General features: G+C 35.6%; 220 protein-coding genes, 1 tRNA gene and 2 pseudogenes (2 of these 223 cut by a window edge). 135 read left to right on the top strand and 88 right to left on the bottom strand.

The window, feature by feature from the left end; all coding sequences use genetic code 11:
• From LKL37_RS08850 to LKL37_RS08820, 7 genes are all read left to right on the top strand, one after another.
• Window positions 1-313 carry the 3' portion of a GNAT family N-acetyltransferase gene (locus LKL37_RS08850; RefSeq protein WP_431610187.1) on the top strand. 194 nt of this gene lie to the left of the window's left edge, so the window shows 313 of its 507 coding nt (coding positions 195-507); the start codon falls outside the window, past its left edge; it ends in the stop codon at window positions 311-313.
• Window positions 310-693, top strand: coding sequence for a VOC family protein (locus LKL37_RS08845; protein WP_431610186.1), 384 nt, complete (start codon window positions 310-312; stop codon window positions 691-693). The genes LKL37_RS08850 and LKL37_RS08845 overlap by 4 nt, the downstream gene beginning before the upstream one ends.
• 35 nt (window positions 694-728) lie before the next feature.
• Window positions 729-1,751, top strand: a complete 1,023-nt coding sequence (locus LKL37_RS08840) for a glutaminyl-peptide cyclotransferase (protein WP_431610185.1) — start codon at window positions 729-731, stop codon at window positions 1,749-1,751.
• Between the two features lie 103 nt (window positions 1,752-1,854).
• Window positions 1,855-2,877 carry a glutaminyl-peptide cyclotransferase gene (locus LKL37_RS08835; protein WP_431610446.1) on the top strand — a complete coding sequence of 341 codons (1,023 nt, stop codon included), beginning with the start codon at window positions 1,855-1,857 and terminating at the stop codon, window positions 2,875-2,877.
• Between the two features lie 161 nt (window positions 2,878-3,038).
• Entirely contained in the window at window positions 3,039-4,001 is a 963-nt protein-coding gene (locus LKL37_RS08830; RefSeq protein WP_431610184.1) for a hypothetical protein, read from the top strand.
• A gap of 28 nt (window positions 4,002-4,029) precedes the next feature.
• Window positions 4,030-4,644, top strand: a complete 615-nt coding sequence (locus LKL37_RS08825) for a deoxynucleoside kinase (RefSeq protein WP_002977952.1) — start codon at window positions 4,030-4,032, stop codon at window positions 4,642-4,644.
• An 87-nt stretch (window positions 4,645-4,731) separates the two neighbouring features.
• Window positions 4,732-5,082 (top strand): ArsC/Spx/MgsR family protein, encoded by a 351-nt coding sequence (locus LKL37_RS08820; protein WP_105700843.1) that lies wholly within the window; start codon window positions 4,732-4,734, stop codon window positions 5,080-5,082.
• A 44-nt stretch (window positions 5,083-5,126) separates the two neighbouring features.
• Here the strand turns inward: LKL37_RS08820 and LKL37_RS08815 are convergent, their stop codons facing one another.
• The 3 genes from LKL37_RS08815 to LKL37_RS08805 form a co-directional block, all read right to left on the bottom strand.
• Window positions 5,127-5,603, bottom strand: coding sequence for a hypothetical protein (locus tag LKL37_RS08815; protein WP_431610183.1), 477 nt, complete (start codon window positions 5,601-5,603; stop codon window positions 5,127-5,129).
• A gap of 67 nt (window positions 5,604-5,670) precedes the next feature.
• Entirely contained in the window at window positions 5,671-5,976 is a 306-nt protein-coding gene (locus tag LKL37_RS08810) for a DUF493 family protein (protein WP_431610182.1), read from the bottom strand.
• 40 nt (window positions 5,977-6,016) lie between these two features.
• Window positions 6,017-6,688, bottom strand: coding sequence for a DUF4197 family protein (locus LKL37_RS08805; RefSeq protein WP_431610181.1), 672 nt, complete (start codon window positions 6,686-6,688; stop codon window positions 6,017-6,019).
• A 362-nt stretch (window positions 6,689-7,050) separates the two neighbouring features.
• Here LKL37_RS08805 and LKL37_RS08800 point away from each other — a divergent pair, with 362 nt between their 5' ends.
• The 8 genes from LKL37_RS08800 (at window position 7,051) to LKL37_RS08765 (ending at window position 17,340) form a co-directional block, all read left to right on the top strand.
• Complete coding sequence (locus LKL37_RS08800) at window positions 7,051-9,879, top strand: SusC/RagA family TonB-linked outer membrane protein (RefSeq protein WP_431610180.1); 2,829 nt, start codon at window positions 7,051-7,053, stop codon at window positions 9,877-9,879.
• A gap of 11 nt (window positions 9,880-9,890) precedes the next feature.
• The gene (locus LKL37_RS08795) at window positions 9,891-11,315 is read left to right on the top strand and encodes a RagB/SusD family nutrient uptake outer membrane protein (protein ID WP_431610179.1); all 1,425 of its coding nucleotides are present in this window, start codon (window positions 9,891-9,893) and stop codon (window positions 11,313-11,315) included.
• A 70-nt stretch (window positions 11,316-11,385) separates the two neighbouring features.
• The gene (locus tag LKL37_RS08790) at window positions 11,386-12,777 is read left to right on the top strand and encodes a glucoamylase family protein (RefSeq protein WP_431610178.1); all 1,392 of its coding nucleotides are present in this window, start codon (window positions 11,386-11,388) and stop codon (window positions 12,775-12,777) included.
• A gap of 78 nt (window positions 12,778-12,855) precedes the next feature.
• A complete protein-coding gene (locus LKL37_RS08785) occupies window positions 12,856-13,557 on the top strand; it encodes a prolyl oligopeptidase family serine peptidase (protein ID WP_431610177.1) in 702 nt (233 codons plus the stop codon).
• The gene (locus LKL37_RS08780) at window positions 13,557-13,943 is read left to right on the top strand and encodes a hypothetical protein (RefSeq protein WP_431610176.1); all 387 of its coding nucleotides are present in this window, start codon (window positions 13,557-13,559) and stop codon (window positions 13,941-13,943) included. Before LKL37_RS08785 ends, LKL37_RS08780 begins: the two co-directional genes overlap by 1 nt.
• Before the next feature lie 46 nt (window positions 13,944-13,989).
• The gene (bglX, locus tag LKL37_RS08775) at window positions 13,990-16,317 is read left to right on the top strand and encodes a beta-glucosidase BglX (RefSeq protein WP_431610175.1); all 2,328 of its coding nucleotides are present in this window, start codon (window positions 13,990-13,992) and stop codon (window positions 16,315-16,317) included.
• Window positions 16,318-16,413: 96 nt separating this feature from the next.
• Window positions 16,414-16,812: a hypothetical protein gene (locus tag LKL37_RS08770; RefSeq protein ID WP_431610174.1), complete on the top strand. Its 399-nt coding sequence runs from the start codon at window positions 16,414-16,416 to the stop codon at window positions 16,810-16,812.
• Between the two features lie 120 nt (window positions 16,813-16,932).
• Window positions 16,933-17,340: a hypothetical protein gene (locus LKL37_RS08765; RefSeq protein WP_431610173.1), complete on the top strand. Its 408-nt coding sequence runs from the start codon at window positions 16,933-16,935 to the stop codon at window positions 17,338-17,340.
• 58 nt (window positions 17,341-17,398) lie between these two features.
• Here LKL37_RS08765 and LKL37_RS08760 read toward each other — a convergent pair.
• Window positions 17,399-17,518: pseudogene (locus tag LKL37_RS08760) on the bottom strand (XRE family transcriptional regulator); the annotation flags it as partial.
• A 141-nt stretch (window positions 17,519-17,659) separates the two neighbouring features.
• Between LKL37_RS08760 and LKL37_RS08755 the strand changes: the two are divergent.
• From LKL37_RS08755 to LKL37_RS08710, 10 genes are all read left to right on the top strand, one after another.
• Complete coding sequence (locus tag LKL37_RS08755; protein ID WP_431610172.1) at window positions 17,660-19,405, top strand: CocE/NonD family hydrolase; 1,746 nt, start codon at window positions 17,660-17,662, stop codon at window positions 19,403-19,405.
• Window positions 19,406-19,539: 134 nt separating this feature from the next.
• Window positions 19,540-19,680, top strand: coding sequence for a bacteriocin-like protein (locus LKL37_RS08750; protein ID WP_431610171.1), 141 nt, complete (start codon window positions 19,540-19,542; stop codon window positions 19,678-19,680).
• A 376-nt stretch (window positions 19,681-20,056) separates the two neighbouring features.
• Window positions 20,057-21,484: an adenylosuccinate lyase gene (gene purB / locus LKL37_RS08745; RefSeq protein WP_431610170.1), complete on the top strand. Its 1,428-nt coding sequence runs from the start codon at window positions 20,057-20,059 to the stop codon at window positions 21,482-21,484.
• Window positions 21,485-21,534: 50 nt separating this feature from the next.
• Window positions 21,535-22,506 carry a WG repeat-containing protein gene (locus LKL37_RS08740; protein ID WP_431610169.1) on the top strand — a complete coding sequence of 324 codons (972 nt, stop codon included), beginning with the start codon at window positions 21,535-21,537 and terminating at the stop codon, window positions 22,504-22,506.
• Between the two features lie 197 nt (window positions 22,507-22,703).
• Entirely contained in the window at window positions 22,704-23,729 is a 1,026-nt protein-coding gene (locus tag LKL37_RS08735; RefSeq protein WP_431610168.1) for a PDDEXK nuclease domain-containing protein, read from the top strand.
• Window positions 23,730-23,760: 31 nt separating this feature from the next.
• Window positions 23,761-27,456, top strand: a complete 3,696-nt coding sequence (locus LKL37_RS08730) for a phosphoribosylformylglycinamidine synthase (RefSeq protein ID WP_431610166.1) — start codon at window positions 23,761-23,763, stop codon at window positions 27,454-27,456.
• Window positions 27,437-27,850, top strand: coding sequence for a ribonuclease inhibitor (locus LKL37_RS08725; protein ID WP_431610165.1), 414 nt, complete (start codon window positions 27,437-27,439; stop codon window positions 27,848-27,850). Before LKL37_RS08730 ends, LKL37_RS08725 begins: the two co-directional genes overlap by 20 nt.
• Before the next feature lie 202 nt (window positions 27,851-28,052).
• The gene (locus LKL37_RS08720) at window positions 28,053-28,682 is read left to right on the top strand and encodes an SGNH/GDSL hydrolase family protein (protein ID WP_431610164.1); all 630 of its coding nucleotides are present in this window, start codon (window positions 28,053-28,055) and stop codon (window positions 28,680-28,682) included.
• Window positions 28,682-29,014: a gamma-glutamylcyclotransferase family protein gene (locus LKL37_RS08715; RefSeq protein WP_431610163.1), complete on the top strand. Its 333-nt coding sequence runs from the start codon at window positions 28,682-28,684 to the stop codon at window positions 29,012-29,014. The genes LKL37_RS08720 and LKL37_RS08715 overlap by 1 nt, the downstream gene beginning before the upstream one ends.
• Window positions 29,015-29,232: 218 nt before the next feature.
• Window positions 29,233-29,691: a GyrI-like domain-containing protein gene (locus tag LKL37_RS08710; protein ID WP_431610162.1), complete on the top strand. Its 459-nt coding sequence runs from the start codon at window positions 29,233-29,235 to the stop codon at window positions 29,689-29,691.
• 111 nt (window positions 29,692-29,802) lie between these two features.
• On the opposite strand, the gene LKL37_RS08705 is transcribed toward LKL37_RS08710, so the two are convergent.
• Entirely contained in the window at window positions 29,803-30,189 is a 387-nt protein-coding gene (locus tag LKL37_RS08705; protein ID WP_431610161.1) for a diacylglycerol kinase family protein, read from the bottom strand.
• A gap of 184 nt (window positions 30,190-30,373) precedes the next feature.
• Here LKL37_RS08705 and dnaN point away from each other — a divergent pair, with 184 nt between their 5' ends.
• The 6 genes from dnaN to LKL37_RS08675 all read left to right on the top strand — a co-directional run bounded on the left by dnaN (window position 30,374) and on the right by LKL37_RS08675 (window position 37,595).
• Window positions 30,374-31,504, top strand: coding sequence for a DNA polymerase III subunit beta (gene dnaN, locus LKL37_RS08700; RefSeq protein WP_034699704.1), 1,131 nt, complete (start codon window positions 30,374-30,376; stop codon window positions 31,502-31,504).
• A 309-nt stretch (window positions 31,505-31,813) separates the two neighbouring features.
• The gene (locus LKL37_RS08695; protein WP_431610160.1) at window positions 31,814-32,644 is read left to right on the top strand and encodes a M23 family metallopeptidase; all 831 of its coding nucleotides are present in this window, start codon (window positions 31,814-31,816) and stop codon (window positions 32,642-32,644) included.
• Window positions 32,645-32,700: 56 nt separating this feature from the next.
• Window positions 32,701-33,531 carry a helix-turn-helix domain-containing protein gene (locus LKL37_RS08690; RefSeq protein WP_431610159.1) on the top strand — a complete coding sequence of 277 codons (831 nt, stop codon included), beginning with the start codon at window positions 32,701-32,703 and terminating at the stop codon, window positions 33,529-33,531.
• A 62-nt stretch (window positions 33,532-33,593) separates the two neighbouring features.
• A complete protein-coding gene (locus LKL37_RS08685; RefSeq protein ID WP_431610158.1) occupies window positions 33,594-34,211 on the top strand; it encodes a DUF417 family protein in 618 nt (205 codons plus the stop codon).
• A 204-nt stretch (window positions 34,212-34,415) separates the two neighbouring features.
• A complete protein-coding gene (gene pheT / locus LKL37_RS08680; RefSeq protein ID WP_431610157.1) occupies window positions 34,416-36,818 on the top strand; it encodes a phenylalanine--tRNA ligase subunit beta in 2,403 nt (800 codons plus the stop codon).
• Between the two features lie 366 nt (window positions 36,819-37,184).
• Window positions 37,185-37,595, top strand: a complete 411-nt coding sequence (locus LKL37_RS08675) for an META domain-containing protein (RefSeq protein ID WP_431610156.1) — start codon at window positions 37,185-37,187, stop codon at window positions 37,593-37,595.
• A 49-nt stretch (window positions 37,596-37,644) separates the two neighbouring features.
• On the opposite strand, the gene LKL37_RS08670 is transcribed toward LKL37_RS08675, so the two are convergent.
• From LKL37_RS08670 to LKL37_RS08645, 6 genes are all read right to left on the bottom strand, one after another.
• Complete coding sequence (locus LKL37_RS08670; protein WP_002977986.1) at window positions 37,645-37,884, bottom strand: hypothetical protein; 240 nt, start codon at window positions 37,882-37,884, stop codon at window positions 37,645-37,647.
• Window positions 37,885-37,935: 51 nt separating this feature from the next.
• On the bottom strand, window positions 37,936-38,826 hold the full coding sequence (locus LKL37_RS08665) for a 3-hydroxybutyryl-CoA dehydrogenase (protein WP_431610445.1): 891 nt from the start codon (window positions 38,824-38,826) through the stop codon (window positions 37,936-37,938).
• Between the two features lie 10 nt (window positions 38,827-38,836).
• Complete coding sequence (locus tag LKL37_RS08660) at window positions 38,837-39,247, bottom strand: hypothetical protein (protein ID WP_431610155.1); 411 nt, start codon at window positions 39,245-39,247, stop codon at window positions 38,837-38,839.
• Between the two features lie 32 nt (window positions 39,248-39,279).
• On the bottom strand, window positions 39,280-40,158 hold the full coding sequence (gene bla-A, locus LKL37_RS08655; protein WP_431610154.1) for a CGA/CIA family class A beta-lactamase: 879 nt from the start codon (window positions 40,156-40,158) through the stop codon (window positions 39,280-39,282).
• A 66-nt stretch (window positions 40,159-40,224) separates the two neighbouring features.
• A complete protein-coding gene (locus LKL37_RS08650) occupies window positions 40,225-41,955 on the bottom strand; it encodes a cellulase family glycosylhydrolase (protein ID WP_431610153.1) in 1,731 nt (576 codons plus the stop codon).
• A 422-nt stretch (window positions 41,956-42,377) separates the two neighbouring features.
• The gene (locus tag LKL37_RS08645; RefSeq protein ID WP_047433586.1) at window positions 42,378-43,340 is read right to left on the bottom strand and encodes a Gfo/Idh/MocA family protein; all 963 of its coding nucleotides are present in this window, start codon (window positions 43,338-43,340) and stop codon (window positions 42,378-42,380) included.
• A 116-nt stretch (window positions 43,341-43,456) separates the two neighbouring features.
• On the opposite strand from LKL37_RS08645, the gene LKL37_RS08640 reads away from it, so the two are divergent.
• The 3 genes from LKL37_RS08640 to LKL37_RS08630 all read left to right on the top strand — a co-directional run bounded on the left by LKL37_RS08640 (window position 43,457) and on the right by LKL37_RS08630 (window position 45,757).
• Window positions 43,457-44,107 (top strand): protein-L-isoaspartate(D-aspartate) O-methyltransferase, encoded by a 651-nt coding sequence (locus tag LKL37_RS08640; protein ID WP_431610152.1) that lies wholly within the window; start codon window positions 43,457-43,459, stop codon window positions 44,105-44,107.
• Window positions 44,108-44,427: 320 nt separating this feature from the next.
• Window positions 44,428-45,414, top strand: coding sequence for a 2-hydroxyacid dehydrogenase (locus LKL37_RS08635; protein WP_431610151.1), 987 nt, complete (start codon window positions 44,428-44,430; stop codon window positions 45,412-45,414).
• Window positions 45,415-45,463: 49 nt separating this feature from the next.
• A complete protein-coding gene (locus LKL37_RS08630; RefSeq protein ID WP_431610150.1) occupies window positions 45,464-45,757 on the top strand; it encodes a hypothetical protein in 294 nt (97 codons plus the stop codon).
• A gap of 113 nt (window positions 45,758-45,870) precedes the next feature.
• Here the strand turns inward: LKL37_RS08630 and LKL37_RS08625 are convergent, their stop codons facing one another.
• Window positions 45,871-46,308: an endonuclease domain-containing protein gene (locus LKL37_RS08625; RefSeq protein ID WP_431610149.1), complete on the bottom strand. Its 438-nt coding sequence runs from the start codon at window positions 46,306-46,308 to the stop codon at window positions 45,871-45,873.
• 251 nt (window positions 46,309-46,559) lie between these two features.
• On the opposite strand from LKL37_RS08625, the gene LKL37_RS08620 reads away from it, so the two are divergent.
• The gene (locus tag LKL37_RS08620) at window positions 46,560-48,545 is read left to right on the top strand and encodes a urocanate hydratase (protein WP_431610148.1); all 1,986 of its coding nucleotides are present in this window, start codon (window positions 46,560-46,562) and stop codon (window positions 48,543-48,545) included.
• A gap of 327 nt (window positions 48,546-48,872) precedes the next feature.
• On the opposite strand, the gene LKL37_RS08615 is transcribed toward LKL37_RS08620, so the two are convergent.
• Window positions 48,873-49,850 (bottom strand): ParA family protein, encoded by a 978-nt coding sequence (locus LKL37_RS08615; RefSeq protein ID WP_431610147.1) that lies wholly within the window; start codon window positions 49,848-49,850, stop codon window positions 48,873-48,875.
• 417 nt (window positions 49,851-50,267) lie between these two features.
• Between LKL37_RS08615 and LKL37_RS08610 the strand changes: the two genes are divergently transcribed.
• On the top strand, window positions 50,268-50,975 hold the full coding sequence (locus LKL37_RS08610; protein ID WP_431610146.1) for a DUF6261 family protein: 708 nt from the start codon (window positions 50,268-50,270) through the stop codon (window positions 50,973-50,975).
• Window positions 50,976-51,308: 333 nt separating this feature from the next.
• On the opposite strand, the gene LKL37_RS08605 is transcribed toward LKL37_RS08610, so the two are convergent.
• Both LKL37_RS08605 and tpx (LKL37_RS08600) read right to left on the bottom strand, forming a co-directional pair.
• Window positions 51,309-51,686: a helix-turn-helix domain-containing protein gene (locus LKL37_RS08605; protein ID WP_431610145.1), complete on the bottom strand. Its 378-nt coding sequence runs from the start codon at window positions 51,684-51,686 to the stop codon at window positions 51,309-51,311.
• Window positions 51,687-52,310: 624 nt separating this feature from the next.
• On the bottom strand, window positions 52,311-52,880 hold the full coding sequence (gene tpx, locus LKL37_RS08600) for a thiol peroxidase (protein ID WP_185126138.1): 570 nt from the start codon (window positions 52,878-52,880) through the stop codon (window positions 52,311-52,313).
• A 220-nt stretch (window positions 52,881-53,100) separates the two neighbouring features.
• Between tpx (LKL37_RS08600) and LKL37_RS08595 the strand changes: the two genes are divergently transcribed.
• From LKL37_RS08595 to LKL37_RS08570, 6 genes are all read left to right on the top strand, one after another.
• A complete protein-coding gene (locus tag LKL37_RS08595; RefSeq protein ID WP_431610144.1) occupies window positions 53,101-54,729 on the top strand; it encodes an NADP-dependent glyceraldehyde-3-phosphate dehydrogenase in 1,629 nt (542 codons plus the stop codon).
• A gap of 152 nt (window positions 54,730-54,881) precedes the next feature.
• Window positions 54,882-55,391, top strand: a complete 510-nt coding sequence (locus LKL37_RS08590; protein WP_431610143.1) for an RNA polymerase sigma factor — start codon at window positions 54,882-54,884, stop codon at window positions 55,389-55,391.
• An 11-nt stretch (window positions 55,392-55,402) separates the two neighbouring features.
• Window positions 55,403-56,218 carry a hypothetical protein gene (locus LKL37_RS08585; protein WP_431610142.1) on the top strand — a complete coding sequence of 272 codons (816 nt, stop codon included), beginning with the start codon at window positions 55,403-55,405 and terminating at the stop codon, window positions 56,216-56,218.
• 187 nt (window positions 56,219-56,405) lie between these two features.
• Window positions 56,406-56,627, top strand: coding sequence for a DUF7716 domain-containing protein (locus LKL37_RS08580; RefSeq protein WP_431610141.1), 222 nt, complete (start codon window positions 56,406-56,408; stop codon window positions 56,625-56,627).
• A 314-nt stretch (window positions 56,628-56,941) separates the two neighbouring features.
• The gene (locus LKL37_RS08575) at window positions 56,942-57,451 is read left to right on the top strand and encodes an RNA polymerase sigma factor (protein ID WP_431610140.1); all 510 of its coding nucleotides are present in this window, start codon (window positions 56,942-56,944) and stop codon (window positions 57,449-57,451) included.
• Window positions 57,452-57,464: 13 nt separating this feature from the next.
• A complete protein-coding gene (locus LKL37_RS08570; RefSeq protein ID WP_431610139.1) occupies window positions 57,465-58,055 on the top strand; it encodes a hypothetical protein in 591 nt (196 codons plus the stop codon).
• Between the two features lie 41 nt (window positions 58,056-58,096).
• Here LKL37_RS08570 and LKL37_RS08565 read toward each other — a convergent pair whose 3' ends face one another.
• Window positions 58,097-59,491: a S41 family peptidase gene (locus LKL37_RS08565; protein WP_431610137.1), complete on the bottom strand. Its 1,395-nt coding sequence runs from the start codon at window positions 59,489-59,491 to the stop codon at window positions 58,097-58,099.
• Between the two features lie 317 nt (window positions 59,492-59,808).
• Here LKL37_RS08565 and LKL37_RS08560 point away from each other — a divergent pair, with 317 nt between their 5' ends.
• Window positions 59,809-60,906 carry an MBL fold metallo-hydrolase gene (locus LKL37_RS08560; RefSeq protein WP_431610136.1) on the top strand — a complete coding sequence of 366 codons (1,098 nt, stop codon included), beginning with the start codon at window positions 59,809-59,811 and terminating at the stop codon, window positions 60,904-60,906.
• On the opposite strand, the gene LKL37_RS08555 is transcribed toward LKL37_RS08560, so the two are convergent.
• Window positions 60,907-61,194: a GNAT family N-acetyltransferase gene (locus LKL37_RS08555; RefSeq protein WP_047433564.1), complete on the bottom strand. Its 288-nt coding sequence runs from the start codon at window positions 61,192-61,194 to the stop codon at window positions 60,907-60,909.
• A gap of 521 nt (window positions 61,195-61,715) precedes the next feature.
• Between LKL37_RS08555 and LKL37_RS08550 the strand changes: the two genes are divergently transcribed.
• The 4 genes from LKL37_RS08550 (at window position 61,716) to LKL37_RS08535 (ending at window position 65,345) form a co-directional block, all read left to right on the top strand.
• Complete coding sequence (locus tag LKL37_RS08550) at window positions 61,716-62,168, top strand: hypothetical protein (protein ID WP_431610135.1); 453 nt, start codon at window positions 61,716-61,718, stop codon at window positions 62,166-62,168.
• Window positions 62,169-62,273: 105 nt separating this feature from the next.
• Complete coding sequence (locus tag LKL37_RS08545; protein ID WP_431610134.1) at window positions 62,274-63,179, top strand: helix-turn-helix domain-containing protein; 906 nt, start codon at window positions 62,274-62,276, stop codon at window positions 63,177-63,179.
• 86 nt (window positions 63,180-63,265) lie between these two features.
• On the top strand, window positions 63,266-64,267 hold the full coding sequence (locus LKL37_RS08540) for an aldo/keto reductase (RefSeq protein WP_105700899.1): 1,002 nt from the start codon (window positions 63,266-63,268) through the stop codon (window positions 64,265-64,267).
• Between the two features lie 85 nt (window positions 64,268-64,352).
• Window positions 64,353-65,345: an MBL fold metallo-hydrolase gene (locus tag LKL37_RS08535; protein WP_431610133.1), complete on the top strand. Its 993-nt coding sequence runs from the start codon at window positions 64,353-64,355 to the stop codon at window positions 65,343-65,345.
• A 316-nt stretch (window positions 65,346-65,661) separates the two neighbouring features.
• Here the strand turns inward: LKL37_RS08535 and LKL37_RS08530 are convergent, their stop codons facing one another.
• The 7 genes from LKL37_RS08530 to LKL37_RS08500 all read right to left on the bottom strand — a co-directional run bounded on the left by LKL37_RS08530 (window position 65,662) and on the right by LKL37_RS08500 (window position 71,364).
• Window positions 65,662-66,054 carry a DoxX family protein gene (locus LKL37_RS08530; protein ID WP_431610132.1) on the bottom strand — a complete coding sequence of 131 codons (393 nt, stop codon included), beginning with the start codon at window positions 66,052-66,054 and terminating at the stop codon, window positions 65,662-65,664.
• A gap of 37 nt (window positions 66,055-66,091) precedes the next feature.
• Complete coding sequence (locus LKL37_RS08525; protein ID WP_431610131.1) at window positions 66,092-66,868, bottom strand: DUF1223 domain-containing protein; 777 nt, start codon at window positions 66,866-66,868, stop codon at window positions 66,092-66,094.
• Between the two features lie 325 nt (window positions 66,869-67,193).
• On the bottom strand, window positions 67,194-67,952 hold the full coding sequence (locus tag LKL37_RS08520; protein ID WP_431610130.1) for a LytR/AlgR family response regulator transcription factor: 759 nt from the start codon (window positions 67,950-67,952) through the stop codon (window positions 67,194-67,196).
• Window positions 67,933-68,946 carry a sensor histidine kinase gene (locus LKL37_RS08515; protein ID WP_431610129.1) on the bottom strand — a complete coding sequence of 338 codons (1,014 nt, stop codon included), beginning with the start codon at window positions 68,944-68,946 and terminating at the stop codon, window positions 67,933-67,935. Before LKL37_RS08515 ends, LKL37_RS08520 begins: the two co-directional genes overlap by 20 nt.
• An 80-nt stretch (window positions 68,947-69,026) precedes the next feature.
• Window positions 69,027-69,470 (bottom strand): hypothetical protein, encoded by a 444-nt coding sequence (locus tag LKL37_RS08510; protein WP_431610128.1) that lies wholly within the window; start codon window positions 69,468-69,470, stop codon window positions 69,027-69,029.
• Window positions 69,467-70,450 carry a heme-binding domain-containing protein gene (locus tag LKL37_RS08505; protein WP_431610127.1) on the bottom strand — a complete coding sequence of 328 codons (984 nt, stop codon included), beginning with the start codon at window positions 70,448-70,450 and terminating at the stop codon, window positions 69,467-69,469. Before LKL37_RS08505 ends, LKL37_RS08510 begins: the two co-directional genes overlap by 4 nt.
• Window positions 70,451-70,617: 167 nt before the next feature.
• Window positions 70,618-71,364 carry an SDR family oxidoreductase gene (locus LKL37_RS08500; RefSeq protein WP_431610126.1) on the bottom strand — a complete coding sequence of 249 codons (747 nt, stop codon included), beginning with the start codon at window positions 71,362-71,364 and terminating at the stop codon, window positions 70,618-70,620.
• A gap of 78 nt (window positions 71,365-71,442) precedes the next feature.
• Here LKL37_RS08500 and LKL37_RS08495 point away from each other — a divergent pair, with 78 nt between their 5' ends.
• Complete coding sequence (locus tag LKL37_RS08495) at window positions 71,443-71,802, top strand: winged helix-turn-helix transcriptional regulator (protein WP_431610125.1); 360 nt, start codon at window positions 71,443-71,445, stop codon at window positions 71,800-71,802.
• A gap of 216 nt (window positions 71,803-72,018) precedes the next feature.
• Here LKL37_RS08495 and LKL37_RS08490 read toward each other — a convergent pair whose 3' ends face one another.
• The gene (locus LKL37_RS08490; RefSeq protein WP_431610124.1) at window positions 72,019-74,238 is read right to left on the bottom strand and encodes an NADP-dependent isocitrate dehydrogenase; all 2,220 of its coding nucleotides are present in this window, start codon (window positions 74,236-74,238) and stop codon (window positions 72,019-72,021) included.
• 358 nt (window positions 74,239-74,596) lie between these two features.
• On the opposite strand from LKL37_RS08490, the gene tpx (LKL37_RS08485) reads away from it, so the two are divergent.
• From tpx (LKL37_RS08485) to LKL37_RS08370, 24 genes are all read left to right on the top strand, one after another.
• The gene (gene tpx, locus LKL37_RS08485; RefSeq protein ID WP_105700910.1) at window positions 74,597-75,097 is read left to right on the top strand and encodes a thiol peroxidase; all 501 of its coding nucleotides are present in this window, start codon (window positions 74,597-74,599) and stop codon (window positions 75,095-75,097) included.
• Window positions 75,098-75,178: 81 nt separating this feature from the next.
• Window positions 75,179-75,754 (top strand): Crp/Fnr family transcriptional regulator, encoded by a 576-nt coding sequence (locus LKL37_RS08480; RefSeq protein WP_431610123.1) that lies wholly within the window; start codon window positions 75,179-75,181, stop codon window positions 75,752-75,754.
• 67 nt (window positions 75,755-75,821) lie between these two features.
• Window positions 75,822-76,511 (top strand): alpha/beta hydrolase, encoded by a 690-nt coding sequence (locus tag LKL37_RS08475; RefSeq protein WP_431610122.1) that lies wholly within the window; start codon window positions 75,822-75,824, stop codon window positions 76,509-76,511.
• Between the two features lie 86 nt (window positions 76,512-76,597).
• A complete protein-coding gene (locus LKL37_RS08470; RefSeq protein ID WP_431610121.1) occupies window positions 76,598-76,945 on the top strand; it encodes a VOC family protein in 348 nt (115 codons plus the stop codon).
• Between the two features lie 11 nt (window positions 76,946-76,956).
• Window positions 76,957-77,361, top strand: a complete 405-nt coding sequence (locus tag LKL37_RS08465; protein ID WP_431610120.1) for a glyoxalase superfamily protein — start codon at window positions 76,957-76,959, stop codon at window positions 77,359-77,361.
• Between the two features lie 8 nt (window positions 77,362-77,369).
• Window positions 77,370-78,203: a helix-turn-helix domain-containing protein gene (locus LKL37_RS08460; protein WP_431610119.1), complete on the top strand. Its 834-nt coding sequence runs from the start codon at window positions 77,370-77,372 to the stop codon at window positions 78,201-78,203.
• Window positions 78,204-78,252: 49 nt separating this feature from the next.
• Window positions 78,253-79,383: an FAD-dependent oxidoreductase gene (locus tag LKL37_RS08455; RefSeq protein WP_431610118.1), complete on the top strand. Its 1,131-nt coding sequence runs from the start codon at window positions 78,253-78,255 to the stop codon at window positions 79,381-79,383.
• Window positions 79,384-79,465: 82 nt separating this feature from the next.
• Complete coding sequence (locus LKL37_RS08450; protein ID WP_431610117.1) at window positions 79,466-80,677, top strand: DUF763 domain-containing protein; 1,212 nt, start codon at window positions 79,466-79,468, stop codon at window positions 80,675-80,677.
• Window positions 80,678-80,929: 252 nt separating this feature from the next.
• Complete coding sequence (locus LKL37_RS08445) at window positions 80,930-81,520, top strand: Crp/Fnr family transcriptional regulator (RefSeq protein ID WP_431610116.1); 591 nt, start codon at window positions 80,930-80,932, stop codon at window positions 81,518-81,520.
• 77 nt (window positions 81,521-81,597) lie between these two features.
• The gene (locus LKL37_RS08440; RefSeq protein ID WP_431610115.1) at window positions 81,598-82,005 is read left to right on the top strand and encodes a VOC family protein; all 408 of its coding nucleotides are present in this window, start codon (window positions 81,598-81,600) and stop codon (window positions 82,003-82,005) included.
• A gap of 23 nt (window positions 82,006-82,028) precedes the next feature.
• Entirely contained in the window at window positions 82,029-82,439 is a 411-nt protein-coding gene (locus tag LKL37_RS08435; protein ID WP_431610114.1) for a VOC family protein, read from the top strand.
• A gap of 25 nt (window positions 82,440-82,464) precedes the next feature.
• Complete coding sequence (locus LKL37_RS08430) at window positions 82,465-82,926, top strand: hypothetical protein (protein ID WP_431610112.1); 462 nt, start codon at window positions 82,465-82,467, stop codon at window positions 82,924-82,926.
• 215 nt (window positions 82,927-83,141) lie between these two features.
• The gene (locus tag LKL37_RS08425; RefSeq protein WP_431610111.1) at window positions 83,142-83,642 is read left to right on the top strand and encodes a DinB family protein; all 501 of its coding nucleotides are present in this window, start codon (window positions 83,142-83,144) and stop codon (window positions 83,640-83,642) included.
• Between the two features lie 2 nt (window positions 83,643-83,644).
• Window positions 83,645-84,421: an alpha/beta fold hydrolase gene (locus LKL37_RS08420; protein ID WP_431610110.1), complete on the top strand. Its 777-nt coding sequence runs from the start codon at window positions 83,645-83,647 to the stop codon at window positions 84,419-84,421.
• 88 nt (window positions 84,422-84,509) lie between these two features.
• Entirely contained in the window at window positions 84,510-84,941 is a 432-nt protein-coding gene (locus LKL37_RS08415) for a VOC family protein (protein ID WP_431610109.1), read from the top strand.
• Between the two features lie 79 nt (window positions 84,942-85,020).
• Entirely contained in the window at window positions 85,021-85,434 is a 414-nt protein-coding gene (locus tag LKL37_RS08410; RefSeq protein ID WP_431610108.1) for an SRPBCC family protein, read from the top strand.
• 35 nt (window positions 85,435-85,469) lie between these two features.
• Window positions 85,470-85,709, top strand: coding sequence for a hypothetical protein (locus LKL37_RS08405; RefSeq protein ID WP_431610107.1), 240 nt, complete (start codon window positions 85,470-85,472; stop codon window positions 85,707-85,709).
• Window positions 85,710-85,846: 137 nt separating this feature from the next.
• Complete coding sequence (locus LKL37_RS08400) at window positions 85,847-86,713, top strand: VOC family protein (protein ID WP_431610106.1); 867 nt, start codon at window positions 85,847-85,849, stop codon at window positions 86,711-86,713.
• A gap of 47 nt (window positions 86,714-86,760) precedes the next feature.
• Window positions 86,761-87,594 carry an SDR family oxidoreductase gene (locus tag LKL37_RS08395; RefSeq protein ID WP_431610105.1) on the top strand — a complete coding sequence of 278 codons (834 nt, stop codon included), beginning with the start codon at window positions 86,761-86,763 and terminating at the stop codon, window positions 87,592-87,594.
• Window positions 87,595-87,710: 116 nt separating this feature from the next.
• Complete coding sequence (locus LKL37_RS08390) at window positions 87,711-88,139, top strand: SRPBCC domain-containing protein (RefSeq protein ID WP_431610104.1); 429 nt, start codon at window positions 87,711-87,713, stop codon at window positions 88,137-88,139.
• A gap of 53 nt (window positions 88,140-88,192) precedes the next feature.
• Window positions 88,193-88,651: an SRPBCC family protein gene (locus tag LKL37_RS08385; protein WP_431610103.1), complete on the top strand. Its 459-nt coding sequence runs from the start codon at window positions 88,193-88,195 to the stop codon at window positions 88,649-88,651.
• Between the two features lie 54 nt (window positions 88,652-88,705).
• On the top strand, window positions 88,706-89,164 hold the full coding sequence (locus LKL37_RS08380) for a DoxX family protein (protein ID WP_431610102.1): 459 nt from the start codon (window positions 88,706-88,708) through the stop codon (window positions 89,162-89,164).
• A gap of 156 nt (window positions 89,165-89,320) precedes the next feature.
• Window positions 89,321-91,324 (top strand): prolyl oligopeptidase family serine peptidase, encoded by a 2,004-nt coding sequence (locus LKL37_RS08375; RefSeq protein ID WP_431610101.1) that lies wholly within the window; start codon window positions 89,321-89,323, stop codon window positions 91,322-91,324.
• A 152-nt stretch (window positions 91,325-91,476) separates the two neighbouring features.
• Window positions 91,477-92,442, top strand: a complete 966-nt coding sequence (locus tag LKL37_RS08370) for a retroviral-like aspartic protease family protein (protein ID WP_431610100.1) — start codon at window positions 91,477-91,479, stop codon at window positions 92,440-92,442.
• A 55-nt stretch (window positions 92,443-92,497) separates the two neighbouring features.
• Here the strand turns inward: LKL37_RS08370 and LKL37_RS08365 are convergent, their stop codons facing one another.
• Both LKL37_RS08365 and LKL37_RS08360 read right to left on the bottom strand, forming a co-directional pair.
• On the bottom strand, window positions 92,498-93,181 hold the full coding sequence (locus tag LKL37_RS08365; RefSeq protein WP_431610099.1) for a response regulator transcription factor: 684 nt from the start codon (window positions 93,179-93,181) through the stop codon (window positions 92,498-92,500).
• Window positions 93,174-94,499 carry a sensor histidine kinase gene (locus LKL37_RS08360; protein WP_431610098.1) on the bottom strand — a complete coding sequence of 442 codons (1,326 nt, stop codon included), beginning with the start codon at window positions 94,497-94,499 and terminating at the stop codon, window positions 93,174-93,176. The genes LKL37_RS08365 and LKL37_RS08360 overlap by 8 nt, the downstream gene beginning before the upstream one ends.
• A gap of 169 nt (window positions 94,500-94,668) precedes the next feature.
• Between LKL37_RS08360 and LKL37_RS08355 the strand changes: the two genes are divergently transcribed.
• The 6 genes from LKL37_RS08355 (at window position 94,669) to LKL37_RS08330 (ending at window position 100,037) form a co-directional block, all read left to right on the top strand.
• On the top strand, window positions 94,669-96,669 hold the full coding sequence (locus LKL37_RS08355) for a S9 family peptidase (RefSeq protein WP_431610097.1): 2,001 nt from the start codon (window positions 94,669-94,671) through the stop codon (window positions 96,667-96,669).
• 368 nt (window positions 96,670-97,037) lie between these two features.
• Window positions 97,038-97,592: an RNA polymerase sigma factor gene (locus LKL37_RS08350; RefSeq protein ID WP_174774444.1), complete on the top strand. Its 555-nt coding sequence runs from the start codon at window positions 97,038-97,040 to the stop codon at window positions 97,590-97,592.
• Between the two features lie 11 nt (window positions 97,593-97,603).
• Entirely contained in the window at window positions 97,604-97,936 is a 333-nt protein-coding gene (locus LKL37_RS08345) for a hypothetical protein (protein ID WP_431610096.1), read from the top strand.
• 91 nt (window positions 97,937-98,027) lie between these two features.
• Window positions 98,028-98,285, top strand: a complete 258-nt coding sequence (locus tag LKL37_RS08340; RefSeq protein ID WP_431610095.1) for a hypothetical protein — start codon at window positions 98,028-98,030, stop codon at window positions 98,283-98,285.
• Window positions 98,286-98,423: 138 nt separating this feature from the next.
• Window positions 98,424-99,065, top strand: a complete 642-nt coding sequence (locus tag LKL37_RS08335; protein ID WP_431610094.1) for an alpha/beta hydrolase — start codon at window positions 98,424-98,426, stop codon at window positions 99,063-99,065.
• A gap of 324 nt (window positions 99,066-99,389) precedes the next feature.
• The gene (locus tag LKL37_RS08330) at window positions 99,390-100,037 is read left to right on the top strand and encodes a J domain-containing protein (RefSeq protein WP_431610093.1); all 648 of its coding nucleotides are present in this window, start codon (window positions 99,390-99,392) and stop codon (window positions 100,035-100,037) included.
• A 238-nt stretch (window positions 100,038-100,275) separates the two neighbouring features.
• On the opposite strand, the gene LKL37_RS08325 is transcribed toward LKL37_RS08330, so the two are convergent.
• Window positions 100,276-101,454, bottom strand: coding sequence for a DcaP family trimeric outer membrane transporter (locus LKL37_RS08325; RefSeq protein WP_431610092.1), 1,179 nt, complete (start codon window positions 101,452-101,454; stop codon window positions 100,276-100,278).
• 418 nt (window positions 101,455-101,872) lie between these two features.
• Between LKL37_RS08325 and gcvP the strand changes: the two genes are divergently transcribed.
• A complete protein-coding gene (gene gcvP, locus LKL37_RS08320; RefSeq protein ID WP_431610091.1) occupies window positions 101,873-104,731 on the top strand; it encodes an aminomethyl-transferring glycine dehydrogenase in 2,859 nt (952 codons plus the stop codon).
• A gap of 105 nt (window positions 104,732-104,836) precedes the next feature.
• On the opposite strand, the gene LKL37_RS08315 is transcribed toward gcvP, so the two are convergent.
• The 3 genes and pseudogenes from LKL37_RS08315 to LKL37_RS08305 form a co-directional block, all read right to left on the bottom strand.
• A complete protein-coding gene (locus LKL37_RS08315; RefSeq protein ID WP_431610090.1) occupies window positions 104,837-105,235 on the bottom strand; it encodes a helix-turn-helix domain-containing protein in 399 nt (132 codons plus the stop codon).
• A 564-nt stretch (window positions 105,236-105,799) separates the two neighbouring features.
• A complete protein-coding gene (locus tag LKL37_RS08310) occupies window positions 105,800-106,534 on the bottom strand; it encodes a YggS family pyridoxal phosphate-dependent enzyme (protein WP_431610089.1) in 735 nt (244 codons plus the stop codon).
• Window positions 106,531-107,249 (bottom strand): annotated as a pseudogene (locus LKL37_RS08305) (AAA family ATPase). Before LKL37_RS08305 ends, LKL37_RS08310 begins: the two are co-directional and overlap by 4 nt.
• A 1,182-nt stretch (window positions 107,250-108,431) precedes the next feature.
• Between LKL37_RS08305 and LKL37_RS08300 the strand changes: the two are divergent.
• Window positions 108,432-108,767, top strand: coding sequence for a DMT family transporter (locus LKL37_RS08300; RefSeq protein WP_431610088.1), 336 nt, complete (start codon window positions 108,432-108,434; stop codon window positions 108,765-108,767).
• Here the strand turns inward: LKL37_RS08300 and LKL37_RS08295 are convergent.
• From LKL37_RS08295 to LKL37_RS08285, 3 genes are all read right to left on the bottom strand, one after another.
• Window positions 108,764-109,420 (bottom strand): glycosyltransferase family 32 protein, encoded by a 657-nt coding sequence (locus LKL37_RS08295; protein WP_431610087.1) that lies wholly within the window; start codon window positions 109,418-109,420, stop codon window positions 108,764-108,766. The two genes, LKL37_RS08300 and LKL37_RS08295, sit on opposite strands and share 4 nt — an antisense overlap.
• A gap of 240 nt (window positions 109,421-109,660) precedes the next feature.
• The gene (locus LKL37_RS08290; protein ID WP_431610085.1) at window positions 109,661-110,632 is read right to left on the bottom strand and encodes a hypothetical protein; all 972 of its coding nucleotides are present in this window, start codon (window positions 110,630-110,632) and stop codon (window positions 109,661-109,663) included.
• A 7-nt stretch (window positions 110,633-110,639) separates the two neighbouring features.
• Entirely contained in the window at window positions 110,640-111,011 is a 372-nt protein-coding gene (locus LKL37_RS08285) for a hypothetical protein (RefSeq protein ID WP_431610084.1), read from the bottom strand.
• A 248-nt stretch (window positions 111,012-111,259) separates the two neighbouring features.
• On the opposite strand from LKL37_RS08285, the gene LKL37_RS08280 reads away from it, so the two are divergent.
• Together LKL37_RS08280 and LKL37_RS08275 are read left to right on the top strand one after the other, a co-directional pair.
• The gene (locus LKL37_RS08280) at window positions 111,260-112,336 is read left to right on the top strand and encodes a sensor histidine kinase (protein ID WP_431610083.1); all 1,077 of its coding nucleotides are present in this window, start codon (window positions 111,260-111,262) and stop codon (window positions 112,334-112,336) included.
• Window positions 112,336-113,058: a LytR/AlgR family response regulator transcription factor gene (locus LKL37_RS08275; RefSeq protein WP_431610081.1), complete on the top strand. Its 723-nt coding sequence runs from the start codon at window positions 112,336-112,338 to the stop codon at window positions 113,056-113,058. The genes LKL37_RS08280 and LKL37_RS08275 overlap by 1 nt, the downstream gene beginning before the upstream one ends.
• 198 nt (window positions 113,059-113,256) lie before the next feature.
• Here the strand turns inward: LKL37_RS08275 and LKL37_RS08270 are convergent, their stop codons facing one another.
• Together LKL37_RS08270 and LKL37_RS08265 are read right to left on the bottom strand one after the other, a co-directional pair.
• A complete protein-coding gene (locus LKL37_RS08270; protein ID WP_431610080.1) occupies window positions 113,257-113,991 on the bottom strand; it encodes a DNA-formamidopyrimidine glycosylase family protein in 735 nt (244 codons plus the stop codon).
• 90 nt (window positions 113,992-114,081) lie between these two features.
• Complete coding sequence (locus tag LKL37_RS08265) at window positions 114,082-114,711, bottom strand: class I SAM-dependent methyltransferase (protein ID WP_431610079.1); 630 nt, start codon at window positions 114,709-114,711, stop codon at window positions 114,082-114,084.
• A 200-nt stretch (window positions 114,712-114,911) separates the two neighbouring features.
• On the opposite strand from LKL37_RS08265, the gene LKL37_RS08260 reads away from it, so the two are divergent.
• Window positions 114,912-116,267 carry a deoxyguanosinetriphosphate triphosphohydrolase gene (locus LKL37_RS08260; RefSeq protein WP_431610444.1) on the top strand — a complete coding sequence of 452 codons (1,356 nt, stop codon included), beginning with the start codon at window positions 114,912-114,914 and terminating at the stop codon, window positions 116,265-116,267.
• A 7-nt stretch (window positions 116,268-116,274) separates the two neighbouring features.
• Here the strand turns inward: LKL37_RS08260 and LKL37_RS08255 are convergent, their stop codons facing one another.
• From LKL37_RS08255 to LKL37_RS08230, 6 genes are all read right to left on the bottom strand, one after another.
• On the bottom strand, window positions 116,275-117,348 hold the full coding sequence (locus tag LKL37_RS08255) for an NAD(P)H-dependent flavin oxidoreductase (RefSeq protein ID WP_431610078.1): 1,074 nt from the start codon (window positions 117,346-117,348) through the stop codon (window positions 116,275-116,277).
• Window positions 117,349-117,378: 30 nt separating this feature from the next.
• Entirely contained in the window at window positions 117,379-117,831 is a 453-nt protein-coding gene (locus LKL37_RS08250; RefSeq protein ID WP_431610077.1) for a nuclear transport factor 2 family protein, read from the bottom strand.
• Entirely contained in the window at window positions 117,828-118,562 is a 735-nt protein-coding gene (locus tag LKL37_RS08245) for an SDR family NAD(P)-dependent oxidoreductase (RefSeq protein WP_431610076.1), read from the bottom strand. The genes LKL37_RS08250 and LKL37_RS08245 overlap by 4 nt, the downstream gene beginning before the upstream one ends.
• Window positions 118,563-118,569: 7 nt before the next feature.
• Window positions 118,570-118,788 (bottom strand): tautomerase family protein, encoded by a 219-nt coding sequence (locus LKL37_RS08240; RefSeq protein WP_431610075.1) that lies wholly within the window; start codon window positions 118,786-118,788, stop codon window positions 118,570-118,572.
• Window positions 118,789-118,821: 33 nt separating this feature from the next.
• Window positions 118,822-119,355 carry a YceI family protein gene (locus tag LKL37_RS08235; RefSeq protein WP_431610074.1) on the bottom strand — a complete coding sequence of 178 codons (534 nt, stop codon included), beginning with the start codon at window positions 119,353-119,355 and terminating at the stop codon, window positions 118,822-118,824.
• 97 nt (window positions 119,356-119,452) lie between these two features.
• Window positions 119,453-120,025, bottom strand: a complete 573-nt coding sequence (locus tag LKL37_RS08230; RefSeq protein WP_431610073.1) for a Crp/Fnr family transcriptional regulator — start codon at window positions 120,023-120,025, stop codon at window positions 119,453-119,455.
• A 198-nt stretch (window positions 120,026-120,223) separates the two neighbouring features.
• On the opposite strand from LKL37_RS08230, the gene LKL37_RS08225 reads away from it, so the two are divergent.
• Window positions 120,224-121,162 (top strand): SPFH domain-containing protein, encoded by a 939-nt coding sequence (locus LKL37_RS08225; protein WP_431610072.1) that lies wholly within the window; start codon window positions 120,224-120,226, stop codon window positions 121,160-121,162.
• Between the two features lie 60 nt (window positions 121,163-121,222).
• On the opposite strand, the gene LKL37_RS08220 is transcribed toward LKL37_RS08225, so the two are convergent.
• Window positions 121,223-121,837, bottom strand: a complete 615-nt coding sequence (locus LKL37_RS08220) for a DUF4377 domain-containing protein (protein ID WP_431610071.1) — start codon at window positions 121,835-121,837, stop codon at window positions 121,223-121,225.
• A gap of 149 nt (window positions 121,838-121,986) precedes the next feature.
• On the opposite strand from LKL37_RS08220, the gene LKL37_RS08215 reads away from it, so the two are divergent.
• On the top strand, window positions 121,987-124,008 hold the full coding sequence (locus LKL37_RS08215; RefSeq protein WP_431610070.1) for a hypothetical protein: 2,022 nt from the start codon (window positions 121,987-121,989) through the stop codon (window positions 124,006-124,008).
• A gap of 145 nt (window positions 124,009-124,153) precedes the next feature.
• On the top strand, window positions 124,154-124,618 hold the full coding sequence (locus LKL37_RS08210; protein ID WP_431610069.1) for a hypothetical protein: 465 nt from the start codon (window positions 124,154-124,156) through the stop codon (window positions 124,616-124,618).
• A 307-nt stretch (window positions 124,619-124,925) separates the two neighbouring features.
• Here LKL37_RS08210 and LKL37_RS08205 read toward each other — a convergent pair whose 3' ends face one another.
• The 4 genes from LKL37_RS08205 to LKL37_RS08190 all read right to left on the bottom strand — a co-directional run bounded on the left by LKL37_RS08205 (window position 124,926) and on the right by LKL37_RS08190 (window position 131,887).
• Window positions 124,926-125,264, bottom strand: a complete 339-nt coding sequence (locus LKL37_RS08205) for a DUF962 domain-containing protein (RefSeq protein WP_105703576.1) — start codon at window positions 125,262-125,264, stop codon at window positions 124,926-124,928.
• Between the two features lie 158 nt (window positions 125,265-125,422).
• On the bottom strand, window positions 125,423-127,105 hold the full coding sequence (locus LKL37_RS08200) for an APC family permease (protein WP_431610068.1): 1,683 nt from the start codon (window positions 127,103-127,105) through the stop codon (window positions 125,423-125,425).
• Between the two features lie 104 nt (window positions 127,106-127,209).
• Window positions 127,210-129,462 (bottom strand): CocE/NonD family hydrolase, encoded by a 2,253-nt coding sequence (locus tag LKL37_RS08195; RefSeq protein WP_431610067.1) that lies wholly within the window; start codon window positions 129,460-129,462, stop codon window positions 127,210-127,212.
• Window positions 129,463-129,646: 184 nt separating this feature from the next.
• The gene (locus tag LKL37_RS08190; RefSeq protein WP_431610066.1) at window positions 129,647-131,887 is read right to left on the bottom strand and encodes a CocE/NonD family hydrolase; all 2,241 of its coding nucleotides are present in this window, start codon (window positions 131,885-131,887) and stop codon (window positions 129,647-129,649) included.
• Window positions 131,888-132,144: 257 nt separating this feature from the next.
• Between LKL37_RS08190 and LKL37_RS08185 the strand changes: the two genes are divergently transcribed.
• From LKL37_RS08185 to LKL37_RS08170, 4 genes are all read left to right on the top strand, one after another.
• Window positions 132,145-135,108: a tetratricopeptide repeat protein gene (locus LKL37_RS08185; RefSeq protein WP_431610065.1), complete on the top strand. Its 2,964-nt coding sequence runs from the start codon at window positions 132,145-132,147 to the stop codon at window positions 135,106-135,108.
• A gap of 3 nt (window positions 135,109-135,111) precedes the next feature.
• Window positions 135,112-135,603 carry a hypothetical protein gene (locus LKL37_RS08180; protein WP_431610064.1) on the top strand — a complete coding sequence of 164 codons (492 nt, stop codon included), beginning with the start codon at window positions 135,112-135,114 and terminating at the stop codon, window positions 135,601-135,603.
• Between the two features lie 35 nt (window positions 135,604-135,638).
• A complete protein-coding gene (locus LKL37_RS08175; protein ID WP_431610063.1) occupies window positions 135,639-137,402 on the top strand; it encodes a TonB-dependent receptor in 1,764 nt (587 codons plus the stop codon).
• Between the two features lie 83 nt (window positions 137,403-137,485).
• Window positions 137,486-137,557 (top strand) — tRNA-Arg (locus LKL37_RS08170).
• A 157-nt stretch (window positions 137,558-137,714) separates the two neighbouring features.
• On the opposite strand, the gene LKL37_RS08165 is transcribed toward LKL37_RS08170, so the two are convergent.
• The 3 genes from LKL37_RS08165 to LKL37_RS08155 form a co-directional block, all read right to left on the bottom strand.
• The gene (locus LKL37_RS08165) at window positions 137,715-138,113 is read right to left on the bottom strand and encodes a hypothetical protein (RefSeq protein ID WP_431610062.1); all 399 of its coding nucleotides are present in this window, start codon (window positions 138,111-138,113) and stop codon (window positions 137,715-137,717) included.
• Window positions 138,114-138,223: 110 nt separating this feature from the next.
• A complete protein-coding gene (locus LKL37_RS08160) occupies window positions 138,224-138,970 on the bottom strand; it encodes a GLPGLI family protein (RefSeq protein WP_431610061.1) in 747 nt (248 codons plus the stop codon).
• Window positions 138,971-138,998: 28 nt separating this feature from the next.
• Window positions 138,999-139,295 (bottom strand): hypothetical protein, encoded by a 297-nt coding sequence (locus LKL37_RS08155; RefSeq protein WP_431610060.1) that lies wholly within the window; start codon window positions 139,293-139,295, stop codon window positions 138,999-139,001.
• Window positions 139,296-139,931: 636 nt separating this feature from the next.
• Between LKL37_RS08155 and LKL37_RS08150 the strand changes: the two genes are divergently transcribed.
• Window positions 139,932-140,981, top strand: a complete 1,050-nt coding sequence (locus LKL37_RS08150; protein ID WP_431610059.1) for a hypothetical protein — start codon at window positions 139,932-139,934, stop codon at window positions 140,979-140,981.
• A gap of 608 nt (window positions 140,982-141,589) precedes the next feature.
• Here LKL37_RS08150 and LKL37_RS08145 read toward each other — a convergent pair.
• Window positions 141,590-142,237, bottom strand: a complete 648-nt coding sequence (locus LKL37_RS08145) for a hypothetical protein (protein ID WP_431610058.1) — start codon at window positions 142,235-142,237, stop codon at window positions 141,590-141,592.
• 266 nt (window positions 142,238-142,503) lie between these two features.
• Here LKL37_RS08145 and LKL37_RS08140 point away from each other — a divergent pair, with 266 nt between their 5' ends.
• From LKL37_RS08140 to LKL37_RS08130, 3 genes are all read left to right on the top strand, one after another.
• Complete coding sequence (locus tag LKL37_RS08140; protein WP_431610057.1) at window positions 142,504-142,911, top strand: 5-fold beta-flower protein; 408 nt, start codon at window positions 142,504-142,506, stop codon at window positions 142,909-142,911.
• A 49-nt stretch (window positions 142,912-142,960) separates the two neighbouring features.
• Window positions 142,961-143,290 carry a hypothetical protein gene (locus LKL37_RS08135; RefSeq protein ID WP_431610056.1) on the top strand — a complete coding sequence of 110 codons (330 nt, stop codon included), beginning with the start codon at window positions 142,961-142,963 and terminating at the stop codon, window positions 143,288-143,290.
• A 154-nt stretch (window positions 143,291-143,444) separates the two neighbouring features.
• Complete coding sequence (locus LKL37_RS08130; RefSeq protein WP_431610055.1) at window positions 143,445-145,244, top strand: POTRA domain-containing protein; 1,800 nt, start codon at window positions 143,445-143,447, stop codon at window positions 145,242-145,244.
• A 13-nt stretch (window positions 145,245-145,257) separates the two neighbouring features.
• Here the strand turns inward: LKL37_RS08130 and LKL37_RS08125 are convergent, their stop codons facing one another.
• Both LKL37_RS08125 and LKL37_RS08120 read right to left on the bottom strand, forming a co-directional pair.
• The gene (locus LKL37_RS08125) at window positions 145,258-146,079 is read right to left on the bottom strand and encodes an anti-sigma factor (RefSeq protein WP_431610054.1); all 822 of its coding nucleotides are present in this window, start codon (window positions 146,077-146,079) and stop codon (window positions 145,258-145,260) included.
• A 6-nt stretch (window positions 146,080-146,085) separates the two neighbouring features.
• Window positions 146,086-146,655: an RNA polymerase sigma factor gene (locus LKL37_RS08120; RefSeq protein WP_431610053.1), complete on the bottom strand. Its 570-nt coding sequence runs from the start codon at window positions 146,653-146,655 to the stop codon at window positions 146,086-146,088.
• A 90-nt stretch (window positions 146,656-146,745) separates the two neighbouring features.
• On the opposite strand from LKL37_RS08120, the gene msrB reads away from it, so the two are divergent.
• The 4 genes from msrB (at window position 146,746) to LKL37_RS08100 (ending at window position 149,577) form a co-directional block, all read left to right on the top strand.
• Window positions 146,746-147,261, top strand: coding sequence for a peptide-methionine (R)-S-oxide reductase MsrB (gene msrB, locus LKL37_RS08115; RefSeq protein ID WP_431610052.1), 516 nt, complete (start codon window positions 146,746-146,748; stop codon window positions 147,259-147,261).
• A 117-nt stretch (window positions 147,262-147,378) separates the two neighbouring features.
• Window positions 147,379-147,948, top strand: a complete 570-nt coding sequence (locus LKL37_RS08110) for a fasciclin domain-containing protein (RefSeq protein WP_431610051.1) — start codon at window positions 147,379-147,381, stop codon at window positions 147,946-147,948.
• Between the two features lie 78 nt (window positions 147,949-148,026).
• Window positions 148,027-148,737 carry a ferritin-like domain-containing protein gene (locus tag LKL37_RS08105; RefSeq protein WP_431610050.1) on the top strand — a complete coding sequence of 237 codons (711 nt, stop codon included), beginning with the start codon at window positions 148,027-148,029 and terminating at the stop codon, window positions 148,735-148,737.
• Between the two features lie 24 nt (window positions 148,738-148,761).
• Window positions 148,762-149,577 (top strand): ferritin-like domain-containing protein, encoded by an 816-nt coding sequence (locus tag LKL37_RS08100; RefSeq protein ID WP_431610049.1) that lies wholly within the window; start codon window positions 148,762-148,764, stop codon window positions 149,575-149,577.
• A gap of 472 nt (window positions 149,578-150,049) precedes the next feature.
• On the opposite strand, the gene LKL37_RS08095 is transcribed toward LKL37_RS08100, so the two are convergent.
• The 8 genes from LKL37_RS08095 to LKL37_RS08060 form a co-directional block, all read right to left on the bottom strand.
• The gene (locus LKL37_RS08095) at window positions 150,050-150,508 is read right to left on the bottom strand and encodes an organic hydroperoxide resistance protein (RefSeq protein ID WP_431610048.1); all 459 of its coding nucleotides are present in this window, start codon (window positions 150,506-150,508) and stop codon (window positions 150,050-150,052) included.
• A 48-nt stretch (window positions 150,509-150,556) separates the two neighbouring features.
• On the bottom strand, window positions 150,557-151,855 hold the full coding sequence (locus LKL37_RS08090) for an epoxide hydrolase family protein (RefSeq protein ID WP_431610047.1): 1,299 nt from the start codon (window positions 151,853-151,855) through the stop codon (window positions 150,557-150,559).
• Window positions 151,856-152,133: 278 nt separating this feature from the next.
• The gene (locus tag LKL37_RS08085; protein ID WP_431610046.1) at window positions 152,134-152,940 is read right to left on the bottom strand and encodes an SDR family NAD(P)-dependent oxidoreductase; all 807 of its coding nucleotides are present in this window, start codon (window positions 152,938-152,940) and stop codon (window positions 152,134-152,136) included.
• A 91-nt stretch (window positions 152,941-153,031) separates the two neighbouring features.
• Entirely contained in the window at window positions 153,032-153,619 is a 588-nt protein-coding gene (locus LKL37_RS08080) for a TetR/AcrR family transcriptional regulator (protein WP_431610045.1), read from the bottom strand.
• Between the two features lie 479 nt (window positions 153,620-154,098).
• The gene (locus LKL37_RS08075) at window positions 154,099-154,428 is read right to left on the bottom strand and encodes a transposase (RefSeq protein WP_431610044.1); all 330 of its coding nucleotides are present in this window, start codon (window positions 154,426-154,428) and stop codon (window positions 154,099-154,101) included.
• A gap of 163 nt (window positions 154,429-154,591) precedes the next feature.
• Entirely contained in the window at window positions 154,592-155,308 is a 717-nt protein-coding gene (locus LKL37_RS08070) for a hypothetical protein (protein ID WP_431610043.1), read from the bottom strand.
• 607 nt (window positions 155,309-155,915) lie between these two features.
• Window positions 155,916-156,254 carry a transposase gene (locus LKL37_RS08065; RefSeq protein WP_431610041.1) on the bottom strand — a complete coding sequence of 113 codons (339 nt, stop codon included), beginning with the start codon at window positions 156,252-156,254 and terminating at the stop codon, window positions 155,916-155,918.
• 30 nt (window positions 156,255-156,284) lie between these two features.
• Window positions 156,285-156,692, bottom strand: coding sequence for a transposase (locus LKL37_RS08060; RefSeq protein WP_431610040.1), 408 nt, complete (start codon window positions 156,690-156,692; stop codon window positions 156,285-156,287).
• Between the two features lie 242 nt (window positions 156,693-156,934).
• Here LKL37_RS08060 and LKL37_RS08055 point away from each other — a divergent pair, with 242 nt between their 5' ends.
• Window positions 156,935-157,345: a hypothetical protein gene (locus LKL37_RS08055; protein WP_431610039.1), complete on the top strand. Its 411-nt coding sequence runs from the start codon at window positions 156,935-156,937 to the stop codon at window positions 157,343-157,345.
• 495 nt (window positions 157,346-157,840) lie between these two features.
• Here LKL37_RS08055 and LKL37_RS08050 read toward each other — a convergent pair whose 3' ends face one another.
• Window positions 157,841-158,266, bottom strand: coding sequence for a transposase (locus tag LKL37_RS08050; protein WP_431610038.1), 426 nt, complete (start codon window positions 158,264-158,266; stop codon window positions 157,841-157,843).
• Window positions 158,267-159,112: 846 nt separating this feature from the next.
• Between LKL37_RS08050 and LKL37_RS08045 the strand changes: the two genes are divergently transcribed.
• Window positions 159,113-160,537, top strand: coding sequence for a helix-turn-helix transcriptional regulator (locus LKL37_RS08045; protein ID WP_431610037.1), 1,425 nt, complete (start codon window positions 159,113-159,115; stop codon window positions 160,535-160,537).
• Between the two features lie 687 nt (window positions 160,538-161,224).
• Entirely contained in the window at window positions 161,225-161,542 is a 318-nt protein-coding gene (locus LKL37_RS08040; RefSeq protein WP_431610036.1) for a helix-turn-helix domain-containing protein, read from the top strand.
• Between the two features lie 53 nt (window positions 161,543-161,595).
• Here LKL37_RS08040 and LKL37_RS08035 read toward each other — a convergent pair whose 3' ends face one another.
• The 4 genes from LKL37_RS08035 to LKL37_RS08020 form a co-directional block, all read right to left on the bottom strand.
• Window positions 161,596-162,831, bottom strand: a complete 1,236-nt coding sequence (locus tag LKL37_RS08035; protein WP_431610035.1) for a PKD domain-containing protein — start codon at window positions 162,829-162,831, stop codon at window positions 161,596-161,598.
• A 522-nt stretch (window positions 162,832-163,353) separates the two neighbouring features.
• On the bottom strand, window positions 163,354-163,791 hold the full coding sequence (locus LKL37_RS08030) for a hypothetical protein (RefSeq protein WP_431610034.1): 438 nt from the start codon (window positions 163,789-163,791) through the stop codon (window positions 163,354-163,356).
• A 28-nt stretch (window positions 163,792-163,819) separates the two neighbouring features.
• Window positions 163,820-166,645, bottom strand: a complete 2,826-nt coding sequence (locus LKL37_RS08025; RefSeq protein ID WP_431610033.1) for a T9SS type B sorting domain-containing protein — start codon at window positions 166,643-166,645, stop codon at window positions 163,820-163,822.
• Window positions 166,646-166,695: 50 nt separating this feature from the next.
• Window positions 166,696-171,204, bottom strand: coding sequence for a GEVED domain-containing protein (locus tag LKL37_RS08020; protein ID WP_431610032.1), 4,509 nt, complete (start codon window positions 171,202-171,204; stop codon window positions 166,696-166,698).
• A 787-nt stretch (window positions 171,205-171,991) separates the two neighbouring features.
• On the opposite strand from LKL37_RS08020, the gene LKL37_RS08015 reads away from it, so the two are divergent.
• Window positions 171,992-172,750 carry a response regulator transcription factor gene (locus tag LKL37_RS08015; protein WP_431610030.1) on the top strand — a complete coding sequence of 253 codons (759 nt, stop codon included), beginning with the start codon at window positions 171,992-171,994 and terminating at the stop codon, window positions 172,748-172,750.
• A 132-nt stretch (window positions 172,751-172,882) separates the two neighbouring features.
• Here LKL37_RS08015 and LKL37_RS08010 read toward each other — a convergent pair whose 3' ends face one another.
• Window positions 172,883-173,242: a prevent-host-death protein gene (locus tag LKL37_RS08010; protein WP_431610029.1), complete on the bottom strand. Its 360-nt coding sequence runs from the start codon at window positions 173,240-173,242 to the stop codon at window positions 172,883-172,885.
• A 251-nt stretch (window positions 173,243-173,493) separates the two neighbouring features.
• On the opposite strand from LKL37_RS08010, the gene gndA reads away from it, so the two are divergent.
• The 5 genes from gndA (at window position 173,494) to LKL37_RS07985 (ending at window position 179,808) form a co-directional block, all read left to right on the top strand.
• Window positions 173,494-174,912: an NADP-dependent phosphogluconate dehydrogenase gene (gene gndA / locus LKL37_RS08005; protein ID WP_431610028.1), complete on the top strand. Its 1,419-nt coding sequence runs from the start codon at window positions 173,494-173,496 to the stop codon at window positions 174,910-174,912.
• A 13-nt stretch (window positions 174,913-174,925) separates the two neighbouring features.
• The gene (gene zwf / locus LKL37_RS08000) at window positions 174,926-176,407 is read left to right on the top strand and encodes a glucose-6-phosphate dehydrogenase (protein WP_431610027.1); all 1,482 of its coding nucleotides are present in this window, start codon (window positions 174,926-174,928) and stop codon (window positions 176,405-176,407) included.
• A gap of 25 nt (window positions 176,408-176,432) precedes the next feature.
• The gene (pgl, locus tag LKL37_RS07995; RefSeq protein ID WP_431610026.1) at window positions 176,433-177,143 is read left to right on the top strand and encodes a 6-phosphogluconolactonase; all 711 of its coding nucleotides are present in this window, start codon (window positions 176,433-176,435) and stop codon (window positions 177,141-177,143) included.
• A gap of 673 nt (window positions 177,144-177,816) precedes the next feature.
• Entirely contained in the window at window positions 177,817-178,455 is a 639-nt protein-coding gene (locus LKL37_RS07990; protein ID WP_431610025.1) for a TetR/AcrR family transcriptional regulator, read from the top strand.
• A 714-nt stretch (window positions 178,456-179,169) separates the two neighbouring features.
• The gene (locus tag LKL37_RS07985; RefSeq protein WP_431610024.1) at window positions 179,170-179,808 is read left to right on the top strand and encodes a TetR/AcrR family transcriptional regulator; all 639 of its coding nucleotides are present in this window, start codon (window positions 179,170-179,172) and stop codon (window positions 179,806-179,808) included.
• 72 nt (window positions 179,809-179,880) lie between these two features.
• On the opposite strand, the gene LKL37_RS07980 is transcribed toward LKL37_RS07985, so the two are convergent.
• From LKL37_RS07980 to LKL37_RS07965, 4 genes are read right to left on the bottom strand one after another with little or no spacing between them, the layout of a single operon-like run.
• Window positions 179,881-181,407 carry a peroxidase, FMP-type gene (locus LKL37_RS07980; protein WP_431610023.1) on the bottom strand — a complete coding sequence of 509 codons (1,527 nt, stop codon included), beginning with the start codon at window positions 181,405-181,407 and terminating at the stop codon, window positions 179,881-179,883.
• A gap of 18 nt (window positions 181,408-181,425) precedes the next feature.
• A complete protein-coding gene (locus tag LKL37_RS07975; protein WP_431610022.1) occupies window positions 181,426-182,880 on the bottom strand; it encodes a ferritin-like domain-containing protein in 1,455 nt (484 codons plus the stop codon).
• Between the two features lie 4 nt (window positions 182,881-182,884).
• Window positions 182,885-184,960 (bottom strand): GMC oxidoreductase, encoded by a 2,076-nt coding sequence (locus tag LKL37_RS07970; protein WP_431610021.1) that lies wholly within the window; start codon window positions 184,958-184,960, stop codon window positions 182,885-182,887.
• Window positions 184,957-185,403 carry a hypothetical protein gene (locus LKL37_RS07965; protein ID WP_431610019.1) on the bottom strand — a complete coding sequence of 149 codons (447 nt, stop codon included), beginning with the start codon at window positions 185,401-185,403 and terminating at the stop codon, window positions 184,957-184,959. Before LKL37_RS07965 ends, LKL37_RS07970 begins: the two co-directional genes overlap by 4 nt.
• A 460-nt stretch (window positions 185,404-185,863) precedes the next feature.
• Here LKL37_RS07965 and LKL37_RS07960 point away from each other — a divergent pair, with 460 nt between their 5' ends.
• Window positions 185,864-187,177 (top strand): M20 metallopeptidase family protein, encoded by a 1,314-nt coding sequence (locus tag LKL37_RS07960; protein WP_431610018.1) that lies wholly within the window; start codon window positions 185,864-185,866, stop codon window positions 187,175-187,177.
• On the opposite strand, the gene LKL37_RS07955 is transcribed toward LKL37_RS07960, so the two are convergent.
• Both LKL37_RS07955 and LKL37_RS07950 read right to left on the bottom strand, forming a co-directional pair.
• Entirely contained in the window at window positions 187,174-187,590 is a 417-nt protein-coding gene (locus LKL37_RS07955; RefSeq protein ID WP_431610017.1) for a RidA family protein, read from the bottom strand. The two genes, LKL37_RS07960 and LKL37_RS07955, sit on opposite strands and share 4 nt — an antisense overlap.
• 158 nt (window positions 187,591-187,748) lie before the next feature.
• A complete protein-coding gene (locus LKL37_RS07950; RefSeq protein ID WP_431610016.1) occupies window positions 187,749-188,351 on the bottom strand; it encodes an FMN-dependent NADH-azoreductase in 603 nt (200 codons plus the stop codon).
• 117 nt (window positions 188,352-188,468) lie between these two features.
• Here LKL37_RS07950 and LKL37_RS07945 point away from each other — a divergent pair, with 117 nt between their 5' ends.
• Together LKL37_RS07945 and LKL37_RS07940 are read left to right on the top strand one after the other, a co-directional pair.
• Complete coding sequence (locus tag LKL37_RS07945; protein WP_431610015.1) at window positions 188,469-188,825, top strand: winged helix-turn-helix transcriptional regulator; 357 nt, start codon at window positions 188,469-188,471, stop codon at window positions 188,823-188,825.
• A gap of 116 nt (window positions 188,826-188,941) precedes the next feature.
• On the top strand, window positions 188,942-189,538 hold the full coding sequence (locus tag LKL37_RS07940; protein WP_431610014.1) for a Crp/Fnr family transcriptional regulator: 597 nt from the start codon (window positions 188,942-188,944) through the stop codon (window positions 189,536-189,538).
• 28 nt (window positions 189,539-189,566) lie between these two features.
• Here the strand turns inward: LKL37_RS07940 and LKL37_RS07935 are convergent, their stop codons facing one another.
• From LKL37_RS07935 to LKL37_RS07915, 5 genes are all read right to left on the bottom strand, one after another.
• Window positions 189,567-190,409: a universal stress protein gene (locus tag LKL37_RS07935; RefSeq protein ID WP_431610013.1), complete on the bottom strand. Its 843-nt coding sequence runs from the start codon at window positions 190,407-190,409 to the stop codon at window positions 189,567-189,569.
• A 23-nt stretch (window positions 190,410-190,432) separates the two neighbouring features.
• Window positions 190,433-190,882 (bottom strand): MarR family winged helix-turn-helix transcriptional regulator, encoded by a 450-nt coding sequence (locus LKL37_RS07930; protein WP_431610012.1) that lies wholly within the window; start codon window positions 190,880-190,882, stop codon window positions 190,433-190,435.
• Between the two features lie 207 nt (window positions 190,883-191,089).
• Window positions 191,090-192,295 (bottom strand): MFS transporter, encoded by a 1,206-nt coding sequence (locus tag LKL37_RS07925; protein WP_431610011.1) that lies wholly within the window; start codon window positions 192,293-192,295, stop codon window positions 191,090-191,092.
• A gap of 88 nt (window positions 192,296-192,383) precedes the next feature.
• Entirely contained in the window at window positions 192,384-193,298 is a 915-nt protein-coding gene (locus LKL37_RS07920; protein WP_431610010.1) for a helix-turn-helix domain-containing protein, read from the bottom strand.
• A gap of 177 nt (window positions 193,299-193,475) precedes the next feature.
• Window positions 193,476-193,991 (bottom strand): hypothetical protein, encoded by a 516-nt coding sequence (locus LKL37_RS07915; RefSeq protein WP_431610009.1) that lies wholly within the window; start codon window positions 193,989-193,991, stop codon window positions 193,476-193,478.
• A 117-nt stretch (window positions 193,992-194,108) separates the two neighbouring features.
• On the opposite strand from LKL37_RS07915, the gene LKL37_RS07910 reads away from it, so the two are divergent.
• The 7 genes from LKL37_RS07910 (at window position 194,109) to LKL37_RS07880 (ending at window position 202,766) form a co-directional block, all read left to right on the top strand.
• The gene (locus LKL37_RS07910; protein ID WP_431610008.1) at window positions 194,109-195,542 is read left to right on the top strand and encodes a PLP-dependent aminotransferase family protein; all 1,434 of its coding nucleotides are present in this window, start codon (window positions 194,109-194,111) and stop codon (window positions 195,540-195,542) included.
• Window positions 195,543-195,771: 229 nt separating this feature from the next.
• Window positions 195,772-195,948, top strand: coding sequence for a histone H1 (locus tag LKL37_RS07905; protein ID WP_047377485.1), 177 nt, complete (start codon window positions 195,772-195,774; stop codon window positions 195,946-195,948).
• 305 nt (window positions 195,949-196,253) lie between these two features.
• Window positions 196,254-197,825: a M28 family peptidase gene (locus LKL37_RS07900; RefSeq protein WP_431610007.1), complete on the top strand. Its 1,572-nt coding sequence runs from the start codon at window positions 196,254-196,256 to the stop codon at window positions 197,823-197,825.
• Window positions 197,826-197,933: 108 nt separating this feature from the next.
• Window positions 197,934-199,403 carry a hypothetical protein gene (locus LKL37_RS07895; RefSeq protein WP_431610006.1) on the top strand — a complete coding sequence of 490 codons (1,470 nt, stop codon included), beginning with the start codon at window positions 197,934-197,936 and terminating at the stop codon, window positions 199,401-199,403.
• 344 nt (window positions 199,404-199,747) lie between these two features.
• Entirely contained in the window at window positions 199,748-200,023 is a 276-nt protein-coding gene (locus LKL37_RS07890; protein ID WP_431610005.1) for a hypothetical protein, read from the top strand.
• 924 nt (window positions 200,024-200,947) lie between these two features.
• Window positions 200,948-201,568 carry a hypothetical protein gene (locus tag LKL37_RS07885; RefSeq protein ID WP_431610004.1) on the top strand — a complete coding sequence of 207 codons (621 nt, stop codon included), beginning with the start codon at window positions 200,948-200,950 and terminating at the stop codon, window positions 201,566-201,568.
• A gap of 445 nt (window positions 201,569-202,013) precedes the next feature.
• Window positions 202,014-202,766 carry a hypothetical protein gene (locus LKL37_RS07880; RefSeq protein WP_431610003.1) on the top strand — a complete coding sequence of 251 codons (753 nt, stop codon included), beginning with the start codon at window positions 202,014-202,016 and terminating at the stop codon, window positions 202,764-202,766.
• A 207-nt stretch (window positions 202,767-202,973) separates the two neighbouring features.
• On the opposite strand, the gene LKL37_RS07875 is transcribed toward LKL37_RS07880, so the two are convergent.
• From LKL37_RS07875 to LKL37_RS07865, 3 genes are all read right to left on the bottom strand, one after another.
• Complete coding sequence (locus tag LKL37_RS07875; RefSeq protein ID WP_431610002.1) at window positions 202,974-203,525, bottom strand: HAD family hydrolase; 552 nt, start codon at window positions 203,523-203,525, stop codon at window positions 202,974-202,976.
• Between the two features lie 135 nt (window positions 203,526-203,660).
• Window positions 203,661-205,784, bottom strand: a complete 2,124-nt coding sequence (locus LKL37_RS07870) for a Tex family protein (protein WP_431610001.1) — start codon at window positions 205,782-205,784, stop codon at window positions 203,661-203,663.
• A 118-nt stretch (window positions 205,785-205,902) separates the two neighbouring features.
• Window positions 205,903-208,293 (bottom strand): hypothetical protein, encoded by a 2,391-nt coding sequence (locus tag LKL37_RS07865; protein ID WP_431610000.1) that lies wholly within the window; start codon window positions 208,291-208,293, stop codon window positions 205,903-205,905.
• A gap of 318 nt (window positions 208,294-208,611) precedes the next feature.
• Here LKL37_RS07865 and LKL37_RS07860 point away from each other — a divergent pair, with 318 nt between their 5' ends.
• Window positions 208,612-209,289, top strand: a complete 678-nt coding sequence (locus tag LKL37_RS07860) for a YceI family protein (RefSeq protein WP_431609999.1) — start codon at window positions 208,612-208,614, stop codon at window positions 209,287-209,289.
• A gap of 93 nt (window positions 209,290-209,382) precedes the next feature.
• Here LKL37_RS07860 and LKL37_RS07855 read toward each other — a convergent pair whose 3' ends face one another.
• Entirely contained in the window at window positions 209,383-209,739 is a 357-nt protein-coding gene (locus LKL37_RS07855) for a hypothetical protein (RefSeq protein WP_431609998.1), read from the bottom strand.
• Between the two features lie 83 nt (window positions 209,740-209,822).
• Between LKL37_RS07855 and LKL37_RS07850 the strand changes: the two genes are divergently transcribed.
• The 4 genes from LKL37_RS07850 (at window position 209,823) to LKL37_RS07835 (ending at window position 214,061) form a co-directional block, all read left to right on the top strand.
• Window positions 209,823-210,077: a DUF1294 domain-containing protein gene (locus LKL37_RS07850; protein ID WP_431609997.1), complete on the top strand. Its 255-nt coding sequence runs from the start codon at window positions 209,823-209,825 to the stop codon at window positions 210,075-210,077.
• A gap of 89 nt (window positions 210,078-210,166) precedes the next feature.
• Complete coding sequence (locus LKL37_RS07845; protein ID WP_431609996.1) at window positions 210,167-210,373, top strand: bacteriocin-like protein; 207 nt, start codon at window positions 210,167-210,169, stop codon at window positions 210,371-210,373.
• Window positions 210,374-210,509: 136 nt separating this feature from the next.
• Window positions 210,510-212,315, top strand: a complete 1,806-nt coding sequence (gene typA / locus LKL37_RS07840) for a translational GTPase TypA (protein ID WP_431609995.1) — start codon at window positions 210,510-210,512, stop codon at window positions 212,313-212,315.
• A gap of 129 nt (window positions 212,316-212,444) precedes the next feature.
• Entirely contained in the window at window positions 212,445-214,061 is a 1,617-nt protein-coding gene (locus LKL37_RS07835) for a glycoside hydrolase family 10 protein (RefSeq protein ID WP_431609994.1), read from the top strand.
• A 13-nt stretch (window positions 214,062-214,074) separates the two neighbouring features.
• Here the strand turns inward: LKL37_RS07835 and LKL37_RS07830 are convergent, their stop codons facing one another.
• Window positions 214,075-214,233 (bottom strand): hypothetical protein, encoded by a 159-nt coding sequence (locus tag LKL37_RS07830; RefSeq protein WP_431609993.1) that lies wholly within the window; start codon window positions 214,231-214,233, stop codon window positions 214,075-214,077.
• A 135-nt stretch (window positions 214,234-214,368) separates the two neighbouring features.
• Between LKL37_RS07830 and LKL37_RS07825 the strand changes: the two genes are divergently transcribed.
• The 4 genes from LKL37_RS07825 (at window position 214,369) to ychF (ending at window position 217,108) form a co-directional block, all read left to right on the top strand.
• Window positions 214,369-214,746, top strand: coding sequence for a hypothetical protein (locus tag LKL37_RS07825; RefSeq protein ID WP_431609992.1), 378 nt, complete (start codon window positions 214,369-214,371; stop codon window positions 214,744-214,746).
• 5 nt (window positions 214,747-214,751) lie between these two features.
• Window positions 214,752-215,120: a hypothetical protein gene (locus tag LKL37_RS07820; protein ID WP_431609991.1), complete on the top strand. Its 369-nt coding sequence runs from the start codon at window positions 214,752-214,754 to the stop codon at window positions 215,118-215,120.
• 165 nt (window positions 215,121-215,285) lie between these two features.
• Entirely contained in the window at window positions 215,286-215,837 is a 552-nt protein-coding gene (locus LKL37_RS07815) for a ferritin (protein WP_105703651.1), read from the top strand.
• 179 nt (window positions 215,838-216,016) lie between these two features.
• Entirely contained in the window at window positions 216,017-217,108 is a 1,092-nt protein-coding gene (gene ychF / locus LKL37_RS07810; protein WP_431609990.1) for a redox-regulated ATPase YchF, read from the top strand.
• A gap of 108 nt (window positions 217,109-217,216) precedes the next feature.
• Here ychF and LKL37_RS07805 read toward each other — a convergent pair whose 3' ends face one another.
• The 4 genes from LKL37_RS07805 to LKL37_RS07790 are packed head-to-tail and all read right to left on the bottom strand — an operon-like array spanning window position 217,217 to window position 218,124.
• Window positions 217,217-217,474, bottom strand: a complete 258-nt coding sequence (locus tag LKL37_RS07805; protein ID WP_431609989.1) for a bacteriocin — start codon at window positions 217,472-217,474, stop codon at window positions 217,217-217,219.
• Window positions 217,475-217,496: 22 nt separating this feature from the next.
• A complete protein-coding gene (locus LKL37_RS07800; RefSeq protein ID WP_431609988.1) occupies window positions 217,497-217,655 on the bottom strand; it encodes a hypothetical protein in 159 nt (52 codons plus the stop codon).
• Between the two features lie 31 nt (window positions 217,656-217,686).
• Window positions 217,687-217,902 (bottom strand): hypothetical protein, encoded by a 216-nt coding sequence (locus LKL37_RS07795; RefSeq protein ID WP_431609987.1) that lies wholly within the window; start codon window positions 217,900-217,902, stop codon window positions 217,687-217,689.
• A gap of 30 nt (window positions 217,903-217,932) precedes the next feature.
• A complete protein-coding gene (locus LKL37_RS07790) occupies window positions 217,933-218,124 on the bottom strand; it encodes a hypothetical protein (RefSeq protein ID WP_431609986.1) in 192 nt (63 codons plus the stop codon).
• A 290-nt stretch (window positions 218,125-218,414) separates the two neighbouring features.
• On the opposite strand from LKL37_RS07790, the gene LKL37_RS07785 reads away from it, so the two are divergent.
• The 3 genes from LKL37_RS07785 to LKL37_RS07775 all read left to right on the top strand — a co-directional run bounded on the left by LKL37_RS07785 (window position 218,415) and on the right by LKL37_RS07775 (window position 222,322).
• Window positions 218,415-219,353 carry a helix-turn-helix domain-containing protein gene (locus LKL37_RS07785; RefSeq protein WP_431609985.1) on the top strand — a complete coding sequence of 313 codons (939 nt, stop codon included), beginning with the start codon at window positions 218,415-218,417 and terminating at the stop codon, window positions 219,351-219,353.
• 89 nt (window positions 219,354-219,442) lie between these two features.
• Window positions 219,443-220,207, top strand: coding sequence for an SDR family NAD(P)-dependent oxidoreductase (locus LKL37_RS07780; protein WP_431609984.1), 765 nt, complete (start codon window positions 219,443-219,445; stop codon window positions 220,205-220,207).
• 597 nt (window positions 220,208-220,804) lie between these two features.
• On the top strand, window positions 220,805-222,322 hold the full coding sequence (locus LKL37_RS07775) for a tail fiber domain-containing protein (RefSeq protein WP_431609983.1): 1,518 nt from the start codon (window positions 220,805-220,807) through the stop codon (window positions 222,320-222,322).
• A 102-nt stretch (window positions 222,323-222,424) separates the two neighbouring features.
• On the opposite strand, the gene LKL37_RS07770 is transcribed toward LKL37_RS07775, so the two are convergent.
• A complete protein-coding gene (locus LKL37_RS07770; RefSeq protein ID WP_431609982.1) occupies window positions 222,425-223,573 on the bottom strand; it encodes a methionine aminotransferase in 1,149 nt (382 codons plus the stop codon).
• A 207-nt stretch (window positions 223,574-223,780) separates the two neighbouring features.
• On the opposite strand from LKL37_RS07770, the gene LKL37_RS07765 reads away from it, so the two are divergent.
• The 6 genes from LKL37_RS07765 to LKL37_RS07740 form a co-directional block, all read left to right on the top strand.
• Window positions 223,781-224,317 carry a DUF2867 domain-containing protein gene (locus tag LKL37_RS07765; RefSeq protein WP_431609981.1) on the top strand — a complete coding sequence of 179 codons (537 nt, stop codon included), beginning with the start codon at window positions 223,781-223,783 and terminating at the stop codon, window positions 224,315-224,317.
• A gap of 228 nt (window positions 224,318-224,545) precedes the next feature.
• Window positions 224,546-226,432: a DNA topoisomerase IV subunit B gene (locus LKL37_RS07760; RefSeq protein WP_431609980.1), complete on the top strand. Its 1,887-nt coding sequence runs from the start codon at window positions 224,546-224,548 to the stop codon at window positions 226,430-226,432.
• 179 nt (window positions 226,433-226,611) lie between these two features.
• Window positions 226,612-227,019 (top strand): hypothetical protein, encoded by a 408-nt coding sequence (locus LKL37_RS07755; protein ID WP_431609979.1) that lies wholly within the window; start codon window positions 226,612-226,614, stop codon window positions 227,017-227,019.
• An 8-nt stretch (window positions 227,020-227,027) separates the two neighbouring features.
• Window positions 227,028-229,613 (top strand): DNA gyrase/topoisomerase IV subunit A, encoded by a 2,586-nt coding sequence (locus LKL37_RS07750; RefSeq protein ID WP_431609978.1) that lies wholly within the window; start codon window positions 227,028-227,030, stop codon window positions 229,611-229,613.
• A 6-nt stretch (window positions 229,614-229,619) separates the two neighbouring features.
• Window positions 229,620-230,273 carry a rhomboid family intramembrane serine protease gene (locus tag LKL37_RS07745; RefSeq protein WP_431609977.1) on the top strand — a complete coding sequence of 218 codons (654 nt, stop codon included), beginning with the start codon at window positions 229,620-229,622 and terminating at the stop codon, window positions 230,271-230,273.
• A gap of 32 nt (window positions 230,274-230,305) precedes the next feature.
• A protein-coding gene (locus LKL37_RS07740; protein WP_431609976.1) for a helix-turn-helix domain-containing protein crosses the window boundary here: on the top strand, window positions 230,306-230,686 show its start. 708 nt of this gene lie beyond the right edge of the window; only the first 381 of its 1,089 coding nucleotides appear in the window; its start codon is at window positions 230,306-230,308; its stop codon lies off the right edge, out of view.

Genomic DNA, 230,686 nt, shown 5'->3' with positions numbered 1-230,686 from the left:
TCATGCTCAGATTTTCTTAAAAGAAAAAACATTTCTGTTGGGAAGAATCCTGATTTGGGATGAGAACAACAGAGGAAAAGGATATGGTAAGAAAGTAATGCAGGAACTTCTGAAATATGGTTTTACTCATTTTAATAAAGAAACTGCAGAGCTAAATGTCTACGACTGGAATACCGGAGCTATCGAATGCTACAGAAAAGTAGGTTTCACTTTTGATCCTGGCATTAAAAGTGAAGCAAAGATTGATCAGGAAACTTGGGTTTCCCTCAATATGAAAATCAATAAAAACAATTTTGAATTACAGGAATCATGACACCGTTTACTGCACTTCGTCCTATTTTCTGGACAGAAAAACTCGATGAAACCATTGCATTTTACATGAATGTTCTTGGATTTACCCTGATGGGTAGAAATGATGACTGGCAGTGGGCTTCCCTTAGAAAAGATGACGTATACATTATGCTCTCTCAGCCTAACAAACATGAGAACAATACTTCCATTGGGTTTTCCGGTTCATTTTATTTCAATGTAAATAAAGTGGATGATCTTTGGGAAGATCTTAAAACAAAAGCCAAAGTATGCTATGAAATTGAAACTTTTGAATGGGGAATGAGAGAATTTGCCATCTATGATAACAACGGTTATATATTACAATTTGGTGAAGCAGCAGATAATGTTGGCAATACGGAATAAAATTTGCTATTTTTGGAGAAATATTTAGAAATTCAATGAAAAAAAGTATAATAGCGGGTTTCGCAGCGATTTTATTATTAGCGTCTTGTAATAAGGATAAAGAGATTCTTAATACATTAAACACTTATAATACTTCAATGGAGGCAAAGGGATACCATTTCGGAGATAAACTTGAGCTTCCGAAAGAAGTAACGGAAAATGCAGAAAGCGTGACTATCAGCTTTGGAGATAAAGAAACAACGAACTTAACAATTGATCCCAAATTTTTTACTTTGGGTGACAACGCTGTTACATTCAACATCAAAACTAAAGGCGGTGAAGTCCTGAATCAGGATGCTACCATCAATGTATTTGCAAAAAATCCTGAAAAAAATATCGCTTACCAGATTGTAGCAGAATATCCTCATGATCCTAAAAACTTTGTACAGGGATTCCAGATCGAAGGAAATACCATCTATGAAAGTGACGGACAGAACGGATCTTCTCAGATTTTAAAATACACCCTTGGAACAACAACCCCTCTTGCATCTACAAAACAGGCTCAGGAAGATTTTTCTGAAGGAAGCACAATCGTTGGAGATAAAGTGTATCAGCTGACATGGCAGAGCAAAAAAGGATATATTTATGATAAAAGCTCTTTAAAACTGTTATCAGAATTTCCTTACCCTAACGTATTGGGAGAAGGTTGGGGATTGACATATGACGGGAAAAGCTTAATCGCTTCAGATGGAAGTAAACTTTTATACTTCTTAGATGTAAACAACCCTTCAAAACTGATCAAATATATTGCAGTGGCAGGAAGTTCTCAGGCATATGACCAATTGAACGAGCTTGAATTCCACAACGGGTTTATTTATGCTAACGTATGGCAAAAACCTATTATTCTAAAAATCAACCCTGCTAACGGAGAGGTAGTAGGAACTTTTGATTTTACCGAAATTGCAAAACAGAATACCAAAGGAAGTGATGACGTTCTGAACGGAATTGCTTTTAAAGGCGACAATATGCTTGTAACAGGTAAGAACTGGTCAAAAATTTATGAAGTTCAGATCAAGTAATCTGTCTTTACCAATAAAAAAATAGAAGTAGCGTTCCTTTGAGAGCGCTATTTTCGTTTTAAGGACTAAAATTTAGTATTTTTGACTCATGATTAATAACTTTATTAAGCGAAATATTAACGTTGGCTTTGCAGCAGTTCTTTTGCTGGCCTCTTGCAGTAACAATGAAAAAATGCTTGATTCTTTGGCAGATTATAATAATGCAAAAGAAGAAAAAGGCTATCATTTCGGAGATAAAATTGAATTACCAAAAGAAATTACAGAAAATACAGAAAGCATCGCAGTGAGCTTCAGAGATAAGGAAACAACGGATTTATCGATTGATCCGAAGTTTTTCACTTTGGGAGATAACAATGTAATTTTTATCATCAAAACAAAAGGAGGTGAGGTCCTGAACCAGGATGCTACCATCAATGTGTTCTCAAAAATCAAAGAACAGGACATTCCGTATAAAATAGTAGCTGATTACCCTCACGACCCTAAAAATTTTATTGAAGGTTTTGTCGTGGAAGGAAATACCGTATATGAAAGTGACGGGATGAACAAAGCTTCACAGCTTATAAAATATACCTTAGGATCATCTGTTCCTAAGATTGTTGCAAAGCAGCCTGCTGAGATTTTCTCTGAAGGTTGTACCATTGTCGGAGATAAAATATATCAGCTGACTTACCGGAATAAACTCGGTTTTATTTACGATAAAAATACGTTAAAGAAAATATCCGAATTTCCTTTGCCCAACATCATCGGAGAGGGCTGGGGGCTTACGTATGACGGAAAAAATCTGATTGCTACAGACGGCTCAAAGAATCTTTATTTTCTGGATGTTGATAATCCGTCAAAAGTAGTAAAAACTGTTTGTGTTGCCGGAAATAAGATGATTTATGATCAGCTCAATGAGCTTGAATACCATAATGGATTTATCTATGCTAATGTCTGGCATAAACCAGTTATAATAAAAATTAATCCTAAAACCGGAGACGTAGTCGGAAAATTTGATTTTACCCAACTCACAAAGGAGAATAGTAGCGGAAACAGCGAACATGTTTTAAACGGAATCGCTTTTAAAGGTGAAAATATGCTCGTAACAGGGAAAAACTGGCCAAAAATTTATGAAGTTGCCTTTTAATAAACACAATAAATTGACAAAGTTTATATTCTGTAGAACATTTCTTTTTTCCGCACCAAGATGGTCTCGATTTTGATTGATATGAAAGAAGATTGTACTGAATTTTATGGTCTTTTGGATGAAATTATTTTTCAGTATCTTGACCACATTAAAAAAGCAGAGTGAAGTTTTTAAACATACTATTTTTTCTCCTTTTCTGTACGGCTTCGGCGCAGAATATGATTCCTTTAGATACCTTGAAACTCAAGGAAGCTAAAGATATGCTTGCCGATGACTATGGAAGTCTGTATATCTATAAAAACAAGGATTTTAGTTTTACCAAATATGATTCTTTAGGAAAGCAGATCGGGAAAATGATGCTTACCGTTCCTTATAAAGTACAATCTGTACAAAACCCCCTGAATGTGCCTTTGTTTTCTGAAAATGCTCAGGAAATGAAATTTGTAGATCAGAATATGAATGAAATTCAAAAGCTGGATTTTAAACAAAAATTTGGGTTCATCAGAATGGCATATGCTGAAGATCTGCAGCAGCTATGGCTTTTGGATGACAGTACAAAACGCTTGATACAGTACAATTTCAGAAATGATACAACGATCAATTCATATCCTTTTGACATCAGTTTCGAAGATCTGATGGATATGCTGGTGTATGAAAATAAAGTCTATATTTTAACGAGAAAACACATCAGAATTTACAGCCTGAAATTTGAAAAGCTGTTTGAAGCCCCTTTGGATAACGGGAAACGCTTTAGAAGAGAGAATGATGCCATTCTTGTGGTTGCTAATAATTTCATTTCACAATATATTCCTGAAAAAGGGATGGTGACTATTTTTGAAGATCAGGATGCACAAATTGTGGATAAAAATATCCTCTCTTATTTTGAAATCAAGGGTAACAAACTCTATCTTTACAGCCTTGAAAAAGTAAAGAAAGCCAAACAGCAAAAACAGCTCGAAGCTCAGCCGGAATCTCTACAGCAGCCTACAGAAAAACCAGTAGAAAAACCTGAAGAAACCCCCAAAGAGACTACAGCAGAGAAGCCTTCAGACAATACATTACAAAAATTGATCGAAGATGCTTCCGAAGTTCAGACAGACGGCCTTGAAAAACTTATCAATTAATCAATAAATACAAGGAAAAAGAATATTTATGCATATTGCAGTTACAGGAAACATCGGAGCAGGAAAAACAACTTTGACGACGATGCTTTCCAAGCATTACGGATGGGATGCACAATTTGAAGACGTAGATCATAACCCTTATCTGGAAGATTTTTATTCAGATATGAGCAAATGGAGTTTTGCACTGCAGGTATATTTCCTGGGAAGCAGATTCCGTCAGGTAAAAGAAATCAGAGAAAGTGGTAAAAACATTATTCAGGATCGTACCATTTATGAAGATGCCCATATTTTTGCGGAGAACTTAAATGATATGAATCTTCTTTCGGACAGGGACTTCAATAACTATTCGTCAGTTTTTGATTTGATGAAATCTTTTGTTTCCGCTCCGGATCTGTTGATTTACTTAAAATCAGACGTTCCCAATCTGGTTAAAAAAATCTACAAAAGAGGTCGTGAATATGAAGCATCAATCAGTATTGAATACCTTTCCAAACTCAATCAGAAGTACGAAAAATGGATTTCCAATTATACGGAAGGAAAGCTTCTGATCGTAGAAGTGGATGATCTTGATTTCGTAGAAAAACCGGAAGATTTCGGATTTATTCTGGAAAAAATTGAAGCTGAACTTCACGGATTGTTTTAACATATTTTTATCAGTACATTAAGACATACTCAGGGTAATTCTTTTTAAATTTGTTGAAAGCAAGTTTAATTTTTTGAATAATAGATCATGGTAGTTAAAGTTTTACATAACGGAAATTGTTCAAAGTCAAATGCTGTATTAGAGTATCTTGACGAAAACGGAGTGACTTTTGAGATCATTAATATTGTTGAAGATCCGCTAAGTATTCTTGAGATCAAAACTGTGCTGAAAAAACTCAATCAGAGTGTTTTTCACATCATCCGTAAAACAGATAAGCTATATCTTGAAAATTACGCAGATAAAAACTACTCAGAAGAAGAATGGCTGAAAATTCTGTCAGAAAACCCATCTCTGATACAAAGGCCTATTTTAGTAAAAGGTTCAGTAGCAATGCTGGGAAGACCTATTGAAAATGTGAAATTCTTTATTGAAAAGTAAAGACATACATTATAAAAACCGCTCTGTTCAAAGCGGTTTTTTATTTATCTGGTTTTGTCTTTCGTCTTATCAGATCCGATTATTGCATTGTATAATGCTTCCAGTTCCTTCGGAGGATTACCGGAGTCAAAACTTGAAGAGGTATACTCAGTTCCATTGGAAGTGATTATAAGATTGCTTGCCAATGCACGGTCAGAGTGTCGGCCTGTAGTAGGAGATGGGAGAACTGCTATTTTGGATAGATCAATAGTTCCGGCCAGCTTAGAAACTGTACTCCATTCTGAAGGAGATATCTTAGCATTAACAACTTCTTCATTGGTGTTTGTTGTCTTTGAAGATGGGGTGTAGATAATGCTTTTTCTGAACCCTCTTGTCATTTCTGTTAATTGAATTTGTTCAATCTTTTGCTTTTGAACTGCGTTGGTGATATTGGTTGTATTATCACTATTATTTTTATGCATACAGCTCGTTGCAGTGGTGGCCGTTAAAATAACATTAAATAAGATCAGTTGGATGTTCATTGTGCTTTGGTTTATATTTTTGGGATAATAAAAAAACCGTTTCATTACTTGATGAAACGGTTTTGTTTTACAATAGAATAACGCCTTCTATCTTTGCTACTTCTTTATAAATATTCACAACCTGATTGGCATCCAAAACAAATGCATTGATGTTGCAGGCAGTGTATTTTCCATTTTTACTTTCTCTGTTTCCCAGTGTAAATTTTATACCATCAAAAACTCTGTAGATTTCAGTAAGTTTTGTCTGGTCTGTAGGAATAATAAATTTAAATAAATAATCCTCCGGAAAATCATGATGATCCTCCAGTTTGTCCTTCAGGGACTTGTAAAAATCCTCAGGGCTTGCGTGTTGATTTCCTTGTAATATATCCATCTGCAATTATTAATATAATATAAATATAACGAAATTTTTCCTATTTTCCAAACGGTCCAAGGAGAGATTTAGAGTTCTTGTTCTCATAATCTTCAATGATATTGAACAGTCCGTTCACCAGTTGTTCTGAAGCAAGCTGGCTCAATCCACCAGAATTAACTGTGTTTTTATTACCACCTAAAAGACTTCCCAGAAAATTACTTCCTGATAAAGCTGTATTGATGGTTTTTACAATTCCGTATTCATTCAGTTTTTCATCTACTTTAGGCGAGATGGCTGCAATAAGCTGCTGAGATGTCTTTTCTTTCAGAACCTGTGTAGCCGTAGTTCCCTGCATAATTCTCGTTACATCCTGAGCATTCAGGCTGTTTACAGCACCTTCCAAAATCGGTTTTGAGGTATTTACCGTATAAGCTGCAGCCTGTGCAATATAATCTCTTTCTTTGGCAACCAATGAAGGAGCTACTTTTTCCAGCATAGAGTTGATATCTCTCAACTCCTTCGGAAGAGCTTTATCTACCATATTATTCTGAAGGAAGGCTTCTTTGTTTCCATAAATGCCCATTCCCTTATCAATACCATTGAGCAGGATTCTTTTAATAATAGAAAGCCCCATGTCCGATGTGGCCAGTGTTGTACATGATTGTACACTCGTGGTAATGACAGCACCGGTCCCGATCATAAGAGCGGCTGCAATGATATATTTTTTCATTGATCTTTTTATTGATTCTTTGTAAATGCTTTTCTCAAAAACTGCACCAAAGGTAATTACTATTCTCTATTTAACAAAATATTAAATTGACAGTCGGATTTGGTGAATTTTTGAACTTCAAATGTTAATTTAACATTAATGAAATAGCGGATAATTGATCATTATATTGAGCATAAAATTATAATATTTGAATATTTGTCATTTTTAATGTAATGAAACAAGGGAATATTTAAATGTTTAAGATAATTTAACATTGTTCGATATTTTTTATATTTTTGGCTAATGTCTTTTTTTGAGATTTTAAATAACTCCACTATTTAGAGACAGGAAAATTGAATTTATTTGAATAAAATTGAAACTATATGAAACAAAGTAATTTAAAGTACTCATGTCTCATTGCTGTTCTGTACTTCGGTATGAACGTCAATGCACAGACTGCTAGAAAAGATACTACTGCCAAAGAGCAGAAGATCGAAGAAGTAGTTTTGATCGGATATGGGGCTCAGAAAAAAGAAAACGTTACCGGAAGTATCGGAATGGTTTCTGCAAAAGACCTTGCTGACAAGCCTAATGCTAACCCAATAAGCTCCATACAGGGTAGGCTTGCAGGGGTAAACATCACCAATACAGGTACTCCTGGCGGGTCTCCAAGAGTAGACATCAGAGGAGTTGGTTCCTTAACAGGAAATACTGTTTTTATTGTAGATGGTATGATAACTACTGATATCTCTTTCCTTAACCCTCAGGATATTGAATCTATGAGTGTATTGAAAGATCCATCGAGTTTGGCCATTTTTGGAGCTCAGGCTGCCAATGGTGCTGTAATTATCAAGACCAAAACCGGAAAAGGAAAACCTGTTTTTAGTGTAAATTCTTATTTAGGAATTAAAAAGGTGACCAACATTCCTAAAATGGTTAATTCTGATCAGTATATTCAGCTTTATAATGAGAAGTTGCTTAATGACAACAATGGAGACCCTACAGGATCAATTTCAAGAGCTAATTTCCCTGCAGATACCAACTGGTACAATGAGATTTTCCGTACAAGCATCATTAATGCAAACGATTTCTCGGCAACCGGAAGCATAGGAAAGCTTAATTATTATGGTAGCGTAGGATATCTTCAAGATGAAGGTAACCTTGCAGCAGGTCATGGAATTAACTCCGGAAGTGGTTTTAACAGATTTAATACAAAATTGAACCTTAGCTATAAAATTACAGATAACATCACTATTGGAGATAACTTCAGTTTTTCCAAGATGCGTACTGATGTAGCACAGAATCCTTTGTTAAATGCATATAATGCTCCTCCTATATTTTCTGTAATGAATCCTGCTACAGGAGATTATCAGTTTTTCAACGGATATTCTATACCAAACCCAAGAGCAAGACTAGATCTATATCGTTCACAAGTAAGGCAGGAGAGATTGCTTAATAACATCTGGGGAGAATTAAAATTCCTGAAGGATTTTACATTTAGAATCAGTTATTCCAGTGATAATTACAGCCCTAGCCAATATGAGTATACCCCTACACTTAATTATGTTCCTGTTTCCAGCCAGGTAGCATCTTCGTTAGTTACAAGAAATTTTAGAAATAGAAACTACGTTTGGGATAATACAATTAACTGGAAGAAAAGTTTTGGTAATCATCATTTTGATATCCTTGCAGGTTTTTCCAGAACAAGAACTTCTTTGTCACAAGACTACTGGTCTGCTAAGAATGTTAATTACGACGGAACAAACGGATCTTTAAATATTGCCAGCGGTACAGACCTTGTTCATGTGGAAGGTGTAGATAGGGATGATGCTGTTGTTTCGGGAGTTTTCCAGGATCAGCAAAGAATTGAATCTTTCTTTGGAAGAATTAACTATGATTATAAAGGTAAATATTTAGTAAACGCATCGATACGCAGAGATGCCAGCTCACAAATTAATGTTGATAGATCTAAAACTTTTCCGGCAATTAGTGCAGGTTGGGTAATCTCTAAAGAAGACTTTATGAGTGAGCAGAATGTCTTCAATTTGTTAAAATTGAGAGCAAGTTATGGTGAATTAGGAAACCCTAATGTAGGAAGAGGATATACGGCCAATACAACTATTATAGGTGGTGGAGCATATTTTGGCAATTCAGGTTATCCTGCGCAGACTATTGATAAATTTATTGATCCAAACATTGGTTGGGAAACAACAACTGGTAAAGATGTAGGGCTGGAAATGGCTTTACTTAATAATAAGCTTAAAATTGATGCGGCTTATTATGACAAAGATTCCAAAAATGTAGTGTACGGTGTAAACCAGGGAACGGTATCTGGTGCAAGTAACTGGAACAATTTTGTAACAAACGCTTACTCTTTTAAAAATAAAGGTTTTGAAGTTTCTGTTAATTACAATACTAAATTAAGTGAAAATGTTACTTTTGGAATATATGGTAATTTTACGTCACTTAAAAATGAAATCACATCTGTATATGGTGGATCTTATTTAGAAACAGGAGCTAGTTTATTCGGAAATTCTATTGTTAGATTACAAAGTGGTCAGGCGGTAGGTTCTTACTACGGATATCAGGTGGCTGGTGTTTTCCAGACCGATGCAGAAGCAGCGGCTTCAGGACAGCCGGGAGCAAAAGCAGGATGGTTCAAATTTGCAGATCAGGATGGTAACGGGACTATTGACTCAAGAGATAAAACATTCTTAGGAAGCCCAATTCCTAAAGGAACTTATGGTTTTGGAGTTAATTTTAATGTATATGATTTTGATATCGCTGTTGATTTCCAAGGGGTATTTGGTAACAAAATATACAACTATAACCGTGAGCAGCGTTTTGGAAACGAAACCTGGGATTTAGATATGTATAATAACAGATGGCATGGAGCGGGTACTTCTAATACCAATGCAATGATTACTTCCAATCAATCCATCATTTTGCCAAACAGTTTCTATGTAGAAGATGGCAGCTACATCAGATTAAGAAATGTTCAGGTTGGTTATAACTTACCAAAATCTCTTGCGCAATCCTTATCACTAACCAAGCTGAGGTTATATGTAAGCGCCCAAAACCCTTGGACAAGTTTCAAATATAATGGGTTCTCACCAGAGATTACAAATACAGACAGAGTACAGATGGGAATTGATAATAATATCTATCCAATCTCTGCTATTTATACATTCGGTATGAACTTAACATTTTAATTAAAAAAATTATGAAAAAAATATTTTTAACACTCTCCATACTTTCTTTAAGCATAAGTTGTAATAATGACTTTGTAGATATTAAAGATGAAGGGCAAACGAATGTAGCAAATTTCTTTACAACACAGGATGATGCAATGCAGGCTACAAGTGCTATTTATAGCTTTTTAAGAAGCTGGGAAAACACAGGTTTTCCTGCCCAATATGTATTTGGGGTAACAGGTGATGATGTAGAAAAAGGGTCTAATCCTGGAGATGCATCGTTTATCAATGCTTATGATAATTTTACTTTTACAGTAAGTGATGATGGAGTAAGAGGATATTGGATCGGACAATGGCAGGCTGTAAACAGAGCCAATCAGGTGATTACAAATGTCCCTAAGATAGACATGGATGCTACACTTAAAAATAGGTTGGTAGCTGAAGCCAGAATGCTAAGAGCTTATTTCTACTTCAATCTGGTAAGAATCTATGGAGGAGTTCCAATATATGATGGATTACCAGCAGATGGAAACTATCTGAAAGCTAGAAATTCTACTGCGGAAGTTTACAATTTTATCGCTTCTGATCTTATTGCAGCTTCTCAAGTGTTACCTCAGACTTATTCCGCCGCAGATCGTGGAAGAGTAACAAAAGGGGCAGCTTTAGGATTACTTTCAAAAGTATATCTTTATATGAAAGACTATCAAAAAGCTTATGATACTTCCAATCAAGTTATTGGTATGGGGTATTCTTTAGATCCGGACTTCAACCATTTGTTCAGACCGGCTGGAGAATTTGGGTCAGAATCTGTTTTTGAAGTGAATTGTGATTGTGCTGCAGGATTTGGAGGCAGCCAGTATGCAGAAGTTCAGGGAGTAAGAAACCAGTTTGGATGGGGCTTCTTTACACCTACTCAGGAATTAGAAAATGCATTTGAGCCAGGAGATATCAGAAAAGAATTAAGTATTTTAAGAGAAGGAGAAACCACTCTTGAAGGAGATTTAATTAAGAAAGGAGATCCTCAGGCAGGTAATATGTGGAACCAAAAAGTGTATGTGCCAACATCTTTAAATAATAATGCGTGCGGCTATGGTTCTATCCAGAATATAAGAATTTTAAGATTTGCGGATATTCTTTTAATCAATGCAGAAGCTGCTAATGAATTAGGAAATACAGCTGCTGCGACTACAAGTATCAATAAAGTAAGAAACAGAGCTCAGCTTGGTAATACTACCGCTTCCAGTCAGGGTGCTCTTAGAACTGCAATCTGGCAGGAGAGAAGAGTAGAGCTGGCTATGGAAATGGATAGATTCCCGGATTTAGTAAGAACAGGTCAGGCTGCTACTTATTTAGGACCTAAAGGATTTAAAACAGGGAAGAATGAAGTTTTCCCAATTCCTTTGGACGCTATGAACCAGAGTAACGGACTTTTCGTTCAAAACCCTGGATATTAAAATAAATCATAAACATTAGAGGAGAATGAAAGTTCTCCTCTTCTTTTAGAACCTTATAACAAGAGATCTCATGAAAAGGAACATATTATCAATAGCTGTCACCTCTTTATTCTTTGTTTATTCCTGTAAAAATGCTCCAGTAGCAAAACAGGAAGCAGGAAAAATTGAAGCCGTAAAAAGTAACATCACAGATGAACAGCTGATGGACAGAGTACAGAAAGATGCCCTTAAGTACTTTTGGGACTATGCTGAACCCAACTCAATGCTGGGAAGAGAGCGTTATCATGAAGATAATATCTATCCGGATAATGACAAGCATGTAATCACTACAGGAGGTTCAGGATTCGGATTGGCAACTATTCTCGTAGGGGTAGAAAGAGGATTTGTTCCAAGAAAAGAAGCTGTAAAAAGGCTTACTCATATCATGGATTTTCTTGCAAAGGCAGACCGCCACAAAGGAGCATGGTCACATTGGATCAATGGAGAAACCGGAAAAACAGTTCCTTTTGGTAAAAAAGATAATGGCGGGGATCTTGTGGAAACGGCATTTCTTACTTCAGGAATTCTGATGGTTCGTGAATACTTCAAAAACGGAACTCCGGAAGAAAAAGCCCTTGCAGCAAAATGTAACGAGCTTTGGAAAGGAATTCAGTGGAACTGGTACACCAAAGGTGGTCAAAAAGTCCTTTACTGGCACTGGTCACCGGAATACCAATGGGAAATGAACTTTCCCCTGGAAGGATACAACGAATGCCTTATCACCTATATTCTGGCAGCATCTTCACCTACCTATTCCATTGATGCAGAAACCTATTACAAAGGATGGACGAGAAATGGAACCTACCTTACAGACAAAACAAAATATGGGTTACCTCTGTATGTAAAACACAATTATGCCGAAGAATATGGCGGACCGCTTTTCTGGGCGCAATATTCATATATCGGGCTTGATCCTACGGGATTATCAGATAAACTTGTGAAAAATTTCTTTGATATCAATAAAAACCAAACCCTTATCGATTACAAATACTGTGTTGAAAATCCAAAGCAATGGAAGGGGTATGGGACAAACTATTGGGGACTGACAGCCGGTTATACCAGAAATGAGGATGGAAGTGCAGGATATACCGCTCATATGCCGAGCAATGATAACGGAGTCATAACGCCTACAGCAGCATTGAGCAGCTTTCCTTATACTCCAAAAGAATCAATGGCTTTCCTGAGATTCATTTATACTCAAAAACCAGAATTTATAGGATCAGCTGGTCCTTATGATGCCACTTCAATCAATTACAACAATTGGTTTACCCCAAGATATCTGGCTATCGATCAGGGAACTATCGCTCCAATGATTGAAAACTACAGATCCGGATTTCTTTGGAAATTATTTATGAATGCTCCGGAAATTCAGCAGGGATTGAAAAAATTAAGCTTTCAGTCAGACAAATACGGAATAAAATAATCCAATTAGAAATGGGCTAAATCAATTTAAACAAAAAAAGATTAAATCCATTGTCTTAACCAAAACCTAAATAACAGCATGAAATTAAAACATATTCCACTTTTACTCCTGCCATTTTCTTTGAGTCTCAATGCTCAGGAAATAAAAGCAGAACTGAATAAAGAAATTAAAAGACAGGAAAAAATATCCTATATTCTGGACTATCCCCAGAATACAAAAGGAAATGTTCCTTTGATTGTTTTTCTTCATGGTTCGGGAGAGCGCGGAACCAATCTTGATCTGGTAAAGGCACACAGTCCCTTTACCTATAAAAATTTGATCAAAGAACCCGTGGCTATTCTCGCTCCACAATGTCCGGAAGGAGCATGGTGGGATACCGTTACTATATATAATCTGATCCAGGAAATTCAGAAAAAATATAAAATTGATGCTTCCCGTATTTATCTTACAGGCCTTTCTATGGGAGGATGGGGAACATTAAAGCTGGCAATGGAACACCCGGAAATGTTTGCCGCTGTAGCTTCAGTTTGTGCACCTACAGATCAGGTCATGACAGCGAATATTGAGCAATTTAAAGATTTGAACATGAAAATATTTCATGGCGGAATGGATGATATTGTACTGCCTGCCAATGCTTTTAATTTTTATCAGAAGCTGCATCCCGTAAACCCAACTGCAGAATTGGTTGTTTTCCCGAATGATAATCACAATTCTTGGGATTCAACTTATTCAAATCCAAAATTCTATGAATGGATGTTATCTAAGAAGAAAGGGAAATAATGGAATTAATTTTTATTGGATTAGATGAATCTGATGATAATAGTCTATTGGATGAAAATAGGTTTTTTGAAAAATGTACGACGGAAAACCTATTATTTGAAAACAAAATAATAAATGATCAGAATTTTTTTAATTTATTAAATTTTATTTTTCAAACAGAAGTTAAAATAGAACACATTAAAGAATTCGGAAGTAGAAAATTAATTAATTTATCCCAATATAAAGGGCAGCATCTTCATCCGGATGATCTTGAAAAAAAATATTTTGAATGGCTGGATATTTCCCAAAATGATAATACCATGAATGAATATGGAAGTTTAATTTGCGTTTTGGGATATTTAGAATCAAATAAAAAAAAGAACGAGTTATACTTGATTGTAGAATAGATTAAAACTAAAAAATATAAAAACAATAATTTAAGAAGATAGATTTATGAAAAAGTTAATTGTAATCGCCACTTTAGCATTGGCTCCTGTGTTTTCTGCACAGGAAATGGTAGATAAGCCCGTTCAGTCTTATCAGACGGCTCAGTATCAGGCTAAAAAGAAAGCTTTTGTAGACAATCTTTTATCTAAAATGACATTGGATGAAAAGATCGGTCAGCTTAACTTACCTAGTTCTGGTGATTTTACTACAGGTCTGGCTAAAAGTTCAGACATCGGTAAAAAAGTTGAACAAGGTTTAGTAGGTGGACTATTCAATATAAAAGGAGCTGATAAAATCAGAGCTGTTCAAAAAGTAGCAGTGGAAAACAGCCGCCTGAAAATCCCTTTGATTTTCGGTATGGATGTTATTCATGGCTATGAAACAACATTTCCTATTCCATTAGGTTTAGCCGCTTCATGGGATATGAATCTGGTTCAGCAGTCCGCAAGAGTGGCTGCCAAAGAAGCATCTTCTGACGGGATCAACTGGACGTTCTCTCCAATGGTGGATATTTCCCGCGAACCAAGATGGGGGAGAGTTTCCGAAGGTTCCGGTGAAGATCCGTATTTAGGAAGTGAAATTGCAAAAAATATGGTCTATGGGTATCAAGGGAAAGATTTATCCGTTGGAAATACCATTTTGGCTTGTGTGAAGCACTTTGCACTATACGGAGCCGGTGAAGCCGGAAGAGATTACAATACGGTTGATATGAGCCACGTGAGAATGTTCAACGAATATTTCCCACCTTACAAAGCGGCTGTGGATGCAGGAGTAGCTTCTGTGATGGCTTCTTTCAATGAAGTGGACGGAGTTCCTGCAACCGGAAACAGATGGCTTCAAACCGAAGTTTTAAGAAACAAATGGAGCTTTAAAGGTTTTGTGGTAACGGATTATACCGGAATAAATGAAATGGTTGATCATGGTATGGGTGATCTTCAGCAGGTGTCTGCATTGGCTCTTAAAGCCGGTGTTGATATGGATATGGTAGGAGAAGGTTTTTTAACAACATTAAAAAAATCTTTATCTGAAGGAAAAGTAACACAGACTGAAATTGATCTGGCAGCAAGAAGAATTCTTGAGTCAAAATATGACTTAGGGTTATTTACAGATCCATACAAATATGGTGATGCAAAACTGGCTGCAAAAGAAGTTTTCAGCATGGAAAACAGAAATATTGCAAGAAGTGCTGCCGCTCAGTCTATGGTTTTAATGAAAAATGAAAATCAGGTTCTTCCTTTGAAAAAATCAGGAACTGTTGCGGTAATCGGACCATTGGTGAACAATTCACTCAACATGGCCGGTACATGGAGCGTTGCCGCAAAACATGATAAAGCGGTAAACCTGATGCAGGGTCTTCAGGCTAATTATGGCAAAGAAGTAAAGTTCCTTTCTGCTAAAGGTGCTAATATTGATTATGATGCTAAATTAGAAGATATTTATGCTGCTCACGGTAAGAAAACCGATAGAGACAATCGTTCAAAAGAAGAATTATTAAAAGAAGCTGTAGATGTTGCCAACAAAGCAGATGTTATTGTTCTGGCAATCGGAGAATCTGCGGAAATGAGTGGTGAATCATCTTCAAGAACAGAAATTACCATTCCTCAGTCTCAGGTTGATCTTTTAAACGAATTAAAGAAAACCGGAAAACCAATTGCTGTAGTTCTTTTTACAGGCCGTCCATTGGCTTTAACGAATGTAAAAGATACTCCGGATGCTATTCTTAATGCGTGGTTTGCAGGTTCAGAAGCTGGAAATGCCATTGCAGATGTTCTTTTCGGAAAAGTGAACCCATCAGGAAAACTTCCGATGACTTTCCCAAGAAGTCTTGGACAGATTCCAATTTACTATAATGCTAAAAATACTGGCCGTCCATTAAGTCAGGAATTAACAGATAAATGTGAGTATCAAAGATTCCGTTCCAATTATATGGATGAGTGTAATACGCCATTGTATCCGTTTGGGTTTGGTTTAAGCTATACAAAATTTGGGTACTCTGATGTTGCAGTATCCAATACCAATCCGAAAGGAAATCAAACCATTCAGGCATCTGTTACGGTGACGAATAACGGTAATTATGACGGTGCAGAAGTGGTTCAGCTATATATAAGAGATATGGTTGGCAGTATTACAAGACCGGTAAAAGAACTGAAAGGTTTCCAGAAAGTATTTTTGAAAAAAGGAGAATCTAAAAAAGTTACTTTTGATATTACCCCTGAAACGCTTAAATTCTACAACGGGGATTTGAAATATGACTGGGAATCAGGTGAGTTTGATGTTATGATTGGTACAAGCTCTGCTGATGTAAAGCATTCAAAGATCAATTGGACTAAGTAATAAAAAAGAAATTTATTCACAGAAATGTGTGTTATGGTTTATTTGGCATGATTTTTAATAATAACTCGGTAACTATTATTATATAAAAAAATCAATATGAAAAAAACAATTTTCCTTAGCGCAATGTTCCTGGGTTCTTTAGCATTTGCACAACAAACACCTATTAAAGGTGGAGACAGAGATGCACATGGATGCATCGGTTCAGCAGGATATACCTATTCTCAAATAAAAAAGGATTGTGTAAGAACTTTTGAACAAAAAATTAAATTAACAGAAGTAGCTCCGAAAGAAAACTATACTTCAATAGCTGCAGTAATCTTCAGCAAAGACATGAAAAAAGCTGAGGTTTTCTTTAAAGATGCCGAGTCAGGAAGCATTATCCTAACCAGAGCCGGAGGTAAAGCCAAAGCCTGGAAAAAAGATGGCTATGTATTGGTTCCTTTCAAGAAAAACGGATACCAGCTTAAAAAAGATAATATAGTAATCTATCAATAGGATCAAATTTTAAAGATGAAAAGCCACTCGAAAGAGTGGTTTTTTGTAAATTAGAGAGAAATTAATTGATGTCACATTTTTGTGATATCTTTAACCCATCAGAAAACAAAAATTTAACCTATGAAAAAAACTATTTTATTCAGTGCAATGCTCCTTGGTACATGTATTTTTGCTCAAAAATCTCCTGTTTTAGGAGGTGATAGAGATGTACATGGTTGTATTGGCTCAGCAGGGTATACCTATTCTCAGATTAAAAATAACTGTATAAGAACTTTTGATCAGAAAATAAAACTTAAAGAAGTCAGTACAGATAAAAGTTATACTTCAGGCACCGCAGTGATTTTCAATAAAAGCATGACAAAAGCTGAAATATTTATTCCGGATGGAGCGGCAAAAAGTATCATTCTGGACAAACAGGGAAAAGAAAAGGTCTGGAAAAGCGGAACTCATGTTAAAGATACTTATGTTTTAACTCCGTACAAAAAAAGTTATCAGATCAAAAAAAATGATGAAGTCATTTATCAATAAGATCAGATTCTCAAAAATAGGAAGCCACTCGGAAGAGTGGCTTTTATTCTTTTATCTGTTACTTATAAAACAATTTTTCCAGCCTGCTCATCATTTCATCCTTTTCTTTCAGCATACGTTCATACAATGCAATTTTTTCTTCGTGAAGTTGGATAATTTTGTCCATTGGGTTGATGTTACATTTATATTGCTCAGTATAAAGGTTAATAATAGTTTTCAACTTAAAAATTTTATTTAATATTATTAATATTTTAAACGAATGATGTTGATTTTATCACTTAGGCTTTTAGTATCTTGGCTGAATAAAACAAAAGAAAAAATGATAAAATATCTGTTCATTCTTTTTCTGTGCATAATGGTTTCTGTTCAGGGGCAGCAGACTGCTCCGGCAATTACCAAGACTCAGGATAGTTCTTATGATATTCAGGATAGCGTGATGGTGAAAACAAGAGATGGAGCTATGATTTCTGCGATGGTAGTAAGAAAAAAGGGAGAGAAAGCAGCTCTTCCGGTGGTTTTCCAGTTTACCATTTATGTTCGTGATACAGGACGGGATCTTCAAACTTTGAAAGATGCAGCTGATAAAGGGTATGTGGGTGTTATTGCCTATGCACGTGGTAAAAGATTGAGCCCGGATGATATAAATCCCTATGAATTTGAAGCCAATGATACGTATGATGTAATAGATTGGATCAGTCGGCAGAAATGGTGTAATGGAAAGATAGGAATGTACGGAGGCAGTTACAACGGTTTTAGCCAATGGGCAGCCTGCAAAACACTGCATCCGGCATTAAAAACCATAGTGCCTTATGTGGCAAACCGTCCGGGAATGGGACTTCCTATGGAAAACAATATCTTCATTAATCCCAATTATGAATGGGCATTTTATGTAGGAAACAACAAATATCTGGACAATGAAACAGGAAATGATAGAAAGCGTTTCAGAGCAATGATGTTTAACTGGTGGGATAAAGGAGAAGCATATAATAAAATGGATAGTATTGACGGAACTCCCAACAAATGGTTTCAAAAATGGATCACTCACCCGGATTTTGATGAATACTGGCAGAAAATGGCTCCTTATAAAGAGGATTTTAAACAAATTAATATCCCGGTTTTAGCTTTTGATGGCTATTATAATGATTCCCAGAATTCCAGTATTTATTATCTTAAAGAATTGCAGAAATATAGCCCAAATACTCCATTTTATCTGATCATTGGTCCATATGGGCATTTTGGAACTCAGCAGGGAGGCGAAAAAGAAGTAAATGAATATAAAGTAGATGAAGTTGCTCTCTTTGATATCAGGAAAATTACGTACGAATGGTTGGATTATATCCTGAAAAATGGGCCCAAACCATCAGTTCTTAAAGACAAAATCAATTATGAAGTAATGGGAGCGAATGAATGGCGCAGCGCCCCTTCCTTTGAAAAAATGAACAATAATGTTCTTAAGCTTTACCTTTCCAATCAAAAAAAGAATGGAACGTATTACCTTGACCCAAAAACTTCCAATAAAAACACATTTCTTTCTCAAACGGTAGACTTTAAAGATCGAAAATTAAGCGGCAACAGTGATTATTACCCCTCTCCAATAGAGAAAAATGAACTGGATCAAAGTACAGGTTTCGTTTTTACCAGCAATCCGGTAGAAAAATCAATGATTGTAAACGGTTCTTTTGTAGGAGGGCTTCATATTTCTATTAATAAAAAAGATGTGGATTTGGGAGTAACTTTATATGAATTGACTCCCGAAGGAAAATATTTCCATTTGTCCTATTATATTGGAAGAGCTAGCTATGCAAAAGACATTACCAAAAGAAATCTTCTGAAACCAGGGGATAAAACATGGATAGAATTTACCAATAGTCATTTCGTATGCAAAAAACTTCAGAAAGGAAGTAGGATTGTAGTGAAAATTGATGTTAATAAAAATCCCTTTTCCCAGTTGAATTACGGAACAGGAAAAGACGTAAGCACAGAAACCATAAAAGATGCTTCAATTCCTCTGGAAATCAAATGGTACAACGATAGTTATGTGAAAATTCCGGTTTTTATAGAGTAAATAACTTTTTTAGTGTAAATTGTATAAAATGAATAGGTTATGTTTTTGTATCTGAAAAATATGTATATTGGAAGTACCAAATTAAAGCGTAATCCGAAAAGCATATAGAGTAGGAAAAAACAAAAAATAGTACTATGAAAAATCTAAAAAAACTTTCAAAAAGAGAATTGAAAACCGTTCAGGGAGGAATCCCAATGTGTCTGCCGGGATACTTCTGGTGTTCATTTGTGAAAAAATGTATTCCTGTAGGTTCATCATGCGGACTTATTGATTAATTTGATTCATGAAAATAATGTAAAGCGGGCTGTCTCAGAAATGGGATAGCCTATTTTATGTCTTATTCACTAATCGACTTAGGAATCAGGAGCGTTAAGAAAATTTAAATGTAATCCGTTGAAAAAATTCCACTGTCTGAGCATGTGACTGACTCAAACCCGAAGAAGAACCATATGATCCATGCGGGTTTGGAAATTTTAGGAGTACATTTAAATTTTTAGTGGATGATTCCCGTCTTGAACTTTTGTATACTTTTGCTTCAAGGTAAAAGTATAAATAAAAATCATCAAAATATAGTTGAAAAATCATGGAAACAGGATTTTCCTCTCTCACTGAAAAATCGTATTTTTGTACATCTAAAAAGTAAAAGAACGAATGAATTCCTACAAAAATCCATTGGAAGAACGCTACTCCAGTGAAGAAATGTTATTTAACTTCTCACACAATAATAAATTCCAGAATTGGAGAAAGCTTTGGATAGCTCTTGCTGAAATTGAAAAAGACCTTGGTCTTGATATCACAGACGAGCAGATTGCAGAATTGAAAGCAAATGCTGAAAACATCGATTACGTAAAAGCAGCAGAGTATGAGAAAAAATTCCGTCATGACGTAATGGCTCACGTTCACGCATATGGTGATGTGGCGCCTTCTGCGAAAGGAATTATCCACTTGGGAGCAACTTCAGCTTTTGTAGGAGACAATACAGACTTAATTCAGATTCGTGACGGACTTTTAATCTTAAAGAAAAAGTTGGTTAACGTAATGAAGAACTTAGCAGACTTTGCGATTCAGTATAAAGACCTTCCCACTTTAGGATTCACCCACTTCCAGCCAGCTCAGTTGACAACGGTTGGGAAAAGAGCTACACTTTGGTTACAGAGCTTGGTTCTTGACATCGAAGAATTGGATTTCTTCCTTGAAACACTTCGTTTCAGAGGAGTAAAAGGAACTACAGGAACTGCTGCAAGTTTCCTTGAGCTTTTCAACGGTGATTATTCTAAAGTAAAACACTTAGATAAAGAACTTTCAAAAAGATTCGGTTTCGAAAAAGTGTTCGGAGTTTCCGGACAGACTTACGATAGAAAAATTGATGCTAAAGTTGTTGCTTTATTAGGAAATATTGCACAATCTGCACACAAATTCACAAACGATTTACGCTTACTTCAAAATCTTAAAGAAATTGAAGAACCATTCGAGAAAAACCAGATCGGTTCATCGGCAATGGCATACAAACGTAATCCAATGAGAAGCGAAAGAATCGGAGCATTGGCAAAATATGTGATGTCTCTGACGACAAGTTCTGCAATGGTAGCTTCTACACAATGGTTTGAAAGAACATTAGATGACTCTGCAAACAAGAGATTAACTATTCCTCAGGCATTTTTAGCGGTTGATGCTATTCTATTAATCTGGAATAACATCATGAACGGAATCGTAGTATATCCGAACAGAATCAACAAGCATATTATGGAAGAGCTTCCTTTCATGGCGACAGAATATATCATCATGGAAGAAGTAAAAGCAGGTGGTGACCGTCAGGAAATCCACGAAGTGATCAGAGTTCACTCTATGGAAGCTTCCAAGAAAGTGAAAGAAGAAGGAAAAGAAAACGACCTTATTGAAAGAATCTTAAATGATGATTCTTTAAAACTAGACAAATCAAAACTGAAAGAAGTTTTAGATCCTAAAAACTTTATTGGTTTCGCGCCGATTCAGACGGAAGAATTCATCAAAAATGAAGTGCAGCCGATTATAGACCAAAACAAAGACTTAATAGGATTGGAAGCTGATCTTAAAGTATAAAACAATATGCAGTCTTTTGGGCTGCATATTTTATTTCCCACTTCATTGCTATGAAAAAACTACTGGTAACCATTTTATTGATTCCAATTATTTCTTTTTCTCAGAGTAAAGAGGATTTACATTATTTTAAATCCAAAGATTCTTTAGTTGGAGTAAAAGATAAAGCCGGAAAAATAATTGTTCCTGCACAGTTCAAAATCTTTTCATTCCTAAAAGATGGAGATCCTGTAGAAGGAGAAACCATTCTTTTTGATGGTAGTAAAGAAGGTGAGAAATCAGAGAAAAATGCATGGGGATATGTGTATGACAAAAATGGAAAATTTCTGTACCAGCCTTTCCTTTATGATAATGGAGCAGATTACTTCTCCGAAGGCTTGAGAAGATTGGTTAAGAAGGGGAAAGTAGGATTTGCAGACCGTAACGGAAAAATTGACATTGAAGCTGAGCATGATTTTGCATCACCTTTTAATTACGGTTACGCTGCATTTTGCGATGGCTGCGATTGGGAAAAAACAAATGACGAGCACAGATCTATTGTAGGTGGAAAATGGGGTGTGATGAATATTAAAGGTCAAACTGTTCAGCCATTGGCGAAATCAACAGAGCAGGATGTTGAAATAGATGGGAAATATTATCCTAATCCGTTTCAATACAATGAAAAAGAGAAAAACATCCTTCAGTTCTTTGAAAAGCAGAAGAAAAAGCTTTCGGATCTTTATTATGTAAATTTTTACAATAAATTATCTGAGAAAGAAAAGAATCTGTTTTTTGAAATTGTAGAAAAGCCAAAAGAAAACTTTCCTTATTATCAGGTGAATACTTATAATGACAGGAAGAAAGAATTGGATATGCTTTATCGTTTCAAATTCCTGGTTTCAGAAGATGGAAAAACATTTTATGCCATTGAGGATTTTAATGAAAAGAAAGTTCCTTTTGAAAACTGGCTGAAAGAAGAAATAAAAAATGCAGAAGACTTTCAGAAAGAACATAAGGATAATCCTAATAAGTTTATAAACAAGTAAAATAAATTTGGAAATTACATAGGTCAAATTTGAAGAAAATACGACTTATTCCTTTAAATTTGTACGGAATAATGGATAAAGAGAAATCTTCCCCAAAATTTCCAATACAGATGGATTTAAAGATGGAAACTTTAAATTCAGAAAAAGTAAAAAGTAAAATAAATCTAATATTAAAAATCTGACATCTAATTTTAATAATGTTACAGAATCAAAATCATCAACAATTAATGACCGATCTAAAGGAGCTGGTAGACAAGACGAAAAGTCAGGTTGCAGCTCAGGTAAACTCGGCAATGGTGGTTTTGTACTGGAAAATAGGAAAAAGAATAAATGAAGATGTTTTAGATAATAAAAGAGCAGAGTATGGTAAGGAAGTCATTCTACAGATCTCTCAACAACTTACGTTAGAATTTGGAAATTCATTTTCTGAGAAAAATATCCGAAAAATGATGCAGTTTGCGTCTGTTTTTAGTGATTTTAATATTGTCGCATCAGCGATGCGACAATTATCCTGGACTCATTTCTTACTCCTTATTCCTATTTCTGAAGATACTAAAAGAAACTTTTATCTTGAAATTTGTAAAATTGAAAATTGGAGTGTTAGAGTTTTAAGAGAAAAAATCAATTCTCTGCTTTTTGAACGAACAGCAATAAGTAAAAGGCCTGAGAAAATAATAGATAAAGAGCTGAAAAACTGGTCTGAAAATAATATTTTAAATCCTGATTTGGTTTTTAAAGACCCTTATTTTCTTGATTTTTTAGAATTGAAAGATACCTTTTCTGAAAAAGATTTAGAAGAAGCCATTATTGTAGAGCTGCAAAAATTCATTTCTGAGTTAGGAAGTGATTTCGCGTTTCTTTCAAGACAAAAAAGAATCACAATAGATAATAGAGACTACTATTTAGATTTGCTTTTCTATCATAGGAAACTAAAATCTTTAGTTGTTATCGAGCTAAAATTAGGTGAATTTGAAGCCAGTCATAAAGGTCAGATGGAGCTATATCTCTCATATCTGAATAAATATGAAAAAGTAGAAGGGGAGAACCCTCCCATTGGTTTAATCCTTTGTTCCGGGAAAAATTCGGAACATATAGAACTCATGAATCTGGAAGGAGATAATATAAAAGTAGCAGAATATTTACTTATCTTACCTTCAGAAAAAGTTTTGCTTGAAAAATTGCACCGTTCAATAGAGATAGCAAGAAATAAATTTGAAAATTAAAATAAATCTAATATTAAAAATCTGACATCTAATGTCTAATAACAAAAGAATTTTCGTAGAAAAAAGAGGAATTTTCGATGTTGAAAGTCCAAAAATTTTTGATGAAGTAAAAGCGGTTGTTCCGGCAGTTCAAAGCGTGAAAGTATACAATGTATATGATATTTTCAACTTGAATGACGGAGAATTTGAAAAAGTAGTAAACAACACCTTCGTAGACCCTGTTACTGATATTTTACACACAGAAAACCCTGCAAAAGCTATTCATTTCGGAATGGAGTTTTTGCCTGGTCAGTATGATCAGAGAGCAGATTCTGCGCAACAGTGTATCGCTTTACTGACAGAAAATGAAAAATCAAAAGTAAGAAGTGGAAAATTAATCGAATTTGAAGGAGTTTCTGAAGCGGATTTGGTTAAAATCAAAGACCTTCTGATCAACAAAGTAGAATCTCAGGAAAAAGATTTATCAATTCTGGATATTCCTGCAGATGAAACGCCATCAAAAGTAATCATCCACGAAAACTTCATCAATTTCAATGATGCGGAACTGGAGAATTTCTATAACAACCACGGTTTTGCATTAGGATTAGACGACTTGAAATTCATTCAGGAATACTTCAAAACTGAAGAAAGAAATCCTACAGAAACAGAATTAAAAGTATTAGACACGTATTGGAGCGACCACTGTCGTCACACGACTTTCGAAACACAGTTGTCAGACCTTCAGTTTGAAGGTCAGTTCAAACACACATTGGAAACTATTTTCAATGATTATATCGAAAAAAGAAAATTCTTAGGCCGTGAGCTGAAGCCAATTTCCTTGATGGATCTTGCAACAGTATGCGGTAAATATTTCCATAAAACAGGAAACCTGGATAATCTTGTCATTTCAGACGAGATCAATGCATGTACCATACAGATTGAAGCAGAATACGACGGTAAAAAAGAGCCTTGGTATTTATTATTCAAAAACGAAACGCACAACCACCCAACAGAAATTGAACCTTTTGGAGGAGCATCCACTTGTTTGGGAGGGGCTATCAGAGACCCATTATCCGGAAGATCTTTCGTTTTCCAGGCGATGAGATTAACGGGTGCAGCAGACGTTTTAGAACCTGTTGACAAAACATTACCAGGGAAATTACCTCAGAAAACTATTACAAAACAGGCTGCCAACGGATATTCATCTTATGGTAACCAGATCGGTCTTGCCACTACAATGGTTTCCGAAATCTATGACGAAGGCTACAAAGCGAAGAGAATGGAAGTAGGTTTCGTTACCGGAGCTGTTCCTGTAGACTGGGTAAGACGTGAGAAACCTGAAAACGGTGATTCAATCATCATTTTAGGAGGAGCAACAGGTCGTGACGGAGTAGGAGGAGCAAGCGGAAGCTCAAAAGAGCAGGACGAAACTTCTATCCACACCATGAGTTCTGAAGTTCAGAAAGGAAATGCTGTAGAAGAACGTAAAATTCAGAGATTATTCAGAAATCCTGAAGTAACGAAGCTGATTAAAAAATCAAACGACTTCGGAGCAGGAGGAGTTTCTGTAGCAATTGGTGAAATTGCAGACTCTTTAGAAGTAAACCTTGACGTACTCCCATTAAAATATGAAGGATTAAATGGAACCGAGCTGGCTATTTCTGAATCTCAGGAAAGAATGGCAGTGGTAGTAGATCCTCAGGATAAAGAAAAATTTATCAAATTCTGTGAAGCTGAAAATATTGTTGCCGTAGAAGTAGCAAAAGTAACAGATTCAGGAAGAATGCAGATGTTCTGGAAAGGAGACAAAATTGTAGACCTTTCAAGAGCTTTCTTAGATACCAACGGATGTTCAAAATCTCAGGAAGTGAAAATCACTCACCTTGAAGAAGTAAAAGAAGAAACAATAGCGTTCACCGCTGAAAACTTCCTGAACATCTTAAAAGATAAAAACGTGGCTTCCCAAAAAGGACTATTGGAAATGTTTGACTCTTCAATTGGAGCTACTACAGTGGCTATGCCTTTAGGAGGAAAATACCAGCAGACCCTGATGGAAGGAAGTGTGCAGACCCTACCAATTTTAGGAGCAAAAGATATTAAAACCGTTTCTTTGGCAAGCTGGGGATTCGATGCTGAAATCTCAAAACAAAACTCACTGTTAGGATCATCTTATGCTGTAGTAGAAAGTGTGGCAAAGATTGTAGCGATGGGGGGTGATTATAAAAACATCAGATTAAGCTTTCAGGAATACTTTGAGAAACTAGGACAAAATCCAGAAAAATGGGGTAAACCTTTGGCTTCACTTTTAGGAGCTTACGATGCACAGATCAATTTAGGTCTTGCTGCCATCGGAGGGAAAGATTCCATGAGTGGAACGTACCAGGATCTTAATGTCCCGCCAACCTTGATTTCTTTTGCATGTGCCAACGGAGATAAAGAAAATATTATCTCTCCAGAATTGAAAAATGCAGGAAACAAACTGTATTTCTTCAATCATATCGCTCAGGAAAGCGGACTTCCGAACTATAATACTTTAAAAGAAGTTTTTGAATTCATTTTTGAAAACATCAAAGCAGGAAAAATTGTTTCTGTGAAAACAGTGAAAGAAGGAGGTCTTGCAGTAGCTTTAGCAAAAATGAGCTTCGGAAACAGATTAGGAGCTGAGATCAATGCTGATGAAACAGTTCTACTAGCTAAAAATATCGGTAGCTTAATCATTGAAGCAAAAGAAGAATTAAGCTCGGCTGCTCTTCAGTTGATCGGAGAAGTGAAAGATTCAGGTGTGGTAAAAATTAATGGTCTTGAATCAAATATTACAGACCTTGTATCAGCTAATACCAATACATTCGAAAACCTTTTCCCGACAGTAGAAAAAGAAAAGATTACGGTTGAAATTGATGAAAAATCAAACTCAATCCACCCAAGAAATATCATCATTAAAAAACACGGAATTGCACAGCCTAAAGTTTTCGCTCCGGTATTCCCGGGAACTAACTGTGAGTATGACACGCTGAATGCATTCCAGAAAGAAGGAGCTGTAGTAAGCAGCTTACCTTTGATCAATATCAATCACCAGTTATTGGATGAAAGCATTGATGCATGGGTAGAAGAAATCAGAACATCTCAGATTCTGGCATTCTCAGGTGGTTTCTCTGCAGGTGATGAGCCGGATGGCTCTGCAAAATTCATTGTGAACGTTCTGAAAAACGAGAAGATGAAAAATGCAGTTCACGAATTGTTAGACAGAGATGGGATGATTATCGGGATCTGTAACGGATTCCAGGCGCTAGTGAAGTCAGGATTGTTGCCTTACGGAAGAATTAAAGATCTGGATGAAAATTCTCCAACATTAGCTCATAATGCCATCAGAAGACATATCTCTCAGATGGTAACGGTACAGGTAGTGAATGACGAAAGCCCTTGGTTAAAAGGAATGAAAGGTCAAACTTTCACTATTCCGATTTCCCACGGAGAAGGACGTTTCATGGCTTCGGAAGAAGAAATCAAGAAATTGTATGAAAACGGACAGATCGCCACCCAATACATTGATCTTGATGGAAACATTGCCCACGGGATGCCTTTCAACCCGAATAATTCATTATTCGGAATCGAAGGAATTACCAGCCCATGTGGAAAGATCTATGGAAGAATGGGACACCCGGAACGATTTGCTGAAGGTCTCATGAAGAATATACCAACCGCGAATTATCACAACATATTCAAAAACGGTGTTGAATACTTCAAATAACAATACAAGAAAAATGATCGTCATCAATGGCGGTCATTTTTCATCTTTAGGAGGTTTCTACGAAGAAGCTTCCAGTGTTCTGATGAAAGATACAGACTGGAAAGTAGGAACATTGGATGGCTTTGATGATATTCTCTACGGAGGTTTCGGAGTCTTCGAAAATAAAGAAGAAATTGAAATCATTTGGAAAGAATCAGAAAAATCAAAAAAAGACTTAGGCTATGAAGCCACCCAAGAATTCTATGAAAATAAAATCAGACAGGGGAAACCTTTCAACATACAATTAATTCAACAGAAACTGGATGATTTGACAGAAGGAAAAGGACAGATGCTTTTTGATATCCTGGTAGAAATAATAGAATCACATGCCAATATTATATTTAAGTTGCAATGATGAGTAATGAGTAATGAATGAAAATTTGTAAATGTTTACATTTTCCAGCTAGCTTCATCAAATCAACTTGTCATTCTTTGCTCCCTTTCATTTAGAATATATACTTTGCGTTAAAAACCGGATAAATTCAGGATAATTATTTCTCTTAAACAGTTTTTTCTTAATACTTTTACTTCAACAAAACAGGAAATAATAAAGTTGAATGAAGAAAATTATTTACGGGCTGTTCTTTGGTGACAGCATTACCTACGGGGAATATGACGGAGTTTTTGGCGGTTGGGTAGATATTATAAAAAGATATGCCCTGCAGAAATTTCACGAAGGAAATGGAGATGAACTGATCCTGTTCAATCTCGGAATAGGAGGAGAAACTACAGAAGGATTACTGAAAAGGATTCCTCACGAATTAGATGCAAGAAATTCCGCTGATGGAAATATCGTTTTTTTAAGTTATGGAGCCAATGATCTTGCTGTAAAAGATGGAGTACAGATCGTAAATCCTGAAAAATTTAGAAATAATATTAGAGAAGCTGTTGAGCATGCCAGACAGTTCTCCAATGAGATTTATCTTGTAAGCATCCTCCCTTTCTCTCAAAAAATAGATGGAATAGTGGTAAGCTCCGGGAAAAAGAGGATCAACGAAGATGTGGTTGCCTATAATCAGATTCTGAAAAATATTGCAGCTGAAGAATCACTGGTATATATTGATTTTTATTCTGCTTTTCTAGATGATAAAGAGATCCTGCTTTCTGCAGATGGGGTACATCCCAATGAAAAAGGTTACGGAATGATGGCTGAAATCGCCATCCCAGTCATTGAAAAATATTTATAATGCCCAATTTATTTTCTTACGGAACCCTGCAAAAAGAGCAGGTACAACTTGAAACCTTTGGAAGACTTCTACAGGGTGAAAAAGATATTTTATCAGGCTACAAATTAAGTATGCTTGAAATTACAGATCCTGAAGTACTGCGAAAAAGCGGCCAGAAATACCATCCCGTATTGGAATTTTCAGACAATGATGATGATCAGATAGAAGGATTACTTTTTGATGTTACAGAAGCAGAAATTCTCCAGGCAGATAAATACGAGGTAGATGATTATAAAAGAATTGAAACTGTTTTTAAATCCGGAAAGAAAGGGTTTATTTACGTAAGGAAATAGTCATTGCGAGCAAAGCGAAGCAATCTCAACAACCCAACTATGCAAATTTACAAGTCAAGTTCATTCAATAGGAGTGGGCTCTAATCCAGAGCTTAGTCGAAGGAAGCCCACTTATCATATAAAAACAAGTCCACCGGCTTTAGCCAAAATTTAAAAAACTCCTGACACACTATTGTCACAATCTGCCTGTATCTTTGTCATACTACAAAAAATTAATAATGAATAACGTAAAAATAGAACCTTTTAAGGTAATCGGTATTTCGGTAAGAACAACCAATGAAAATGGACAGGCAGCAAAGGACATCCCGTTATTATGGGAGAAAATGGTCAATGAAGATATTCTCAATTCAATACCAAATAGAATAGATAATACCCTTTATTCTATTTATACGGATTATGAAAAAGACCATACAAAGCCTTATACGACGGTTCTTGGATGTCAAGTAGAAAATCTTGACAAGATTCCGGATGGGATGGTTGGGTATTCTTTTGACGGTGGGGAATATTTAAAATTTACCATAAAAGGAGATGTTTCAAAAGACTTAGTGATCAATAAATGGATGAAAATATGGGAAATGGATCTTGATAGGGTATTTACTGCCGATTTTGAAGTCTATGGAGAAAAAGCACAGAATCCATTAGATGCCGAAGTAGATATCTTAATCGCTGTCAAATAAGAAAAATAAAATATTTCTAACTTTCAAAAAAAATCGAACTGATGACGTGAAATTCCCCTCCCTTGGAGGGGTGGCAAAAATTCAAAAAATTTTTGACGGGGTGGTTAGAACCTATAAAAACAAGAGTTTTATGGTCTTCATAAATCTTACAACATATTTTCCATACACCAGAATCCCAACAATCACCGAAGCAATGGCTGTCAGCACTACAGCACCTGCAGCAATATCTTTAATAAAGCCAATTCTTTTGTCAAAATCAGGCTGAATGATATCACAGATCTTTTCAATAGCAGTATTGAAAATTTCGGCACTTAAAACAGCAAATGAAGCGATAAGAACCAATGCTGCATCCGTATAATTTAATTTGAAATAAAAAACAAGAAAGAGATTGACAAAGAACGCCAAAAGCTCGATCTGGAAGTTTCTTTCTGTTTTTATCATCATGAAAACACCCCGGAAAGCATTGAGAAAACTTTTATGAATGGGAGGTTTTTGCATGATTTTCAAACTTTTTTCACAAATATAGGTTTTGTATTTGATAAAAAAATGAATATCCGCAGAAATCTAAGTATAATATCAAGGCTCAAAACAGGTTAAGGATATTTGTGAAAAACTCCTCCATATTATTCTTTTCTTTGTTGTATCTATTTATTATATTTGTAGAAACTTATTTTATAAATCTATGAAATTTATTATTTCAAGTGGTGAACTGCAGAAGGCTTTGCAAACTGTAAGTGGCGTAATATCAAGCTCTCAATCGAGACCGATTTTAGAAAACTATCTTTTTGAATTAGACGGAAATAATGTTACCATTACAGCATCTGACGGCGAGACAACTCTTGTTACTTCTCTGGAAGTAAAGTCTGATGATACAGGTAAATTTGCTGTTCCTGCTAAAATTTTTCAGGATTTTATCAAGACATATGGTGAACAGCCTCTGACATTTGTTGTAAAAGACAATGCCGAAGGTACTGGAAGCCAGCTTGAGATTTTAGATGAAAAAGATAATTTCGCAGTAGCATTAGACAATGCTGATGACTATCCTGAATTGCCGGAATTCGACGCTTCACAAAGTGTAACGATGCCTGCAGGAGTTTTGTCTGAAGCGTTGACAAACACACTATTCGCTACAAGTAACGACTCTCTTCGTCCGGTAATGACAGGAGTTCTTTTCCAGTTTGGAGAAAATGAAACCAATTTCGTTTCTACAGACTCCCACAGATTGGTGGTGTACAAAAGAGCAGATCTTATGAATGCTGAGCCGATGGAGTTTATCATGCCTAAAAAGCCTCTGAACATTTTCAAAAATATCCTGGCAAGTTCCAATGAAGACGTTACCATCGACTTCAATGAGAATATGGCTAAATTTACTTTTGGTAAACATATCTGGATCTGTAGACTGATTGACGGAAAATATCCGAACTATACTGCAGTAATTCCAAAGGAAAACCCAAATGTGTTGACTATCAACAGAAACTTGTTGTTAGGAGCGATCAAAAGAGCATCTATCATGTCTAACAAATCTACCAATCAGGTAAGATTCAAGCTTTCCGGTAATATTCTTCACCTTCATGCAGAAGATACTGAATATGCAAACAAAGCAGACATGCAGATTCCTTGTGACTACAACGGAGAAGATATCAATATCGGATTCAGTTCAAAATTCTTAACTGAAATGCTGACAATCCTAGGATCTGACGATATCACTATGAAAATGTCTCAACCTAACAGACCAGGGATCATCGAACCTCTTGACGGTCTTGAAGAAAATGAAAATATCTTAATGTTGTCAATGCCCGTAATCGGATTGTAACATTAACATAACATATACAAAAAAGCCGGAATTTTCCGGCTTTTTTGTAATTCTACCATCCGACTCATAGTTGTAAATATCTGAAATCGACTTAGGAATCAGGAGCGTTAAGAAAATTTTAATACGTTTAAAAAATTCCCATTGTCTGAGCATGGACGAAACTTTGAACTGAAGAAGAACCAAATGATCCATGCGAGTTTGGAAATTTTAGGAGTACATTCAAATTTTTAGCGGATGATTCCTGTCTTGAACTTTTGTATACTTTTGCTTCAAGGTAAAAGTATAATGAGAAAAAAACATTTAATAAACATGAAAACAACAACTCTTATTCTATTATTATCATCTATTACTTTATTTTCACAAAATAATATCAAAGTATACCATGAGAAGAAAGGAGATACTTTGAGCCTTTATGCAGATAATAAGGGAATTTACCCAATGTCTTTAGTATTTTCAGGATCTCCGGAAGTAGAGAATATGAGAATACCACAACCATTTAGAACAACACAGGTGATTCCTGCTAATTCAGTGAAAAATAAAGTAGGTTACTTTATTGTCGATGATAAAATGAAAGGCTGGAAAGTAAAAAAGGTTCCGGGCTATATGATGTATATTGGAGATGTTACTTTAAAGAACTATGATAAAGATTATCATTATGATTTGCCTTTTAAAAAAGGAAAATCGTTTAATATCTATCAGGGATATAATGGAACATTCTCTCATCAAAATGAAAATTCTTTAGATTTTACAATGCCTGAAGGAACGGAAGTTATTGCTGCTAGGGAAGGGTTGGTAACTGATCTTGTAAGCACTAGTAATATGGGTTGTCCAACAAGAAATTGTGTAGATAAAGCCAATTATATTACCATTTTACATCCGGACGGAACGTTTGCTCAATACTATCATTTAAAGCAAAACGGTGTTAAAGTAAATATTGGAGATCAGGTAAAGAAAGGAGATGTAATAGGTTTGAGTGGAAATACAGGATGGAGTAAAGGACCTCATTTACACTTTGTGTGTTATCTTCCCAGGGTGGAAAATGATAAATACAGAGAAACTATCAAAACCCTTTTCAGAACAGGTAATGGAACGAAGAATGAATATTTAATGGAGAAAAAAACATATTCAAAAGAGTATTAAACAGATAGTGCTATTTGTGAATCATTAGAGTCATTCGTGTTTAAAAATATCTAATCATGAAAATAAAAATCCAGTCTTATCCTACCTCAGGTTTTCCATCAGAATTCACTACTGAAAATTACAGCGTAATTCTTTGGAAAGGATCTGGAGTTTTTTCTGTGGATGATATTAACTATTCTTACAGCGGATATAATATTCTGTTTCTTTCTCCTTACCAGAAGGTAAAACTGGCTTCGAACTCTGATGAAAATATCTATGTACTTTTTTTTCACGGGGATTATTACTGTATCGAATATCATAAAGAGGAAGTAGCATGCAACGGACTTCTATTCAATAATATCTACCTGAACCCGGGTGTTGAACTGTCTGAAGAGAACTACAACTATATTTTGGAGCTCTTTCATCATATTAAAAAAGAGGAATCTGAGAAACATCCGTTTTCTGAATCCATTATCAAGACGTATATACAACTGATCCTTGCTATTGGAAGCAAACAGAAAAGCAGTTTCGAAAACAGTGTGATTTCTAGTGAAAAAATTCCTAATAAAAAAGCTTTTGAATTTCAGAAACTACTGGAATCCCATTTTAAGAATGAAAAAGAACTGTCATTTTACAGTGACAAACTGAGCATCACCAATAATACTTTAAGCAAAGCGGTAAAGAAAGAATTTTCCAAAACACCTACTCAGCTTATCAATGAAAGAATTATCCTTGAAGCTAAAAAGCTGCTGCACTTGACCTATAGATCAGTAAAAGAGATTGCTTCAGAATTGGGATTTGCAGATGAATTCTACTTTAGCAGGTATTTCAAAAAATCGGTAGGATGCTCACCCAAAAATTACAGAGAAAAAGTAGGAATATCGGTAGTGGCGAAAATGTCCATGTAATGTCCTTAAATATCTATGTTGGCGCTGTAGACATGTGAATACCTTTGGTAAAAATAAATCACATGAAAAACAACAGAATTTACTACCAACTCTTACAATTGGATGCTTACTTTTTCAATTTTCTCAGAATTTCAATTTTCATCGTTATGGCCTGGATTGGAGGCTTGAAGGCTTTCCATTACGAAGCTGATGGAATCGTTCCTTTCGTAGCCAATAGTCCTTTGATGAGTTTTTTCTACAAAAATGCAGACAATAAGGTCTTTAACGAAGATAAAAAATTAGTCGCAGAATATACATTGTATAAAAATCCGGAAGGAAAAGCTATTCAGAAAAACATCGACTGGCAAAAAGAAAACGGAACCTATATATTTTCCTATGGACTAGGAATAATAATTGTAATTATCGGATTTTTGGTGTTATTGGGAATCTGGTTTCCTAAAATCGGATCCGTTGGAGGTGCTTTAACATTTTTAATGTCACTCGTCACGCTGTCATTTCTGATCACCACTCCTGAAGTTTATGTGCCTAATCTGGGTGGAGATTACCCTGCACCACAGTTTGGGTTTCCCTATCTGTCAGGTGCAGGACGTTTGGTCCTGAAAGATATTATCATGATGGCTGGAGGGCTCGTGTTATTTTCTGATAGCCTGAAGAAAGTACTGAGGCCATATGATCAGTAGATTCTTCAATTAGAAGCATAACGATTAACGAAATTTATTATCTTAAAGTGGCTTCTAAATTTCTCTATTTCTCAAAAAAACACGACATTTGTAGCTCGAAAAACATACCGGAATAAGGTGTGGAATTTCAAATAAAAGTTTCAAAATAGAGCAGATGAAACCTTTGTGGCATCTGACAAATTAAATAAGTAGATAGATTAACAAATGAAAATATCAAACAACTGGCTGAAAGACTTTGTAAAAACGGAATCAAAAACTGAAAGAATCGGTGAATTCCTTACAGATATAGGTCTTGAGGTTGAAGGGATAGATAAATTTGAAAGTGTAAGAGGCAGCCTGGAAGGAATTGTTGTAGGTAAAGTTTTAACTTGCGAAAAACATCCTAATGCTGACAAACTGAAGAAGACAACTGTAGATGTAGGAAACGGAAAAGTGTTGAACATTGTTTGTGGAGCTCCTAATGTAGAAGCTGGACAAACTGTTCCTGTAGCTGTTGTCGGAACAAAAATCTATGACAAAACCGGAAACTTTTTTGAAATTAAAGAAGCAAAAATCAGAGGTGAGGTTTCTCAGGGAATGATCTGTGCTGAGGATGAACTTGGTCTTAGTGATGATCATGGAGGTATCATGGTGCTGGATGAAACCAAATATGAAGTAGGGAAAAACTTTGCTGACTATTTTGAACTTACCAACGACGAAGTGTTTGAAATCGGATTAACACCGAACAGAACAGATGCTATGTCTCACTATGGTGTTGCCAGAGATTTACACGCTTATCTTTCTACAAACCAATTGAAATCTCAATTTAATAAAGTAGCTTCTGAAGTTTTGAATAGTGAGGGAACTCATGATTTCAAATTGGAAATTGAAGATGCAGAATTGTGTCCAAGATATATCGGAGCTGTGATTGAAGATGTAAAAGTTGCAGAATCACCATCTTGGTTAAAAGACAGACTGAAAGCGATCGGATTAAGCCCGATTAATAACGTTGTAGATATTACAAACTATATTCTTCACGGATACGGACAGCCGCTTCACGCATTTGATGCAGACAAAATTGCAGATAAGAAAGTGAAAGTAGGTGTGGTAAAACCGGGAACTAAATTTACGACTTTAGATGGTGTTGAAAGAACATTGAATGGTTCTGAAATCATGATCAAAGACGGTAAAGATAAGCCAATGTGTATTGCCGGAGTATTCGGCGGTGAGAATTCAGGAGTATCTGAAACAACTAAAACAATATTCCTTGAAAGTGCTTATTTCAATCCTATCGCTGTAAGAAAAGGAGCTAAAGCACACAGTTTGAATACAGATGCTTCTTTCAGATTTGAAAGAGGGGTAGATCCAAACCTTACAAGAACAGCAATTACTCATGCTATTAAAATGATTCAGGAAATTGCTGAAGGAAAATTAGTAGGAGAGTTATTGGAAGAATACCCTAAGAAAATAGAAGACAACTATGTGATTATCAGATTCTCTAAAATTGAACAGATTTTAGGAACAAAAATTCACAGAGAAAAAGTAAAGGAAATCTTAAAAGCTTTGGAAATTCAGGTTTTAAATGAAATTCCTAACGGTTTTGAAATCTCTGTTCCTGCTTACAGAGCAGATGTAACGAGAGAAATTGACGTCATTGAAGAGATCTTAAGAATCTACGGATACAATAAAATTGACGCTCCACAGAAGATTTCGTTTACGCCTGTTAAACTAAGTGCAAACGATCAGGACGAACTGGAAAACAGCTGGGCAAGAACTTTACAGAGCATTGGTTTCAATGAAGTAATGAACAATTCATTGACTTCTGTAAAAGATGAAACTGACGCTGTAAAACTATTAAACCCTTTAAGCGGAGATCTGGCATTCATGAGAAAGTCTTTATTAGAAGGACTTCTTCAGAATACAGTATACAATATCAACAGAAAGAATCAGGATATCAAGTTCTTCGAATTAGGAAAAATTTATCACAAAAAAGATAAATACGAAGAAAGAAAACAATTGGCATTATTGGTTTCAGGAAGAGATGTTGCCGAAAACTGGCTTCAGCCAAAATCTGCTGTAAGTTTCTATAACCTTAAAGCGTATGTAAAAGTTTTATTGGAAAGACTTGCTGTAAACTATAAAGAAGTTGCTCTGTCTGACGAAAGATTCTCCGATGCATTGGTATATGAAGCAGATGGTAAAGCTTTGGTTAGAATTGGAAAAGTAGCTCCAACTTTATTGAAAGATTTTGATATCGATCAGGAATGTTTCTATGCAGAAATTGAACTGGAATATGCTCAGGAATTACGCTCTAAAAATGAATTGAAATTCAAAGATATTCCGAAATTCAACAAAATCAGAAGAGACTTGGCTTTATTAATTGATAAAACGGTAAACTATCAGGATTTATATCAGACTGCTAAGAAGAACAAATCTCCATTCATTAAGAACATCAATCTGTTCGATGTGTATGAAGGTAAAAATCTTCCTGAAGGTAAGAAGTCTTACGCAATGAGCTTTGAACTGTTGAACGAAGAAAAAACACTGGAAGAAAAGGAGATTACAGAAGTAATGGATTCTCTGATCAAAGCTTTCCAGAAAGAATTCAACGCAGAGTTGAGATCTTAATATTTGAAAATATACTTCACGATAAAAGAAACGGACTTTTTAAAGTCCGTTTTTTTTGTTTTAGGTAATGTCGGTTTTATTGTTATGTTTCAGCTAAAGCCAAATGAATTTTTGTTGATAAAAAAACGGTTTTCCTTCGACTAGGCTCAGGATTATAACCCATTCCTATTGAATATTATTCGTGGTATTAGTAAAATCATTTGTGCTATTTGTGTTTTCCAATTTATGGCTACAGAGAATATCTTTCACCTTAAAAATAGCCCGGAAAAATATTCAAAAATCAAGTGTTAAAGAATAATAAAATTCGCTGTAACCCGTTTAGATAATATAATTTCCGTAAATTTGGGTTAATTCAAAAAGTAAAAAATGAAAAATCTTTTTTTAAGTATATGTACAGCTGCAGTTTTGGCTTCATGTGGATCCATGACAAGCCCGTCTGCGTCTAAAGTAGGAAAGGCTCAGCCTGCTCTTGCCAATACAAAATGGACATTGGCTGACAATGTAAAAGGTAAAATCCCGACATTGAATATTGAAGGAGAGAAGATCACAGGAAATGCCGGATGTAATAACTATTTCGGAACAGCTTCAATTGATCCGTCTACAGGTGGTTTTACAGCGGGACAAATGGGATCTACTAAAATGATGTGCAACAACATTGGAGTGGAGCAGAACTTTATGGATATGATGGGAAAAGCAAATAAATATGTGATTTCCGGAAATACTTTAGAATTGTATAAAGACAATCTTTTACTATTGAAATTCACAAAATCAGAATAAAAAAACAAAAGGAACTCAATTGAGTTCCTTTTTTATGTTTAGAGTGTTATTAATCTTCCTCTTCTTCGTCGTACTTAGCCAACTCTTCGTCGCACCATTTGAACGCTGCTTCTACTACTTTAGTAGCCTCGTCTGCCATAGTTTCTTCATCATCACCTTCAAGATCATCTAACCACTCAACTTCTTCTTCCTCAACGTTTAAGATAAATCTTGGATATTCTGTATGAACCACGAATAGATCCTCTGGAAATTCCGAATTATCTGCTAATAAAAACTTTGGTAATTTCATTTTTTTAATGTTTTAACTTTCTCAAAGATAAATAAAATTATTGATTTAAAATTACTTCAAAAACATTTTTGAAACTTTTTCAGCTTTTTTGCTTTCAGAATAATCGTAGAACCCTTCGCCTGATTTTACACCAAGTTTTCCGGCTGTCACCATATTTACAAGCAATGGGTTCGGAGCGTACTTAGGATTTTTGAAACCGTCATACATTACATTAAGGATGGCAAGACATACATCAAGACCAATAAAGTCTGCCAGCTGAAGTGGTCCCATCGGATGAGCCATTCCCAATTTCATTACTGTATCAATTTCTTCTACACCAGCCACTCCGTTGTAAAGCGTTTCGATAGATTCATTGATCATTGGCATTAAAATTCTGTTAGCCACGAAACCTGGATAGTCATTCACCTCTACAGGCACTTTCCCCAATGTTTTGCTCATTTCATAAATAGCGTCAAAAGTCTCCTTAGAAGTAGAATATCCTTTGATGATTTCAACCAGTTTCATGATAGGAACCGGGTTCATGAAGTGCATACCGATTACTTTATCAGCTCTTTTGGTAGCTGCAGCAATTTTGGTGATTGATATAGATGAAGTATTGGTTGCAAGGATACAGCCTGCAGGAGCTAGTTCGTCCATTTGGCTAAAGATCTTCAGTTTAAGATCCATATTTTCTGTAGCAGCTTCTACGATAAGGTCTGCAGTACCTGCAGCATCATTCAGTGCTGTAAAAGTAGTGATGTTACCTAAAGTTTCAGCTTTTTGCTCCTCAGTAAGATTTCCTTTTGCAATGATTCTGTCAAGATTGGTAGTAATGGTTTTTAAACCTCTGTCCAAAGCTTCCTGGGATACATCTACAAGATTTACTTTAAAACCGCTTTGTGCGAAAGTATGTGCAATACCATTTCCCATGGTTCCAGCTCCGATAACTACAATGTTTTTGATCATTTTTCCTTTATTTTTTATAGATAGTTAAATTTTTTACGTCTGTAAGTTCAGATTGTGTCACAACAGCTGTCGAATCAAAGAAAACATTTCCCACATTTTGGTTTTTCTTACTGTTGTTCTGATTAGAAATAGCGGCTGTTAATCCTCTGATTAATCGTTTTTTTTGATTCTTTGTAAGAAAATCAGTTCCAACATATAATGAATATTCACCCTCTCTGCCTCTTCCTTTTTGTATCAGGATTTCCATGCTTTTTATCTGGCTTTTATTCTTGAATTCCTTCAGAAAGCTGATGACAGGTTTATCAGATGCCGGACCACAGCACACGCTTCCATAGCTGATCTGTAAATAGTTCTGATTCTTTTGAGAATAAAAGAATGTGAAAGCAAATAGCGCTGTTGTTACTATTAATTTTTTCATGTTAAAATCGCTTTAAAAATAAGCTTAAAATTTTATTTATTAAAATATTCCCAGACTTCTCTGGAAATATCCGAAATCATCTTGCAGTTCACTGTATCCGTTTCCATTGAGTTACTGACAAATACAGCTAATGCATAATGTTTGCCATTAGGTAAAGTAATGATTCCGATTTCATTTTCTGCGCCTGTTAAACCCGCATTATTCTTTCCGGAAGCTCCCGTTTTTCTTGCCACCGGAGTGTTTTTGGGAAGCTGATCTACCATTTTATTCAATCCTGTTGAAGTAGACCACATTACTTTCATCAGATAATCTGTAGATTTTTTGGATAATAATTTTCCGTCATAGAATTTTTTAAGGACATCAACCGCTGATTTTGTTGTGCTGTAATTTTCATACTGAACATTCCAGTCTTTATGCATAGTTTCTTCATTGTATTTGATCTGAAAACCTTTTACCCCCTTGGAATCCATGAATTTTTGTACAGTCTGAGTTCCTCCCAATAGTTTCAAAAGAATGTCACAGCCATTATTATCGCTTTTGGCAACTGTATATTCAATCACTTCACTTAACGGAACTTCAACATCTTTTCCGGCATATTGATCACGAAGCGGAGACCATGTGTTCTCAAGCAAGTTGGATGTATCCAATTTTATTTTCTGATCCAAAGAGAGTTTTCTCTGATCTACATAATTCAGAACTGCTGCAGCAATGTGAAATTTAAATACACTTTGCATCGGAAGCTTTTTATCTGCATTTTTATCATATTTAAAACCATTTTCAAAACCTAAGACAGAAACTCCTACTGTGGCTTTTTTGTTCTTAAGAATTGAGTTTATTTTGGGTTCTAATAGAGAAGTCTGCGCCAATGTAAATGCTGAAATCAGAAGAAAAAAGAATGCTGTTTTTTTCATAATAGTATCATTAAAAAAGCCCTCTTCTGAAGACCGGAAGAGAGCTGCAATTTAAGATAATTATTACTATTTTAATTCAAAATAATTCAGATTGGCACCATCATTTTCAAAGACGATTCTGATTTTATTTTCTCCTTTCTGAAGACTGATATTTTTGGCTGTAACCGTTTTCCAGTTTTCATTTCCTCCGGTAGATGCTAATGATGCCGTAGCTAAGACTTTTCCGCTAGCTGTTTCAATTCTTATTTTAGAAGGATTGGCCGCCGAATATCTGATGTCAATTGCATAATTTCTATCTCCTTTTGACTGAATCGTATACTGAAGCCATTCTCCGGTTTCTGTTTTCCCTACATAATATTGATTGCTAACCTTGTCGTTACATTTATAGATATCTACACCGTCATTTCTCATCTGCTGTCCGGAGTTCCATTCTGATCTTTTGGCCGGATCGCTTACCCAAAGATTAATGAAATCCTTATCCAGATAGGCAGATCCCATTCTTCCCAAATCATATTCCGAAGCGAATATTCTTCCCGGAGCCTGATGGTTTCTGAACGGTTTTGTAGAAGAATCTGTAATCTGTCTGAACATGGCATCAATCACGTCTCTCTTAATCTCTGTGTTGTTCAGTTTGTAATGGTCTGCAATCTGTAGTAAAGCTTTTTTTGCGTACTCTTTCGAAGGTTTTTCACCGCCATTTTTCCAGTAATCCAATAGCTTTTCATACTCAGGAGTGATTTTCACATTGTTAATTCCTGCAATATTATCAATCTTCTTCATCGGCCAGAATGCATACCCGATATTATGCTTACCCAAAAGCTGGATCAATTCAGTAAACCAAACGTTTGAATTCTCACCCGTTTCACCAAGCCAGATTGGCATATTATGCTTCTCTCTTAGATCCAGTGCGAATTTCAGGGTTTGATCATCATTGTAATTCCAGTATTTATGAAAACTGAAAGCCATATTATTATCCCAGATAGTTGGTAATCCATTATAATTGTTTCCCCAGCCGTTTCCTTCAATGAAAATAATATGCTTTTTGTCAACCTCTCTGATGGCTGCTGTGATATCCTTCTGAAGCTTCCAAAGTGGAGCATTAGACATTTCATCAGTACCATTCGGATTTTTCCCTGTGAAGTTGATATTGGGCTCGTTAATCAAGTCATAACCTCCAATCCATGGATTGTCTTTATATCTTTCAGCCAGTTTTTTCCACAGCGCTACAGTTTTTCTTTGATTCTCTTCATTCTCCCAAAGCGAAGGTTTAGATTTATCATTATCAGAAATATTGGCATCATTTCCTTGTCCTCCCGGAGCAGCATGAAGATCCAGAATCAAATATATTTTGTTATCTGTACACCATTGAAGAAGATCATCAGTCATTTTAAAACCTTCATCCAGCCACGTATCTTTTCCCTTTACAGGCTCTTTTTCAATAGGCAGCGTATAAAGATTGTAATGCATTGGGAGTCTTATAGAATTAAATCCGGCTTTGGCCAAAAAATCGATATCCTGTTTTGTAATTCCGTTTTTGAGATAAGCTTTGTAAAACTCATTCATTCCGTCTTCACCAATCAATTCTGCAATTTTCTCCTTAATCTTATACTGAGGTCCCGCAAAATCGGCAGTTTTCAGCATATATCCTTCCTGAAGCATCCAACCGCCCAGCCCAAGGCCTTTCAATTGAATATTTTCACCTTTATCATTAACGATTTTCTGACCTGAAGTTTTCAATAATTGCGATGTCCCAAATTGAGACAATAAAACTGCGGATAATAGAATGGCTCTTTTCATAGTAGTTTCAATGGTTTAAAATAATAGGGAAATATTAGAAATTATAATGAACGATGACATCATGAAATGAAACTGTATTCAGATCATTGATGATGCCGGATATTTCTATATGTAAAACAAAATCTTTCAATATTGTATTGAATTATTCTCCAAATATATTGTTTTTTTAGTTTTAAAATGATTTTTTATTGATAAATAAGCAATTATTAATGAAAAGTTTTTATTTCATTATGTAAATTACAAATTAATCAAATAAATCTACAGCTTCATCAAATCGATTCAACCTTTGCTTACTCAACATAATGCGTGGCTGAAAATGAAAACTTTACGTTTATAATAATAAAAATGCTATCTCATAATCCATTTATTCTGATTATAAGATAGCATGATATCTATTACTGCTTAAGAAAAACAGTGTATTTTTAACTGATCAGTTTCATAATTTCCAAAGCTACCTTCAAAGCTTCAGTACCATCTTCCAAAGACACTTCTACATTTTTATCACCAGTGATGGCATCTGCAAAAGAATTCAATTCATCCAGAATAGCATTATTAGGCTGGATATTCGGATATTCAAAAAGGATCTGGTTCTTTTCTCCCTCAGCATTTTCAATGATCATATCAAATGGAGTAGGGTTTTCAGGAGCATCCTTCATTCTGATCACTTCAGCCTTTTTCTCAAGGAAGTCAACGGAAATGTAAGCATCTTTCTGGAAAAATCTGCTTTTTCTCATTGCTTTCATGGAAATTCTGGAAGTGGTAAGATTGGCTACACATCCGTTTTCGAACTCTATTCTTGCATTGGCAATATCCGGGGTTTTGCTTACCACACAAACACCGCTTGCATGAATGTTTTTCACTTTAGATTTAGCAATACTTAATAAAATATCGAGATCGTGAATCATAAGATCCAATACTACAGAAACATCTGTACCACGTGGATTAAATTCTGCCAGTCTGTGGATTTCAATAAACATCGGAGTACTGATGTATTCTTTAGTAGCAATAAATGCAGGATTATATCTCTCAACGTGTCCTACCTGTGCTTTGATTCCTTTTTCCTGACACAAACGAAGAATTTCTTCTGCCTGTTCAAGCGTCTGGGTTACCGGTTTTTCAATAAAGAAATGAAGACCCTTCTCGATGGCTTTTAGTGCATAATCATAATGATAAACTGTGGGAGTTACAATGTCTAGCATGTCAATCTGCTCAAGCAATTCATCAAAATTTTCAAAATATTTATATCCGAATTCGGCTTCTAATTTCTTTCCGTTTTCAACATCTTTATCGTGGAAACCTACAAATTCATATCTATCAGACTGATTAAGAAGTTTTAAATGTATTTTTCCCAAGTGTCCGGCACCTACCAAACCTGCTTTTAACATAGCTGTATTAAATTTTTGTAAAGATAAGAAAGAAGTTACATTGTAGAAGCAGTTTTTGTGGATAATTCTTTGCTCCAATTTAGGAAATCTAATTTCTAATTTCTTACTTTTGTCAAATGCAGGATTCGTTTGTACATAAAGGAAAAAGAAAGATTTTAGTTGAATATCTTCGACAGAGAATTGGAATTTCGGACGAATATGTACTTTCGGCAATGAGTGAAGTTCCAAGACACCTTTTTATCGAAAGTATTTTTGAAGATTTTGCCTATGAAGACAGGGCATTCCCGATTCTCGCACATCAAACCATTTCCCACCCTTCAACAGTAGCAGAACAGTCTGAGCTGCTGCAGGTAAGTGCTGGTGAAAAAGTGCTGGAAATTGGAACAGGATGTGGATATCAGACCGCTGTCTTATTGGCCATGAAAGCCCATGTGTATACCGTGGAAAGACAGAAAGATCTGTTTGATTTTTCTAAGAAGAAACTCAGAGAACTTCATCTGTATCCCAAATTCCAGAGCTTTGGAGATGGCTTTGCAGGACTTCCTACTTTTGCTCCTTTTGACAAAATCATTGTAACCTGTGGTGCTTCCACTTTGCCTACAGAGCTTTTAAAACAGCTGAAAGTAGGAGGGAAAATGGTAATTCCATTGGGTCCAACAGATGAGCAGGTTTTATTCAGATTTACAAAAGTAGGTCCTACAGAATTTGAAAAAGAAGAATTCGGAGCTTATAAATTTGTTCCGATGCTCGGAAATACGAATCAATAGAACGGAATTGGTAGACTAACTGGTCTCAAACACCAGTTCTTTTGAAAATTATTCTTATCAATAAGAACAGACTTTAGTTCGCTTTTCATGAATAAAAATTCATCCGGATTTATCTAAAATTTAAAATTTTTAACTTTATTTCGGAATGAAAATTGATGGAATTAAAACCCCTCAATCTTAAAATTCCTTATCAGGGAAAAATAAAATAGATACTGAACATTCAGATGAAAAGAAATAAATTTTTAATATTAAAGTTCAATAACCTTACTTTTTGCAAGTGAGGTTTTTTTATTTAAAATCATCAAAAAAAGTATTGTATAATGAAAGTTTTTATCAATAAAAGAATTCCCGAAACAGGAATTAAAATGCTGGAAGAAGCAGGCTTAGAATTTATTTTTCCAGAAAAGGAAGACCTTTCTTACGAAGAATGGATTTATTACTGTAAAAATACAGATACCATCCTAAATGTAGGTGGAGATTTCAAATATGATAAGAATTTTTTTGATGCCTGTCCGAATGTGAAAGCCATTGCTCTATATTCTGTAGGATTTGATCATGTAGATATTCAGGAAGCTACAAAAAGAAACATTCCGATTGGAAATACCCCGGATGTGCTGAGCAGAGCAACTTCCGATGTAGCCTTTTTACTGATGCAGTCTGTTGCAAGAAGAGCTAGTTATAATTTTCAGAAAGTAAAAGAGGATAACTGGGGAGGATTTGATCCTTTACATGCTTTAGGGCAGGAATTATACGGAAAAACACTTGGGGTTTTTGGGTTGGGACGTATCGGTTATGAAATGGCTGAAAAATCAAAAAAGGCTTTTGGAATGAATATCATTTATCACAACCGCCATCATAATGAAGAAGCAGAAAAAGAGTTGGGAGCAACCTATGTTTCTTTTGATGAATTGATCAAAAACTCAGATGTATTGAGTGTACATGCCAATTTCACTCCCGAACATAAAGAATTATTCAATGAGTCCATATTTGAACAGATGAAGCCGAATGCGATTTTCATCAATACAGCAAGGGGTGGTTTTCACAACCAAAAAGATCTGTATCAGGCACTCGTTGATAAGAAAATCTGGGGAGCCGGTCTGGATGTTACCAATCCGGAACCAATGTCTGCTGATGATCCTATTCTTGGACTATCCAGTGTTTGTATTCTGCCACATATAGGATCTGCTACTGTTGAGGCCAGAAACGGAATGGCAAGACTGGCTGCAGGAAATATCATCGCTTTTTCGAAAAATGAAATAATGCCGCATTGTGCAAATCCTGAAGTTTATTCTCAACATTCATCATAACTTGGAATTATTTTTGTTCTTATAATATAAACCTAAAATCTTAAATACTATGGAACCAGAGAAAAATATTAATGAACAAAACAAAAGGTTAGAACAGATGGATTATAATCCAAATGAAGATATATTTAAGAGAGAAAAACACATTTCGCTCGATGGAGACGGAAATCCTATTCTGGATGAAGATCTTGATGATGATAAAATTGATAAAGGCTTAGATATTCCCGGAGCTGATGACGATGACGAAATGGAAGAAATAGGAGAGGAAGATGAAGAAAACAACTACTGGAGTCTCAGCGATAATGAAGATGATCATGAAGAAGAAAACGATGATGTTTTAACCTAAACTTTGACGATACAAAAATCAGCCTTATTGAATTTCAGTAAGGTTTTTTATGTTGAATAACGACTGTTTTTTGTAAGGACAATTCCCCTCCCTCGGAGGGGTGGATTCAAAAATTAAAGAATTTTTGAAGACGGGGTGGTTCCATAATGCATTACAATAAAATTCTCCAATTCCTTCATCACCAGATTCAGATTATTCTTCACGTCAAAATCATTAATCCTGAAAACTAAAAGCCCCAAAGATTCAAGATACTCTTCTCTTATCCCATCATAAACCTGCTTTTCATCATGGCTTGAACCATCTATTTCTATAATGAGTCCCAGCGTTTTTACATAAAAATCAACAATATAATTTCTAATAATTCTTTGTCGGTCAAAATCAATCCTATGAAATTTTTTTGCACGGACTTTCTTCCAGAATATCACTTCACCCAAAATTCGGGCTTTGCGTTTTTCTTTTAATAATATCTTTAAATGGGGATTGTAGGGCAGGTTCTCAACGAAATTCCTACGGATCGGAATTCCGTTGATGAGGGTAAGGATTTCTTTCATGACTGTGTTTCATTTTAACCACCCCGTCTTCCAAAGTTGAGAACTTTGGAATCCACCCCTCCGAAGGAGGGGAATTCAGGTGTGTCTTTTCAAATATAGAATTTAATATCAAACGGTGGCTGATTTACAGATTTGATAATTTTACCTAAACCCTCAGTCATTCTTTCCTTTCCCCACTTGCCTATATTTCCTATTTTGAATATCTTTAAGACTTCAAACATTGTTTAAAACATAGACCTTTAAATAGCAATATGACATTCCAAGAACAGATACAGCAGGGGATTCCTAATCAGCTGCCACAACCGAAACCATACGAGACCAATATCAACCACGCTCCGAAGCGTAAAGAAATTTTAGGAGAAGAAGAGAAAAAACTCGCATTGAAGAATGCTTTACGTTATTTTGATCCTCAGTTTCATGCAGAGCTGATTCCTGAATTTAAGCAGGAATTGGAAGACTACGGAAGAATTTATATGTACCGTTTCCGTCCGGATTATGAAATGAAGGCGAGACCTATTACAGACTATCCCGGGAAATCTGAGCAGGCGAAAGCCATTATGCTGATGATTCAGAATAACCTGGATTATGCCGTGGCACAGCACCCTCACGAATTGATTACTTATGGTGGAAATGGAGCTGTATTCTCAAACTGGGCACAGTATCTGCTGACGATGAAATATCTGTCGGAAATGAATAATGATCAGACATTGGTCATGTATTCAGGACATCCGATGGGACTATTTCCGTCTCATAAAGATGCACCAAGAGTGGTTGTAACCAATGGAATGATGATTCCGAACTATTCAAAACCGGATGACTGGGAGAAATTTAATGCATTAGGTGTTACGCAATACGGACAGATGACAGCGGGAAGTTATATGTATATCGGCCCTCAGGGGATTGTTCACGGAACAACGATTACGGTATTAAATGCTTTCAGAAAAATCAAAAAAGAACCGAAAGGTGGACTTTTTGTAACCTCAGGATTAGGTGGAATGAGTGGAGCTCAGCCCAAAGCAGGAAATATTGCTGGTTGTGTTACGGTATGTGCAGAAGTGAATCCAAAGATCACAAAGATCCGTCATGATCAGAAATGGGTGAATGAAATTCATGAAGATCTTGATTCATTAGTAAAAAGAGTAAGAGAAGCGCAGGCTAACAAAGAAACCGTGTCTTTGGCTTACCTTGGAAATATTGTAGAGGTTTGGGAGAAATTTAATCAGGAAGATGTAAGAATTGACATCGGATCAGATCAGACTTCACTTCACAATCCTTGGGCAGGTGGATATTATCCTGCAGGACAAAGCTTTGAAGAATCTAATACCATGATGGCTGAAAACCCAGAACTGTTCAAAGAAAAAGTTCAGGAAACATTGAGAAGACATGCAGCAGCGATCAATAAACATACAGCGAAAGGAACGTATTTCTTTGATTACGGAAATGCCTTTTTACTGGAAGCTTCCAGAGCCGGAGCAGATGTAATGGCAGAAAATCCAACATTAGGAAGAGAATTCAAATATCCGAGTTATGTACAGGATATCATGGGACCTATGTGTTTCGATTATGGTTTCGGGCCGTTCCGTTGGGTATGTTCCAGCGGAAATCCGGAAGACCTTCAGAAAACGGATGATATTGCCTGTGCAGTGTTGGAAGAAATGGTTAAAAACTCTCCTGAAGAGATCCAGCAGCAGATGAAAGACAACATCCAGTGGATCAAAGGAGCACAGGAAAATAAACTGGTGGTAGGTTCTCAGGCGAGAATCCTTTATGCAGATGCAGAAGGAAGAATGAAAATTGCTGAAGCCTTCAACAAAGCCATTAGAAATGGAGAAATAGGACCTGTAGTATTGGGAAGAGACCACCACGATGTTTCAGGAACAGATTCTCCTTACAGAGAGACTTCCAATATTTATGACGGATCAAGATTTACTGCGGATATGGCCATTCACAATGTGATTGGTGACAGTTTCCGTGGAGCTACCTGGGTTTCCATTCACAATGGTGGTGGAGTAGGCTGGGGAGAAGTAATCAACGGAGGTTTCGGAATGCTTCTTGACGGAAGCGATGATGCCGACAGAAGATTAAAATCCATGCTTTTCTGGGATGTGAACAACGGAATCTCAAGAAGAAGCTGGGCAAGAAACGAAGGGGCTGTTTTCGCCATTAAAAGAGCGATGGAAGCAGAACCGAACCTTAAGGTAACGCTTCCGAATTTTGTGGATGAAAACTTATTGTAATATAAAATTCAATAATTCAATATAAACGGGCTGTAATCCTGAGTTAGTCGAAGGGAGCCCGTTTTTTGTACATAATAATACATCAATAAAAGTATAGAATAAATCAATAGCAACGGGCTATAATCCTGAGCTTGTCGAAGGAAGCCCGTTTTCTTTTGTGAGTAATATAATTGGCTTTAGCCGAAATTTAAAATTAAGTTTTGGCTAAAGCCTTTGGTATTTTTTCTTTTTTATATCGGGCTAAAGCCCGATGCTATTGATGATCTTTTTGTACTTGCGATAAAAGCTAAGATCTACTTGACATGATAGATTTTAACTAGCAAAATTTTATATAACATCATCAATTGTATCTACTATTTCAGTAAAATGGTTGACACTTTCTCTTGCTGTTGTAATATGTGCTCCATTTAAACCTTCTCTATGTGTACAATCAAAAACTGGTTTTAATGCATTTAATGAATAAGGAATAAGACTATGAAAATTAGGAATTTGTCCCAAATTATAATCGTCTCTTTCAATGACTTGGTTGATAGGCTGTAATCTATTAACAATATTTTGATTAACAATGTTACTAATTTGATTGCCAAAAATTTGCCAGCCACGAGTCATTCCTTCTGCATTGTTTCTAACATTATGCTGTTGAACGACATAGCCTAGAAACACAGGTGTTCCATTTGGAATTAATACACCATTTCCTTCATTTGATTCTCGAATTTGCTGCCATTCATCTGCCCAAATTACAAGTTTATTTCCAAGATTATCAGTTCCTCTCAGTGAAAATAAGTCAGCAGCAATAGGTATTATAAAAAAATCACTGCCTCCTAATACAGCTCTATTCAATGCTCCAAGATTAGGACCCAAATCAATTAAAACTAAATCTAAATCTAGATTATTTATACACCAATTTATATATCTGTGAATTACTGTTTGAATCCTCAAATCTGGTCTGCTTCCTCCTTTAGCACTATTCCAAGTATCACCTAATCTATCTTCAAATAAGGATAAATTTAAATCACCTGGAGTAAGGAATAGATTGTTTTCAATTTCTATGGGTAAATGTTGATTGAAGTCACCAATACCTTCATAAACTGGTTCAATTATCCTAAAAATACTATTTCCATCAGGTTGCCAAGCAGTTTCAATATCTTCGATGCTAATAGAATAAGATGTTAAATTACATTGACTATCACAATCAACCATTAAAACTTTTCTTCCTCTTCTAGCTAATAAATGAGCAATATGATACATATAGGTAGTTTTCCCTACACCTCCTTTATTGTTAAATATACTTAATGTTTTTGCCATAATAAATTTTAGTTAGTATATAAATTAATGTAATGTATTTGTCTAAATTATAATTTTAAAAAATAGAAAATTAGTATTATATATTTTCATATTTTGAAAAAATTTATCAAATATAGACTACATTATTTTTAAAACCTTACGGTTTCCCATAACCCAAAACTTCCCACCTCAAAAAACACTCTCATTTACAACCTCCCCAACCCCTCCCCAACTCCAAAACACTAGTAAAACACCCCTCCCAAGCCCTCCGCTTATTAAAAACAAGCACGTTTGAAACTTCCCAAGAGCTTGGGAAGTCTCCTGCAAGTTGGGGGAAAGCTCCCAAGACCTTGGGAGGTTTGTTGCAAGTATGTTTGTAACAAAACAACTTTTTTATATATTTGATTGTTAATTTATTAATCCCAAAAACACAAAAAAATGAAAATTGCCCTCACACAGCTGAGCACTAAAGATCTTGCGACTTTAGCTCAGAGAATTCTTTCTAATGCCCAATCCGGAAAATACCCTGTTATCGACAATCATCCTCTGGTAGGAGCTTTGGCGTCCTCCTATACGGAATACGATAAGGTCTATACAAAGCAGGTCTACAGCGGAAAAGGAAAAGACGTAGCCACTGCAGATCACGAAAGAGATACCGCCTATGCCAATCTGAAATCTTTCCTGAACGGCTATCGTAAACTACCATCTGCAGCCAACTATCAGGTGGCAGAGGATCTCCATGGAGTATTCAAAACTTTTGGGCTGAACCTGGACAGGCTGAGTTACTCTTCACAAACCGCTCAGATGAAAAAGCTTATAGAAGAATTAGAAACGACAGAAAACAAACAGAAGATCACTGTTCTTTCTCTGGATGCAGCATTTGCAGAGATGAAAGCTAAGCAGGATGCTTTTGAGATCGTGTTTGCAGAGCAGGCAGGAGCCAATGCAGATCTTCGTCAGATGACGAGCGCTAGTGCCATCCGTAAAGATCTGGAGAAAACATTGAAAACTTATATGAATCTTCTTACAGCAATGAAGTCGGTTCCGGGCTGGGAATTGCTGTACAATGATACCAATGAGCTGGTGAAAGCTGCTAAAAACTCTTCGCTGGCAAGAGAAGGCGGTGATAATATAGCGAAAGGGTAAGAAATCTAACCTTTATATAGAGTAAGCCACAAGCTTGTCACTCCGTAGGAGTCTCTATTATACTTATAAACGTAATACAAAAACTCAGCATACGGCTGAGTTTTGTTATTTTGAACCATTAAGAGTATTGAAGTTGTTAAGGAAGATTAAGGAAACATCAAGATGCTTTTCATTGAGATTGCTTCACCTTCGGTTCGCAATGACAGTGGGAGTGTGAAATTTTATTGGAGATAAAATCTTTGCGTTTTAAAACAGAAAATTTTTACTATCATTTTTGCGCCTTAGCGTTTTTCCCAACGACACAAAAAAACTCAGCAAATCGCTGAGTTTTTATTATTTTTTCTTAAAAGCATTTAGCTCCTCTTGTAATCTCTGGTTTTCTTTTTTTAGCATTTCTATAAGCTCTCTTTGGCTTTCAAGAAGGAACTCTGGAACATTACAATAAAGATTGCCATTTATGTTATTTCCAAAGCCACTACTTCCAGTAATATTATCAAAATTATTGATCTGCTTTGCTTCCTCTTCTTCATAAATTTCTTCTACGGGAACTTCCAGAAAACGGGCAATCTTATCCCACTCATCATGGAAAATCTTTACATCTCCACTTTCTTTTCTGCTGTAGTTGGAGACATCTGTAGCAATATATTCAGCCACTTGCTGTTGTGTGAAGCCTTTTCTTTTTCTTACGTTGCGTAGTTTTTCTTTTTGCATGACCCGTATTTTCTACAAATATGCAAAATTTTTGTTGGAATTGCGAGGGCATAAAGTTTTTTTATACTTGAAATGTTATTTTAACGCGCAGGCACATTTTGGCTTCGCTTAATATGAGATTTTCGGTGAGTATTGTGTTATTATTCTCCCACAGATCTCACAAATTTTTTGATATTTATCTGTTTAATCTGCGCAATCAGTGATAGAACATTGAGATTGCTTTACCTTCGGTTCGCAATGACAGTGGTGGTGTTGAAATTTTATCGGAGATAAAATCTTTACACCTTTGCAGTTCCCAACTGAATTTAATTGTAAACGCAAAGCTTTAATTATATATTTCTATAGAATAAGGAAGCAAAGTTCTGTGGCTTAGCCACTGATAAAGTATTCTTTAAACGTTCGCTTCATAAAATCAATCTTGATTGATTCTTTCTTTGCTTCCTTAGTAATAGTATTTTTAGTTAAATCTTCGCGTTTTCAACAATAACAACATAAAAAAACTCAGCATATAGCTGAGTTTTTTTATGTTGAACCATTAAGGATATTGAAGTTTTGAAGGTAAGTGAAGGAAACATCAAGATGTTTTTAAGCTATGCATTTTTCTTAATGGTTTAATGTATTTTATTATTTCACAGCCGCAATAGCTGCTTCATAATTCGGTTCTTGCGAAATATCCGGCACCTGCTCTTCATAGATGATCTTCCCTGTAGGATCTATTACCACAACCGCTCTGCTCAGAAGACCTTTCATCGCAGAATCTACCAGTTCCACTCCATAGTTCCATCCAAAATCTGTACGGAAATCCGAAAGCATTACTACATTTTTGATCCCTTCTGCACCACAGAATCTTTTCTGTGCAAACGGTAAATCTTTAGAAATACAAAGTACTACCGTATTGGGAAGATTTCCAGCCTCTTCATTGAAATGATGTACAGAAGCAGAGCAAACACCAGTATCTACACTAGGAAAGATATTCAGAATAACATATTTTCCTTTGTACGAATCCAACGTTTGATCATTCATATTCACATCGGTAAGAGTGAATTTAGGAGCTGGTTTATTAAGAGCCGGTAATTTGGCATAAGTATGAACTTCCTTTCCTCCCATTAAAACAGTATTGGTTGCTTTAGATTTTTGAGCAAAGCCCGCTGCAGAGAAGAATAGCAGTGTGCCGCAAACTAATTTTGAAAACATGAAATTTATTTTTAAGCTAAATTATTCTTTTTTTAGGAGCTGAGATTAATTTTAATTCAAATAGATCAAATCTATTGTCAGATTGTTTTTTTCAAAACATTTTACCTCTACCTTTATCTTATAAAACATGGTTGTTTCAAAGGTGTTATTCTGACGAAAGTCAAATAATTTAAATTTTGAAATAATCTCAAACTTATCACATAAAAAAATAGAAAGATTTATGAGTTCAGAAAATACAGCATCATTCCATCACATTTTTAAAGGAGAAAACGAAATTCCGGAAGAATATAAAGTTCCGGTCATTCATCAGAGAACTTATCTTCTGAATGGTGAATTGGTAGAGTGGAAGGGAGATGTCACGGAAATTTATTCTCCAGTGTGCATTCCTACAGAAAACGGATTGGAAAGAAAGCTTCTGGGAAGCATCCCGAATATTGGTCCGAACGAGGCTATGGAAGTTCTTGAAGCCTGCGTAAAAGCTTATGATAACGGATTGGGCGAATGGCCTACCATGTCTGTAGAAGGACGTATCAAATGCATGCAGAAATTCGTATATCTGATGATTCAGCAAAGAGATCTGATCATCAAACTGCTGATGTGGGAAATTGGAAAAACCCTGGCAGATTCAACGAAAGAATTTGACCGTACTGTAGATTATATCAATCAGACCATTGATGCTCTGAAAGATTTGGATCGAGAATCTTCACGCTTTCAACAGGCAGAGGGAACCATTGCGCAGATCAGAAGAGCTCCGCTTGGGGTAGTCTTAAGTATGGGACCTTTCAATTATCCTCTGAATGAAATCTTTACAACACTGATTCCTGCTTTGATCATGGGAAATACCATCCTGTTTAAGCTTCCAAAACATGGTGTACTGGCTCATTATCCTTTATTAAATGCCTTTAAAGAAGCCTTCCCGAAAGGAACGGTGAATACATTATATGGAAAAGGATCAGAGATTATCACCCCGATTATGGAAAGCGGAAAAGTGAATGTACTGGCCTTCATCGGATCAAGTAAAGTAGCGAATGGATTAAAAAAACTCCATCCAAAAGTAAACCGTTTAAGAGCTATTCTGAGCCTTGATGCGAAAAACGCTGCCATTGTTACTAAAAATGCGAATCTGGATGTAGCGGTGAACGAATGTATTTTAGGTGCGCTTTCCTTCAACGGACAGCGATGTACAGCATTGAAGCTGATATTCGTTCAGAAAGAAATTGCTTTAGCATTTACAGAGAAACTGAGCGAAGCGGTTTCTGCTTTGAAGGCTGGGCTGCCATGGGAAAAAGATGTAAAAGTAACTCCGCTTCCGGAAGTAAATAAGCCTGCTTATCTGAAAGAATGTATTGAAGATGCTTTACAGAAAGGTGCTGCAGTTTTGAATAAAGATGGAGGTTATACGGATGAATCTTTTGTTTTCCCAGCGGTGGTGTATCCTGTAAACAGTGATATGAAGCTGTATCATGAAGAGCAGTTTGGTCCTGTAATTCCTGTGGTTCCGTTTGAAGACATAGAAGAGCCGATAGATTATCAGGTGAATGCTTCACATGGGATGCAGGTAAGTATTTTCAGTGAAGATCCACAGGAAGTAGCAAGGCTGATTGATCCGTTTGTGAACCTTGTAAGCCGTGTGAATATCAATTGCCAGGCACAGCGTGGTCCCGATGTTTTTCCTTTTACAGGAAGAAAAGACAGTGCAGAAGGAACGCTTTCTGTGTTTGATGCGCTCCGTTCATTCTCTATCCGGTCTCTGGTAGCTGCAAAACTGACAGAATCCAACAAAGAATTACTCAATACCATTGTAAGAGAACATGATTCCAATTTTTTAAGCACTGATTATATTTTTTGATTCTCATCGGTATCGAATTTAACATAAATAAAAATCCTCAATAAACTACTTTGTTTTTTGAGGATTTTTTTAACTTAATAGCGGAAATAGAGTTTGTGTTATAATCAAGATGATGTTTTTATGAATATCATCCAAGGATCAGTGTGTAAATCATGTCTTCACCGGGAAAAGAATTTTTAGAGAAAATTGAAAAGCACAAAGGTGTTGTTTTCAAGATCTCTAAAATGTATATGGATAATAAGGACGATCAGAATGACCTCTATCAGGAGATCATTTACCAGGCCTGGAAATCATACGGTGATTTCCAAAAGAGGAGTGATTTCTCCACATGGCTGTACAGAACTGCACTTAACACGGCAATAGTATTTCTGAGAAGTGAAAAAAGACGTAGTTTTATACAGAATCAGAATGTGGATGGGCTAAGCGCCAGACAGGAACCTTATAATGATACGGATGATATGAATATGAAGCGGATGTATGAAGCCATCCATCAGTTGAGCCCCATAGATAAAGCCCTTATATTTTTCTTTTTGGAAGGGTTTTCGGGTAAAGAAATAGCGGTACAGCTCGGAATTACAGAAATAAATACCCGGGTAAAGCTAAAAAGGGCAAAAGAAAAACTGAAAGAAATCATTAGCAGACAGGAGACCGGTTCGAATTAATTGATAAAACTATGGAGTTAGAAAATTTTAAAGAACTTTGGAATAAAGATACAGGACAGGAATCCCCTGAAATTTCTCTGGAAAAACAGAAGGAAATACATTCTCCGCTGCAGATGCTGAAAGTGAATATGCAGACGGAATTTTGGCTGATGATTGTTACATTACCGCTGCTTTTGACCAGCTTCCCATTTGCATCTAAAGATTCTAATATTAAAACCATATCACTGTTTGTTACCATCCTGACCGTTGCTATCATTGTCTACTTTTATTCCCGTTTTCTGAAATTGTATAAGCTGCTTCAGAAGAACAGTATCAATACCAATTATGATTTGTTCAATCTTAAAACCCAGCTTCTCATTTCGAAAGAAATTTATATTTCATATTATATTTCCTATATCCCGCTTGGGTTTCTTCTGTCTCTGATCCAGATTAATTTCCATTTTGATATGGAATATAACCTGGCGATCTTCGGGATAAGCGTTCTTATTACCCTGCTGCTGATTGCTTTTATTATCAGATACTGGATGTATTATATGTATGGAAGGTATATAGATGATGTGGTACGGCTGGTGGATGAACTCAACGGAATTGAAGTAAGCCCAAGATCCGAAAAGAAAAAAACATGGTTTGAACGCTCACAGAAGTTTTTCATGAATAAAATGGGAATTAAAGGGAATATTCTGAATACAGTCATCTGGTTTGTATCCATGTATTTTTTTATCATTTTATTTCTGACACTTGTTCTTCTGATCATTATAATAGTAGGAGCTAAGCTTAATTTTCTGGATGTCGGATCGCTGCAGAGGGCTTTAAATAAACTGAATTAGAAATTATTTTATCTTCTATAAAATTTCTATCTTTAAAAAATTGAGTTGTAAAAAAATATCAGATGGATGATTTTAAAAACCAGGTGTATTCTATAGAAGAATTCCTGGAGCTTGTAAAGAATAAACAGGATAGGAAAATATCCTTTGATCCCGAATATAATTATGCGGTCTATTGTTTAAACCTGAAATGAAAATTTTTATTGGTGATCCTTTGGATATCGGGGAAAATGATAATGAAATCTTACCTGATTTTGTTTTTCACAACAAACTTAATTATTTGTGTTCTGATGAGAATATTCAGGATGTAGTGGATCTTGCTTTCAAGCAGCGTGCTGATATTACTTCTTCTCAGCTTATCACAGCTCTGAATCATTATCTTGAAAAAGATGATTTCTTAGATTTTAAATAATAAAAGAATTAAATACCTTAAATATAGAACCTGATATGAAAAAATATCAGGTTTTTATTTTTTTTATGTAACATTTTTACTTTTTTCCTACTAACTGTTGAGATCAAAAATGAAGAAATGCCTTTGGAAGGCTATATTAAAGATAAAATCCAACACAAATTATTTCGAGTAAATACTATCCTGAGAAAATAGTAACCATTAAAAAACACATAATGAGGCCTGGCAGTAAATTTCTGTCGGGTTTTTTTATTTCTTTTGTAAAAATACTGTAACAATTTTTTTAAACGAAAACTAACTCTATAGAGTAAAAGCCCATGACCTCATTAGAACAAGAGTTTATAAGTCAAATTGAACAGCATAAAGGAATCCTATTTAAGATTTCTAAAATGTACATGACTGAAAAAGACGACCGTGATGATCTTTTTCAGGAGATCACCTATCAGCTCTGGAAAGCATTTCCCGGTTTCAGAGGTGAAAGCGAATTTTCAACATGGCTATACAGAATCGCTCTGAATACAGCTATTATTTTCCTGAAATCTGAAAAGAGAAGAAGCTTTATTGCCAATGAAGATTTTTCTAACCAAATGATTGTTCAGGAAGATTATGATTACCGTAAAGAAGAGCGCCTGACGGAAATGTATAAAGCGATTCACCTGCTCAATCCCATTGATAAAGCCTTTATTTTCTATTATCTTGAAGATTTTTCAGGAAAAGAAATTGCAGAACAGATGGGAATTTCAGAAGTAAATGCCAGAGTAAAAATGAACCGGGCAAAAAATAAACTTAAAGATATCTTAAGCCAAATAAAAATCAACCAACATTAAAATCAATGATCCAATGAATATAGATGAATTCAAAAATACCTGGAATGAAGATATTGTGGAGGAAACTCCTGAAATAAGCCTTGAACAGAGAAATAAACTGAACCTCCCCCTTGAAAAAATACGTAAAAATATGCGTGTGGAGTTCTGGTGGGTGATAGGAATCTTTGTTTTTGCCTTTCTGGTATGCTCTGTATGCAGACCATTCAAACTTCAGCTGTACATAACGGTTTTGATTGCTTCCATGCTTATTGTTACCGTTTTCTTTTTCAGTAAGTTCTTTAAATTGTATAATGACATCAGTAATCCTGCACCCAAAACCTACGATTCTCTGAAAGATCTGGTTATGCAGCTGAATCTCAATAAACAGTATTATCTCTCGTACTATATCAGCTTTGCACCGTTTCTGGTATGTGAGATCCTTATTGTCCTGGAATTTATCCCATGGCCAAAGCCTTTGAGCGAATTGAAGATTGCAGTAATCTTAATAGGTTCAGTGATTGGAGGACTTTTTTTGCTTTATCTGGCTGGAAAATTCTGGTTTTACCGCTATTACGGAAGATATATCAAATATATTGAAGACCTTTTGGAAGAATTAAAAAGATAAAAAGAGTTCGGCGGGCTGAAAGCCCGCCGAACCTATATTCATTACTGTCCTTTATTTTCCTTTTCTTTTGCAATTTCGTTTTTTATCCAGTCCAGCTGCGGATCTTTTTTATCAATAATATCCTGCATACTTTCAGTAACAGTCACATCAGGAACAACACCTTTTCGTGAATCTGAAAAATTGATATTAGGCTGTACCAAAAGTAATCCGATAGGAAACCTGATTTCAGAATTAGGAAGTTTCTGGTACGAATAGAAACCTGCAACTGTTCCGTCATTGGCACCGCCAGTTTCTTCCCCTACAAGAATTGCTCTTTTATCATTCTTAAGTTTAGCGGTAATGATAGAAGATGCTGAGAAACTTCCACCATTGATCAGTACAAAGACCTTTCCGTGGAAAGCAGCTTTATTAGGTTTCGTCGGTTTGTCAGCTTTCATTTTATAGAAAACTTTTCCGTCTTTTTTATACGTACTGAAAGTCTGTGCAAAAAAGTAACTCGGGTAGGCAATACTTTTAAGCGCATATTCCAAAGGGTTGCTTTTTCTGAAATAATTCGTGCGCAGAGGTACCGTTCTTGACGTTAGCTGTGAAGGTTTAATTAATGTAAACGGAGCTTCTGCCAAATAGGAATAAAGGTTGTTAATTTCATAAAGAGAACCTCCATAGTTATTTCGGACATCTATGATGAGGTAAGGAGACTTTGCATCGTTGATTTTGGCAAAAGTCTTTTTGTAGAACTCATCCGAATACTCTCTTGAGAAACTTTTTACTTTGATATAAGCAATAGTACTGTCTTTATCCAGAAATTTAAAACTTCTGTTGTAAGAATTACTTGCTGCTACATAATCATTCAGTTTTTTTTCCTGAGTCTTTTTTTTCATTTCCTTATCCTTTTCCAGATCAGCATCAGATTTTATCTCTCTGGTTAAAGTGAAAGTTTTTTTCTCTCCCTGATAAAGGGTTTCAAGAGTGGCTTTACTGCTAAAGCCATTTTCTGCAGTATAAAAATTAAAAAACAGATCTTTCAGAAAATAAGGATAGAAGGTTGTATTGTCGCCATCACTGCTGATCAGGCTTCTGTATTTCTTTATATAATCTGAAACAGGAACATTGTTGATGGATAAAATTTCAGTTCCGGGCTGGATATGTTCAATAGAATCTCTGTTTTGAACAATATACATCTGATCTCCTTTAATATAATATTCAAAACGGCTGAACATTCCTTTTTGATGTTCCAGTCTTTTATATTCCCTTTTGGTAAATTTTTTTCTGGGAATTCTCAATGAAAGATGACCTTCACGGATTCCTGCAATAACAGGCTGAAGTTTGAAGTAAAACTGAAGAGGAGTGAGAGGTTCAGTGATGGTCTTCTTAAGACTGTCAAATTTAAGTTCCAATGCCTTCTTGGGAATGTACCAGTATAATTGAGGGTGCATTTGCTGTAATTTTGAATACGCAAAGTCCACATCTTCTTTAAGTTGCTCCGGTGGGATACATGATGCCCGCTGTTCGTTGTGTTTTTTTATAGAGGCACAAGACGAAAAAATAGCGAGAAGAAATATTACCGAATAATTTTTCAATGTATCTGAGTTTTTTTAAAGGTGCTAAAATAGAAAGTTTAAAATTAATCCTGACTTAAATGAATAATAAATTTTTAAAAATACATGATAAATTTAGTTAAAAAATAGAGTAGAATGGAATATTTTTCAATTTCAATACAAAAGTCAATACCTTTGATAATTATTTTTTGAAGATGATTTATTGGATTATTACGAGTGTAGTTGTTTTGACGGTTACTTTTTTTATAGTAATGAACATGAAGGCGTTTGGTGCTATGCCAAAAGGAAAGAGGTTGAAACGTATCAAACAGTCGAAACTTTATAAGAAAAAACAATTTCAGAATATCAGTCATACGCCGTCTATTACGGAAGGCTACAAAATGTCGAAAGTAACATATGATTTCTTTTTGGGTAAGAAAGATCCGCTTTTGAAGCCTTTGAATGAAATTCCTTCCATTCATACCGATTTAAAAAATATAGATAAAAATCAGGACGTATTTATCTGGTTGGGGCATTCATCTTATTATCTGCAAACAGACGGTGTTTCCTTCCTGATTGACCCTGTATTGAGTTTATATGGTTCCCCCTTTAAATATTTTAATAAAGCTTTTAAAGGCTCAGATATTTTTAAACCTGAAGACATTCCGAATATTGATTATCTGGTGATAACCCACGATCATTTTGATCATCTGGATTATCCAACGGTACAATCTATCAGAGATAGGACAGGAATGGTTATTATACCTTTGGGAGTAGGCGCGCATCTGGAAAGATGGGGATATGCTGAGAATACACTTATTGAAGAAGAATGGGGAGCAGAAATTAATCTGAAAAATGATATAAAAATTATTTTTACCCCTGCCAGACACTTTTCCGGCAGGAGAATCAGGCAGAATGATACGCTTTGGAGCTCCTACGTTCTGATAACCCCTACAAAGAATATTTTCTTAGGAGGTGATAGTGGTTATGATTCTCATTTTAAAACAATCGGTGAGCAATATGGCCCTTTCGATTATGCTATTCTTGAGAATGGGCAATATGGAGAAGCATGGAGATACATCCACACATTGCCTGAAGATGTTATTCAGGCTGCTGTTGATCTTAAGGCGGAACGTATCATTCCGGTACATGCTGCGAAATTTGCCTTAGCACTTCACCCATGGAATGAACCTTTACAACAGATAACGGCTCTCGGAAAAGACAAAAAAATGAATATCCTCACTCCGATGATCGGTGAGGTTGTAGAGCTGAATCAGTCAGACCAGCAATTTACAGCCTGGTGGGAAAGCTGATCAGGCATGCCAGATTTCTTTATATCTTGCGGGGTGATTTTCAAACTGCTGTCTCACAAAATCACATTCCGGATCTACAAGCAAATCTTTTTCCTCTGCATAACGCACAAGCTCATCCAGCAATAGTTTAGCATAGCCTTTTCCTTCACGCTCCTCATCAAGTTTCGTATAAAATACAATAAGCAGTCTTCCGTCAACCTCTATGGACATATAACCTGCCTTTTTCCCATCTATAAGCAGCTGCAATTCATCTTGATATTGAGATACCTGAAACTTTATATTTTCCATAACAATGTAAGATTTGGTTGATTAAAATGATTGGAGAAAATTTCCTGAAAAACATTCTCTCCATTAAAATTACAAAATTAAATAATATGAAATAATAGTTTTTAGGAATCTTAACGAATTTTATAACATAAATAGAATAGTGGAAGATAAAAGGTAAAAGGTAAAAGATATTCCTTAAATATCCAGATTCAATAATTCAATAGGGGTAGGCTTTAGCCAACCTACTAAAATAACCTAACAACCATAGGCTTTAGCCAAAACTTAAAAATATAAATTTTAAAACTTTTAAATTTATAATTCATTGATTATAAATGTTTTTCATGGTCATTTTTTAATAAAAGTAATTAGACTCTGATTACAATTTTATAATTATCAACATTCAATAATTCCATAAAAACAAAGAAAATATTTCAAACATAATCAACTGTTTATGATTTTTATTAACAAATATTGGCTTTTGTGATTGGGAATTGGCACTTTAATTGACTATGTCTTGATATCTAATTTTAAAGAGGAATGAAATGAAAAAGTTAATACTAACAGCATTTTTGATTGGCACATTCAGTTTGAGCTATGCCCAGTCAGACTATTATAATGATTATAGAAGGAGTATTTCGGATGTTAACTGGCAAAGAGTAGTTGCTGATCTGTTGCTTTCTACAACGCAGGCCAACCAGATTTATGTTTTGAACGATAGATATCATGATTATGATACCTGGAACAGAGTATATGTGGTGGATCCGGGAAGATGGAGAGGCGACCGTTATTCTGAGCTGGAAAGGATTATGGGGAGAGAGAAGTATATTATCTTTAAAAAGAAATATTACAGAGGACAAAATCCAGTAATCGTTTATGGAAGAAACAAAAACGATTATAAAAAATACCGTAAGCAGCAGGAAAAATACTATAAAAACCAGGAGAAATATTATAAAAAACAAAATAAACATCATGGTCATGATGATGATTGGGATTAACCCATAATCAACTATATCGCTTTTAAATGGCTGACATCTTTGTCAGCCATTTTATTTTTCAATGATATATTTATTTAATCTGTTTGAATTTTATAACTTTGATCTATGGAATCACACGAATCACTTCAGGGTTTTTATGAAAGAAATGCTCCCAATCTGGCTTCACAATGTATTGGTGTGAATAAAATGGGGCACTTCAATGTATTTTCACGGGAATACTGTTCTCCGCTCACACCTTACAGCAGGAGAGATTATTATAAGATTTCACTGATCATAGGAAAAGGAAAACTTCATTATGCAGATAAATGGATCAAGGTAGATCGTCCCGCATTATTGTTTTCCAATCCCATTATTCCTTATTCCTGGGAAGCTGATGATGAAGACCAGAAAGGCTGGTTCTGCCTGTTTACAGATCAGTTTCTACACAATGGAAGCCGTATGGGAAACCTTCAGGATTCTCCATTGTTCAAAATCGGTGGAACGCCGGTTTTCTTTGTAGATGAAGAACAGCAGAATATACTTTCTGAGATTTATACCAAAATGATGACGGAAATTCAGTCGGAATATATTCACAAATATGATATGCTGAGAGCTTACCTCCATCTGATGATTCATGAAACAATGAGAATGCAGCCGGCAGAAAGTTTTGAGCCTTATCAGAATGCCTCACAAAGAGTTGCTTCCTTATTTATGGAACTGCTGGAAAGACAGTTTCCTATTGACAGTCCTGAAGCTTATTTGAAATTAAAAACACCCAATGACTATGCTCAGAGCCTTTCCATTCATGTGAATTCTTTAAACCGTTCTGTAAAAGAGATAACTGGGAAAACAACCAGCCAGCAGATCACAGGAAGAATTATACAGGAAGCCAATGCCTTACTGAAACATACAGATTGGAATGTTGCCGAAATCGCCTACGGATTAGGCTTTGAAGAACCTGCATATTTTACCAATTATTTTAAAAAACAAACCGGAATTACTCCTAATGCCCTAAGAATGGATACTGTTTGATTTTTATAATTCTTAGTTTGAATTCTATATAGTGGCTGGTGTCCGGATGTTCTAATTTTGTCATATAAAATTAAATCATACCTATCATGAAATTTAAAAAATTAGGAAACACAGAAGAACAGTTATCAGCAATCGGTTTAGGATGTATGGGAATGAGCTTTGCTTATGGTCCTACAGATGAGCAGGAAAGTATCAATACCCTGCACAGAGCATTAGATTTAGGAGTGAACTTTTGGGATACAGCAGATATGTATGCCAACGGAGAAAATGAAAAATTAATCTCAAAAGTTTTAGTACCAAACAGAGATAAGATTTTTATTGCGACTAAATTCGGATTCAGGTTTAAAGATGGTAAAGCAAGCCACAGCGGAGCTCCCGGAACTTATTTTGACGGTTCTCCGGAATGGATCAGGAAAGCAGTAGATTTAAGTCTTCAAAGATTAAAAATAGATACTATTGACTTATACTATGCACACAGAGTAGATCCGAATGTGCCTGTAGAAGAAACAGTAGGAGCTATGGCAGAACTGGTAAAAGCCGGAAAAGTGAAATATATCGGATTGTCTGAAGCTTCTGCAGAATCTATCAGAAAAGCCAACAAAATTCATCCTATAACAGCGTTACAGTCAGAATATTCTATCCTTACGAAAGATGTTGAAAAAGAAATTTTACCAACCATCAGAGAACTGGGAATTTCTTTAGTCCCTTACTCACCATTGGCAAGAGGGCTTTTCACCAATATTTACGATGTGCAGAATCTGGGTGATGACGATTTCAGAAAATCACTGCCGCGTTATCAACAGGAGTACCTTGAAAATAACACCAAACTGGCTAACGAAATTAATGAATTGGCTGCTTCCAAAGGAGTAAAAGGGACTCAGCTGGCATTAGCATGGGTACTGAACCAGGGAGATGATATCATCCCGATTCCTGGTACCAAACGAATCAAATATCTGGAAGAAAATATTGCAGCCGTCAATATTGAACTTTCCCAATCCGATTTGGATACCATTGATGCCATTCTGAAAAAATACCCGAATGTAGGGGAAAGATACACAGAAGGATCAATGAAACTGGTCAACAACTAAAGACTATTCATATAAAAACTGAGTTCCTGATAATGAAAGGAACTCAGTTTTTTGTTTTTATATTTAAAATAAAAAAAGCTAAGCTATGAACAGAAGAGAATTATTAAAAAATGGATTATTGGCAGGAACATTAAGCATGATTCCTTTCTCTGGTGTATTGGCAGGAGTTCCCAAATTTCCTGAAAAAACAGGAGAGGATCTTTCCGGTTTTAAAAAATTAAAATTGGGAGAACTGGAACTTTTTATACTGACAGACGGATATATTCATGAAGAAAATCTGAACTCATTTGCTCCCAGAGGCACCGTTTCAGAACTGAAAGCAATCCTTAAAAATAATTTCAGACCAGACCATTATATTGACATGGCAATGAACATTCTATTGGTTAAAACAAAGAATAAACTCATCTTATTCGATACCGGAATGGGAATTTTTGCCGATCAAAGAACCGGATTTTTATTAAAAAGCCTTCAAAAAGCAGGATTTTCTGCCAAAGATGTTACCGATGTTTTTATCTCTCACGCCCATCCGGATCATATCGGAGGAGTTGTAGATAAACAAAACCAGCTTATTTTCCCGAATGCAGATATTTTTATCTCTAAGATAGAACACGATTTCTGGATGAAGGCCACCATCAAAGATTTCAGTAACAGTGCTTTGAAAACACAACCTGATTTTCTTAATCAGATTATCCCCGCAGTTCAGAATATTCTGAAAACTATTCAGCCTAAACTGAAGTTTTATGACCTTAATAATCCATTGTATGATTATTTTAGTTTCCAGTTAGCTCCCGGCCATACACCTGGTCTAACGGTTACAACCATTTCTTCAGGAAATGAAAAGCTGATCTATATTGCAGATTTGATTCATTCTGATGTCATTCTTTTTCCACATCCTGAGTGGGGCTATTTTGGTGATACTGATCTGGATATTGCAACAGCTTCAAGAAAAGAACTTCTGAAACAATTAGCAGATTCAAAAATCAGAGCATTTGCCTATCATTTACCGTGGCCAGGTCTAGGTTTTACAAAAACAAAAGCCGGAGCGTTTGAATGGTTTCCGGAAAGCTTTATGAATTAGGTAGTAGGTTGCAGGTGAGAGGTAATAGGTAGCAGGGATTAGGGATTAGGATTGTGCCTGACCTTGATGAGTAAATATGCGCTCCATATTCCCCTCCCTTGGAGGGGGGCAAAAATTCTTTGAATTTTTGACGGGGTGGTTAATTAAACGAAATAATTACCACACGCATAACCCAATCAATAGAAGCGGACTTTAGTCCGCTTTCATAAACAAGGCTCATTCATCGGGCTTCAGCCCAAACTTATAAAACAACCGATCCTCCCATGCAACAGTAAGATCGGTTTCAACATAAGAAAAAAATAGAGTTTTATAGTCATCAGGCTTCTCCAAAAACCAGCTCGGGAGAATACAGTTTTCTGAACATTAAATAAGTTATTGTAAGCACAGAAAAAGCAATTATAGCGTCTGTTGTAGCCGAAAAGCCAAGCACCGCAATTTTTGAGAAGAAGGCAAAAAGAATATCAAAAAACATTCCTGCAAATACCCATTCTTTCAGTCTCAATAACCTATTGGGAAGCAGAAGAACCAGAACTCCCGAAATTTTAAAAACGCCCAATATATAAATGAAATGAGACGGATAACCTAGTTGCTGGGTAATATCCCACACAACCGGATTTTTTGTCAGTTCAAAGAAGCCGCTCGCTCCAAACCATAATGACATAAAAATGGCTCCGGCCCAATAGATGATTTTTGTTGTTTTTGTTTTCATTGTCGTAATTTTTAGTGATGATTGAGTTGTGTAAAATTTATTTAAAAGCAGTTTTTGCTGATCCAGATATCTGTCCCGTTTTTATATTCTGAATAAACGCTATAACCTCCCAGTTCTCTGGGGAGAAACCTTCCGGGAGCTTGAACTTTGTTGTTCCTTCCTGTTGTTTATTCAAAGAAATTGGGTTTTGCTGATGAACAATCTGCCAGTGATGCAAATGGCGTCCTTCATTTTCACCTTTTCCCACCTGGGTAGAAGAATGCTTTTCAACCAGATTGATGAGAAGTATATTCTTAGGATCAGCGGAAGATGTTTTATACGATATATTAATATCCTTCTGAGAAATGGTTGCCGATAGCTCTATATTTGTTTTTTTATCTATAAGCAAAGCCTCCTGAATTGCATTTTTAATATTACTTTCATCAGAACCTACAAATTCCGTTTTTCCATTCACGACCAGCTGTGGAGTATAGACCTGTGAGTTCAAAATACGGCTGTACTCTTGTTGTCGTCGTGAGTTTTCAGTAGTACTGAACCGGTCTTTCCACCCAAGACGATTCCAGTAATCCACGTGATAGGAGAGAAGATAAACAGGCTGGTCTTTATATTCCTTTTCAATTCTTCCCATCAGCTCATCCGCCGGAGGACAGCTGGAGCAGCCTTCTGAAGTGAAAAGCTCCAACACGGCAAAACCATGGTTTTCATCAGTTGAATGCTGTGCTGTCTTTTGATCTTTATTTTGATAAATAAATGCTGAAGTAGCAAATAATAACGCGGTAAAAGCGCTTACTGAGATTAAGTTTTTTAGTATCATGTCTTTTAATTTGATTCAAAAGTAGATACTCTGGTGAGGCAAAAAAATGTAAAAAAGGGTTAAGCGGACAAATTGAAAGGTGAACCCGGAAATTGCTGGCGGAAAAGTTTTAAGGTTTGAAGATGGAAGCTAGAGGCTGAAGGTTTCTGGTGAGCAAAAAGGAATTGATGTTTATACTTTTTGATTGTGAAAATATGAGAAATAAAGCTTAAAAAATTAAAAGCAAAAGAAAACCCTGATCATATCAATCAGGGTTATAATGTATTTAAAAAAAGACATTCATAAATTGCATTGGCTGCAAAGTTCTTTCATCTTCCCACCTTCTTTACCTATCCTCCAGCCACGTAAAGAAACTATGCGTTTTTTCTTTATTAATCAAAAGCTTCTCAGGAGTTTCAATGGTGAGTTTTACCAGTATTTTGCGCTGGAAATAATGTTCCATCTCCTTAATCGCTTTAAAATTAACAAGATATTGACGGTTGACTCTGAAGAACTGTTTGTCCGAAACCTGTTCTGCCACCTGTCCCAAAGGCTGGGTAAGAGGAAACTGCTCTTTGGCAAATGTAACGAGATGGGTGATCTCATTATGAATGTAAAAATAGGCAATATCTTCTGTAGGAATCGTGGTATATTTTTGATTTTTAAAAACCAGAAAACTGCTTTTACCCGCAGGCTGATTCATTTTTTGAATAATGGATTCCAAATCTGGCAGATCATTCTTCTGAAAGAATTTTTTCAGTTCATCAACCTTTCGAAAAGCTTCAGCAATATCTTCTTTTGAAAATGGTTTTAAAACATAATCAACGCCTTTACTCTTAAAAGCATCCAGCATATACTGATCAAATGCAGTACAAAAAACTACAGGACAGGTGATCTCCACTGATTTGAAAATTTCAAAGGAAAGTCCGTCTGAAAGATGGATATCCATAAAAATAAGATCGGGTTTGATCTCCTGTAAGCCTTCAATACTTGTTTCAATACTATCGTAAACACCCAGTATCTTGGAGTCCGGTTTTAAATCTGAGATTAAATTCTGAAGGGATTTTGCAGCCCTGAATTCGTCTTCAATAATGATGATATTCATGGATTAATGGTAGTTTTATCTGAAATGTTTTTTCGTCTGAATTAATAATAATGTCCTTTTCCAACAAGTGTTTATAACGCATTTTAATATTGTCCAGTCCAACACCTAAAGAATCTTCAGGGGTTACTTTTCGCTGGATAGGATTTTCAATCACAATATGATCGTCTGCTGTATAAATTTTAATATGTAAAGGTTTGCTTTGTGAAACGATATTGTGCTTGATGCAATTTTCCACTAAAAACTGAAGCGTAAAAGGAGGAATGAGCGTAGAACCGATTTCCTTTTCAAGCTGATTGGTAAACATAATGCCGTCACCAAAACGGGCTTTCTGAAGAAAAAGATAAGCATCTACTATTTTCATCTCTTCCTGAACACTGATCAGATCTAATTTTCTGCTTTCGAGGGTAAATCTGTAAAAATCAGAAAGTTTTACAACAAAATCTACTGTTTCTTCATCACGCGTTTCTGCCATCATTTTTAAAGTATTCAGGCTGTTGAAAAGAAAATGTGGATTGATCTGCTGCTTTAGCAATTCGTATTGAGCTCCAAGGTTATCACTTTTTACCTTTTCCAGTTCAAGCTGAACCTGCTGACCTGTGTAATTATTCTGAAGCAGATTCAGAAACATATAGCACACCAGATTGATTAGAATTCCTCTTACCTCAATCATCAGCATCACCGGACCAAAATTAATCTGAGAAAGAATCAACTGCTGAATCCAGGCCAGCCCAAACATAATCACCATCCCAAAAGCGAGTACCACCATCAATCTTGAATAGGAGATATGCTGTCTTCGTTTTTTTGTGCGGTTTAGCATATAAATATTGATGTACCACATAATAACCGAAAATGCTGCCGTAATCCCCGAGTTTACCAGGGCTTCTTTCCAGTCGAATTGATGGGAAGCAAGCTGAGGTACAGAAGATAAAACGCCGAGGAAAACAGAGCTTATCCAGATAATAGCTTGTGAGATTTTTATTTTTTGCTGTTGCATGAAATCTGCTGATTTGAAAAGGTTAAATTAATATTTTTTATTGAAAATATTATGATAAATAGTGAAGCGGGAGTTTTTTATTAAGGTCTGCTTACGGGGCGGTAACTCATAAAATAGTGTACTCTTTCTTCTTTATCGGGAGAGTTGTTTTGTGCCAGACTATTTTTTATATCATAGGAAATCTTTCCAAGATGATCAGCCTGAACAGTTTCAATACTGACTAATTCTCCGGTAATGGTTCCGCCAATGTATTGAGGATTATCATGATAGCGCCAGGTAACCAGTTTCATCACGGTACCAGCTCCCGGTGTCTTACTTTCTTTGGATAAAGATTCTAATGCTTTTTCATTTCCATATAAAGCGGACATCGTTTTCTTCTTAGGATTTAAAGATGTTGAAATGAATTTAAGATTCCCCGGATCAAAAACAGCTCTCACAAGTTCACTTTCTTTATCATTATTTTCTTTGCTGCAGGCGGTAAGGGAAACAAAGCTTACCAGTAAAATCAGGATTGTATTTTTCATTTTTTCTGTAAATTTTGAATTAATCTTTGGGTATTTACTTTCATCGGAACATCAAACAGATAGCCTGTTTTTTCAGCTAACTGTCTGTGACAGGCAATGCATGATTCTTTGGCAAAAGATGCCGTTTTTCCCGTAGGATGAAGTTCGTCTCCCGAAAACTTAGCAAATCCCCAGCCTTCCGTATCTTGATATTGTTTAGAATCTTTTACCATAAACTGTGCATTTACAAATTGTCCGGGTCTGATTTCTCCATCAGGTAATGCCTGCTGTTTCCATACGGACTTGACCACAATACTTCCGTCTGGCCAAGGGTGAAAATTTTCCGTTTCCACTGCTTTCACAGCAATATCATTCCCATAGATCACACGGATGGAATTATCAAACAGCGTACTCATACTGATGACTTTCCAGTTTTTAAAATCAGGAGTATATTGAACTCCATTGGGAGAAACCGGAAGTTTTGCTGATGCCGGAGTTGATACAACGGATAAGGTTTGAGGTGTTTCCAACTTTTTTTGAGTTGATGGCTGTACCGAGGATAGTGAAAGCGTGTATTTTTTAATTGTTTCAATATCTTTCTCTGTAATTTTAGCAGAAGGGTGCAGTAGCGTGTATTCATGAAGAGGCATTTTTCCGCTTTGCATCATGTTCAGAATAGCGTACATTTTCCCCTGATGTTCAGCCGGAGATAACTTTTCCCATTCTGAAAAATTCAACACTTCTCTGGCTCTTTTGATATCTTTATTCACTGCCCATGAAACCGGAGCAATTTGATCATACCAGCTTAAATTTTGTTGGTTTGAATGACAATTGAAACATGAGTTTTCAAGAATACTGATCACTTCCTTTGGTGCTTCCATTTTTCCTGTAACCGCTTTTCCTTCCAAAGGTCTGCTGAATAACTGCAGCGCTCCGAAAATTCCTATTATAACCAGAAATACGATGGCAATGGGATTCGTTTTTTTCTTTGTGGTGTCCATATGAGTATTGTTTTTTCTGATTCAAAAGTAGATCGGTAGTGCATGCTGTGAAACGGAAAACAGGCCGAGTTGGACAAATCAAAAGGTGAATCCGGAATTTTTAACTCCGAAAATACACATGAAAAATCCCGATAGTTGCGCTACCGGGATTTGCTGGAATTGATTTCTTATAATGTCATACCGCCGTCTATCACAATCTCTGTTCCAGTGACATAACCGGAGGCTTCATTGTCTGATAAATAAGTAACCAGCTTTGCTACTTCCTCAGCCGTTCCCATTTTCTTTAATGGGATTTGGTCGATAAGATAGCTGGAAAGATTCTTCAACGTTTCTTCATCCAGTCCGGCTTTGTTCATAATTTCTGTTTTTATAGGACCTGGGCTTATCATATTCACTCTGATTTTCCTTGGTGCTAATTCTGCCGCTGCCGTTTTTGCAATGGAGTTCAACGCCGCTTTGCTTGCCTGATAAGCCGAACTGTTGGGTTTATAGGTAGAAGCGACAATGGAAGATAAAAAGATAACAGAAGCTCCGTCATTCAATAAAGGAATGAATTTGCTTAACGTAAAATAAGCTCCCCTGAAATTAATATTCATCACCTGATCAAAATTTTCTACATCCATATTTTCAATAGGTGTCAGAGTTCCTGTAATACCGGCATTGACGAACAGAATATCTACTTTGCCGAACTGCTTCTCTACTTCTTTCTTCAGCCGATCAATATCATCAAGATTAGCCTGATCTGCAATGAAAGGAATAGCTCCAAGTTCCTGAGCCGCTTTTTCTACAGCTTCTTTTCGTCTTCCGGTGATGATCACGGTTGCTCCTTGTGAAATAAGTTCTTTGGCCGCAGCAAATCCGATTCCGCTGTTTCCTCCTGTTATAACAGCTATTTTATGACTTAATTTTTTCATTGTAAAATTTTTTTGACAAAGTTATTTCAAATTGGTATACTTTTGTAATCAGTATAACAGAGTATACCAGTATCATTCATGATATCACTTAACTTTGCAGCTATGGAAAGAGATCAGACTGAAGAACTTAGAGCCTTACAGGATACCCTTTATTTTATCGGAGGGAAATGGCGGATTCCTGTTATCAACTCACTTTGTAACGGAAACAGACGCTTCAGGGAAATTGAACGAAGTATCCCCGGAATTACTACCAGAATGCTTTCAAAAGAACTGAAAGATATGGAACTGAATAAACTGGTAAAACGCACCGTTTATCCGGAAACTCCTGTTTTAATAGAATATGAACCTACAGAATATTGCCGAACCTTTGGAAACATTATTCAGGAAATGATCAACTGGGGAAGAGAGCATAGAAGAGTGATTGTGGAGGATAGGTAGGTGAGAGGTGGCAGATATTAGGTTGCAGGGATTAGGGATTAGGGATGCGCTGACCTTGAGTAGTAAATATGTGCTCAATATTCCCCTCCAAAGGAGGGGTGGCAAAAATTCAAAGAATTTTTGACGGGGTGGTTTTACCAGTATACTTTTGACGGGGTGGCTCCACAAAAAAAGCCCCTTAAAAAAGGAGCTTTTCATTTATATCAAGATGAATAATTAAATTCCGTCAATGATTTCATTTAAAACTGTGCTAGGTCTCATTGCTGCATACGTTTTGTATGTATCAGTTTTGTAGTACCCTTCAATGTTTTGAGGTTTACCCTGAGCACCAATTAATTCAGCATTGATTACCTCTTCGTTTTCCTGCATTGCCTGAGCAATAGGAGCAAACTTAGCAGCCAATTGAGCATCAGCAGTCTGGTTAGCTAGCGCTTCAGCCCAGTACATTGCTAAATAGAAATGAGAACCTCTGTTGTCAATCTGACCTACTTTTCTTGCAGGAGATTTGTCTGTTGCTAAGAATTTAGCATTTGCTTCATCCAATGCATCAGCTAGAACTTGAGATTTTGTATTCCCTTGAGTTTGTGCCAAGTGCTCTAAAGAAGCCTGAAGTGCCAAGAATTCACCTAAAGAATCCCATCTTAAGTATCCTTCTTCCAAGAACTGCTCAACGTGTTTTGGAGCAGAACCTCCGGCACCTGTTTCAAATAAACCACCACCGTTCATTAATGGAACAATAGAAAGCATTTTTGCAGAAGTACCAAGCTCAAGGATTGGGAAAAGGTCTGTTAAATAATCTCTCAATACGTTTCCTGAAACAGAAATGGTGTCTTTACCTTCTCTGGCTCTTTTCAGAGTTTCAGTCATAGCATCTTTCACATCAAGGATTCTGATATCAAGACCAGTTGTATCGTGATCAGCAAGATATTTCTCTACTTTTTTGATGATTTCACTGTCGTGAGCTCTTCCTTTGTCTAACCAGAAGATAGCAGGAGTATCAGATAATCTTGATCTGTTTACTGCTAATTTTACCCAGTCCTGGATAGGAGCATCTTTAGTCTGGCACATTCTGAAGATATCATCTTTTTCTACTTTCTGAGAAAGAAGAACATTTCCAGCTTCGTCCTGAACTTCTACAGTTCCATCAGCAGCTAATTGGAAAGTTTTATCGTGAGAACCATATTCTTCAGCTTTCTGAGCCATTAAACCTACGTTTGGAACAGATCCCATTGTAGTAGGGTCTAGTTTTCCGTGCGCTTTCATATCGTCAATTACAGACTGATAGAAACCTGCGTAAGAACGGTCCGGAATGATACAAACTGTATCTTCTTCGTTTCCGTCTTTGTTCCACATTTTACCTCCGCCTCTTACAAGAGCAGCCATAGATGCGTCAACGATGATGTCAGAAGGTACGTGGAAGTTAGTAATTCCTTTGTCAGAATTTACCATTGCCACTCTAGGTCCGTTTGCCAAAGCAGCTTCAATATCGGCTTTGATGTCAGCTTCCTGAGCATTTCCTTTGATTTTATCAAAAAGATCAGCAAGACCGTTATTTGGATTGATATCTAAAGACTTGAAAGTCTCTGCATATTTTGTAAATACTTCTTTGAAGAAAGTCTCAACGATAGCCCCGAAAATGATTGGGTCAGAGATTTTCATCATCGTCGCTTTAAGGTGAGCAGAAAGAAGTACGTTTCTATTCTTTGCTTCCTCGATTGCTTCCTGAACGAATGCTTTTAACGCATTTAAATTCATTACAGAAGAATCAATAACTTCACCAGCCTGAAGACCTGCGAAGTCTTTTAATACAGATTCAGAACCGTCGTTTCCTTTGAATACAATCTTGTATTTTGTAGCGTTTTCTAATGTTGTAGAATTTTCTGTACCGTAGAAATCACCATTGTTCATGTGAGCTACGTCAGTTTTGCTGTCAGATGCCCAGTCACCCATTCTGTGAGGGTTTGCTTTTGCATAGTTTTTAACAGCTTTTGGAGCACGTCTGTCAGAGTTTCCTTCTCTTAATACAGGATTTACAGCACTTCCTAATACTTTCGCATATTTAGCTTTTATTGCTTTTTCTTCGTCATTCTTAGGCTCTGCAGGATAGTTTGGAACTGCGAAACCTTTACCTTGTAGCTCAGCAATCGCTGCATCCAATTGAGGTACAGAAGCAGAAATGTTAGGTAACTTAATGATATTAGCGTCAGGTTGTGTAGCCAATTCTCCTAATTCAGCCAAAGCATCACCAATTTTCTGGTCGTCTTTTAAAAACTCAGGAAAGTTTGCTAGAATTCTTCCTGCCAAAGAAATATCCGGAACTGCGATTTCGATATCTGCTGATTTTGTGAAAGCTTTTACAATGGGTAAAAACGAGTGAGTAGCCAGCATTGGAGCTTCATCAGTAAGAGTGTAATAGATTTTTGATTTTTCTGACATTATACTGTTATTTTTTATTTGAAATTTTAAGTCCCACAAATTTAGTAAATATCATTGTTTTATTGAAGATATTTCCATAAAAAATAGAGGCTTTTGAATCTTTAATTTTGTATCTGTATAATTTATGCCCCGGTTCTGTTTGCATTTATTGGAAAACAATTTTATAATTTTCATAGATTGAGCTTTTCTTCATGGAGATATTCGTTTTTTCAGAGAATTAGTCTAGAAAAATTTTTGTTTGAAAAACTGAGTATCAGACGAAAGACTTTTATTTTCACTTTAAGATTAATTTAACCATAATAAGACTGTGAAAATTTTCTTTTTTGATTAAATTTGGAAAACTAAAAAAATAAATATTATGTCAACGACAATCACTTTAAAAGGAAACGAAGTACACACAATAGGAACATTGCCATCTGTAGGAACATCTGTGAAAGACTTTGCACTGGTAGACTCAGGATTAGCAGTAAAAACGCTTGAAACTTTCGCAGGAAAGAAAAAAGTGTTCAATATTTTCCCAAGTATTGATACCCCTACATGTGCTGCTTCTTCCAGAAAATTCAATGAAGAGGCTTCAAAACTTGAAAATACAGTGGTGATCAACGTATCTAAAGACCTTCCTTTCGCTTTAGGAAGATTCTGTGCAGCTGAAGGTTTAAATAATGTAGAAACACTTTCAGATTTCAGAAGCAGCTTTGGAGATGATTATGAAGTGACTATCACAGATTCACCTTTAAAAGGACTGTTGAGCCGTGCCGTGATCGTTACAGACGAAAACAACAAAGTAGTATATACAGAGCAGGTTTCAGAAATTGCTGATGAGCCTAATTACGATGCTGCTCTTGCTGCATTGAAATAATAAATTAATTTTTGTAAAGAAGCCTTGTGAATCATTTTACAAGGCTTTTTTTGAAAATAAAACCCAATCAAATTACACCAAATGACGTCAAATAATTATAAGAAATATGGAGAACTTTTTCAGGTAGACTCAGAACATTTTGAAGAATTCTATGCACTGCTTCAAGACACAAAGCTCTTAAAATCTGATTTTTTTCTCAAGCAGGGAGAAAAATGCAAATATCTGGGTTTTATTAAAAAAGGAACCATCAGATCTTTCTACATTAATGATCAGGGACGCGAAATCAATTTTGGATTCTATTTCGAAAATGAATTTTTTACTGACTACGAAAGTATTCTTTGCGATACTGTATCCAATATGAATATTCAAGCCCTTGAAAACTGTGAAATTCTACTGCTGAGCAAAGATCATCTGCAGAGTTTATATAAAAAAGAAGCCTATTGGCAGCAATTCGGGAGAGTGATGAGTGAAAAAATTTATCTGGATGCCAAAAAACGGATTGATGACCTGCTGTGCTTTTCCCCTGAAAACAGATATCTTAATCTTGTCCAAAAACAACCTGCACTCTTTCAGAAAATAGCCCAGAAACATATCGCCAGTTACCTCGGTGTAACAGAACAGTCACTCAGCCGGATAAGAAGTCGGATTGTTAATTAACTTAAGTTAACGTCCACAGATATTTTAAACCGTAGCTTTATCATCATCAAATTTTAACACAATCATTATGGAACAAAAAGACTTAACCATTATTTTGGTACACGGCGCATGGGGAGACGGTTCACACTGGCAATACGTTATTCCTTCACTGACAAAAGCGGGCTATAAAGTAAGAAGTGTTCAGAATCCATTAACATCGCTGCAGGACGATATTAATAAGACTAAAGATCTTATTGATGCCCAGGAAGGGAAAGTGCTTTTAGTGGGACATTCTTATGGAGGTGCCGTTATTTCAGGAGCGGGTCATCATGACAAAGTTGTAGGACTGGTTTATATTGCGGCTTTTGCACCTGATGCAGGAGATAGTCTGGGATCTCTGTTAGGAAGAAGAGAATCGCCGGGTGGAGCAAGTATTTATCCTGATAACAAAGGTTTTTTATGGATCAAATACGATGAATTTAAATCTGCTTTCTGCCAGGATTTGGATGATGAAAAAGCATTGGTGATGTCGTTATCACAAAAACCTATTCACGGACAATGTTTTGGAGATGTAGCGGGAGAACCTGCGTGGAAAATTCGCCCAAGTTGGTATCAGATCTCGTTGCAGGACCGTATGATTCCTGCAGAAACTGAAAAAGAAATGGCAGAACGTCTTGAACCGAAGAAAATCATTTCTTTAGATGCAGGTCATGCTTCATTGGCATCACATCCGGAAGAAGTTACTCAGTTGATCTTAGAAGCAGCAACGGCTGTTTAAATACAACATACAACACAATAATTGATTAGCCTTGTGAAATTTTACGTAATTTCACAAGGCTTTTTTAATGAAAAAACTAGTACAAAATGGTAAAAAGAATCGTAGCCAATATTAAAACCGATGATCTTTCCAGAGCCAATCAGTTTTATCAGGATATTCTGGAGCTGGATGTTTTGATGGATCATGGCTGGATTATAACACTGGGTAATGATGAAGAAGCTAAAATTCAGATTAGCTTTGCCGAACAGGGAGGAAATGATACTGAAGTTCCTGATCTTTCCATTGAAGTGGATAATGTAGACGAAGTCTATCACAAAATGAAAAATGCAGGTTTTGAAATCACCTATGATCTAACCAATGAAGACTGGGGAGTCCGCAGGTTTTTTGTAAAGGATCCATTTCAGAAACTGATCAATATATTGTCTCACCAATAAATACAAACACAATGAAAGCAGATAGAATTATTCCCGTATTAAGAATCTTCGATTATCAGAAAACAAAAGAATTTTATGTAGATTGGTTGGGATTTGAGATCGTGTGGGAACATTATTTTGATGAAAATACTCCCGTTTATATGGAAGTAAAAAAAGAAAATATCATTTTCCATTTAAGTGAGCACCACGGAGACGGAACACCAGGAACAAGGGTTTCAGTCTGGGGAGAAGGCGTTCCTGAATATCACAAAGAACTCATCGACAAAAAATATAAATACAACCGTCCCGGCCTTGAAAAAACGTTTTACGGAGCGGTATCCTTCACTGTGATTGATCCTTTTGGAAATAAAATCACCTTCGAAGAACAATATGATGAAGCAAAACATAAAGACCTGAAACTGTATTCTCACGATTAATAAAGGCTATGTTTTCCAATATACATCAGGAATTTGAAGTCCCGGAAGAACTAAAAGATACTATCAAATGTTTTTGGTACAACAGAAGGGATTATGGAGAAGAAATGTCTGAATTTACAGTGCTTCCTGATGGTTATGCAGAAATCATCTTTCATTTTGGAAGTGGATGCAGTATTTCTCATCAGGGCATTCTACAGGTTTTGCCTTCTCCGTTTATCATGGGACTACTCAATCAGCCAGCCCTTTTTCATGCCCAAAATCAGCTGGAAATTATAGGAATCAGATGTTTTCCATGGGCTGTTTTTGATTTACTGGGACTTTCGTCAGAAAAAACGGAAAACGGTGTCCATACATTCGAACATCCTCTGGCAGAGCTTCAAACGGTATTGAATGATTTGATTACCCAAGGGAAAATAGAAGAAGCTATCACTCAGGTAGAACACTATTTTCTGAAATTACATTCCCATATTATAACAGACAGTCTCCTTTCTAAAGCCGGAGCTGCCATGAGAAAAAATAAAGGAGCCATCCCTGTCAATCAGGTGGCGGATTCAGCCCATACAACAGCCAGGACGTTGGAAAGAAAATTTAAGCAGTCTTCCGGCCATACTGTAAAAGATGTATCCGGAATTATGCGATTTGAACAGATCAGAAACCGTCTGTGGAATATTCCTGAAGCTTCCATTGCTGAACTTGCACAGGAATTTGGATATACAGACCAATCTCATTTAAGCAGAGAATTTAAACGGTACAGCGGTACAACACCTGCCGTTTTTGCACGGGAAGCCAAAAAAAGAAAACAGACCTTAAGTAATGATTTTGTCGCATTTGTACAAGCATAATACCATTGCAATCCTGAATTTTGTACCATAATAAATACATTAAAAAATTATGGTACTGAATCATAAAAAAGTCGCCATCATTGGCGCAGGACCAGTGGGTCTAACCATGGCTGTTCTATTACAGCAGAAAAGTGTTGAAGTACATGTTTATGAAAGAGATTTGAATGCACAGACAAGAGTTTGGGGCGGTACATTGGATCTTCATAAGGAATCAGGACAGAAAGCAATGAAAAAAGCAGGTCTGTTGGATCAATATTACGCTATGGCCTTACCTATGGGAATCAAAATTGCTGATGAACAGGGGAATATTCTGTTTACAAAAGAAATCATACCCGAAAACCAATACGAAAATCCTGAAATCAACAGAAATCATTTGAGAGAAATGTTGCTGGACAGTCTGAAAGGTGATACGGTAATCTGGGACATGAATTTTACCGGAATGGAAGAGAATGATGGCCAATGGATTCTTCATTTTAAAGAAAAACCTGATGTGATAGCTGATCTTGTTATCGGAGCTAATGGTGGAATGTCCAAAGTAAGAAAATACGTCACGGAAGCCGGAGTGGAAGAAACCGGAACTTTTATTATTCAGGGAGATGTTCCACAGCCTGAAAAAACATGTCCCGAATTTTTCAATTGGTGTGATGGGAAAAGACCAATGGCTGCTTTTGAAGGCAATTTATTGGTCGCCAATCCATATAATAATGGAGCTTTGACGTATGGAGTTATATTCAAAAAACCTGAAGAATGGAAAGATGGCTGTACATTAGATTTTCAAAATACAGACCAGGTTCGTCAGTTTCTTTCCGAAAGATTCTCTTCATGGAGTGAGCTTTATCAGCAGTTATTCCAATCAACTGCCTTTTTTGTAGGGCTGCCAACAAGAAAAATTCCATTAGATAAGCCCTGGAAAAATAACCGTCCTTTACCCGTAACATTAATTGGTGATGCAGCACATTTGATGCCTCCTTTTGCTGGACAGGGAGTGAATACCGGATTGCTGGATGCTTTGATTTTATCAGAAAATCTCACAGAAGGAAAATACACAACCCTATCCGAAGCCATTGAAGCTTACGAAAAAGAGATGTTTATGTATGCCAAAGAAGCACAGCTTGAATCTAGTGAAAATGAACTGGAAATGCGTGATGTCAATTTCTCTTTCAAAAGTCTTATTCAATAATCGAAGATTCAATGACACAATTAATGATCCGGATCATTAAATAGTAAGATGAATAAACTTACCTTTACATTTTAATAATAGAATGAAACGTTCAGGAACTGCAGATTTACCCCTTCACTATGGCAAAGTACCGCCATGGCTGTATGAACGTATGTCTGTTCTGGGACTATCCATTATTGAAGTCATTCTGATGGATTATGGTAAAGATGAGGTATTGCGTCGTTTGGCAGATCCGTTCTGGTTTCAAAGCTTTGGAGCGGTGATGGGGATGGACTGGCATTCTTCAGGAATTACCACTTCCGTTATGGGAGCTTTAAAACGTTCTATTAATCCCAATTCCCAATCTCTCGGGCTTTATATCTGCGGTGGAAAAGGGAAGTTTTCCCGCGAAACTCCATCAGAACTCATCAGAATTGCAGATAAAACCGGACTGAACGGAACCGATCTGGTAAGAGCCAGCAAGCTTTCTGCAAAAGTAGATAATACTGCCATTCAGGATGGCTATCAGTTGTATTTGCATAATTTTATTCTTTCAGACAATGGAAACTGGAGTGTTATTCAGCAAGGAATGCATGAATCTGACGGAACAGCAAGACGTTACCATTGGCATTCCGAAAATATCACTTCTTTTGTAGAAGAACCTCACACAGGAATCAATGGAATTTCAAGAGGACGGATTCTTAATCTTACTGATACCGAAGCTTCGGAAAACAGAAAAGGAATTCTGGATATTTCCCATACCGATTCGGCAGAAGTGATGAAGGATTTTGCGAGACTGATTCTTCCTGCCCACCATGAAGTTCAGGCTTCTGACGTAGATCTGAAACGGCTGGGAGCACTTCTGTATGTTACCAGAGAACAGCAGCCTCAGAATTTTGAAGATTTACTGATGCTGGAAGGAGTAGGGCCGAGAACCATGCAGTCATTGGCTTTGGTAAGCGAAGTGATTCACGGGGCACCATCCAGATTTGCAGATCCCGCAAGGTTTTCCTTTGCTCATGGAGGTAAAGACGGACATCCTTTCCCTGTTCCTATCAATACATATGATGAAAGTATCAGCATCCTCAGAAAAGGAATCGAAAAATCCAAGCTAGGGAATTCTGATAAGCTGAATTCTTTAAACAAGCTTCACCAGATTGTTATTGAAGCGGAAAAAGATTTTACCCCGGATTTTGATATTCAGCAGGTGATTGAAGAAGAAAGACAGAATTCCTGGCGCTTTGGCGGGAAAACCGTATTTGGGGATGCTCAGAAACCCAATCCTCCAAAAGCAATACAGCTTTCTTTATTTTAAAACAAAAACCTGACAGTTCATTGTTGTCAAAAAAACGTTTTACCATTCCCATCTTCTGGAGGGGTGGCGAAAATTCAAAAAATTTTTGACAGGGCGGTTTAAAATAACTGTTTAAATGTGTTTGGTTTTAAAATACTTATTGTTTTACTTTGATATATGGTCTTTTATTAAAGATTAAATGACATTGTTTAATGTTTCTATCATTAATTCAATTAAAAATTTTATTTTTAAAAACTTAAAAAAATTGACCAAATGACGAACAAAGCCCTTGAAATATGTTATGATTTTCCCTTCTTTTTCCCTGAAGAGCTCGCTGAAATATTTCAGGCTCATGAAAAAAGATCATTTCAGAAAGGAGATTTCATTCTTGAGGAAGGAAAAACTGCCAATGAATATTATATTCTCGAAAGCGGATTAGCACGTTCCTATGTTAATGATTTCAACGGAAATGAAGTAACGACTCATTTTTTCACAGAAAATGAAGTAATTATTGAGGTTTTGTCAATGTTTCAAAGAGTTCCCTCACAGGAAAATATCGTTTGTATTACAGATTGTGACTGCTGGAGGTTGGATTATGACACTTTTCAGGAACTGTTCCATAAAATCCCGAACCTCAGAGAATGGGGGAGATCATGGATGTCTCAGGAGCTTTTTGCCTACAAACAGAGATCTGTAGAAATGTTCACCCTTTCAGCAACCAAAAGATATCTTAATCTGTTGGAACACAAATCTAAAGTCATACAATTTGCTCCTCTTAAACAGATTGCTTCCTATCTGGGAGTTACAGACACTTCTCTGAGCCGTATCCGTAAAGAAATCGTTTCCCATCCTAAGAAAAATTAAATCTTGCCCTATGACAAGTTGATTTTCATTGCACCTTGGTAATTTTGGATAACAGTTTAACACTAAAATTACGAAAAATGAAAGTCAATCAAATTTATGTGAACCTTCCGGTAAAAGATGTACAGAAAACAAAAGAATTCTGGACGAAGATAGGTTTTTCGATCAATGAACAGTTCTCCGATGATAGAGCAGCCTGTGTTGTTTTAAATGATACAAGCTATGTAATGTTTCTGCAGGAAGATTATTTTATGACCTTCACCAGTAAACCGGTTGCCAAAGAAAATACCAGTCAGGTAATTGTTGCAGTAGGGGTGAACAGTCGTGAGGAAGTAGATAAAGTAGTAAATACAGCGGTAGAAAACGGAGCATGGCAGCATGAAGAACCTGAAGATTACGGATGGATGTATCAGAATTCTTTCTGGGATCTGGACGGACATGGCTGGAATATCACTTTTGCCGACATGTCTCAAATGCCGACAGAATAAAATACACCACTAAAAATTACAAAATGAATATTAATGATATTTACGTCAATTTACCAGTAAAAGACGTTCAAAAAACCAGGGAATTCTGGACGGAGCTTGGCTTTTCTATCAATGAACAGTTTTCAAATGATAAGGCAATATGTGTAGTGATGAAAAAAGATCACATCTACACCATGTTTCTTAAAGAAGAGTTCTTCCAGACTTTTACCAACAGACCTTTTGCTAAAGGAGACACTACGCAGGTACTTCTTGCCATTGGAGTAAACAGCCGTGAAGAAGTAGATCATATGGTAAAAACAGCTGTTGAAATTGGAGGTTCTAAATATGGCGAACCTGTAGATTACGGATGGATGTATCAAAACAGTTTTGCAGATCTCAACGGTCATCAATGGGAAGTAATGCATGGGGATGCTTCTCAAATGCCTGCAGAATAACGATTATAACACCAACACATCTCTTATGGAAACACAATCAAACGACATAGAAATCATAAAAAATCAGGTAGCCAGTACCTATTATGTGATTACTTCAAATATCGACGGCATTACTCACGAAGAATCTATGATTTTTCCCAATGGTGAAGCCAATTGTATGAACTGGATTCTTGGACATTTGATCTATATCAGAAATCCTTTACTGAACATTCTTGGTGAAGAATCTGTTTGGAACAGCGACAAATTTTCATTCTACAACAGAGGGGAAATTGCTGTAGATCACAAAGATGAATTAATCAGCTTCGAAGATTTAAAATCTTATCTGAAACAATCTCAGGATACACTGGAAGCCAAACTCAATACTCTTGAAAGTTTCAAACCTGAAATGGTTAAAGATATATCAACACTTAGTCTTCATGAAATTTACCACAGCGGACAGCTGGGCTATCTCCGCAGAATTTTAGGAAAACCCGGAGCTATAAAATAGATTCCTTGCTTTGTTCGGAATGACAAATGAACAATTGAAGTTTCCCATACTATTTTAGAAGAGTAAAATTTTATCGAAGATAAAATCCTCGTGCCTTAAAAACGCATAGTTTCTAAAGCCCTTAGCGTCCCTGCGTTTCTCCAACCCACTAACCACTAATTTCTAACTTCTAATCTCTAATTAAAACTAAAATGGACACACCAAAATCAAAAAAAATGGAACTCGTTATTCCGGCTTACAGAATGCATTCTCAAAGTTTTATGAATGTATTGGATGGTATTTCGGAAGAAGATGCTTTGAAAAGAATTGAAAATAAAACCAATCATATTGTATGGATGGCAGGAAACTTTGTCAACATGCGCTATGGCTTAGGATGGGTACTTGGACTTCGGGAAGAAGATCCTTACAGCGAACTGTTTTTTCAGGGAAAAGCTCTGGATGAGAGCTTTAAATATCCAACGCTGGCTGAATTGAAAGAAAACTTTCATGCAATTTCTGCTAAAGTATATGAAAAGCTTCATGAAGTAACCGATGAAGAGCTGGATGAAATATTTGAAATAGGAATGAATATTCCTTTCATCAAAGAAACAAAACTCAATTTTGTCGGAATGTGTATCGGCCGCGAAGACTATTTATGTGGTCAAATAGGCTTAATGCGTAGAATTCTGGACTATCCGGGAATGAAATATGATGTGGACGAAAACCTTAAATACTAACAATGAATCCAACAGAAACAGGCTATAAAAAAGTAAACGGAATCCAATTGTATTACGAGATTTATGGATCAGGTAAACCTTTGGTTTTAATTCATGGCGGAGGTTCTTCCATTCTGTACGATTTTAAGGAAGTCATTGCAAGACTTGACGGAAAATTCAAGCTTATAGGAATTGATCTTCAAAATCACGGACGCAGTGAGCATCGTGATATTCCGGAGACATTTGAACAGGATGCAGACGATGTTGCCGGACTTCTGGGAGAGCTTAACATTGAAAAAGCTTCATTCTGGGGATTCAGCAATGGTGGGAATACGGTAATGCAGATTGGCCACCGTCACCCGGGAATTGCTGAAAAACTGGTTGTTGCCTCAGCTTTTTATAAAAAAAACGGAATGATGGACGGCTTTTTTGAAGGAATGCAGGAAGCCACTTTTGAATCCATGCCGGAACCTTTTAAAATCAATTTTTTAAATCTTAATCCTGATTTTTCAAAGCTTGAAAACCTTTTTGATAAAGACTGTAAAAGGATGCAGACGTTTGAGGACTGGGATGATGAGGTATTGGCTTCCATCAAATCTCCTACATTATTCATCACCGGAGATCGGGATGTGATGAAACCAGAGCATACCGCAGCAATGTGGCGCCTGGTGAAAGATTCACGATTAATGATACTTCCAGCAACTCATGGCACTTATATGATGCCTGATTTTGACGGTAGTATCGATACAAACTTAATAGACTTTACCGTCAGAGAAGTAGAAAAATTTTTAAACCATTAAGATTTTTTTATTCATAGTAAATTAATTAATCCTTAATGAATCAATAGTAGAATCTATATCTTATAATAATAACTTTAAAATTAAAATCATGGCTAAATTAAATCCGTATCTAAATTTTGATGGAACTGCTGAAGAAGCGTTCAATTTTTACAAAACTATTTTCGGTGGTGAATTCGTTGGAGGAATTCATAAAATGGGAAATGCTCCCGGTACCGAAAACCTTTCTGAAGAAGAAAAAAACAGAGTAATGCATATTGCGCTGCCCATCGGGAATGACCTTTTGATGGCATCGGATATTGTACCCGGATTTGGGCAGACTCTTACCGTAGGAAACAATAATTATGTTTCTATTTTCCCTGATTCCAGAAGCGAAGCAGACAGAATTTTTAAAGAACTTTCTGATGGCGGAAATGTAGAAATGCCGATTGAAGACCAGTTCTGGGGAGACTACTTTGGATGCTTTCAGGATAAGTACGGTGTTCATTGGATGGTGAACTATAATGAAGAATATGCAAAATAATCTTATATTTAACTAATGATAATAAAGAGATGCTCATTTTTGGGCAGCTCTTTATTTAAATTTTTAAAAATGTAGAACTATGGATCCAATTAAAATAGACATTACAATTTTAGCGCCGGTTGAAAAAGTTTGGAATTATTTCAATGAGCCAAAACACATCACGAAATGGAATTTCGCCCACGAAACCTGGCAGTGTCCTAGTTCTGAAAATAAGCTTGAGGTAGGAGGCAAATTCAAACACAGAATGGAAGCGAAAGACAAAAGTTTCGGATTCGATTTTGAAGGAGTATATGATGAAATTATTCCTCATGAGATCATCAAATATCACATGGAGGACGGACGGAAAGTAGAAGTTGTTTTCGATAAAATAGATGAAAATACAACGAAAGTCATAGAAATTTTCGATCCGGAAAAACAAAATTCTGTGGAAATGCAGAGGGATGGCTGGTATGCTATTCTGAACAATTTCCACAAGTATGTTGAGAATCATTAACAATATTTATTGTAGCCATGATCAATCTAGTTATCATGTCAAAGAGTTTAAACTCCATTTATGCTTTTAATTATGACTCTGCAGAACAATTCCTTCACGGAGTGATTGCAATACCTGCAAGAAGAGCCTTAGAAAAAGAAAAAATAAATTCTTTGGAAAAACTTTCAGATTATTCCGAAAAAGAAATCATGCAGCTTCATGGTTTCGGTAAAAATGCGATGATGAAACTGAAGAATTATATGGAAGAAAATCAGGTTTGTTTTAAAAAAGCATAAAAGTGTACAACCGGAAGTTTTTGTAGTGTCATTGCAATAAACGAATGACTATCGTTTAAATGCAAAGGCATAAGACTTCTTTTGTTGTTGTATGGAGAAGTTAACATTATAAATCACCCTTATTAAAAATTAAAATTATGAATAACGATATTTTTCCATGTCTCTGGTATGACGGAGATGCTAAACAGTCTGCAGAATTTTACTGTAAGGTTTTCGGAGGCGAAATCACAGCAGATACACCTGTAGTGATGAATGTGGATCTGTTCGGACAGAGGTTAATGCTTCTGAATGGAGGTCCCCAATTCAAAAAAAATGCTTCTATATCTTTCATGGTAATCTGTGAAACGGAAGACGAAGTTCAAAAATATTGGGATCAGTTATTGGATGGCGGAATCGCCTTGATGGAGCTGGGATCTTACTCATGGAGCCCGAAATACGGATGGGTTCAGGATAAATACGGCGTAACATGGCAGTTGTTTTTGGGAGAAAAAGCAAGTGAACAGAAAATAATTCCTACTTTGATGTTTATCCATCAGAATAATGGGAAAGCAAAAGAAGCAATGGAACTTTATACCAAGACTTTTCCCAATTCAACCATAGGGAATATATTGACTTATGGAGCCGGAAGTGAAGGCCATGACAATCCGGAACCTGCAGAAAATGTACAGCATGCTCATTTTACGATTGATAATTACAGCCTGTTCTGCATGGATAATTCTTATGATCATCAGTTTGATTTTAATGAAGGAATATCATTGGTGGTCATGACGGATGATCAGCAGCAGACCGATCACTACTGGAATACCTTTACAGCAGACGGAGGAAGAGAAAGTATGTGTGGCTGGCTGAAAGATAAATACGGAATGAGCTGGCAGATTGTACCTAAAAGACTTATTCAGTTAATGAACGATTCTAACCAGGAAAAAGCTTATAAAGTAGTCCAGGCAATGATGAAAATGCAGAAAATTATTATCCAGGATTTGGAAGATGCTTATAATTCTTAAATATTTTCGGCGTATTGTTTGATGTTATTTAGAGAAAAGATTTGCTTATGAAAACACAGAACAAATCACAATCTAAATCAAAAGTCCCTAAAGAAGGGCTGTTTCCGGAAATTATCCGGAATGATTATCAGGGAAGCCGGAAGCTGCAGGGTAAAAAAGCGGTTATTTCTGGCGGAGACAGTGGCATAGGACAAGCTGTAGCCGTTCATTTTGCGAGAGAAGGAGCAGATGTTGCCATCATTTATAAAGAAAGTGATGATGATGCCAGAGAAACAAAAAAACTGGTTGAAAAAGAAGGACAGAAGTGCCTTCTGATAAAAGGAGACCTTACCCGGAAAGCTTTCAGAACAAAATGTGCAGACAAGATTAAAACAGCGTGGAAAAAGTTTGATATCCTTGTCAATAATGCGGGACTTCATACTTCAAAAAGCAGTCTGGAAAAAATCTCTGATGAACAGATTCAGGAAACATTTGATACCAATATCATTTCTATGATTTCTTTCACCAGAAATTTTCTTCCAATGATGGGAAAAGGAGGCCGGATTATCTGCACAACCTCTGTTACAGCATATCGCGGAAGTGATTATTTAATTGATTATGCGGCCACCAAAGGAGCTGTTTTGTCCTTTATCCGTTCATTGGCTGATAATCTTGCAGAAAAAGAAATTCTGGTCAACGGAATTGCGCCGGGGCCTATATGGACTCCGCTTGTAAAAGAAGCTTTTGATGATCTTTCCAAGTTTGGAAAAGACACTCCGCTGAAGCGTGCGGGGCAGCCATCAGAAGTAGCTCCAGCTTACGTTTTTCTTGCTTCCAAAGATGCAAGTTATATCACAGGAGAAATCATTCACATTAACGGAGGTGATTTCGTCGGAGGCTAGAGGTTAAAAATTAGAAATGATTACGAATAATTGTCTCACTCTAAACCTCTTACTCTCAAATCCTCAAACTCCAATCATCAGTAACCTATTATCTATAACCAAATACCTAAAATAAAATGGAACGATTATCATATGAAATAGAAATCAATGCCGAACCGGAAAAAGTATGGAGTGTCCTTTGGGGAGATATTACCTACAGACAATGGACAACAGCTTTTACAGAAGGTTCTTTTTATGAAGGAACTTTTGAAGAAAATAATATCGTCAAATTCCTTGATCCCAAAAACAACGGGATGTACAGCAGAGTAGAAAAAGTGATTCCTAATGAGGAAATAAAATTTCTGCATCTGGGAGAAATTTATGAAGGTATTGAAGTTCCTCAGGATTGGGGAGAAGCCACAGAAGCTTATTTTCTTGAAGAAAACGAAGAAGGAACTTTGCTGAAAGCGGAAGTTCAGACTCCGGCAGAGTTCAAAGAATTTTTTGAAGAGAAATTTCCAAAAGCCATGGCGATTGTTAAGCACCTTTCAGAAAATCAGCTGTAAACAATTCAATTTGAATTAAAGGAAATAAATAACCAAATCACCAAAATAAAAAAATGGAAACCTTATCATACGAAACAGTAATAGATGCTCCTTTACAAAAAGTATGGGACATTCTGTGGAGTCCGGAAACGTATAGTGAATGGACAAAATATTTCGGAGCAGGATCTGTCATGAAATCCGATTGGCAGGTTGGCGGGAAAACCTATTTTCTTAATGCACAGGGAGAAGGAATGGTTTCAACCATAGATAGTCTGGATGAACCGAATCAGATCGTTTTCAAACATCTGGGAATGGTAGATAAAGAAGGTAATGAGGATACACAAAGCAAAGAAGTTATGGAATGGAATGGGAGTTTTGAAAAGTACTTTCTGATAGACTTTGGCGGAAAAACAAAACTTCACGCCGAAGTTCAGGTAGAAAAACAATGGCAGGATCATATGAATACAGGCTTTACAAAAGGACTGATGGTGGTAAAAAGCCTTGCAGAAGGAGTTAGCCTTGGTTCGGTGTAAAGAAATTCAAAGTTTAAAGTTTAGAACTGCTACCTAAAATCTAATCCTTAAAAAATGAAACTACTCGTAATACTTTTCGCAACATTTATTCTGGCTTTGCTGGGAACTTTTTTGTTTCAGGGGAAGCCGGATTTTATATTTTCGGGAAATCTGGGAATGACTGTTTTCATCATATTTACAGGTTTTTCCCATTTTAAATTTCAGAAAGGAATGGCGATGATGATTCCGGATTTTATGCCAGCAAAAATGTTTTGGGTATATTTTACGGGAGTTCTGGAAATTGCAGCTGGAATCGGACTTATGATTCCGTCAATTCGTGAAATCACGGCTATTTTACTAATTATTTTTTATGTATTGGTTTTTATAGCCAATATCAATTCTTCCAGGAAAAGGATTAATATTTTTAAAGCTGATTACACCGGTCCGGGAATGAAATATCTTTACAATCAAAGGATTCCCATGCAGATTATTCTGATCGCCTGGACATGGTATTTCGGAATTTATTTACACTAAATAAAAGACAGTCGGTAAGGCTGTCTTTTTCATTAAGTAATAAAATATTGTAACGTTTTATAGGTATGACATGTCTTATTATATAAATGCATTTAATTTTTTTAGAACACTAAAAAACTAAATGTTTATATAACTTTAACCTTAAAAACAGAAGTTATGAACCTAAATCACAAAATTTTCGGTACAGCCATTATTGTACTATCTACTATGATGATCAACGCACAGAGTTCTACCGGAAAACTGCCGGGAGATCCTACCTTACCATCTTCCAAAGCCAATCTTGAGAAACTTATTTCTTATGATAAAGGAAACTTTAAATACAAAGTGGAAGATTACTTTGCAAGACCAAAAGCTTCGGCTTTTAAAATCTCTCCTGACGGGAAATACCTTTCCTATAAAGAAAAAGATCAGGACAAAAAGAACCACGTTTATGTAAAAGATCTGGCAACAGGAAAAATTACCAAAGCCATCGTGGAAAAAGAAGACCTGATCAAAGGGTATGGCTGGCTGAACAAAAAACGTTTATTCTACACACAGGATAAAGGCGGGAATGAAAATATTCATTTGTATGCTACAGATATTGATGGAGGAAATCAAAAAGATTTAACACCATTTGACGGAGTAAAAGTACAGTCAATTATTCCAATAAAATATACTGATTTCGTTGTGGTTACCATGAATAAAAACAACAAGCAGATCTTCGAACCTTTTAAAATCAATTATATTACCGGAGAAACTACTCAGCTGTTTGAAAATAAAGATGTAAACAGTCCTATTGATGATTATATTTTTGATAAAGACGGAAATTTGAGAGGCTACAGCATTCTTGAAAACGGGTTAACTACAAAAACCTATTATAAAGACCTACAGACGGGAAAATTCAACCTGATCAAATCTGCAGACTGGTCTGATACTTTTGGAATCATCGAATTTAATGAGAATTCAAAAAATAAGGATGAAGCCTATGTCGTAACCAATCTGGATAGTGATAAAGCGAGGGTGGTACTTTATGATCTAAAGAAAAATGCAGTGATTAAAGAAGTGTATTCCAATCCTGTATACGACGTAAGTTCTATAAGCACAGCTGGTAAAAACAGAAATTATGAGCTGGATCTTATCAGCTATGAAGGAGTAAAAGGAGAAACGGTTCCGGTAAGTAAATTTTATAAAGAAATAGATGATAAATTAAAAGCTCAGTTTGGAGATAAGGAATTTGGAATCGTTTCTTCCGATGATAATAATGATAAACTTCTCGTTGTCGTAGGAAGTGATAAGCTGTATGGAACCTATTATGAATATGATACAAAAACCAAACAGACCAAACTTCTTTATAACCTGATGCCTCAGCTGAAAGAAGAAGATATGGCCGAAATGAGACCTATCGAATTTAAAAGCAGAGACGGATTGACCATTCATGGATATATCACATTGCCTAAAGCTGCACTGGAAGGGAAAAGAGTTCCTTTAATTGTAAATCCTCACGGCGGCCCTCAGGGAATCAGAGACCGATGGGGATTCAATCCGGAAACACAGCTTTTTGCAAGCAGAGGATATGCTACCCTTCAGGTTAATTTCAGAATCTCCGGAGGATATGGAAAATCATTCCAGAAAGCAGGCTACAAACAAATCGGAAGAAAAGCCATGGACGATGTGGAAGATGGTGTAAAATATGCCATTGAACAAGGTTGGGTAGATAAAGATAAAGTTGCCATCTATGGAGGAAGCCATGGCGGATATGCAACATTAATGGGGCTGATTAAAACTCCGGATCTGTATACCTGTGGAGTAGATTATGTAGGAGTATCCAACATTTTCACCTTCTTCGCCTCCTTCCCGGAATACTGGAAGCCATACAAAGAAATGGTAAAACAAATCTGGTATGACCTGGACAATCCTGAAGAAGCTAAGATTGCTAAAGAAGTTTCTCCGGTATTCCAGATCGACAAAATCAAGAAACCATTATTTGTAGTGCAGGGAGCGAATGATCCAAGAGTAAATATCAATGAATCTGATCAGATAGTGAAAGCTATGCGTGCCAAAGGTTTTGAAGTTCCTTATCTGGTAAAATATGATGAAGGACACGGATTTGGGAAAGAACCAAACAGAATAGAACTTTACAAGTCGATGTTAGGATTCTTTGCAGAAAATTTTAATAAATAAACTATTAATCTTATAAAGATGGAAACGGAAGGCAAAAGCCTTCCGTTTTTTGTTTGGATAAATAGCGATAACACTATTTAACATTACATAACTATTCGATAACTAATAATGACATCCATTCTGCAGAAATTTGTGCATCAAAAAAATACTACATGGCATTATTATTCAGATTATTTATGGTTATGATCTTAATCATCCTTAGTATTTTTATAAAAGCTCAATCCAATACTGTAGAAAAAGATAATATCAGTAGCAGAAAAACATTGGAAATTTTGGCTCCCTCAAAAACTAATACCCGTGAACGTATTGAAATTCCCTTCGAAGTGCATGATGGTTTAATTTTTGTGCAGGCCTCTCTCAACGGAAAGAAGGGTACATTTATATTGGATAGCGGGGCTCCGTATTTGATACTGAATTCAGATGCAGAAAATATAACATATAATTCGTCCTATAAAAGTGAAGCCTGTGGAGTAGGTGGCAAAGTGAAAAAATCAGGTTCGGCTCATATAAAATCATTTGATTGGAATGGTATTACCCTTTCTGAAGGAAATGTGCTTTCTGTCTCTATGTCTCATCTTAGTAATAAGAAAAATATTTTAGGTTTAATTGGCTACTGTGTATTTAATGATTATACATTAACGTTTGATTATAAAAGACATAAGGTTACAGCAGTATTAAACACTTCTTTGGCTAAAGAAAAAGAGCTTAATGATAAACCTTTTACAACAATTCCTTTTGAAATGTATATGCATTTTCCTGTTTTTTCTATGGAAATCAATGGCAAAATATACAATATGGCATTAGACTCAGGAGCCGCTTCCAATGTTCTTTATGAAAAGTATGTTCCTGAATTAAAAGACTTCATCACCAGTTATAGAAAAGGTAATCTTACGGGAATAGGAGGGAAAACCAAAGCAAAAAAAGGGCATATTAAAAAATTAGAAGTCGGAAGTATCAGCTACAAAAGACTTAGTTTCATTTTTGAAAATGATATGCTTAATGGGCTCAACAAGAAAAGCACATTAAAGATAGATGGTTTACTAGGATATGGATTTTTAAAGCAGTACATCACAACAGTAGATTTTAAAGCTAAAGAAATACGTATTTATAAAAGATAACATTCACTCATCATTAGTGCTGCTGCTAAGGATTTCCTGGCAGCAGTTTTTTATTTCAGCTTACTATTAAGCGATAGCCGGTAGCTCTTATATTGATAATACTAATTCTCGGATCTTCAGAAAGATATTTCCGAAGCTTTGAAATAAAGACATCCAGGCTTCTGCCATTGAAAAAATGATCATCTCCCCACAATTCCAGCAGTGTTTCTTTCCGTGGTAAAAAACCATCTTTACTTGTAGCCAGACGATAAAGGATTTCCCCGGATCTGGGCGAAAGCATGATCTCTTTATCCTTATATGTCAGTTTATAAGTACTATGATTATACTCATAACTTCCTATAATAATGTTATTTGAAGAGTTTGTCTTGGGTGAAGAACGCTTAAGGATTCTGTGGATTCTTGCACTAAGCTCTTCTATACTGAAAGGTTTTCTCATATAATCATCTGCACCCAGAGAAAATCCCTTAAGAACATCTTCTGTTAAAACCCGTGCGGAAATAAGAATCAGAGGAGTATGGTTGTTCATGTCTCTTATCTGCTTAAGGAAACTATAACCATCAAGCTGAGGCATCATGATATCAGCAATAATGATATCAAAATTTTCCTTCATAATTGCTTCAAGACCCTCGGTTCCATTGTTTACCCACATTATAGAAAAATTCATTCTTGTGAGCATATCAGTAGTGATTTCACCCAGGTCCGGATCGTCTTCTAAATATAATATTCTTGGTTTATTCATCTGTAGCAATTTTAATTTCCATGGTTGTACCTTCGGTTTTCTGTCTTATAATCTTTATGCTTGCCCCTTGATTCATCAGAGATTTTCTTACAAAGCTTAAGCCCAGTCCAAAACCTTTGATATCATGCGTATCATCATTGACAATTCTAAAATAAGGAGAAAAAACATCTTCAGTATATTTCTCAGGAATTCCCAGCCCATTATCTTTTATTCTGATCAAAACATTATTTTCCATCTTTTCAGCGGAGATCAAAACCAGTGGGCTGTTTGCTGAGTACTTAAGTGAATTGTCTATTAAATTTGAAAAGACCTGTGTAAGCTGTTCGTAATTTCCTTTTACATGGATATTCTGGTCTATATTAATAGTGCTGATTTTGGCTTCCTTTTTGTGAATAATGCCGGATAAATTTTCTTTTACATCTTCCAATAAATGGGTAAGATTTATACTGGTTAGCGGCAGTTTTTCAGTATTATGATCGGATCTTGCGTGCTGGAGAATAGATTCTACAAGTTGGGACAGCTGCCTGCCAGCTCTCTGTATCATTCCGGCGTATTTTTTTGCGCTTTCGGGTTCGTTTGTAACGTCGTATTTTTCAAGACCTTCTGCAGCAATGAGAATGGTAGAGATTGGGATTTTAAGCTCATGAGTCATATTGCGTGTGAAGATTTCTTTATTTTTCAATAGTTTCTGATGAAAAATAAGGCTTTTAAAAAGAATAAAAATAGTCACCAGGAAAAGTAAAATATACAGCACCGAAAATATAATCGCTTCTTTTATTTCACTAATCACCAGACTTGTCATGTTTTCGATATGAATACGGTAGGTGGTGTTAAGTCCCAGCAATGAATTAAGGGGAGCTGTTGTATTTTTATCCGTAGTTTCTGCATTCTTCGGGTAAGTTCTTTTGATCTTTTTTCCCTCATACAATATGGTGATTTCAGCATCCTTATTCAACATTTTTTTTAAAGTGCTTTTCATGGAAATATATAAAAGAAGATCCAGTTTTTCATCACTGTAAAAGGGAGTGTTTTGCTGTTTAAAACTTTTATTGACCATCTTTTTTGTGGGCTCACTGATAAAGACTTCTATATTTTCTTTTTTGTTTGGTCTGTTCTTCTTATTCAATTTTTGTTTGAGAATAGGCTCATTAAGCATATTATTAACTAATAGCTGAATCATTTCAGATCTGGTACGTTCTAAAATTTCCTCTTTTTTGTTTTGAAAGCTAATACAAATCCAGTATCCCTGAAAAACAAGAACAACAAATATGGTCAGAACAAAAAGTAATTTTCCAAAATGGGTAGATATTTTATTCATATGATGATATAACATATCGAAATTAGCATATTATAGAACATAAAAATAACTTGATAACACTATTTAACACTATGTAACATTTTGATAACCCATGTCTGAATGTTTTTGGAGGAAATTTGAAGTATTGAATTGACCTATAAAGAATTGTTTAATGCTAAAAATGTAAAGGATGAGTTTAAAATTTAAAATATTGGCTGTCGCACAAGCCATGCTATCTGTAATTATAATCAACGCCCAAAAACACACAAAGTTACCAGGTGACACCACACTTCCTTCTTCTAAAGAGAATCTTGAGAAACTTATTTCTTTTGACAAAGGAGATTTCAAGTATAAAGTGGAAGACTACTTTGAAAAACCAAAAGCTTCGGCATTTAAAATCTCTCCGGATGGGAAATATCTTTCCTATAAAGAAAAAGATCAGGACAAAAAGAACCATGTTTATATCAAAGATCTAAGTTCAGGAAAAATTACCAAAGCCATTACAGAAAAAGATGATTTGATTGGGAGCTATGGCTGGCTCAACAGCAGACGTCTATTCTATACACAGGATAAAGGGGGGAATGAAAATATTCATCTTTATGCTGCAGATATAGATGGCGGCAATACTAAAGACCTTACCCCATTTGAAGGAACTACAATTGGGTTTGTTCAAATAATAAAAGACACAGATTTTGTTATCGTTACGATAAACAAGAATAATAAACAAATTTATGAGCCTTTTAAAATCAATTATAAAACGGGAGAAATGGTTCAGTTGTTTGAAAATAAAGATGCTAAAAAACCTATTGATAACTATATTTTTGATAAAGACGGTAATCTGCGGGGATATGTAATTCTTGAAAATGGATTAATAAAAAAAACATATTATAAAGATCTGCAGACAGGTAAATTTAGTCTTATTAAATCTGTAGACTGGAAAGATAAGTTCAGTATTATTGAATTTAATGAAAATTCTAAAAATAAGGATGAAGCCTACGTAGTAACGAATCTGGATACTGATAAGAAAAGAATTGTGCTTTATGATCTTAAGAAAAATGTAGTGATCAGAGAAGTATATTCAAACCCTGTATACGATGTAAGCTCCATAAGCACGGCTGGTAAAAACAGAAACTATGAACTGGATTTCATCAGCTATGAAGGTGTTAAAGAAGAAACTGTTCCGATGGGTAAATTCTATAAGGAAATTGATCGCCAGCTGAAGTCTCAGTTGGGGAACAAAGAATTCGGGATTGTTTCCTCTGATGATAATGATGAGAAATTGCTGGTATTTGTCGCAAGTGATAAGCTGTATGGAATCTATTATGAATATGATACAAAACTAAAGAAACTGAAATTGCTTTATAATCTCAGACCACAGCTTCAGGAAGAAGATATGGCAGAGATGAGACCTATTGAATTCAAAAGCAGAGACGGAAAGACCATTTATGGATATATTACATTACCTAAAGCTGCGCTGCAAGGAAAAAAAGTTCCTTTAATTGTAAATCCTCACGGAGGTCCACAGGGAATCAGAGACAGCTGGGGATTCAATTCGGAAACACAGCTTTTTGCAAGCAGGGGATATGCTACCCTTCAGGTGAATTTCAGAATATCCGGAGGCTATGGAAAGGAATATCAAATATCAGGATATAATGAAATTGGAAGAAAGGTGATGGATGATATAGAAGATGGAGTAAAATATGCTATTAGCCAGGGTTGGGTAGATCAAGATAAAATTGCCATTTATGGAGGAAGCCACGGAGGTTACGCTACACTGATGGGATTGATCAAAACTCCTGATTTATATAAATGCGGGGTAGATTATGTAGGTGTGTCCAACATCTTTACATTCTTCGATTCATTCCCTGAATATTGGAAACCGTTCAAAGAGCAGGTGAAACAGATCTGGTATAATCTGGATAATCCCAGACAAGCTGAGATTGCTAAAGAGGTTTCACCTGTTTATCAGATCGATAAAATTAAAAAACCATTATTTGTAGTACAGGGAGCCAATGACCCAAGGGTAAATATTAATGAATCCGATCAGATGGTGAAAGCTATGCGTGCAAAAGGTTTTGAAGTCCCCTATATGGTAAAATATGATGAAGGGCATGGGTTTGGAAAAGAACAAAATAAAATTGAGCTCTATAAATATATGTTAGGTTTTTTTGCTCAGAATTTTAATAAATAATAAACCAATCAATTTTTATATTTTCAGAAACGGGGAGTAGTTACTTTCCGTTTCTTTTTTATTGCCTCAAACAAAATCATGATACATTATCATTCATCACCCCTAGCCCCGATAGCAGTGGTTACCCCGGAGCAAGGGTGGGAGAGTAGGAGGGTTGAGGTTGTGGGACAGCCTGGCGTGAGGAGTATGAGCGGATAGCGGGAATAAGCTTCTGAAAAATAGATATAGGTAAATTGCTGATAATTTGATGAATAAAATACCGATGGATAAAAGAAAAATTGATTTCTAAGAAAAATATTTTAAATTTATTAAAGTAAAACCAAAAGATCAGCCGTCATAGCAATATGGAGGTTGTCGAAAAAATAACAATGCCACAGAAAGAGAAAGAAAGTATCATCTCGCAGACCGTTTCCAACTACGGAGGGAAGCTGATGTCTTATATTCGTCCGAAAGTGAAAAATACGGAGGATGCGGAAGATATTCTGCAGGAAGTGTGGTATCAGTTCAGTAGCCTTACGAATATTTCGGAGATCGTAAATGTTGGTGGGTGGCTGTATAGAGTAACGGCGAATAAAATAACGGATCGTTACCGTAAAAAGAAAACAGAAAATCTTGAAGATTTCGTATATGAAGATGAAGACGGCAGTTTTTCTATCAAGGATATCCTTTTATTGGATGAGAGCGCTGGTCCTGAAGTAAAAATGTTTCAGGATGAGATCTGGAAAAAACTGTTTGAAGCACTGGATGAACTTCCCGAAAAACAAAGGCTTGTCTACGTAGAAAATGAACTGAACGACAAAACACTCCAGGAGATTGCCGATGAACAGGGAGAAAACATCAAAACCATCATCAGTAGAAAAAACTATGCTGTGAAGCATTTGAGAAACAGACTGAGAAAGTTATACGAAGATTTAAAAAGTTAGAAAAAGAAATTATGAATCATAAACACAAAAAGGGTTGGATTTTTTTATTGTTATGTCCGCCATTAATTTTAGCCGCTGTTACATGGATTGTAATGCTGCTTTGGAACTGCCTTCTCCCGGAGATTTTAGGAGTGAAAACGATTACCTTCTGGCAGGCAATGGGTATACTGATCCTAAGTAAAATTCTTTTCGGAGGTTTCCATTTCGGTAAAGGGATGAAAGACTTTAAGGAAAGAAAAATGAGAGAGAAAATGGAAGGCTGGTCACCGGAAGAAAGAGAGAAATTCAAGGAAGTCTGGAGGAATAAATGTTCCGGAGGATTCTTCAACAGAAATAACGAATAATTTGAAATTTTTTAAGAAGTAGTAAAGTAAAATTAGAATTCATTCGTCTCTATAAAAAACAAGAAGTAGTAAAATTTAAAATTTTGAAAAAATGAAAAATTCAGCATTAAAAGGAGCTCTGGGAGCACTAGCCGTTGTAGGTGTAGCCTTAATCGCTAAAAAAGCAATACAAAGAAAAAAGTTTATCAAAGGTATTTTTGATGAATATGGAATCAAGGAAAAGTCACCTTTCGGACTGGCAGATAAGATCAGAGAAATGAATGATGAGGACTATCAGGAACTGAAAGGAAAATTCAAAAAAGAATTCCATTCAAGATGCTGCAAAAAGGATAATACCTGTGAAGCATAAGAAAAGTAAAAACTAAATTGAAATTGTTACATTCCGGCACGGGAAGCTCTGCTTCCCGTGCCGGAATTTTTTATTTAAACACTTCCTGTAAAGGCTTTTTAAGACTATATTTGTTATTATTAAAAGCTATTTCCGGTTATGATGAAGGTTAAGAATATTTTCTTTGTGGTATTTTCGTTTTTCCCGATTATTATGTTGTGTCAAAAGTCGCAACAACAATATATTTTCTTTTTGCATAATAAATTTCTGGAAGATCATTCGTTTGAAGAAAAACATCCAAAATATGGAGTGGCTGAATATGAAACAATTCTCAATAAACTAATAAATCAAAACACCATTGTTATCTCTGAGAAAAGAAAACCGAATACAGATCCTACGGTTTATGCTGAAAAAGTGAAAAAACAGATTGACAGTCTCATGAAAAAAGGGATTCCAGCAGGGAGGATTACAGTGGTGGGAACTTCCCAGGGAGGATATATTGCTCAGTATGTATCTTTTTACGAGAAGAATCCACAATTGAAATTTGTGTTCATCGGAGCAAGTTTTAAGGATGATTCTTTGGAGAAAGATAAAAACTTTAAGTTGTATGGAAGGATTCTTTCTATTACTGAGAAGTCGGATGACGGGCATGTGCCGTTGTCAAAAGAACAGCGATTGATTAGATCTGATATTAAAGATTTTAAAGAAATAGAACTTAGCACAGGGTTGAATCGCGGTTTCCTTTTTAAAGCGCTCAATGATTGGATTATGCCTGCTAAAGATTGGGCTTCCCGGAAATAAACAGTGATTATCGGCTTGTAGATGCTGGGATTGAGATTTCTTTGAACTACGTTCTTTGCTCGGAATGACAAAGTTGCTATAAAATTATGCACTTCATTTTTAGAAGAGTACAATTTTATCGGAGATAAAATCTTCGCGTTTTAGAAGCACCCGTCTTATAGAATTTTTAGCGCTTTTGCGTTTTCCAACAGACAGCTTTGTAAATCATATTAAGATTACTTCATCTTTGATTCGCAATGACTTTATGAACCCTATTTTCCAACAAAATTTTTGTTGGAAATATCAAACACAAAGAAAAATAAATCCTTATTTTTGTAATGCTCAATGAAAGATTACTACTATTTTCTCGGTATATCCCAGGATGCTTCTGAAGAAGACGTCAAAAAAGCGTATCGAAAACTGTCTTTAAAATATCATCCCGATAAAAACGACAATGACGATTTTTTCGCCGACCGATTCCGTGAGATTCAGGAAGCTTATGAAACCTTGAGTGATTCTGTCAGAAGACGTGCTTATGACCAGAATCTGGAAAATCATCAGCGAAGTTTCAGGTATAATATTCCGCCTGCAATCAAAACTTTTACAGCGAATAAGATTCATGCGAAAAAAGGGGAGGAGATTATCATCAACTGGCAGACGAGTAATGCCGATGTGGTGAAGATACTGCCTTTCGGATTAGAAAAGCCGTATGGGGAAAGGATCTTTAAGATCACAGAATTTAAAGATGGAAAATTCCAGCTTCTGCTTCATGTAACCAATTCACTTTTACACAAAACGGTAGTACAGGGAATTACCATTACAGAAGTTTTTGAGAACGATTCTGAGAAGTTCAAAAATACGGTCGAGGAAATGTTTAAACCACAACCGGGAACAAGAATCAATAAAACGGGTCAGCCTAAAATTATGATGCTGATCTGGGGAATCATTATTATAGCAGCAGCTATTTATATGCTGATCAGAAATTTCAGCTGATTATGCCATTTTCTTCCTTCCCGGACACTTTTTACATCTTTTTCCTTTCTTGAACTTTTTGCAGCAAGACTTCTTTTCACAGAACATCTCTTCGTTATTGAATGAGTAAGGCGCCAAAGGCGGAACTTTAAATGGGACAATCATATTCATGATGCAAATATATTAATTTAGAATAAATATAATTAATAAATTTGCATAAAAAATTGCAGGCCTGAAAATTAGGCCTGCAATAGGGGCATTATTTAAGTGAAAATGAAGCTGAAAACTGCAGCCTGAAGGCATCAGATTTCATATCTCCAAAATTTTCAGTCATTGCATAATTTCCTTCCACACCCATTCTCAGATTTTTATAAGGCTGATAAATAAGATTGATCGCCGCATTCTGAAAACGCTTCATCATACTATTTATAACTGCGGGATTGAATCCGATCTGCGAATAACTATAATACATTACAGAACTCCATTTTGGAGACCACCAATGCTCATAAATTCCTAATATATTGAAAAGACTTAACGTTTCTGCTGTATTGCGCTGAGGATCAAAAACGGCATCATAACCTTCTCCGCTTAAAACAATGTTGTTTCTTGCAAATCCTTTTCCATAAGAAGCCTGCAGTCTGAAATCATCAAGATTCGTCACATATTTTCTGAGCGAAACAATTCCTCCAAATCCTATTTTTGTATAACTGCTTTCCCGGTTTTCATAATTAACAGGAGATAGGGTGGCACCAATTTTAGCATAATCCCGGGCATTTCCATAACGGTACATCCCTGTTACAATCGGGATCAGGCTTTTCTTTTTCCATTCAGGATGATTGCTGGGTATTGTCATACTTATTTTACCCGGATCTTCCAGAGAGAAAGATAAAGTCTCTTTATCAGAAAGCTTTTCAGTGTAGCGAACTTGAATGGAACGGTTAAGCATTGCGCCGTTGGCTCCGTTGAAGTCAAATATATTGGGGAAAATTTCAGAATCACTGAAATTGCTCCACGTTTGGCCTATCAGCCACTTTTTCCATTGAAGATAACCATGTCTTAATCTTGGTGCAGTAGTTCCGTTAGCTCCATAAAAGTCTATCTCTACATAGGCTGAAACCGGAGTGTCTCCATTTTGATACGTCTGTTTAAAACCCAACCCTACCTGGGATTGTCTTACGCTGAAATAACTGGACATTGAATTGTGTTGTGGAATTATAATAGAAGGAGCGACAATTCCATCTTTAGCCCCAACTTCCTGAAAATCCAACATTGCATCTGCATGTACAAATCCTTTTAAATAAGCAGACCATTTTCTTCCGGAAGAATCAGGTTCTGTATTTACAACCGTTATCTGTGCATTTGCTTTTGCCTGGCATACTACCAAAGCAATAGTCGCGAACGCCGGCCTGATAAGCCCGTTCTTTCTTTTCTTCGTCATCTATGTTGTTTTATGGTGTCTTTCTTATTTTTTCATATAATATATTCTCAGGTTAATAGTTGAATTTTCATTTGTTATCATAGCTTTTTTCCATATTGTGCAATACTTCAAACGAATGTACAAATGCTTCGGTAAACCGTTTAAGTGAATAATTTTAGGTTTTTACCAGGGTTAGGAAAAATGAAAACAAGAGAATCGAAATGAAAATAAAAGGAATATTCTTTAAAAGTTTATTTTTTTGAAATTAAATTCATTAAACAGTGAAATAATTATTTTTGTTTTTTAACATTTAAAAAGACTTTAGCTTGGAATTTTAAGAATTTTTAAGAAAATAGAGGGGCATTTTCTGTGTTGCGAAATCGCTTAAAAAATCGTAATTTTACGAATCTTTTTTACAAACAAAATCTAATAAATAAAAATGAATACAGAACAGTTTGTGAGCCGTCACATTTCCCTTAATGAAGCCGATAAGCAGGCGATGTTGGAAAAACTTGGCGTTTCTAGTATTGAAGAGTTAATTTCTCAGACGATTCCATCTTCTATCCGTTTAGAGAAAGATCTTGAGATCTCGGAACCGCTTTCTGAATACGAAATGTTGAACCACTCAAAAGAATTGGCATCAAAAAATACAGATTATACAAGTTATATCGGTTTTGGATACCACAATACACTTTTGCCTTCAGCAATCCAAAGAAATATTTTTGAAAACCCTAGCTGGTATACTGCCTATACACCTTACCAGGCAGAAATCGCACAGGGTAGACTTGAAGCTCTTCTTAATTTCCAGACTGTAGTATGTGACCTTACAGGTTTTGCATTAGCCAATGCATCCCTGTTGGATGAGTCTACTGCTGCAGCTGAAGCAATGCACATGTTCTTCAACAACAGAACGAAAGATCAGAAAAAAGCAGGAGCTAATAAATTCTTTATCTCAGATCTTGTACTTCCTCAAACAGTTTCTGTATTAAAAACAAAAGCTGAAGGATTAGAAATCGAAATCGTAGTAGGAGATCACAAAACTCACCAGTTTGACGGTTCTTATTATGGTATTTTATTACAGTATCCTGGTAAAAACGGAATTGTTCTGGATTATACTGAAGATATCGTAGAATACAAAAAACTTGACCTTCAGGTAGCAGTTGCTTGTGATCCGATGGCTTTGGTTAAACTAAAGTCGCCGGCAGAAATGGGTGCTGACTGTGCCGTAGGAACTACACAAAGATTTGGTATTCCATTAGGATATGGTGGTCCTCACGCAGCTTTCTTTGCTTGTAGAGAGGATTATAAAAGAGATATCCCGGGAAGAATTATCGGGGTTTCTCAGGATATGTACGGAAGACGTGCATTAAGAATGGCGTTACAGACAAGAGAGCAGCACATCAAAAGAGAGAGAGCTACTTCAAACATCTGTACAGCTCAGGTTCTTTTGGCAGTAATGGCAGGAATGTATGCTGTTTACCATGGTCCAAAAGGATTAAATTATATTGCAGATCAGATTCATTTTAAAGCAAATGCTTTGAAAAACGGTCTTAAAGCCTTAGGATATCAGGTAGTAGAAGAGCCAATCTTCGATACTGTAAAAATCACTATGCCTGAAGAGGAGAAAGCAAGATTAGTAAGATTAATGCTTGATCACAGACTAAACCTAAACTATTTCACAGAAGGTGTAGTAAGCATTGCGATCAACGAAAGTACAACATTAGAGAAGTTAAATGATCTGATGGCTTCTTTCGCTCAGTTTAAAGACAAGCAGACTTTCAAATTAGAAATAAAAGAAGGATACAGCATTCCGGAAGAAAATTTAAGAAAAGACGAAATTCTTACAGAATCTGTATTCAACAAATACCATACGGAAACAGAATTGATGCGTTATATCAAGCGTCTTGAGAGAAAAGATTTATCATTGACGCATTCAATGATTTCTTTAGGATCTTGTACCATGAAACTGAACGCAGCAACTCAAATGTTACCGCTTTCTTGGGAAAACTGGGGGGCTGTTCACCCATTTGTACCTGTAAACCAGGCTGAAGGATATCAGGAAATGATCCGTGAACTAGAGAAAGACTTAGCAGAAATTACAGGTTTCGCAGGAACTTCTCTTCAGCCAAACTCTGGAGCTCAGGGAGAATATGCAGGATTAATGGTTATCAGAGAATATCACATTTCAAGAGGAGACCACCACAGAAATGTAGTGTTGATTCCTCAGTCTGCACACGGAACAAACCCGGCTTCTGCTGCTATGGCAGGAATGAAAATCGTAGTCGTGAAAAACCTTGAAAACGGGGAAATCGACTTCGAAGATCTTAAAGCTAAAACAGAACTTCATTCAGCAAACTTATCAGCTGTAATGATCACTTATCCTTCAACTTACGGATTCTTTGATGCTAACATTAAAGAAATTACCAATCTTATCCACGAACACGGAGGACAAGTATATATGGATGGGGCTAACATGAACGCTCAGGTAGGATTTACAAGTCCAGGAAATATCGGAGCTGATGTTTGCCACCTTAACCTTCACAAAACTTTCGCAATTCCTCACGGAGGTGGAGGTCCTGGAGTAGGTCCAATCTGTGTTGCTAAACACTTAGTACCTTTCCTTCCTTCTAACGCGAATATCAGAATCGGGTCTAAAGAAGCTATCGAAGGTATTTCTGCTGCACCATACGGTTCAGGATTGATTCTTAACATTTCTTATTCTTATATTAAAATGTTAGGAACTGAAGGTCTTAAAAAAGCTACAGGACACGCAATCATGAATGCTAACTACCTGAAAGAAATTTTAGCAGAGCATTTCCCAATCTTATATTCAAATGAAAACGGAAGAGTAGCTCACGAATGTATCGTAGATTTCCGTCAGTTCAAATCTTTAGGAATTGAAGTGGCTGATGTGGCGAAGAGATTAATGGATTATGGTTTCCATGCTCCTACCGTTTCTTTCCCGGTTGCAGGTACATTGATGATTGAGCCTACAGAATCTGAAAGCAAGTCTGAAATTGACCGTTTTGCAGAAGCATTGATCTCTATCAAAAAAGAAATCGATGAAATTGCTAATGGAGAAGCAGATGCTGCAAACAACGTATTGAAAAACGCTCCTCACACAGAACAGCTGGTAATCTCTGATTCTTGGGATAAACCATACAGCAGAGAAAAGGCAGCTTATCCGCTGGAGTGGGTGAGAGACCACAAATTCTTCGCTTCTGTATCAAGAGTAGATGAAGCATACGGAGACAGAAACTTAGTATGTACTTGTGAGCCTATTGAAGCTTATATGTAATATTTGTTTTAAACATAAAAAATCCCTCTCAGTGATGAGAGGGATTTTTATTTTATAATCATTGCGAGCAAAGCGAAGCAATCTCAATGCTCGATGATATTTTTTTTATTTTCCTTTGATCATTTCTTCTAACCTAGACATCATGTCATCCTTTTCCTTTAGCATTCTTTCGTAAAGCGCAATTTTTTCTTCATGAAGCAGGATGATTTTATCAATAGGATTATAATTATTGACAATTACACCTGTTGCATTATCATGAAAGTTGCTTGCAATAATATTGATAGCCTGTTCTTCGTCAAAATTTTGAAAAGCTTCCACTGGAATTTTTAATACCTCAGATATTTTTTGAAGTAAAGGATCTTCGATGATTTCTTTCTGTTCCAATAAGGAAATTTTCTTCTGATTCCAATCGTCACCTAGATCCAGCGCCAAAGCTTCCTGCTTGATGCCTAGCATTTCTCTGAATCTTTTTACATTTCTTCCCTGATGTATCTTTTGTTCCATTTGTGGTTTTTATACTTATTTGAAGGTTTGAGTAGTAAAGATAGAAAATTGTGTTGGAAAAATAGAAAGTATGTTTGAAGTTATTTTTTTATAGATCTAATATGCGCTTACAGCTTTATTGGTTTTAAGTTGAGAGTATTTTAAAAAACGAATTTTATTTTTGTTTATTTAAAATAGACTTTGCGGAGCGTAGACCTCAAATATAAACAGAAATCCTTTTGCAAAATAACAAAATCACCTCTCAAACATTGAGAGGTGCCTTAGTATTTAAATTCTAATTTGTTATCTTCTTTTAACGGTATAAGCCAGCAAAATGGCTACGCCCATTGTAACGCAGGTAATAATTGAAATAGTTTCAATTGAAATTCCACTTTTTATCTGTGGGTTTTCTTTTTCACATGAAAAAAAGAATAATAATGTCATTAATAGACATACCGATAGTAATTTTTTATTCATAAATGCATTTGTTTGGTTATGAAATGTTTATATCAAAAAGTATACCGGATTTGTAGACTGCTAAAGTGTTTTTAGAATTTATTTTAATGATGATATTTGATGTAAAATTTAAGCCTTTCCTTCATCCCAATAATAGCTGTCCGGGTAGATTCTGGCTCCAAAAACAGCCGTTCCTACACGCACAATTGTAGCACCTTCTTCAATGGCTGTTTCCAAATCTCCGCTCATGCCCATGGAAAGCTCTTTCATTTCTACGTTGGGAATATTTTCTTGGATGATATCCTGCTGAAGTTTTTTCAGGATTTTAAAACATGTTCTTACTTTCTCGGTTTCGGCACTGAATAAACCAATCGTCATTAAGCCTTTTATCTTCAAAGTAGAGTAGTGAGAAACCTTTTTGATAAGTTCGATTGCTTCATTGGGATTAACTCCAAATTTACTCTCTTCATTGGACGTATTCACCTGAATTAAAACATCTATCGTTCTGTTTTCGGTTGAAAGCTTTTGATGAAGTTTTTCAGCCAACTCCGGACGATCAAGAGACTGAATGCATGAAACATCATATTTCAGAATATCTTTGATTTTATTGGTCTGAAGATGTCCTATAAAATGGTTTTCATGAAGAACATCCTTGAGATCCTCATATTTTTCCTTCAATTCCTGGACTTTGTTTTCAGCAATTAAGGTATGGCCGTATTCCAGCGCGATTTTGATACGATCTGAAGAAACGGTTTTGGTTGCCAGTAATAATCTAACTTCATCAGTTCTCCTTCCTGATTTTTCACAGGCATTTTTTATCCGGTCATTGATCACGTTGAGATTGTGGAGAATATCTTCTTTCATGATGAAATAGTTTCTTTGGCTTCCAGTTTTTTAATTAAAGCCGCTTTCACAGCCGTTAAAGCATAATCCTTAGCTTCGGCAAAAGAAATAGAATATTTTCTTTCAACCGTTCTCATATCTTCAGGGAACTTTGCCAGCAATTGATCGTAAAACGTATCCAGAATTTCAGCAGAAGGCATTTCGTAATTTATCTTCAGCTGAAAACGTCTTATTAAGGCTGTATCAATAATCTCAGGGTGGTTGGTTGCACAAAGCAAAAGAGAATTTTCAGGGTAATAATCAATCAGTTGAATTAACGTATTAACCAGTCTTCTCATTTCGCCAACGTCCTTATCATCGCTGCCCCTTGCTTTCCCGATCTGATCCAGCTCATCAAGAAAAAGTACAGATCTTTCACGTCCTGCTTTATCAAAGATCATTTTAATGTTCTGAGACGTTTCGCCAATACGCGAGAAACAATATTACTCAGATTCAATATCATGATGTTTTTCCCTAATGCGTTGGCGATAGCTTTTGCCGTCATTGTTTTCCCGCATCCTGAACTTCCCTGCAGCAAAATCTTATTATTAACCGGAAGACCGTATTCCTGCAGTTCTTTGATGTAGTTGTGTTCTTTGATAAGCTGTACAAGCTGATCCCGGTTGTTTGTATTGAGAAATACCTCGTTAAGTGTTACCTGTTCTTTATCTTGAATAATGAGGTTGTACAGATTCATAATGACAATTAAAAGATTATTGAATAAACAAAGATAAAGCTTTATTGTATGCCGGAAGAAATCCTAAAAAATAATAAACATCTGGTCCAGCGGAAAGTGAATTATAAATGATAAATGATGAATGGTGAATGATGAATGGATGTTGGTATTAGAAATAATTTGGGAAAATCTGCAAGATCTGCGGGTAAAAAAGATATTGCAAAAAAAACCACCAATAAAAAAGAAAAGCCAGACTTACGACCGGCTTTTCTCATTTGGATATTAAAATTTGTTATGAAACTAAGATCTTTCTGCTTATGTTTTTGGGCCCTTTTACCCGATGGTAAAAGAGCAATCTGATCTCTCAGACTAAAAACATAAAACAATATAATTAGTATAGATATTCTATAGGCTTATTTTATTTTAAAATTAGTTTCTTTCTCTTCTTACTGTCATTAAATAGGAAGCGATTACTACTAAACCTGTTGCGATACCGATATAAGTTACCATTTTGTATTATTTTTAATTATTTGACTTTTTTTTATCAATCTTTCAATTGTAATATTACTACTTTCAAATCACGTGCCAAAGTAAATAGTTATGATGTATATCAGTGTATTACGAGAGTTGATGTTCATTTATTGGTGAAATTTTATTTACATTAAATTAATGAATTATTGAAAATTTATTAATACTTTTATTACTCTATCTGTAAAATTTTATTAAAACGTTAACCGTTTCTCGACTTCTATATTGGACTTGATAAAACAAATAATAAATAATGCTTAGCATAATATTGCTGTAAAGTGTATTTTGTGAACTTTAATTTTCACCTGAAATGGATTTTCATGTTAAGAAAACTTATTTTTAATCCAGATTTTTTTCCCTAGGAATTTTTGTCAGCTGTCACATTTCATGACGTGGAGAAATATTGTTTTTGTGTCATGGCAGAAAAAAAGTTGATACACTGACACGTTTTTTATTCCTGTTAATTTTCCATGTGACTAAAAATAAAGCGTTTAAGTTGTGTTAAGTGCCTGTGTAGTAAATAGCCGTATTAATGGATGTTAAAAAAGCAGCTTTTCATAAAGTATTAGAAAGGAGAGAAACACCTGCATTCTTGGGAATAAAGAGATGATCATATTTGTTTCCTTTTTGGAATTACCGAAGTGCTTTCGTTACTTTTGTATAAAGAATGAATTTATGGGACGCAGTTATATTTTTCTTGCTTTGGCAATTATATTTGAGATCATCGCTACCACTTTCCTGAAAAAATCTGAGGAGTTCTCCAAACTGTGGCCATCCGTGGTGACCGTTATCGGGTATGCCTGTGCTTTCTATTTTTTGAGCCTTACGCTTCGGCATATCCCGGTAGGGATTACCTATGCCATTTGGTCCGGAGTAGGAATTGTCTTTATAATAGTGATAGGAGTATTAGCATTCAAGCAGGTTCCGGACCTGCCTGCCATTATTGGTATTGCTTTGATTATAATCGGAGTGATTATTATTAATGTATTTTCAAAAATGGGTACTCACTAGAAAATAATCTCGTGGCGTTTTTCCATCTGTTTCCAATGTTGTGCCCTTGTTTTGTATAAAAAAAACTTTCCCAGTTTATATTTGAACTTTAAATATCCGCGGAATTCAATGCCGCTAAATAATGTAAAAGGAATTGTTGGATTTTCCTCTAATGATTCCCTTATTCCATTGCTGAATACAGTAGGACCTGTAGTAGCATGGATATTATGTGGATATCGGTGACTGTTTATATTATCTATCATCAGTTCTAATGTTTTCTTTAGAAAAGGATGATTTTTATTGAATATAAGCGCCCATTGAACATACAGATTTTCGTGTCTTTCTACACTGATTACAGCTTCATCATTATCCTTAATCAATTCTCTGAACGGTTTGATAATACTGCTGTCGACATCCAGATATACACCTCCTTTCTTATATAAAACAGCATATCTGAAAAAATCAGCTTTTGAAGCACCAATCCTCAGTTTATGATAAGTTTCAATATATTGGGGCGGAAATTCTTCTGTGAGAAATTTTTCTATGTCCTGATCATCATAAAAGTAATACTTGTATTCCGGATTCTTTCTTTTCATATTCCAGATATGATAACGCGTAATCAGAGGAAGTTTTTTAGTTATAAAAGTCTGAAATATCTGTTTAGGTACTGCCATATTCAATTTTATTCAATTCTTAGAGGAAAATCCCGAAATCATTTTCATAAACCATTTGCATAAGTGGTAATAAAATTTTTCATGAATGAGAATACTCTTAATTTATGTTTTCTGAGGTTTTGATTGTATTTTGGGTGAATGGTTAAATCCCAATAGATAGAAATTTTAATTTTTTTTTAATATTTTTTTTCAGATCCTGATAATGAGCTGGAAAACTTTAACATTGAACTATTGTTGATCTTATTTTACTCTTCGTCTTTCAAATGGATTATAAGAAATACCGGCATTGAAATAGAAAGAAGGTTTATAAGTCCCCTTCCATACATAATCATTAAAGGATTCCTGTTTGTTAAAAGCCCTGGAATTAATATTCGCTCTGAGCCCTGCTTTAAAAGTTCCTATGAAATTTCCTCCAAGATTGTGTTCATAGATCGCACCCGAATTGAGAGCTACCTGCCGGAATTCATACGTATTATTATTGCGGTAGGTGTAAAAGGATGTATTATCCATCTCTGTTCCCAGAGATATTCTTCCGTTTGCAGCAATATCTTTTCGTACTAATACTTTTTTCGGAAGCAGTACATCCAGTACCCATCTGTTATTGAATCTGTTTTCATAGGTGAAGATAGGCAGCACAGGAATCTGGGTACTCGGATCAATAATACCAGCCAGTCCGAGAGTCATTTTTGTTTTTGGAGTTACCTTTAAAATCAATGAAGCCGTAACCAATCCTCTGATACGTTCAAAATGCTGATCACTTCCATCCGTCGAAATACTCGCAGAATAAATGGCCGTTTTTTTGAACAACTGTGAAAAATAGCTAAGGTTGATCGCTTCCGAATGATAGTGGAAGTTTTCTTCACCTTCCGTTCCGGGGATGACAGAATTTTCGTTTCTGATTGAAGTGTAGCGATAGCTTAGGGCGGTGCTCAAAAGCCAGCTTCTGTTCTTGATAAAGTAAATATTAGCATCTGCCTTCACCTGTTGAAAGCTTTTCATCTTATTATCCGGAAGATCTTTCCCCTGAAGCTGTGAGGAAAAAGAGGAAGGCGCAACCAGCGTATATTCAAGATTGAAGTTTCGGGCCTGCGGAATTTTATCAGCAAAAAAAGCCCGTACTTTCAACAGAATACTGTCCTTTTTCTGAGCATAAATAATATTTTTAAAAGGGAGTATTGCCAGTGGTACAAGCATTCTTCTCAATGTTTTCATGGGCAGTTTATTTTAAGGATTGACTTACAGATTGAAAAAAATTGAATGTGAAAATTCTGTCATAGAAGATATCCAGACTGTTTTCGATAATGGCATCGGTATAGGAGGCCGTATCCGGAACAAAAGTTTCCTCTACAAAAACAAACCAGACTTCTGAAAGTCCATACCTTCTTCTAAACTCTTCAGAAGCATTACTGTCAGGCACGGCAGAATGTTTAAGGTCGCAAAAAAGAATCCCTTTTTTCTCTTCCTTATGTTCCACAATATTAATAGGATGATGAAGATAGCTGAGGATTTCCATTTTAGGATCAAAACATTCTACAAAATGATGTAAATCAATGAGCTGTATTACTTTTTCTTCCTGTTGAGATTCTGTCATAAAAAAGCATTTTAGTGATATTTCCTGAGTAAGTTGGTGAAAAGCTGTTAATTCCATAAGTGTCATTTTACAACACAAAGGAATAGAGAAAAGGAGCGCATGAATTTGTTTTTATACAAAACCGCCGGTATTTTATACAAAATCCGGAAAGCTGAAAATTGGTATAATAAAATGCAGGTTTTGTATAATAAAATAGTTGTAATTTCCGTTATTGTCTATTTTTGTTAACCTTAAAATGAGTTTATCGCATGAAATACAGTCCGTGGAAATTTGAAGAAACCTTTGCAATGGATTTTTTGGTGGAAGCGAAGTATGGACTCCGAAGACACCTCCTGTTTCTGATTTTCTTTTTCTTTTTGATGTACAGCGCGAGGTTCTGGCATTGGTATTCCGGAATGTATCAGTATTATGTATTGTTCTTTGTGTATACGATTCTCATTGCGATGGTCTACATAAATATATATGTATTGGTTCCGCGGTTTTTCTTTAAAACAAAATATGTTACCTACCTTGTTTTGCTTGTACTGATGGGAGTGGCGGGACTTAATTTTATCGGTTATGGTTTCAGGCTGTTCTTCGAAGAATTCAGAGTGAAAAATATTCTTAAGGAAAGTGAGAGGGGAGGAATTTATGAAGGAGTTCTGATGTGTATTCCGATCATCATGACGACCACAACCATAAAACTTTTGCAGAAATGGATCAATGATAATAAGAGGATCAATGAGCTGAGCAGCCTTACCATGAGTATGGAACTGAATGAGCTGAGAAACCAGATCAATCCTCATTTTCTTTTTAATATGCTGAATAATGTAAAAGCACTTATCAGGACAGACCCAGCAAAAGCTTCAGTGGTGATTGTGAAACTTTCCGAATTTCTGAGGTATCAGCTTTACGAAAATAGTGAAGAAAAAACGTTACTGACTTCAGAAATTGATTTTCTGTCCAATTTTTTAAATCTTGAAAAAATAAGGCGCGATAATTTCTCTTTTGATATTCATACAGAGGCAGATAAACGGATTGTCAACAGCACTTTTATTCCGCCCAATCTGTTTACCACTTTCGTAGAAAATGCAGTGAAACACAGTGTAGATCTCCATGGAGGAGCATCTTATGTGAAAATTGAAATCAATATTGAGAATAAACAACTTTATTTCAGATGCGTGAACTCAAGAAGTGCCGGTTATAGTGTTTCGGATAAGAAGAACAGCGGACTTGGTCTTGCTAATATCACCAGAAGGCTGGAGCTTCTTTATAATGATACTTTTGATCTTCAGATAGAATCCGGTGAGAAAGAATATAGTGTAAATTTAAAAATTCCCGTGTAATGAATTGTATTATCGTTGATGATGAACCTCTGGCAAGATCCGAAATGAGATCGCTGATTACTGAGATCGCCAGTATTGATATTCTTGGGGAGTTTTCTAATGCGCCTTCTGCTCTCGGTTTTCTTAAAGATAATGATGTTGATCTTATTTTCCTGGATATAGAAATGCCTATGGTGACAGGTCTTGAATTTGCAGAAATGCTTCCGAAAAAATCACTGATCATTTTTACAACCGCCTATTCCCAATATGCATTGAAGAGTTATGAATTGGAAGCTGTGGATTATCTTCTGAAGCCTATTGACTCCCAAAGACTGAAAAAAGCGATTGATAAAGCAACACTTTACACCGAATTGTTGTCTAAAGATACGGTGAAAAGTACAGTAGAATCCAATACTGCAGACTTCTTATTCATCAAAGCAGAGCGAAGATTTTATAAGATTAGTTTTTCAGATATTAAGTTTATTGAAGGACTTAAAGATTATGTGGTGATTCATACAATACAGCAGAAGCTTATTACGGCAATGAATTTAAAAACCATTCATCAGAAAATATCCGGTGAAACTTTCATCAGAGTAAGCAAATCATACGTCGTAAATATGAACTATATAGATTCGTTTGATAATCATAATATATACATCGAAGATTCTGAGATCCCTCTTGGAGAAGTCTACAGATCCGAATTTTTTACAAAATTTGCGGGAGGACTTTTGAACTCAGACTGATGGATGAGTAATTAGCAATGAGTAATATAAATATCACTCATGTGATCAAAAAATCTGTGAAAATCTGTGTAATCTGTGGCGAAAAAATGTATCCAATAGATCCTGACTATTATCCTGAGCGTTGTCGAAGGGAGCCCGTTTAAATAAATAAAATCTTTCAACGGCTTTAGCCAAAACCTGAAATGTCATCATTTAATTTTAATAAAGCTTCTGATCCTTTTCACAAAAGAAACTTCTTCTTTTTCCGACTCCTGTTTGTTTTTTGATAAGTTTCTGTCCACATATCGGACAGATAGATTTGGTGTGAACCAGCCAGTGCTTTTTCAAAACAAATTCTCTTTTCCATTTCAGAAAATCAAAACTGTAATTTCTGGCTTCGGCAATAAGTTCTTTTCTTTTTTTAGCAGGAAGATTACCCAATAAACTTTCAGGCTGAACTCCGATTCTGAAAAGAACTTCATTTTTAATAATATTTCCGACTCCCGAAAAAATATCCTGATTCATCAATGCATCACAGACCATCATTTTCGGATTGGATTTTAATTTGTTTTCGGCTTTCTTGGGACTCCATTGATCACTCATTATATCAGCTTCCCAATCAATCGTGGAAAGATATTCAAGAGGTACGGATTTTACGGAGCAGGTGTAAAAATAAATGCTCCCGGAAGAGAAAAACAAGGCTAAACGCAAACTTTGATCTGGTTTAGTCTGTTCATTAATACTATAGGAGCCAAACATTAATAAATGGATACGAATGGCTGCTTTTTCAAAAATAAGGTAAGTCTGCTTTCCAAAAGTCCGGATTTCCAGGAGAGATTGCCCAATGAACACCTCTTTTTCGAATTTGGCATTTCCTGAAACTTCTGTCACTTGCTGACCCGCAAATGGCTGCAGGTTTTCTTTCATTAATATGATGGATGGACCTTCAGGCATACGTTTATTTTGAGATAAAGATTCAAATAATATTCCATAATTGGATAAAATCTAAAGTTTTATCCCAAAATAAACCTATTCAAATTATATTCAGACAAGCTTTTGTCCTACAAATCGGATAACAGAACCCGTCCCGTTGTGGAATAATCCCTCACTCAGCTCAATTTCTGTTTCTGCTAATTCAATAATGCGATAGTCCGGAAAATCGGCTTTGATCTCTTCAATAGAAAATAAAGATTCAATATCTTTCGGGCCGCCTACCTTTTCGTTCTTTGCAATATATTCAAGATGACTTTTACTGAAAGCTTCGAAAATGACAAAGCCATCTTTACGCAGATATTGATTCAGCATCTGATGAATAGAAGACTTGATGGCACCCGGAAAATGGGCATAGATAAGAGCAATAGCATCAAACTGTTCTATCTGATAATCCAAAGTAGAAAGTTCTCCCACCTGATAATCAATAGAAGTTTTCAGCTGCTCAGCCAGTTGCAGTGCTTTGTTTCTTCCGTTTGCACTGATGTCGAAAGCAGAAACCTTCCATCCCTGTGTGGCTGCAAAAACAGCATTTCGGCCTTCACCTTCTGCAGGAAAAAGTATTTTGCCTGGTTTCAATTTGCTAAGCTGTTCTTTAAGATAATTGTTGGGTTCCGTTCCATACGCAAACTCTTCGCTGCCGTACCTTTCGTCCCATCTGTTGAGCCATGTATTGTCTGTCATAGTTATAAAGAATTTAAAATGTAAAAGAAGAATGTGAGTATTCTTCCGCTTATTAGTTGTGTCAAATGTAGAATATTTCCTGAAGCTTTCCGATCCCTAAAAAACGTTTACTATAATAGATTTTTTGAATGACAGATCTCTCTAATAAAAATCTAAATACTATTCCATACAATTAAAATTTGGAGTAATTTTGAAAAATGATGAATTTAAACCAGATTTTCACCAATCAACGTACAGGAAACAATCCACAGACTAAAGCTTCACGAACTGATTTTCAAAGGGATTTCGACAGAATTATCTTCTCTTCTGCCTTCAGAAGACTGCAGAATAAGACTCAGGTTTTTCCTCTTCCCGGAAGTGTTTTTGTACACAATAGACTTACGCATTCTTTGGAGGTATCATCCGTAGGAAGAAGTTTAGGAAGTATTATTGGTGAATTTATTGCTGAAGATTTTAAAAACGAACTTACTGAAGATTCAAAGAATTTTTATCTCTATAATTTAGGAAATGTAATTGCAGCAGCGTGTTTGTGTCATGATGTTGGAAATCCGGCTTTCGGACACTCCGGGGAAGATGCTATTGCAAGCTATTTTGAAAGAAATGAAAAAGATCTGAAATCAAAGTTCAATGAAAAAGAGTGGGCGGATCTGGTTAACTTTGAAGGAAATGCTAATGCAATCAGAGTACTTGCGCAGCAGCAGCAAGGAAAAGATGCCGGAGGTATTCAGTTGACATTCTCTACACTGGCAAGTATTGCAAAATATCCATGTGAGGCTGTAGCGAAGAAAAAAGGAATCATCCACAGGAAGAAATTTGGTTTTTTCCAGAATGAAAAAGATATATTCCTCGAAATCGCCAAAGGAACCCAACTTATTTCTGAAAGTGAAGAGCCACATATTTTCAAAAGACATCCTTTTGTATGGCTGGTGGAAGCGGCAGACGATATCTGCTACAACATCATTGATATGGAAGATGCTCACAGATTGGGAATTGTTTCAACAGCTGATTGTAAAAACTTATTTTTCGAGCTTGTAAAATCTGAAACAGATGATGTTCAGAGAATTGAAACAAAATTAAGCTCGATTTCTAATGAAAATGAACAGATTTCTTATTTAAGAGCGAAAGTAATTAATGCATTGATCAATAAGTCGATTGAGATGTATAAATCCAACTTTGAGACGATCCTTGAAGGAAATCTTGGCAACGGCTTACTTGATATTTATAAAAAAGAAAATAAAGCACTTCAGGATATTGAGAGTTTCTCGGTAGAAAAAATTTACAATCATAAAGCGGTTGTTGAAATTGAGAATGCAGGCTACAACGTAATGTATGAACTACTGGATCATTTTATTCCCTCCATTCTTAAGCCTGACGGCCAAAGAAAATCCTATGATGAAAAAGCTTTGAAATTAATTCCAAAGCAATTCATTTACAATGACGGAACCGATTATCAGAAAGTTCTTGGAGTTATTGATTTCGTTTCCGGAATGACGGATAATTACGCTACCGATTTGTATAGGAAAATTAAAGGAATAGACATCGGGATGACAATGTAAATTCTATTTATTGTAATAATTCAGAAGCCTCTTCTATTAATGACTGCATTAAAGTGGAGGCTTTTTTATGCTTTAAAATAGGAGCAATCTGTCCAGACCAGAAGAATACCAGGTCGTTCTTTTGCTGTTCTAGGGCGGCTTTTCTCAATGCTCCCATAAAATACGTTTGCAAAGGAAACGGTAATGTTTTGTCCTTTGCAGCCAATACATCTCTTGTAATTTTTGTAGTAATTCCACGGCCTAATCTTCCGGTATATGCTCTGGAAAGCGTAGTGGATTTTGCTGCATCAGAAAACAAAAACTCTTTATGGATGGGTAATGCTCCGGATTCTTCTGTGGCTAGAAATGCAGTTCCGATCTGTACGGCATCAGCACCCAGTTTGAAAGCACTGGCAATTCCACGGCCGTTGGCAATACCTCCGGCAGCAACCACAGGAATTTTCACCTTATCCTTAATTAATTGAATCAAAACAAAGGTTCCTGTTGTAGAAAGCTCAGCCTGATCCATAAATGAAGGTCTGTGGCCGCCACTTTCGAAGCCGGAAGCTACAATTATATCCACTCCTGTTTTTTCCAGAGCAACTGCCTCATCCAGCGTTGTGGCATTTCCCAATACAACAGTTCCCTGCCGATGAAGATCTTCGATGATATTTTCATCAAGCAATCCGAACATAAAGCTGAAAACTTTAGGTTTAATATCAAGGACTACATCCAGCTGATTCTGAAATCTCGATTCAAAAGAGAGTGGAGGTGCAGGAATATCTGTTTGCAAAAGATCAAAATAAGGTTTGAAAGTTTCAACCGTCTTTTGATATTGTTCTTTTGTATGTTCTTCGTCAATAATATCATGATCGTTTACCCAGAGATTAAGGTTATAAGGTTTGTCCGTTTGGGATTGTATGGCTGTGTGAATGTCATAGATCTCCTGTGGTGACAAAGTATACGCTCCAAAACCTCCCAATCCTCCAAGGTTACTTACCGTGGTTGTCAGTTCAATGGTAGAAAGACCTCCGCCAAAAGGGCCTTGCAGAATAGGATATTCAATCCCTAATAATTCCGTAATCCTATTTTTATTCCACATGATTGTATTGGTTTTAATTAAAAATTTGAATTAAGGTTGTACATGGGTCAATGTCTTGTTAACGATGAGCCATTTTCCGTCTATATGATTGAAAGTTATGAAATTATAATAATTAAAATCATACATTCTTACATTTAATTTTGCGACAGCAATTGAATGAATGACATCAATTGAAATAATTTCAGCCTTAAATCTTTTTCCGGATTTTTCGGGGCTTACACGGTTCCCAACTCCTTCAATATATTGTTCTGCTGTTTTCAAATAAAGAACTCCATTGACATCTCCGAAAAGCAAAGCACCTTTATAAAAAGCTTTTTTCAACAGCTCAGTATTTCCTTCATAAATCCCTTTGAAATAATAATTCTCTATGACATTTCTTATTTCAGTTTCTGGTGTCTGATTGGTATTCATATCCTTTAGATTTTGTGCATGGCTGCTCAACGGAAAGCTGAACAGCCATGCTATAATTAATGATAGTTTCATGATAAGTGATGTCCGGCTCCCATGCCTCCGTCCACATTGATGATGGCTCCGGAAATTAATTTATTCTTGGCAATTGCATGAATCATTTGGGCAACTTCTTCCGGTTCTCCGATACGGTTGATCAGGTGAAGGCCTGCATTATGATCAAGGTCTGCACCATGCATTGGAGTTCTGATTAATCCCGGAGCAACCGTATTCACTCTGATATTATCTTTTCCAAACTCTGCAGCCAGTTGTAAAGTTAGTGCATGAATAGCTCCCTTGCTGGAAATAGGTGCTGTAGAAGGAGATTCCGCAATAGCATGATATACCAATGGCGTTCCTACATTGATCACCACTCCGTCTTTTTGTTTGATCATCTGAGGAATAATAGCCTGCGTGGTGAAGAATGTTCCTTTTAAATTTGTTGTTAAAAAACGGTCCAGATAGTCTTCAGTAACCTCCAGAAATGGTTTGTTTTCATAAATTCCTGCATTATTGATAAGAACATCAATAGCTCCGAATCTTTCTAAAGCTTTTTGAACCAGTGCTTCTCCTGTTGCTTTGTCTGAAACATTTCCGGCAACCATTGCCAGATTCTGTCCGGCTCCCAATTCATGATATGCTTCCTCCAGTTTGGATGCTGTTTGTGAATTAATGATGACATGATCACCTCTGTCTAGGAAATAACGGGCTGTTTCCAATCCTATTCCGGAAGATGCCCCTGTTATAATGACGGTTTGTTTTTTCATTGCTGATTTATTTTTTTTCTGTTGAAAATCCCTGTTCTTTTAACACTGAAACCTGTTCTCCGGCATATCCCCAGTTGTCATCTTCAATTTCATTGATGACAATATGGGTTAAATGAGGATCCTTATTCAAAACTGAAGTAACGGCTTCACTTATTTTTCTGATTAATTGTTGTTTCGTTTCGCGGGTAAGATCTTCGCGAAGTACTTCTACTTTTATGAATGGCATGATGGTAAATTTTTAAGATGGTTAATATTTGAATTAATAAGCTTCCGCAACAAGATGAATGTTGAGGTCAAAATTGTTGTAGATCAAGGTGTCACCAAGATTGGTGAAGAAATTAGAAGATCTGAATTTGATGTTGAATTTCGTTCTGTCAATCACTATTTTAGTATCTAAAACAGCTGCATTATCCGTTTTTACGATCTGTAGACTCGTATCAATAGGATGTGTGATGCCTTTTATCGTAAGATTTCCTTTCACGTAATATAGATTCTCATCACTCGGTTCTGTATGAGTAATCTCGAAATAAGCTTCGGGAAACTGTTCTGAATTAAAGAAATCATCAGAAGCCAGATGATTGGCAAATTGAACATTGGTTTCTGCATCCTCAATATCAAGGATTTTGATACTGCGGGTATCAATGGTAAATTTTCCAGATATAGGTTTTCCCTCTCCGAATATAAAGTTTCCTTCTTTTACATCAATAGTTCCATTGTGAGCGCCGGTTACTTTTCTTCCGATCCACTCGATGGTGCTATTTTCTTTATTGACTTTAAAATTTTTTGTGTCCATTTTTATTGGGTTTAAATGTTGACACAAAGTTCAGCCGATCGAAAGAAAAAGTTACGTGATGTACCTCACAAAATAGAAGGGATTTTAAAGAGGTAAATTATTGATGGAGTCTGCTCAGAGTTTCTCTGGTCACTCCAAGATAAGAAGCAATCAGGTGTTTCGGAACCAGATTGTATAACTGTGGATACATAGATAAAAGCTCCTGATAACGAAACTTAGCATCATTATTCATAAAAGAAAGCAGACGTTTCTGCGCAGCAACGTATCCTTTGTTGGTTCTCCATCTGAAAAAATGTTCCACCTCATGAATTTCATTGCAGATCTTTTCCCTGTCTTCATTGGAAATAGACAGGATAGTGGCATTTGTAATGCAGTCTACATTAATCGTAGCCCTTGTTTTGCTGTAAAGCGCATCAAAATCGGTCACCCACCACGTAGGCATGGCAAACTGGAGGATAAACATTTTCATACTGTCATTAAGATAGAAAGCTTTCAGGCAGCCCTCAATAACAAAATATTCATGGTTCACAAAATCACCTTCTGAGATCAGGCTTTGCCCTTTCTTTAAACTCATCAGATTAAAATGCCCAAAAACATAATCCAGCTGCTCTTCCGTAAGAGAAGTGAATTTGGAGATATGATCTTTTAATATTTCTTTAGAATCGGTCATGGTGTGTAATGAATATTCAAAAGTAAGAGTTTTTAAGAATAATTTTAATTTTAAAAAATAATTTAGCCGTTGCAGCACTGATTTTCTGTGGATTATATTTCCGGTTTTACATTTATTTTTCCTATATTTAAGCAAACACGAACAACAATGTTTTTAACAAAACAGGATTTGTGACGACATATTAAAAAAATTAAAACTATGGGTATATATTTAGCGCCCGTTATTTTCTTCGGGCTTATCATTTTATTCGCTTCGTTTTTTGTGGTTAAGCAGGAAACAGCGGCTATTATTGAGCGCTTTGGGAAATTTCGGGCTGTAAAACATTCTGGTCTTCATCTTAAGTTGCCAATTATAGATCAGATTGCAAAAAGACTGAATTTGAGAATTCAGCAGCTGGATGTAATGATTGATACGAAAACATTGGACAACGTTTTCATCAAAATGAAAATTTCCGTTCAGTATCAGGTCATCAGAAGTCAGGTTGGAGATGCTTATTATCGTTTGGAAAATCCTGAAAATCAAATCACTTCATTTGTTTTTGATGTGGTAAGAGCAGAAGTTCCAAAGCTGAAGCTGGATGATGTATTTGTAAGAAAAGATGATGTGGCAATTGCTGTAAAAGGTGAGCTTCAGGAAGCTATGAATAGTTATGGTTATGATATTATCAAAGCTTTGGTAACAGATATTGATCCGGATGAGCAGGTAAAACATGCCATGAACAGAATAAATGCTGCAGAAAGAGAAAAAACTGCTGCAGAATATGAATCCGAAGCACAAAGAATCCGTATTGTAGCCGTTGCAAAAGCAGAAGCAGAATCTAAAAAACTACAAGGGCAGGGGATTGCTGATCAGAGAAGAGAAATTGCAAAAGGACTTGAAGAATCTGTAAGAATGCTGAACAATGTGGATATCAATTCTCATGAAGCATCGGCGCTTATTGTGGTAACACAGCATTATGATACTTTACATTCGGTAGGAGCGAGCAGCAGAAGTAATCTTGTACTTCTTCCGAATTCGCCTACTGCAGCAAGCGGAATGTTGAATGATCTTGTAGTAGCCATGACCACTGCGAACACAGTAGGAGAGGCTACAAAAGGAAAATATCCGGATCCGCCTCAAAAAGAAGCTGGATTTTAAGAATTAAACATTGAACTTAAATAAAATAAAAGAGCTCCTGAAATTTCAGGAGCTCTTTTATTATTTCTTCGTCTTAGAAACTTGTTCTATCAGTGTGTATTTGATGGAAGGAGCATCAGCCGGAGGATTAGCGATTTTTTCTGTTTTTACTTTTAAAACATATTCATAACCCGGTTCATAGGTGAATCCTTCAATGCTGCTGTAGAAATTCGTCCATTCTGCAGATGTACTTTCTTTTACCTGCATGCATTGCATACGGCCAGCTCCAGCAGAACACTCTACGGTTTGTGGCCCTACGATAATTGTCTTTTCATTGGCTGCCAGTTCTTTCTTTTTTGTTTTAGAAACCTGTTTTACCAATGTATATTTTATGGAAGATGCATCCGCTGGCGGATTGGCAATTTTTTCTGTTTTTACCTTTAAAACATATTCATACCCCGGTTCATAAGTAAATCCTTCGATATTGCTGTAAAAATTCGTCCAGTTTCCGGAAACGTTTTCTTTTACCTGCAGACATTTCATAGGAGCTACACCTGTACAGTCTGCTGTTTGTGGTCCTACGATGAATGTTTTTTCATCACCTGCGGATGCATTGGCTGTTGTTGTACATTGCGTCATCGCAAATAATGCTAATGCGGGTGCTGCCCCTTTTAGAATTGTTGCTATACTTTTCATAAAACTTGATTTTTCCCCATACCTCGCAATTACCATGCCGAAATGGGTCAGATGAATTTGTAGTACTTCTGCTATTGCTTTTTATTTTTTTAATCATTTAATTTGAATTTCTTAAAAACAAACCACAAAATATAATTCTTATAATAAATATGGAAAATCAAATGCAAGTTGAAAATTACAGGATTCAAAAACCTGAAATGTGGGCAGGAAATATCGGAGATGAGGAAATAAAAAACCGAATCAAAGACTCCGAGTTTGCCAAAAGACAAATAGACGAAGGGCGTGACTACTGCTACTTTTTAGATAAAAAATACTATACGAGCAACATCGAAAACAGTGAGTATGTCTGCATGGCATATACGCTGAATGAACCTGGAAACCTGGAAAGGGCTTCTGTTTCTGATGTTATTGTAGAGGAAAATGAAGTCTATCAGATTCACCGGATCAGTGTTTTGAGAGATGGAGTATTGATTGATAAGATTCCGGATACTAAGATTAAAGTTCTCGACAGCGAAAACCAAAGCAGCGGAGGTGTTTTGAGCAGTAATAAAAAAATTAATATTACCATCAAAGATCTCAGACTGTATGATGTGCTGATTTTAGAAGATTCAAGAATCAAAGAGTTTACAGACCGTGATTTTTTAAGAAAGGAATTCTCAAAATATGTTTGGGTAAGTCCGGATAATTATTGGGCCTATGGAAATTTTAAATTCACTTTTATCAATGAGCGAGACCAGACTATTGCTTACAAAAAGACGTTTTTCAGAGATGAACAGGGCAATGTTCTTGAGCCCGAAATTAATCATCTTAAAAAAGGAGAACAGTTCGTGATTGAAGAACAGAATTATATCAATCCTGTAGATTCCGGACGTGAAATTTTCCCTTATATAGATTTTGCTACAGAAAGTAACTGGAAAGACCTTTCCAATTACATCGTACCTCTCTATGATGAGATTTTCAATAAATCTTCTTTACAGGATTTTGCACCAAATCTGATTGAAAAACTGGATGCTATTGCGGATCTGGACGAAAAACTTCAGTTTGCGATAGAATATGTTCAGAATCACATTTACTATATCTTCAATGCTGATGAAATGAATGGACATAAGCCGCAGGAACCGTCAGTAACCTATGAAAACAAGCAGGGAGACTGTAAGGCAAAATCAGTTTTATTAAAAGTAATCCTTGATTATATAGGAGTAGATGCCTCTGTCGTGCTGGTTAATTTTAATACAGATTATTATATTAAATACTATCTGCCCTCATTGCTGAATTTCAACCACGTTGTGGTAAAAGTAAATTATAAAGGGGGAGAATACTTCATTGATGCTACCATCCGTGATGAATTCGGGCTCATAGAAAATAGAGGATTTATATATTTTATGCATTATCTGGAAGTGAAAAAAGACCAGGAACTTCAGGTAAGAAAATCTTATAAATACCCTTATTTCTGTATTGATGAGAAAGTAGATTTGAATGCTCAGGGTAATACAGGAAAGCTTATTTTGTCAACTACTTACAAAGGAAACAGAGCCAATGCTATGCGTAGGTATTTTAAAAGTACCAACAAAAGAGAAATCATAGACAGCTGGAACGGCTTCCTTTTCTATGCACTTAATTATTCAGGTGACCGAAATGGTACAGATGTCCGAAACGTATTCAAAGATGCTGCAATTGATATAGTAAGCGATGATAAAAGATTAAATGAAGTGAAGATTCAATATACCGCTATTGTTGAGAATCCTTATTTTGTGGATCCACAGAAAAACCGTTTCCTGATGTACTTTGATAGGAATGTTATCAAGGCAAGTGCAAGAGATTTCATCCATAAAGATTTGCCGTTCTGGCATAATTTCGACAGTGAGAAATATGAAATTAACCTGCATACGGATCAGAAAATTGATACTGAAGAAAAATATACGATTCAGGAAAGTACCATAGCTAACTCATATTTTGATTATAAAAGCCGTAAAAAGGTAAGTAAGAACGGAGCAAGCGTATCTATTGAATACAATCCTCTCGTCAATCTTGAAATTCCGCAAAGTGAATTTGAACAGTTCAGAACAGATCATCATACGGTGGCAGACAGTAATTTCGGACTGGGAATTGATATCATTGAACCAGGATTGATGAATATGCTTAAATTCAGTTTTAAGAAAAAATTTAAATAGAACTTGGGTTTTAAGTTTAAGGTTTAAAGGTTAGAGTCTAAGGTTTAGAGTTTCGGCGGACGGCGAAACCGCCCGCCGAAACTTTTTATTCTAATAATATTCATTTACAATTATCTCTGATTGTGAATAATAAACTTTATGATGTATGAATTATGTAACGGTAATCTATCTCGTGAATATAGTATTGTATGCCATGTATTTCTTTGGAAAAACCGGCAGTGAGGTTGCAATGTCCAGCCTGGATTATATTGTTTCCGGAATATTATCCCTGTTTCTCATCTTTGCAGGCTATCTGAATGCAAAAAAAGGAATGATCTACAGAACTGTTCTGTGGATATTTTTTGTGAATGTATTTTTATTTGCCTGTTCTGGATTATTTGATCAGTTTGGAAGTGATTTCAATATCCTTTCTACAAACAATAGTGATAGTCTTCTTTTTTCATTGTCACTTATTGTTTACAATGGATACCTTTTTCCTTTAACGGTTATTCTTGACGGATCAGGCCTGGCATTGATAGTTCCTGTTGTATTGTCATTTATGTTACCTTCATTAGGATATGTTATAGGAAAGAAATTTCATCCGGACAAACAAAATCCAACTGGGTTATAGTCATCGCGAACCGAAGGTGAAGCAATCTCAATCGAAAAGTAAAGGTTGGAAAACGCAAAGGCGCAAAATTTTTACAAACTATCCACATTTAAGACGCAAAAATTTTATCGGAGATAAAATTGAGAACCCATATTTTTTGCCGAAAATCTTAGATTTTCTTGCGCCTTAAAAATATACACAAAGTATGAAACTCTTGCGCCTTTGCGTTTATCTAACAAAAAATGACAAGTTCATTTAGAGTACGTAAAGACGTAAGTATTATTACAAGGAAAACTTTTTGAAAAAAAAGTCGAGAAAAGTCCTAACACTATTCCTGTTTCTGAGGCTGATTATTAGATGTAAAGAATTTCTGTTTACCAATAAGCAATTCAAAAAACAGTCTGAAATCTGAAATTAGAGACCATAGAGGGTATTTAAAAGTAGCCGGTTTATTTCTCTCAATCACTGCATGACTGAACCAGGCAAATCCATAGCCTACAATTGGAATATACCATAGAAATCTCTCTTTTCCGGAGCTGATGACATACCATATAACGAAAAATACGAGAAATGTTCCAATAAAATGGAATATACGGGTTCCTGTTTTACTGTGTTCTGTAAGATAAAACTGGTAAAACTCTTTGTATGTTTTGATTCTTTCGGCCATGGTGATCTAGTTTATTGATTCTATTGAAGTTAAAGCAATAATTCTGCCGATTTTTATGATTAGGCTAAAAAGCAAAAAGACAAAACAACAAATCAGTCTCTCCATCAGGTTTAACCTCTTTGCTATTTTGCCTTTTCGCAATTTTATTTAATGCTTATTTAGCTGTTCTTTAATTCTTTTCCTAGTTTACTGTTTTTGTACCCGTAGCAGAAGTAAATAACCATACCGATCAGGAACCACATTCCGAACCAGAACCAGTTCTCATGACTCATTCCTGTAAGAAGATATAAACATGAGCTTAATCCAACCAGTGGAATCAATGATAAGTTCTTTATAAAAGTGACTATACATAAGATCAGATTGATGATAATGTAGAAGAAAATAGAAGCTCTGAATTCTCCTTCTTTAGGATCTGACCAGTTCATCAGATTATCAAAAAACTCTGGCTGCAATTTGTAGAAAACCAACAAGCTGCCTATGAAAACAACAGGGAAAATGATTTTACCATTCACATAAGGAAGGTGAAATCTGCCCTTAATCTTTTCTTTAGCCGGAAGCATAAGCACTCCAGCACATACCAATACAAATGCGAAAATAGTTCCGATACTTGTAAAATCAAGGATAAATGTTTTATCCGTAAACAGAATAGGAATCCCTACTACAATTCCGGTAACAACAGTAGCATAGGATGGTGTTTTATATTTAGGATGCACCTTCTGAAACCTTGCAGGCATCAACCCATCACGGCTCATTGCATACCAGATTCTCGGTTGTCCCATCTGGAAAACCAATAGTACAGTAGTAATGGCAACGATTGCAACGAAGGAAACCACAAGCTCCATCCAGGCAACATTGGCATTCGTTTTTTCAAAAATGAATGAAAGAGGATCTCCCACACCATCGAATTTCTTGTAATCTACCATTCCTGTTAACACTAATGTCAAAGCGATATAGATCACAGTACACAATACAAGGGAAATGATCATTCCTTTTGGTAGGGTTTTCTGCGGATCTTTAGTCTCTTCAGAAAGTACACTTAAGGCATCAAATCCGATATAGGCAAAAAATACTCCGGATACGGCACTCATTACTCCAGCAAAACCATTTGGCATGAAGGATGGTGTTCCTGTTGTAGGGCTTATTGGTGTCCAGTTTTCAGTATTGATATAAGCAAAACCAACCAATATAACCAATAGAATTACTCCCAGTTTTAAGATAACCAGAGAATTGTTAAAGTTTTTACTTTCTTTTACTCCTACATAGCACAGCCATGTTATCAAACCGTTAATCACCAATGCCGGAATATCTACAATGAATTTCAAACTTCCGATTAACGGAGCTGTTTTCCAGGCATTTAATAATTCTTTATTTTCAGAACCATATTGAACGGCTTTTCTTGCTTCGGTATAGCTGCAGGTAAGATAATCAGGAATATGCATTCCGAGACGTCCTAAGAAGCTCGTGAAATAATCTGACCAGGAAAAGGCGACATAGATATTCCCGAAAGAATATTCCATGATCAGAGCCCAGCCGATTACCCATGCAATTAATTCTCCAAAACTGGCATAAGCATAGGTGTAGGCAGAACCTGCGGTAGGAATTCTGCTGGCAAATTCAGCATAGCATAAAGCGGTAAAACCACAGGCAAAACCGCAAATCAAATATAGAAGGATTACACCGGGACCGCCTCTGAAAACGGCTTCTCCCAAACTGCTGAAACTCCCAGCTCCAATAATAGCCGCAATACCAAAAAATACGATGTCCCACACACCTAAGACCCTTAAAAGTCCCGTTGAAGTATCTGTATCTGAATAGATTTTTCTTCTAAAAAGTTGACTCATTCAATAACTATATTTGATTTGAAAAAAAGCAAATGTAATGATTTTTTATTTTGATGTTAACAGTTGTTAAAAACATTTAGGTAAAAATAGTTTAACGGAAATGTTTAATCCTTATAAACAGGTATTTCCACATAACTGTCGTTATACCATTTTATTTCCAAAGGTTCACCGGCATCTTTTAAGGTTTCATCGCTTACATTTTTTCCTGTGCCATAATTGACCTGCCAGTTTTTATTTTTATTAACTCCTACCAATAATACCAGTTTGCTTCCCTTTTCTATTTTTTTGCTCATAAATAATGAGTTTTTGATAGGGATCTGCTCCTTTTCGCCAGGCTTAAGAAGTTGACGTTCGGAATTGTCTTTTGCATAGCTGGCTCTTGTAAGATGCGTAGATAGTAAAAACGTCTTACCATCCGGCTGTACCTGATATAATGAAGTACTAGGGTCAAAATCTTTCTTATTAATGGAAACGTTGAATACTCCGGATAAATTTCCGCTTAGTATAATATCTCTATCCAGAACTTCACTTTCAAAATAAACGGAGTTGGTTACATATACACTGTCCTGTTTGCTTACTTTATGATAAAGATACTTTGGATTTCTGTCTTTAAAATCAATGTTTTGTTGGGTAAATTGCTCAGTTTTGGGTTTCTCAAAAATCGAAGAGCCGTTTTTACGATCCTGAAGATAAAATTTAAGTGTAGACGAGTGCATTTTATCAAGAGTAGGAACATGTTTCCATGTATTGCTGCTCATAATCTGGAAATTGACTTTATCCTTTAGAAGTTCCGGTTTTTTTCCATCTTTCAGAATATAATCAAACCATGAAAAAGCAAGTTCATCAATGCTTATCCTGGCTGCAGGATCTATGAGAGTACTCCCAGTACCATAAACATAATTGTACCCGTAACTTTGAGCTCCTGCGTGATCATAAGGCCCTATTACCAAATAATGGTTAGGGTTTTTGTTGTATTGGTGATGTTGTTTATAATAATACATTGCTCCGATCTGGTCTGCATCGTAATAACCGGTAGTCGTTAAAACCGGAATGTTTATTTTAGCAAAATCCTTTTTATAAGGAACCATTTTCTGCCAGTATTGATCATAACCGGGATGATCCAGCCATCTTTGAAAAATTTTATTAGGTTTCCCGCTGATGGAATCCAGAGCTCTGAATGACCTGCCACTTTTATACCATGCTGTATTGATAGAATCCCATTTTGGATAATTGGTGAAGGTTGCTTCGTCGGTCAGTTTATTATTTGTCACATAGCGGATCCATTGCATCATATAGCTCATGAACACATTGTTTTGAGCAGGGTAATCTATCCCGATTCCTACCGATACCTGAGGTACAATTGTTTTCAAAGCCGGATGCAGTTTTTTGACCGCTGCCCATTGGCTGAATCCTAAATAGCTTCCACCGATCATTCCTACTTTACCATTGCTCCACGGTTGTTTGCTTACCCAGTCTATGACTTCATAAAGATCCTGTGCTTCGTCTTCAAATGGATTATTGGGGTCATTACTGTCTCTTTTTCCACGGGTATTAACTACAGCTCCTACATAATTATAGACTGCGGCTCTTTTTCCCATACCTGCATCTACAAGTTCTCCGGCATAAATATTATTGGTAAGAATAACGGGAAGGGGAGATGTGTTCTCTTTTTTTCGTACAATAGTAATCGTAAGTTTTGTTCCGTTTTTTAAGGTAAGGTTCTTGGTTTCGATGATGAATTTTTCCTGCTCTTTTACTTTGAAAAGCTGCATAACCTGAGGCTTGATGCTGGAATAGGTCTTATAATTGACATAATTTTTGCATAAAGCCAGCGCGGAAGCATAATCTATAGTGTCCTTATCTTTTTGCTTGTCAAGTGCTGTTTTCAGAGATTTTTTATATTCCCTTACATCACCATCCAGAATGGTCCCGATCTTGGCAATCAGTGGATCGGGAAAACTTTCATATTTTGTTGTAAATGCTGTTTGAAGGGCATTGGAAAAAGAAGTTTTTTTATCTTTTTCCGTTAGTTTGGCCATGCTGTAGATTTCATAAGCAAGAGATTTGTTCCCTGCCATATTATGATCTGCATATTCTTTACGATAATCATTTAAGTTTGCAATAGAATTTTTGTAATCTTTTGCAGCGAGCTGTAAACGAAACAGGTTGTCTAAAAATGTGACTGTAGATTTTGGTTTGTTTTTAGGAGACTGATGTTCAGTAATCACCTTTAGGGCGAGTTCCGGGATTTGTTTTTCCAGAATTACAGAATCTGTTGTTGCTGTTTTCGGAAAGTAAAATTTCTGAGCCTGCACTAGATTGACAAAAACTAATGCTAAAAGTATTTTAAATTTCATTAATAGTGTATTTTGAGCTGATGATGAAAAAGTATCGCATCAGAATGTGTTGTTGATCATTCATCACTCGGTTGGTTATTTGTTTTTAGCCGACTAATTTAAGAATTTTTATCAGTAAAGAATGAATGCTTTCGTTGTTATTTTATCATATAAAGTCTGCTGAAAATTGTTTAAACAAAAGGTTTTAGTCTTTATAAACAGGGATTTCCACATAGCTGTCATTATACCATTTTATTTCCAGTGGTTTCCCGGAATCCTTTATCGTTTCGTCACTTACATCCTTACCTGATCCATAATTGATCTGCCAGTTAGGATTCTTATTAACCCCTACCAATAAAAGCAGTTTACTTCCTTTCTCTATCTTTTTACTCATAACATACGAATTGTTAATCGGAATCTGTTCCATTTTATTGGGTTCAAGAAGCTGTCGTTTTTCATTGTTCTTCGCATAGCTGGCTCTCACGATATGAGTGGATAGTAATGAAGATTTTCCATCCGGCTGAATCTGGTACAAATAAGTATCTGTATCAAAATCTTTTTTATTAATGGAAACATTGAAAATCCCAGATAGATTTCCACTGATGATTATATCTTTGTCAAACACTTCACTTTCAAAAGCAACAGAATTGGTCATTTTTATGCTGTCTTTTTTGCTGACTTTGTAATAAATGTCTTTCTGATCTCTGTTTTTTAAATCTACGATTTGAGTTGTAAAATTTTTAATTTGAGGTTGATTGAATACAGACGATGTGTTTTTCTTGTCCTGAAGGTAAAATTTCAGGGTAGAAGTGTGCATTTTGTTAAGATCGGGCACATGTTTCCAGGTATTGGTGTTCATTACCTGAAAATTGATTCTGTCTTTTAAAATTTCAGGTTTTTTACCGCCTTTAAGAATATAGTCAAACCATGAGAAAGCGAGATCATCAATGCTTATTCTGGCTACCGGATCAATAGGGTTTCCATTCACATAAGTAAATCCGAAGCTTTGTGCTCCCCCGTGATTATAAGGACCTATTACCAGATAATGGTCTGCATTTTTATTGTACAGATGATGTTGTTTAAAATAATACAGCGCACCTATCTGATCATCATCATAATAACCTGTCGTTGTCAGGATAGGAATGTTGATTTTAGAAAAGTCCTCTTTATAAGGAACCATTTTCTGCCAGTACTGATCATATCCCGGATGATCCAGCCATCGCTGGAATATTTTGCTTGGTTTTCCGCTTATCGTGTCTAAAGATCTGAAGGCTTTCCCGCTTTTGTACCATTTTGTATAAATAGAATCCCATTTTACAGCATTGGCGAAATCAGCTTCATCCGTAAATTTATTATTGGTCACATATTGTATCCACTGCAGCATATAGCTCATGAAGATATTATTCTGAGCAGGATAATCAATCCCGATGCCTACTGCAACCTGAGGAACAATGGTTTTTAATGCCGGGTGCAGTTTTTTTACGGCTGCCCATTGACTGAAACCTAGGTAGCTTCCACCGATCATTCCTACTTTTCCGTTACACCAGGGCTGTTTGCTTACCCAGTCTATTACTTCGTAGATGTCTTCTGATTCATGTTCAAAAGGATTATTTACATTGTTACTGTTTCTCTTACCCCGGGTATTAACAACAGCTCCTACATAATTATAAACAGCGGCTCTTTTTCCGAAGAATTCATCAAATGACCCCGCATAGATATTATTGGTAAGAATTACAGGTAGTGGGGAAGTATTTCCCTTTTTTCGAACAATGGTGATCGTTAAGGTATTTCCGTTTTTTATGGTAAGATCTTTGGTTTCAATAATAAATCTTTCTTTATCTTTTGAAGCCAGCAGTTGCGTCACCTTAGGTTTTATACCGGAATAGGTTTTATAACTTACATAGCTTTTGCACAGAGCAAGGGCTGTTCTGTAATCAATACTGTCTTTGTCTTTTTGTTTGTCAAGTATTTTTTTCAGCTGCTTTCTGGATTCTTTTACATCTCCATCAAGAGCAAGCCTAAGCCTGGGAATCAATTTTTCCGGAAGGCTTTCATATTTTTGGTTAAACACTTTCTGAAGGGCATTGGAAAATGAGGTGTTGCTTTCTTTTTGTGCCATTTTCGAAAGGCTGTACAGTTCAAATCCGATATACCTATAGTCTCCCATATTATGATCTGCGAAGAGATTACGATTTTCAGAAAGAGAAGTCAGTGAATTTTTATAATCCTGGGCAGCCATCTGCAAACGGAAAAGATTGTCCATGAGGTCAACGGTGTTTTCCGGTTTGTACTTTGCAGACTGAAGATGAGGAATCACTTGCTGTGCAAGTCCCGGTATCTGTTTTTCCAATATAACAGAGTCAGTTACAGCTGTCTTTGGAAAGTAAAATTTTTGTGCCTGCAGCAGGTTTACAAAAATTAATGCTAAAAGAATCTTAAATTTCATGAGATGGTGTGTTTATGGTATGTTTTTAGCTGCTGTTGAAAAAGTATCCAATTTAAATACGTTTTTGATAACTGTTAATTAAAATTGTTTACATTTTATCAAACGAAAGTAGTAAATTTTATCATTGTACAGTGAGAAAATTTTCATTGTTATGAAATAAGAATTAACAACCATTAACGCTGTTAAAACTTGCTTAAACAATAAGTTTTTAATATTTTCGTTAACTTATTTAGACTAATTTTCTTATATCAAGAAGAATGAAATCAAAAAAAATACTTTTAGCGGCTGCAGTAATTTATTTCGGAATCTCCGATGCTCAACAGTCCCAATATTTTACCCAGAAAGAAAATTACAGGTTTAATCTAGCCGAAAATCTTTATCAGACTAAAATATACAACGCTTCACAATACGAATATGCAAGACAATATTTCTACAATCAGAATTTGTCCCGTTCGAAAAAGGAAGCAGCGCAATTTTTTGATAATGTGATTGGTGTGATTCTTCAGAAAAATCATGCTGAAGAAGGGTTGACAGCTTTCATGAAAGAATATCCTAATTCTGCTTATTTTGCTCAGGCTAATCTTCCGCTGGCAGATTACTATCTGGCAAAAAAAGACTTTGATAAAGCGCTGGAAACCTTGAAAAAGGTGAACCAGTATCAGCTTTCCAAAGAGGAGAATACCCAGTATATTCTGAAACTTGGATATGCAAAATTCATGACGGGTGACTCCAAAGGAGCTATTGATGCACTGGAAGAAGCTTATAAAACAGCAGATCAGTCCCAAAAAGGAGATATCGCTTATATGCTGGGGCATTTATATTACAGCAACAGACAGAATGATAAAGCTTTTCAGTATTTTGATTCTATAAAAGATCAGGATAAATTCTCCAAGCTTGTACGTCCTTATTATGTACAGATGTATTATAACGATAAGAACTATGATCAGGCAATCACAGAAGGAAATGCTCTGTTAAAAGAAAATATTTCAGATTCTTATAAAGCAGAAGTTCATAAGATCATTGGAGAGAGTTATTTCATGAAGAATGATTACAATTCTGCCTATCCACATTTAAAAGATTATCTGAGCGTACAGCAGAATCCATCTGAAAACGATTTGTATGAGATGGGATTTGTAGCTGCTCAGCTTAAAAAATATGATGAAGCGGTTTCTTATTACAATCAGCTTCTTAACAGCAATTCTGCTTTAGCACAAAATGCTTACTACCAGCTAGGAAATGCTTATCTGGCAGTAGATAAAAAGCAGGAAGCCCTTTCTGCATTCCGTTCTTCTTATCAGATGGATTATGATGCGAAAGTGAAAAAACTGGCTCATGAGCAGTATGCTAAATTAAGTTATGATATCGGTAACCCATTTGAAAGCCCTTCGGCGGTGATTCAAAGTTATATCAACGAAAATCAGAATGGTGCCAATGCCACAGAAATGAGGTCATTATTGGTGAAATCCTATCTGTATTCCGGAAACTATAAAGAAACGCTGAATGCAATTGATAGATTACAGAGTTCTACTCCTGACATCAACAAAGTAGACCAGGAGGTTTCTTATTTATTAGGGACTGAAGAGTTCAACAAAGGAAACTATGACGAAGCTGAGAAATATTTCTTAAGAAGTCTTGGCTTTAATATCAATAAAGAATTCAACAGCAGAGCTTTATACTGGCTGGCACAGGTGTATTACCAAAAAGGAAATTATCCGTCTGCCATTGTTCGTTATGAAAAGCTTCTTAATGAAAACTTCCCTGAAAAACAGCAGCTTCCGTATGATTTAGGATATGCTTATTTTAAATCCAAGAAATTTGATCAGGCTGCTACTTACTTCAAACAATATCTTACCAATCCGAAACCGGAATTTAAAAATGATGCAGAACTTCGTCTTGCAGATATTCATTACGCCAATAATGATCTGAACGAAGCAATTGCCATCTATGATAAAAATGAAGATGCTACAGATTATACTTTGTACCAAAAAGCAATGGCTTTAGGGTTCAAAGGAGATACACAGGCGAAGATTACCAACCTTAAAAACCTTTTATCAAAATATCCGGATTCCGAATATTATGATGATGCTCAATACGAAATTGGAACAGCTTATGCCGCTCAGGATGATTTTGCGAACTCCAATGATTATTTTGGAAAAGTAATTAAAGGTTCTTCCGACAAAGATTTGATTGCAAACGCTTCTATCTACAGAGCACAGAATTATATAGACCAAAATCAGAATGATAAAGCGCTTTCTGAACTGAAATCTCTGGGTGAGCAGTATAAAAATACAGCCTATGCTCAGAAAGTAGTTCAGGCCGCAAAACCTATCTTCACGAAAAACGGAGATGTTTCGGGATATGAAAGTTTCGCAAGAAATATTGGTGTGAATGTAGATACTGCTGAAATAGATGAAATCAACCTTTCAACTGCTAAACAGTTCTTCGCGAAGAAAGATTATAAGAATGCAATTTCTTACTACGAAAAGTATCTTACGCAGAACCCAACAGGTGAAGGATTGTACCAGGCGAAGTATGAATTGGGAGAAAGTTACTATCAGACTAATAATTCAACTAAAGCTTTACTTGTGCTTCAGGAAGTTGCTGGAATTCAGAACGATTACCAGGATGATGTAGAAACTCGTTTAGCTCAAATATTTATTGCACAAGGGAATACAGCAGAAGCTAAAAAGTACCTTGAAGGCATTAAAAATTCTTCAGACATTGGTATTAAGAATTATGCGAATGTGGAGCTGATGAAGTTGTACGCACAAGAAAATAATTTCTCTGAAGCTGAAAAATTAGCCAATGCAGTAATTGCTAATTCTAAAAACTCAGCAGCTGTTATTGAAACAGCAAAAGTGATTAAAGCAAGAAGTCTGATGAATTCAGGAAAGGATAAAGAGGCACAGTCTGCTTATGTTTCCCTTGAAAAATCATCCAATACTTCAGTAGCTGCGGAAGCTTTGTATGGTAAAGCTTATTATCAGAACAAAGGAAAGGCATTTAAGTCTTCTAACGAAACGATCTTTAAGCTTGCCAATAACTATGCTTCGGAAGAATTCTGGGGAGCAAAAGCGTTGGTATTGATGGCGAAAAACTATATCGGTCTGAAAGACAACTATCAGGCAAGTTATACATGTGATCAGATCATTGCAAACTATAAAGATTTCCCTGAAATTGTTGCAGAAGCTAAAGAAGTTAAAAAACAGATTAAGAAATAGCAGATGAAGGTGTTTAAAATTGCCATATATTCTTATCTAATTTCTGCTTCTCTGTGGAGCTGCATTCCCTCGTACAGTGCATATCCGAGAGAATATAACCATGCAAAAGCTGATTTCAAAAAGCAAAAAGCTTTTGTGGTGAATAAGGATCTTGAGAAAGAATTTAAAATTTTAAAACATTCCGATATTTATGAAATTGTAGAAGACAGTACCAATGCGGCTAAGATAACATTATATCCAATGCTGACACGTACTCCTTCTTGCGGAAACCCAATGATTGGAAGTATGCTTACCGTTGGATTACTGCCTTCGGGATTTCCATACGATATTTCTTACAGCTATGATGTAGCAGAGAACAGTACAACGAAAAATTATCAATACAAATTACAAGTTTATCAAAGCCTTTGGCTGTTTAATATATTCAGACTGGGGAGAACTTTTTCAAAACAGTCGGGCAAAGCTTTATTAGGCAGTTATATTGCTTCCAATAAATAAAAACCCGTTATATATTTTTTTCAAATAAAGAAAATATGAACAAGAAGATTCAAATATTATCCATATTATTTTTAGGGGTTTCGTCGGTGGCGTTTTCCCAGATCAAGGAGGAAAAACTGGTTCTTAACAAAAAAAGAGAACCGGAAGTGAAGAAGATCGAGAAGAAGAAAACTTCTGTGGAAACTATTAAAAATTATCCGCCGGAAGAGAAATCGCAGACTCCCGTGAAGTATACCATTACGGATGTTCCTGCTGTTTCAGACTTCAAAACTTCAACGATTCAGGGAGAGGACGTAGCTCCAAAATTTGACGGAACAGCTCAGAATAACTATTTCCAGTTTGGAATGGGTAACTACGGGAAAGTTCTGGTAGATGGAAACGTTTCAAAAACTCTTGAAAACAAGTTTGAAGTAGGAGCGGATGTTCATGTTCTTTCAACCAATGGTCTTAAAAAAGATTATGACTGGAAATCCGGACAGACTTCTGCTAATATCGGAGCTTTCTTAAACTCTTATGGAGAAAAAGGAAAATTCAATATCAATGCGGAATATGGTTTAGACAGCTATAATTACTACGGAATCTATGCCATGCAGCCTACGGGAGAGCTTGATCTGAAACAAAAAGTAAATCAGTTTAAAGTAAATGGATACTATGATTTTTATTCCAATGAAATCTTAAATGATGTAAGGGTGAAATCATCATTCCTGAAAGATCATTTTGATGCTTCGGAGAACCAGGTTTCAATTTTGGCTAATTTCTCCAAACATGCTGTTGAATTAGGAAAATCAGGAATCAACCTGAATGCTGATTTGGGAGTGGGATTAGACGCGGTGAAGACAGATTTTGCGATCAGAGATAAAAACTCTTCCAATTTCTTCAATACCAGCCTGACTCCGAAAGTGACGTTCAGAAAAGGTGACTCTTATTTGATGTTAGGATCTACATTCTCTTTCCTGAATGCTAAAAATTCTAACGATCAATTAGAACAGCAAAAAAATAACAAAACCTATTGGTTTCCGCAGGCAGAATTCCAGTTTGCTGCTGCCAAAGAATTTAAATTCTACGGAGGGGTAGACGGAGGTCTGAAGCTGAATACTTATGGAGATATGCTGCAGACAAATCCATTCATCCTTTCTGACCAGTTTTTAAAGCCTACAGAGACAAAATATCATTTTTATGTAGGATTGAGAGGAGATATTGATGAAACGCTGAAATACGACTTCTCTGCAGGGTATGGAAAGATGAGAGATATTATGTTCTTTAAGGCCAATGGTCTTTTCGATAACACATCTGTCAGCCGTTCTGCATACAATTTCGCTAATACATTCTCAGCAGTCTATGATGACGGGAATGTAAGCGATATCAAAGGGAGTGTACAGTATTTCCCATTAGCAAACCTTATTATTGATGGAGAGTTAAGATTCACAAAGTATGATCTGAAGACTTACGACAATATTTATAACGTTCCTTTATTCAATGCAAGCATCGGGGCAAAATATACAATGCTCGACAAGAAGCTATTGTTAGGATTCAAAGGAATCTTTGCAAGTGACAGAACGACAAACTCTTATACGATCGAAGGGATGGGGGCTCCGAATGTAATCTTCCAATCTACTGAGAACACTAACGATAAAGTAGGTGGCTACGCTGATTTAAATCTTTCTGCAGAGTATAAAATTCACAAAAATTTCAGTATTTTCGCACTCGGAAATAATCTTCTGAGCTCAAAATACCAGACGTACAAAGGATATAAAGTCCTGGGTGCACAGATTCTGGGAGGGGTGAAGATTACTTTCTAAAACAGTAAGTAATAAGTAATAAGCAATGAGTAATTAGTAATCATTGATTGATGTATTATTAATTACTCATTATTTATGAATACGGCTGCATAGTTTAATGGATAGAACTTTGGATTTCGGCTCCAACAGTGAGGGTTCGAATCCTTCTGCGGTCACAAATCGTCCTTGTAATAGGGCGATTTTTTTATTTTACCCCAAGAATGAAAGAGTTTAACGATAATTTTTAATAAAAAAGCATCTCGCTTCGAGATGCTTTTTTATTAAAATATAAAATGATAACCCGGGAAGTGAACCGGGATTATTGCTTGGCTTTTACTCAATCTCATTTCTAAAGACTAATATTAATGACAGTATTGAACTAGCAATAAATAATAGTGAAGGAAGAATGAACCAACTATTTATTCTTTTATAATTATTTGGATCATAAACTCCAGTTAGAAAAATTAAAGCTATAAATAGACTTATAAAACAAAATGCTAAAAGATATCTTTCTTTATATCTGTTGCATGATAAAAATACTATAAAAGTTCCTATAAGAAATACCATTCCTAAGCCTTCCCATAAAATTCCATGTTCGGGGTTTAAAATATCAGAAATAAATTGATATAATGACATCAATATAATTCCTATATTGAGTGTATCATGTTGATGTATACCTTGTGTAAACAAAAAGGCAATTACTGCGATAATTTTGAGAATTTTTACAATCATTATTTACAATTTAGTGGATTTATATCATTTGAAAAAAAAAATAAATAAAAATCACTAAAAAAAGCACCTGTTTTAAGAGGTGCCTTTTTATCTATAATTTACTTATTAAACTATTTTTTTTGTTGATCTTCCCATTCAAAATGCTGCTCAATTCCAAGACGAACTGAAGTGATTTTTCCTGTACTTCCACTAACTTTGCTATTATTTAAGAAATTGGTGTTAGTATTATCCTTTCGAATAACATAGTCTTTCATTTTAACTTTTGTAAAGTTAGGGAAATCCGGATTGTATTCAACTTTAGATGTATCATTTAAGTTAACTTTCACAGCTTTCCATAGATTAAAATCTTTTCCGTCAACTCTAACATCTAGAATTGCTCCAGGTAATCCAAAAAATTTAAATGGACCCACAGAATATGGGATTTCTTTAGCGAAGTAGGCAGTTATTGGTGAACCTCTAAAAATTGCAGTTGCTTTTGTACATTCGTACCCAAGTATTTTTCTGGTCGATTCCTTTTCAATTTTCCAATTAATTTCAGGAACTTTATCATATACAAAATAATAATCCTCAGCATTATCTCTAACAAATGAAGTAAAAAAGAAATTTCTATCATTTGTAGTATTATCTATTGTAGAAATAAAATAAAAGTCTTGAGTTTTTTTATTTTTATTGAAACTTGGATCTGTCCACATAATGTTTCCGTCTTGTTTTGATATAACCTTTGTTCCATTAGTGTAAAGATCTTCATAAACGTTAGCAATTGGCGATCTAACATTTAAGTATTGTATATGTATCTGTTTTTGTGCGGATATAGCCCCAAAAAACAGAAGAAAAAAAAGAAAAAGAAATTTGTTCATTATAGATTCTTTGGGTAATTTTTAGGTGTTAGTTAAGATCAGTACTCGCTCCTTGAGGTTTAACATTATATCCTTTTGACTTTAAATCCGCTATTACACCAGCTTGGTAAGCCATGCATGAATTTAAGTTTGGTTGATCAGACGTAAACCATTGTTGTCCTGTAGCTTCTCCTGATGAGTTATAGTATGTTACCATAACCCCACATAGTTGAAAAGCTACTTTAGCTGTTTTAGCTGCCTTCTTTTCAACTTTAGTTTCTGAAGTACCTTTAGCACTTACAAACCCAGCAACTCCTATGGTTGCGATTAAGATTAATTTTTTCATGAATTGTTTTTTTTGATTAATTATTAATTAATGATCATTTCAAAAGTATTAAAATAAATCATACAATGATGAATTTATTTTTTATGTTAAGTATTTTTATTCTAATACTTTGTACATATTTACCAAAAAGTTTTTTAAATAAATTGCGGAAACCCGTAATGAATATTTTGGATGTTTGCACTTGGGGGAATTTTTCTTATTATTTTCTTTTTACGAAGACTAAACAATATACAGGCGACTGCTTTCTGACAAAGTTTCATAGTATAATAAAGCCAGGAGTTTTTTACTTTACATTGAAATTATAAAAACTGATTTGAGGGTTTTATTTAAAAAAAAATCAAAATTCATTGAGTTAAGTTTGTAATTATGATGTTGTTTTTAATGTTTTGTGAAAATGTACTACCTGTGTCATAGATTAAATTTTGGAAATAAAAAATATCTTATACTATAATATTGCATATCGAATTTTATGGTTGTTAATCAGTAATATGAGATCATTTACAATAATGTAACACTTCTGTCATAGGTGGAATTTTGAAAGGAAAATATTTTATGATGTAGTTTTGTACATTAGATTTTTTGACGATGATATGACATCATTTTTAATCAATCTATAATTTTATAAAACACACGAAAATGAAAAAATTATTATTTTCAGCAGCATTAGTTGCTTCTCTAAACATGTATTGTCAAGTAGGTATCAATACTCCATCACCCGCATCTACTTTTGACATCAAAGCAAAAAATGCAACAGGAACTTCAACGAATGTAGATGGGCTTATAATCCCAAGAGTGGACCGACAAAGAGCTCAAAGTATGACCAATATTCCTAACTCTACTCTGATTTATATAAATGACATTGCTACTGGGTCACAAACCGGAAATGCCATTAATATAGATACTGTGGGATATTATTACTTTGATGCCACCAATGTATGGACAAAGCTGAATCCAGGCAGCAATCCCAAAAATATTTACAATGCAGATGGAACGCTTACAGGAAACAGAACTGTAAAGCAAGATGCTAATACATTGAACTTTACCGGAACCGCAGTAAATGCTTTTTCAGTAGATGATGGATCTCTTTCTGTGGATGCCGCTAACAACAGGGTAGGAATAGCCACTATTGCTCCGACTAATCCTCTGGACGTAAACGGAACGGCAAGAGTAAGAACTATAGATAAGGAGCCAGCAGGCTTGGGAGCTAACATTATATCTCCTGTGTATGCACGGCCTGACGGAGTTCTGGTGAAACCATCTACTACTGACCATTTTGGGGAGCTTAGATCGAATAGTGCTTATGTAAAACCCAATACAGATGCAACTATGTTTTTGAATATTGGTGCTGGAGGGATCTATAAAGTTATTATTTCCTCAATTAATGGTTGTGGGGGAGGAACTATAGCAGAGTATTATTATTCTAATTTTGCGGGTAATAATTTTATTGCTATTAATGGTTTGGGAGGAATGACACATTCTGGTAGTGAGACCCAAAAATCTCCTACATTTAGCAATCCTTCAAGAGATGTTGTCCAAACTTCTTGGACAGGTATATTACCTTGTCAGTCAGGGGGGAACTCTACTGCCTTTAACTATACTTTAACTGCTGATGCAACTTCGTTGAATATCAAGAACACAGGAAATATCACACAAGAATTTTATATAAGTCTCGTTAGATTATATTAAAAAATAATAATTTATAAATGTTTTATGATTAAAATATTTGTTTTAATTACAATATAAAAAATTAGAAAAAGACAATTCAATTGAGTTGTCTTTTTTAGTTAATTTAATTTTTCAGACCCCGTTTTGTGGGAAATTATTTTTTAATTCTATTTTTGAAAGGGAACTATTCAGTGGCAGAAATTGAAATCAATTCTTTTTCGATTTTTTCAGCCATAAGGGATTGCCAAATGCATTAACATCAGAATCGACATCTAAATACTCTGATCTTTTACAGTGTTTGCATTCTCTTTCAGTATTTCTAGTATATTTCCATTGATGGATATTTAAAAAGCAATGTAATTTTTTCATCATAAATTTTCTGCAAACAAAATCAATTTATCCATGAGATAATTACAGGTTCCGTAATCAGGCTAAAAAATAGAAAATTAAGTGCTAAATAAAAAGCAACCCCTGCCAATACAAAGGTTGCTATTATTCTGAAAGCCTAAAATTCAAGGTGTACTCAAACAATACAATTTCTACTGAAATATCAATAGATTTATTTTTTTAAATAAGATTGAAATGAGCATTGGATGAACTAAAACACCGGAGTCTATCATCATTTTATCCTACAAAGGAGTATAGATAATAGACATGATTGCGTTTTCTTCATAAAAAGAATCTGTTCCTCCGGCAATAATATTACCTTTAACGGTATCACCAGGACTAAGTTTTAAGGATAAAACCTGGTTTACAGTGTACTTGTTATTGGCAAGTACAAGTCCTCCTGAACTTTGAGAAAACGGTGTTGTTAAGATTACAAAATTAGCACTCGGATTACTGAAATCAGACAATAAAATACTTCCGGAAATCTGATAAACCCCTGATTTATTAACAGTAAAAGTATTAGTACCTGCATTCCATGAACCTATTGCGGAGTTAGGACTGATATCAATCGTATCAAAACTTACCCCGTTGACAGTGTTGTTACCTGATAATAGAGTAGTACCCGGAGTATTTAATCTGACACTTAAAACAGTGGTAGGAATTTTAAGTTCAGTAGTTAATACGTTCGGGTCAATTTCATAGAGATCACCATTGGTTTGGGTGATAACCAATTTGGATGTGCCAAGAACAGACGCTACAGGTGTTTGTCTGATTCTTGCGGTACCGTTGACATCCAATGTCTGAGTAGGAGCTGGAGTGTTAATCCCTACTTGGGAGAATATGGTATTGGAGGCCAATACCGTTGCGATAATAATAAGGTTTTTTTTCATAGTGCACATGCTTATAACTGCGTCGCAAAATTATATGTAGTGTTTGTAAAAACAGGAAGGAATTTAATAACTTTTTTCTATTGTCTCATTATGATATTATAATATAATATACCATTAACAAAAGGAAAATAGGAGGAATGGAGTCTTTTCTAATAATTGGAAAATGTATCGTGCTTATATTCAATGTATTTTTAAAATCTATTATTTCATATTAATTGGAAATAGAATCTTACATTAGAGGTTAATATTAAATGAAAATTAAGTAAATGAGAAAAATATTGTTTGTTATCATCACAATAGTAAGTGTTATGATAACAAAAGCACAAACCATAGAATCCGGCAGCCGAAGCACTAGTGGTTATATTAAAAGTGATGGGACTATCGAAAACAGCAGTCGGTCAACCGTAGGGTATATCAAAAGCGATGGTACTATTGAAAATAGCCACCGTTCTACGATTGGCTATATTAAAAGTGATGGAGCTATTGAAAACAGCAGCCGTTCCACGGTAGGCTATGTGAAGAAAGACGGAACAGTAGAAAATAGCAGCCGTTCTACTTTGGGGTATATTAAAGATGATGGAACCGTTGAAAATGCAAGCCGCAGTACAATAGGCTATGCCAGAGGTATTCAAAAAGAATGGGCAGCTGTGGTATATTTCTTTTTTAAGCTATAGAAAACCGTTTATAATTTAAAAATTTGCCGTTATTTTTTTTTAATAATGTATGAATAGTAAAGAACACACTAATAAAAATAATATCTTTTTCTTGTTGAAAACTGTCATTTATACGATTGGTTTTCTGTGTTTGGTAGGGATATCAAGAATCTGGATAGGTCCCAAAGAAAATTGGAATCAGATGATAGAAAATGAATTTATTCCGGCTATTATCATGAGAACTGTATTTTTGACCGTCGCAGGATTATTGTTTTTAGGATTATCTTTAATGGTAAGTAAAATCTATAAGAAAGAGAACCATTTTTCGAAAGAATTGGTTAGTTTATTATTGCTTTCTTTCACGCTGAATTTAATAATGATGTTGGGTCTCATCAGATAATAAGCTATAATAAAACATAGCTGTTTTTTATTCCTAAGATTGAAATGTTACATAAAATGAGCTTTATATAGAAAAATTTCCTAAATGTGGTAGGGCATAAGCCCCTATTGGCGTATAAATTGATACTACAAACTGAATTGAATTTTGATGACTAATGACTAGAACGACTGTAACTCTGATTTTCTTTTTAAGTGGTTTTTCCTTTTTAAATGCGCAGGAGAAAAAAGACTCGCTATACTACAAAATAGAAGAATTTTCGGATAAAAGAAAAGTAACCAAATTCATTCACCGTTTTATATTCCGTAGAGAACCGGATTCTACTTCTGTCAGCTCCAGAACGGAGAAACTTTCGCAGGAGGCTTACAACAAAAAACATATCAGAAATATCAGGATAGAAACCATTGATCCTTTTGGTTATAATTCCAAAGACAGTAAAGAAAGATCCAGATGGTATGATTGGGTTGCAGATCATCTTCACGCCAGTACCAAAAAATCTACAGTTGATAACTATCTGCTTTTTAAAGAAGGGGAAGAATACAATGCTCAGAAACTGTATGAATCCGAGCGTTTACTGAGAACCATGCCTTTTATAAACAGAGTGAATATAAGTGTTTCAGACAGTACTTCCAGCAAAGATTCTATTGATGTAGTAGTAAAAGTTCTTGACTCCTGGAGCCTGAAGCCGAGAATCAGTTATTCCGGAAGTAAGATCGGTTTGGGAGTTACCGAAGAAAATGTATTGGGATTAGGCCATACCTTTGATTTCCTTTACAGAAATGATTCCAAAGAACATCAGAACTATCTTATGGGAAGCTACACTTCTTATAACCTTTTTGGTACTTATATCAGTGCTCAGCTTCTCGGGGAAAGGGACTTTTCTAAAAATGAAAGAATCAATTTTAGTTTGAGAAGAGACTTTTTCTCTCCTTTGACGAAATGGGTAGGTGGCTTTACTTTCGAATATTTTATGCGGCATGTTTTACTTCCGGTAGAAACCAGCACTACTTTTCCGGAAGTTCAGATCAAAGTCTACAGCCAGGATGTATGGGGAGGGTATCAGATTCCCGTTTCATCAGATCCAAGCGAAAAAGTATCCAGTAATATTGCTATTATAGGGAGATTTCAGAATTATCAGTACAAAGACAGCCCCGGAATTGATCAGTATAAATATTTCAGCTCCTACAACAGCTTTCTGATGTCCGTTGGGTTTATTCAGAGAAACTTTTCCGTTCAGAGAAATATTTTCCAGTATGATCTTCCTGAAGATATAGCTTATGGTAATTCTGTGAATATTATTGGAGGAGGTTTATCCAGAAATAAAGAAGTGAACCCTTATGTAGGGATTTCCGCATCATATGGTACTTTTACAAAGCTGGGATACTTTACTGTGAAAGGGCAGTTTGGAAGATTTTTTAATGAAGACAGCCAGAATAGAGAATCTTTCCGCTTTGATGCCACTTATTTTACAAATCTTATGGATTGGAAATTCGCCAAAGCAAGACATTTCTTTTCACCTACTTTAGCCTTGGGAAATCCACAGCATAATTATTCTTATAAAGACAGAATCAATCTTTCTTCTCCCGATGAGTTTCCTGTGTACAATTCGGATTATATCGGGACTAAAAAATTGGTTTTAAGATATCAGCTTCAGCTGTTTGTGAACAAAACATGGAAGAATTTCCATTTCAGCCCTTATTTAACTGCTGCAGTGGGATGGCTGGGAATGCCTGATGATAAACTGTTCAAAACAAAAGCGAATACCAAAGTAGGGATAGGTGTATTAATAAATAATTCATATCTGGTTTTCAACAGAATTCAAATTTCGTTCACGTATTATCCGCGTGTTCCTTTTGATAATAATTCATTGTTTGATTTTAACAGTAACAGGAATAATCTTCTGCCAATGAATAATTTCGCGACAGATGTTCCGCACTTTGTGAACTTTGGGAATTGATAATGGGAGCAATTTAAATTCCTCCCATTACAAACATATTTTCCATGGTAGGAACGTTACTTCCACCTTCTTTTTCGAGCGTAATGGCAAAAGCCTGAGCATTTGATATATTGGCCAAAGCAATATTGCTGTCTTTATCCTCGGTGTACATACCTGCACTCACAGGTTTTCCGTCTTCAATAGCCCAAAGCTGATACTGCATTCCTTCAGGGGCTTTAGGAAGTTTCTCAGCATTCAGATACACTTCTTTTGTTTTTTTATCCCAGAAAACCATAGCTTTTGCGTCTGTATGTTTTTCCACCCCTTTTAGCATCACCATCTGCATATCAGGATTAGAGAACATATCAAGTTTCTGATTCATTCTTTTCATTTGCTGATTCTGATGCTTTGTTTCTGCAGCCAGTAAAGCCATTTCTTTTTTATCAGATGACTGAGAATTCATCATGAATAAATTTCCGGCAACACTGATCAGGAATAATACGGAAGCCGCTATTGCATACGTTTTCCAATGGGTATTTCCCGTGATAATCACTCTTTCTGTGGTTTCTCTATGATCTTTTGTTTCAGGAGTATCTGTTGATAGAACAGGAGTTGCTTCTTCAACAGTCTGTTCCTGCTGAATCTTATTCCAGATCTTAGATTTCAAATCACTTGGAGGTGTTACAGCCTGAGCTGTAGCAAGATGTTCCAAAGTCTTTTGTGCTTCTTCAAAAGCCGCTTTTACTTCAGCATTATTCTTCATCACACACTCCAAAATCCCCGCTTCCTCAGGAGAAGCATGGCCAAGAATATAAGATTCTATAATTCCGGATGATATGTATTCTTTAGTGTTCAATTTATTTTATTGATAATCTTTTAGCAAATCTTTTAATTTCATCAGTGCATTCCGCATTTTCGTTTTTACCGTTCCCAGCGGAATCTTCAGTTTTTCGGATATTTCATTTTGGGTATATCCCTGATAATAAGCAAGATTTATAAGTTCCTGCTTGTCACTCTCCAGACCTTCAAGCACATTGTTAAATCCGATATAATCGGATGAATTATTAGTTGTTGAAAGCTCTGTAGAATTATATACGAAATCTGGAAGTGATTGGTTTTTAAGTTCATTCTGAAATCCTTTAGACTTTAAATAATCAATAGCCGTATTCCTGGCGATATTGAGCATCCACGTATAAAATCTCCCTTTGGAAGCATCATACTGATGGATAGAATTCCAGATTTTAACGAAAACATCCTGAATAACTTCTTCAGTATATTCTTTAGACTGAACGATTCGGAGAATGATTCCGTACAACGCACCGGAATAGTGGTCATACAGGTAATGAAAACCGGTTTCGTTTTTTTCTTTTAATAAAACGATAAGTTCCTCTTCCGAATAGGTTGTTTTAATAGCGTTTATTTTTCTTTTCAAATGTAATAAAATAAAACATATTCCCAATAAAATCTATATCAACTTTTATTTCGTACATGATTTTAAGTAAATAATTAAAAAATATTCAATATGAAAAATTTCACATCAAGAGCTGTACTTATCTTTTGTATTGCTTTCTCCATAAACTCCTATAAAGCCCAGAGCCAGCTTTTTAAAATTAAAAATCCTTATTACTCCCATACTGCAGAAAATCTGCTCAAAGTAAGTAATACTGAATGGAAAAAGATTTTAAAACCGGAACTCTATCAGGTTGCACGGGAAGGAGCAACAGAAACTGCTTTTACAGGGAAGTATTATGAATTTGATGAAAAAGGCACATACTATTGTGCTGTGTGTGGAAATCCTCTTTTTATTTCAACTTCAAAATTTGCAACTACCTGTGGATGGCCTTCTTTTTATCAGCCTATCCGTAAAAACAGTGTTAAATACAGAAATGATACTTCTTATCATATGGAACGTACAGAAGTATTGTGTGGAAGATGTGATTCTCATCTGGGACATGTCTTTGATGATGGCCCGAAACCGACAGGAAAACGGTTCTGCATGAATTCTATCTGTCTTGAATTCATTCCTAATAAAAAATAACGAATTGAAAACCAGCTGTTTAAAATAAATTTCATTTTTTTTCAATCTAAAACAAAACCAACCTCGTAAATGACATTAAAAGCACAATTAAATATAATTAATTAAAAAATCAACGCAATGAACACACAGTCAAAAATCACAGTTTTAGCAATGGTAGCTTTATCATTTGCATTCAGCGGAAAGGTAACTGCACAAACGATGAAAGAAAAAACAGTAATGGTAGGAGGAGCTCCAATGTATCCATCCAAAAATATCATTGAAAACGCTGTCAATTCCAAAGACCACAAAACTCTTGTTGCAGCAGTGAAAGCTGCCGGTTTGGTAGAAACATTACAGGGAGCAGGCCCATTTACAGTATTGGCACCTACAGATGCTGCCTTTGCAAAACTTCCGAAAGGAACAGTAGAAAGTCTTGTAAAACCTGAAAACAAAGCAACACTTACCAGCATCCTGACTTATCATGTTCTACCGGGAAGATACAGTGCAAAAGAAATCTGGGCTGCTGTAAAAGCCGGTAATGGAAAAAGCATGATGAAAACAGTACAGGGAGAAGATCTTACTTTCTGGACCAAAGGAAAAGACCTTTACATTAAAGATGCTAAAGGAAATAGTGCGAAAATGACTATTGCAGATGTGAACCAGTCTAATGGAGTGATTCATGTAATCGATACGGTTTTAATGCCATAACAATTGATAAGATTTCAGACAGCATATTTTCAGTATGCTGTTTTTCTTCTTTTATCCTAACACTAAAAAAATAATAGTATGAAAAAGACAATTCAGGTTTCTAATCAGGGTGCAACCCTTGATACCAGCAGAAGAAACTTTTTAAAATTAGGAGGAGTAGGATTGGCTATCGCAGGCCTTACCATCATTGGGTGTAATGATGATGATGATTTCCAAATCATGGAAGAATCCAAATATGATTTGGGGACAGGAGATGTAGGCGTATTAAACTATGCTTATGCACTCGAACAGCTGGAAGCAGATTTTTATACCAAAGTGGTCAACAATTTTTATTCGGGAATTTCTACTATTGAGAAAGAAGTTTTTACAGACCTCTATCATCATGAAGTGATTCATCGTGATTTCTTTAAAGCAGCCATTAGCGGTGCTACAGACCATGTGCTTCCAAAACTTGAATTTCAGTATCCGAATGTGAATTTTAATGATCGTAATTCAGTTTTAGCCACAGCAAAAGCATTGGAAGATACGGGAGTAGCAGCCTATAATGGAGCCGGAAAGTATATTTCCAATCCTGCTTATCTGGTGATTGCCGGTAAAATAGTTTCAGTGGAAGCAAGACATGCTTCTGCAATCAGAAATTTAATCAATCCCGGATCTGCTGATTTTTCAGGAGATGATGTGATAGATGCCAACGGACTTGATTTGGCAAAAGAGCCCAAAGATATTGTAATGGCCGCCGGAGCATTTATCAAAACACCTTTTACCTGGAAAGAAAGGGGTATTAATTAATCATTCACCTTAAAAAATTACATTATGAATATTCTTAGATTACTGGATAAGCTTTCTTATGATAAATTTTTCACCACGGAAGCTTCAAGACTGGAAACCATTACGAATATGTCATTATTCGGAAAAAAAGCAGCTACAGCAGCTGTACCGCTTGGGCTGGGAGCGTTGATGACTACTTCTGCCAAAGCAGAAACTACAGTAACAAAATTAACAGGCACTGCCTTGAAAAGTACGCTGACAGATGCCCTGCAGCTGGCACTTGTATTGGAATATCTCGAAAATGAATATTACAGCATTGGATTATCTACACCAGGATTGATTCCCAACGGAGACAGAACGGTTTTTATGCAGATTTCAAAGCATGAATCAGCCCATGTCAGCTTTCTGAAAAGCACCCTTACTTCTTTAGGAACAACACCGGGTAATAAACCAACTTTTGACTTTACAGCCAGCGGAAACTTTATGCCCTTTACAGATTATAACCAATTTCTTATTCTCGCTCAGGCCTTTGAAGATACAGGAGTAAGAGCTTATAAAGGACAGGCCGGAAATGTAATGTCCAATAAAGTTGTACTTCAGGCTGCATTGCAGATCCACTCTGTGGAAGCAAGACATGCTTCACAGGTAAGAAGAATGAGAGCCAATAAAGGATGGATTGAGCTTGCCAACGGAGGAAACATGCCTTCAGCAACCAATCCGGTCTATGTCGGAGAAGACAATGTCAATCAGGCAGGTTATAATACAGGAACTTTATTTGGAGCAGCAGCAGGTTCTGCTGCTTATGACGAAATTTTAAGTGGCAGCGATGCACAGGCTATTGCTTCACTGTTCATAGTTTAGTTGTGATTTGGATGATGATCAAGTGGTGCGCCCATTTCCGGAAAACCCGGAAATGGGCTTTTTGTTATTCCTTATTGAGGTGAAAATTCTTAAATAGTATAAAACAGTTGATACAAGCAGATTTATTACAATTAATCAGATTGTATGAGCATACAGAATTGATTTCTACAGCTTTAATAAATAAAGTTGAGGTAAATAAAAAATCCCCAGTGGTCCTGGGGATAAAAACTAATAACCATGAAACTCAAATTAATGAGATAATCAAGCCGCAAATGTATTGAAAAAGATTCAAAATCCCATTATTTTGAATTATTTTTTTCTGATTTTTTTTGATCCTCACACAAAATTTCTATGGTTGCTATGCTGAGAATAATAGGTAAGATCGAATTCTGATTTCATTTAAAGAATATAAACTTCCCTCACAAAAAAGAGGGAAGATTTTCAATCAAAATGTCATAAGACAATTTGATAACTACACCATAACATCTATTTTCACATTAATATTCCCACGGGTAGCTTTAGAATAGGGACATGTTGCATGGGCAGCTTCCACAACTTTTCTGGCTTCATCTATCGGCAGACCCGGCAAATGAATTTCTAAATGAGCCTGAAGGAAAAATCCGTCATCGTTGGTTGCCAGATCTACAGATGTATTGACAAACATATTTGAAGGAAGGGAAATTTTCATTTTAGAAGCCCCTAAATGCATAGCTCCTATAAAACAAGCTGACCAGCCTGCTGCCAATAACTGCTCCGGATTTGTTCCGTTGCCTTTTGCTCCGGGAGATGTGAGTTCAACATCTAACTTTCCGTCACTGCTTTTCGCTTTTCCATCACGCCCTCCGATTACGACAACTTTTCCGGAATACAGCACTTTGCTGATGTTTATTACATGAGAATTCTCTACTTCCTGAATGGTATTTGATTCCATAATTTTTTATTATTTAGGTTAAATGATACTTATTGATCTGTTGTATTGTTAAAGTTTTTTTCTTAAATCTTTAAAAGCAGCTCTAAGTTCTTCCGTAAAAACTTGTGGCTGTTCCCATGCTGCAAAGTGTCCGCCTTTTGGAGCTTTATGGTAATAATATAAGGTAGGATAGGCACGTTTTGACCAGCTTTCTGGAGCCTGATAAATTTCGTGAGGAAATACAGAAATAGCCACTGGAACTTTAATATCTTTCGTTTTCTGTGCTTCAGAGCTGAAATTGTTCTTATTATTTTCCCAATAAAATCGGGAAGAAGAAGCTCCGGTATTGGTAAGCCAGTAAAGCGTAATATCATCCAGAATAGCATCACGCCCAATTACATTTTCAGGATGAAGGTCACTTTCACTCCATTCCGCGATCTTTTCATAGAGAAAAGCCGCCAAAGCACTTGGAGAATCAGAAAGTAAATAGCCTGTTGTCTGAGGACGCGTTACCATCATTCCTCCATATGCTGCATTTCTTCCAAAAAATGTACTCATTGCATTATACGCCTGTGCTTCTGAAGCGGAAAGTCCGGCAGGAACAGGATCTCCTGCATTGATAGGTTTTACAAGCTCAGCAGGAATCGTAGCCGGCATTGTAAGATGAATCCCCAAAAGACCTGAAGGAGCCTGCTTTGCCAAAGCATCAGATATTACAGAGCCATGATCACCACCTTCAGAAACATATTTCTTATAGCCCAGTCTTTTCATCAGAACATCCCAGGCACGGGCAACATGGTCAGGATTCCAGCCCAGCTCAGTTGGGATTTCTGAAAAGCCATAGCCTGGAATTGCAGGTATAATCACATCAAAGGCATCACTTGCTTTTCCTCCGTGTTTTACAGGATCTGTAAGAGGATCTATCGCATTAATAAATTCAAGCGGAGAACCAGGCCAGCCATGAGTAAGGATCACAGGCATTGCATTGGATTCTTTTGAACGAACATGGATAAACTGAATATCAATGCCATCAATTTTGGTCACAAACTGTGGAAGAGCATTTAATCTATTTTCCACTTTTCTCCAGTCGTATCCATTGCCCCAGTAGGTTATCAGTTCTTTTAACTGAGCCAGTTGAATTCCCTGAGAAGCATCTTTTACAGTTTCTTTATCCGGAAAGCGGGTCTCGGAAATTCGTCTTTTAAGTTCATCTAGCTGAGACTGCGGAATATTGATGTGAAACGGGCGAATACTTGTATCAGAATTCGATAATACAGTATTTGTCTTATTGATCTGGGCGTTAGAAACTGCTGGAATATTCAGAGTAAAAGCCGCTGCTAAAAATAGGGTTGAGATTGTTGTTTTCATTGCTTTGTTGTATTAGATTTTAGATCTGTTTTCTTTTTTGATGAGACAAAATTAGGCCCTGGAAAACGGCTGGTAAATGAGTAATTTATTCAAGTAGTCATATTTTGCAGTGAAATAGACATTACAGAAGGTGAACAGAAAAATAAGATAAGAAGGAGTGAGGTGGTAAAGAAAAACTGAGGAAAGTAAGCAGGCTGTCCGATTCAGAAAAAGATAAAAAAATAAGCTCCGTTCTTTGAAGGACGGAGCTTATTTTTTGACTGTATTTTTTTGGAAAACTATCCGTGAGCTTCTACGGATACATCATTCCATTCTTCCCAAAGTTTTAGTCGCTGTTCGTAATTGTGTTTTACAAACGGAAGAGCCACCTTTCCAAGTAATAAACGTAAAGGAGGATTTTCAGTTTCCGCCAATTTAATCAGTGCCGGTACAGTAGCTTCTACCTCTCCAAAAGAAGTTTCAGATTCAGAGAACGCCTTTTTAACGCCATCATAAACCGGATTGCTTTGAGTATTGATTCCCGTATGCCAGATATTGGAAGCATAACCATTAGGCTCTACCAAAGTAACATGAATACCAAATTCTTTCACTTCTGTTGCTAAAGTTTCGCTTAAACCTTCTAGTGCAAACTTAGAAGCATTATAAAGTCCCATAGTAGGTAAGGTTGCTAGTCCCAAAATAGATGACACCTGAATGATATGACCGCTTTTCTGATCCCTCATGATAGGAAGTACCGCCTGTGTAAGCCATAATGTTCCAAAGAAATTTGTTTCGAACTGTGCTCTGGCTTCCTGTTCGTTTGTTTCTTCAACAGCACCCGTTAAAGCGTAACCCGCATTGTTGATCAGGATATCAATGCGGCCAAAATGCTGATGCACTTTGTGAACTACCGCCAAAGATTCTTCTCTTTTATCTACATCTAAAGTTAAAGTCAATACAGAATCTCCATATTTTTCCTTTAAATCTTTAAGTGTTTCTACATTTCTGGCAGTTGCTGCCACCTGGTATCCTTTTGCTAAAAATGCTTGTGCCCATGCTTTTCCGAAACCTTTTGATGCACCTGTAATTAAAACTGTTTTTGACATTGTTTTGTTTTTTTAATTGATTGTTATGATTATATTTTGTTTAAGTTTCATTCTTCTAATGACCGATCGGTCATATTTTGAATAAAAAAAATTATATGCTATTTTCCTCTATCATTTTTTTCAAATTGTTACTAATAATTTCCATTCTATCATTATTACCGGACATTCTGGACATCAGGTGGCCGCCTTCAAGCATAGCAAAGAGAACCGTTGCAAAATCTGCCGGATTCCAGTCTGCTCTGAATTCTTTATTAAAAATTCCTCTCTCAATAATACCGGAAAGCAATTCCTGTCCCTGCTTAATAGCACGATTTACTTTTTCCTTTACTACAGGATTTGTATCATCAGCTTCCGTTCCAAAATTGAGCAAAGGACAGCCTCCCGCAACCGGTGGATGGTTGGGGTCACTAAAGAAATCAATATAAGCAAATAATTGTTGTTTGGACGTTTTACATTGGCTTAAAGCTCTTTGAAGTTTGTCACTTAATATTTTCATATTATGCTCCACAGCAGCACAGGCAAGAACTTCTTTATTTTCGAAGTGAACATACATGCTGCCTTTAGACAATCTGGTTGCCTCCATAATATCACTCATAGAAGTAGCTGCAATCCCTTTTGTATTAAAAATAGGTGCTGCTTTTTCTATAATGAACTGTCTGGTTTCTTCCCCTTTTGCCATGATAATGCTAAATAATTATACAAGTATATGACCGATTGGTCATAAAAACAAGATTTTATATGTTTTTTTTGAATTTGAAATTTTAAATATTTGTTAATCAATTATTTAAAATTAATTTTAATAATATAAAAACCTCTGAAATAGAGGCTTTTTGTTTATGAAATTGTAAAAAATCCCAACTAAAAAAATCAATTTTATAAAAAAAATTAAAAATTAATTCTTAGAGAGTTGGGGATATAAATGGAAAAGTAATACTAAGCTATGAAATATATAAAATTTAATGATTGTTTTGTGTAATATAAAAACAAATCCTTTATTCATCATCCAATTAATAAATCAATTATTTTTCATCTGTGTCTTAGAATCGTAAGCTTATGAAAAAGTGAAAAGGATAGCATATATTTAGTAGAGGGAAATAAAATATATGCAACTAATGACTATTTTTAATGTACGGAAATATAGCTTTTGATCAGTATTTTTTAATCCATTTGTATAAAGTAGTTTTTGGGATTCTGTATTCTTCTATTATTTGTTTTTTTTGTTTTTTCATTTGTTTTTAAAAGGGTCAGTATAAATTCTATCATTTCTACGGTATAGATGTTTTTCCTGAATTCCGGAAGCTGTGCTTTTTTGTCGTCTTTTGCCTTTTGATAAAACTCTGAAGATGAAGGTGGAGAGTAGAGCACAAGATGCTGGGAGTAAATTCTGAAAAAATCATAAGCCAGCAGCTTACTCCATTTTAGAAGAATTTCTGCATCCAAAGACTTGCTTTGGTACATCTGTGCCAGTTCCTGGTTACCGCATTTCATGAAGTTCATGACTCTATCTGAAGAGAAACCGGTTTCCTCTACTCGTTTTTTGTATCAATTCACCAATATGGATATCTTTAAAAAGCATAATGAAAGTGATTTTAATAGAAGCATCTTTTGCAGTATGACAAAAGATGCTTTTTGAAAATATTAATTGGTGTTTTTAATTGTTATACACCAAAATTTGCATTTTAGTAAGCATACATTCTACATCTTGATCATATCCACCAAAAGTACTGGGTACCCAATTGAGAATGGCGTTTCCTCTCCATGCGGTATACTGAACTTTAAAAGTATAAGTACCTGGACCTATTGACACGGATTTTAAAAAAGTTACAGGTATAGGCATACTATTTAATCCTGCTAAGGTATAGGATGCGGGAGTAGCAGTTCCCTGGCTCATATTAGGAAAGATACCTGCTTTTGAAACGTAAGCTGATGATATTTTTGTTCCATCTTGAGTAAGAGACAAGACACCTTGCGAAGTCATACCGTCTTGTACTGATGCATATCCTAGAATCGTAAATAAAAGAGTTTGTGATTTTCCAGGAGGTACAGTTATAGTATAAGTTACACCCGGTACATCAATTGGGATAGGGGTACAGGAGGGTTGAGGAGAACAAGGGCTCGCCGTAGCTTGAGTTGTTCCCTGGACATAGACTGCACTGTTCACACTCCCACTTACTGTATTTAAAGTCTGCCAAGTTGGCGCAGCTCCTGGACCCCGAGAGGTCAAAATTTGCCCTGATGTTCCTGAAGAACCAGCTGTTGTGGCATTTCCGCCAACATTTACTTCGTTCACTACCTGTAAAGAACCATTAACGTGAAAGGTTTTTTGAGGAGTAGCAGTGTTAATGCCAACCTGCGAATACGCATTCAAAAAAGCCAGTAAAGCAGTGGGTAATAATAATTTTTTCATAATTGTAAAATTTTTATCCATTTGTTAGGCAGCTTGGATGTGCTGTAGATTATGTTTATGTGTTTTGTATTTGCAATATTACATTCTGAATTTTATATTACACAAATATTTGCCTATTACATAAATGTTACATTTATGTATCTATTTGATAATTAGATTTTTATTTTTAAATGGAATAAATGAATTGTGTTTAAAATATTCACATTAATGTGATATTTATAATATTTAATTAGCTCTTTTGTTTTGAATATTGAGGTATAGTAATCTGAAAAGAGGGCTTTTTTATACTACAAGGTGGCTTTGGCATATAAAACTTAGCCTTTTCTTAAGCTATGAGATAATAATTTGTAATGTTTGATTTTGGAAATAGCAAAAACATTTTTGGAATTAAATAATGATGAAAAAGCATTCCTTAAAAATAAATTAAAAACATAAAAGCCTTCAATGTTGTATTTGTGTTATATGTACGTAATATGAATGTTGTGGTTATGTTGTAGTTTTTTCTCTAGATATTATATCATTGCCTCTGAAAATAAAATTAGAGGTTTCAGATGATAATTAAACCTGTTTAAACTTTTATTTTTCTAAGGAAGAGAATTGAGAAAGCTAAATAATGTAGATTTATCCAAGTGATATTTAATGTTTCAAATCTCACCAATAAAGCTTTGAAATTATCTAGCCAAGCATTTGCTTTCTCTATTTTAAATCTTCTTTTATATAATTTTTCATCGAAATAATAATCAGTTTCTACATTACCATTACGAGGATTTGATTTTGTATTGGCTGTTATTTCCTTTTTTTCTAAAAAATCTCTACACGTTTTACTATCAAAGCCAGCATCAGCGTTAAGAAATAATCCTTTATGATCTATTGTGCTTCGGTCAAGAAGAGCTAAAATCTCTTCCAAGGTATCCTCAATAGTATAAAGATCATGATGTTATCCACTCATGGGTTTTCCCATTGAGATCATCTGTCCCTGATTATCGCAAAGAAAAATAATATTATTCGTTTTGCAATGTTTTCCGCCTTGATAGCCTACAGATTCTCCTCCTGTTCTGCTTCTGGTATGGCTGCCACCCAATTGAACACTAGACATATCAAGTAATCTTTTATTTTTGATAAGAAGATGAATCCAAGCCCTTTTAAAGCTACCATCCTTGCTCCATTTATTGAAATAATAGTAGATACTTTGCCAGCTTACTTTTTCCTTGAAAAAATATTCTTTAGGACTTAATTCTCTCCATTGACAGCCTGCTTTTAAACGCTTTATGATCAGTAAAAATACATTCAATACATTGAATCGGCTGGGAAAGCCTCTTTTTCCTTTGCTCAAGTGTGGGATCATCCACTTTTCTATTTTATATTTGTTTGATAGTTCCAGAATCTTAGGTTTTTGTTTTGCAACACTAATTTCCTTTTTTTTCTCGGAACTTTTTTAGGTAAATAAGTCTAAACAGGTTTATTAATTAAATAGTAAGCTTTTTTATTATCTGTAATTATTTTAGGGTTAATTTTTTAATTTAATATCAGTATAATTTTTTTTAGTTTTATATTTATTACATACAAATAGTTTACATGAATTAATACATGATGAAATTTATTATTTTATTTTTTCCCTTTTTGTTGTTCGTTCAGCCTAAAGCTACAAAGGCCGCTATTGATAAGAAACTGGAAAAATCCAATGCGCTGCTTATTGATGGGCATACAGATGAGATGATTGCATTGAATCTTTCGATACTTGATGATGCAAAGCATATCAATTATGCAGAAGGCAAATTGTCTGCATATTATAATTTAGCACTCGCTTTTTCTGTGCAGTACAGATATAATAAAAGCAACTATTATCTAAAGATGATGGAACCTGAGTTTAAGAATTCGAATGCCGAAGATCAGGAAATATCCATGAATATATTATACAGTATCAATTACAGAGGAATTAAAATGTATGATGAAGCCCTGAAAAAGCTAAAGAAGAATTTGGTGATAGCGGATCATTAAAAAAATGATTCTACCCGATATGCAATGAATGATCAATATGTCCATGTAATATCCCATTCTGTGCATATTGTGATAATTTTGTAGTATCAAAATAATTAAAAGGAGGTAAAAATAGAAATCAACCTTTTAATACTATGAATAATACTTATTATTATATATCATAAAAAGGCTCTGAAAAAGAGCCTTTTTACTTGAGGGAATAAAAATCCCCAACCAAAAAAATCAATTTCACTTGAGAACTTGAGGGATAAGTTCTTAAAAAAGAGTTGGGGATAAGAATAGAAAAGTGTTACTAAACTATCAATACATAAAATTTAATTATTCTTTATATTTTATAAAGAATAAGTTTTTAATCATCATTCTAAATCTTTTATTTGTGTTAATAGAACCGGAAATTTATATAAAAATGAGCTGGACAGTATACATTCGGTAGAGGGAAATTGAATGTATACAACAAAGCAAAATTTTTAATTTTTGAGTATTGATAAACGGAGATTAGTATTTTTTAATCCATTTGTATAAAGTGGTTTTCGGGATTCTGTATTCTTCTATTATTTGTTTTTTTGTTTTTTCATTTGTTTTTAACAGGGTCAGTATAAATTCTATTATTTCTACGGTATAGATGTTTTTCCTAAACTCCGGAAGCTGTGTTTTTTTGTCGTCTTTTGCCTTTTGATAAAACTCTGAAGATGAAGGTGGAGAGTAAAGCACAAGATGCTGGGAGTAAATTCTGAAAAAATCATAAGCCAGCAGCTTACTCCATTTAAGGAGAGTCTCTGTATCCAAAGACTTGCTTTTGTACATCTGTCTAAGCTCTTCATGACTGCATTGCATGAAGTTCATGACTCTGTCTGAAGAAAAACCGGTTTCCTCTACTCGTTTTTGTATCAATTCACCTACATGGATATCTTTAAAAAGCATAATGAAAATATTGATAATTTGTGTTTTATAGTCTGAGGCTAATTGTTATATACCATTACCTGCATTTTAGTAAGCATACATTTGACATGTAAAGTCTTCTGTAGAGCTGTAGTATAAATAGCAACTTGTGAGTACACATTTAAAAAATCTATAGGTAATAATAATTTTTTCATAGATGTAAAGATTTTTTAATTATTCTTTGTTTATGTGTTATATCCATTGAATTTCAATTATGATGTAAATCAAATGGACATTTTGTTTTACAATATTACATTTCAAACTTTATATTATCCAAAATTGCGCCTATTACATAACTATTACATGTGTGTAATTTACTATTAATCAATTGGTTTTATTTTAAATAGCGAAAGTAAAATTCATTTAAAATATTCGCTGTTTTGCGATATTGGCAGAAAATAATTGCTTATTGATTTTGGAATTTAGATGAGAGTGCGTTTTGAAGTAATAGTTGTATGTATGTTGTATATGGGATTTGATCTTTAAAGACGGAAATTGATCATTTAATTGTCAGAATAGTAATTTGTAGATTTTATTTAAAAGAGGAAAATGTTCTAGTTTATATCATAATGAGACTATAATCTTGAAAATAGGCAAAAAGCACTCATGATCTTTCGCATGTAAAAGTGTAGTACCTGTGTCATATGTGTATTGATTTTTTTTTTTTCTCTAAATATTTTATCATTGCCACTGAAATTAGATTAGAGGATAATTAATTAAATAGTAAGTTTTTTTATTTATTTTAAGGTTTATTTTTTAATTTAATATCAATATAATTTTTTTTAGTTTTATATTTATTACATACAAATAGTTTACATGAATTAATACATGATGAAATTTATTATTTTATTTTTTCCCTTTTTGTTGTTCGTTCAGCCTAAAGCTACAAAGGCCGCTATTGATAAGAAACTGGAAAAATCCAATGCGCTGCTTATTGATGGGCATACAGATGAGATGATTGCATTGAATCTTTCGATACTTGATGATGCAAAGCATATCAATTATGCAGAAGGCAAATTGTCTGCATATTATAATTTAGCACTCGCTTTTTCTGTGCAGTACAGATATAATAAAAGCAACTATTATCTAAAGATGATGGAACCTGAGTTTAAGAATTCGAATGCCGAAGATCAGGAAATATCCATGAATATATTATACAGTATCAATTACAGAGGAATTAAAATGTATGATGAAGCTCTGAAAAAGCTAAAGAAGAATTTGGTGATAGCGGATAATTTAAAAAATGATTCTACCCGACATGCAATAAAAGCAATGATTCAGGTTCAGATAGGGAGAAATTATATTGAGAAAAAAAAGTATGATTCCGTGATTTACTATGGAAACAGGGTTGTTGATGAATTGAAGAAATCCAAAAAAATGGATGCCGGCATGAATACAAGTTTAAAAGTTGCAATGCTGCTTCTATCTGAAGCAAACCTTAATAAAAATAAAATTGATTCTGCTGAGTTTTATATAAAAACAGCCCGGGCTGTGCCTGTTAATTTTGGGAATAATGATTTTGCTACCTTTAAACTTTTAGGGCAAATTTGTGATGCAAAAAAGCAATATGATTCTGCTGTTGTAGATTATGAAAAAGCAATAATACTTGCCAAAAAAGCTAAGAATTTTAGAAAATTATTGGAGCTATACGGATTAATATCTCAATCATACGAAAAGACAGGGCAGATAGATCATAGAAATAAATATGAATTCCAATATAATAAACTTGGGGATAGTTTAAAGAAGATAGATGATGATAATCTGAAAGATACTGTAGGTATTCTTGTAGAAGAAAAACAGAAAGATCTGAAAGATAAAAATCACTTTTTACTTTATATTATCATTGCAGGAATTTTTACTACAGTTATCATTTTCTTTTATATCACCAGAAGAATAAATAATAAGAATAAAATATTGAATGTAAAAGAAGTTGAAACAAAGAATCTTAGCCAGAAATTGAATGTGGCATTTGAAGAAGTAATACAATTAGCAAAAAATAATGATCCGGAATTTCTTACCCGTTTCCAGGAAGTTTACCCTGAATTTATACCGAAGTTATTAGAAATTGAACCTCAACTACTGAATACAGAATTAAAATTTTGTGCTTTGCTATTTCTTAATTTCTCTACTAAAGATATTGCTGCCTATACTTTTGTTCAACCTCAATCTATACAGACCAGAAAGAACAGGTTGCGCAAAAAATTAGGAATTCCATCAAATGTGGATATTTACGTTTGGATGAAAAATATATAATCCCCGATTTCCAACTGATAAACAAAACCAACAGGCATGGCAAACTTCAATTTGCCATGCCTGTTGGTTTTTTATAAGATTTGAGCTGCCAATATTTATGGAAAGCTTGCTATAAAAAGCATGATAACTGAAAATGTAATATTCTGTAAATAAGAAGTATACTTAGAAAATACAATACAAATGCTTGAGTCATACCTAAGTCATATCTCTTTTTTTGGAGGAGAATGCAAAAAATAACACTTTTGTAACTGAATTAAAAATACATATGAAATTGGAACAGAATTACTGTAAGGCTTTAGGCTCCAACAGAAATTGATAGAATTCTTCTTAAGATCGATTTTTATATTGAAGAAAGTTCCAATACAAGAATGGTCGTATTCATATTGTGATTTTAAAAGTGGAAAATTAGATAATTGAAATGAATCCGGAAGTAAAGTCTACTCATTCTTTATAAGTAATAGATAACTGAATTTTCACATCCTGAAAATAATAAAATTTGAACAGTTTTTATTTGAAGAAGAGGAAACTACTAGAAGAGGAAAGAATGTTATATATACATTCAATATTAACAGAATAGGAGAATGAAGACTTTGGTTTTCCGGAATACATAAAGATTGCCTTCTGAGATAAAGGCTAGATGAAAAACTTAAAATAGATTATAATAAAAAAAGAATAAGGATTATTAAGATGAAAAACCCTAATTACAAGAAGATATATGAAGATATCTTATTGAAATATCCTGCAAAAAAAGAACAATGTAAAACGATATTGTCTAAAACATCATTTTCTGTAAAAGATGTAATTACCATTAATAATATTATTTTTCCCAGAGCTGATCAGAAAACCCAGTTTGCGAATCAGAGACATCGTTCTTATGATAAATCATCTATCCTTGAGATATTAGAGTATCAAGTCAAGAATAACCTTAATAATTCTGAACTGGCAAGGCATTTTAAATTGAGCCGAAATACTGTTGCCAAATGGAAGAAACAATTTTTAATTTAGTATGTTATCAGGCTGTCTTTATTTTGAGACAGCCTGGTTTTTTTATTGCTTAATTATTTGAGAATAACCTTAATATTTTCTTTATGATTGTTTTCATAAAGAATGCTAATCATATAAGTCCCTTTACTATAAGCTGAAAAATCTATTTTAGTATCATAAACATGAAGATTTTCCCAATCAGCGAGTTTTCTTAATGTCATATCATAAATAATAATTGTTTTTATTTTTTCTTTGCTTCTGATGCAGCCAATATCTGTAACAGGGTTGGGATAAAGTATGAGTTCAGGCTGCACATCAAAATTTATAGTTCCAAGAGAACCCATATTAATACTTTTAGTAAAGGTTTCTGAACAAGAATTTTTATTGACAGTAAGAGAGACGGTATAATTTCCTCCGGAAGTATATTGATGAACCGGATGTAAAGATGTATCGGTTGTACCATCTCCAAAATTCCACAGTATTGAAGTAAAATTGGCAGAATGATTGGTAAAGTTTACAGTCGTTCCATTGATTGCTGCTGTAAAATTAGCATAAAGATGAAATAGATTGCTGTTCCACTGAGAAGGATTGTTAAAAAATACAAGATCTGCAATGTTTTGAAAATTTTCAGCGATATTCTGAAGCAGTCCATTATAAAAGGTTGATGGAAAGACATGATCTTGAAAAATGGCTGAAAACATAGAAGCGGCTACAAGGTAGCTCCCTTTTGGTCCGGGATGAATATCATTATACGTTCCGTGAAGAGCAAGGTCTGGGGAAGAGTTGTAGTATTCTCTTGCAGATTCTCCGGCCGGAATCATTTCCACTTGCATAAGGTTTGACATTTTAGTGATGGAATCTTTTATTTTCTGCTGAAAAGTAAAATATACATTATATTCATTGGCAGATGGTACTCCATAGGGAATTTCGTAAAGAAATATTTTAGAACACGGGCTGTATTTTCGGATAGAATCTCTTATTTTCCGGCCTCGCTCTGCGGTAATTGCAACCGGATAAGAATGGCCAGCAGATTCACCAGTTCCTGGCTGCATGATGACGTACTTATAATTTTTTGATCTTATCTTCTGATACAGTGAAGGATCATCTACATGATTTACAAATCCGGTTCCTCCCGGAGTATGCGTTGTTACAGAAACATTTTTTCCTTTTGAGGCTGATATGTTTTTGAAAATTTCAGGCATATCATTAAAATAGGTAACACTATTTCCAATAAACAACACTTCATCGGATTGGCAGAATGACAAGATTGAGAAACCAGTACATAAAAGAAAGAGTAGTTTTTTTAGCATATATTATTGGGGGTATAATTTTAAAAAAAGTACCTGCAAAAAACCACTTATATTGCAGGTACACTACTAGAATGATTAAAAATATATAATGTGTGATTATGGACTTTGTTTTACTATGGTTTAAAAAGTACCTGCAGGGAATACTATTTCTCCTACAGGTACACGGTACACTCATGATTAACTGTTTTTATTACAGTTAGTCTATTGTAAGTTTTTCTTCAGTTCCCAAAAGTAATTGCTAATTTTTAAATTCAAATTGTGTTTGATTGTAGTTTTGATACATGTAGTATGTGATATGTATGTATTTTGCATCATTTTGAGGTGATGTAGTAGTAACGTAGTATTGGTTTTGTATAGGCTTTTAGGGATATTGCGATAAAAAGCTGAATGTTTTTCATAATACTGTTCCGAAAGCCAGGAAATATAATGAGTAAAGAAAATGAATATCAATACAACAGAAAAGAGACTATTTCAAAGTGAAATAGTCTCTGCTTTAAAATTAATTTCCGTCAAAACAGGTCATTAATTTCTTATGGTTGAAATATGGATGTTTTTCTGTCCGTTAAAATCTATAAGCTCAATGTTGCCAATCATTTCATTATAGACCAAAGTGGTAGTATCATTGAACTGATATCCATCAATAAATACAGGGGTGTCTTTAGGAAGTTTATTCTGCTCATTCAGTATTTCCAGAGATAAACTGTCAGGATAGCCTGCATTTTTTTTAAACTTGATTTCTATTAAACCATTGCCTGCCAGATATTCAAAATTCTTTAAATGGGAAGGCAGACCGGCTTGGGTTTTATAAACGTTTACTTTCTCAATATTGTTTTTGTAAAGATCAAACATGGCGGCAGTTCCGACTGCATTATTGTAGATCGCAAATTTCACAGTATTGTTTTTTTGAGCGAAAAGTATCCCTGAAAGGATCACAAAGAATATATATAATAGCTTTTTCATACTTACAATAGGTTTTTAAATGTTGATATTAATTTCTGTTTTTTACCATGATCCATCCTGTATATTGTATTGGAGTCTGTTTTTTGTTAGTCTCATTCCAGCCCATATCAAACCAGTAGTTACCGGTAGAAACTTTTTTGCCGCCTACGGTTCCTTCCCATTTGTATCCGTTTAATTTACTTCCTTCGTGGATTTTACTTCCATATCTGTCATAAATACTGAATGTGAAATTAGGTTTCCCGGATAATGCGGAATAGTCGAGCACATCGTTTATTCCGTCGCCATTAGGAGTGATGATATTGATCAGATTAGGAACGGTGATTTCTACCTCAACAGGTGTACAGTTATAAGAATCTTTTACATAGAAAGTATGGCTTCCGCGCGGTACATTGGTAAATACGTTTTCATTCTGCCAGGTTACATTATCCATTGAGTACTGATAGGGTGCTGTTCCTGCAATTACACTTAGAGTAACAATATTATTGCTGATATTAATGCCCGAAATAACAGGGTTCTCAGAAGGATAAACTTTTACAGTCTGTCTAGTGGTACATTCTCTGGTTTTTAAATCTACCCAATAGGTTCCAACTCCCACATTCTTGATGGATTGTGTGGTTGCTCCGGTACTCCATAGATAAGAAATAAACCCAGATCCGGCATCTAAGGTGGTGGTACTTTCCATACAGATAATCTGGTCTTTCAATACATCTGAGTAAGTAGGAGGGATTACGGTAAGCGTTACTTCTGCAATTCTGTAACATCCGTTGGCATTGCTTACTTTAACATAAACCACACCATCAGGAGCAATATAATTGGCTGGAGTCAGGATTTCGTTCGTTCCGTTTTGTGCATCAGTAGGAGAAGGGTAATATTGTTTAATGGTTCCCGGCTGTACATTCACTCCGGCAGATGTTAAATCAAATTTACCAAGTACCGGATTAGTAGGCTCAAAACATGATCTTAAGGCGGCATCTTTAACGATAGGGCTTTCTGAAACCGTTAAGGTTAAAGTTACCTGCTCGCAATCCGTAAAATCCGGATTGTTTCCACAGAATTTGTAAACAATGGTATCTGTACCCATATAACCGAAATTAGGAGTATAATTAATAACTCCGGCCGGATCCACAGTAGCAGTACCATTCACCGGAGGTGTCAGAATCGTTACTGTACTCGGAACATAACTTTGAGTAGAATTGGAAAACTCAGGAACGATAGACTGATATCCTTCGCAGACCGTCATTGCTTTGGTAGATTCCTCAAGACATGTATATACTTTATAAACCGGTGTAATGGCCGGTGTACATGAGCCTACAGCAATTCTTACTGTATAATTTCCTGAAACCAACGGTGTAAAAGTATTGGAGTTAGCTCCATTAATCGGATTTCCATTCAGAAACCATTGGTAGGTATCGTAGCTGTCATCAACCTCCAGTACAATACCCGGAATACATTCTCCCGTTTGTTTTGCAATTAATGGAATAGAAGAAAACCCAGCAAAATATCCTCCATATCCGGAAGTACTATACCCTCCATTAATACCCGCAGTTACTGCTTTGTCAGAAATAACCGTAACATTTCCTGTACTGGAAGGGATGGCATACGTTACCCAGCTGTTATTTCCCGTTAATGGAAAAGGTCCTTCCGATGCGGCAGGCTGAACTCCATTCACTGTTACATTGGCTCCGGCTTCAGTTAAAATATTCAATTTTACTATGGTTCCGTTCGGGACGGTACTTGTTGTTCCGGCTCCGGTTGGCATTTCGTTGATCTTTCCGATTTCGTCAATTTTTCTTGGCAGGAAACAGTTTAATGGCGGGATGTAGTTATAACCACAGGTAGCACTACTGTTTCCCACTGAAACCAACTGATACAGATACACATTTTTTGAAGTCGTTATAAACATATTAAAATGCCCCGAAGTTCCCTGCTGCACATAATTGCTTCCCAAAATTCTGTAAAAGTCACCACTATTGATGGTTGCAATTGGGGTGTTGGCCCCATTGATGAATATTTGGGTATGGTCTTCAGTTCCAACAATGATACCTCCTTCCAGATCATCATTGGTAGATCGGGTTCTTACCATGGCAAAAGTACTTCCAAGTCTTTCTGTGGGCACAGACTGATCGAGAATGGCATCCGAACCAGCACTTGTATTGCTTCCAAAATTCCCATTGACATTTCCGTTGGTAAGCGTAATAGGTTTATTAGAAACAATTTTAGCTCCTATAAAAGAGGATTGGTTTTGTCCACCTGTCCCTGGTCCACCTGCAAAAATAAAAGACTGCCCTTTATTAAGAGTAAACGTATGAGTATTGATTGATGCTGGTACTGCACCAAAGAATGCTACATTTCCACTCCATGTAGCAGTGACTATGGTATTGTTTTCTGTGGCCAATACTCCGGCTGTGAAGTTATTCCCAGTAGATGTTGCTGTGGAAGGAGTTCCTGCCACATAAAATTCTTTTCCAATTCCGGCTTTCCCTTTACTTGTTATGATTTCAGCGTGGGTTGTACCACTTACAATTCTTAACGAACAATAGAATGGTTTGGTTCCCTGTACATGCAATCCTTTATTGATAATACTGAAAGCATCGGATGTCACATTTGCAGCGATAACAGCAATGGGGACAACAAATATCTGAGGGGCATTTTTACTGATTGTTACAGTGCCAATCGGAACATTATTACTATTAACGGTAACAACAAAAGGCGTTGCAGAATCGGTTGAAAGATATAATGCCTGCGTATAACTCGTTGAAGCATAATAAGGGGCAAACCAATGATCCGTGTCTCTTTGAGCTGAAACAGAGATGCCCAATAGCATAAATATTAAACTGAATATAATGTTTTTCATGAATTACAGAGTTTTGATTCTAAAAATTGAAGTTTCATAGACATAAGGGATTATGATTCTTTTATAAATTTCTTCTGAACAGTGACCGCTCCATCTTCAATCTCTATCATATACATTCCGTGAATCAGATTGCTGACATCAATAGCATTGTTCAGGATGATTCCGGCTGATATCAATCTTCCGGCAGCACTGTAAATTTTATACTGAGCTTTGAAGCTTATATTTTTTACATATAATACAGAACTTACCGGATTGGGATAAATGTGGATCTCCGTTTGGTTAAGTGAATTCGGTACTGGCTGTTTAGAAATTCTGACGGTATAATCTTCCACTTCGCCATCCTTGAAATTTGTACAGTTTACCGGAATGCCGTCTTTCTGTAAAGCGACTCTCATTACTACATATTTATAATCCGTCATGCTGATAAAAGCATTGTCCGGTACAGAGAATGTAGTGCCGGCTGTTAGATTTCCGTTAGGTCCGTCTGCCAGGATTCTTTCGTTGATATCAAATTCTCCGTTTCTGTTGAAGTCTATCCAGACTGAAATTCCTGCATTGGTTCCTGAACTTAAAGTCTTATCGATGGTAATTTGGTTACCCTTTGATCCCTGAGTTAATTCAATAAACTTTAAAGGATTTCCTGTAAAATCTGAATACGTAGACGCAAGGGATTCGTTGATCATTTCCTTATTACCATTAGGCTTCACAGTAACTTTTGAAATGAATTCCGTTGTAGAATTAGCTGCCGACATCGGACAGTGGATTACGGTAGGAGTGGTGAAATAGTACAGTCTTGTAAAATTTCCCGGTACTCCGTTACAGATATTAGCTACCTGCATTTCATATTTCGTAAGCTCCAGTAAACCTGTGATGGTATAAGTATTGGTGGTTATCACAACATCTGTCCAGCTTGGAATGCCTACTTTTCTGTATTTCAGTATATAAGTGGCTCCCGGAAACGGATCCCACACAACCTCTGCAGTTGTTGGAAAGATCTGAGTAATCATCAATCCCGGAGGAGGAATTTCGCAGATTCTTTCTGTTGTAAATACTTTTGGATTAGCCCATGGATTAGAAGCAGTTTCCCCATTACAGATATTGGCTATCTGTACTTCATACGTTTTGAATGAATCAAGATTTTGAATCGTATATGAATTCGCAGGTGGCTGAGGAACTGTAGGTGTATTCCAAGGAATGCTGCCAACTTCTCTCCATCTTAAAATATAGGATGCACTTGGAACAATCGGATTCCAGGTGATCACTGCTGAATTGGATGTTACGTTGCTTATCGTTACAAATGGTGGAGTAGGATCACATCTCGTTGTAAATGTTTTTATGGGAGTATAAATTCCAGTTCCGGTACCACAAACTGCTGCAATTCTTACCTCATAAGTCGTAGCAGGAGTTAAAGTATTGATTGTTATAGGCGGATTTCCACCTAAAACAGACAGGTTTAAAGTAGTCCATGCAGAAGCAGGAGTTGTAACAGATCTGTATTCTAATATGAATGCATTGTTGTTGTTGGCGGCAGTCCAGCTTATGTTTACAGCGTTGTGTGTAATATTCGTGAATACTGGATTTCCCGGTGTTGCATTACTGCAAGGTCTTAATCGTACAGCATAATCTTCTACTTCACCATTAGCGGCATCAGCACACATGGCAGGAGCACTGGTTCGTTTCATGACCACTCTCATCGTAGTTGTTAAAGGTCCTGTATAAGCACCCGTTGCCGGAACATCAAAAGCCGCTATTATCGGTGTTGTTGTACTTGCTGCCGATGTCATTATCTTTTCAGCATCCGTGAAAACCCCGTCTCTGTTCCAGTCGATCCAGGCATTTACCGCATCAGCATATTGAGTTCCTGCCCAATTTTTAGAAACAGATAATTGATTGCCCTGAGAACCGATTTCCAGATTGATAAGGGTAGCAGGTGTTGTATAGCTGATATAATTCGTCTGAACAGAAGTATTATCCATTACCGGGAAATTGACAGGGGTAACTTTTACATTGGAAATAAAGTCGTTTGTACCTGTTCCGGTCATACTGCAGTAAATGAGTGGTGTAGTTGTAAAACTTACACTTGGAGAGAATGCTCCCTGTGCTCCATTGCAGATCGTTGCAATTTGTACCTGATATCCAGTCTGTTCAGTAAGTCCTGTAATCGTGTAAAAGCTTTGTCCCGCTGGCAGAGTTTGCCCTGCAGCACTTGGAAGCCATGCTCCTGCGGCTCCCTGTCTCCATCTGATAATATAAGCAGCATTGGAAGCAGGTATCCATGATACATATGCTGAATTATGAGTAATGTTATTCACTGCAGTACTAGTAGGTGCTGCAGTAGTACAAGGCTGAAGGTCTATAAATTTTACATAATAATCTTCAACCTCTCCGTTACCTGTTAAAGGGCCACAGGCATTAGCAGGAGTGGCAGAATATACGATAACACGCATTTTTATTTTACTTGTTCCTGAATAGGCATTAGCCGGAACCGAAAAAGCAGCGGTAACAGGAGTTGTGCTCGAATATCCAAGATTCATAATTCTTTCTCCGCCGGGAGTTGTCGATGGATTATTATCAAAAATACCATCACCATTAAAATCTATCCATGCATTGGTAGAATAGGTACCTGAAATAATGGATCTCCCTACAGACAATGTATTATTAATCGAATTTCTCAGAAGAGTAATCGTTTTTGCAGCATCTAAAGAATAATCTGTATAAGTGGTTGCGCCTGAATTGTTGCTTGTTAAAGGGACATTGGTGCCAATCATCGTTACATTGTTGATATACCCGTTCGTAACCGTTGCTGTCGCTGCATTACAATAAGTCAGTGCAGGTGTTGTAAAACTTACTGGAGCAGAAAAAGCCCCCTGAGTTCCGCAAATGGTCGCGATCTGTACCTCATATTGAGTCTGCTCAATCAGAGGAGTAAGCGTTATGCTATTGGTGAAAGGAGTCGTTACATTAACAGTCTGCCATGTAAGTGAAGGAGGTATTCTGTATCTTACAACATAAGTAGCATTCGCTGTCGCTGCCCAGGTAACATTTGCTGAGGTAGCTGTGATATTATTCACAGCAATATTAGCAGGAGGAGTATTGGTGCAGCTTGGCAATAGAGTACCTGTCAGCTGTAATTTTGGAAGTACGGCATATCTGCTTGTTGCAATAGGTAGGTTTGCGGGATCAGGGTTTGTTGTTGTATTATAATAGATCATCCCACGATTGTTTCCTGCAGAATAACTTCCCCAATTGACAGTACATGATGTTCCGGTAGAATTTTCGTCAACTCCTATGACCACATTACTTGTTCCATCCCATAAAAAAGGAGTGCTTAAAGGAATCTCAACCCATGCACCTGCTGTCATTGCCGGTAAAGTCCCGGAGTAGACCTGTGTTAAAGAAGCAGATGGAACCCAGCTTGTAGTAGTGGCAAAGTCTGCTTGTGCGGTATTTCCCATATAGATTACCCACTGATTATAATTAGCCTGGGTTGCCGCTGTTGTGGAAACAAAAAATCTGATAGCTGTTATATAATTATTCGTTCCGACAGCTGCTCCGATTTCTGAAGCCAAATAAATCTGCTGAGAATAATTAAATGCTGAACAGGAATAAACCGGTAAAAATGCATGGGTAGCTGTTCCGCCTCCAATCTGTCCCGGAGTAAAAGGATTACCTGCCACCCATGGTGATTTGTCAGTAGGTGAACATACAGATCTTACCCACCAATAATAGGTAGCTCCGGAAGTAAGAGAACCGATATTGGCGCTTGTTCCCGGATTTGCTGTACCCACGGTTGCTGCTGCGGGTGGAGTGTTATTGGTGCTGTAATAATATTCATATCCATTGGCTGGTGCTGGAGCCGGAGCAAGTGGCGGAGTCCAGTTGAGCGTAGCTGAAGTGGGTGCAATATTGGTTGCAGGCAGAGTAGTGGGCTCAAAACATGTCGGAGCCTGAATCACCTGAACTTCATCCAACAATACATCATCATAGAAATTTCCATTTCCTGCCACATCTTTGTCAACGGTGAATTTTAACTGAATAGTTGCTCCTACATAGCTTGCTGCCAGAGGCACACCTACTGTTCTCCATTCAGGGGAGTTGGTATTACTGGACCAGACCTGTACCCATCCGGAACCGTCATTTACTGCCAATTTTAACTCGTTGTGATCGGCGGCTGGTACTGTCCCATTGAGTGCTGTTAAATGATCCTTAAGCCATTCAAATTTGATATAAGGATTCGTTAATCCTGATAAGTTAATCTGAGGACTTATAAGTTCCACAGTGTGTTCACCGGCATAGGGCGTAGAAGCATCAACCCAGGCGAAAGTTCCTGCGGGTTTTCCTCCGTTCCCGGTAACTCCATATCCTGCTGTTCCTGAAAATTTCCACTTAACATTGACATTTGTAGATGTTGAAGTAGGGTTTTGGCTCGTCCAGCATGCAGGAAGGGCTCCCGTGCTAAATGACTGTACAAAAGGAACCGGAACCGGAACACAAGTCTGCCCGCGGGCATGAGAGGTGAACATCAGTAGAAATAAGATAATCGGTAGAATTTTTCTCATATAGTTTCATTTTAATTAGAATTTATAATTCAATGAGCTTCAATATCTTTTTGGACTGATATACAGAGTTCTTCCATGGATTTTTTCAGGTGAATCCATAGAAAATACACTCTGTTTTAAGTTTACAGAGACATTAAGCTGATTTATATATAGCACTGCATTATCATTACACTCTTATAAAAGTGCTGAAGGATAAACAGATATAATAATAGTAGGGAAGTAAGTGGGAGTAGATTTGCAGCAGATCCGTGATGGTGTTTTATTTCTTCGATTATAAAAACGTCCACTTCGCTGCATTTAAAATTGAGAGAGTTTAATTCGTTTTAGTTTCTTTCATTGTTCAAGAGATTTCTTAAATATTAATTTTGTTTTTTTGATTTTTGTAAAAATAATTTAATAAAAATTTAATAGTGCTATACTTTTGTATAGTTTTAACTCAATGATTGATGAATTAAGTTTGACTGACTTTCGAAGAAATGCTTTAAGAAGAGATAATACCTGAGTTTTCTTTTAAAAAAATATATACTTTTAAAATTTGTCCTTCAATTCATACCTGCTTATTCCTTTTCTCCACCTCAATAACACCGTAAAACATTTTGTTGAATATATTAAAAATTCAACAAAACAATAAAGTTTAGATTTTTTTATTATTAAAATAAATGCTTTGTAGTTTTAAATTTAATTAAAATTAAGTTTTGATAGATTTTTTATTTAACTTAATTATGAATATGTTTGCAAAAAGTAGTCTGATAAAATAGTTTTGTACCCCAATTATCATGTCAAAAATATGAGTGATAAAATAAATTCATTGTATGCCAGGAAAGCGTCTGGCGGTGTACCCATTTCTGAAGAAAAGATCGCAAACAAATACTTTAACGTGCTGAAAGCAGTATCGGAAACCAGTTTGGGCTGTGTTTATATTGCAGATCTTAAAACCAGGAAATTGGAATTCATTTCAGAAAATCCTTTACTTTTTTCAGGCTTAAGTTCTGCCGAGGTTGAAAAAATGGGTTATAATTTTTTCCGGAAATACACCAAGAAAGAGGATCTTGAAATCTTAAGAAAAGTAAGCAGTAATGGGCTGAAGTTTTTCGAATGTCTCTCCCCGGAAGAAAAAAAAGTACACACCATTACTTATGATTTCCATGTTAAATATGCTAACAGTGTGGATGTTCTTGTAAATCACAAAATCACACCCATAGAAATCTGTGATCAGGGAGAAATTTCTAAAGTAGTTTGTATTGTATCCTATTCTCTCAGTCGTACTGCCGGAAATATCAGGATTATCTCCAATTCATCAGAAACCTATTGGACCTATAATCTTTTTACCGGAAAATGGACGGAGGAAAGTAAAATTACCTTGAAAATAAGGGAAATTGAAATTATAAGACTCTATCTTCAGGGATTGACAATAGAGGAAATTGCAGAACAATTGTTTGTGTCTCCCAGTACAATAAAGTTTCACAGGAGCAAATTGTTTGAAAGAATTGGAGTGAAAAATATTATCGAAGCAATCTCTTACGTAATATCAAATAATTTGATTTAAACTCTACTTTTAGAAATGCTTTACCGGACAATGTACAGTTTTCAAGATGTTGAAAATCAGATATCTTCCAGGTAATAATGTTTTTGAGAACTGCTCCTCTACAAAATATAAAGGAGCAATACCCGAAACAGCTTAATTAAGCTGATAATTTGCAATCACTAAACTCAGAATGAAGTGAACATAGTTCTCTTCAACCTCTTTTCTATTGATCAGTTTGTTTTTGTATTCATAAGAATTAAGATCTCTGGATAATTTCTGATACGTTTCAAAATCATCACCTTTGATCTTTACTCTTATATTACCGTCCCTTCTGTTGATCAGTACATCATCTAAAGTTCTTACTTTAAATAAAACTTCACACAATGTAGGACGAGCCTTCATTGACCCGATATATCTTTCAACTATATTAATCTTGAACGAATCAAATTTGACGTTATTAAAAACAATTTTAGAATTAGGCTCCTGAGTGTTGAGTTCAAGTTTATAGTTCATTACTTTATAAATTTTGGCAAATATAAGTTTAATTATGCCAAAAAACAGACTGTTTTAATAGATCATTCCCATAATAATAATTGAATTTTATTCTGCAAGACCAAAATTATGTGAAAACGTGGACATTAGATGCTTATAAATAGTGGAATAAACAGGGGATATAGAATTTTTTCCATTCTTTATTTTTTTCCTTATTGGCATTTGCGTAATTTTATTCTCTGTATAACAAAAATCATATTAATACCAATATAATGGAAAGATATAGTTATGGAATGGTTGGCCTTGGAGTAATGGGGCGGAATCTGCTTTATAATATCGCTGACAACGGGTTTTCAATCGCAGGATTTGACCTTGATCAGGAGAAAGTTAAAGAATTAGAGCGTGAAGCAGCTCCGGAAATGAAAGTAAAAGGTACAGGCTCTTTAGAAGATTTTGTATCCGCATTAGAAGTTCCAAGAAAAATTATTCTTATGGTTCCTGCCGGAAAACCTGTAGATGCAGTGCTGGAAAATATCACACCGCTTTTGAGTGAAGGTGATATCGTAATTGATGCAGGAAACTCTTATTTTGAAGATACCAACAGACGCGTTGCCGATCTTGCATCAAAAAAACTGCATTTTATGGGAATGGGAGTATCTGGTGGTGAAAAAGGAGCCAGAAGAGGACCAAGCATAATGCCGGGAGGTGATCTTGAAGCTTTCAAACTTCTTAAACCAATGTTGGAAGCTATTGCTGCCAAAGTAGATAACGAAGCTTGTACAGCATATATGGGCAAAGGATCTGCCGGAAACTATGTGAAAATGGTGCACAACGGTATTGAATATGCCATTATGCAGCTTATCAGTGAAGCTTATGACCTTCTTAAAAGAGGAGCTGGCTTAAATAATGATCAGCTTTATCAGGTTTTCAGAGACTGGAATAATGGTGAAATGAATTCATTCCTGATTGAGATTACCAGAGATATTTTTACACAGAAAGATACCTTCACAGAAAACGATCTTGTGGATCAGATTTTAGATAAGGCAGGAGCAAAAGGAACCGGAAAATGGACTTCCGAGCAGGCCATGGAAATCGGAGTTTCTATTCCTACTATTGATATTGCGGTAACTTCAAGAATTTTATCAGCGTATAAAGAAGAAAGAGTTCAGGCTTCTAAAATATATTCCGAAAGAGAAATTACACAGCCGGAAAATACTGAATTGTTTATTCAGGAAGTGGGTGATGCTCTTTTCCTTTCAACATTAATCAGCTATGCACAAGGTTTATCTTTACTGGTAAAAGCCTCTGAAGAATATGGTTTTGAAATTCCATTGAAAGATGTTGTGAAAATCTGGAGAGGAGGATGTATCATTCGTTCCGTACTGTTGGAAAAATTCTATTCAGCATACACTCAAAACCCTAATCTTTCTAATATTCTGCTTGATCATGATATTTCTGAGCTGGTAAAATCAAAAATCAAAGCCTTAAGAAAAACTGCCGGATATGCCGTTACCAACGGAATTTCAAGTTTAGGAATTCAGACTGCTTTGGGATATTTTGATGCTTACACTACAGAATCTCTTCCTGTGAATCTGATCCAGGCTCAGCGTGATTATTTCGGAGCTCATACTTATCAGCGTATTGACAGGGAAGGGGTTTTCCATACTTCTTGGCAAAGTGCAAACAATTAAAATTCGGAAAAAAATGAATCAAAATAAAATCTTGCAGCCAACATCTATCGTTATTTTTGGTGCAACGGGAGATCTGGCAAAAAGAAAACTTTTTCCGGCATTTTACAACTTATATATCGACGGCAGAATGCCCAAAGGCTTCAATATTGTAGCACTGGGAAGAGCCGAAAATACCGATGAGAATTTCAGAAATTACATCAAGGAAAATCTTGAAAGCTTCTCCAGAAAAAAAGTAACTTCTGAAGATTGGGCTGGCTTTCAGGCTCATATTACTTATTTTCAGCATCAGCTGGACGAGGAGGCTTCTTATCAAAATCTACAGCAGAAATTACTAGATTTTGATGCTGTTTACGGGATGAGAGCCAACAGATTATTTTATCTTTCTATAGGGCCCAATTTCATTACCACTATTTCCAATCATATCAAAACGACGTCATTAGCTTCTGATCCGAAGAAAGACCGAATTATTATTGAAAAACCTTTTGGACATAATAAACAGTCGGCAATCGAGCTGAACAGTCTTCTGGCAAAAACATTTGAAGAGGAACAAATTTATCGTATTGATCATTACTTAGGTAAAGAAACAGTACAGAATATATTGGCGTTCAGATTTGGGAATTCTATTTTTGAACCTTTATGGAAGCATAAATATATAGAATCTGTGCAGATTACCGTAGCTGAAGAAGTAGGAGTTGAAACAAGAGGTGCTTTTTATGAACAGACGGGAGCTTTGAGGGATATGATTCAGAACCACCTTTTGCAGATTCTTTGTATGGTGGCAATGGAACCGCCTGCTTCGTTGCAGTCTGGAGAAATCAGAGACCGTAAAGTAGATGTATTGAAATGCATCCGCAGAATTTCTCCGGATCAGGTAGATCATTATGCTGTACGAGGTCAATATGCAAAAGGAACCATAAATGGTGTAGAAGTGAAAGGTTACCGTCAGGAAGACGGCATTGCTTCAGATTCTAATACAGAAACCTTTGCTGCGATCAAATTTTATCTGGATAACGAAAGATGGCAGGATGTTCCTTTCTATGTTCGTACCGGAAAGAAAATGAAAGAAAAGCACTCTTATATTACCATTCAGTTTAAACCGCTTCCTCATTCCACATTCTCAGACAGTCCCCATCTTTTATCAGCGAATAGGTTGATTATCAATATTCAGCCGATGATGGATATCAGATTACAGTTTATGACGAAAAAGCCGGGACTGACGCTGGATCTGAAACCTGCAGAAATGATTTTTGATAATTTCGCCTGTCAGGATGATACTCCGGAAGCTTACGAAACTCTGCTGCAGGATGCTCTTTTGGGAGATCTTACCTTATTTATGCGTTCCGATCAGGTGGAAGAAGCATGGGATGTTGTCACAACAATACAGGAAGCGTGGGAAAATAATAAAGACCTGTCTTTCCCGAATTATAAAGCGGGAAGCTGGGGACCGGAAGACGTTAATGCATTAGTGGAAAGACAAGGGCATAACTGGGTATAACAAAATAAAATTTAAACAGAAAAAAATGAATATTACAGTATTTGACGACCTGGAAAAACTGTACACAAAGGCAGCGGATTCATTTGTTGACCTTTCAAAAAAATCTATTCAGAAAAATGACCGTTTTGTGGTTGCATTGAGCGGAGGCTCTTCTCCAAAAGCTATTTTCAAGCTGTTGGCAACTCCAAAATATGCAGAACAAATTGAATGGAATAAAGTCTACTTTTTTTGGGTGGACGAACGCTGGGTACCTCTGAATGATGATAAAAGCAACTTCCGAATGACGGATGAAGCGCTTCTAAGCCAGGTTGCTGTTGATAAAAACCATGTTTTCCCAATGTACAGTGACGGAATTCTTCCGGAAGACTATGCAAAAACCTACGAACAGCAGATCAGAGATGTTCTTGGCGGCAATGGTGTTTTTGATTTTATCCTTTTAGGAATGGGAGATGATGGTCATACCGCGTCATTATTTCCGGGTGAAGAAGTTTTAAATGAAAAAGAAAAATGGGTATCTGCCTACTACCTTAAACCTCAGGAAATGTTCAGAATTACATTGACGGCACCATTGATTAATAAGGCTGAAAATATTCTTGTTATAGCATTTGGTGAATCTAAAAAACATGCACTGAATGAAGTACTGAACGGTAAATATAATCCTGTATTATACCCATTACAGCTTATTGAAAGAAAAGATGGGTTTCAGTTTTTTACGGATGAAAAAGCGAAAGGTTAGCAAATATTGATCTTTTAAAATATAAGAGACTGTCCTAGGACAGTCTCTTTTCATATCAACTATTTCAATACCGAATCATCGGTACGTACAGTCTCTTGTAATTAAAAAACAGTATCATTAAACTGTTAACGATACTGTTACATTTAGTGTTTTTACCTTAGTTGCTTGTGTTTTCGAAACTTTTATCTTTCTCAACTCAAATAGTGCTTCTATGTAAAATGGTTATTAGTTTGAAGCAAATATACAAAAGAAGACACTATAAAGTGTCTAAAATTTAAAAAAATATAAAAGATTTATGTTAAATATTTGTTAATATGGATAAAGCCCTTTGATATAGGGTGTAATAAGTGAGAATATTTTTTTTAAAATTGGATTTAATTCAGTAAAAACTGAAATAATATACCTTTTATAATGATTAACTGCCTTCATTAATTAAAAACAGCATCATTAGTTTACTAACGATGCTGTTTGAGTAATGTTTTACCTCAGCATACAATGCAAAAGCATCTAAACTGAAGGAACTAACGGTGCAATCTAATCTCTCTTAATCTCACAACTTAGATCGTCTGGTTATATAAAATGGTTATTAGTTTGTGCAAATATAAACATTTAGACACTTAAAAGTGTCTAAATTGAAAAAAATTTCATAAACTTGTACGATTGAAAGTCTACCATGGAAAGAAAATCAGCGGCAGGAAGTATCCGGAACAAAGAACGCAGTAAAAAAAAATTTTTGGATGCAGTTGGAAAAATACTGAGAACAAAAGGATATACTGCTTTGAAGGTAAATGGTATTGCTGAGGTAGCTGGGGTAGACAAAAAAATGATCTATTCTTATTTTGGGGGAATAGACGGATTAATAGATGAATATATACGGTCACAGGATTACTGGAGTAAAGTAACCATTGAAGAAGTAGAAAAGATAAAACCCAAATTGGATGACGGAGGAAAATCTTTTATGGAAGAAATGCTGCTTACACAATTTGATTATGTTTATACCCATAAGGAAGCACAAAAGCTACTCTTATGGCGTTTATCAGAACCACGTAAAGCATTAAGAAAATTAACCGATATGCAGGAGGAAAACGGAGAATATATTTTTAAATTGTTGATGGACTCCCATTTTAAAGAAAATGCTGAGGGTTTCCGTTCCATAATGGCAATCATGGTTTCAGGATTGTATTATATCAATATGTATGCTGCAATGAACGGGAGTATTTTCTGTGGAATAGACGTTAACAGTAATAAAGGAAGGGAGAAAATAAAAAAAGCAGTCTCTTTTCTGTTGCATCACACATATGAAAATTTATAATATTAATTCTCTAAAAAAAACAAAACCATTAGAGATCTAATGGTCAGTTTGTGGATTGTGTTTCTACCTTAGTTGTTTCGTTTTCGAAATTGTCTTAAAGTAAGGGAACTAAAATAATACAATCTGAATTGTTTTGTTTTTTCAACCTAAAAGTGTTTTTAAATATATAGATGGTTTTAGTTTGTACAAATATATAAAATAAGACACTACTAAGTGTGTAAAATGATTAAATTTTTGTTAATTTTATTTAATGATTTGATAATCAGTTTATTTATTTTTTATTTTTAAAAATAAAATATCTCTTATTATTAGACTTATACCCAATTTTGGACTATTAAACAAAGTTGATAGGTTTTATTTAAAAGTGAAATGACACATTTTAGAATGAAAAAAGATTTTAGAATAAAAAATATATATAAAAAAGTATTTGATGGGTGATCGGAGCTATTTTTAGTAAATAAAAAAACAGCACCACTATGGAAAATGATGCTGTTTGGTTGTGTTTTTACCTCAGTCGTTTTATGTCGAAATATTTTAAACTGAGGGAACTAACGATACAATCTGAATAGTTTTTAATTTTTCAATCTCGATAGTGTTTTTATATATAGAATGGTTTTAGTTTGTGCAAATATATATAAATAATTGATATTAGACACTGATTGGTGTCTAAAATGATAAAAAAAATTCTTAAACTTGTATATTGAATGTTTAGTCATGGAAAGAAAGTCAGCATCAGGAAGTATTAGAAACAAGGAACGCAGTAAGAAAAAATTTTTAGATGCGGTGGGTAAAATTCTGAAAACGAAAGGATATGCCGGATTGAAGATTAATGACATTGCTGCAACAGCAGGAGTAGATAAAAAAATGATCTATACTTATTTTGGAGGAATGGACGGACTGATGGACGAATATGTTCGTACACAAGACTTCTGGATAAAAGCTACAAGCGAAGAAGTAGAAAAAATGAAACCCAATCTTGAGGATGGAGGAAAAGAATTTATCAGACATATGCTGCTTTCACAATTTGATTATGTATATACTAATAAAGAGGCCCAGAAACTCCTTTTATGGACAATTTCTGAACCCAGAAAGTCATTAAAAAAACTGATTGATACTCAGGAAGAAAATGGTGAATATATTTTTAAATTGCTGATGGAATCCCGTTTCAAGGAAAATATGGAAGTCTACCGTTCTATTATGGCAATTATGGTTTCAGGGCTGTATTACCTGAATATGTTTGCTTCCCTGAATGGCAGTATTTTTTGCGGAATTGATGTAAACACACCGGAAGGTCGTGCTAAAATTAAGAAAGCGATATCTTTTATGGTAGACCAGACGTATGAAGGATTGTAGTTATAAAAAATAATATGAAAATAAAAAGGGGCAATAATCTGCCCCTTTTTTTATCCTGTTGATGTACGTAATCTATCCTTTATGATAAGGACATCCTGAAACTGCACCAGAGCCTCCGGCAGTATTATAGAACTGCTCCTCAATAACTTTTCTCTGATCTTCAGGAATATCTTCTATCTTACGAAGGGTATTAACCTGGATGTGAGGCCAGCTTGTTGTACCTCCATCATTCCCGAAATCAAATTCGAAGAATACAATTTGCTCATATTGAAGCTGAAGAATCTCTTTTCCATCTTCAATTATGGTTTCAATCCACATGTCCATATCCACTTCAACGGTCGGGACAAAACGGTTTACAAAAGGCACATTTAAAACACCTCCCTGCGCTCCGGTTTTCATCTTGGAAGACATTCTTACATGTACGTAATTGCTGACTTCCTGACCTCTTAAGGTATCTCTAAGCCTAAGATCTGGGCGTACAGAATAAGGATATAAATCGTCTGCCAGTATTCTTTGGGTATAAATTTTATTTGAACCAGGATCATTATCATCATCGAGTTTTTGGTGAACCCAATCTGGTGCAGGCTTGTCAAGATCAATGATGTCTTCAGGTGTTACTCCTGCATTCCCCATCGTACGTGAAATAGAAAGGTGATTCGTTTCCCATGCTTCTTTACCATAAGGAAATTGAGGAGAACCTTCCACTAAATAGAACGTTGTATTATCTTTATTTTGAGGAATAATATCTCCCAATAAAGTAATGGTACTTCCATGAGGAATAACACCGCTTCTTGAAATAGAGTAGTCCGGGATAAAATAAGGACCATCAAGTCCTGCTCCCGGCTTTATTTCCTGTGCCGGAATAATCTCATAATAAGGCTGCCCCGGCTGCAGCTGGCTTTGAAGAATATATTTTGGATTGGCTTCTCCGTCTGGTGTAATCCTTAGCAAAGGCTCATCTCTATATTCGCCGGTATATCCATACTTCGCATCTTCTGTTGAAACAGCATGAATACCACGATCTCTTTCAATAGATTCCTTGGTTGCTGCATGATTATAGACATCACTCAACCAAAGATACATGCCGTTTTCTTCATGAATAGGCGTGTACTTTAAAGCATCCTGTCCTTGTATGGTATTAACGCTCTTAATGCTTTGTTCGTATTTAACAGCTCCACAGAAAAGCTCACTTGCACCACCACGGTTACGAACTCCACCGGGAACGATTGAAAAAGTTAACTTTTCAATATACTCTTCACTGTCAAAAGCGAATTTTCCGGGAATCGTTCCTGAATTGGTTCCTGGTGAAGGCATAATGGTAGTATGCACCCCGCTTGCTAATGAAGGCTTGGTAACCTCTTTATTGTAATTAACATTATAGCTCACCCATGTACCGGCGAGTGCAGCCAGAATTCCATAATCTACACTGTTTTCTATCGCCTGCAGGTTATCTTCTCTAAATGGTCTTACCGGATCATCAATAAGAAGCTTTGAATATCCGTCCATTAATTCAGCCAGATTAACTTCATTTTGACCCGGCATTTTACGGAATAACTGTTCACCTCCCGCTTCGGGACTTTCTTTTTTTCTTTTAAGCATGATATATCGTTTTTATGGTTATAAATTGATGTATTCGAAAGTTGGACCCGCATTAGTTTGAGCATCCAGCGGTTGTTTCATCAGATTGACCGCTTGTTCTTTCAGGGCATACATGTACATAATAGATTTTTCAAGTTCTCTCTGATTTCCTTCAACAGCACTTTGTATGGCATCTAATAAGCGTCTGTACGTTTTATTAAACTCAACAGCCTGTGCATGTAATTCTTTGTTTTTTACATAGTCTTCCATTTTGGGATTAGGTTTCATCGGATATGCTTCGTCCCAGTCTACCGGAAGATCTTTTCCAGTAGGTGGCGTCGTTACAGGCATCATCCCGTCATCATCCATAAAAGGTTCGTAATTTCCGCCCAGATAAAAGTGCTCATGGAAAACTTCTTTAAACCTGAAATAATGAGCCAGTTCTACACCTTCTTCAAACTGAGACGGATCAACATCAAAAATAGAATCATCAGCCCCTTCACCCTGTCCTTTGATTTCCTGGAAAACGGCAATTACTCCTGCTAGCGCCTCTACAGAATATAATTTTCCGCCACTTCCGTAATATTGCTCAGGACGGATCTGTTTCGCTGGATTTCCTGTGAAAATTCCTCCTGTATTTAATTCTTCAAAACTCTTTGGAAAGCTTCCATGCTCTTTGTAATAAGCAATGATTTGGAAAATAACAATATAGAAGAACAAAACATCATAATATTCGCCAATGGTATGTACATTTTCCATGATGAAACCTTTCATATTTTCAAGCGTCCAGAAGTTGTTTTCCTGTACAGCTGCTCTTTGGGAATATAATTCCGAAGTGTCGGTTTCGTGATCGTATTTCGGAGCTTTTACCAAAGGCTTGCTTGGACTTTCAATGGCAATAAATGTTGCAATACTGTTGCTTGAGAATGTTTCCAGACCTACGTAGAAATCAACATTCATCGGTAATTTCATGGGATAAGTAGGGTAGTTTTCCTGTTTATTGACAGAAGGCTGAATATCAATTGCATTCAGGACATTGCAAACCATAATCAGGTGAAGCATTTCTTCCACGGCAACGCTTCGGATAATTTGCGAAGCTAAAGCGTTTGTTCCATCCTTGATTGAATATAAAGCTGTAAGATAGGGTGGAATAGTGGAGTGCTCGATAAGAATTGCCGTCTGCAAAAGATCCTGTAAAACCGGTTTATAATCAATTTCAGTTAATCCTTTTTTTGATTCAGAAGTTTCAGAACCGAACTGAGATTCCAGATAAGCATTAAAATCTTTGATCTGATCATTAAGCAAAAGATTAGTTAAGGTTTTGCTGTGATGCTTTAATCCTTCAATCCAATCTTCTTTGCTAAGTGTTGAATCAAATAATAAAGAAGGCAACGAAACGGCATCTGCAACAACAGCGCTTCTGCCTGCCATTCCAGCTCCTTTTAATAATGCCTCTTGTGGCTGTGCTGTTTTATTGATAAGTCTTTGTCTCATGTTGTTATTTTTTAAGTTGAGTTTCAAGATCAGCAAGGATAGATTCTACTGAACGGATCGTGAATGCTGATAAGGTTAAAGTAGGGTTTGAAGTTCCCAGCGTAGTCATATTTCCTGCTCCTACAATATATAAATTTGGGTGATCCCATGCTTTACAATAGCTGTTGGTCACAGAATCTTCAGCTGTAGAACCCATTCTGTGCGTTCCTACAATGTGGCCTGCTCCGTTGTAAGAATATCTCACTCCATTGTAAATCACAGAATTTTTGTCTGCCGCTGTATATTTTGTAAAATCCTTAATATTTAATCTTTCAAACATCTGATCAGAAGCATGTTTTGCCTGTTCCATCGCTTTCATTTCGTATTCTGTCAGCTCATAATGAATAACAGGACGCGGAATTCCAAGAACATCCAGATACTGATCATTAATCGTAACTCTGTTGTTGGGGTTAGGCAGCTGTTCAATTTCAAAATGGAATAATACCTGTTTGGAAAGTCTGTTGGTAAGTTCCTTTCTCAATTCAGCTCCGAAAAGACCATTACTGATAAATTCTGCCACATCAGATCCCGGGGAAAATGCAGGCCATCCCCATCCCCAGTTGTCAAGAGGAGAGATCCATGCAGAAAACTGACCTCTGAAATTTCCGTCACGGAAAGACGAGATATTCGTAGTAGACCCAGGACCTCTGTAGGGATAAACCGGTTCAGGGAAAAGTCCCCAGGTAAGCATTACCATATGATCCATTAAGTTTCTCCCTACCTGATCACTGCTGTTGGCAGCCGTTTTTACAATATTGTTGACTGTATATTTAGAATTCAGCAGGATCTTTGGATTTTCAAAGGCATTCGCAGCCAGAATCACAATAGCATCAGAGGTATCAATGGATTCTTCAATAAAATCTGTTTTCTCCCTCGAAGTATATCTTCGCAGGTGAACTTTGGAGATTTTATCTTTATTATTCTGATCAATACTCAATCTGTAAACCACACTCTGAGCCTGAACCTGCATGAACGGATTACGGCTTAGATTTTCATTATCATTAATTTTATATAAAGCTTTTTTCAATGTTTTCAAAGCATTGTATTTAGCCTGAACAGGACAGATAGGGACACAGGAAGCATTACCTTCACAGCGTTCTCCCATATAAGGATTCCATACAGAGCCAAGAGCTTTGTACTCTTCTTTTTCTGAACTGTCTAAAACCAGTTTATACCCTGAATCTTTCGGTTCAGCTTTGATGATCTTTGTTTTTCCGTATTTTGGATTTGGAATAGAATTTCTTCCCTGAGGAGAAGGTACCATCATCAACGGGATTTCTCCGGAACTTAGCTTTACACTGATACCTTTCAGCCCTTCAGTAATCTTATGATCCATATAACTCTGAGGAATTTCTTCCATAGGAAATACATAGTTTCCGTAATATTCTTCCATATTCTCAGCAATTGGATATTCCTGTCTTGAAACATCTCCGGAAACCCCGATTTCAAATTCTGCCATTTCATAATAAGGTTTCAGCTCATCATAATTAATAGGCCAGTTGACCGGAGTAGGTTCATTAGAATTTGGTTTAGGGATTGTAATGCCATACTTTTCTGTAAGTTTGAAATCATTCGGCAGCATTCTTGGGGTAGTGCCCAGCCAGTGAAGTGTAGTTCCGCCACCTACTCGGATGGCATCACTTGCAAACGGCATCGGCCCAAACTGCACCAGATATCCCTTTTTATCCGGAAATGGCTGTACGATGTGCTCCATATCCAGAACATTCGGTGAAGGGGCTTGCTTCAGGTTGGGATAAGGAGAGTTGGGAACTTTGGCTTCTTCCCTATAAAAAGTACGGATATACTCATTATAATTGGTCATTGAGGACACAGAATCCAGTTCCAGACCAGCTTCTAACCCCGCTTCATACATGAGTATTGATATTTCACGGATATTGTCAGATTTTCCGGCATCTGCACGGTGGATCATTTTTCCTTTTGCTGTGTCAAATACATGATCAGACAGCAGTTTTGCGATCAATGATCCGGCGATTCCCGTTCCTACGATGATTACATCTTTTTTATGGTTGGTCTGATTCATGAGTTGCTGTTTACAGGTTTAATATTCCAGGATTTGTAGCCAGGCTGTTTGGCTCCCGGCGGATGAGAATGTATCAGATTCCAGACAAGTCCTTCTTTGTATGAAAGATCATTGATGTAAGCTCCTTCCCATGTTCCCAGATACCACAGGGTGATCACTTTTCCTGAAATAGCATCCATTCCCGGATTTTTTATAATTTCGGATTGAATGGCTTTTTTCAACTCATCTTCACCGGAAGATTTTTCAAGAATATTTTTAGAAACAGTAAGAAATTCCACGAAAGTTGCCGAGTCTAAACTTTTGAGGATATAAGTATAATAGGTTTCTGCAAGGCCGGTAGACTGCAATTCATTGACTGTGAATCCGGTGAGTGCTTCCGAGATAGACATAAACACGTCGAAATAATAATCGTCGACGTCGAGGATTTTGTTAATAATATTCATTTCGTTAAAAATTTGGGTTAGATATCTTCAAGAGGGGATCATGCCAATTGATCTATAGCTGCCGGATTTTTCAGATACCACTTCTTTCTAAGAAATGAATGTCTATGTTTCAAGCTATCCATAGTTGTCAGTTTTTGTTTATCCGAAATTAATCAGATCCCCGCAGATAAGATTCAGTATTTCTACGTAATTTGCATTAACGGTTGTTTAAAAAAATGTAAAAAAATCCTTTATCCAAAGTGGTTTCAGAGTGTTTTGTTTTCACCTAGTTTAGAATTAATTTAAATAATGTGGTATTGAATGCAGGATAATATATTGAAGCTGCATAAAATAAATTATATTTTAAAATAATAATAAATTATGATCAGTATGTAACGAAAGTGATGTTGTAACCGTCTAATCAATATAAGTGAACTTTTGACTTAATAATTACCAAAGATAAAATCCATTACCTTTTACCATGAAACAACTTAAATTAACTTTATTGTGCCTTACGTCTTCTCTTTTGTCTGCACAAGGCCTGAACAGTAAAAAACAAGCCGCTTCTTCCCAGAATATAAAAGTACAACAGGTACATCAATCTGTTCAGAAGGAGACAGACAGGATATTTGATAAGTTGGTTGCTATTAGGAGACAGTTTCATGAAAATCCGGAATTGGCAGGTATGGAAAAGCAGACTCATGAAAAAATTAAGCAGTATCTGCTGGATTTGGGGCTGGAAGTTCAAACAGATAGTTACGGAAATAGTGTTGTAGGGATTCTGAAGGGCGATAAAAAAGGAAAAAAGATAGCCTGGAGGTCAGATATGGATGCATTACCCAATGATTATCCCGATCCTGAAGTTTTCAAATCTAAAACGAAGGGGGTTCAGCATGGCTGCGGTCATGACATTCACATGGCGATTGGGTTGGGAATTGCTGAGGTGCTTTCTAAAAATAAAAAATCTTTAAAAGGAACAGTGTATTTTATATTTCAGCCCGAAGAGGAAACTTTTAAAGGAGCAAGGGAAATGCTGAATAACGGCTTGCTTTCTAAAATAAATCCTGACGAAATCTATGGTCTGCATGTGACCCTTACACCAGTGGGACAAATTATGGTGAAGCCCAGCGAAATGTTTGCCTATCAGAAAAAAATAAGAATTCAGCTAAAAAATGGACTGTCTGAAGAAGAACTCGACGGATTAAAAAAGAAAATCAGCAATTCTTTATTTCGTGCCTCTAACGCAAGTAAGCCATGGGAAATACAGTCTATTGTTGATCCTAAAATCGGTTTGACCAATCCTGATACTATTTTCAGAGATTATCTGTTTACAGACGGAAAATTTAACACTTATTCCAAAAATAATGAGTCTTTTCTTGAAACCTATCTGTATGAAACGAATGCTTCTAATTTGGATAAAATAATTCCTGTCGTTCAGAAAGTTGTTGAAGACAGCGGATTTAAAAATCAGCTTCTTTCGGTTTCGTTTGTTCAGGAAAATCCGACGATAATCAATGATGAAAAACTGACCCATTCAGCAATAGGAATTCTTCAGAATCTGTATGGAAAAAATACAGTTGCTGCAGATTATGGCCAGGTTCCGTTTTTCAATGATGATTTTGCTTATTTCCAGCAAAAAATTCCGGGAGTTTACTTTTTTCTGGGTGGTTCCAATTTTGAAAAGGGAGTGATTGCGATGAATCATTCTCCCAATTTCCAGGTAGATGAAGAAAGTATTAGAACCGGAGTAAAAAGCTTTTCATCGTTAATCATTGAACGTCTCAACAGAAATTAATTTTTTACTGCAATTGCATCAATCTCAAACAACATCCCGGGTAAAGCCAGCTGGCCCACCGGAATAAGTGTGCTGGTAGGCAGAAATGAGTCTTTCCATATTTTTTTAGCTTCTTCCGCCCATATATCAAGTTTTTCCTGGTTGTGGTCTACAATGAGAAGGGTTATTTTGACAATATGATCAAACGTCATGGCATGGCTCTGTAAAATGATTTTCATATTTTTCAAAGCATTCTGAACCTGAGTTTTAAAATCATCTGCCAATATATGGTTTTCTCCTATGCCACCACTTTGCCCGGAGATAAAGCACATCCGGAAAGGTGACTCCACAGAAATACTATGAGAAAAACCATAAGGGCTGGGATTGAATAATGCTGAAGGGTTGATCAGCTGAGGTTGTTGAGTATTTTCCATAATCTTGAATTTAATCAAGTAAAAATGAGACATAAAAACAGAAAAAGCCTTTACATATGTTGAGAAAAATATTCTTTTAATGGTGTAAAGATTCCCTTATATAATAATGAGATCCTGATAAAAAAATGCTGTTCCGAGAAACAGCATTTTTAATTTTTTTACTCTACCACTATACTTTCAATTCCTTTTTGCAGAGCCGTTTCCTGAATAACCGGTACAGAAAGTCCTTCTGCGCGGACCACCGAAATATCCGTCATTCCCATAAATCCAAGAGTTTGCTTTAAGTAGGGTACTACAAAATCATATGCCTGTCTTTCCCCTTCAGAATACACACCGCCACTGGAAAAAGCAAGATAAACTTTCTTGTTTTTTACCAAACCTTCAGGGCCGTTTTCGCTGTAACTGAACGTTTTCCCTGCTCTGGCAATATGATCAAGCCATGATTTCAGGGTAGATGTGATGCTGAAATTGTACAATGGAGCTTCAATAACGATGATATCCGCTTCATGAAGTTCATCAATTACTGTATCAGACAGCTTTACGGTTTCCAGCTGCTCAGAAGTACGATGCTCCGCCGGAGTGAAAAATGCATTGATGTGCACTTCTTCCAAATGAGGAAAAAGAGGATTGGCTAAATCACGTTTTTTAAAAACACTGTCCGGATATTTGGCTGTAATTTTTTCTACAACAGCATTTCCCAGTTTTTTACTGATTGATGATTCGCTTCTTGGGCTTGAGATAATATGAAGTACTCGTTTCATTTTTTATTTTTTTTAAAATTGATGTTTCAAAATTATCTATATTTACTAATAAAAAGATAGTAGTTACCAAAAGGTTAGTAATAACATTTAGGTTAGTAATAAGGAAAAACAGTGATAATGGAAGAAGAAAAAATAGTGTATTCAAGGCCGCAGTGCAGTACACATCTGGCTGCTACCGAAGATGCTTTATATGTTTTAGGAGGCAGATGGACTATCAGAGTAATGATTGCAATTTTGGGCGGGCATACCCGTTTCAATGAGTTGCAGCGAACTATTAATGGTATTTCAGCAAGAGTATTATCCAGCGAATTAAAGAAACTGGAAGTCAATCATCTGGTAGAAAGAACCGTTCTTACCGATCAGAAACCGGTGTTGGTAGAATATGTCCCTACAGAATACAGCGAATCCCTGAAGGATGTGATTGCTGCTCTGGCAGACTGGGGTTCGAAACATAAAAAGAAAATTACAGCATAACAACAGAATGGAAGTGGAGTGTTGATCTCAAAAAGGATTACTTTTCCTGTGGTATCCGGATAAGTTGCAACATTACTCTTACTTTAAGTACTTTTACCCAAATTAATAATGGCAAGATGATCATAAGTGAAGACTTATTATTCTCCTATGGAGCCACTCTGGAAAATTATGAAGCAGGAAGCTCTGTTTTTCAGGAAGGCACCACGGTGAAATATTATTTTCAGATCAGGAGCGGTACTGTAAAACTGAATACTTTTTTGGAAGACGGAAAAGAATTTGTTCATGGGCTGCCTTTTGATGGGCACTGCCTTGGTGAAAGCTATTTATTTACAGATCATCCTTATGCTATCAATGCTATTGCGGTTACCAACTGTGAAATGATTAAGATTTCCAAAGCTAAATTTCTGCAGATGCTGTTGGAAAAACCTGAATTAATGTTGGATATTAATAGATATATGGCCGACAGAATGCATTTCAGGTATATGATTTCCAGCTTTTTGGCGATTTCAGACCCTATTGTTAAGCTCATGAAACTTTTTGACCATATTAAAAAATATTTCGGATTTGAAGAGGCCTATTCATTCCTTATTCCTTATACCAGACAGCAAATAGCTACTTTAACCGGTCTTCGGGTAGAAACGGTGATCAGATATGTCAAGAAAATGCAGGAGCAGAAACTTGTTAAAATTGAAAGCACTAAAATTTATTATTAGCTTTTATAAGTCGCTTTAAGATTTCTTTTTATTTTAAAATTAAAACAGGCTGATGGGTATTCTGATAAATTCCCTCAGAAATACTTCTGCTTGCCAGATAATACAGAAAGCTATGCTTGCCCGGTAAAGCAATGATAAGATCAGCTTCGTTGGAGGAGGCAAAATTCAGAATACCTTTAATAACATCTTCTTCATAAGAATAATGTATACTGCTTGGAATTTCGGTTAAATGCTCACGGATATACTCTTCCAGTTCTCTTTTTTTGTCCTGATCTTCTTTTTCACGTTTATTGATATTCAAAAACATCAATTGTACATCCTGTTTGTGGATAACAGACTTGTGATGGAATAGTCTTTCCAGTCTTTTAATACCATTGATATCACAGGGAATAAAGATATTTTTAACAGGAGTGTAATGATAACTGTTGGGTACAATCAAAGTCTTCACTGGACTTGTTCTTGCAATACTGATGATATTGTCAGAAACGAAGCTCCCGGTAGAAGAAGTCTGGTCGTCACTTCCCAGAATAATCAGTTCTACAGACGGCTGATTTTTTAAGAGTTCATTGATACTTCTGGTAAGTGCCCAATCGCTTAATACTCTGGAAACCTTTATTTCAGGAGATTTCTCCTTGATAATACTGGTTAACTGATCAAATAATAACTCCGTTCTCTGTAACAGATTATTTACATTTTCTTCATTCACAAACGAATGTCCTTCTGCGATATGCAGATAATCAAATTCAGATTCTCCTGCTGTTTTTAGTAAGATAATATTTTGATATTCATAGGTTTTTGCCCAGTCTGCGGCAATTCTTACTGCATTTTCCGTAGTTGATGTAAAATCAATAGGTACAAGGATTGTTCTCATAATGTATCATTTTTTGATCCTGATTATTCCAGATTTGCTGTCATTTTTTTTACCAGAAGCAGTGCTTTGCAGATCTCTTCTTCATTAATACCGCCAGCTGCTTTTTTATAAAGATCTAAAGCCCATGGATAAACGGTTTCTACAATTTGTTTACCCTTTGGAGTTAAAAAGATCTGCTTATTTCTCCTGTCATTTTTATAAGCTATTCGCTCTACCAAATCCCTTTTTACAAGGCTGTTAATAAGATAAGTAATGCTTGATTTGTCTTTGCTTACCTTGTTTCCTATTTCCTGCTGGTTGATGCCGTTATTTCGTGAAAGCAATCCCAGAATCTCAATCAGTTCAAAGGAAAGATCCGGATCATACTCATTAATCGTAGTCTGAATCTTCTGTCGAAGACGGCTTTTCATTTCGCTCATTGCCAAGCCAAGTTCCAGCGCCAGTTCTGATAGGTTATTCTGTTTTACAGGCATATTTCTATAATAATGATGGAGCAGAATAAATTGAATATCCGAAAGGACTTTTTTATCCCAGCTTGTTCTATCAAATATACGGAAAATTAGTTTTAATTAAAACTAATTAATGGTAAAATATTATATGTCAAGAGATAATAAACAGAAAATATAAACTTAAGGGAACAAATATTAAAAAGGGGTATAACAGAAATAAAAAAGCAGAGATTAATTCTCTGCTTTTTCTTTTTTTACGGCCAGATGCATGATAAGGATAATTCCCAAAAGGAAGCATGCGATAATCAGATAGCGCCAGGAAAGGTCTTTTTGTTCAGTTACCGTTCCGCTTACAGAAATAATAAAGCTTGTTATAGAAGTGATCACATATACAAGTCCTCCCATCAGTCCTCCGGCTGTGCCTGCATTTTTAGGAAAGTAAAGCATACTTGTCGTAAAAAAGGAGGTAAATAAAATTCCGGAACAGATGTGAATGAAAAAAGCAAAAGGAATCATAATGTAAAGGCTTTCTGCAAAATAACTGGTAGTGATAAGCCCTGCAATTAAAATAAGCTGTAATAAGATAGGCTGTAATATTCTTGGTTTAAAATCAAGAGTCAGTCTGCGTTTCCCGATAAATCCTCCAATCATCCAGGAGAAACCTAAGATCAGGGTACAATATCCAATAACTACCGGAGTAAAATGAAAAGTGTTTTCAATAATAAAAGGTCCGGTAATATTAAATAGCATCACAATAGAGTAGCTCAGTCCTAAAATGAAAATTCCCAGCATGAAAATTCTGTTCTTCAGCATCATTTTATAAAGACTTATATTCTCCGACAGGTCAAGTTTCTTTTTCTGAGGAAGGCTTTCACCACTGAAGAACCATTCAAATAAAAACAGAAATCCGGCGTATCCTGCAAGAAAATAAAAATTAGCATGCCAGTTAAACATTTTTTCAAGATAACCTCCAAGGAAAGGTGCCAGAATAGGCCCGCACGACCAGACAATGGTAAAATAACTTAAATAATGTTTTACCCTCTCTGAATCATAAATATCTACAAATATAGCACGTGTAGCCACAACAAGAACTGAAACTGCAGCTCCCTGAAGAATACGAAGAAGACAGATTAGTAAAATACTGTTGGTCATTGTAATTAAAATACTGGTCAGGATCAATAGAAACAATGCAATCAGTTTTGGACGGTAGCGCCCGATACTGTCCAGAATTCCTCCTACAAACAATTGAGAAATTCCGTAGCTCAGCAGATATGATGTCAGCGTAATCTGAATATCTTTTTCTGAAACCATCATTTCTTTGGCCATAGAAGGGAACGATGGTAAATAAATGTCCGTGACAAACCCCGACAGCGGGATAGACACGAAAGCCATAATGGTAATTAATCTGATTCTTTTCTCAGATGCTTCTCTCAACATATTCATTCATTTTTAACAATGCAAAAGTAAGCCAAGAAATATAAAACTGGATTTTAAAAGACAAAGTAAAAATTACAAAAATCAAATATTAAGATAAATTCTTGAATTTTAGTGGTGAAGTTTGTGCATGCTTTTTAAAGAAGTTGTTAAAATGAGCAGGCTGGTCAAATCCTAAAGTATAACCTATCTGTGCAATATCCCAATTGGTGTACTTCAGCAGATTTTTAGATTCTTCAAACATTTTTTCCTTAATAATCTGAGTGGTAGTAAGGTTGGTTACAGATTTTACAGAAGAATTCAAATGATTGACATGCACATTCAGATGCTCGGCAAAATCTGAAGGTGTTTTTAATGCCAGTGGATAAGCAGGGGAGTCCAGTGGGAACTGCTTGTTGAGCAATTCATCAAATAGCTTGTACAAACGCACATTCGCAGGAAGCTCATTAGGATTGATGTCTTCTACACGATTTTCCATTGCCAGATGCATCACAGAAGCCAGATTGCTTTTAATACTGCTGCAACGGAAAGGATATGTTGAATTATTCATTCTGTAAATCTGATCAAAATAAAGCATTGCGAGCTGAGTCTGCTCTTCCGTCAGAAAAATTACCGGTTTGCTCCATTCCTTAAACATGGAAGTTTTTTTAAACAGATTAAATTCTGAATTTCCATTAAAAAACTCCTGGTTGAACAGGCAGAAATACCCTTCCTGCAGATCACTCTCACACTCCCATGAATACGGAATACTTGGAGAAGGAAAAAACAAAGCAGGACCATCTATGAATAACTTGTGTGCTCCATAATGAATGGTGCCTTTTCCAATAATAAAGCTGATTTTATAATAATCACGGCGGTTGTAAGGGCTCTTGAAACTGCAATACCTCCGCATGGAAATATTGAAATGAGATTTTCCTGTTTCAAAATCTTCAGAATCAAACATTTTGATCTGATCTTTACGGATGCGTCTGTAATAATCTTCTATAGTTTCCAGTTGATCACTCATAGGTAAAAATTATAAAAATCAAAGATAGGTAAACTATTCTTACCTAAAATAATTTTAAGTGAGATAATAAAAATGAGAATCATAGCTTCCCTCAATATCATCAATGTTAAGATAACGAACCATGTATTATAAGTTATCCGTGTAAATTTGTGAAATCTGTGGTTGAAAATAATTGAATTAACCTTTATTAATCTCCAGTTCTAAAATATGAGATGGCAGTTCAAAAGGTTCAACCTTCGAACTGGTCACAGAAACAAACCCAACTTCTTTTAAAAATTCCGAAAGCGGATTATGATCCAGCATATTGATCCATATTACATCCGTAAAATTCACAGCTGATCTGCACTTTTTCCAAAGAGACTGCCTTGTTTCAGGAGAATCAAATTCTGAAAGAATTACAAAACTGATTTCCGTTGCCCTTTTTCCGGCAGAAATTCCGGGAGGTAGAGAACCGCTTTTGATAATGCTGTATCCGACAGGTTTCTGATCCACATACGTCATGATAAGCTGGTTGGAAAGATCGTTCAGCTCATTGATCATTTTTCTCGGATCTATCTCGTTATGAATGTATCTTTTAATATTTTCCTCACTTACAAAGTCTTTGTGCAGTGTGTAAACAGAAGAATCAATAATGGTTATAAGATCAGAAATTCCCTCTTCAGAACCTACTGTAAATTTTGAAATGATATCCATGGGATCTTTTTTTATTCAAAATTATAAGATTAATCCATTCAAAAAGGATACAGTTCGCTGAAATATCATCGGTACAGATGTATGTTTTTGTAAATTTGTTCAGTACAGTCAACAGACATGATGAGACCTTATAAATATGAAATTTTTACAACAGTAATTGAAAAACAGATCCGGAGTGGAGTTTTACAGGAAAGAGATAGGCTTCCATCTGTTCGGGAAATAAAAGAAAAATACCAGTTGAGTACAAGTTCTGTACAAAGCGGATTTGAATATCTTATGATTAAAGGATTAATTGTGAGCAGTCCGCGATCCGGTTACTTTGTAGCAGCAATTCAGGAAGAAAATATTCCCGAGGAGAGAGCCAAACATCCTGTAGTAATGCGGGATGAAGTATTTATGAAAAATATGATGCTTACTTCCAAAAGAACCTCAGAGTCCAGTTCTTTCAATACAGCGATGCCTGGAGATCTGCTGATTCCGCAAAAGCTTATTCTGAGAACCATGCAGCAGGTGATTCGTGAAAAAGGTGCATCATTGCTGAGATATTATCCTTCAAACGGTCTGGAAGCATTAAGGAAACATATCGCAAAACAAATGGGGATTTATGGCTGTACAATGAATCCTGATGAGATTATTATTACAGACGGTGCTTTACAGGCACTTACAATAGCTTTGAAATCGGTTACAAAAGCTGGAGATGTAATTGCTGTAGACAGCCCGTGCGTGTTCTCAGTTCTTGAAGTAATGGCGCATCTGGAACTGAAAGTAATAGAAATTCCTATACATTACAGAAATGGTTTTGATACGGAATATTTCAGAGCAGCCTGTGAAGAAAATAATATCCAGGCACTTGTTATTACTCCGAACTTTCATAACCCTACGGGAATTATGATGAACGATGAAACAAAAAAAGAAATTCTGAATATTGCAGAAATGCATAAGCTATGCATTATTGAAAATGATATGTATTCCGACCTTTATTTTGAAGAACAAAGACCACATTGTATAAAAAGCTTTGATAAAAAAGGTATTGTGATGACCTATTCATCATTTTCAAAGACATTGGCACCAGGAATACGTTTAGGCTGGCTTTATGCTGGAGGTTTTTATGGGAAATCTGAAAGAGTCAGGTTTGCATTGGGACGTACGGTTTCTCCTGTTTATCAGGAATTGGTTCTGAAATTACTGCAGGGAAACAGCTATGAAAGACATCTTCGGACATTCCGTAAGAAACTCAATCAGCAGGCGCTACAGGTATTGGAAGCTTTAAGGAATTCATTTCCTGAAGGTTCTTATTTTCACAGACCTCAGGGCGGTTACAGCATTTGGGGACAGCTTCCCGGACATACGGATATGAATAAATTCTATGAATATTGTGAAAGGCACCAGATTTTATTTACTCCCGGAGATACGTTTTCATTCACGAATAAGTATCATTATCATTTCCGGATTGTTTTTGCAGAACGTATTACCTCCGAAAGCATTGTTTTATTGGAAAATGCAGGCAGGAGGGTAAAGGAATTATTATTTTTAAAGCAAAGCGATTCTTAATTTTTCTTTGATTCTTATTGATTTTGAATGATTTATTTAAATATTAATTTGTCATCTATGTAATCTCCAAATACATGGCTGATTTACTGTAAAAATTCGATTTTATTTTAAAAAATAAATTGAATTTAAGAAAGACTCAAAAAAAATGATTAAATCCATTATTTTTTTTCAGCACAATTAGGCTGGAATCACCATAAAACCTATATTTGCAGCCTAAATTTTTAAATAAATGAAAGAACTAATTGAAAAAATCAACGCAGAATTTGAAGCGTTCACAACTGAGGCAAACCAACAAGCAGAAAAAGGTAACAAAGCAGCTGGTACAAGAGCTCGTAAAGCAGCTTTAGAACTAAGCAAATTGTTCAAAGACTTCAGAAAAGTTTCTGTAGAAGAAGCTAAAAAATAATTCACTTTTAGCCGGCTTTTAAAGCCGGCTTTTTTATGCCCTGAATTTGAAATTAAATAGGTTAAAAACTCTTGGTTTAAAGAGGTATTTTGCTATAATTCAAAGTTTTAAAATTAAACACGGGTGTTTTTCAATAGAATAAGACTACTGTATTTATAAATTATATGAAAGACTGTCACATTGATGGTCTTTTTTTCTTTGCTCATATGAAAAAGTTGATAATATATCTAAAAAAGGGCTTTTCTAAGTTCATTTTTTCTTCATCTCCCTAATTTCCTTTATCTTTAAAGCAATCAATAAATAGTATGAGGATAAATAGATTTTTTGCAGTGCCTGCAGTAGTGCTGGCTGCCCAGTTTTCATGGGCTCAGGTAAAGGTTGACCCAAAAGAAAGGATTAACCCTATCGTAAAAAGTTTTGTAGATGAAGTAAATAATAACTCCCAGCTGGAAAACCTGGCGTCTGAACTGCTTGACGGGATTGGACCTCGTCTTGTAGGAACTCCTGAAATGCTCGCTGCCAACGAGTGGAGTGCCAATAAACTTCGTTCATGGGGAGTAGATGCCAATCTTCAACAGTTTGGGACATGGAAGGGCTGGCAGAGAGGTACTACTCATGTAGATATGACGTATCCGCGTGTGAAATCTCTTTCTGCAACGCAGCTTGCATGGAGCCCTGCTACAAAGAAAGCAATTGAAGCAGAAGTGATTATTCTTCCGAAAGTAGCTTCTAAAGCAGAATTTGATCAATGGCTTCCTTCTGCAAAAGGAAAAATAGTACTCATGGCTCAATATCAGAAAATTGGGCGTTCTGATGAGCAGATCAAAGAATTTGCTACTCCGGAACTCTATGAAAAACTTAAAGCAGAAAAAGAACAGGCTGCCAAAGATTTTGCTGCTTATATCAAGAATATTGGATATGACAATAACAGTCTTCCAGATGCTTTGGAGAAAGCAGGGGCAGCAGGAGTTGCCATTTCAAATTGGACAGGAATCATGGGGGCTAACAGAATTTTTGGTGCCAAAACAAGCAAAATTCCAATGATTGATATTGATGTGGAAGATTATGGAATGCTTTACAGAATGGCAGAAAAAGGGATTCAGCCTAAAATAAAAATTGATGCTCAGTCAAAAATACTTCCTGAAGCCAAAAGCTTTAATACGATCGGAATGATTAAAGGAAAAGAAAAACCTGATGAATATGTGATTCTTTCTGCTCACCTTGATTCATGGGACGGAGCTCAGGGGGCTACAGATAATGGAACAGGAACGATCACCATGCTGGAAACCATGAGAATTCTGAAAAAATATTATCCAAATAACAAGAGAACGATTGTAATCGGACTTTGGGGAAGCGAAGAGCAGGGATTAAACGGTTCAAGAGGTTTTGTGGCAGATAATCCTCAGATTATTAAAGGAGTGCAGGCTGCATTTAATCAGGATAACGGAACAGGACGTGTTGTCAACATCAGCGGACAGGGGTTTGTAAAAGCTTATGATTATGTGGGAAGATGGCTGGATGGTGTTCCAAAAGCGGTAAGAAGCCATATTAAAACAGATTTCCCTGGAATGCCTGGCGGTGGAGGTTCTGATCATGCTTCATTTGTAGCAGCAGGAGTTCCCGGAATTTCTTTAGGGTCTCTGAACTGGGGTTACTTCGGATATACATGGCATACAACGAAAGATACTTATGATAAGATCGTTTTTGATGAAGTGAAGAATAATGTGATTTTAACTGCGGCATTAGCTTATATGGCTTCCGAAGATCCTGAATTCAGCAACAGGGAAAAGAGGGTAATGCCTCAGGATGAAAAAGGTGAGGCCGTAAAATGGCCGGAAGTAAAAGAGCCTAGAAGGAGTTCTAAAGATTATAAATAAAGGATTTTATTGCGGAAATAGGGATGTTTTTATAGATATTATTAGATAAAATTCTATTAATTATAAAAAAAATGAAAAATAAGTTATTTTTGCAATAAATATACTTGGATGGAAAAAAAAACATGGAATATAATATTGAAAATAGTATTTATTCCGGTTTTTATATTTTTTTTAACTTCGAACATCAAAGCTGCCTCGGGAAATACCAAGGAAGTTGACTCTTTGTTAAACTTAGCTAAAAAAGCATCCGATTCTCAAAATCCTGCCCAAGCTATATTTTGGAGTAAAAAAGCCTTATTATATTCGGAGAATATAGGGGATAAAGAAGGAATTGCAAAAAGCAATCTTTGGATAGCGCTCGGGCTGTGTAATGCCGGGAATTATTCGGAAAGTTTTGTCTATATCAATAAATTAGTAAAGGATTATAGTAATTATATTGCAGAAAATTTAGATTTTAGGTTCAAATTGACAGATCTTGCCGGAAGAAATTATCTAGCCTTAGGCTTTAGGAGGCAGGCAATAGCAGAGTTTAAAAAAGAACTGACCATTGCCGATTTAGGAAGTTCCCAGAATGAAAAACTCGAAATGTTGTCTTATGCAAATGTTCAACTTTCAGCATGTTACGAAAATTACAAACCAGATAGTGTCATTTATTATCTTAATAAAGTAAAGGTAATACATAAAAACTATCATGGACCTCACCATATGTCTAAAACGGTCCTGTATTTTAATTTGGCCAACTATTATTTATACAGTGGAAAAAGGCTTGACTCGGCATCATATTATAATGAACAGCTTCTTAAGATAGCTAAGGCAAATCCTTTTGATAATTTTATATGTTCAGGTTTTAGTCAAAAGGCTGAGATTTTATATAGCCAAAAAAAATATGAAGAATCATTAGAGTATAGCTTTAAAGTTTTGTCTCTTGCAAAAAATAAAAGGAATGTTGAAAATAGAATATTTATATATAAATTGTTGGCAGATAATTACCGTGCATTAAAAAGAAATGAAGATGAACTATTCTATATAAACAAATATGTAAGTGTCAAAGATAGTTTGGCTAAAGCTAGTATTATGGGGATACAAATTTCTGCTGATAGAATTTCTGATGAGATTACAAGTTCAAAAAATAAGAGCCTAAATCGCAAGTTGGTATTTGGACTCTTATTTTTAGCAGCTATTATAGGAATTGCTATAATCGGAATAAAAAGAATAAAGAAAAGAAAAAATAGTATTATTGATCTGAAAGAAAACCAGATTAATAAGCTTCAAGATACAAGGTTGGATAAGGCCAGAGAAGAACTTATCGTTTTAGCCAAAAAAGATGCGCCTGAAATTACGATGAAATTCAAAGAAGCATATCCTGAACTCAATGAAAAGCTTATACAAATTCAGCCTAATCTGGTGAATTCTGAAATTGCATTTTGTGCTTATTTAAAACTTAATTTCACTACAAAAGAAATTGCTACATTCATTGGGGTTACTCCCAGAGCTGTTCAGATTAGAAAAAACAGGCTCCGAAAAAAATTAAACATCCCTTCTGATGAGGATATCTATCTGTGGATGGATGGGTTGTAAGTATTTGATTTATATTTATTTGTTATTCAATCTACGCTCTTTTGTATAAACTGTTTTAGTTTTTCAAGGTTTAATAAAAGAAGTGGAATTTACAGAAATATTATTTTTAATAGCATAAAAAAACAGTTAATACAATTTTCCTTCTATTCTTATCAGCTTCAATGGGTATCATTATTTTAATAATTAAATAATTTGTTGATTTTTAACATGTTGTGTTCTTATAGATACCTGTGTGATAGTATATTTTTCGTCAGAATTTATGAAAAAAAATAAATTTACTGCACAAAAATATCAGATATGATTTTTAGCTACTTGATTTCTCAATTACAAAAACATAAAAAAGGATGGAAATAGTGAAAAGGAAAAACAAAGAAAGATGCTCTGCTGATAAGGGACCTTATAAAACCGATTTTAAGGATAAAGAAATTTGGTATGGTCTATTGTTGGGAGCTGTGGTTGCAGGAATTGCTATAGAAAGAATATGGAGATTAAATAAAAAGAATAATACTATTGCAGATCTTCAGCAGATTAATAAACATCAGGACATAAGTTTGTATGAGGCTAAAGAAGAGCTTATAATTTTAGGTAAAAGTAATAGAATTATTTGTTTTGAGATTTAAAGAGATGTATCCTGAGCTTTGTGAAAAACTTCTACAGATTCACCCTAGTCTTATTAATTCTGAACTCAGGTTTTGTGCTTATTTAAAACTTAACTTTAGTACAAAGGAAATTGCCACATATAATAATGTTACAACAGGGGCTGTTCAGATTAGAAAGAATAGAATGCGGAAGAAATTAAATATTCCTCCAGGAAAAGATATTTATAAGTGGATTGATAGTTTATAAATAAATGATTTTTAATGTTTTGTTAAGCCTGAGATAGTGTATATCTCAGGCGTTTTGTTTGAAAGACACATGAATTAATTCTGGTTTTGCTAAGTATAAATAAAATATGTACTTAATCATTTTCTTATTTATTTTCAATTTCTGGATAGAAAATTAAATGTTAAAAGAGCGTTTGACGATAACTTTATTATTGAGATCATAATGTTACTTACTTTTCCAGAATTAATTTTTGCAACTTCAGCAATTTTAATAGCTCAAATTCTGTTTTTGAAATTTAATTGGAGACGATGAAATCGTCACTTACTTTTAGTATTGATTCTGCAGCTTTATTTTTGAAGAGCTATTACAGATGCAAGTTTTTTTAAAAAAAAGTGGTTTTATTTTAATTTGTTTATTTTCAGTGATTTGTATGGTTGTGATATGAGTGTGATATCTGGTTTTTTGTTTAAACTAATGAAAGAAAATAGTTTTGCGCAGAGAAAATTTCAATATAACTTTTGTGAATTGATATTAGTCTTCTGTAAATAATTATACATTGTTCATGAAACAAGCTTGTAGTTAATAATAATATATGAAACCAATGAAAGTATAAACATTTAAATAAAACAAAGATGAAAAAAACAACAAGGATGAAAAAAAACAGATTAGCGATTTTATTATCAGTGTTCAGCCCATTGTTAATATTCTCCCAAATAGGAGTGAACACTCCAAATCCACAAGCTATACTTCATGTAGATGGAGCTAAAGATAATGTAAGTTCAGGCGTTCCCACAGCAGCTCAGCAGGCTAATGACTTTGTAGTTATCGCTAATGGAAATGTAGGTATTGGAATAATTACACCAACTAAAAAATTAGATATTAATGGTGAGCTTCGTGTACGAAATATTCCTTTGGGGGCTTCGGGAGTTGACCCAATAGCAGTAGACTCAGATGGTAATATGGTTAAGGTTCCAGCATCAGAAAGCAGTACCACTGTTGTGAGAGGAGAAATCCTTGGAGCTCATTGGAATAAAGTACAAACTATTCCAGCAACAACAGCACCTGCAGGATATCCTTATTTAAAAAGTGTAACCGTAGCTTTATTTAATTCACAAGGGAAGGCTGCTATCACAGGGATATTGGTGAAGAAAAATAGTGTATTAGCTTGTAGTGCTATAGGGGGTAACGGAAATAATGTGTGTACAACAAATAATCCTGCAGGTGGAACAATGTCTATTGATATTGATACTGCCCCAGGATTTACAATAACTTTAAGTAATGATATTACAAATGGTATATATTCCAACTTGTACTATATTGCAGAATACTCCAAATATTAATGAATTAATATAATGGCTTTTGCCTCCCTATTCTCTCCCTCATTCATCCCTTATTCAATTATTGATGAAAAATTTATTTTACCTGTAGGGAGGTTAAAAGCTCTTAATGGTATTTTGTTTATCAGTGTTTAATTTAAGAAATTATTTTAATTGCAACTTTGAAATTTTACTATAGAAAATACATCTTAATAGATTCGGTTTACAGTAAAAAATGGATACTTTGGATATGTTTATCTTGAATTTATTTGGTTTTATGAAATTTAAAATACTGATAATTAGATTGTTAATAGCGTGAGATACGATTGTGATATGTCATTTTTTGTTTAATCTGATCAGAAGGAAATATTTTTGCTCCAAGATAATTATCAAATATTATTATTGATTTTTAATGTATGAATAAAGATGTTATCTGGTGATTTAACAAATAATTAAAATTTTTAATACGATGAAAAAGAAACTTATTATTTTAACAGCAATCTCATTTTCGATTCTGGGATTTTCACAGGTGGGAATTAATACCACAAATCCACAAGGGACTCTGCATGTAGATGGAGCTAAAGATAATCCTGCTACCGGAGCTCCAACAGCGGCTCAGCAGCTTAATGATTTTACTGTAACCAATACAGGTAATGTGGGAGTGGGAAAAACTGTTCCTACGGAAAAAATAGATGTTGTAGGAAATGTCCAGTTCAGTGGAACATTAAAGCCTAATGGAAATGCTGGAACTTCAGGACAGATACTGACTTCACAAGGAAATGCATCTTCACCTACTTGGGTAACCTCAAATGTAGTTCCTGTGGTCGCTACTGTAAAATCAGCAGAAGCAATGTCTTTCCCAAATAATTCTGCGCAAAAATTGAAATTTGACCAAATTGAGCAGAATACTTGGGGAGGAGTTGACACAACCAATGATCAGATCACAGTTAATCAGGATGGAGATTATTTGATACAGGCACAATTAGGATTTCCAGGAGGGTCTATTACTAATAATGGAGTTGTAATTTATATATATAAAGGAAGTACACAAATACAAGTGATGCAGGCTCCAGCAGCAGTTGCAAATAATACATTAGTAAATATAGTAGGGGTTCATCATTTGGTATCAGGTGATATAATAACGATTCAAGGTCAGCAAAGTAATGGAAATACTGTTTCATGGAATCCAGCATTTTTCAGATTTAGTATAGCTAAATTATAGAATCATTTTTATAAAGTATAAAGTAACATAACAATCCCTGAAGATTCAGGGATTGTTATGTTACTTAGAAAGTTATTTTTAGCTGCACTCTTTTTCTTACTTCAACTACTTCCGTTATCTTTACATGAACGTGTTTGTGATTTTACAAATGATATTTCTCATCCGCTTAATACAGCTTTAATGTGTATTATAAAATATTCTGATACCCTAATTTGTAACATCAGAAATAAGAGTTCTCAAGTCTGAAAATGCAAGAATTGAGGGCTCATAAAAGGAATCAGAGAGTTTTCCGAATCCGTATTTACAGAAGATAAAAGGCAATCCATTAGCCTTTGCGGAATCATAATCAGTTAGAGTATCGCCAATGTATACAGAATCTTCAATGGTCAAATGATTTCTTTCCATGAGGAGCTGTATATTTTCAGATTTTGGTTTTTGGGTTCTCCCATGAGATTCAAAATCGACAAACAGATCATTGAATTGATAATAATCTAAAAATGATTCAATATAGCCATTCTGGCAGTTGCTTACAATGAAAAGAGAGTGAGTGCTGGCCAGACTTCTTAAAGTTTTTTCCACATCCTCATATAAAATTCCGCCCTGTATATGCAGTATTTCATTTTCTTTGGCAACAATTTCAGAAAGCAGTTCCTTAGCCTGCAGATCTGAAATACCCGGAATAATATCTTTTACAATATCATGAGCCAATAATCCCATATACTGATCCATATCGTCGTGTTTCAGTTCTTTTTGGATCAACTGATGTTTAATCAGGATTTCATTCTATATTTTAATGATCGTTGCTCTGGAATCCCATAAAGTTCCGTCAAGATCGAAAATTAAGTTTTTTGTGTTCAAAATAAATATTTTTGTATTTAGTCTTCAAATAAAAAATTACAAAATCATGCTCAGTTGTACTCTTTTTCTTGCCTCATCTACTTCCGTTACCTTTACACGAACGTGCTGATGAAGTTTTACCACTTCATTCACGTCTGATACAAATCCGTCTTTCAGCTGGGAAATGTGAACCAGCCCGCTTTCTTTGATTCCAAGATCTACAAAACATCCAAAAGCTGTAATGTTATTGACAATTCCCGGAAGAATCATGCCTGCTTTCAGGTCTTTAATGCTTTTAACGTTTGGATCGAATTCAAATACTTTTGCAGCTTTTCTTGGATCCAATCCAGGTTTCTCAAGTTCTTTTAAAATATCTTTAATTCCTAAAATTCCGATTTCCCCTGTGATATAGCTTTCTGGTTTTACCATGGCTATTTTATCTTTATTGGCGATCAGTTCATCGGTTTTAATACCTAAATCTTTTGCCATTTTTTCTACAATTCCGTAAGCTTCAGGATGTACTGCAGAATTATCCAGTGGATTTTTAGCATTAGCAATTCTCACAAAAGCAGCTGCCTGTTGGAAAGCTTTTTCTCCAAGCCTTGGAACTTTTTTAAGCTGTTTTCTGTCTTCAAAAGCTCCGTTTTCAGCACGGTAATTAACGATGTTTTCAGCCATCTTCTCTCCAATTCCGGAAACATAACTTAGCAGTGATTTGCTTGCTGTATTGAGATTAATTCCAACAGAATTTACACATTTCATCACCGTAGAATCCAGCTCATTTTTTAATTGAGTCTGATCTACATCATGCTGATACTGTCCGACACCAATAGACTTGGCATCAATTTTCACCAATTCTGCTAACGGGTCAGAAAGCCTTCTGCCGATAGAAACTGCTCCACGAACCGTCACATCATATGTCGGAAACTCTTCTCTTGCAATTTTACTTGCAGAATAGACAGATGCTCCTGCTTCTGATACCACAAACACCTGCAAAGGTTTATCAAAAGCAATCTTTTTAATGAAGAACTCTGTTTCTCGGCTTGCGGTTCCGTTACCAATAGAAATGGCTTCAATATTATAAGCATTCACCATGGAACGGATCTTTTTCATGGCCATTCCGCTTTCATTCTGTGGAGCATGAGGGTAGAGGGTTTCGTTGTGGAGTAAATCTCCCTTTTCATCCAGACATACTACTTTACATCCGCTTCTGTATCCCGGATCTATTGCTAAAATTCTTTTTTCTCCCAAAGGCGGTGCAAGAAGAAGCTGGCTTAAGTTTTCTGAGAAAATTTCAATCGCTTTTTTGTCTGCTTTTTCTTTGGCTTCCTGAAGGGCTTCGTTTGAAATAGCAGGCTCCAGAAGCCTTTTGTAGCTGTCTTTTATAGCCACTGCAATTTGATCCGAACTTTCATTATTGGATTTAATGATGGCCTTTTCAATGAAATCAATAGCCTCTTCTTTATCTATTCCTACATTTGTTTTTACAAAACCTTCGGCTTCCGCTCTTAACATAGCCAGAAGCCTGTGAGAAGGAGTTCTGCTAAGACTTTCCTCCCATTCAAAATATTGAGAGAATTTCTGTGCGTCTTCTTCATCTTTTTTAGCCTTTACAACCTTTGAGGTAACCATTGCCTTGCGTTGAAAAAGCCTTCTGAGGTTCTTACGGACGTACATATTTTCGTTAATCCATTCTGCCATGATGTCTCTCGCTCCCTGAAGCGCTTCTTCCTCGGAGGCAACTTCATTGTTAAGATATTTTGAAGCCAAAAACTGAATGTCATTATTTTTCTGGCTCATAATGATCCTGGCTAAAGGTTCCAATCCTTTTTCCTTCGCTGCATCAGCTTTTGTTTTTTTACGTTTTTTGAAAGGAAGATAAAGGTCTTCCAGTTCCTGAATATCGAAGCTGTCTTCAATTCTTTGTTGAAGCTCAGGAGTCAAAGCATTCTGTTCTTCTATCGATTTTAAAATAGATTCTTTTCTCTTGATAATGTCTTCAAACTGCTTGCTGATCTTTGAAATCTGTTCAATCTGTATTTCATCAAGATTTCCGGTTTTATCTTTTCGGTAACGGGAAATAAAAGGAATAGTGCAGTCTTCTGCTAATAATTGTAAAGTATTGTTGATGCTCTTTTCAGAAATATTGAGCTGTTTCTGTATAAATTCTACGGTCGTCATTGTTCTGTTTTCGGATAGCTAAAATAAGGTTTTGGAATGAGAAAAACGGAAGTATGGATATAAAAAAAGCCCAATTACATGGTATAGCAATCGGGCTGTATGGTTAGTTTTAAATCAATTAAGGCATAACTTCATTATAATAAAGTGGAGTATCATTGTTTTTATCATATCCCATTATAATGATTCTGTACTTCTTTGCGTCATCATTGTTGTAAAATTGCACTCTTGATAGCTCCTCAGGCTGTGCTTCAAGAAAAGAATTCCAGTAAAGAACGCTTCGGGTATCCTGTGTAACATCTTTAAAGTTTCCGGTTCCATAATCAGGACTTTCAAATGGAAATTCTTTGTCATATCCGGTTAAGGTAATTTGTCTTAATTTGGATGATACAATTTTATCGGGAGAGGCCCCTCGACGGCTATAAATAGCGATTGCTCCATTACCACCACCACCAAAACCACCTGCGAAAAATCCTTTAATAACCTTTATTATAGCAATGTCTGAAGTGGATATATTTTCTACCTGACTTGGATCAACAAGCATTTCATCAAGATAGATACCCACTTGTGCCCCTCTTAGAGAAGCTGTGTAGCTTCCTCGCTGCATTTGAACAGTCAAGCCGGCGACTCTTCCCTGTAGCCATTTCAGGACATTGGTTGAAGTCATAATTGATGAGTCGTTTACAAAATCAAAAACCTGTTCATTAACGCTTTTGAATCCGGGACTGCTTAATTCATCATTTAATTTTTTTGTCTTATTTTTTACCTCTCCTTTTAATTTTATTTCTTCAATATTGGTGATATTCCCACTGATAACTTTCTGAGCATTAAGTGCTGTAAGTGATCGGCTGACCTCATTAGAAGGCTTATCATCAGCCGGGCGCTGAACCAGTTTGTAAGAACTTGTAGGAAGACTCTTTTTGTAAGGGACAAAATTGGACGTAGGCTGGAAATAAACAGAATAATTATTATTGAGATCCTTCGGTTCTGAATTTAGCTGGTAAAAAAATTTCATAGAATCCTCAAAAACAAGATTGTTCAGTGTTAGAAATCCATTGTTATCCGATTTTATCTGAGACATTCTGGAACCTGGTTCTGAACCGAAAATTAAGTTTACTTCCGTATTAGGAGCAGGTTTCCCTTGAATATTTACCTTTCCTTTATATGAAAGATAACTTTCCGGTTGATACTTGATCATCGGATAATTTCCTGTCATAATAGATTTCCACTCAAAACGTTTCCATTTTTCTGAAATTAAAAGGGCGTCCAATGCTTCTGTATTTCGGTTTTTCGTAAAGTACTGAGCCGGATTGGTGATGGATGAAGTGATATCTCCGGTGAGCCATAAAGAGCTTAATAAACTTTGATCTTCTTCCGAACTCTTGGTATCGGCATCAAGTACTAAAACCGTATAATTGGAGTAATTGGCATCTTTAGGAATATCAAATGAGTTTTTTCCGCGTGGCGTATCTTTTAACGAAACTGATTGCAGCGAAGGCTGCTTGAATTGTAATAATTGGGGCTGTACAAAAGCAAGTCTGTTGGAAACTACATTTTCTTTATCATCAAAAACAGTAAGCTGCAGAATCCCATTCACAAGCTGGCTGTTGGAGATGGAATATTGATTTTCATTATTGATTTTGTTAATCTTAGCCTTATAAACAAGCTGATTATTGATGGTTCCCAAAACAGTATAATATTGCGAATCCTGAGACAAGTTTTTGGACTTCACCATATATTTTACATGGTCTTTATCACTTACGACTTGCAGATTTATTCCAGATGCTGAAACGTCAGGGAGTACAATATTTTGTTTTTGTCCGCTCTTATCCTGAACAATCACTTGGTATTTCTTTCCGGTTTTAGGAATGATATTAAATACTCCGATATTTTGATCAAACCCTTTAAATGTTGTGATTTTTGTATCTGGATTATCAGAGTCTATGACATATCCTTCCCAATCAGAAGGTGTTGTTCCGTTGGCTTGTAGTCGTACTGCTACTTTTGTATTGATTCCGTCTATGAAACTTCCACTTTCCGGATATGCTGAAGCAACCCAGGAAGTTGGATTGGCTATTAATTTCTCAGGAGACGAAGGATTATAAACAGCAATAGGCTTTATAAGTTGGAAATCCTCATTAAAATTGGCCATCCAGCTGGTATAAGCCCTGATATAGTAAACATCCTCTTTTAAAGAACCTGTAAGAGAAATGTTACCGCTTCCTTCTCCGTTAATTAATGGAATTAATTTTTTACTGATCTGATTTTTATTGCTGTCATACAGCTCTACAAATAGAGTAGTGGAAATGGTAGATGTAGTATAGCCATCAAATACAAAAGACTTGAACCATAGGTTTTCCCCTGCTGTATAACTGCTTTTGTCCAGTAATAGATGTATTTTTTCCTGAGGATATTTTTGTTCAAATGTTTTAAGGGCTTCTTCAGCCTTGGTTTGTGCATTAAGGCAATAGATGGCGCTTATTGCGAAGAGTGTTATTAGTTTTTTTGACATATTCCATTAAAATTTGCGTTTTTCCTACAAAGCGCCAAAATTACATTTTTATTGTGATCTGGAATAATGAAAATTATAAAACAATAAAGCTAAGACTTAAGTAAATGCTATAAGTGTATTTTACAGTTCTTTGTATTGAAAAATTTAATAATTTTATACATTTCCATCAAGAAAACTGAGAATTTTAAATTAACACCAACAATAAAAAAACAAAAAAAGTCATTTCTTGATATATGTTAAGATGATGCAAAGCAGGTTTTTCTATTTTTGTACCCGAAAACAACAAAATTTCAATAAACTTTTTTAAAACAGTTCAATATGAAAAAAATTAGCGTAATTGCATTAGTAGGAGTAGGATTGCTTTTGGCATCATGTGATAAAGGAAAAACGGCAGAGACTGCAGCTACCGCTCAGGAACAAACCGTTGCAGAAAGCAAAGGTGAAACTCTTGCAGTAGATACAGTAGGTTCAGTAGTAAACTGGAAAGCTTTCCACAAAGGAGGTATGGCTCCACGTTGGGGGACTCTTACCGTAAAGTCTGGAGATCTTAGTATTGATGGAGGACAAGTTGCAGCAGGAAACTTTGTGATCGATATGAACTCTATCAAAGTAGATCCGGCTTCAGTAACAGAAAAAGATAAAAAACCTGCAGATCTTGAAGCTCACTTGAAAAACCCTGATTTCTTTGATGTAGCGAAAAACCCTACTTCAGATTTCAAAATTACAAGTGTTACAGATTTGAAAGAAGTACCAAAAGATGCTGTAGCAGGAGCTAATAAAACAGTAAGCGGAAACCTTACATTATCAGGAAAAACAATGAATGTTACTTTCCCTGCTAAAGTAGACGTTGCTGAAAACTCAGCAGCTATTCAGGCTAAATTTACTGTAAACAGAGCAGATTGGGGGCTTAAATTCGGTACTTCTGAAGCAGATCCTGCAGAATGGATGATCAGCAAAGATATCGAGATTGCTATCGACGTAAAAGCTAAAAAATAAGTTATTTAAACTTTAATAACTAATGAGAGCTGTCTTCATCAAGGCAGCTCTTTTTATTTTTAAAATCGTTTTTCGTCTTTGTGATAAAAGAAATCAGTTCAAAATCTTTGAATGCTGAATTCTCACACAATATTCACTTCCAAGATACAATGGGTTGCCATGTTTCTCAGACCAGAATCCATCCAGAATATCATTACTCAGACAACGGTATACCGCAACTCCTTTATAGATTGTATGATCTTCGCCTTCATAGTGGAAGTTGATTACTAAAATATGGTCTTTGTAAAACCCTGTACCGTTTTGCTGATGGTCACCAATCATCCATTGGGCAGTAATTCGGTTGTTTTCATCAATTGATAAAGTCAATATACCATGATAAGTTGGCAGGGAAGACTCTTCCTGATTACTTCCTTCGATAGAGTAGATTCCCACCAGATCGTGTACTGTCATTCATTTATTTTTATGGAAGGCAAATTTAAAACATTAAGATCATATTAAGATTAAGCTTTATTTTTGCATCAAAATAATTGAGTATGATTCCTTTTCTTTTGATAATCAACCTTATTACATTTTGTATTTTTGGTTTTGATAAATGGCAAGCCAAAAAAAATCAATGGCGAATATCAGAAAATACACTTCTTGGAATTTCTCTGCTAGGCGGAATTATTGGAGCCGCTTCCGGAATGATTCTCTTCAATCATAAAGTTTCCAAAAAATCCTTTCTCATGAAATTTATCCTTGTTGTCTTAATTGATCTGGTTGTGTTTTACAGATTGATAAGATATTGAAATTGTAAATGTTAAATGTTTTAATAATATATTTTTGTGTGTGTTTTTTTTATATTTTTATCAGGCTAATAACAAATAAACAAAACAACATGAGAAATCTTAGAAAAATTTCCAGAACAGAGATGAAATCAGTTCAGGGAGGAATTGCAAAAGGAATGGTAAAGTGTAAGGATCCCAATACATGTATCGTGAAATGGGGTTGGGGAACAGGATTCTCCAGCAATTGTGGTGAGTTCGACATTATTTGTGGAGAACCGCCTGCAGTAGATCCTTGCGAAATAATAATATGTGCATAATAGTTTAAAGAGTGTTTTTTGAACACTCTTTTTTTATTATCCTGTCAATAAGTATTTTAAACAAAATATTAAATATTTGTATAACTAAATATTTTTTCATTAAAATTCACTACTTTTGCACCCGTAAAAATCTTTTATGCAAAACATTAGAAATATTGCGATTATCGCACACGTTGACCACGGAAAGACGACTTTGGTTGACAAGATCATTCACGCTACCAACATTTTCAGAGAAAATCAGGAGAGTGGGGAGTTAATTATGGATAACAACGATCTTGAAAGAGAAAGAGGGATCACAATCTTATCCAAGAATATTTCTGTTACTTATAAAGACACAAAAATTAACGTAATTGATACTCCTGGTCACGCCGATTTTGGTGGAGAAGTAGAAAGAGTATTGAAAATGGCTGATGGGGTTATTTTGTTAGTGGATGCGTTTGAAGGACCAATGCCACAAACAAGATTTGTACTACAGAAAGCATTGGAACTAGGATTGAGACCATTAGTGGTTATCAATAAAGTAGATAAACCAAACTGTCGTCCGGACGAAGTTCATGATAAAGTATTCGACTTGTTCTTCAACCTTGAGGCTACAGAAGAGCAATTGGATTTCCCTACATTCTACGGATCTTCAAAACAAGGATGGTTCAATACTTCATTAGAACAAACTGAAGATATCTTACCATTATTAGATGGTATTTTACAATATGTTCCTGAACCGAAAATAACGGAAGGAAACCTTCAGATGCAGATTACTTCTCTTGACTTCTCTTCTTTCTTAGGAAGAATTGCAATCGGGAAAGTAACAAGAGGAGAGATCAAAGAATCTCAGTGGATCGGTCTTGCTCAGGCAGATGGTAAAATTGTAAAAGGAAAAGTAAAAGAACTTTACGTTTTCGAAGGATTAGGAAAGAAAAAAGTAACTGAAGTAAAAGCAGGAGATATCTGTGCTGTAGTAGGTTTTGATGCTTTCCAGATTGGTGATTCTTTCGTTGATCTTGAAAATCCTGAACCATTGGAAAGAACAGCAATTGATGAGCCTACGCTGAACATGACGTTCTCTATCAACAATTCACCTTTCTTCGGTAAAGACGGTAAATATGTTACTTCTAACCACCTGAAAGAAAGATTGACAAAAGAATTAGAGAAAAACCTTGCATTAAGAGTTCAGCAGACTGATGATGCAAACACGTTCTTGGTATTTGGTAGAGGTATTCTTCACTTATCGGTTTTGATCGAAACAATGAGAAGAGAAGGGTACGAAATGACCATTGGTCAGCCGCAGGTTATCTTCAAAGAAATTGATGGTGAAAAATGTGAGCCTTACGAATCTTTGGTTGTTGATGTTCCTGAAGAATTTGCTTCAAGAGTTATCGACTTGGCAACTCAGAGAAAAGGTGACCTTCATATCATGGAAACTAAAGGTGAAATGCAGCACATGGAGTTCGAAATTCCTTCAAGAGGTTTGATCGGACTACGTTCTCAGATGTTAACTGCTACTGCTGGTGAAGCTATTATGGCACACCGTTTCACAGAATATAAGCCTTTCAAAGGAACTATCCCTGGAAGAAATAATGGTGTTTTGATCAGCAAAACTACAGGTCCTGCTACAGAATATTCTATTGCTAAATTACAGGACAGAGGTAAGTTCTTTGTTGATCCGGGTGAGGAAATCTATACAGGAATGATCATTGGTGAACAAAACAAACCAGGAGATTTGGTAGTAAACATCGTAGAAGCGAAACAGTTGAACAACATGAGAGCTTCAGGAAAAGATAAAGATACAGGTGTTGCTCCAAAAATCTTATTCTCTCTTGAAGAGTGTATGGAATACATCCAGGGTGATGAAGCGATCGAGGTAACTCCAAACTTCATCCGTATGAGAAAGAAAATCCTTTCTGAAGAAGAAAGAAAAAGAGTTGAAAGAGGAGCAAAAGCTTAATCTAAAATTCTTAAAATATAATAAAGCCTCGATTTTCGGGGCTTTTTTTCTATGCCAACCCATTAAAATGCTTATTTTGGCATAATAATCTCTAAGAATAAAAATAAATTTTAATGTAGTTTTGTGACTATGAGAATGAATAAATTAAAACTTATCGTTTTATTGGGCCTCTTTGCTTCTTACACCACCTCATGTTCTGTACAGAATAATGTTGTAAAAACACCTTCCACAAAGAACCCGACAAAACCCACCAACAATACAACTCCACCAAAAGTACCTGTCGTAACAACAAAACCAACTACAGGAACTACTTCCTCAACTGATGAAAATTTCAGAACCAACCTTCCGGAAATCAAAAGAGAATTCCGTGGTGCATGGATTGCGAGTGTAGCCAATATCAACTGGCCTTCAAGAAATGACCTTACGGTGGAACAACAGAAAGCAGAAGCTATCAGTATGCTTGATATGCTGAAAGATAACAATTTCAATGCAGCTATTTTCCAGATCAGACCTTCTGCAGATGCACTTTACACAAGTAATATCGAACCTTGGTCATATTTTCTGACCGGAGAAACGGGAACTGCTCCTTCTCCAAATTATGACCCACTTCAGTTTTGGATTGAAGAAGCCCATAAAAGAGGCTTGGAACTCCATGTCTGGTTAAATCCTTACCGTGCACACCACACCAACGGCGGTGCTGTGAATAGCCTGTCAATGGCTAATAAGCTGTCTGATATTGTGATAAGATTAAAGAACGGAATGTACTGGTTTGATCCGGCTAATCCGAAAACACAGGGGCACGTTTCCAATGTGGTGAAAGATATTGTAAAAAGATATGATATTGATGCTGTGCATTTCGACGATTATTTCTACCCTTATGCTACTTACAATAAAGGGGCAGATTTCCCAGATAATGCAACATGGAATGCTTATGTAAGCAGCGGAGGTACATTATCCAGAGCAGATTGGAGAAGAGATAACGTGAATAAATTTGTAGAAAGAATCTATAAAGAAATTCACGCAGAAAAAAATAACGTAAGATTCGGGATCAGCCCGTTCGGAATATGGAAGCCTGGATATCCTGCAGGAGTTGTAGGTTCCTCTCAATATGACGAATTATATGCAGATGCTAAATTATGGCTAAATAAGGGCTGGGTAGATTACTTTTCACCGCAGCTTTACTGGCCTGTTGATTCCAAAGGACAAAGTTTTGAAGCGCTGTTGAGCTGGTGGCAGTCTGAAAATACAATGAACCGTCACTTATGGCCAGGATTGAATACCGTTGAAATTAAAGTATCAGACCGTCCGTCGGAAATCAAAAACCAGATTGCGATTTCAAGAAATATCCTGAAAAATGATGCCGGAGAAATTCACTGGAGTATTGCCGGGCTTACCAAAAACCCGAACATGCTTCCTGCTTTGAAAAACGGACCATACAATGAAAAAGCATTAGTTCCGAAATCTCCGTGGATAAAGGCTGTTCCATTGCAGACACCTACTTTGTTTATTTCCGACAACGGAAGCTTTGCACAGACAAGCTGGAGTACAAAAAACGCTGCTGATGTTTTCCATTGGGTACTTTTTATCCAATATAACGGAGTGTGGCAAACAGAAATTTTGACACTGGATACTCTTTCAAAAGACATTCCTAAATTTAAAGACGGTAAAAAACTGAACGCAGTTGCAATCAAAGCCATCGACAGATTAGGAAATGAAAGTGATTATATGGCTAAGAAGATCAAATAAAATGCAACAGGAATTAAGAACGGAAGGAACCGTTTAAATTTTGTAACCATAAAAAGGGTTTGACTTTAAAACAGTCAGGTCCTTTTTTTATTTTTTTTGAATTCTGAAAACTATTTTCTGCTGCTTTTACAGCTTCAGGAAATTGAGTGTGTTTTTGTGTTCTGAAAATCATTTAGTTGTGTTTTATGTAGACACTTTGTAGACATCAGATAATGTAGCCTGTAGTAATTCTGTAGAGGATAAATGATCATATGTTTGAAAGGATTCATGCAATTTTATACCAGAGAATTTTAATAACATAACAGAAATGATTTTTATTAGCAGGACTACCGTATATCCTTTTCATCTTCATACAGAAGTGCTGCCTTCAGGTGTGTCTGACGGAAAGCATCTTAATATTAGTTTTTACCAGAGCTATGCAGCCATGTTTTGGGGAAAAGTTCCAAGTAATACGATTGGGAAGAAATATGCAGTAGTAAAGGATATTGATACAGGGAAAATACTTACCATCGACGAATGGCCTCACGAGGTGAAAGAATATTTTGAAAAAGAAAAAATAAAATACAGACTGCCTTTCCGGATCCGTTTCGGGTGGATGTGGATATTGTTGGGGGCATTCCTTTTCATTACTGCTTTATTTGCCTTTCTGATTATATATCTGATGATCATAACCCCTAAAAAATAATTGATATGGAAGAAAATGAAGAACTATCCCGTTACAATGGAGATTCTCAAAACAACAGAGAAGCTTTACAGAAAATAAAATCAAAAGCGCAAAGCAATGTACTGATATTCGGAATTATCATTGCCTTTTTTCTTTACGCAGGAATTAAAATCCTGATAGATATATCTGCATTGGAAAGTACTTACAGCTCCAGTGTCCCGGAATCTGAGATCCGGTTTATATTCAAATCCGAACTTATGTACGGTATCTTTTCTGTAATAGGAAAATGGGGATGTTTCGGATTCTTCCTGATTCTTTCCATATTGGTATATTGGGTTAAAATAAAAGGAAACCTGAAAACCATTAAAGAATGTAATGCTTTGATCGGACAATAGCAGAATCTGCTTCATTAGATATTTTAGAATAATTACAGATTGTTGGTTTAAATCATTGAAAAACAATTGGTTTATGTTGTTTGTGAATTAGGTTTTATTTAAAATGAAAGCTTTATCGGAATCATTTTTGCATGATCAGTATCATAATCACCAAAATATAACATTATGAATACTAAAAGACTTTCCGCAAAAATGGAAAAAGCACTTAGTGACCAGATGAACAAGGAGATTCATGCATCACACATTTTTTTATCTTATGGAATTTGGGCCGACGATAAAGGCTATCAGGGAATTGCTAATTTCCTTTACCGTCATTCTCAGGAAGAAAGAAATCATTCTATCAAATTCATGGAATATATTTTAAACCGGGGCGGAAAACCTAAAGTAAACGCTATTCCAGCACCTCCGGCTGACCCTAAAACACTCACAGCCTGTTTTGACGGGGTCTTTAAACATGAAGTAGATAATACAACTGCTATTTACAATATTGTAGATCTTTCCATGGAAGAAAAAGACTGGGCGACCTGGAACTTTATGCAGTGGTTTGTACAGGAACAGATTGAAGAAGAGACATTAGCTCAAAACTTAATTGATAAATTGAAAATCGCAGGTGGCGACAGGGCTACTGACGAATCATTATTTACTTTAGATAAAACTTTACAGGAAGCACCGAATGATGTTCCGCTGGCTCAGAATGCTACCGGAAACAATCCATAAAACATCCGGTGAAACCATACCTTTTGAAAATCTGTCAGAATGCTGACAGATTTTTTTATTATGAAACTCTCTCAAAAATCACTATCTTTGCACACTCGTAATTCAAGGTTCTAAGCTCAATGTTTAAAGTTGATCAAACCTTGGGTTACCCCTAAACCTTAAACTTTGAATTTTACAATATGAAATGTGGAATCGTAGGCCTGCCGAATGTAGGTAAATCAACTCTTTTTAACTGTCTGAGTAATGCAAAAGCTCAATCAGCAAACTATCCTTTCTGTACTATTGAACCGAACCTTGGAACGGTTTCTGTACCGGATCAGAGATTGTTTGAACTGGAGAAAATTGTAAAACCTGAGAGAGTTTTACCAGCTGTAGTTGAGATTGTTGATATTGCAGGTCTTGTAAAAGGTGCCAGCAAAGGAGAAGGATTGGGGAACCAGTTCTTGGCTAATATCCGCGAATGTGAAGCGATTATTCACGTTTTAAGATGTTTTGACAACGGAAATATCATTCACGTAGAAGGTTCCGTAGATCCGTTAAGAGATAAAGAAATTATTGATATAGAGCTTCAGCTGAAAGACCTTGAAACAGTAGGAAAGGCGGTTGAGAAAGCTAAAAAATTCATTAAGTCTGGGAAGAAAGAAGATATCCTTACTTACGAAACGCTTCAGAATTTACAGAAATTCCTTGAAGACGGTAAAAATGCAAGAGAATTTGCAACTGATGACTTTACAAAATCAATTATCGGAGAAGTTCAGTTGTTGACTAATAAGCCTGTGCTTTACGTTTGTAACGTAGATGAGAATTCTATCAAAAACGGAAATGACTGGATTGGTAAAATTGAAGAGATGGCTAAGAATGAAGGAGCTGAAGTAGTTGTTTTAGCGGCACAAATAGAAGCAGATATCAATGAGCTTGAGACTTTCGAAGAAAGAGAAATTTTCCTTGATGAGCTGGGACTTACTGAGCCGGGAGTTAACCGTTTGATCAGAAAAGCTTACGACCTTCTAAAACTTCAGACGTATTTTACTGCTGGAGTAAAAGAAGTAAGAGCATGGACTATCGGACAGGGATGGACAGCTCCGCAAGCTGCAGGAGTAATCCACACAGACTTTGAAAAAGGATTTATCCGTGCAGAAGTAATCAAGTATAATGATTATATCACGTATGGTTCTGAAGTAAAGATAAAAGAAGCAGGGAAACTTTCTGTAGAAGGTAAAGAATATATTGTACAGGATGGCGACATCATGCACTTCAGATTCAACGTATAAGAAAAGTATTAAAGTTAGTTATAATAAAAGGCGCTTCCATGTATTTGGAAGCGCTTTTTGCTTAGAATATAAGAATAAAACCGCTTCCTTGAGGGGAAGCGGTTTATATTATTGAATGGGTGGTTCTAAATTAGGCCAGCAGGGTGGTTCTGTACAATTGAAAGAAATGGTAGAACAAGTTGATCCGTTTGGCATACAGATTTGGGTAAATCCAGGACGGCATTGAGGTTCGTAACAAGACGGATGAATTTGTGCACATACCTTACCACCAAGTCCGTGCGTAGTGCATATCATTACCCCTCCCTTAATGGTTTTCAGCTCTTTTTTATTGAGTTTCTTTCCATTATTTAAGTGTTGTTTTTTCATTCGTTATAGTTTTTAGTACTTACTACAATTCAATACCAGGTTGGCATTGTAGTTCTGCACAGGCAAAAGAAATTCTTTTACAAGTAAGATCAGGAAGCAGGCACATTTCTTTTCCACCAGTAATGACTCTTAATTGCTTTTTGTTCAATTTTTTTCCGTGATTTAAATCTTGATTTTTCATAATGATTGGTTTTAAATGATTGGTGATTTAATTACAACTCAATAGGTCCGGGATCTTGCGGTCTGCAAATTTTTTGAGCACAGCCTATAGAAATTGTTGTACAGTTTCTAATGTCTCCTGGTGGATAAGTTTCACAAGGAAACTCTGTACATAAAATCGGTTCCATACAATTTAACATCCCTCCGTGAATAGACTTTAATTCTTGCTTGTTAAGTCTTTTACCTTTGCTTAAATCTAGTTTTTTCATAGTATTTTGTTTATGAAAATTATACGATTATTATAATTGTGGTCTGCACTCTTTTTGAGCACATTTTGGAGAAATAATAGTACATCCGTATGGATCAGAAGAAGGCTCACATGGTGGAGTAGGACATAGAACTGGCTCAGCACAGTTAATAAGACCTCCTTGGATAGTTCTTAATTGCTTTTTGTTCAATTTTTTTCCGATTTGATTGATTTGATTTTTCATAGGTTTGATTTTTAATGAATTGATTTTAACGAAAATAATAAAAATAAATGAAATATATCACGATGTTTAGATAAATTAAAGAATTATTTCAATAATGTATAGCGATATTGATAATGAAATTTAAATTAAATGAATAAATCTGCTGAAGTTTCAATACATTAATGGATATTTAATTTTTTAATTTATTTTACTGGTATTTCAGAAATTTTATGCTCTGGCGGTAATCTTCTATCATTTTAAAACAGGTTGTTTCATAAGTTTGTATATTTGAATTTTACAAATCATCTGCGATGGAAAAAGTAATACATACTTCACTGGAAGATTTCTATAAAGAAATGGCTGCCAAACTAGGTAAAGACCTTGAAAGTATTTTTCCGAAAGGTCTTCATAAAGACATTGGACACTTTAATGTTTTTGATATAAGGCAGACTATTGAAAGAGTAAGAAATACTTCAGAAATGCCCTATAACAGAAGAAAGTACTACAAAATAAGTCTTATCAGAGGAAAAAACAGGGCCGAATATGCAGACAAAATAATTTCGATAAAACAAAATGCTTTGTTGTTTGCTACCCCAAAAGTTCCTTACCATTGGGTACCGGAAGACCCTGATCAGTCGGGAAGTTTCTGTGTGTTTACAGAAGATTTTTTTATCAAGACACAATCCAGATTTTCATTGGAAGACCTGCCTATTTTTCAGCCAGGTAATATTCCGGTGTTTGAAATTGATGATGAGCTGGCAGATGAAATAGAAATTCTGTTTACCAAAATAAAAAAAGAAATTGCTTCCGATTATATTTTCAAATATGACCTGATTAGAAATTATGTGCTTGAACTGATTCATTATGGACAGAAATTGCAGCCCGCGGGCAAACTTTCAGCTTCAAATGATGCTTCGCTAAGGGTTGTATCATTGTTTATTGAACTCCTTGAAAGACAGTTTCCAATCGAATCCTCAGATCAGAGATTACAGCTGAAAACAGCAAAGGATTACGCTGACAGATTAGCTGTTCATGTAAATTATTTAAATAAAAAGTTAAAGGAAAGTACGGGGAAAACAACTACTGAATTTATTTCAGACCGTATTATTCAGGAAGCTAAAATTCTCTTAAGACAGACCAAATGGAATGTTTCGGAGGTTTCTTATGCACTGGGTTTTGAAGAAATAGCCCATTTCTCCAATTTCTTTAAAAGGAAAACCTCATTTACACCCATGGAATTTCGTTCCTGATTTGAATTTTGCAAATTTCAGATTGATTCAAGCAAATACTTCATTCTGAAAATAAACCAACTTTGTACCATCAAAATAATCAAAATACAATGAACACAAAAACAAAAATTGCGTTAGTAACAGGCGGAAGCCGTGGATTGGGAAAAAATTCAGCACTTAAAATAGCTCAAAAAGGATTAGACGTCATCATTACTTACAGAAGCAACAAAGAGGAGGCAGAAGCAGTTGTAAATGAGGTCAAATCAATGGGAAGAAATGCTATTGCTTTTCAGCTGGATACAAAAGATATAAAAAGTTTTGATGCTTTTGTAAATGAAGTAACAGATCACTTACAGCAGAATACAGGGAGTACACATATTGATTATCTTGTCAATAATGCAGGAACAGCTTTGTATTCACCAATTACGGAAGTGACGGAAGAACAGCTGGATGATGTGGTAGATATCCACTTTAAAGGAGTATTTTTCCTGACTCAGAAATTATTGCCGTTTATCAATGACGGAGGAGGAATTATCAATGTGTCTTCAGGACTGGCAAGATTCGCAACCCCAGGATCTTCTATTTATGGATCAATCAAAGCCGGAGTAGAAATGCTTACAAAATATATGGCTAAAGAACTAGGGGCAAGAAAGATTAAGGCTAATGTTGTAGCTCCGGGAGCTATTGAAACAGATTTTGGAGGTGGAAGAGTAAGAGACAATGAAGAGATCAATGCCATGGTAGCAGGTGCCACAGCTCTTGGAAGAGTAGGACTGCCTGATGATATCGGTGGAGTAGTAGCTTTTCTTTGTACTGAAGACGCAGGATGGATCAACGGACAGAGAATTGAAGTTTCTGGAGGAATGTTTTTATAATATCATTCTTTGATAATCAATTTGAGTTCTTACTCACAAAAAACGTATCTGGTATGATACGTTTTTTTTGTAATAATTCCGCAATTTCTATTTTAAAAATAACCAATAAAGTACGAAAGTAGATAAGTGTTTTTTAAAAAGAATACCGGTATGGATTGATGGAAATGGCAATTAAAATCTCATCATAATTTATAATGGAAAGCTCTCGATTTTCTTCTATGTGTGTTTTTAATGAAAATATTATTTAAACACGGTTTTTTTGTATTGATAATCAGTGTGTTAGTAAAGCGTTGTATTGGTGTTGTATGTTGGGTTTCAAGCGTGATGTGTATTTGATGTATCGTATTTTTCTGTGTATTGAGCGGTAATTTTCACCTTTGTCAAAATTTTTTCAATCAACAACTATCTTTTCTCTGATGTATTATCGAGATATATAAAGTTTGATAAATTAATACTTTATTCTATCCGGTTTTTAAATATAACAAATAAAAGTTGTAGTTGAGGAAAAATAACAGTAATAATTAAAAACACATTTTAAAGATGAAAAAGAAAAACACAGTTTCTCTATTAGCATTGGCATTGCTATCACCCGCAGTAATGTATTCACAAATCGGTGTTCATACATCAAATCCCCAAGGAACTTTTCACGTAGATGGAGCAAAGGATAATCCTGCTTCCGGAACACCTTCAGCAGCTCAGCAAAATAATGATATGGTTCTGCAGCAAAACGGAAACTTTGGTTTAGGAACTACAGCACCGGAGAATAAATTTCATATTGTAACAACAGGAGCTGTTAACAATAGATATACCATGATAGACGCTCCTAATGGTACTTTGAACAAGGTGATATTGGCGGTAAGAAATACTTCACCAACAGTATCTAATAGTTTATCACTTATTGGTTTTACAAATGCAGGTCCGGACATAGGCGGGGCAAACTGGGGTATTGGATCAATTCGTAATCAAAATAATACTAACGAGGATTTCTTCTTTGGTAATGCTCCAAATGGTAATAACCAAACATTTCTGGAACGCATGAGAATAAAAGATAACGGATATGTAGGTATCAATACTAAAACCCCTGAAAATAGATTTCATATTGTGACAACGGAAGATGTTAACAATAGATATACCATGATAGACGCTCCTAATGGTACTTTGAACAAGGTGATATTGGCGGTAAGAAATACCTCACCAACAGTATCTAATAATTTATCACTTATTGGTTTTACAAATGCAGGTCCTAATATAGGTGGAGCAAACTGGGGTATTGGATCAATCCGTAATCAAGGTAATACCAACGAGGATTTCTTCTTTGGTAATTCTCCAAATGGTAATGACCAAACATTCTACGAACGCATGAGAATAAAAGATAATGGATATGTAGGTATCAATACTAAAACCCCTGAAAACAGATTTCATGTTGTAACATCTGAATATGTGAATAACAGATATACCTTAATAGATGCTCCTAGTGGCAGTATTGACTATCCTATATTGGCTGTTCGAAATACTTCAACTGCATCCGCTGGTAATTTTGCCTTAATTGGTTTTGCAAATGATGGACCTGGTGCAGTCGGAGCAAACTGGGGTATTGGATCTGTACGTAACGGTAAAAATACAGATGAAGATTTCTTTTTTGGCGCTGCACAAGGAGGTCATTATATAGAGCGTATGAGAATTACTGGCTCCGGATCGGTTGGAATTGGAACAAATGCTCCAACCAGCTTACTTTCTGTAAATGGTACAGCAGATAAGCCGGGAGGTGGAAGCTGGGGGACTTTTTCAGATAAAAGGGTGAAAAAAGATATTGAAAGCTTTAAGGATGGTTTAAATGTTATTAACCAATTAAGACCTGTTACTTATAGATATAATGAAAAGTCAGGATATGAGGACCAAAATAAGCAGTATGTAGGTTTTATAGCACAGGAAGTAGAAAAAGTTGCTCCTTATATGGTAAATATAATAGATGATAGTGCGAAAAGTGGTCTTAAGGACAAGAGAGAGTTTGATGAAAGTGCACTTACAAAGATCCTGGTAAATGCTGTGCAACAGCAACAGCTGGAAATAAATCAGCTTAAAAAGGAACTTGCAGAACTTAAAAAGAAAAATTAAGGAAGTAATAGCACTATTTTTATCTGAAGAACATTCGTGTTAATTTAATATATTTAGTAAGGCTGAGGAAAATTCCCTCAGCCTTTTTAATAGAAACAGCTTTTAAATTTTTGATAAATTCTCAATAGCCTTTTCCAAAGTTTCCTGCTTCTTGGCAAAGCATAACCTGATTACATTTTCATTCAGTTTGTTTTTATAGAATGAAGAGAAAGGAACACTGGCAACTTTATGATTAATAGTAAGTTCAGAAGCGAAATCAAAGTCATTTTTATCTGATATTTTATCATATTTTACAGCCTGGAAATAAGTTCCTTCACAATCAAGCAGTTCAAAAGAGGTTCCTGCCAGTCCTTTTCTCAAAAAGTTTCTTTTTTCCTGGAAAAACTGATTCAGGTGGGCATAATGATCTTCGTTTTTCATGTATTCTGCCAAAGCAAGCTGAATAGGTGTATTTACACAGAATACATTAAACTGATGTACTTTCCTGAATTCATCCGTTAAGCTTTTAGGTGCTGCACAATATCCTACTTTCCAGCCGGTAACATGGAAGAGCTTTCCGAAAGAGGCAACAAGCAGACTTCTTTCTTTCAGTTCCGGATATTTGCAGATGCTTAAATGCTGTTTTCCATCAAAAACAATATTCTCATACACTTCATCACTTAAAATAAGAATGGAAGTTCCTTTTACCAGTTGAATAAGCTCTTGTATGTCATTTTCTTTCAGGATTTTTCCTGATGGGTTGTTGGGATTATTAAGAATGATCATTCTGGTCTTGTCACTTACCAGGCTTTTTACAGCTGTCCAGTCGATTTCATAATCCGGAGCTTTCATTTCAAAACGTTTTACAATCCCTCCGAAAAGTTCTACAGTAGGCTCATAACAGTCATACGCCGGTTCAAAAATAATCACTTCATCATCTTTCTTGATAAAAGAAGCGATAGCGGTGAAAATAGCCTGAGTTCCGCCTGCTGTAATAGTTATTTCAGTATCCGGATGATAAACTGCCTGATGGCTGTTTTCGATTTTTCGTGCAATTTCTTCCTTCAGACCGATCATTCCTCCCAGTGGAGCATATTGGTTAAATCCTTTTTTGATAAAATGATCTACATGGCTCAATAGTTCAGGATCAGGCATAAAGTCCGGAAAGCCCTGAGATAGATTGATCGCTTCATTTTCATTGGCAAGTTGGGTCATCTGACTGAAAATAGTAGTTCCAACATTGGAAAGTTTGGACAAAGGAAGTTGTATCATAAAAAAGTTTTGTTGATCGAATTTAATGAAATATTTGAAGCGGTTTGAATTTGAAAGAACAAAAATTATATAAAGTGTAAGTTTACATCTGATGTTAAGATATTTCCAAATAAAACATGACTTTAAACATATGTTTGATTTTATCCTTTGAATCTACAGAAAGATAGCTAAATTTGTTAGGCAGATAACCTATTAAAACAAATAACAATGAAAATTAAAAAGACAGAGTTTCCTGAAGAATCTATATTATCCAAAGGGAAAAAAGATTTTGATTATATTGATAGTTTTGAAGGAGAACTGACGAACAGAGGGAATATTGATATTACAGAAGTTGGAAAAACTTTCTTTACAAGCGTGCCGAAATGGGGAAAGAAAATGTTTGTTTTCAGGAATAATGTAGTCAGATTATTCGGGTTGAAAACCGGTGCTGAGACAGAGAATAAGTTGACGAAGAATGATTTTAAATATGAAGTGGGAGAGCATATAGGACTTTTCAAAGTATTTGATAAAACGAATAATGAAATTATTCTGGGAGAAGATGACAAACATTTGGATTTCAGAGTTTCCCTTTTATTTGACAAAAATAAAGATGATCAGGAAGAAAATTCCCTTACGATATCCACTGCGGTAAAATTTCATAACTGGCTGGGGTTGTTATATTTTTTGCCTGTTCGCCCTTTTCATAAGCTTATTGTTCCTGCTATGCTCAAAAATATTATAGGTAAGCTGGAAAGTACAAGATAAAATGCTTATTGATAAGTATAAAACAAAATTTTTATTATATATGATATATTAACGAAAATTTTAGGATTTAGAATGAGCTTTGATTGCTTTTGTGCTGTGACAAATTTAAATGTCTTAAAATTCTATTACTATTCTCATAGCTGAAGGATGAAGTTAGAAAAAAATGATTTTTAAAATTCGGATAATTTTGGACAATTTTGTATTTTTGTATGTTTGCTGAAATCATATATGTCACAAGAAATAAATCCAACCTACTCCGAAGATAATATCAGAACCCTAGATTGGCAGGAACACATCCGTTTGCGCCCCGGTATGTACATCGGGAAGCTCGGTGATGGTTCTTCTGCTGATGATGGTATTTATATCCTGCTTAAAGAAATTCTTGACAACTCTATTGATGAGTTCAGAATGCGCTCAGGGAAAAGAATTGAAATAAAGCTGGACGACGGTAAAGTTACCATACGTGACTTTGGACGTGGAATCCCGCTGGGAAAAGTCGTAGATGCCGTATCCAAGATGAATACAGGTGGTAAGTACGACAGTAAGGCGTTTAAAAAATCTGTAGGATTGAACGGTGTCGGTACGAAAGCGGTGAACGCCCTTTCAGATTACTTTCGTGTACGATCTTTCCGGGACGGAAAAATGAAAGTTGCAGAGTTCTCCCGCGGTATGATCAAAGAAAACTTTGAGGAAAAAGAAACTTCGGACAGAAATGGTACTGAAATTTCCTTTATTCCAGATGGAGAGATATTCCTGCACTTCAAATACAGAAAAGAGTATATCGAAAGAATGCTCCGCAATTATGCTTATCTGAACCCGGGATTAAAAATTCTTTTCAACGGAGAAACGTATTTTTCTGAAAATGGTCTTAAAGACTTATTGGAAGAAGAACTGGAAAGTGATATACTTTATCCGATTGTTCATTTGAAAGATGAGGATATTGAACTTGCTATTACCCATTCTGACAAATCACAAACAGAAACCTATTTCTCATTTGTTAACGGACAGAACACTACTCAGGGAGGAACGCACCTTAATGCATTTCGTGAAGCGTATGTAAAGACCGTTCGTGAATTTTTTAATAAAAGTTTTGATGCTTCTGACATTAGAAAGTCAATCATAGCAGCGATTTCAATCAATGTAGAAGAACCGGTTTTCGAATCTCAGACCAAAACAAAGTTAGGGTCAAATGATATGGGACCTAACGGACCTACTGTAAGAACATTCATTATTGATTTCCTGAAAAGCAAACTTGACAACTTCTTACACAAGAATCCGGAAATTGCAGAAGCGATCCAAAGAAAAATATTAATTTCTGAACGAGAAAGAAAAGAACTTTCCGGAATCCAGAAACTGGCAAGAGAAAGAGCTAAAAAAGTTTCTCTTCACAATAAAAAACTTCGTGACTGCAGACAGCATTATAACGATCAGAAAGCCGAAAGAAAAGGAGATACACAGATCTTTATTACCGAGGGAGATTCTGCATCAGGATCTATTACAAAGTCAAGAGATGTAGAAACTCAGGCAGTATTTTCACTGAAAGGTAAACCGCTGAACTGCTATGGTCTTACCAAGAAAGTAGTATATGAAAATGAAGAGTTTAATCTTCTTCAGGCTGCTTTGAATATTGAAGAAAGCTTGGAAGATCTGAGATATAATCAGGTGATCATTGCTACCGATGCCGATGTGGATGGTATGCACATCCGATTGCTAATGATTACTTTCTTCCTGCAATTCTTCCCGGATCTGATTAAAAACGGACACCTTTATATTCTTCAAACCCCTTTATTCAGGGTGAGAAATAAAAAGGAAACCAGATATTGTTATTCAGAAGCCGAAAGAGTAAAAGCATTAAATGATTTGGGGAAAAATCCTGAGATCACACGATTTAAGGGATTAGGAGAGATTTCTCCGGACGAATTTAAACATTTCATTGGTAAAGATATCCGTTTAGAACCTGTAGTAATAGGAAAAGACCAGACGATTGATCAGCTTCTGGAATTCTACATGGGGAAAAATACTCCGGACAGACAGACTTTTATTCTTGAAAATCTTGTAGTAGAAGATGATACGGATATTGATAAAAAAGTAATTCATGATGAAATAGAAAATTAGAAAAATAAAAACTTAAAAAACTGCCCGCAAAAAACGATGCGAGAACTGAAAAAAAACACAATTTTGGATGAAGTAGGAAATTATAAAACTTACACAACCCGAAAATTAAAATGAGACTAAGTAACCGTAATAAAATATCAATTTATAACTCTTTAAGCACACTGCTTTTAATGATAGCAATGTTTGGTATAATTGCATTCGCAGCTAATGAATACAGATTTAATGCACTGGGTAAAGAAAGTTATTTATTTATTATTGTTCCCCTGTTGCTGCTGATTATCTTTTATGTCAGCGGAAGGCAGATTTTTGAATATGACAGTGATGGAGAAGCTTTGAATTTTAAAAACAGGAATATTATTCCATTTTTAGACAAACCTCTTCATGATGAATTTCCAAAATACAAGCTTATAAAATATGACATAGTAAGTATTCTCTTTTTCAAAAGATTATACATTACCGTTTCCAGTAAGAATAATGGTTCTACAATGCTGAAGTACCAGATTTCTTATCTGACTAAAAAAGAAGTAAACGATTTAAAACTCTCTCTGAATAAAGTAGTGAAAGCTAATAAAGAGAAAAAAGATTAAAAAAATAAATGACGACAGAAGAACATTCGCATGAGGGTGAAAGCTTAAAGAAAGTTTCCGGTCTATACAAAGACTGGTTTCTGGATTATGCTTCCTATGTAATTTTGGATAGAGCTATCCCTTCGGTGTATGACGGTTTGAAACCCGTTCAGCGAAGAATTATGCATTCTATGCGGGAGCTGGAAGATGGCCGTTACAATAAAGTGGCCAATATCGTGGGAAATACCATGAAATACCACCCCCACGGAGATGCTTCTATTACAGATGCCATGGTGCAGATCGGGCAGAAAGAGTTGTTGATAGATACTCAGGGAAACTGGGGGAATATCTATACAGGAGATTCTGCTGCGGCAGCAAGATATATTGAAGCAAGGCTGACTCCTTTTGCACTGGAAGTCGTATTTAATCCTAAAACCACAGAATGGACCAAGTCTTATGATGGAAGAAATAATGAGCCTGTTGATTTACCGGTAAAATTTCCTTTGCTTTTGGCACAAGGAGTAGAAGGTATTGGGGTAGGGCTTTCTACAAAAATACTTCCGCATAATTTCAATGAGCTTATCAATGCATCCGTAGCCTATTTAAAAGGCAAAAAATTTGAATTGTATCCGGACTTTTTAACAGCCGGATTTTTGGATGTTTCTGAATATAATGACGGTCACAGAGGAGGAAAAGTAAGAGCAAGAGCAAGAATTACCCAGACGGATAAACATACATTGGTGATTTCCGAACTTCCTTATTCTAAAAATACAACCGATCTTATTGATTCTATCCTAAAAGCCAATGAGAAAGGGAAAATCAAAATCAAAAAAATTGAGGATAATACTTCCGATAAAGTAGAAATCCTTATCCATATTCATAATGATGTTTCTCCTGATAAGACGATAGATGCCCTGTATGCATTCACAGACTGTCAGGTGACCATTTCTCCTAATGCCTGTGTCATCGTAGGAGATAAGCCTATGTTTATGAATGTTTCTGATATTCTGAAAATGAATACGGATCATACCGTTTCATTACTGAAGAAAGAACTTGAAATTGAACTTCATGAGCTTCAGGAAAGCTGGCATTTCTCTTCACTGGAAAGAATTTTCATCGAGAACAGGATCTATCATGATATCGAAGAGGTAAAAACGTGGGAAGATGTAATAAAAACCATTGATGCCGGGTTAAAACCTCATACAAAACATCTTTTAAGAGCTGTAACTGAAGAGGATATTCTAAAACTGACCGAGATCAGAATCAAGAGAATTTCAAGATTCGATTTAGATAAATTTAAAGAAAATATTGCATCACTTGAAGGTAAAATAGAACAGGTAAAATACCATCTTGCCAACCTGATTGCGTATGCTATTGACTATTATTTGAATATTCAGAAAAAATACGGTAAAGACAAGCAGAGAAAAACAGAACTTAGAATCTTTGATACCATTGATGCTACAAAAGTAGCGGTAGCCAACGAAAAATTCTATGCCAATTTTGAAGAAGGTTTTATCGGAACATCTCTGAGGAAAGACCAATATCTGTTCGATTGTTCTGATATTGATGATATCATTATTTTCAGAAAAGACGGAAGTATGAAAGTGGTAAAAGTAGAAGCTAAAACATTCGTTGGAAAAGATATTCTGCATGTTGCCATCTGGAAGAAAAACGATAAGAGAACAGTATACAATATGATCTATCGTGAAGGCAGAGAAGGACCATATTACATGAAACGATTCTCTGTAACCGGAGTTACCAGAAATACAGATTATCCGCTGGCTTCAGATAAAAAAGGCTCAGAAACGCTTTATTTTTCAGCAAATCCTAATGGGGAAGCAGAAACAGTAACGGTATTGTTAAAGCCAAATCCAAGAATCAGAAAGAACAAAATGGAGATCAATTTCTCCGATCTCGCCATCAAAGGGCGTGATTCCAAAGGAAACCTGGTGACAAAATATTCGGTAAAGAAAGTAGATATGAAGGAAGAAGGAGTTTCTACTCTGGCACCTAGAAAAATCTGGTTTGATGATACTGTAAGGAGACTGAATGCAGATGTAAGAGGAACATTACTCGGAAGTTTCAAAGGAGATGACAAAATTCTGACAATCAATACCAATGGTGAAGTAAAACTGGTTTCTTTTGACCTTGGCAACCGTTTTGATGATGAATATCTGGTCTTGGAAAAATGGAGACCTGCACAGCCGATTACCTGTATCTATTATGATGGAGAAAAAGACATTTACTTTATCAAGAGATTCTTATTGGAAAATACGGTGAATGTACAGACTTTCATGCCTTCTGAACACCCGAAATCATTCATTGAAAATGTAATCGTTGCCAATGATGTAACTGCAGAAATTATTTTTGCAAAAGATAAAGGAAAAGAACGTGAAGCCGAGACAATAAACATTGATGAATTTATTGCAGTAAAAGGAATAAAAGCAATTGGTAACCAGTTCACGAAGTTCAAAGTAAAAGCAATCAATATTACCATTCCTGAACCGGTAGAAGAAGAGCCTGAAGTGTACGAAGATCCTGAACCTACAGGAGATACGGATGAAGACGGAGGTATCATCGGAGACCTGTTTCAAGGTGATGAATCTGAAAATTAACAAGAAATGAACATTTTAATATTATTTATTGCAATTACAGCTATTATAAGCTTCATCGCTTTTAATAATCCAGCTATTACAGAAAAATATAAATTCAGTGTAGGTGCTATTCTCCAAAAAAAAGAATATATACGGTTGCTTTCATCAGGATTTTTACATGCTGATATTATGCATCTTGTATTCAATATGCTTACATTATATTTCTTTGCACCTATTGTTATTCAGGGGTTTGGAAATATAGGATTTATCATTGTATATCTGGGTGCGATATTACTGGGAAACTTTCTTTCATTATACATTTATCAAAAGCAGCCCTGGTACTCAGCGGTAGGAGCGAGTGGTGGTGTTTCAGGAATTCTTTTTGCTTCCATAGCACTGATTCCTGATCTCAAAATATATCTTTTATTTATTCCGATTGGTATTCCCGGATATATTTTTGGGTTAGTCTATTTCGGGTATTCTGTATATATGATGCTGAATCCCAGAGCACATGATAATATCGGACATGCTGCTCATTTAGGAGGAGCTTTTCTGGGATTATTATATGCTGTGATAAATGCACCGGAACATGCCATGCAAAATGGAATTTATATAGGAATCATGTCACTTCCGTTAATTTATTTAGGATATGAAATTTTTATAAGGAAACGAATAGGATAAAAAGACTATTTTTAATCAAAATATCAAAACCAATGAACACATCAGAGTTAAACAGTTTCATCGTGATACTTATCTATGGTTCATTGGTTTTGCTTTCTCTGCTGAAACTGGCCAATCCTTTACAAGTAAATCATAAAGCCAATTTCTGGTTCGGGATATTTCTGTTTCTGTGGTCTACTTTTTGGCTGGATGAAGTTCTGTTTCTTATTACGGGTTCCACCATAGAGTTTCATTCTCTGTTTTGGGTAAGGTTCATTCAGTTTTTTACGCCCATTGTTTTTTACTTCAGTGTATTGTTCTATACCAACCCTTCTTTTACCTTTAAAATCACTGATCTCAAATTTTTAATACTTCCGGCAGCTTTTCTTTCTTGCCTTATAGTGATCAAACTGGGATATACCGCACCGTTTGAC

The sequence above is a fragment of the Chryseobacterium sp. 'Rf worker isolate 10' genome (assembly GCF_050753305.1).
GTDB lineage: Bacteria > Bacteroidota > Bacteroidia > Flavobacteriales > Weeksellaceae > Chryseobacterium.
Note: the sequence above shows the minus strand (reverse complement) of the source record. Positions and strands in the feature narration are given on the sequence as shown.

Excerpts from the sequence above, each read along its gene's own strand:
- LKL37_RS08195 (WP_431610067.1), bottom strand. The coding sequence starts at position 129,462 with ATGAAATTTAAAATACTTTTAGCATTAGTTTTTGTCAATCTAGTGCAG.
- LKL37_RS08585 (WP_431610142.1), top strand. The coding sequence starts at position 55,403 with ATGGAGTTAGAAAATTTTAAAGAACTTTGGAATAAAGATACAGGACAG.
- LKL37_RS08555 (WP_047433564.1), bottom strand. The coding sequence starts at position 61,194 with ATGGAAAATATAAAGTTTCAGGTATCTCAATATCAAGATGAATTGCAG.
- LKL37_RS08265 (WP_431610079.1), bottom strand. The coding sequence starts at position 114,711 with ATGACAGACAATACATGGCTCAACAGATGGGACGAAAGGTACGGCAGC.
- LKL37_RS07750 (WP_431609978.1), top strand. The coding sequence starts at position 227,028 with ATGACGACAGAAGAACATTCGCATGAGGGTGAAAGCTTAAAGAAAGTT.
- LKL37_RS08145 (WP_431610058.1), bottom strand. The coding sequence starts at position 142,237 with ATGAAAAAAAACCTTATTATTATCGCAACGGTATTGGCCTCCAATACC.
- LKL37_RS08050 (WP_431610038.1), bottom strand. The coding sequence starts at position 158,266 with ATGCTTTTTAAAGATATCCATGTAGGTGAATTGATACAAAAACGAGTA.
- LKL37_RS08645 (WP_047433586.1), bottom strand. The coding sequence starts at position 43,340 with ATGTTAAAAGCAGGTTTGGTAGGTGCCGGACACTTGGGAAAAATACAT.
- LKL37_RS08270 (WP_431610080.1), bottom strand. The coding sequence starts at position 113,991 with ATGCCTGAAGGTCCATCCATCATATTAATGAAAGAAAACCTGCAGCCA.
- LKL37_RS07835 (WP_431609994.1), top strand. The coding sequence starts at position 212,445 with ATGAGAATGAATAAATTAAAACTTATCGTTTTATTGGGCCTCTTTGCT.
- LKL37_RS08795 (WP_431610179.1), top strand. The coding sequence starts at position 9,891 with ATGAAAAAAATATTTTTAACACTCTCCATACTTTCTTTAAGCATAAGT.
- LKL37_RS07900 (WP_431610007.1), top strand. The coding sequence starts at position 196,254 with ATGAGGATAAATAGATTTTTTGCAGTGCCTGCAGTAGTGCTGGCTGCC.
- tpx (WP_105700910.1), top strand. The coding sequence starts at position 74,597 with ATGTCAACGACAATCACTTTAAAAGGAAACGAAGTACACACAATAGGA.
- LKL37_RS07825 (WP_431609992.1), top strand. The coding sequence starts at position 214,369 with ATGATTTTTATTAGCAGGACTACCGTATATCCTTTTCATCTTCATACA.
- LKL37_RS08510 (WP_431610128.1), bottom strand. The coding sequence starts at position 69,470 with ATGAAAAATACAATCCTGATTTTACTGGTAAGCTTTGTTTCCCTTACC.
- LKL37_RS08225 (WP_431610072.1), top strand. The coding sequence starts at position 120,224 with ATGGGTATATATTTAGCGCCCGTTATTTTCTTCGGGCTTATCATTTTA.
- LKL37_RS07945 (WP_431610015.1), top strand. The coding sequence starts at position 188,469 with ATGGAAGAAGAAAAAATAGTGTATTCAAGGCCGCAGTGCAGTACACAT.
- LKL37_RS08500 (WP_431610126.1), bottom strand. The coding sequence starts at position 71,364 with ATGAAAAAATTAAGTCATAAAATAGCTGTTATAACAGGAGGAAACAGC.
- LKL37_RS08085 (WP_431610046.1), bottom strand. The coding sequence starts at position 152,940 with ATGTCAAAAACAGTTTTAATTACAGGTGCATCAAAAGGTTTCGGAAAA.
- pgl (WP_431610026.1), top strand. The coding sequence starts at position 176,433 with ATGAATATTACAGTATTTGACGACCTGGAAAAACTGTACACAAAGGCA.
- LKL37_RS08490 (WP_431610124.1), bottom strand. The coding sequence starts at position 74,238 with ATGTCAGAAAAATCAAAAATCTATTACACTCTTACTGATGAAGCTCCA.
- gcvP (WP_431610091.1), top strand. The coding sequence starts at position 101,873 with ATGAATACAGAACAGTTTGTGAGCCGTCACATTTCCCTTAATGAAGCC.
- LKL37_RS08630 (WP_431610150.1), top strand. The coding sequence starts at position 45,464 with ATGGAACCAGAGAAAAATATTAATGAACAAAACAAAAGGTTAGAACAG.
- LKL37_RS08315 (WP_431610090.1), bottom strand. The coding sequence starts at position 105,235 with ATGGAACAAAAGATACATCAGGGAAGAAATGTAAAAAGATTCAGAGAA.
- LKL37_RS08810 (WP_431610182.1), bottom strand. The coding sequence starts at position 5,976 with ATGGATATATTACAAGGAAATCAACACGCAAGCCCTGAGGATTTTTAC.
- LKL37_RS07860 (WP_431609999.1), top strand. The coding sequence starts at position 208,612 with ATGAAAAAAATTAGCGTAATTGCATTAGTAGGAGTAGGATTGCTTTTG.
- LKL37_RS08530 (WP_431610132.1), bottom strand. The coding sequence starts at position 66,054 with ATGAAAACAAAAACAACAAAAATCATCTATTGGGCCGGAGCCATTTTT.
- LKL37_RS07795 (WP_431609987.1), bottom strand. The coding sequence starts at position 217,902 with ATGAAAAAACTAGATTTAAGCAAAGGTAAAAGACTTAACAAGCAAGAA.
- LKL37_RS08210 (WP_431610069.1), top strand. The coding sequence starts at position 124,154 with ATGAATTATGTAACGGTAATCTATCTCGTGAATATAGTATTGTATGCC.
- LKL37_RS07955 (WP_431610017.1), bottom strand. The coding sequence starts at position 187,590 with ATGGAAAATACTCAACAACCTCAGCTGATCAACCCTTCAGCATTATTC.
- LKL37_RS08780 (WP_431610176.1), top strand. The coding sequence starts at position 13,557 with ATGGAATTAATTTTTATTGGATTAGATGAATCTGATGATAATAGTCTA.
- LKL37_RS08035 (WP_431610035.1), bottom strand. The coding sequence starts at position 162,831 with ATGCTAAAAAAACTACTCTTTCTTTTATGTACTGGTTTCTCAATCTTG.
- LKL37_RS08290 (WP_431610085.1), bottom strand. The coding sequence starts at position 110,632 with ATGAAAACATTGAGAAGAATGCTTGTACCACTGGCAATACTCCCTTTT.
- LKL37_RS07805 (WP_431609989.1), bottom strand. The coding sequence starts at position 217,474 with ATGAAAAAACAACACTTAAATAATGGAAAGAAACTCAATAAAAAAGAG.
- LKL37_RS08455 (WP_431610118.1), top strand. The coding sequence starts at position 78,253 with ATGGTACTGAATCATAAAAAAGTCGCCATCATTGGCGCAGGACCAGTG.
- LKL37_RS08740 (WP_431610169.1), top strand. The coding sequence starts at position 21,535 with ATGAAAAAACTACTGGTAACCATTTTATTGATTCCAATTATTTCTTTT.
- LKL37_RS08215 (WP_431610070.1), top strand. The coding sequence starts at position 121,987 with ATGGAAAATCAAATGCAAGTTGAAAATTACAGGATTCAAAAACCTGAA.
- LKL37_RS08660 (WP_431610155.1), bottom strand. The coding sequence starts at position 39,247 with ATGAAAAAATTAATAGTAACAACAGCGCTATTTGCTTTCACATTCTTT.
- LKL37_RS08650 (WP_431610153.1), bottom strand. The coding sequence starts at position 41,955 with ATGAAAAGAGCCATTCTATTATCCGCAGTTTTATTGTCTCAATTTGGG.
- LKL37_RS08040 (WP_431610036.1), top strand. The coding sequence starts at position 161,225 with ATGAAAAACCCTAATTACAAGAAGATATATGAAGATATCTTATTGAAA.
- LKL37_RS08245 (WP_431610076.1), bottom strand. The coding sequence starts at position 118,562 with ATGAAAAAACAAACCGTCATTATAACAGGGGCATCTTCCGGAATAGGA.
- LKL37_RS08395 (WP_431610105.1), top strand. The coding sequence starts at position 86,761 with ATGAAAACACAGAACAAATCACAATCTAAATCAAAAGTCCCTAAAGAA.
- LKL37_RS08420 (WP_431610110.1), top strand. The coding sequence starts at position 83,645 with ATGAATCCAACAGAAACAGGCTATAAAAAAGTAAACGGAATCCAATTG.
- LKL37_RS08360 (WP_431610098.1), bottom strand. The coding sequence starts at position 94,499 with ATGAATAAAATATCTACCCATTTTGGAAAATTACTTTTTGTTCTGACC.
- LKL37_RS07965 (WP_431610019.1), bottom strand. The coding sequence starts at position 185,403 with ATGAATATTATTAACAAAATCCTCGACGTCGACGATTATTATTTCGAC.
- LKL37_RS08275 (WP_431610081.1), top strand. The coding sequence starts at position 112,336 with ATGAATTGTATTATCGTTGATGATGAACCTCTGGCAAGATCCGAAATG.
- LKL37_RS07790 (WP_431609986.1), bottom strand. The coding sequence starts at position 218,124 with ATGAAAAATCAAATCAATCAAATCGGAAAAAAATTGAACAAAAAGCAA.
- LKL37_RS08180 (WP_431610064.1), top strand. The coding sequence starts at position 135,112 with ATGAAGGTGTTTAAAATTGCCATATATTCTTATCTAATTTCTGCTTCT.
- LKL37_RS08715 (WP_431610163.1), top strand. The coding sequence starts at position 28,682 with ATGCCCAATTTATTTTCTTACGGAACCCTGCAAAAAGAGCAGGTACAA.
- LKL37_RS08470 (WP_431610121.1), top strand. The coding sequence starts at position 76,598 with ATGGTAAAAAGAATCGTAGCCAATATTAAAACCGATGATCTTTCCAGA.
- LKL37_RS07930 (WP_431610012.1), bottom strand. The coding sequence starts at position 190,882 with ATGCCTGTAAAACAGAATAACCTATCAGAACTGGCGCTGGAACTTGGC.
- LKL37_RS08200 (WP_431610068.1), bottom strand. The coding sequence starts at position 127,105 with ATGAGTCAACTTTTTAGAAGAAAAATCTATTCAGATACAGATACTTCA.
- LKL37_RS08785 (WP_431610177.1), top strand. The coding sequence starts at position 12,856 with ATGAAATTAAAACATATTCCACTTTTACTCCTGCCATTTTCTTTGAGT.
- LKL37_RS08425 (WP_431610111.1), top strand. The coding sequence starts at position 83,142 with ATGGAACTCGTTATTCCGGCTTACAGAATGCATTCTCAAAGTTTTATG.
- LKL37_RS08230 (WP_431610073.1), bottom strand. The coding sequence starts at position 120,025 with ATGACCGATTCTAAAGAAATATTAAAAGATCATATCTCCAAATTCACT.
- LKL37_RS08095 (WP_431610048.1), bottom strand. The coding sequence starts at position 150,508 with ATGGAATCAAATACCATTCAGGAAGTAGAGAATTCTCATGTAATAAAC.
- LKL37_RS08685 (WP_431610158.1), top strand. The coding sequence starts at position 33,594 with ATGAAAAACAACAGAATTTACTACCAACTCTTACAATTGGATGCTTAC.
- LKL37_RS08765 (WP_431610173.1), top strand. The coding sequence starts at position 16,933 with ATGAAAAAAACTATTTTATTCAGTGCAATGCTCCTTGGTACATGTATT.
- LKL37_RS08520 (WP_431610130.1), bottom strand. The coding sequence starts at position 67,952 with ATGAATATCATCATTATTGAAGACGAATTCAGGGCTGCAAAATCCCTT.
- LKL37_RS08175 (WP_431610063.1), top strand. The coding sequence starts at position 135,639 with ATGAACAAGAAGATTCAAATATTATCCATATTATTTTTAGGGGTTTCG.
- LKL37_RS08240 (WP_431610075.1), bottom strand. The coding sequence starts at position 118,788 with ATGCCATTCATAAAAGTAGAAGTACTTCGCGAAGATCTTACCCGCGAA.
- LKL37_RS08375 (WP_431610101.1), top strand. The coding sequence starts at position 89,321 with ATGAACCTAAATCACAAAATTTTCGGTACAGCCATTATTGTACTATCT.
- LKL37_RS08840 (WP_431610185.1), top strand. The coding sequence starts at position 729 with ATGAAAAAAAGTATAATAGCGGGTTTCGCAGCGATTTTATTATTAGCG.
- LKL37_RS08805 (WP_431610181.1), bottom strand. The coding sequence starts at position 6,688 with ATGAAAAAATATATCATTGCAGCCGCTCTTATGATCGGGACCGGTGCT.
- LKL37_RS08800 (WP_431610180.1), top strand. The coding sequence starts at position 7,051 with ATGAAACAAAGTAATTTAAAGTACTCATGTCTCATTGCTGTTCTGTAC.
- LKL37_RS07925 (WP_431610011.1), bottom strand. The coding sequence starts at position 192,295 with ATGTTGAGAGAAGCATCTGAGAAAAGAATCAGATTAATTACCATTATG.
- LKL37_RS08415 (WP_431610109.1), top strand. The coding sequence starts at position 84,510 with ATGGCTAAATTAAATCCGTATCTAAATTTTGATGGAACTGCTGAAGAA.
- LKL37_RS08845 (WP_431610186.1), top strand. The coding sequence starts at position 310 with ATGACACCGTTTACTGCACTTCGTCCTATTTTCTGGACAGAAAAACTC.
- LKL37_RS08730 (WP_431610166.1), top strand. The coding sequence starts at position 23,761 with ATGTCTAATAACAAAAGAATTTTCGTAGAAAAAAGAGGAATTTTCGAT.
- LKL37_RS08435 (WP_431610114.1), top strand. The coding sequence starts at position 82,029 with ATGAATATTAATGATATTTACGTCAATTTACCAGTAAAAGACGTTCAA.
- LKL37_RS08295 (WP_431610087.1), bottom strand. The coding sequence starts at position 109,420 with ATGGCAGTACCTAAACAGATATTTCAGACTTTTATAACTAAAAAACTT.
- LKL37_RS08635 (WP_431610151.1), top strand. The coding sequence starts at position 44,428 with ATGAAAGTTTTTATCAATAAAAGAATTCCCGAAACAGGAATTAAAATG.
- LKL37_RS08430 (WP_431610112.1), top strand. The coding sequence starts at position 82,465 with ATGGAAACACAATCAAACGACATAGAAATCATAAAAAATCAGGTAGCC.
- LKL37_RS08595 (WP_431610144.1), top strand. The coding sequence starts at position 53,101 with ATGAGTTCAGAAAATACAGCATCATTCCATCACATTTTTAAAGGAGAA.
- LKL37_RS08545 (WP_431610134.1), top strand. The coding sequence starts at position 62,274 with ATGGAATCACACGAATCACTTCAGGGTTTTTATGAAAGAAATGCTCCC.
- LKL37_RS08310 (WP_431610089.1), bottom strand. The coding sequence starts at position 106,534 with ATGAAAGAAGATATTCTCCACAATCTCAACGTGATCAATGACCGGATA.
- LKL37_RS08055 (WP_431610039.1), top strand. The coding sequence starts at position 156,935 with ATGATGAAATTTATTATTTTATTTTTTCCCTTTTTGTTGTTCGTTCAG.
- LKL37_RS08820 (WP_105700843.1), top strand. The coding sequence starts at position 4,732 with ATGGTAGTTAAAGTTTTACATAACGGAAATTGTTCAAAGTCAAATGCT.
- LKL37_RS08075 (WP_431610044.1), bottom strand. The coding sequence starts at position 154,428 with ATGAAATGCGGTAACCAGGAACTGGCACAGATGTACCAAAGCAAGTCT.
- ychF (WP_431609990.1), top strand. The coding sequence starts at position 216,017 with ATGAAATGTGGAATCGTAGGCCTGCCGAATGTAGGTAAATCAACTCTT.
- LKL37_RS08735 (WP_431610168.1), top strand. The coding sequence starts at position 22,704 with ATGTTACAGAATCAAAATCATCAACAATTAATGACCGATCTAAAGGAG.
- LKL37_RS07755 (WP_431609979.1), top strand. The coding sequence starts at position 226,612 with ATGTTTGGTATAATTGCATTCGCAGCTAATGAATACAGATTTAATGCA.
- LKL37_RS08525 (WP_431610131.1), bottom strand. The coding sequence starts at position 66,868 with ATGATACTAAAAAACTTAATCTCAGTAAGCGCTTTTACCGCGTTATTA.
- LKL37_RS08350 (WP_174774444.1), top strand. The coding sequence starts at position 97,038 with ATGCCACAGAAAGAGAAAGAAAGTATCATCTCGCAGACCGTTTCCAAC.
- LKL37_RS07855 (WP_431609998.1), bottom strand. The coding sequence starts at position 209,739 with ATGACAGTACACGATCTGGTGGGAATCTACTCTATCGAAGGAAGTAAT.
- typA (WP_431609995.1), top strand. The coding sequence starts at position 210,510 with ATGCAAAACATTAGAAATATTGCGATTATCGCACACGTTGACCACGGA.
- LKL37_RS08695 (WP_431610160.1), top strand. The coding sequence starts at position 31,814 with ATGAAAACAACAACTCTTATTCTATTATTATCATCTATTACTTTATTT.
- purB (WP_431610170.1), top strand. The coding sequence starts at position 20,057 with ATGAATTCCTACAAAAATCCATTGGAAGAACGCTACTCCAGTGAAGAA.
- LKL37_RS08705 (WP_431610161.1), bottom strand. The coding sequence starts at position 30,189 with ATGCAAAAACCTCCCATTCATAAAAGTTTTCTCAATGCTTTCCGGGGT.
- LKL37_RS08140 (WP_431610057.1), top strand. The coding sequence starts at position 142,504 with ATGAGAAAAATATTGTTTGTTATCATCACAATAGTAAGTGTTATGATA.
- LKL37_RS08260 (WP_431610444.1), top strand. The coding sequence starts at position 114,912 with ATGAATTTAAACCAGATTTTCACCAATCAACGTACAGGAAACAATCCA.
- LKL37_RS08720 (WP_431610164.1), top strand. The coding sequence starts at position 28,053 with ATGAAGAAAATTATTTACGGGCTGTTCTTTGGTGACAGCATTACCTAC.
- LKL37_RS08300 (WP_431610088.1), top strand. The coding sequence starts at position 108,432 with ATGGGACGCAGTTATATTTTTCTTGCTTTGGCAATTATATTTGAGATC.
- LKL37_RS08345 (WP_431610096.1), top strand. The coding sequence starts at position 97,604 with ATGAATCATAAACACAAAAAGGGTTGGATTTTTTTATTGTTATGTCCG.
- LKL37_RS07980 (WP_431610023.1), bottom strand. The coding sequence starts at position 181,407 with ATGCTTAAAAGAAAAAAAGAAAGTCCCGAAGCGGGAGGTGAACAGTTA.
- LKL37_RS07975 (WP_431610022.1), bottom strand. The coding sequence starts at position 182,880 with ATGAGACAAAGACTTATCAATAAAACAGCACAGCCACAAGAGGCATTA.
- LKL37_RS08105 (WP_431610050.1), top strand. The coding sequence starts at position 148,027 with ATGAAAAAGACAATTCAGGTTTCTAATCAGGGTGCAACCCTTGATACC.
- LKL37_RS08335 (WP_431610094.1), top strand. The coding sequence starts at position 98,424 with ATGATGAAGGTTAAGAATATTTTCTTTGTGGTATTTTCGTTTTTCCCG.
- bla-A (WP_431610154.1), bottom strand. The coding sequence starts at position 40,158 with ATGAAAAAAACAGCATTCTTTTTTCTTCTGATTTCAGCATTTACATTG.
- LKL37_RS08540 (WP_105700899.1), top strand. The coding sequence starts at position 63,266 with ATGAAATTTAAAAAATTAGGAAACACAGAAGAACAGTTATCAGCAATC.
- LKL37_RS07845 (WP_431609996.1), top strand. The coding sequence starts at position 210,167 with ATGAGAAATCTTAGAAAAATTTCCAGAACAGAGATGAAATCAGTTCAG.
- LKL37_RS08480 (WP_431610123.1), top strand. The coding sequence starts at position 75,179 with ATGACGTCAAATAATTATAAGAAATATGGAGAACTTTTTCAGGTAGAC.
- LKL37_RS07950 (WP_431610016.1), bottom strand. The coding sequence starts at position 188,351 with ATGAAACGAGTACTTCATATTATCTCAAGCCCAAGAAGCGAATCATCA.
- dnaN (WP_034699704.1), top strand. The coding sequence starts at position 30,374 with ATGAAATTTATTATTTCAAGTGGTGAACTGCAGAAGGCTTTGCAAACT.
- LKL37_RS08130 (WP_431610055.1), top strand. The coding sequence starts at position 143,445 with ATGACTAGAACGACTGTAACTCTGATTTTCTTTTTAAGTGGTTTTTCC.
- LKL37_RS07780 (WP_431609984.1), top strand. The coding sequence starts at position 219,443 with ATGAACACAAAAACAAAAATTGCGTTAGTAACAGGCGGAAGCCGTGGA.
- LKL37_RS08710 (WP_431610162.1), top strand. The coding sequence starts at position 29,233 with ATGAATAACGTAAAAATAGAACCTTTTAAGGTAATCGGTATTTCGGTA.
- LKL37_RS07960 (WP_431610018.1), top strand. The coding sequence starts at position 185,864 with ATGAAACAACTTAAATTAACTTTATTGTGCCTTACGTCTTCTCTTTTG.
- LKL37_RS07765 (WP_431609981.1), top strand. The coding sequence starts at position 223,781 with ATGAAAATTAAAAAGACAGAGTTTCCTGAAGAATCTATATTATCCAAA.
- msrB (WP_431610052.1), top strand. The coding sequence starts at position 146,746 with ATGAAAAATTTCACATCAAGAGCTGTACTTATCTTTTGTATTGCTTTC.
- LKL37_RS07970 (WP_431610021.1), bottom strand. The coding sequence starts at position 184,960 with ATGAATCAGACCAACCATAAAAAAGATGTAATCATCGTAGGAACGGGA.
- LKL37_RS08505 (WP_431610127.1), bottom strand. The coding sequence starts at position 70,450 with ATGGACACCACAAAGAAAAAAACGAATCCCATTGCCATCGTATTTCTG.
- LKL37_RS08080 (WP_431610045.1), bottom strand. The coding sequence starts at position 153,619 with ATGGCAAAAGGGGAAGAAACCAGACAGTTCATTATAGAAAAAGCAGCA.
- LKL37_RS07895 (WP_431610006.1), top strand. The coding sequence starts at position 197,934 with ATGGAAAAAAAAACATGGAATATAATATTGAAAATAGTATTTATTCCG.
- LKL37_RS08400 (WP_431610106.1), top strand. The coding sequence starts at position 85,847 with ATGAATAACGATATTTTTCCATGTCTCTGGTATGACGGAGATGCTAAA.
- LKL37_RS08620 (WP_431610148.1), top strand. The coding sequence starts at position 46,560 with ATGACATTCCAAGAACAGATACAGCAGGGGATTCCTAATCAGCTGCCA.
- LKL37_RS07880 (WP_431610003.1), top strand. The coding sequence starts at position 202,014 with ATGAAAAAGAAACTTATTATTTTAACAGCAATCTCATTTTCGATTCTG.
- LKL37_RS08160 (WP_431610061.1), bottom strand. The coding sequence starts at position 138,970 with ATGAACAAATTTCTTTTTCTTTTTTTTCTTCTGTTTTTTGGGGCTATA.
- LKL37_RS08135 (WP_431610056.1), top strand. The coding sequence starts at position 142,961 with ATGAATAGTAAAGAACACACTAATAAAAATAATATCTTTTTCTTGTTG.
- LKL37_RS08045 (WP_431610037.1), top strand. The coding sequence starts at position 159,113 with ATGATGAAATTTATTATTTTATTTTTTCCCTTTTTGTTGTTCGTTCAG.
- LKL37_RS08465 (WP_431610120.1), top strand. The coding sequence starts at position 76,957 with ATGAAAGCAGATAGAATTATTCCCGTATTAAGAATCTTCGATTATCAG.
- LKL37_RS08675 (WP_431610156.1), top strand. The coding sequence starts at position 37,185 with ATGAAAAATCTTTTTTTAAGTATATGTACAGCTGCAGTTTTGGCTTCA.
- LKL37_RS08450 (WP_431610117.1), top strand. The coding sequence starts at position 79,466 with ATGAAACGTTCAGGAACTGCAGATTTACCCCTTCACTATGGCAAAGTA.
- LKL37_RS07865 (WP_431610000.1), bottom strand. The coding sequence starts at position 208,293 with ATGTCAAAAAAACTAATAACACTCTTCGCAATAAGCGCCATCTATTGC.
- LKL37_RS07890 (WP_431610005.1), top strand. The coding sequence starts at position 199,748 with ATGGAAATAGTGAAAAGGAAAAACAAAGAAAGATGCTCTGCTGATAAG.
- zwf (WP_431610027.1), top strand. The coding sequence starts at position 174,926 with ATGAATCAAAATAAAATCTTGCAGCCAACATCTATCGTTATTTTTGGT.
- LKL37_RS07990 (WP_431610025.1), top strand. The coding sequence starts at position 177,817 with ATGGAAAGAAAATCAGCGGCAGGAAGTATCCGGAACAAAGAACGCAGT.
- LKL37_RS08250 (WP_431610077.1), bottom strand. The coding sequence starts at position 117,831 with ATGAAACTATCATTAATTATAGCATGGCTGTTCAGCTTTCCGTTGAGC.
- LKL37_RS08025 (WP_431610033.1), bottom strand. The coding sequence starts at position 166,645 with ATGAAAAACATTATATTCAGTTTAATATTTATGCTATTGGGCATCTCT.
- LKL37_RS08565 (WP_431610137.1), bottom strand. The coding sequence starts at position 59,491 with ATGCACCCTCAATTATACTGGTACATTCCCAAGAAGGCATTGGAACTT.
- LKL37_RS07820 (WP_431609991.1), top strand. The coding sequence starts at position 214,752 with ATGGAAGAAAATGAAGAACTATCCCGTTACAATGGAGATTCTCAAAAC.
- LKL37_RS08010 (WP_431610029.1), bottom strand. The coding sequence starts at position 173,242 with ATGAACTATAAACTTGAACTCAACACTCAGGAGCCTAATTCTAAAATT.
- LKL37_RS07985 (WP_431610024.1), top strand. The coding sequence starts at position 179,170 with ATGGAAAGAAAGTCAGCATCAGGAAGTATTAGAAACAAGGAACGCAGT.
- LKL37_RS08750 (WP_431610171.1), top strand. The coding sequence starts at position 19,540 with ATGAAAAATCTAAAAAAACTTTCAAAAAGAGAATTGAAAACCGTTCAG.
- LKL37_RS08155 (WP_431610060.1), bottom strand. The coding sequence starts at position 139,295 with ATGAAAAAATTAATCTTAATCGCAACCATAGGAGTTGCTGGGTTTGTA.
- LKL37_RS08385 (WP_431610103.1), top strand. The coding sequence starts at position 88,193 with ATGGAAACCTTATCATACGAAACAGTAATAGATGCTCCTTTACAAAAA.
- LKL37_RS08445 (WP_431610116.1), top strand. The coding sequence starts at position 80,930 with ATGACGAACAAAGCCCTTGAAATATGTTATGATTTTCCCTTCTTTTTC.
- LKL37_RS08815 (WP_431610183.1), bottom strand. The coding sequence starts at position 5,603 with ATGAACATCCAACTGATCTTATTTAATGTTATTTTAACGGCCACCACT.
- LKL37_RS08020 (WP_431610032.1), bottom strand. The coding sequence starts at position 171,204 with ATGAGAAAAATTCTACCGATTATCTTATTTCTACTGATGTTCACCTCT.
- LKL37_RS08570 (WP_431610139.1), top strand. The coding sequence starts at position 57,465 with ATGAATATAGATGAATTCAAAAATACCTGGAATGAAGATATTGTGGAG.
- pheT (WP_431610157.1), top strand. The coding sequence starts at position 34,416 with ATGAAAATATCAAACAACTGGCTGAAAGACTTTGTAAAAACGGAATCA.
- LKL37_RS08220 (WP_431610071.1), bottom strand. The coding sequence starts at position 121,837 with ATGAAAAGTATAGCAACAATTCTAAAAGGGGCAGCACCCGCATTAGCA.
- LKL37_RS08560 (WP_431610136.1), top strand. The coding sequence starts at position 59,809 with ATGATTTATTGGATTATTACGAGTGTAGTTGTTTTGACGGTTACTTTT.
- LKL37_RS08150 (WP_431610059.1), top strand. The coding sequence starts at position 139,932 with ATGAAAAAATTATTATTTTCAGCAGCATTAGTTGCTTCTCTAAACATG.
- LKL37_RS08615 (WP_431610147.1), bottom strand. The coding sequence starts at position 49,850 with ATGGCAAAAACATTAAGTATATTTAACAATAAAGGAGGTGTAGGGAAA.
- LKL37_RS08380 (WP_431610102.1), top strand. The coding sequence starts at position 88,706 with ATGAAACTACTCGTAATACTTTTCGCAACATTTATTCTGGCTTTGCTG.
- LKL37_RS08580 (WP_431610141.1), top strand. The coding sequence starts at position 56,406 with ATGAAAATTTTTATTGGTGATCCTTTGGATATCGGGGAAAATGATAAT.
- LKL37_RS08390 (WP_431610104.1), top strand. The coding sequence starts at position 87,711 with ATGGAACGATTATCATATGAAATAGAAATCAATGCCGAACCGGAAAAA.
- LKL37_RS07870 (WP_431610001.1), bottom strand. The coding sequence starts at position 205,784 with ATGACGACCGTAGAATTTATACAGAAACAGCTCAATATTTCTGAAAAG.
- LKL37_RS08340 (WP_431610095.1), top strand. The coding sequence starts at position 98,028 with ATGAAAAATTCAGCATTAAAAGGAGCTCTGGGAGCACTAGCCGTTGTA.
- LKL37_RS08255 (WP_431610078.1), bottom strand. The coding sequence starts at position 117,348 with ATGTGGAATAAAAATAGGATTACGGAATTATTAGGGATTGAATATCCT.
- LKL37_RS08755 (WP_431610172.1), top strand. The coding sequence starts at position 17,660 with ATGATAAAATATCTGTTCATTCTTTTTCTGTGCATAATGGTTTCTGTT.
- LKL37_RS07910 (WP_431610008.1), top strand. The coding sequence starts at position 194,109 with ATGATGAGACCTTATAAATATGAAATTTTTACAACAGTAATTGAAAAA.
- LKL37_RS07775 (WP_431609983.1), top strand. The coding sequence starts at position 220,805 with ATGTATTCACAAATCGGTGTTCATACATCAAATCCCCAAGGAACTTTT.
- LKL37_RS07915 (WP_431610009.1), bottom strand. The coding sequence starts at position 193,991 with ATGGATATCATTTCAAAATTTACAGTAGGTTCTGAAGAGGGAATTTCT.
- tpx (WP_185126138.1), bottom strand. The coding sequence starts at position 52,880 with ATGTTTTCAAAATTAGTTTGCGGCACACTGCTATTCTTCTCTGCAGCG.
- LKL37_RS08190 (WP_431610066.1), bottom strand. The coding sequence starts at position 131,887 with ATGAAATTTAAGATTCTTTTAGCATTAATTTTTGTAAACCTGCTGCAG.
- LKL37_RS08690 (WP_431610159.1), top strand. The coding sequence starts at position 32,701 with ATGAAAATAAAAATCCAGTCTTATCCTACCTCAGGTTTTCCATCAGAA.
- LKL37_RS08670 (WP_002977986.1), bottom strand. The coding sequence starts at position 37,884 with ATGAAATTACCAAAGTTTTTATTAGCAGATAATTCGGAATTTCCAGAG.
- LKL37_RS08365 (WP_431610099.1), bottom strand. The coding sequence starts at position 93,181 with ATGAATAAACCAAGAATATTATATTTAGAAGACGATCCGGACCTGGGT.
- LKL37_RS08370 (WP_431610100.1), top strand. The coding sequence starts at position 91,477 with ATGGCATTATTATTCAGATTATTTATGGTTATGATCTTAATCATCCTT.
- LKL37_RS08770 (WP_431610174.1), top strand. The coding sequence starts at position 16,414 with ATGAAAAAAACAATTTTCCTTAGCGCAATGTTCCTGGGTTCTTTAGCA.
- LKL37_RS08355 (WP_431610097.1), top strand. The coding sequence starts at position 94,669 with ATGAGTTTAAAATTTAAAATATTGGCTGTCGCACAAGCCATGCTATCT.
- LKL37_RS07770 (WP_431609982.1), bottom strand. The coding sequence starts at position 223,573 with ATGATACAACTTCCTTTGTCCAAACTTTCCAATGTTGGAACTACTATT.
- LKL37_RS08515 (WP_431610129.1), bottom strand. The coding sequence starts at position 68,946 with ATGCAACAGCAAAAAATAAAAATCTCACAAGCTATTATCTGGATAAGC.
- LKL37_RS08280 (WP_431610083.1), top strand. The coding sequence starts at position 111,260 with ATGAAATACAGTCCGTGGAAATTTGAAGAAACCTTTGCAATGGATTTT.
- LKL37_RS08495 (WP_431610125.1), top strand. The coding sequence starts at position 71,443 with ATGATATCACTTAACTTTGCAGCTATGGAAAGAGATCAGACTGAAGAA.
- LKL37_RS08475 (WP_431610122.1), top strand. The coding sequence starts at position 75,822 with ATGGAACAAAAAGACTTAACCATTATTTTGGTACACGGCGCATGGGGA.
- LKL37_RS08405 (WP_431610107.1), top strand. The coding sequence starts at position 85,470 with ATGTCAAAGAGTTTAAACTCCATTTATGCTTTTAATTATGACTCTGCA.
- LKL37_RS08410 (WP_431610108.1), top strand. The coding sequence starts at position 85,021 with ATGGATCCAATTAAAATAGACATTACAATTTTAGCGCCGGTTGAAAAA.
- LKL37_RS07745 (WP_431609977.1), top strand. The coding sequence starts at position 229,620 with ATGAACATTTTAATATTATTTATTGCAATTACAGCTATTATAAGCTTC.
- LKL37_RS08460 (WP_431610119.1), top strand. The coding sequence starts at position 77,370 with ATGTTTTCCAATATACATCAGGAATTTGAAGTCCCGGAAGAACTAAAA.
- LKL37_RS08185 (WP_431610065.1), top strand. The coding sequence starts at position 132,145 with ATGAAATCAAAAAAAATACTTTTAGCGGCTGCAGTAATTTATTTCGGA.
- LKL37_RS07785 (WP_431609985.1), top strand. The coding sequence starts at position 218,415 with ATGGAAAAAGTAATACATACTTCACTGGAAGATTTCTATAAAGAAATG.
- LKL37_RS08090 (WP_431610047.1), bottom strand. The coding sequence starts at position 151,855 with ATGAAAACAACAATCTCAACCCTATTTTTAGCAGCGGCTTTTACTCTG.
- LKL37_RS08825 (WP_002977952.1), top strand. The coding sequence starts at position 4,030 with ATGCATATTGCAGTTACAGGAAACATCGGAGCAGGAAAAACAACTTTG.
- gndA (WP_431610028.1), top strand. The coding sequence starts at position 173,494 with ATGGAAAGATATAGTTATGGAATGGTTGGCCTTGGAGTAATGGGGCGG.
- LKL37_RS07935 (WP_431610013.1), bottom strand. The coding sequence starts at position 190,409 with ATGAGAACAATCCTTGTACCTATTGATTTTACATCAACTACGGAAAAT.
- LKL37_RS08625 (WP_431610149.1), bottom strand. The coding sequence starts at position 46,308 with ATGAAAGAAATCCTTACCCTCATCAACGGAATTCCGATCCGTAGGAAT.
- LKL37_RS08235 (WP_431610074.1), bottom strand. The coding sequence starts at position 119,355 with ATGGACACAAAAAATTTTAAAGTCAATAAAGAAAATAGCACCATCGAG.
- LKL37_RS08330 (WP_431610093.1), top strand. The coding sequence starts at position 99,390 with ATGAAAGATTACTACTATTTTCTCGGTATATCCCAGGATGCTTCTGAA.
- LKL37_RS07940 (WP_431610014.1), top strand. The coding sequence starts at position 188,942 with ATGATCATAAGTGAAGACTTATTATTCTCCTATGGAGCCACTCTGGAA.
- LKL37_RS07815 (WP_105703651.1), top strand. The coding sequence starts at position 215,286 with ATGAATACTAAAAGACTTTCCGCAAAAATGGAAAAAGCACTTAGTGAC.
- LKL37_RS08030 (WP_431610034.1), bottom strand. The coding sequence starts at position 163,791 with ATGAAAAAGCTATTATATATATTCTTTGTGATCCTTTCAGGGATACTT.
- LKL37_RS08015 (WP_431610030.1), top strand. The coding sequence starts at position 171,992 with ATGAGTGATAAAATAAATTCATTGTATGCCAGGAAAGCGTCTGGCGGT.
- bglX (WP_431610175.1), top strand. The coding sequence starts at position 13,990 with ATGAAAAAGTTAATTGTAATCGCCACTTTAGCATTGGCTCCTGTGTTT.
- LKL37_RS08205 (WP_105703576.1), bottom strand. The coding sequence starts at position 125,264 with ATGGCCGAAAGAATCAAAACATACAAAGAGTTTTACCAGTTTTATCTT.
- LKL37_RS08790 (WP_431610178.1), top strand. The coding sequence starts at position 11,386 with ATGAAAAGGAACATATTATCAATAGCTGTCACCTCTTTATTCTTTGTT.
- LKL37_RS07920 (WP_431610010.1), bottom strand. The coding sequence starts at position 193,298 with ATGAGTGATCAACTGGAAACTATAGAAGATTATTACAGACGCATCCGT.
- LKL37_RS08535 (WP_431610133.1), top strand. The coding sequence starts at position 64,353 with ATGAACAGAAGAGAATTATTAAAAAATGGATTATTGGCAGGAACATTA.
- LKL37_RS08605 (WP_431610145.1), bottom strand. The coding sequence starts at position 51,686 with ATGCAAAAAGAAAAACTACGCAACGTAAGAAAAAGAAAAGGCTTCACA.
- LKL37_RS08610 (WP_431610146.1), top strand. The coding sequence starts at position 50,268 with ATGAAAATTGCCCTCACACAGCTGAGCACTAAAGATCTTGCGACTTTA.
- LKL37_RS08550 (WP_431610135.1), top strand. The coding sequence starts at position 61,716 with ATGAAAAAGTTAATACTAACAGCATTTTTGATTGGCACATTCAGTTTG.
- LKL37_RS08325 (WP_431610092.1), bottom strand. The coding sequence starts at position 101,454 with ATGACGAAGAAAAGAAAGAACGGGCTTATCAGGCCGGCGTTCGCGACT.
- LKL37_RS08640 (WP_431610152.1), top strand. The coding sequence starts at position 43,457 with ATGCAGGATTCGTTTGTACATAAAGGAAAAAGAAAGATTTTAGTTGAA.
- LKL37_RS07830 (WP_431609993.1), bottom strand. The coding sequence starts at position 214,233 with ATGATTTTCAGAACACAAAAACACACTCAATTTCCTGAAGCTGTAAAA.
- LKL37_RS08440 (WP_431610115.1), top strand. The coding sequence starts at position 81,598 with ATGAAAGTCAATCAAATTTATGTGAACCTTCCGGTAAAAGATGTACAG.
- LKL37_RS07850 (WP_431609997.1), top strand. The coding sequence starts at position 209,823 with ATGATTCCTTTTCTTTTGATAATCAACCTTATTACATTTTGTATTTTT.
- LKL37_RS07760 (WP_431609980.1), top strand. The coding sequence starts at position 224,546 with ATGTCACAAGAAATAAATCCAACCTACTCCGAAGATAATATCAGAACC.
- LKL37_RS08060 (WP_431610040.1), bottom strand. The coding sequence starts at position 156,692 with ATGATCCCACACTTGAGCAAAGGAAAAAGAGGCTTTCCCAGCCGATTC.
- LKL37_RS08165 (WP_431610062.1), bottom strand. The coding sequence starts at position 138,113 with ATGATTGTAAAAATTCTCAAAATTATCGCAGTAATTGCCTTTTTGTTT.
- LKL37_RS08590 (WP_431610143.1), top strand. The coding sequence starts at position 54,882 with ATGTCTTCACCGGGAAAAGAATTTTTAGAGAAAATTGAAAAGCACAAA.
- LKL37_RS08285 (WP_431610084.1), bottom strand. The coding sequence starts at position 111,011 with ATGACAGAATCTCAACAGGAAGAAAAAGTAATACAGCTCATTGATTTA.
- LKL37_RS08575 (WP_431610140.1), top strand. The coding sequence starts at position 56,942 with ATGACCTCATTAGAACAAGAGTTTATAAGTCAAATTGAACAGCATAAA.
- LKL37_RS08100 (WP_431610049.1), top strand. The coding sequence starts at position 148,762 with ATGAATATTCTTAGATTACTGGATAAGCTTTCTTATGATAAATTTTTC.
- LKL37_RS08110 (WP_431610051.1), top strand. The coding sequence starts at position 147,379 with ATGAACACACAGTCAAAAATCACAGTTTTAGCAATGGTAGCTTTATCA.
- LKL37_RS07800 (WP_431609988.1), bottom strand. The coding sequence starts at position 217,655 with ATGAAAAATCAAGATTTAAATCACGGAAAAAAATTGAACAAAAAGCAA.
- LKL37_RS07905 (WP_047377485.1), top strand. The coding sequence starts at position 195,772 with ATGAAAGAACTAATTGAAAAAATCAACGCAGAATTTGAAGCGTTCACA.